The sequence below is a fragment of the Actinoplanes sp. NPDC051861 genome (genome assembly GCF_040681145.1).
GTDB lineage: Bacteria > Actinomycetota > Actinomycetes > Mycobacteriales > Micromonosporaceae > Actinoplanes.
In genome coordinates, this window is record NZ_JBFAYE010000015.1 from 57,890 (window position 1) to 221,572 (window position 163,683).

Annotated in this window: 129 protein-coding genes, 1 tRNA gene and 1 pseudogene; 65 read left to right on the forward strand and 66 right to left on the reverse strand. The window is 70.2% G+C overall.

The window, feature by feature from the left end; all coding sequences use genetic code 11:
• Positions 1-200 precede the first annotated feature (200 nt).
• The 4 genes from AB0M02_RS31500 to AB0M02_RS31515 all read left to right on the forward strand — a co-directional run bounded on the left by AB0M02_RS31500 (position 201) and on the right by AB0M02_RS31515 (position 9,445).
• Entirely contained in the window at positions 201-1,766 is a 1,566-nt protein-coding gene (locus tag AB0M02_RS31500; RefSeq protein ID WP_364233425.1) for a glycoside hydrolase family 13 protein, read from the forward strand.
• Between the two features lie 86 nt (positions 1,767-1,852).
• Positions 1,853-4,114 (forward strand): discoidin domain-containing protein, encoded by a 2,262-nt coding sequence (locus AB0M02_RS31505; RefSeq protein ID WP_364233427.1) that lies wholly within the window; start codon positions 1,853-1,855, stop codon positions 4,112-4,114.
• Between the two features lie 81 nt (positions 4,115-4,195).
• Positions 4,196-8,005 carry a discoidin domain-containing protein gene (locus tag AB0M02_RS31510; protein WP_364233430.1) on the forward strand — a complete coding sequence of 1,270 codons (3,810 nt, stop codon included), beginning with the start codon at positions 4,196-4,198 and terminating at the stop codon, positions 8,003-8,005.
• A 402-nt stretch (positions 8,006-8,407) separates the two neighbouring features.
• Positions 8,408-9,445 carry a hypothetical protein gene (locus AB0M02_RS31515; protein ID WP_364233431.1) on the forward strand — a complete coding sequence of 346 codons (1,038 nt, stop codon included), beginning with the start codon at positions 8,408-8,410 and terminating at the stop codon, positions 9,443-9,445.
• 155 nt (positions 9,446-9,600) lie between these two features.
• Here AB0M02_RS31515 and AB0M02_RS31520 read toward each other — a convergent pair whose 3' ends face one another.
• On the reverse strand, positions 9,601-10,620 hold the full coding sequence (locus tag AB0M02_RS31520) for a Gfo/Idh/MocA family oxidoreductase (protein WP_364233434.1): 1,020 nt from the start codon (positions 10,618-10,620) through the stop codon (positions 9,601-9,603).
• A 151-nt stretch (positions 10,621-10,771) separates the two neighbouring features.
• Between AB0M02_RS31520 and AB0M02_RS31525 the strand changes: the two genes are divergently transcribed.
• Complete coding sequence (locus AB0M02_RS31525) at positions 10,772-11,581, forward strand: methyltransferase domain-containing protein (protein WP_364233437.1); 810 nt, start codon at positions 10,772-10,774, stop codon at positions 11,579-11,581.
• Here AB0M02_RS31525 and AB0M02_RS31530 read toward each other — a convergent pair.
• The 6 genes from AB0M02_RS31530 to AB0M02_RS31555 form a co-directional block, all read right to left on the reverse strand.
• Complete coding sequence (locus AB0M02_RS31530; protein ID WP_364233440.1) at positions 11,578-12,150, reverse strand: hypothetical protein; 573 nt, start codon at positions 12,148-12,150, stop codon at positions 11,578-11,580. The two genes, AB0M02_RS31525 and AB0M02_RS31530, sit on opposite strands and share 4 nt — an antisense overlap.
• Positions 12,150-12,674 (reverse strand): SigE family RNA polymerase sigma factor, encoded by a 525-nt coding sequence (locus AB0M02_RS31535; protein WP_364233442.1) that lies wholly within the window; start codon positions 12,672-12,674, stop codon positions 12,150-12,152. The genes AB0M02_RS31530 and AB0M02_RS31535 overlap by 1 nt, the downstream gene beginning before the upstream one ends.
• 78 nt (positions 12,675-12,752) lie before the next feature.
• Positions 12,753-14,189: a glycoside hydrolase family 130 protein gene (locus AB0M02_RS31540; RefSeq protein ID WP_364233688.1), complete on the reverse strand. Its 1,437-nt coding sequence runs from the start codon at positions 14,187-14,189 to the stop codon at positions 12,753-12,755.
• 44 nt (positions 14,190-14,233) lie between these two features.
• Positions 14,234-15,268 (reverse strand): glycosyltransferase, encoded by a 1,035-nt coding sequence (locus tag AB0M02_RS31545; RefSeq protein ID WP_364233444.1) that lies wholly within the window; start codon positions 15,266-15,268, stop codon positions 14,234-14,236.
• A 104-nt stretch (positions 15,269-15,372) separates the two neighbouring features.
• Complete coding sequence (locus tag AB0M02_RS31550; RefSeq protein WP_364233446.1) at positions 15,373-16,527, reverse strand: glycosyltransferase; 1,155 nt, start codon at positions 16,525-16,527, stop codon at positions 15,373-15,375.
• 158 nt (positions 16,528-16,685) lie between these two features.
• The gene (locus AB0M02_RS31555; protein WP_364233447.1) at positions 16,686-17,687 is read right to left on the reverse strand and encodes a glycosyltransferase family 4 protein; all 1,002 of its coding nucleotides are present in this window, start codon (positions 17,685-17,687) and stop codon (positions 16,686-16,688) included.
• An 82-nt stretch (positions 17,688-17,769) separates the two neighbouring features.
• On the opposite strand from AB0M02_RS31555, the gene AB0M02_RS31560 reads away from it, so the two are divergent.
• Complete coding sequence (locus AB0M02_RS31560) at positions 17,770-19,488, forward strand: alpha-glucosidase (RefSeq protein WP_364233449.1); 1,719 nt, start codon at positions 17,770-17,772, stop codon at positions 19,486-19,488.
• A gap of 25 nt (positions 19,489-19,513) precedes the next feature.
• Here AB0M02_RS31560 and AB0M02_RS31565 read toward each other — a convergent pair whose 3' ends face one another.
• Together AB0M02_RS31565 and AB0M02_RS31570 are read right to left on the reverse strand one after the other, a co-directional pair.
• A complete protein-coding gene (locus tag AB0M02_RS31565) occupies positions 19,514-19,663 on the reverse strand; it encodes a hypothetical protein (RefSeq protein ID WP_364233452.1) in 150 nt (49 codons plus the stop codon).
• A 60-nt stretch (positions 19,664-19,723) separates the two neighbouring features.
• Positions 19,724-21,247, reverse strand: coding sequence for a CocE/NonD family hydrolase (locus AB0M02_RS31570; protein ID WP_364233453.1), 1,524 nt, complete (start codon positions 21,245-21,247; stop codon positions 19,724-19,726).
• Between the two features lie 83 nt (positions 21,248-21,330).
• Between AB0M02_RS31570 and AB0M02_RS31575 the strand changes: the two genes are divergently transcribed.
• The 3 genes from AB0M02_RS31575 to AB0M02_RS31585 all read left to right on the forward strand — a co-directional run bounded on the left by AB0M02_RS31575 (position 21,331) and on the right by AB0M02_RS31585 (position 24,649).
• Complete coding sequence (locus AB0M02_RS31575; protein WP_364233456.1) at positions 21,331-21,966, forward strand: TetR/AcrR family transcriptional regulator C-terminal domain-containing protein; 636 nt, start codon at positions 21,331-21,333, stop codon at positions 21,964-21,966.
• Positions 21,967-21,986: 20 nt separating this feature from the next.
• Positions 21,987-22,478 (forward strand): TspO/MBR family protein, encoded by a 492-nt coding sequence (locus AB0M02_RS31580; RefSeq protein WP_364233457.1) that lies wholly within the window; start codon positions 21,987-21,989, stop codon positions 22,476-22,478.
• Between the two features lie 113 nt (positions 22,479-22,591).
• Positions 22,592-24,649 carry an N-acetylmuramoyl-L-alanine amidase gene (locus AB0M02_RS31585; RefSeq protein WP_364233460.1) on the forward strand — a complete coding sequence of 686 codons (2,058 nt, stop codon included), beginning with the start codon at positions 22,592-22,594 and terminating at the stop codon, positions 24,647-24,649.
• Here AB0M02_RS31585 and AB0M02_RS31590 read toward each other — a convergent pair.
• Together AB0M02_RS31590 and AB0M02_RS31595 are read right to left on the reverse strand one after the other, a co-directional pair.
• The gene (locus AB0M02_RS31590; RefSeq protein ID WP_364233462.1) at positions 24,637-25,392 is read right to left on the reverse strand and encodes an SGNH/GDSL hydrolase family protein; all 756 of its coding nucleotides are present in this window, start codon (positions 25,390-25,392) and stop codon (positions 24,637-24,639) included. The two genes, AB0M02_RS31585 and AB0M02_RS31590, sit on opposite strands and share 13 nt — an antisense overlap.
• A 71-nt stretch (positions 25,393-25,463) precedes the next feature.
• Positions 25,464-26,366: an NADP-dependent oxidoreductase gene (locus AB0M02_RS31595; RefSeq protein WP_364233464.1), complete on the reverse strand. Its 903-nt coding sequence runs from the start codon at positions 26,364-26,366 to the stop codon at positions 25,464-25,466.
• 82 nt (positions 26,367-26,448) lie between these two features.
• On the opposite strand from AB0M02_RS31595, the gene AB0M02_RS31600 reads away from it, so the two are divergent.
• The 3 genes from AB0M02_RS31600 (at position 26,449) to AB0M02_RS31610 (ending at position 31,170) form a co-directional block, all read left to right on the forward strand.
• A complete protein-coding gene (locus AB0M02_RS31600) occupies positions 26,449-27,471 on the forward strand; it encodes a class I SAM-dependent methyltransferase (RefSeq protein ID WP_364233467.1) in 1,023 nt (340 codons plus the stop codon).
• 67 nt (positions 27,472-27,538) lie between these two features.
• Positions 27,539-30,556: a BTAD domain-containing putative transcriptional regulator gene (locus AB0M02_RS31605; RefSeq protein WP_364233469.1), complete on the forward strand. Its 3,018-nt coding sequence runs from the start codon at positions 27,539-27,541 to the stop codon at positions 30,554-30,556.
• A gap of 35 nt (positions 30,557-30,591) precedes the next feature.
• Positions 30,592-31,170, forward strand: a complete 579-nt coding sequence (locus AB0M02_RS31610) for a hypothetical protein (protein ID WP_364233471.1) — start codon at positions 30,592-30,594, stop codon at positions 31,168-31,170.
• Here AB0M02_RS31610 and AB0M02_RS31615 read toward each other — a convergent pair.
• On the reverse strand, positions 31,142-31,417 hold the full coding sequence (locus AB0M02_RS31615) for a DUF1707 domain-containing protein (protein WP_364233472.1): 276 nt from the start codon (positions 31,415-31,417) through the stop codon (positions 31,142-31,144). The two genes, AB0M02_RS31610 and AB0M02_RS31615, sit on opposite strands and share 29 nt — an antisense overlap.
• Positions 31,418-31,469: 52 nt before the next feature.
• On the opposite strand from AB0M02_RS31615, the gene AB0M02_RS31620 reads away from it, so the two are divergent.
• The 4 genes from AB0M02_RS31620 (at position 31,470) to AB0M02_RS31635 (ending at position 34,544) form a co-directional block, all read left to right on the forward strand.
• A complete protein-coding gene (locus AB0M02_RS31620) occupies positions 31,470-32,306 on the forward strand; it encodes a hypothetical protein (protein WP_364233474.1) in 837 nt (278 codons plus the stop codon).
• A 45-nt stretch (positions 32,307-32,351) separates the two neighbouring features.
• Positions 32,352-32,993: a bifunctional 4-hydroxy-2-oxoglutarate aldolase/2-dehydro-3-deoxy-phosphogluconate aldolase gene (locus AB0M02_RS31625; protein WP_364233477.1), complete on the forward strand. Its 642-nt coding sequence runs from the start codon at positions 32,352-32,354 to the stop codon at positions 32,991-32,993.
• Positions 32,990-33,916 (forward strand): sugar kinase, encoded by a 927-nt coding sequence (locus AB0M02_RS31630; RefSeq protein WP_364233478.1) that lies wholly within the window; start codon positions 32,990-32,992, stop codon positions 33,914-33,916. Before AB0M02_RS31625 ends, AB0M02_RS31630 begins: the two co-directional genes overlap by 4 nt.
• A gap of 211 nt (positions 33,917-34,127) precedes the next feature.
• Positions 34,128-34,544 (forward strand): PRC-barrel domain-containing protein, encoded by a 417-nt coding sequence (locus AB0M02_RS31635; protein WP_364233480.1) that lies wholly within the window; start codon positions 34,128-34,130, stop codon positions 34,542-34,544.
• Between the two features lie 6 nt (positions 34,545-34,550).
• On the opposite strand, the gene AB0M02_RS31640 is transcribed toward AB0M02_RS31635, so the two are convergent.
• On the reverse strand, positions 34,551-35,282 hold the full coding sequence (locus AB0M02_RS31640; protein ID WP_364233481.1) for a TioE family transcriptional regulator: 732 nt from the start codon (positions 35,280-35,282) through the stop codon (positions 34,551-34,553).
• A gap of 83 nt (positions 35,283-35,365) precedes the next feature.
• Between AB0M02_RS31640 and AB0M02_RS31645 the strand changes: the two genes are divergently transcribed.
• Complete coding sequence (locus AB0M02_RS31645; protein WP_364233483.1) at positions 35,366-36,928, forward strand: DUF6194 family protein; 1,563 nt, start codon at positions 35,366-35,368, stop codon at positions 36,926-36,928.
• Positions 36,929-37,206: 278 nt separating this feature from the next.
• On the opposite strand, the gene rox is transcribed toward AB0M02_RS31645, so the two are convergent.
• Positions 37,207-38,631, reverse strand: coding sequence for a rifampin monooxygenase (gene rox / locus AB0M02_RS31650; protein WP_364233485.1), 1,425 nt, complete (start codon positions 38,629-38,631; stop codon positions 37,207-37,209).
• Positions 38,632-38,885: 254 nt separating this feature from the next.
• On the opposite strand from rox, the gene AB0M02_RS31655 reads away from it, so the two are divergent.
• Genes AB0M02_RS31655 through AB0M02_RS31665 form a run of 3 tightly spaced genes read left to right on the forward strand, consistent with a single transcriptional unit; the run spans position 38,886 to position 41,042 of the window.
• On the forward strand, positions 38,886-39,470 hold the full coding sequence (locus tag AB0M02_RS31655; protein WP_364233487.1) for an isochorismatase family protein: 585 nt from the start codon (positions 38,886-38,888) through the stop codon (positions 39,468-39,470).
• Positions 39,471-39,477: 7 nt separating this feature from the next.
• On the forward strand, positions 39,478-40,368 hold the full coding sequence (locus AB0M02_RS31660) for a DJ-1/PfpI family protein (RefSeq protein ID WP_364233489.1): 891 nt from the start codon (positions 39,478-39,480) through the stop codon (positions 40,366-40,368).
• Positions 40,365-41,042, forward strand: a complete 678-nt coding sequence (locus AB0M02_RS31665; RefSeq protein WP_364233491.1) for an HAD family hydrolase — start codon at positions 40,365-40,367, stop codon at positions 41,040-41,042. The genes AB0M02_RS31660 and AB0M02_RS31665 overlap by 4 nt, the downstream gene beginning before the upstream one ends.
• On the opposite strand, the gene AB0M02_RS31670 is transcribed toward AB0M02_RS31665, so the two are convergent.
• Positions 41,033-41,821, reverse strand: coding sequence for a pectate lyase (locus tag AB0M02_RS31670; RefSeq protein WP_364233493.1), 789 nt, complete (start codon positions 41,819-41,821; stop codon positions 41,033-41,035). The genes AB0M02_RS31665 and AB0M02_RS31670 overlap by 10 nt on opposite strands.
• A 76-nt stretch (positions 41,822-41,897) precedes the next feature.
• Complete coding sequence (locus AB0M02_RS31675; RefSeq protein WP_364233689.1) at positions 41,898-42,494, reverse strand: nucleotidyltransferase family protein; 597 nt, start codon at positions 42,492-42,494, stop codon at positions 41,898-41,900.
• Between the two features lie 1,548 nt (positions 42,495-44,042).
• On the opposite strand from AB0M02_RS31675, the gene AB0M02_RS31680 reads away from it, so the two are divergent.
• From AB0M02_RS31680 to AB0M02_RS31700, 5 genes are read left to right on the forward strand one after another with little or no spacing between them, the layout of a single operon-like run.
• A complete protein-coding gene (locus AB0M02_RS31680; protein WP_364233495.1) occupies positions 44,043-44,978 on the forward strand; it encodes a hypothetical protein in 936 nt (311 codons plus the stop codon).
• Positions 44,975-45,394, forward strand: a complete 420-nt coding sequence (locus AB0M02_RS31685; RefSeq protein ID WP_364233497.1) for an ABA4-like family protein — start codon at positions 44,975-44,977, stop codon at positions 45,392-45,394. Before AB0M02_RS31680 ends, AB0M02_RS31685 begins: the two co-directional genes overlap by 4 nt.
• 10 nt (positions 45,395-45,404) lie before the next feature.
• Positions 45,405-46,571 (forward strand): histidine kinase, encoded by a 1,167-nt coding sequence (locus AB0M02_RS31690; protein ID WP_364233499.1) that lies wholly within the window; start codon positions 45,405-45,407, stop codon positions 46,569-46,571.
• The gene (locus tag AB0M02_RS31695) at positions 46,568-47,194 is read left to right on the forward strand and encodes a response regulator transcription factor (RefSeq protein ID WP_364233502.1); all 627 of its coding nucleotides are present in this window, start codon (positions 46,568-46,570) and stop codon (positions 47,192-47,194) included. Before AB0M02_RS31690 ends, AB0M02_RS31695 begins: the two co-directional genes overlap by 4 nt.
• A 47-nt stretch (positions 47,195-47,241) precedes the next feature.
• Positions 47,242-48,648, forward strand: coding sequence for a S8 family peptidase (locus AB0M02_RS31700; RefSeq protein WP_364233505.1), 1,407 nt, complete (start codon positions 47,242-47,244; stop codon positions 48,646-48,648).
• Between the two features lie 4 nt (positions 48,649-48,652).
• On the opposite strand, the gene AB0M02_RS31705 is transcribed toward AB0M02_RS31700, so the two are convergent.
• Together AB0M02_RS31705 and AB0M02_RS31710 are read right to left on the reverse strand one after the other, a co-directional pair.
• Positions 48,653-49,135 (reverse strand): NAD(P)H-dependent oxidoreductase, encoded by a 483-nt coding sequence (locus AB0M02_RS31705; RefSeq protein WP_364233507.1) that lies wholly within the window; start codon positions 49,133-49,135, stop codon positions 48,653-48,655.
• 124 nt (positions 49,136-49,259) lie between these two features.
• A complete protein-coding gene (locus tag AB0M02_RS31710; RefSeq protein ID WP_364233509.1) occupies positions 49,260-49,760 on the reverse strand; it encodes a flavin reductase family protein in 501 nt (166 codons plus the stop codon).
• 255 nt (positions 49,761-50,015) lie between these two features.
• Here AB0M02_RS31710 and AB0M02_RS31715 point away from each other — a divergent pair, with 255 nt between their 5' ends.
• The 3 genes from AB0M02_RS31715 (at position 50,016) to AB0M02_RS31725 (ending at position 53,271) form a co-directional block, all read left to right on the forward strand.
• Complete coding sequence (locus tag AB0M02_RS31715) at positions 50,016-50,552, forward strand: winged helix-turn-helix domain-containing protein (protein ID WP_364233512.1); 537 nt, start codon at positions 50,016-50,018, stop codon at positions 50,550-50,552.
• 246 nt (positions 50,553-50,798) lie between these two features.
• Positions 50,799-51,839: a S1 family peptidase gene (locus tag AB0M02_RS31720; RefSeq protein WP_364233515.1), complete on the forward strand. Its 1,041-nt coding sequence runs from the start codon at positions 50,799-50,801 to the stop codon at positions 51,837-51,839.
• A gap of 268 nt (positions 51,840-52,107) precedes the next feature.
• On the forward strand, positions 52,108-53,271 hold the full coding sequence (locus AB0M02_RS31725; protein WP_364233518.1) for a cytochrome P450: 1,164 nt from the start codon (positions 52,108-52,110) through the stop codon (positions 53,269-53,271).
• Between the two features lie 560 nt (positions 53,272-53,831).
• On the opposite strand, the gene AB0M02_RS31730 is transcribed toward AB0M02_RS31725, so the two are convergent.
• Positions 53,832-54,815, reverse strand: a complete 984-nt coding sequence (locus AB0M02_RS31730) for a hypothetical protein (RefSeq protein WP_364233521.1) — start codon at positions 54,813-54,815, stop codon at positions 53,832-53,834.
• Between the two features lie 134 nt (positions 54,816-54,949).
• On the opposite strand from AB0M02_RS31730, the gene AB0M02_RS31735 reads away from it, so the two are divergent.
• Positions 54,950-55,870: a serine hydrolase gene (locus AB0M02_RS31735; protein ID WP_364233523.1), complete on the forward strand. Its 921-nt coding sequence runs from the start codon at positions 54,950-54,952 to the stop codon at positions 55,868-55,870.
• Here AB0M02_RS31735 and AB0M02_RS31740 read toward each other — a convergent pair.
• The 3 genes from AB0M02_RS31740 to AB0M02_RS31750 are packed head-to-tail and all read right to left on the reverse strand — an operon-like array spanning position 55,845 to position 57,696.
• Positions 55,845-56,423, reverse strand: a complete 579-nt coding sequence (locus tag AB0M02_RS31740; protein WP_364233692.1) for a VTT domain-containing protein — start codon at positions 56,421-56,423, stop codon at positions 55,845-55,847. The genes AB0M02_RS31735 and AB0M02_RS31740 overlap by 26 nt on opposite strands.
• The gene (locus AB0M02_RS31745) at positions 56,423-57,199 is read right to left on the reverse strand and encodes an MBL fold metallo-hydrolase (protein ID WP_364233525.1); all 777 of its coding nucleotides are present in this window, start codon (positions 57,197-57,199) and stop codon (positions 56,423-56,425) included. Before AB0M02_RS31745 ends, AB0M02_RS31740 begins: the two co-directional genes overlap by 1 nt.
• The gene (locus AB0M02_RS31750) at positions 57,196-57,696 is read right to left on the reverse strand and encodes a DUF1990 domain-containing protein (protein ID WP_364233527.1); all 501 of its coding nucleotides are present in this window, start codon (positions 57,694-57,696) and stop codon (positions 57,196-57,198) included. The genes AB0M02_RS31745 and AB0M02_RS31750 overlap by 4 nt, the downstream gene beginning before the upstream one ends.
• Positions 57,697-57,758: 62 nt before the next feature.
• On the opposite strand from AB0M02_RS31750, the gene AB0M02_RS31755 reads away from it, so the two are divergent.
• From AB0M02_RS31755 to AB0M02_RS31770, 4 genes are read left to right on the forward strand one after another with little or no spacing between them, the layout of a single operon-like run.
• Positions 57,759-58,712: a diacylglycerol kinase family protein gene (locus AB0M02_RS31755; protein WP_364233530.1), complete on the forward strand. Its 954-nt coding sequence runs from the start codon at positions 57,759-57,761 to the stop codon at positions 58,710-58,712.
• The gene (locus AB0M02_RS31760) at positions 58,705-59,709 is read left to right on the forward strand and encodes a YihY/virulence factor BrkB family protein (protein ID WP_364233532.1); all 1,005 of its coding nucleotides are present in this window, start codon (positions 58,705-58,707) and stop codon (positions 59,707-59,709) included. The genes AB0M02_RS31755 and AB0M02_RS31760 overlap by 8 nt, the downstream gene beginning before the upstream one ends.
• Before the next feature lie 34 nt (positions 59,710-59,743).
• Positions 59,744-61,213, forward strand: coding sequence for a phosphatase PAP2 family protein (locus tag AB0M02_RS31765; RefSeq protein ID WP_364233533.1), 1,470 nt, complete (start codon positions 59,744-59,746; stop codon positions 61,211-61,213).
• On the forward strand, positions 61,210-61,959 hold the full coding sequence (locus AB0M02_RS31770) for an endonuclease/exonuclease/phosphatase family protein (protein ID WP_364233535.1): 750 nt from the start codon (positions 61,210-61,212) through the stop codon (positions 61,957-61,959). Before AB0M02_RS31765 ends, AB0M02_RS31770 begins: the two co-directional genes overlap by 4 nt.
• Here AB0M02_RS31770 and AB0M02_RS31775 read toward each other — a convergent pair.
• On the reverse strand, positions 61,948-62,436 hold the full coding sequence (locus AB0M02_RS31775; protein ID WP_364233536.1) for a GNAT family N-acetyltransferase: 489 nt from the start codon (positions 62,434-62,436) through the stop codon (positions 61,948-61,950). The genes AB0M02_RS31770 and AB0M02_RS31775 overlap by 12 nt on opposite strands.
• A gap of 3 nt (positions 62,437-62,439) precedes the next feature.
• On the opposite strand from AB0M02_RS31775, the gene AB0M02_RS31780 reads away from it, so the two are divergent.
• The gene (locus AB0M02_RS31780) at positions 62,440-62,949 is read left to right on the forward strand and encodes a DinB family protein (RefSeq protein ID WP_364233538.1); all 510 of its coding nucleotides are present in this window, start codon (positions 62,440-62,442) and stop codon (positions 62,947-62,949) included.
• Here the strand turns inward: AB0M02_RS31780 and AB0M02_RS31785 are convergent, their stop codons facing one another.
• Positions 62,950-64,536 carry a GGDEF domain-containing protein gene (locus AB0M02_RS31785; RefSeq protein ID WP_364233540.1) on the reverse strand — a complete coding sequence of 529 codons (1,587 nt, stop codon included), beginning with the start codon at positions 64,534-64,536 and terminating at the stop codon, positions 62,950-62,952.
• 95 nt (positions 64,537-64,631) lie between these two features.
• The gene (locus tag AB0M02_RS31790) at positions 64,632-66,122 is read right to left on the reverse strand and encodes a fibronectin type III domain-containing protein (protein ID WP_364233542.1); all 1,491 of its coding nucleotides are present in this window, start codon (positions 66,120-66,122) and stop codon (positions 64,632-64,634) included.
• Between the two features lie 59 nt (positions 66,123-66,181).
• On the opposite strand from AB0M02_RS31790, the gene AB0M02_RS31795 reads away from it, so the two are divergent.
• A complete protein-coding gene (locus AB0M02_RS31795; protein ID WP_364233545.1) occupies positions 66,182-67,084 on the forward strand; it encodes a hypothetical protein in 903 nt (300 codons plus the stop codon).
• On the opposite strand, the gene AB0M02_RS31800 is transcribed toward AB0M02_RS31795, so the two are convergent.
• From AB0M02_RS31800 to AB0M02_RS31815, 4 genes are all read right to left on the reverse strand, one after another.
• On the reverse strand, positions 67,079-67,258 hold the full coding sequence (locus tag AB0M02_RS31800) for a DUF4236 domain-containing protein (RefSeq protein ID WP_364233547.1): 180 nt from the start codon (positions 67,256-67,258) through the stop codon (positions 67,079-67,081). The two genes, AB0M02_RS31795 and AB0M02_RS31800, sit on opposite strands and share 6 nt — an antisense overlap.
• Positions 67,259-67,323: 65 nt before the next feature.
• Positions 67,324-67,779, reverse strand: a complete 456-nt coding sequence (locus AB0M02_RS31805) for an Rrf2 family transcriptional regulator (protein ID WP_067692535.1) — start codon at positions 67,777-67,779, stop codon at positions 67,324-67,326.
• A gap of 65 nt (positions 67,780-67,844) precedes the next feature.
• Positions 67,845-68,735, reverse strand: coding sequence for an AraC family transcriptional regulator (locus AB0M02_RS31810; RefSeq protein WP_364233550.1), 891 nt, complete (start codon positions 68,733-68,735; stop codon positions 67,845-67,847).
• A 197-nt stretch (positions 68,736-68,932) separates the two neighbouring features.
• Positions 68,933-69,364, reverse strand: a complete 432-nt coding sequence (locus AB0M02_RS31815) for an SsgA family sporulation/cell division regulator (protein WP_014446635.1) — start codon at positions 69,362-69,364, stop codon at positions 68,933-68,935.
• A gap of 309 nt (positions 69,365-69,673) precedes the next feature.
• Between AB0M02_RS31815 and AB0M02_RS31820 the strand changes: the two genes are divergently transcribed.
• Together AB0M02_RS31820 and AB0M02_RS31825 are read left to right on the forward strand one after the other, a co-directional pair.
• A complete protein-coding gene (locus tag AB0M02_RS31820; RefSeq protein WP_364233552.1) occupies positions 69,674-70,048 on the forward strand; it encodes a TIGR02611 family protein in 375 nt (124 codons plus the stop codon).
• Between the two features lie 51 nt (positions 70,049-70,099).
• A tRNA-Val gene (locus AB0M02_RS31825) sits at positions 70,100-70,171 on the forward strand.
• Positions 70,172-70,645: 474 nt separating this feature from the next.
• Here the strand turns inward: AB0M02_RS31825 and AB0M02_RS31830 are convergent.
• Complete coding sequence (locus AB0M02_RS31830) at positions 70,646-76,714, reverse strand: LamG-like jellyroll fold domain-containing protein (protein WP_364233554.1); 6,069 nt, start codon at positions 76,712-76,714, stop codon at positions 70,646-70,648.
• Here AB0M02_RS31830 and AB0M02_RS31835 point away from each other — a divergent pair.
• Entirely contained in the window at positions 76,714-79,374 is a 2,661-nt protein-coding gene (locus tag AB0M02_RS31835; RefSeq protein ID WP_364233557.1) for a polymorphic toxin-type HINT domain-containing protein, read from the forward strand. The two genes, AB0M02_RS31830 and AB0M02_RS31835, sit on opposite strands and share 1 nt — an antisense overlap.
• On the forward strand, positions 79,371-79,679 hold the full coding sequence (locus tag AB0M02_RS31840; protein WP_364233559.1) for a hypothetical protein: 309 nt from the start codon (positions 79,371-79,373) through the stop codon (positions 79,677-79,679). The genes AB0M02_RS31835 and AB0M02_RS31840 overlap by 4 nt, the downstream gene beginning before the upstream one ends.
• A 664-nt stretch (positions 79,680-80,343) precedes the next feature.
• Here AB0M02_RS31840 and AB0M02_RS31845 read toward each other — a convergent pair.
• Both AB0M02_RS31845 and AB0M02_RS31850 read right to left on the reverse strand, forming a co-directional pair.
• Positions 80,344-80,952: a response regulator transcription factor gene (locus AB0M02_RS31845; RefSeq protein ID WP_364233694.1), complete on the reverse strand. Its 609-nt coding sequence runs from the start codon at positions 80,950-80,952 to the stop codon at positions 80,344-80,346.
• A gap of 41 nt (positions 80,953-80,993) precedes the next feature.
• A complete protein-coding gene (locus AB0M02_RS31850) occupies positions 80,994-82,100 on the reverse strand; it encodes a histidine kinase (protein ID WP_364233561.1) in 1,107 nt (368 codons plus the stop codon).
• Positions 82,101-82,212: 112 nt separating this feature from the next.
• On the opposite strand from AB0M02_RS31850, the gene AB0M02_RS31855 reads away from it, so the two are divergent.
• Complete coding sequence (locus AB0M02_RS31855) at positions 82,213-83,370, forward strand: serine hydrolase domain-containing protein (RefSeq protein ID WP_364233564.1); 1,158 nt, start codon at positions 82,213-82,215, stop codon at positions 83,368-83,370.
• Between the two features lie 128 nt (positions 83,371-83,498).
• On the opposite strand, the gene AB0M02_RS31860 is transcribed toward AB0M02_RS31855, so the two are convergent.
• The 6 genes from AB0M02_RS31860 to AB0M02_RS31885 form a co-directional block, all read right to left on the reverse strand.
• Positions 83,499-84,131: a hypothetical protein gene (locus AB0M02_RS31860; protein WP_364233567.1), complete on the reverse strand. Its 633-nt coding sequence runs from the start codon at positions 84,129-84,131 to the stop codon at positions 83,499-83,501.
• Positions 84,132-84,206: 75 nt separating this feature from the next.
• Positions 84,207-84,689: a hypothetical protein gene (locus tag AB0M02_RS31865; protein WP_364233569.1), complete on the reverse strand. Its 483-nt coding sequence runs from the start codon at positions 84,687-84,689 to the stop codon at positions 84,207-84,209.
• 125 nt (positions 84,690-84,814) lie between these two features.
• Positions 84,815-85,465 (reverse strand): response regulator transcription factor, encoded by a 651-nt coding sequence (locus tag AB0M02_RS31870; RefSeq protein WP_364233572.1) that lies wholly within the window; start codon positions 85,463-85,465, stop codon positions 84,815-84,817.
• Complete coding sequence (locus tag AB0M02_RS31875) at positions 85,458-86,594, reverse strand: sensor histidine kinase (protein ID WP_364233574.1); 1,137 nt, start codon at positions 86,592-86,594, stop codon at positions 85,458-85,460. Before AB0M02_RS31875 ends, AB0M02_RS31870 begins: the two co-directional genes overlap by 8 nt.
• A gap of 3 nt (positions 86,595-86,597) precedes the next feature.
• Positions 86,598-87,125, reverse strand: a complete 528-nt coding sequence (locus AB0M02_RS31880; protein ID WP_364233576.1) for a hypothetical protein — start codon at positions 87,123-87,125, stop codon at positions 86,598-86,600.
• A complete protein-coding gene (locus tag AB0M02_RS31885; RefSeq protein ID WP_364233578.1) occupies positions 87,122-88,042 on the reverse strand; it encodes an ATP-binding cassette domain-containing protein in 921 nt (306 codons plus the stop codon). Before AB0M02_RS31885 ends, AB0M02_RS31880 begins: the two co-directional genes overlap by 4 nt.
• 106 nt (positions 88,043-88,148) lie before the next feature.
• On the opposite strand from AB0M02_RS31885, the gene AB0M02_RS31890 reads away from it, so the two are divergent.
• Complete coding sequence (locus AB0M02_RS31890) at positions 88,149-89,549, forward strand: DM9 repeat-containing protein (RefSeq protein ID WP_364233581.1); 1,401 nt, start codon at positions 88,149-88,151, stop codon at positions 89,547-89,549.
• 151 nt (positions 89,550-89,700) lie between these two features.
• Here the strand turns inward: AB0M02_RS31890 and AB0M02_RS31895 are convergent, their stop codons facing one another.
• The 7 genes from AB0M02_RS31895 to AB0M02_RS31925 form a co-directional block, all read right to left on the reverse strand.
• Complete coding sequence (locus AB0M02_RS31895) at positions 89,701-89,928, reverse strand: hypothetical protein (protein WP_364233583.1); 228 nt, start codon at positions 89,926-89,928, stop codon at positions 89,701-89,703.
• Between the two features lie 135 nt (positions 89,929-90,063).
• Positions 90,064-90,558, reverse strand: a complete 495-nt coding sequence (locus AB0M02_RS31900) for a DinB family protein (RefSeq protein ID WP_364233585.1) — start codon at positions 90,556-90,558, stop codon at positions 90,064-90,066.
• A gap of 22 nt (positions 90,559-90,580) precedes the next feature.
• Positions 90,581-91,096 (reverse strand): hypothetical protein, encoded by a 516-nt coding sequence (locus AB0M02_RS31905; RefSeq protein ID WP_364233587.1) that lies wholly within the window; start codon positions 91,094-91,096, stop codon positions 90,581-90,583.
• A 38-nt stretch (positions 91,097-91,134) separates the two neighbouring features.
• A complete protein-coding gene (locus tag AB0M02_RS31910) occupies positions 91,135-96,915 on the reverse strand; it encodes a ThuA domain-containing protein (RefSeq protein ID WP_364233589.1) in 5,781 nt (1,926 codons plus the stop codon).
• Positions 96,916-97,085: 170 nt separating this feature from the next.
• Positions 97,086-97,859, reverse strand: coding sequence for an SDR family oxidoreductase (locus AB0M02_RS31915; protein WP_364233591.1), 774 nt, complete (start codon positions 97,857-97,859; stop codon positions 97,086-97,088).
• Positions 97,860-97,960: 101 nt separating this feature from the next.
• Complete coding sequence (locus AB0M02_RS31920; RefSeq protein ID WP_364233593.1) at positions 97,961-98,533, reverse strand: TetR/AcrR family transcriptional regulator; 573 nt, start codon at positions 98,531-98,533, stop codon at positions 97,961-97,963.
• A gap of 97 nt (positions 98,534-98,630) precedes the next feature.
• A complete protein-coding gene (locus AB0M02_RS31925; RefSeq protein WP_364233595.1) occupies positions 98,631-101,720 on the reverse strand; it encodes a DNRLRE domain-containing protein in 3,090 nt (1,029 codons plus the stop codon).
• Positions 101,721-102,161: 441 nt separating this feature from the next.
• On the opposite strand from AB0M02_RS31925, the pseudogene AB0M02_RS31930 reads away from it, so the two are divergent.
• The 4 genes and pseudogenes from AB0M02_RS31930 to AB0M02_RS31945 form a co-directional block, all read left to right on the forward strand.
• Positions 102,162-109,064, forward strand: a pseudogene (locus tag AB0M02_RS31930) (ricin-type beta-trefoil lectin domain protein); the annotation flags it as partial.
• A gap of 385 nt (positions 109,065-109,449) precedes the next feature.
• A complete protein-coding gene (locus tag AB0M02_RS31935) occupies positions 109,450-109,731 on the forward strand; it encodes a hypothetical protein (protein ID WP_364233596.1) in 282 nt (93 codons plus the stop codon).
• A gap of 243 nt (positions 109,732-109,974) precedes the next feature.
• Complete coding sequence (locus tag AB0M02_RS31940; protein WP_364233598.1) at positions 109,975-111,492, forward strand: FAD-dependent oxidoreductase; 1,518 nt, start codon at positions 109,975-109,977, stop codon at positions 111,490-111,492.
• Complete coding sequence (locus AB0M02_RS31945; RefSeq protein ID WP_364233600.1) at positions 111,492-112,163, forward strand: Rid family hydrolase; 672 nt, start codon at positions 111,492-111,494, stop codon at positions 112,161-112,163. Before AB0M02_RS31940 ends, AB0M02_RS31945 begins: the two co-directional genes overlap by 1 nt.
• A 10-nt stretch (positions 112,164-112,173) precedes the next feature.
• Here AB0M02_RS31945 and AB0M02_RS31950 read toward each other — a convergent pair whose 3' ends face one another.
• Positions 112,174-112,929, reverse strand: a complete 756-nt coding sequence (locus AB0M02_RS31950; protein WP_364233602.1) for a class I SAM-dependent methyltransferase — start codon at positions 112,927-112,929, stop codon at positions 112,174-112,176.
• A 116-nt stretch (positions 112,930-113,045) separates the two neighbouring features.
• Between AB0M02_RS31950 and AB0M02_RS31955 the strand changes: the two genes are divergently transcribed.
• The gene (locus AB0M02_RS31955) at positions 113,046-113,324 is read left to right on the forward strand and encodes a hypothetical protein (protein ID WP_364233604.1); all 279 of its coding nucleotides are present in this window, start codon (positions 113,046-113,048) and stop codon (positions 113,322-113,324) included.
• 32 nt (positions 113,325-113,356) lie between these two features.
• Positions 113,357-114,766, forward strand: coding sequence for a protein kinase (locus tag AB0M02_RS31960; protein WP_364233606.1), 1,410 nt, complete (start codon positions 113,357-113,359; stop codon positions 114,764-114,766).
• Here AB0M02_RS31960 and AB0M02_RS31965 read toward each other — a convergent pair.
• The 4 genes from AB0M02_RS31965 to AB0M02_RS31980 are packed head-to-tail and all read right to left on the reverse strand — an operon-like array spanning position 114,721 to position 118,657.
• Positions 114,721-115,134: a PIN domain-containing protein gene (locus tag AB0M02_RS31965; protein WP_364233608.1), complete on the reverse strand. Its 414-nt coding sequence runs from the start codon at positions 115,132-115,134 to the stop codon at positions 114,721-114,723. The two genes, AB0M02_RS31960 and AB0M02_RS31965, sit on opposite strands and share 46 nt — an antisense overlap.
• The gene (locus tag AB0M02_RS31970) at positions 115,131-115,352 is read right to left on the reverse strand and encodes a type II toxin-antitoxin system VapB family antitoxin (protein WP_364233611.1); all 222 of its coding nucleotides are present in this window, start codon (positions 115,350-115,352) and stop codon (positions 115,131-115,133) included. The genes AB0M02_RS31965 and AB0M02_RS31970 overlap by 4 nt, the downstream gene beginning before the upstream one ends.
• A 39-nt stretch (positions 115,353-115,391) precedes the next feature.
• A complete protein-coding gene (locus tag AB0M02_RS31975; protein ID WP_364233612.1) occupies positions 115,392-118,262 on the reverse strand; it encodes a BTAD domain-containing putative transcriptional regulator in 2,871 nt (956 codons plus the stop codon).
• Positions 118,259-118,657: a VOC family protein gene (locus AB0M02_RS31980; protein WP_364233614.1), complete on the reverse strand. Its 399-nt coding sequence runs from the start codon at positions 118,655-118,657 to the stop codon at positions 118,259-118,261. Before AB0M02_RS31980 ends, AB0M02_RS31975 begins: the two co-directional genes overlap by 4 nt.
• Before the next feature lie 94 nt (positions 118,658-118,751).
• On the opposite strand from AB0M02_RS31980, the gene AB0M02_RS31985 reads away from it, so the two are divergent.
• Genes AB0M02_RS31985 through AB0M02_RS31995 form a run of 3 tightly spaced genes read left to right on the forward strand, consistent with a single transcriptional unit; the run spans position 118,752 to position 121,187 of the window.
• Complete coding sequence (locus tag AB0M02_RS31985) at positions 118,752-119,411, forward strand: helix-turn-helix domain-containing protein (RefSeq protein WP_364233615.1); 660 nt, start codon at positions 118,752-118,754, stop codon at positions 119,409-119,411.
• 31 nt (positions 119,412-119,442) lie between these two features.
• Positions 119,443-120,600, forward strand: a complete 1,158-nt coding sequence (locus tag AB0M02_RS31990) for an epoxide hydrolase family protein (protein ID WP_364233697.1) — start codon at positions 119,443-119,445, stop codon at positions 120,598-120,600.
• Positions 120,597-121,187, forward strand: a complete 591-nt coding sequence (locus AB0M02_RS31995) for a TIGR03086 family metal-binding protein (protein ID WP_364233617.1) — start codon at positions 120,597-120,599, stop codon at positions 121,185-121,187. Before AB0M02_RS31990 ends, AB0M02_RS31995 begins: the two co-directional genes overlap by 4 nt.
• 69 nt (positions 121,188-121,256) lie before the next feature.
• Here AB0M02_RS31995 and AB0M02_RS32000 read toward each other — a convergent pair whose 3' ends face one another.
• The gene (locus AB0M02_RS32000; protein ID WP_364233619.1) at positions 121,257-122,480 is read right to left on the reverse strand and encodes a delta-60 repeat domain-containing protein; all 1,224 of its coding nucleotides are present in this window, start codon (positions 122,478-122,480) and stop codon (positions 121,257-121,259) included.
• Between the two features lie 254 nt (positions 122,481-122,734).
• Here AB0M02_RS32000 and AB0M02_RS32005 point away from each other — a divergent pair, with 254 nt between their 5' ends.
• A complete protein-coding gene (locus AB0M02_RS32005; protein WP_364233621.1) occupies positions 122,735-125,731 on the forward strand; it encodes a BTAD domain-containing putative transcriptional regulator in 2,997 nt (998 codons plus the stop codon).
• On the opposite strand, the gene AB0M02_RS32010 is transcribed toward AB0M02_RS32005, so the two are convergent.
• The 5 genes from AB0M02_RS32010 to AB0M02_RS32030 all read right to left on the reverse strand — a co-directional run bounded on the left by AB0M02_RS32010 (position 125,728) and on the right by AB0M02_RS32030 (position 131,491).
• Positions 125,728-126,201: a hypothetical protein gene (locus AB0M02_RS32010; protein ID WP_364233624.1), complete on the reverse strand. Its 474-nt coding sequence runs from the start codon at positions 126,199-126,201 to the stop codon at positions 125,728-125,730. The genes AB0M02_RS32005 and AB0M02_RS32010 overlap by 4 nt on opposite strands.
• A gap of 168 nt (positions 126,202-126,369) precedes the next feature.
• Entirely contained in the window at positions 126,370-127,008 is a 639-nt protein-coding gene (locus AB0M02_RS32015) for a fasciclin domain-containing protein (RefSeq protein WP_364233626.1), read from the reverse strand.
• A gap of 86 nt (positions 127,009-127,094) precedes the next feature.
• A complete protein-coding gene (locus tag AB0M02_RS32020) occupies positions 127,095-127,766 on the reverse strand; it encodes an anti-sigma factor (protein WP_364233629.1) in 672 nt (223 codons plus the stop codon).
• Positions 127,720-128,301 carry a sigma-70 family RNA polymerase sigma factor gene (locus AB0M02_RS32025; protein WP_364233631.1) on the reverse strand — a complete coding sequence of 194 codons (582 nt, stop codon included), beginning with the start codon at positions 128,299-128,301 and terminating at the stop codon, positions 127,720-127,722. The genes AB0M02_RS32020 and AB0M02_RS32025 overlap by 47 nt, the downstream gene beginning before the upstream one ends.
• A 145-nt stretch (positions 128,302-128,446) precedes the next feature.
• Positions 128,447-131,491, reverse strand: coding sequence for a hypothetical protein (locus AB0M02_RS32030; RefSeq protein ID WP_364233634.1), 3,045 nt, complete (start codon positions 131,489-131,491; stop codon positions 128,447-128,449).
• Positions 131,492-131,914: 423 nt separating this feature from the next.
• Between AB0M02_RS32030 and AB0M02_RS32035 the strand changes: the two genes are divergently transcribed.
• Both AB0M02_RS32035 and AB0M02_RS32040 read left to right on the forward strand, forming a co-directional pair.
• Complete coding sequence (locus AB0M02_RS32035; protein ID WP_364233637.1) at positions 131,915-139,192, forward strand: ricin-type beta-trefoil lectin domain protein; 7,278 nt, start codon at positions 131,915-131,917, stop codon at positions 139,190-139,192.
• On the forward strand, positions 139,189-139,590 hold the full coding sequence (locus tag AB0M02_RS32040; RefSeq protein WP_364233639.1) for a hypothetical protein: 402 nt from the start codon (positions 139,189-139,191) through the stop codon (positions 139,588-139,590). The genes AB0M02_RS32035 and AB0M02_RS32040 overlap by 4 nt, the downstream gene beginning before the upstream one ends.
• A gap of 7 nt (positions 139,591-139,597) precedes the next feature.
• Here the strand turns inward: AB0M02_RS32040 and AB0M02_RS32045 are convergent, their stop codons facing one another.
• From AB0M02_RS32045 to AB0M02_RS32055, 3 genes are all read right to left on the reverse strand, one after another.
• Positions 139,598-140,746, reverse strand: coding sequence for a hypothetical protein (locus AB0M02_RS32045; RefSeq protein ID WP_364233641.1), 1,149 nt, complete (start codon positions 140,744-140,746; stop codon positions 139,598-139,600).
• Positions 140,747-140,855: 109 nt separating this feature from the next.
• Positions 140,856-142,046 (reverse strand): HAMP domain-containing sensor histidine kinase, encoded by a 1,191-nt coding sequence (locus AB0M02_RS32050; RefSeq protein WP_364233645.1) that lies wholly within the window; start codon positions 142,044-142,046, stop codon positions 140,856-140,858.
• Positions 142,043-142,690 carry a response regulator transcription factor gene (locus AB0M02_RS32055; protein ID WP_364233647.1) on the reverse strand — a complete coding sequence of 216 codons (648 nt, stop codon included), beginning with the start codon at positions 142,688-142,690 and terminating at the stop codon, positions 142,043-142,045. Before AB0M02_RS32055 ends, AB0M02_RS32050 begins: the two co-directional genes overlap by 4 nt.
• A gap of 118 nt (positions 142,691-142,808) precedes the next feature.
• Between AB0M02_RS32055 and AB0M02_RS32060 the strand changes: the two genes are divergently transcribed.
• From AB0M02_RS32060 to AB0M02_RS32075, 4 genes are read left to right on the forward strand one after another with little or no spacing between them, the layout of a single operon-like run.
• Positions 142,809-143,462 carry a hypothetical protein gene (locus AB0M02_RS32060; protein ID WP_364233648.1) on the forward strand — a complete coding sequence of 218 codons (654 nt, stop codon included), beginning with the start codon at positions 142,809-142,811 and terminating at the stop codon, positions 143,460-143,462.
• Positions 143,455-144,528 carry a peptidoglycan-binding domain-containing protein gene (locus AB0M02_RS32065; protein ID WP_364233651.1) on the forward strand — a complete coding sequence of 358 codons (1,074 nt, stop codon included), beginning with the start codon at positions 143,455-143,457 and terminating at the stop codon, positions 144,526-144,528. The genes AB0M02_RS32060 and AB0M02_RS32065 overlap by 8 nt, the downstream gene beginning before the upstream one ends.
• Positions 144,525-145,241 carry an ABC transporter ATP-binding protein gene (locus AB0M02_RS32070; protein WP_364233652.1) on the forward strand — a complete coding sequence of 239 codons (717 nt, stop codon included), beginning with the start codon at positions 144,525-144,527 and terminating at the stop codon, positions 145,239-145,241. The genes AB0M02_RS32065 and AB0M02_RS32070 overlap by 4 nt, the downstream gene beginning before the upstream one ends.
• On the forward strand, positions 145,238-146,422 hold the full coding sequence (locus tag AB0M02_RS32075; protein WP_364233655.1) for an ABC transporter permease: 1,185 nt from the start codon (positions 145,238-145,240) through the stop codon (positions 146,420-146,422). Before AB0M02_RS32070 ends, AB0M02_RS32075 begins: the two co-directional genes overlap by 4 nt.
• Here the strand turns inward: AB0M02_RS32075 and AB0M02_RS32080 are convergent.
• Together AB0M02_RS32080 and AB0M02_RS32085 are read right to left on the reverse strand one after the other, a co-directional pair.
• Positions 146,417-147,067, reverse strand: coding sequence for a DsbA family oxidoreductase (locus tag AB0M02_RS32080; RefSeq protein WP_364233657.1), 651 nt, complete (start codon positions 147,065-147,067; stop codon positions 146,417-146,419). The two genes, AB0M02_RS32075 and AB0M02_RS32080, sit on opposite strands and share 6 nt — an antisense overlap.
• Complete coding sequence (locus tag AB0M02_RS32085; RefSeq protein WP_364233659.1) at positions 147,064-147,207, reverse strand: hypothetical protein; 144 nt, start codon at positions 147,205-147,207, stop codon at positions 147,064-147,066. Before AB0M02_RS32085 ends, AB0M02_RS32080 begins: the two co-directional genes overlap by 4 nt.
• Before the next feature lie 98 nt (positions 147,208-147,305).
• Between AB0M02_RS32085 and AB0M02_RS32090 the strand changes: the two genes are divergently transcribed.
• Complete coding sequence (locus AB0M02_RS32090; RefSeq protein WP_364233662.1) at positions 147,306-147,974, forward strand: helix-turn-helix domain-containing protein; 669 nt, start codon at positions 147,306-147,308, stop codon at positions 147,972-147,974.
• 66 nt (positions 147,975-148,040) lie between these two features.
• Here AB0M02_RS32090 and AB0M02_RS32095 read toward each other — a convergent pair whose 3' ends face one another.
• The 5 genes from AB0M02_RS32095 to AB0M02_RS32115 all read right to left on the reverse strand — a co-directional run bounded on the left by AB0M02_RS32095 (position 148,041) and on the right by AB0M02_RS32115 (position 152,849).
• Positions 148,041-148,514, reverse strand: coding sequence for a hypothetical protein (locus AB0M02_RS32095; protein WP_364233663.1), 474 nt, complete (start codon positions 148,512-148,514; stop codon positions 148,041-148,043).
• A 5-nt stretch (positions 148,515-148,519) separates the two neighbouring features.
• Positions 148,520-148,873 (reverse strand): metalloregulator ArsR/SmtB family transcription factor, encoded by a 354-nt coding sequence (locus AB0M02_RS32100; RefSeq protein ID WP_364233665.1) that lies wholly within the window; start codon positions 148,871-148,873, stop codon positions 148,520-148,522.
• Positions 148,874-148,877: 4 nt separating this feature from the next.
• Positions 148,878-149,228 carry a VOC family protein gene (locus tag AB0M02_RS32105; RefSeq protein WP_364233667.1) on the reverse strand — a complete coding sequence of 117 codons (351 nt, stop codon included), beginning with the start codon at positions 149,226-149,228 and terminating at the stop codon, positions 148,878-148,880.
• A gap of 96 nt (positions 149,229-149,324) precedes the next feature.
• Positions 149,325-152,009, reverse strand: a complete 2,685-nt coding sequence (locus tag AB0M02_RS32110) for a carbohydrate binding domain-containing protein (RefSeq protein WP_364233669.1) — start codon at positions 152,007-152,009, stop codon at positions 149,325-149,327.
• Between the two features lie 174 nt (positions 152,010-152,183).
• A complete protein-coding gene (locus AB0M02_RS32115; protein WP_364233670.1) occupies positions 152,184-152,849 on the reverse strand; it encodes a TetR family transcriptional regulator in 666 nt (221 codons plus the stop codon).
• 83 nt (positions 152,850-152,932) lie between these two features.
• Here AB0M02_RS32115 and AB0M02_RS32120 point away from each other — a divergent pair, with 83 nt between their 5' ends.
• The 7 genes from AB0M02_RS32120 to AB0M02_RS32150 all read left to right on the forward strand — a co-directional run bounded on the left by AB0M02_RS32120 (position 152,933) and on the right by AB0M02_RS32150 (position 162,945).
• Positions 152,933-154,360: an MFS transporter gene (locus AB0M02_RS32120; protein WP_364233673.1), complete on the forward strand. Its 1,428-nt coding sequence runs from the start codon at positions 152,933-152,935 to the stop codon at positions 154,358-154,360.
• Positions 154,361-154,375: 15 nt separating this feature from the next.
• Positions 154,376-155,371, forward strand: a complete 996-nt coding sequence (locus AB0M02_RS32125; protein ID WP_364233675.1) for a magnesium transporter CorA family protein — start codon at positions 154,376-154,378, stop codon at positions 155,369-155,371.
• A gap of 60 nt (positions 155,372-155,431) precedes the next feature.
• Entirely contained in the window at positions 155,432-158,455 is a 3,024-nt protein-coding gene (locus AB0M02_RS32130; protein WP_364233677.1) for an FtsX-like permease family protein, read from the forward strand.
• The gene (locus tag AB0M02_RS32135; protein WP_364233678.1) at positions 158,455-161,520 is read left to right on the forward strand and encodes an FtsX-like permease family protein; all 3,066 of its coding nucleotides are present in this window, start codon (positions 158,455-158,457) and stop codon (positions 161,518-161,520) included. Before AB0M02_RS32130 ends, AB0M02_RS32135 begins: the two co-directional genes overlap by 1 nt.
• On the forward strand, positions 161,517-162,170 hold the full coding sequence (locus tag AB0M02_RS32140) for an ATP-binding cassette domain-containing protein (protein ID WP_364233679.1): 654 nt from the start codon (positions 161,517-161,519) through the stop codon (positions 162,168-162,170). The genes AB0M02_RS32135 and AB0M02_RS32140 overlap by 4 nt, the downstream gene beginning before the upstream one ends.
• Before the next feature lie 20 nt (positions 162,171-162,190).
• Entirely contained in the window at positions 162,191-162,583 is a 393-nt protein-coding gene (locus tag AB0M02_RS32145) for a hypothetical protein (RefSeq protein ID WP_364233682.1), read from the forward strand.
• Positions 162,584-162,654: 71 nt separating this feature from the next.
• Positions 162,655-162,945, forward strand: a complete 291-nt coding sequence (locus tag AB0M02_RS32150; protein WP_364233684.1) for a hypothetical protein — start codon at positions 162,655-162,657, stop codon at positions 162,943-162,945.
• Positions 162,946-163,683 lie beyond the last annotated feature (738 nt).

The following is a 163,683-nucleotide window of genomic DNA, read 5'->3' on the forward strand; positions in this document are numbered from 1 at the left end:
TGGAGTTCGGCCCTCGTACGCACCCGAACTCAACACACTTCTCGAGGGGCTGACCGCGTGTGGAGTTCGGCCCTCGTACGCACCCGAACTCAACACACTTCTCGAGGGGCTGACCGCGTGTGGAGTTCGGCCCTCGTACGCACCCGAACTCAACACGCGGAAGTACAACGTACCTACGTAGCGACAGAAAGCAGGTGCTCGTGTCCAGAGCAGACGCCAGTCCGTGGTGGCGTGACGCGGTGATCTATCAGGTGTATCCGCGGAGCTTCGCCGACGGGAACGGCGACGGGGTCGGGGACATCGACGGCATCCGCGCCCACCTGAGCCACCTGCGCGACCTGGGGGTCGACGCGATCTGGATGAGCCCCTGGTACCCGTCGCCGATGGCGGACGCCGGCTACGACGTTGCGGACTTCCGCGACATCGACCCGGTCTTCGGGACCCTGGAGGGCGCCGAGGCGCTGATCGCCGAGGCGCACGCGGCCGGCATCCGGATGATCGTCGACATCGTCCCGAACCACATCTCCAGCGAGCACCCGTGGTTCCAGGCCGCGCTCGCCTCGGAGTCGGCCCCCGAGCGCGAGTACTTCTGGTTCCGCAAGAGCAAGGAGATGCCGACGAACTGGCAGGGCGAGTTCGGCGGCACCACGTGGACCCAGGTGGGTGACTACTGGTACCTGCACCTGTTCACTCCGCAGCAGCCGGACCTGAACTGGGAGCACCCGGTGGTGCAGGCCGAGTTCGAGAACATCCTGCGGTTCTGGTTCGACCGGGGCGTCGACGGCATCCGGATCGACTCGGCGGCCCTGCTGCACAAGGACGCCGCGCTGCCCGAGGTCACCGACGGCACGCCGCACCCGTTCCACGACCTCGACCGGGTGCACGACGTGTACCGGTCGTGGCGGCGGATCGCCGACGAGTACCCGGACCGGGCGCTGATCGGCGAGGTCTGGATGCCCGAGGTCGAACGGTTCACGAACTATCTGCGCGCCGACGAGCTGCACGCGGCGTTCAACTTCGACTTCCTCGGGTGCGCTTGGGACCCGTACCTCATGAAAGCCTGCATCGATCGCACGCTGGAGGCACACGCCGGCGTCGGCGCACCGCCCACCTGGGTGCTCTCCAACCACGACGTCACCCGGCACGTCACCCGGTACGGCCGCACCGACACCACCTTCAGCTTCGACAACAACCTCGACGGCACCCCGGTCGACCTGGAACTCGGCACCCGCCGGGCCCGGGCCGCCGCGCTGCTCTCGCTCTCGCTGCCCGGCGCCGCCTACGTCTACCAGGGCGAGGAACTCGGCCTCTGGGAGAACGAGAACATCCCGGTCGACGAGATCCAGGACCCGATGTACGGCCGTCGCGGCCACACCCGGGACGGCTGCCGGGTGCCGCTGCCCTGGACCGGCGACGAGCAGCCGTTCGGATTCACCACCGCCACGCCCTGGCTTCCCCAGCCCGCGGAGTGGAAGGACCGCACGGTCCAGGCGCAGACCGGCGACCCCAACTCGATGCTCGAGCTGTACCGGTCGGCGATCGCCGTGCGCCACGGCGAGCCCGGCCTGCACGGCGACGCCATGACCTGGCTGGACCTGCACCCGGAGGTGCTCGCCTACACCCGCGGGCCGGACTTCGCCTGCGTGGTCAACCTCTCCGGCGCCTCGATCCCCTTGCCGGAGCACGAGACCTGTCTGCTCGCCAGCGGCCCGCTCGACGGTGACCTCCTCCCCCGGGACACCGCGGTCTGGCTGCGCTTGTCGTAGATGTTGCCAGGGCGTCCCGGTTCCACCGCCGGGGCGCCTGACGGGCAGAAGGAAACGGGGGCTGGCCGAGACCAAGGAAGGAACTCATGGCCAACCGCACCGCCCCGATATCGGTTCTGGCCGCCGCCGTCCTCGCGGCAGCCGTCACCATGATCCCCAGCCCCGCGCGTGCCGCCGGGCCGTCACCCTTCGACTTCCCCGGGCGCGGCGCGACCGTGCCGTTCGTCGAGATCGAGGCCGAGAAGGCCGCGCACAACGGGACCTCGACGGGCACCAGCCGCCTGTACGGCACGCTCTCCTCGGAGGCGTCCGGCCGGGAGGCGGTCACCCTCGACGCCGCGGGTGAGTACGTCGAGTTCACCCTCACCAAGCCGGCGAACGCGGTGACGTTCCGGTACAGCATCCCGGACGGCCGCAACGCCACCCTCGATCTGCGCACCGGTTCGACGCTGATCAAGACGGTGCCGGTGACCTCGAAATACGCCTGGTACTACGGGTACTACCCGTTCACCAACAACCCCGGCGACGGGCGGCCGCACCACTTCTACGACGAGGCGCGGGCGCTGTTCGGTACCACCTACGCGGCCGGCACCAAGATCCGGCTGCAGGTCAGCTCGACGGCGCAGTCGCCCAGCTTCACCATCGACCTCGCCGACTTCGAGAACGTGCCGGGGCCGATCGGCAGGCCGTCCGGCGCGATCGACGTGGTGGCCGACTACGGCGCGGACCCGACCGGCGCCACCGACTCCACCGCTCGATTCCAGGCCGCGGTCAACGCGGGCGCCTCGTCCGGTCGCGTGGTCTATGTGCCGCAGGGCAACTTCACTCTCTACAGCCACGTGATCGTCGACCGGGTCACGCTGGCCGGGGCCGGTCCCTGGTACACCGTGCTCGGCGGGCGCCACCCGACCCAGCGGAACCTGGCCGCCGGCATCTACGGCAGGTACGTCTCCGAGGGCGGGCCGAGCCAAAACGTCACGGTACGGGACCTGGCGATCATCGGGGACATCCAGGAACGGGTCGACGAGCACCAGGTAAACGCGTTCGGCGGCGCGATGTCCAACTCGGTGATCGACAACGTGTGGATGCAGCACACGAAGGTCGGCGCGTGGATGGACGGCCCGATGGACCGGTTCACGATCCGCAACAGCCGGATCCTGGACCAGACCGCGGACGGTGTGAACTTCCACATCGGCGTCACCAACTCGGCGGTCACCAACACGTTCGTCCGCAACACCGGTGACGACGGGCTGGCCATGTGGGCGGAGAACGTGCCCAACGTGGGCAACTCGTTCACGCGGAACACGGTGGTGGCGCCGATCCTGGCGAACAACATCGTCAGCTACGGCGGCCGGGACATCGTGATCAGCGACAACGTGGTGGCGGAGACCGTCACCAACGGCGGCGGCATTCACGTGGGCAACCGGTATCCGGGAGTCAACGGTCCCACGGCTGTGGCGGGGACGTGGACGCTCGCCCGGAACACGCTGCTCCGGACCGGAAATTCCGACTACAACTGGAGTTTCGGGGTGGGGGCGCTGTGGTTCTGGCCGGATTCCTCCGCCATCACGGGTGCGACGATCAATGTCACTGACACTGACATTTTGGACAGCTCGTATGCGGCTCTGCACTGGATCGGCAACCAGACGACCGGATTGAACCTGACAAACGTCAATATTTCCGGTGCTGGGACGTTCGCGCTCCAGGCGCAGGCGCCGGTGTCCGCGCGGTTCACCAACGTGCGGGCGAGCGGGATCGCGCAGAACCCGCCGACCTACAGCTGTGTCGGGTCGGGGCTGGTGATCGCCGACGGCGGCGGGAACTCGGGGTGGCAGACCTCGACCCCGTACTGCGGGCCGTGGCCGGCGCCCCAGTATCCGACAAATCCGACAAACCCGACAAATCCGCCGCCGACGACAACCCCGCCGACCACCGGCAATCTCGCGGCGGGCCGCCCGGTGACCGCGACCAGCCAGACCCAGTCCTACACACCCGCCAACACCGTGGACGGCAACGCGAGCACGTATTGGGAGAGCGCCAACAACGCCTTCCCGCAGTCGATCACCGTTGACCTCGGTCAGAGCCGCACCGTCGCCCGGATCGTGCTGAAGCTGCCGCCCGCAACCGCGTGGGCTACCCGTACCCAAACTCTTTCGGTCTTGGGAAGTGCGGACGGGTCGTCCTTCACGACGGTGAAAGCCGCCACCGGATACACCTTCAATCCAGCCTCGGCCAACACGGCCACGGTGCCGGTCACTGCAACCGCCCGATTTGTCCGGCTCACCTTCACCGGCAACACCGGCTGGCCCGCCGGCCAGCTCTCCGAGTTCGAGGTCTACGCCTCCTGAATCCCCACCCGGGCCGCGTCTCCACCGATCGCGGCCCGGGTGGCCCCCGGTAACCCCTTGAAGGAAAGGTGCGCTCCCACCATGTCCAGATTAAGGCGAAAAATCGTAGCGATAGCCGCCGCCGCGGGCGTCGTCGCCGCGCTGATCAACGCCCCCGCCGCCCAGGCCGCCGGACCCAACCTCGCGGCCGGCAAGACCTTCAGCGCCAGCAGCTTCACCGACGTCTACCCCGCGGGCAACGCCGGCGACGGCAACCCGAACACCTACTGGGAGAGCAACAACAACGCCTTCCCGCAGTGGCTGCAGGTCGACCTCGGCACCGCCACCCAGGTCAACCAGGCGATCCTCAAGCTGCCGCCGGCCACCGCCTGGGCGACCCGTACCCAGACGCTGAGCATCCAGGGCAGCACGAACGGCACGTCGTTCGACACTCTCAAGGCCTCCGCCGGGTACACCTTCAACCCGTCGTCCGGGAACACGGTCACGATCGACTTCACCGCGGCGAACGCCCGGTTTGTCCGGCTCAACGTCACCGGCAACACCGGGTGGCCGGCCGGTCAGATTTCCGAGTTCGAGGTCTACGGCCCGGTCGCCGGTGACAGCCAGGCGCCGAGCGCGCCGGGTAACCTCGCGTACACGCAGCCGGCGTCCGGGCAGGTGCGCCTGACCTGGAACGCGTCGACCGACAACGTGGGCGTGACCGGGTACGACGTCTACGCCAACGGGACACTGCGCACGTCGGTCGCCGGTAGCGTGCTGACCTTCACGGACAACCAGCCGGACAGTGCGACAGTGTCGTACTACGTGCGGGCCAAGGACGCGGCCGGCAACGTCTCGGCGAACAGCAACACGGTGACGCGGAACGGCGCGAGCGGGGACACGAGCGCGCCGACCACTCCGGGGACGCTGTCGTACACGCAACCGGCGTCGGGGCAGATCCGCCTGGCGTGGGGTGCGTCGACCGACAACGTGGGCGTGACCGGGTACAACGTGTACGCCAACGGGTCGCTGAAGACGACGGTGACCGGGCTGACCTACACGGACAGCCAGCCGGACACGGCGACGGTGGCGTACTACGTCAAGGCGCGGGACGCGGCGGGCAACGAGTCGGCGGCTTCGAACACGGTTACGCGTACCGGCACGCCGGTCACCGGGGGCAACCTCGCGGTGGGCAAGCCGATCGAGGCGTCGTCGGTGATCCACACGTTCGTGGCGACCAACGCCAACGACAACGACACGGCCACCTACTGGGAGGGCAGCGCGTACCCGGCGAACCTGACGGTCAAGCTGGGTGCGAACGCGTCGGTCCAGCAGGTCGTCGTGAAGCTGAACCCGGGCACCGAGTGGGGGACTCGCCAGCAGACGTTCGCGGTCCTCGGGCGGGAGCAGTCGGCGAGCACCTTCTCGACGATCGTGAGCTCTGCCTCGTACACCTTCAATCCTGGCACCGGCAACACCGTGACCGTCCCGGTCAGCGCAACCACCGCGGACGTCCGTCTCTCTTTCACCGCGAACACCGGCGCGCCCAGCGGTCAGGTCGCGGAGTTCCAGGTCATCGGTACCCCGGCGCCGAATCCGGACCTCACGGTCACGGCCATGTCCTTCTCGCCCACCTCGCCGGTCGAGACGGACGCGATCACGGTGTCGGCCACGGTCCGCAACGCGGGCACGGCTGCGTCGGCAGCATCCAACGTCAACATCTACTTGGGTACGGTGAAAGCCGGCACCGCCACGGTAGGTGCTCTCGCGGCCGGCGCCTCGGTGACGGTCTCCACCTCGATCGGCGCTCGTGACGCGGGCAGCTACGCGCTGTCCGCGAAGGTCGACGAGGCCAACACGATCATCGAGACGAACGACGCGAACAACTCCTACACCAACCCGTCGTCTCTCGTGGTCGCGCCGGTGAGCAGCTCGGACCTGGTCGCCTCCGCGGTCTCGTGGTCGACCGGCAACCCGGTCTCCTTCACCGTCGTGCTGAAGAACCAGGGCACGGCGGCCACCACCGGCGGGGCTCACGGGGTGACTTTGACGGTTCTGTCGGGTTCCACCGTCGTGCGGACCCTGACCGGATCGTGGACCGGAACACTCGCCGCCGGTGCCTCCTCACCCGTCATCAACATGGGCACGTGGACGCCGGTGAACGGTCGCTACACCGTCCGGACCGTGGTCGCGGTCGACGGCAACGAGCTGGCGGTCAAGCAGGCCAACAACACCAGTGAGAAGCCGTTCTACGTGGGCCGTGGCGCGAACATGCCCTACGACATGTACGAGGCCGAGGACGGTCAGACCGGTGGCGGCGCGTCCGTCGTCGGGCCGAACCGGACCGTCGGCGACCTCGCCGGTGAGGCGTCCGGCCGTCGTGCCGTCACGCTCAACCAGACCGGTTCCTATGTGCAGTGGACGACCCGGGCGGCGACCAACACCGTGGTGGCCCGCTTCTCCATCCCGGACGGCACGACCAGCTCGATCAACGTGTACGTGAACGGGTCGCTCAACAGGACCCTGCCGCTGACGTCCAAGTATGCGTGGCTGTACGGCAACGAGACCGCGCCGCAGAACTCGGGTACCGGTCCGCGTCACATCTACGACGAGGCGAACATCCTGCTGACCGGCTCGTTCCAGGCGGGCAGCACGATTCGCCTCCAGAAGGACGCTGCCAACAGCGGGTCGATCGCGATCGACTTCATCAACCTGGAGCAGGTCGCTCCGGTCGCAAACCCGGACCCGTCCCGCTACGTCGTGCCGGCCGGTTTCGATCATCAGTCGGTGCAGAACGCGCTGGACGCCGCCCGCCAGGACAGCACCAAGATCGGTGTCTACCTGCCGGCCGGTGACTACCAGACGTCCAACAAGTTCCAGGTGTACGGCAAGGCGCTGCGCGTCGTCGGCGCCGGCCCCTGGTACACCCGGTTCTACACGCCGGCCACGCAGTCCGAGACCGACGCCGGTTTCCGGGCCGACGCCACCGCCAACGGGTCGACGTTCGCGAACTTCGCGTTCTTCGGCAACTACACGATCCGCATCGACGGCCCCGGCAAGGTCTTCGACTTCGCCAACGTCGCCGACGTCACGATCGACAACATCTGGGCCGAGCATACGGTGTGCCTGTTCTGGGGCGCCAACACCGACCGGATGAAGATCACCAACTCGCGGATCCGCAACATGTTCGCCGACGGCGTCAACATGACCAACGGCAGCACCGACAACCTCGTCGACAACAACGACGCCCGGGCCACCGGTGACGACAGCTTCGCGCTGTTCTCCGCCATCGACGCCGGCGGCTCCGACGAGATCAACAACGTCTACTCGAACCTCTCGTCGACGCTGACCTGGCGCGCCGCGGGCCTCGCGGTCTACGGCGGGTACGCCAACACCTTCAAGAACATCTACATCGCGGACACCCTGGTCTACTCGGGCATCACGATCAGCTCGCTCGACTTCGGCTACCCGATGAACGGCTTCGGCGCCAACCCGCCGACCGTCTTCGACAACATCTCGATCGTCCGGGCCGGCGGCCACTTCTGGGGCAACCAGGTCTTCCCGGCGATCTGGGTCTTCTCCGCGTCGAAGGTCTTCCAGGGCATCCGGGTGTCGAACGTCGACATCGTCGACCCGACCTACTCCGGAATCATGTTCCAGACCAACTACGTGGGCGGCCAGCCCCAGAACCCGATCAAGGACACCGTCTTCACCAACGTCACGATCACCGGCGCGCAGCGCAGCGGCGACGCCTACGACGCCAAGTCCGGTTACGGCATCTGGGCCAACCCGATGCCGGAGGCGGGCCAGGGGCCGGCGGTCGGCTCGGCCACCTTCACCAACCTCCAACTCTCGAACAACTATCGCGACATCGAAAACCCGACGACAACCTTCACCATCGTCCGCAACTGACCGTCCACGCCGTCCAGGGGCCCGCGCTCTCCCCGAGCGCGGGCCCCGCGTGTCGATCTCGCCCCCGCTCCACACCCGTCCTCCCCACGCTCACACCCGGATGGCAATTGCGTGTGGATTTCGGCCTCGCTCCGCACCCGTTCTCCCCACGCTGGCGCCCGGGTGGCAATTGCGTGTTGATTTCGGCCTCGCTCCGCACCCGTTCTCCCCACGCTGGCGCCCGGGTGGCGATTGCGTGTTGATTTCGGCCTCGCTCCGCACCCGTTCTCCCCACGCTGGCGCCCGCTGGCGGTTGCGCCCTCTCTCCGCGCCCGTCGCTTGTGGTCGGGTGGTGGTTGCGTGTTGATTTCGGCCCCGCTCCGCGCCCGTTCTCCCCACGTTCGCGGCTGCTGATGGTTGCGTGTGGGTTTCGGGTTCGCCCCGCATGTTTTCCACACGGTGTTGCTGTCCACAGGGCGCGCCGCGTTCGACGTCACAACCTGTCAGGTTGGCGCGATGGCAATCCTTCCCGACTTCGACGACGAGTTCTCGCTGACCTGCTTCAAGCAGGCCGGTGTTCTGACCACCGCGCAAGCCATCCAGCTTGTCGGCCGCGCCAACAGCCGTGGCAACCTCCGGGCCGGCCGATGGCGCCGAATCTGCCGGGGCATTCTCACCACGACGAACGGTCCCCTCAGCCGTCGCCCGCAGCTGTGGGTGGCGGTGCTCACGGCGGGACCAGGTGCTCTGCTGGCCGGGGTCACCGCGTTGTCGGAGGCAGGCGTGCGAGGGCTGCGCGAAGATCACCTGCGGATTCTGGTGCCCGCTGCCCGCAGCAGGACGATCCGCTTGCCCGCGATGCCGGCCGACATGCCTCCGATACGGGTTACTCGCACCCGAGTACTGCCGGACGATCATCGTCAGGACGCCAGCCCACCCCGCGTCATCACCGCGCGAGCCGTGATCGACGCCGCCGCCTGGGCGCGTAGCGGCAACGCCGCCCGAACGATCATCGCGGCGAGTGTGCAGCAACGCCGGGTGACGCCGGACGAGCTGCTTGAGGTGCTGGCGACGCGGCGGAGGCTGCCGCGACTCGCGACGATCAAAGGAACAGTCTTCGACGTGGCCGGTGGAGCCGAGGCTCTGTCTGAGATCGACTTCGGCTGGTTGTGCCGTAGGTTCGGGTTGCCGGCGCCCAGCCGTCAGCAGGAGCGCCGGGATGCCTCCGGACGAAAGCGTTACCTGGACGCGTACTGGAAGCACTGGCGTTTGCACGTCGAGATTGACGGCTCACACCACTTCGAGGTGGGTCACTGGGAAGAGGACATGCTGCGCCAGAACCAGATGTGGATCGAGGGTGACCGCGTTCTTCGTTTCCCCGCAGCCCTGATCCGCTCGCGACCTGACGTGGTGGCGGCTCAGCTGAGGGCGGCACTCGAATCCGCCGGCTGGCACCCCTGAGCGTGTCCCCACGAAGACCGAGCGTGTGGAGTTGGGGTTCGGAGCGGGGCCGTAATCCACACACGGCCGAACGAAGGCCGAGCGTGTGGAGTTTGGGTTCGGAGCGGGGCCGTAATCCACACGCATTGAAAGGGGCGAACTCCACACGCGGACGGTCAGAGGGTGACGGCGGTGCCCGTCGTGGCGCTCTTGCGGGCGGCGTCCAGGACCTCCAGCGCGCGCACCGAATCCCACGGGTCGACGGGGAGGGGGGACTCTCCCAGCACCGCGGCGGCGACCGCCGGGTAGAAGGTGTCCCAGCGGCCCCGGCAACTCTCGACCGGAGCGCCGGTCGCGCCGCGGAAGAGGTGGCCCCAGCGGTGTTCGGGTTCGACGCCCCACCGGTCGCCGAGCTTCGCCGGGGTTCGGCCGTTCTTCAGGAGCGTCTCCTGGTAGTCCAGCTCGGGGGAGATGAACGTGCCCGCCGAGCCGGTCACCCGGAAGCGCGGGCCCGGGCCGGCCTGGCGCCAGCTGCCCCACAGGTGTGACTCGACACCGCCGGCGTGGTGCAGGGCCACGAAGAAGTCGTCGTCGAGGGGTTCGCCGCGCATCTCCGCGTACACCCTCGTCGCCGGACCATGCAGCTGGAGTGCCTGATCCACCATGTGGGAACCGAAGTCCAGCAGGGTGCCCCCGCCCGCGGCCGGCGGCAGCCGGTCCGGCGCCCAGCGTTCCATGCGCGACTCGAAGCGCCGGATGTCGCCGAGCGAGCCCTTCTCGATGAGCTTGCGGATGGTGAGCAGGTCGGAGTCCCACCGCCGGTTCTGGTAGACGGTGAGCAGCGCGCCCGCCGAGGCCGCGTCGGTGACCAGGGCCCGGGCGGTGTCCGCGTCGAGGGCGAACGGCTTGTCCACCACCACGGCCAGCCCGAGGGCGATCGCCTCGCGGGCCAGGTCGGCGTGTGTCGCGGCCGGCGTCGAGATCGCCACTGCCTGGACGCCGTCGGCGGCCAGCGCGGCGATCGAGTCGTACGCCGAAACACCCGGCAGCTGTGCCGCCACCTGTTCCCGGCGCTCGTCCGACGTGGTGACCACCCCGACGAACTCGATGTTCTCCGCCGAGGCGATCAGCGGCGCGTGGAACACCCGGCCGCCGGTGCCGTAGCCGACCAGCCCGAACTTAACCCGCTCGATCATGTCCGGAAGTTTTTCACATCCATTGCCGTTCCGTTTCACACCTGCCACACCGTTACCAGTGACGCACACCTCACTACTCAGAGTGCGCAAGACCTTGTCGGATGGATGACGTGGGCGGGCGGAAATGGTTCGTCCGATGAACAATCGAGCGATGAAAGAACGGACCCCGTTTGCCGACATCGACGGTCTGCCCCCGCACATGTCCGAGATAGTGCTGGACGCGCTGGCCGAGATGGGTCGTCATCCGGAGATCCGGCGGGTGCGCGGCGCCGCGCTGGGCATGCTGCGGCCGGTGCCCGGGCAGCGCCTGATGGACGCGGGTTCCGGCGGCGGTGAGGTGGCACGCCAGCTCGCCGCCGAGGTGGGGCCGCGGGGCGAGGTGGTCGCGCTCGACCACTCGGCGGCGATCACGGCGGCGGCGATCGGCCGGCACGACGGCAGCAGCGTGCGCTACGTGACCGGTGACGTCGGCGACCTTGACCTGCCGGACGACTACGTCGACGGGGTCTGGTGCGAGCGGGTGCTGCAGCACGTCGAGGACGCCGACCGGGCGATCGGTGAGCTGATCCGGGTGACCCGTCCCGGCGGCCGGATCTGCCTGATCGACACCGACTGGGCGTCGCTCGCGTTCGACGGGATGCCGGCCGGCCTCGGCGATCTGGTGCTCGGGCACACCCGCGGGCACTTCACGCCGCCGCAGTTCGACATGGGCCGCACGCTGCGCCGCCGCCTGGTCGCGGCCGGACTGACCGGCGTCTCGGCCACACCGGTGACCTGCTTCTTCGACACTCCCGAGTCGGCCGCGGTGGTGCTTCCGATGGTCAATCCGCGGGTTCCGGAGGACGCCTGGGAGACCCCGCCCGGCCTGCGCGACGAGTGGCTCGCCTGCGTCGAGGCGGCCGGGGCCAGCGGAACGTTCCTCGCCGTGCTGACCATCTGGGTCGTGGCCGCCACCGTCTAGCGCTTCCGCTGGTACCACTGCATGAGATAGGCGACGAGCTCCTCGATCTCGGCGTCGCTGTGGTCCACGACGGTCAGCGTGTAGAGATTGCCCACCGTCACCCAGGCGACCTGCTTCTCGGCACCGAGGACGTCGATCCGCACCGCGGTTCCGGAGATCGTGTAATCCTTCTGCGCGTCGGCGTACTCTGTGCGCGGCGGCACCTCGAACCGGTTCGTCGCCCGGATCAACTCGATCGGTGGCCCACCCGCCCGGCGATCAATGATCATCGTTTGGAACGCCTCCGGGCCCAGCGGTGTCTCCGGCCCGAGCTCATAGCGCTGCCGCACCGGGTCATCCGCCAAGGCGGAAGAAGCAGCAGGCAAGGGTACGGGCAAAGCACGCTCCCGCCACGGCCCCACCGCGACGACCACCGCCACCCCGAGCACCGCCAGCCCCGACGCCGTCACCGCCGCGATCCGCCGCCGTCGCCGGTACCGCTTCCCGGCGGCCAGCACGTGCTCGCCGGCGAGCGGCGTGGTGTCCGCCGCGACCCGCTCGAGGGCGTTCCGAAGGTCGGAGGTTCGCATCATTCGCCCCCTCGGGACGTGTCGGACGGCGCCAGGCCGGGTTCCGGCTCGATGGCGACCCGCAGCTTGCGCAGGGCTTTGTGACAGGTGGACTTCACCGTGCCGAGTCGCACGCCGAGGATCTCGGCCACGTCCCGCTCGGTGTAGTCGTGCAGGTAGCGCAGCACCACGACAGCCCGCTCGGCCGGGGTGAGCTGTTGCAGGGCGGCGATGAGCGTACGGCGGTCGTCGAACCGGGCGGTGTCGTCCACGATCGACGAGTCCTCCGGCAGGGTGCCGACGAGTTGCTCCCGCCGCCGGTACGCGCGCCGCCACCAGTCGGTCACGGCGTTCGTGATGGCGCGGCACAGGTAGCCGTACGGGTCGTCCTGCTCGATCCGGTCCCATCGCGGGTACGCCTTGGTGAGCACACCCTGTACCAGGTCACGTGCCTTCTCATGGTCGCCGCAGAGCAGCTCCGCGTACGCCACCAGCCGCCCGGACCGGGCCGACACGAACGCCACGAAGGAGTCGTCGGTCCTCATGGTGTTCCAGACGGGACGGTGCCGGAAAAGGTTGGCGCCGCACCCGGGTGTTCCGGATGCGGCGCAGTCACGCTCGGGTCAGCCGATCGGTGACATCCGGTGCAGGAGGCGGTCGAGAGGCATGCTGGCGAAGCTGATCCGTACGTCGCTGGAGGCGTACGGCAGCCAGAACCGCCCGTCGTGCACGAGCCCACCGCAGGAGTACAGCACGTTCGGCACGTATCCCTCACGCTCGATCTCGTCGGGGTCGATGAGGCCCTGCGGGAGGTCGGCGATCACCCGGTCCGGGTTCTCCAGGTCGAGCAGCATGGCGCCGATGGCGTACCGGCGCATCGGGCCGACGCCGTGGGTGAGCACCAGCCACCCGGCCTCGGTCTCGATCGGCGAGCCGCAGTTGCCGACCTGGATCAGGTCCCAGCCGCGGTGTGGCACCAGCAGCGGGCCGGCCGGCTGCCAGCGGTGCTGCTCGTCGCGGACGGCCAGGCCGAGCGTCTCGCCGTCGGAACGGCAGAGCGCCATCTTCCGGCCGTTGATGTAGCGCGGGAACAGCGCCATGCCCTTGTTCCGGGCGGCCGGCCCGTGCAGCGCGGTCACCTCGAAGTGCCGCAGGTCCCGTGTGTAGACGACCCGTCCCGCGATGTTGTACCCGTCGTACGCGGTGTAGGTCGCCTGGTACGCCGGGCGCCCGTCCGGATCCACCACCTGCACGAACCGGGCGTCCTCCATGCCCCGGCTCTCGCTCGGTGTGGCCGGCCACATCACCCGCTGGTGCAGTGGCATGGTCGGCGGGAACGTGACCGCGTAGTCGTCGCCCACGATCCGCCGGATCAGCTCCAGCGTCATCGGGGTGGTCGGCCGGGCCAGGATCTCCGCCGGCAGGTGGCTCAGGATGTCCTCGAACACCTGGTCGTCGTACCGGTCGGGCAGTGCGCCGAGCACGTACGCCGAGGCCTCGTTGTCGATGTCCTCGTCACCGAGCGCCGCGAAGAGCTGGTGCTTCATGTGCTTGGCGCCGACCCGCTGCCCGATCGCCAGCGGTCCCTCGCGGTCCTCCAGGCGGATCGCCGCGCCCGGCCCGAGCACCACGCTGCAGAAACCGATCGAGGAGATGTGCCCCTCGCCGATCTGCCGCAGGCTGAGCGCGGCCCGCATCTCGCCCGGAGCGAGGTCGCTCTGGTCCGGGTGCGGAACCATCGACGGGTTGCACAGCGCCGCGGCCTCGACCGAGAACTCGTGGCTGAAGTACGCCCCGATCAGCGTCCGGGCCGCCGGCGACAGCTCGATCTCCGGCGGGACGCGGTGCTGGACCACCTCGTAGTGGTGCTGGAATACGCCGAGTATGTCGTGGTGCCGGCCGGAGAAGCGGCCCAGCACGTCGTCCAGCAGCGTGGTGATGTCCGATTCGTCGAGCTGCAGGATGCGCTCGATCAGCGACGACGCCCGGTTGTGGGCGATGTGCGCGTCCTCGCCGGGCACGAACAGTTTGATGACCACGCGGCGGCCGTCCGGCGCCATGGTGATGTTGTGACGAGTGATGTCTTGCTGATTCACGGTTGCGGTCACGCTAGGCCGCCTGACGGTCGGGTCGCGCTCCGGTTCGCCAGCGTGCGGGCATGCTGCAGCGTGGAGACAAGCGCGAGAGTGGATTCGGCTCCTTGGTTCAGATTAGGACCATCAGCCTTCAATCCGTCATAACAACCGCAAGTCTCGGGGTCGTACATCACCGATCCGGTGTCGTTGTCGCCCAGAAACCAGGCGATCGCCTGGAACAGCGGCGCGTCCCAGCGTTCGTCCCCGGTGACCGCGGCGGCCGTGGCGCAGGCGTCCGCGGTGGCGGCGGCCTCGATCGGCTGCTGGTCGTGCCGGTGCTTCTCGGCGCCGGGCCGCCAGCCGCCGACCGGGACGGTGGAGAGGTGGCCGTCGTGCTCCTGTGTGTCGCAGAGCCAGGAGAGCATCCGCAGTCCGTCGGCGAGCAGGCTCTCGTCGCCGAGGAGGTCGCCGGCCGCGACGACGACCTCGGCGAGGGCCGGGTTCGCGTACGTCAGCTCGCGCTCCGGCCAGACCCAGTCCGGGTCGGAGCCCGGTACGCCGATGACCGTGGCCGCGTCGCCGAGCAGCTGTGCGGCGTCCCGGTCGCGCGGGTCGGCGCGCAGCACCTCGGCCGCCCCCAGTCCGGCGAAGGTCATCGCCCTCGGCCACGGCGACCGGCAGCGGACGCCCTGCTGGAACGCGTTGCGCGCCTCTCGCCGGATCCACCCGGTCCCGCCGCGGGCGGCGGCGGTGCCCAGGCCCCAGAGCGCGCGGCCCCACCAGTCGCCGAACGACGGTTCGTCGCGCCACTGCCGGTCGTAGCTCATCCGGTTGCGGAACGCCCCGTCGGCGCCCTGCGCGTGGGTGAGGAACGCCAGCCAGCGCTCGGCGTGCCGGATCAGTTCCGGCCACGGCCGGGGTTCCCGGCAGGCCACGAGCAGCCCGCGCGACACGTCGTCGACGCAGTAGCCGTGCTCGCGCCGCACGATGGCGTTGCGCGCGTGCTCGAGCAGGCCGGTGTCGTCGGAGAGCCGGAACACGTGGTCCCAGCGCGGTTCAGGCACATCCTCGAGCTGTATCGGCGGCGGGATCAACCGCAGTTCGTTCCCGCGTGTGGAGTTGGGGTTCGTATGGAGGCCGAAATCCACACGGAGGGTTTTGCGGGTGTTCACGCGGGGATGGTGGCCGCCGCGAGCGGCCGGCGGTCGGCGATGAGGCGGGCGGCGAGCGACTGGTAGCGGGCGGCCACTGCGGGCCAGCGCAGCGTCGGGCCACCGGCCAGGCCGGTGAGCCGGCCCGGCAGGCCGGGTTCGGCCAGCACACGGCGGACGGCAACGGCCATCGCTTCCGGATCTTGATGGGGTACGAGCAGACCGGGCCCGTCGGCGAGCAGTTCCACCGCGTGCGGGAACTCGGTCGCGACCACCGGGATCCCGGCGGCGACCGCCTCGATCAGCACGCCGGACGTGACCTGCTCGGTGGAGTCGTAGGGCAGCACGACCGCGTCGGCCGAGCGGATCAGGCGGGACAGCTCGGCCGGCTCCAGGTAGACGTCCGACCAGCGTACGCAGTCCGCCACGCCCAGGTCCCCGGCCAGCGCCGTCAACGAGTCCCGGTACGCGTCACCCTGCTGTTCGAGGACCTTGGGGTGGGTCCGCCCGGCCACCGTGTAGATCGGCCGGGGCTCGACGTCGTCGAGCAGCGCCAGCGCCCGCAGCGCCCACTCGATGCCCTTACCCGGGCCGAGCAGGCCCCAGGTGAGCAGGTGCGGCCGGTCGTGGTCCTCGCGCGGTACGTCGTTGTGGCTGCCCGCGCCGTGCGGGATCACCGTGATCTTGCGGGCGTCGACGTCGTAGTGGGTGCTGAGCCGGCGGCGGGCGGTGTCGGTCATGGTGACCACCGCGTCGGCCGCGGCGCCGATCTGTTCCAGGACGGCCCGCTGGAGCGGGTCCGGGTGGGTGAGCACGGTGTGCAGGACGACGATCACCGGTACCCGCAGCGCGCGCAGCACCGGGAGGATCTCGGCGCCGGCGTCACCCGGGTAGATGCCGTACTCGTGCTGGATGATCGCCACGTCGAAGCGGTTGAGGGCGGTGGCGGCGGCCACCCAGCCCCCGGAGCGGTCGGTGTGCCAGGTGTGCACGACCCGTGGAGCGGCCCGGTCGAGCGCGATCCCGCCTCCGGTGTTGTCGCCGGCGAGCAGCCGCACCACACCTGACCCAGCGGCTCCGGCCGTGAGATGGGTGGCCAGCGCCGCATTGAACGTCGCCAAACCGCATTGAGAGGGGGGATAAGTGCTCAGAAACCCGTATGTCGCGGGCATGACAGGCCTTTCTCCTCGGCCGGCTGCCTCCCCGCAGCACGGACTCAGTGCGCGCGGGCACGGTTCCGTCGACCGCGCGAGAACGGCGCAATGACGGTCCAGGAATAGGGCCCGTTTAACGCGCAATTCACATTGCGACGTTAACAAGATCTTCCTATTCAGCTGATGATTTTTCGGTAAATCGCCAGGTACTGCTCCACCATGCGATCGGCCGAGAACCGTTCCCGGGCCCGCGCGGAACAGGCCACCCGGTCGATCTCCGCGATCCGGTCGACGGCCGACACCGCCTCCTCGATCGTGCTGACCAGGCGACCGGTCACGCCCTCGTCCACGACCTCGGGCATCGATCCCTTCCGGTAGGCGATCACCGGCGTACCGCAGGCCATCGACTCGACGACGGAGAGCCCGAACGGCTCGGCGAACCGGATCGGGTGCAGCAGTGCCGCGCCGGATCCGAGAATCGCGCCCCTCTCGTCCGGCCCCACCGATCCCAGATAGACGACCCGTTCACCGTCGATCAGGGGTTCCACGCTTTTCGCGAAGTAATCGTGGTCCTGCACGATTCCGCACATGATCAGGCGGCGACCCGCCCGCCGGGCGATCTCGATAGCGATGTCGGTTCCCTTGTCGGGGTGGATGCGGCCGAAAAGGATGAGATCGTCGCCGCCGTCCGGGTGCACCGGAAGCCCGCTCAGATCGACGCCGTGGTGAACGGTCGCCAGATATTCGAGGTCGGGGGAGCGGTCGCTGTCGGAGATCGCGACGAAGTGCGACCGGGCCCGCCGGTACGCCGGGAGGATGTTCTGCCCGGAGAACCCGTGCACCGTGGTCACCATCGGCGCCCGGCAGTGCGCGGAGAACGCCAGCGGCAGCCAGTCCAGGTGGTTGTGGATCAGGTCGAACTCGCCGGAGCGCTCGAGCGCGTGGCTGACGTGGATCGCCTCCCAGACCCGGCCGTCGATCCGGTCGCTCTCCTCGTACCCGGTCTCCACGACGCCGTCGAGCGTGGCCTTGGTGATCGAGTCGAGCGTCGCGAACAGCGTCACGTCGACCCCGCGCTCGGTCAGCCCCTCGGCCAGCAGGCTGGTGATCAGCTCCCACGGGCCGTAGTGCACCGGCGGCGTACGCCAGGCGATCGGCCCCAGCAGCGCAATCTTCATGACAAATCCGAATTTCCGGGCATAACCACGTGGTCAGTATGCATCGCCGGTCCCGGACCCGTTCTCGTGTTAAGGAAGACGCATGACTGATTCGTGGTGGAAGAAGGCGGTCGTCTACCAGATCTACCCGCGCAGCTTCGCGGACGCCGACGGCGACGGCATGGGCGACCTGCGCGGCATCATCGACCACCTCGACCATCTGGCCGAGCTCGGCGTCGACGTGCTGTGGCTGTCACCGATCTACCCGTCGCCGCAGGACGACAACGGCTACGACATCAGCGACTACCAGGACATCGAGCCGCTCTTCGGCGACCTGGGGACCTTCGACGAGCTGCTGGCCGGCGTACACGGCCGCGGCATGAAGCTGATCATGGACCTGGTGGTGAACCACAGCTCGGACGAGCACCGATGGTTCGAGGAGAGCCGCTCGTCCAGGGAGAGCCCGAAGCGGGACTGGTACTGGTGGCGCCCGGCCCGCACCGGGATGGAGCCGGGCACGCCGGGCGCCGAGCCGACCAACTGGGGATCGGTCTTCGGCGGCCCGGCCTGGGAGTTCGACGAGAAGACCGGCGAGTACTACCTGCACCTGTTCTCGAAGAAGCAGCCCGACCTCAACTGGGAGAACCCGGAGGTCCGCCAGGCCGTGTACGCCATGATGCGCTGGTGGCTGGACCGGGGCGTGGACGGTTTCCGGATGGACGTCATCAACATGATCTCCAAGGTGGTCGATGACGACGGCTCGCTGCCGGACGGCCGCCTCTCCGCCGGTGCCGCGTACGCCGACGGCTCCGCGAGCTTCGTCGGCGGCCCGCGCCTGCACGAGTTCCTCCAGGAGATGCACCGGGAGGTCTTCGAGGGCCGCGACGGCCTGCTGACCGTCGGCGAGATGCCCGGCGTCACCGTGGAGGAGGCGCGCCTGCACACCGACCCGGAGCGGCACGAGGTCGACATGGTCTTCCAGTTCGACCACGTCTGGGTGGACCGCGGGCCGGACCCGTGGCTGCTGATGCCGCTGCAGCTAACGCAGCTCAAGGCGATCCTCGGCCGCTGGCAGGCCGGGCTCGCCGACCTGGGGTGGAACAGTCTCTACTGGAACAACCACGACCAGCCACGCGTGGTCTCCCGGTACGGCGACGACAGCCCCGAGCACCGGGTGACCTCGGCCAAGATGCTCGGCACCGTGCTGCACCTGCACCGCGGCACGCCCTACGTCTATCAGGGCGAAGAGCTCGGTATGACCAACTACCCGTTCGGCGGGATCGAGGACTTCCGCGACATCGAGGCGCTGGGGCAGTACCGGCAGGCACTCGACCTGGAGGGCCGCAGCGCCGAGGAGGTGCTCACCGTCCTGCGGGCCCGGGGCCGGGACAACGCCCGTACGCCGATGCAGTGGGACGACTCGCCGAACGCCGGCTTCAGCACGGGCACGCCGTGGCTCGCGGCGAACCCGAACGCGCGGGAGATCAACGCGAAGGCGCAGCGCGCCGATCCGGACTCGGTCTTCCACTACTACCGGCGGCTGATCGACCTGCGGCACGCCGAGCCGGCCGTGGCCGACGGCGACTTCACCATGCTGCTGCCGCACGACGAGCGGCTCTACGCCTTCACCCGCCGGCTCGGCGCCACCGAGCTGCTGGTGATCGGCAACTTCTCCGGCGAGCCGGTCCGGGCCGAGATCGAGGACGCCGCGAGCTGGTCGTCGGCCGAGCTGGTGCTGACCAACGTGGACCCGGCCCCGGCGGATCTCGTCCTCGGCCCGTGGCAGGCCGTCGTCTACCGGCGAACGCTCACCTCGCGGTGACCCGGAAAGTGGCCGAGCCGGGCCGTCAGCCCGCGGTGATGGTCGGCCATGCGTAGCCGAGCAGGGCGAACGCCGCCCCGAGCAGGGCCAGGCTGAAGCCACGGGTGCCGATCGGCAGTGCCGCCAGCACCAGCAGGATCACGGCGATCAGATAGAAGAGTCCCTGAACGGACATGTGAAGCTCCTCGATGTGGGGGTGTGGGGCGGCGACGCCTTACCCCCACATCGAGGACGGTTAAACCACGGGTAGGACCAGCACGGACGTGTGCTGGACCGTTGTCTCGGTCGGGACGAGACGGGTGGCCGGTCCGGGCGGCTCACCCGTGCCGTAGTTGCGCAGGTAACGCGGGTGGGCCCCGCCGGCCACGAGCAGCCGGATCCGGTGGCCCGGGCGGAAGCGGTGTGCGGTGGAGCCCATCCGCACCACCGTCCGGCCGCCGGAGATGCGGGCCAGCCCGTCGCACACGTTGATCGACCGGCCGGTGGGGTCGACGTCGCAGAGGCGGGCGAAGAGATCGCCGCTCGCCGCCGTGGTGGTCGCGTCGAACTCGGCGTGCACGGCTCCGATGACCTCGACGGCGTCGGTCAGCGGCTCGGTGCTGAACAGGATCACGTCGGCGCGGGCCTCGAGCTTCGCGTTGTCGTGCGTGCCCTGCGTCGGTGACTGCAGAGCGCCGCCGATAGAAGGGGTCGGATCGCGTGGATCGTACCGAAAAGTGGTTGAACCCTCGGCACCCAGATGGAGCTCGCGGGAGGTCGAGGCCGGCGGCCAGCCGGGGAGATCGCGCCACTCGCCGGCCCCGCCGACGTGGATCCGCACCGGCTGAGCCGGCGCCTCGCCGCGCAGATGGCGCAACGTCTGCCCGAACATCTCCGCCCAGCCCTCGCCGAGGGCGCTGGTGTGCGTCCACGGTCCGATCAGCAGGTCGACCGGCAGGCCCGCCGCGCGCCGGCGGGTGTAGACCTCGAGGACCTGCTCGGTGACGATGTCGTGCCAGCCGGTGCTGAGGCTCACCGGCACCTCGGCCGCGGAGATCGCCGCGATGCCGGAGGCGCCCCGCCAGTAGTCCTCGTCGGCGTCCGGTGTGGTCAGCCAGTGCTCGAACTCGGGGCGCCGGCCCCGGTAGACCGTTTGATAGCTCTCCAGCAGCGGCACCTCGGTGAGGGCGCGCTTGAGATGCCGCTGGAGCCGGGCGATGGCCTTGACGTTGGTCCAGAGCGAGGTGGCGCCGGAGAACAGGCCGAGGCCGCCGACGAGCGAGCGCTCCAGGTTGAACGTCCCGCCCTGCCAGAAGAACGAGTGCGGGTCGAAGAGCGCCACCTGGGTGATCGCGCCGCGCCACTCCGGCGGCGGGTCCGCGGCCAGGGCCGACTGGGTGTACGCCGTGTAGCTCGGGCCGAGCGTGTAGAGCTCGCCGGTGAACCACTCCTGCTTGCGGATCCATTCGACCGCCGCCTGGCCGTCGGGCGCCTCGTTGCGCCAGGTGTGAAATTCGCCGCCCGACCCGCCGGCCCCGCGGCTGCTCTGCAGCAGCACGTGGAAGCCCTGCTCGGCGAGGAGGGTGCCGTAGAGGTAGTCGAACGGCAGGCCGGTGCGGATGTAGGGGGCGCGGAGCAGCACGGTCGGGCACGGCTCGCTGGTGACCGGCGCGTAGTGGTCGGTGAGCAGGGCGTCGCCGTCGGCGCCGGGCACCGGGACGGCCGGCTCCCACACGACGTCGTAGCGTGCGGCGGGGCCCTTGCGGGCCCGTCGCCGCATCAACCGGAGGATCAAGGGCAGCTTGCGCATTGTCCAACCCCCTTTTCCGTACGTTGTACCAGAATACTAACAGGAGGTGCTCCGTGGCCCGAGGCCGCCCGCCCGCGTACACCCGGGAGCAGGTGGTGGACGCGTCGATCCGCCTGGCCGACGCCGACGGACTGGACGCGGTCACCATGCGCCGGGTCGCCGCCGAGATCGGTGCCGGCGCGATGTCGCTCTACACGTACGTGCCGGACCGCGAGCACCTGATCGACCTGATGGTGGACGCGGTCGCCGGCGAGCCGGACCTGCCCGCCCTCACCGGTGACTGGCGGGCCGACCTGTTCGCGCTGGTGTCGGCGCAGCGCGACCTCATGCACCGGCATCCGTGGCTGCCCGGAGCGCTGACCGGGCGCGGGATGGCCGGCCGCAACATGCTCGGGCTCCTGGAGCACGGCCTCGGTGCGATGGAGCCGACCGGGCTGCCGGGTGCCACCCGGATGGCGCTGCTCGGCATGTTCACCGGGTTCGTCGCCTCCTACGTCACCAGCGAGCTGGCCGGCGCCTCCACCGGCGAGGACCAGGCCGCCCAGATCGGCTCGGCGGTGGCCGGCGGCGACTTCCCCCGGCTCGCCGCGGTCGTCGCCGAGGGCGGCGGCCCGGTCCTGAACTTCGCCCGCGTCGCGGACTGGGTGATCAACGGCCTGGTGCGGCAGGCCGGTGATTCGCCGCGCTGATCCGCGGGTACCGCTGGGGCATGACCAGTCATGTGATGCGCTCGGGCCGATCCGTCAATCCGTGGCTGGCGCTGGCCGGTTTCGGCGCCGCGGTGGCGGTGGCCGCCCTGGTCGGCGGCCTCGGGGTGGCCGGGACCGCGAGCGAGTACCAGAGCCTGGACCGGCCGTCCTGGGCGCCGCCCTCGTGGCTGTTCGGGCCGGCCTGGACCGTCCTCTACGTGATGATCGCGGTGAGCGGCTGGCTGGTCTGGCGGCGAACCGGCTGGGGTACCGCGCTGAACTGGTACGCCGCGCAGCTGGTCCTGAACGCGATCTGGACGCCGATCTTCTTCGGATTCGGGCGGTACGGCCTCGCGCTGGTCGACATCGTGGTTCTCTGGGTCTTGATCGGGATCACGGCGTGGCAGTTCCGCCCGGTGTCCCGCCTCGCAGCCGGGCTGCTGCTGCCGTACTGGGCGTGGGTGAGTTACGCGACGGCGCTGAATGCGGCCATTTGGCTCATGAACCAATAAATCAGAGGATTTTTCGCAAAACTCCCCACGGGCTGCTCCCGATCGCGGCAAGGTGTCTCGTGGTCGCCGGTTAGCCCGATTTGACCCCTTCCGCTGGCGGCCGGGGAGTCTTGATGCGCCGCACCCTCGCCGCCGCCCTCGCCGTCGCGCTCGTGGCCGGTTCCCACGCCGGTATGCGGGACCGCGACGTCACACCGGCGATCAGCCTGATGCAGACGTTCCCGCTGACCGCCGCGAGCGCGCGGTCGGGCGACCTGCGCCTGGTCGCGGAACAGGCCGGCGGGGTGCGCACGGCCGAGTTGCCGCGTCGCCGCACCGGCCCGTTCAGCCTGCTCGGGGTGACCTGGGCCGACCCGCGCGCGGTGGCCGAGGGCGCCATCGAGGTGCGGACCCGGTCGATCGCCACCGGGGCGTGGTCGCCCTGGCGGCTGTTGGAGACCGACAACCCGGACGCCTCCGGCGGTGCGGGCGGCCCGGCCGTGCGCGGCGCCAGCGACCCGCTCTGGGTCGGGCCCTCCGACGGGGTGCAGGCGCGGATGATCTCGGCCGGGCGGCCGCTGCCGGAGGGGCTGCGTGTCGACCTGATCAACCCGGACGCGCCGCGCGACGACCCGCTCCGGCTGGTGGCGGCCCGGCGCGACATGGCGACGGAACCGAAGCGGGCACCCGGGCTGCCGCCGCGCCCGGTGCCGAAGATGATCACGCGGGCCGGCTGGGGCGCCAACGAGACGATGGTGAAGGAGGCCCCGGCGTACACCGGGGCGATCTCGGTGGTGTTCGTGCACCACACCGCGACCGGAAATGGATACGCCTGCTCCGAGACGGCGAGCGTGCTGCGGGGCATCCAGGCGTACCAGGTGCGGAGCAAGGGCTGGAACGACGTCGGCTACAACTTCCTGGTCGACAAGTGCGGCACGATCTTCGAGGGCCGGGCGGGCGGCGTGAACCGGTCCGTGCTCGGCGCGCACACGCTCGGCTTCAACAACAACGCCAGCGCGATCGCGGTGATCGGCAACTTCGGCGCCACCTCGATCCCGGCCGCGGCTCGGGCGTCGGTGGCGCAGCTCGCGGCGTACAAGCTGGGCGCGTGGGGCAGCCCGCCGGCCGGGCGGGTGGCGCTGGTCTCCGGCGGCAGCGACCGGTACCCGGTCGGCAAGAAGGCGGTGCTGTACCGGATCGCCGGGCACCGCGACACCGGCAAGACCGAGTGCCCGGGCAACGCCCTGTACGCGCAGCTGCCGTCGATCCGCTCGCTGGCCGGTGGCGCACCGGCCGGACTGAAGTACGACAAGCTCGGTGGCGCGTCCGCGTACGCCGGGAAGTACTACAGCAAGGGCCTGCTCCAGCCACTCTGGAACCTGAACACCTCGAGCCGGATGCTGGACCGCTTCGAGGTCTGGCTGGACGGCCGGATGCTCACCGCCGCACCGGCCGGGCACCGGACCTCACGGGTACGGCTCACCGCGGGTTCGCACACGGTCGCGGTCAAGGCCGTGCACCTGTCCGGGCGTACGGCGGTGACCAGTGCGACGGTGGTCGCGGACGCGGTCGCGCCGGCCTTCGCCACCGCCCCGCAGGTGTCGCTGCGCACCGGGACGATCAGCACGGCGGTGCCGGTGCGGCTGACCTGGGCGGCCACCGACGCGAACGGGCTGCGCTCGATCCGGGTGACCGGCACGTCCCGGGAGGTGCTCGGCGGGACCGTGCGGGCCCTGAACGGGACGGCGCGAGCCGGGGAGGCGGGTTCGTGGACGGTCACGGCGAGCGATCCGGCGGGGAACGTGCGGAACGGTTCGGTCACGCGTACCCCTGTGATCCTTTCGGAAGCCGGAGCGAAACGGACCGGAACCTGGCGCACCCTGCGTGACCCCGGATTCCTCGGCAGCGAGGCGGTCACCGCCTCGGCCGCTCGCGCGTCGCTCAGCTGGACCTTCACCGGCACCTCGGCCGCCCTCGTCGTGGGACGCACCGCCACCTCGGGCCGGGTCCGGATCTTCCTGGACGGGCGCGACCAGGGCGTGGTCGACCTGCGCTCGGACGCGGCGACCTATCGGCAGGCGATCTGGACCCGGGCCTGGGGCAGCAGTGGCTCGCACACGGTTCGGGTGGAGGTGGAGGGTACCGGCGGACGGCCCGCGGTCATGCTCGACGGGCTCGCCTACCTGCGCTGAAACGGATTCGCCACCACCGGCATCGAACGGCCGGTGGGCAGCACCCGGCGCAGACCCTGGTACCACTGGTAGGCCATCTGCCGGTAGCCCAGCTGGTTCGGGTGCACACCGTCCACCGTGTTCGCCGCGGAGATCCGCGACATGTCGACCAGCGTGACGTTGTAGGGGTAGCGCTGGGCGACCCGGGCCACGGCGCTGTTGAACGCCCGGAACTCGGCGGCGTGGCGGCCCGGCACGACGAGGAGCTTGGCGAGCACGATCTGGACGGACGGATCGATGGTGACCATGCGGTCCAGCAGCTCGGCGAGGCGCTCCGGCGAACCGGCGGCCCGGTTCTTGAGCAGGTCGTTGGTGCCGATGTCGAGGAGCACGACCTGCGGTTGGTACTTGAACATCCACTCGTCGATGTGCCGGGTCAGCCAGGCGATCCGCCAGCCCGGGTGACCCTCGTGGGCGTTGTCGCCGCCGGAGCCGTTGCGCAGCGAGCCGACGAAATCGGCGGGCAGGCCGGAGGCGGTGATCCAGGTGTACAGGTCGCGGCGGTAGCCGTTCTCGGTCCGGTCGCCCTTGCCGAAGGTGAGGCTGTCACCGAGTGGCAGGATGCGGATCTTCTCGGCCTTGTGGCGCACGGTGCTGGGTGGCCCGGCCGCTGCGGGCGCGGTGTTCGCGGAGAGGGCGATGGCGGCGGCCATCACTCCGGCGGCCAACAGCGGTGCCGGGCCATTCCCGGTCAGGTGCCTCATCAATCGCATGCCGGGCGCTTCGGTGTGGTAGCCGGGCCACTGAGCAGGTGATCCGGTACCGCAACCGGCCGCTACCGGGTCGCCACCGTGATCACGACCTTGCCGCGGCCGTGGCGGGATTCCACCTTCCGATGCGCCTCGACGATGCCGTCGTCGTCGAAGGCGTAGGTGCGGATCGGCATGACGATGTCCTTGGCGATCACCTCGGCGAGGCGCTGGGGGGAGCGGCCGGCGCGGACCACGAGGGCGCCGTGCTCGGCTGCGGCCTTGTCGTCGACGATGGTGCCGATGCGGTTCGGGGGGATGCCCAGGGCCACCGACTGGGCGATGGACTCTCCGCCTGCGGCGTCGAGGGCGACGGTGGGGGTCAGGGAGGTGCTTCGGATCGCTTCGATCAAATTCTTACCGTACGGGACGGGCACGGCGTTCAGTTGGCGCAGGTAGTCGTGGTTGTCTTGGCTTGCGGTTCCGATTACTTTTGCTCCAGTTTGGGTGGCTAGCTGGGTGGCTATGGTTCCTACGCTGCCGGCTGCGGCGTGGATCAGGATGACGTCGTCCGCGGTCAGGTTGAGTTCGGTGAGGGCGCCGGAGGCTGTTTGGGACGCTGCTACCAGTCCTGCTGCGGTGTTGTAGTCTCTGTTTTTTGGCTTTATTACGACATTTTCGGCTTTGACGGTTACGAGTTCGGCCACTCCGTTGAGCATGGTGGAGCCGAGGACCTCGTCGCCTTGTCGGATATTTACGACATTTGATCCTATGCGTTCGACGACTCCGGAGTATTCCTGGCCGATCTGCTGGGGGAACTTCGCCTGCACCCAGGGCATGGTGCCGTTGCGTACGGCGATGTCGAAGGGCTGGACGCCGGCGGCGTACACCCGGACCAGGACCTCGTCCGGACCCGGCTCGGGGTCGGGCAGTTCGGCGATGCGCAGGACGTCGGGCGGACCGTACCGGTCGAAGACTGCGGCTCTCATCCGACCACCCTGCAAGCTGAACTCAACTTGAGGTCAAGCGTTCTGCACGCGCGCTGCACGCGGTCCGTCGCAGGGTGGACCCATGACTGATCTCGCGGAACGCATGCTGGGCGCTCTGATCGGCGCCGTCGAACTCTGCACCGTCGAACTCGGCCGCAAGCTCGGCCTCTACGCCGCACTCCGGGACGGGCCGCTCACCCCGGCCGAACTGGCCAAGGCGGCCGGCATCGACGAACGCTACGCACGGGAGTGGCTGGAACAGCAGGCCGCGGCCGGGTTCCTGACGCCATCCTTCGAGCTCACGCCGGATGTGGCGTCGGTTCTGCTGGACGAGGGCGGCCCTGACTACGCCGGCGCCGCGGCGGAGTTCGCCGTCGGTGTCGCGCTGCTGACGCCGCGGGTGATCGAGGCGTTCCGGACGGGTGAGGGAGTGCCGTACTCGGAGTACGCCGACGTGCGGCACGGCATCGCCGGGTTCAACCGGCCGATGTTCGACCATCTGCTCACGACGGAGTGGCTGCCGGCGGTGCCGGAGGTGGATGCGCTGCTGCGGTCGGGTTCGGGTGCCGCGGTGCTCGATCTCGGGTGCGGGATGGGGTACTCGTCGGTGGCCCTGGCCGTGGCCTATCCGTCGATCACCGTCCGTGGGGTGGACCTGGACCCGGACTCGATCGCGGCCGCCCGCTCGGTGGCGGCCGCGGCGGGAGTCGCGGATCGGGTCAGTTTCGCGGTGGGCGACGCGGCCGGCGCCCTGTCCGGATCATACGACCTGGTCACGATATTTGAGGCGTTGCATGACATGGGGGATCCGGTGGGCGTGCTGCGGGCGGCCCGGGGCGTCCTGGCGCCCGGCGGCAGCGTCTTCATCGCCGACGAGCGGGTGGCGGACACGTTCACCGCGCCCGCCGGTGAGGTCGAGCGCCTCCAGTACGCGTTCAGCGTCCTGCACTGCCTGCCCGCCACCCGAGCCGAGAACCCGGTGATCGCCAACGGGACGATCCTGCGCGCGCCGACGCTGCTCGGGTGGGCCCGCGACGCCGGGTTCGGCAGCCCGTCCGTGCTCGACATCGAGAACGAGTTCTGGCGCTTCTATCGGCTGCGCTGAGTCGTAGATCTGTCGGTAGTCCGATTGGCCTTGCACTGCCCCTGGGGCGGGGTTTTACGGTCGTTGCGTGCTGGTTCGGATTCTGGGGCCCTTCGTGGTGGAGGGCGACGACGGTCCGGTCACCCTCGCCGGCGGTGCGCAACGCGCCGTCCTGGCCCTGCTCGCCCTCCGAGCGGGCCGGCCGGCCGGGGTGACCGAGCTGATCGACGCCCTCTGGCCGGAGGACCCGCCGCCGTCGGCGCGCAACAGCCTGCAGTCGCATGTGGCCAGGTTGCGCGCCCGCCTCGCCGTGCCCGGCCTGATCACCCTGGAGCCCGCCGGCTACCGCCTCGACCTGCCGCGCACCCGCGTCGACGCCCTCCACTTCGAGGACCTGATCCGCGACCACGCCAACCCGTCCGCAGCCCTGGCCCTGTGGCGCGGCCACCCCCTGCCCGAGTTCCCCGGCGAGCCGTTCCGCGGCGCCGCCGCCCGCCTGCACGCCCTGCACCACACCGCCCTGCTCCGCCACGCCGCCACCCTGCCGCCCGCCGACGCCGTGACCGAGCTGCACGCGACGGTCGCCCTCGACCCCCGCTGGGAGGAGGGCACCCTCACGCTCGCCGCCGCCCTGGCCGCCACCGGCCATCGCGGCGAAGCTCTGGAAACGCTCCGCCGCCACGCGGACGCCGTGGTCGACCAGCTCGGCCTGGACCCGTCGGAGCATGTTCGCCAGGCGCAGCTGGCCCTCCTCAGAGGAAGGCCTCCAGCCACCGTCGAGCCGGCAACGCATCGCGACGCCGGCGAGGCGCTGCCGGCGGGCCACGGTGCGGCCCGGTCATCGAGCGACGGTGGGGGCGGTCAGGGAGCGTTCGTCCAGGGCGGGCTCGGGGGTCCGCCGCCAATTGGCGTACCCTTGAGGTTTTCGTCCTTTCTGGGCAGGGAGGGTGAGCAGCGGCAACTGGCCGCGCTGCTCGCTCAGCCGGGCCTGGTCAGCGTGGTGGGGCCCGGTGGCGTGGGCAAGACGCGGCTCGTGGCGGAGACCGTGCGGGCGGCGTCCCGGGTGGCCTGGGTGGACGCGGCCGACGTGCGGGAGGCGGACTTCCTGGCGGCGGTGGCGGTCGCGGTCGGCGCGCGGGTGGCGCCCCATGAGGACCCGGTCGCGGCGATCGCGGGTGCGGCCGAGCGGTTCCCGGTGGTGGTGCTGGACAACTGCGAGCACGTGCTGGGCGCGGCGGCCGAGCTGGCGGAGGCGCTGCGCGGCGTTCGGGTCGTGGTGACCAGCCAGGAGAGCCTGCGGGTGGACGGCGAGCAGGTGCTACGGCTCGGCGGGCTGGCACCCGAGACGGCCCGGCAGCTCTTCTGCGAACGCGCCCGGGTGCCGATGTCGCCCGCGGTCGGCGAGGTGGTGGAACGCCTCGACCTGTTGCCACTCGCGATCGAGCTGGCCGCCACGCAGGCGGCAGCCCTCGGCGTCACCGAACTCCACGCCCGCCTCGACGACCGCCTGGATCTCCTGAGCCGCGGCCGCCGCGGCGGCGACCCCCGCCATCGGACACTGCGCGCGGTGGTCGGCTGGTCCTTCGGCCTGCTGGACCCGGCCTCCGAGCGCCTGCTGCGGCGGCTGGCGGTCTTCGCGGGCGGCTTCTCGGTGGCGGCCGCCGAGACGGTGGCGGCGGACGAGATGCTGCCCCGCGCGCGGGTCGCCGGCCTGCTGGCGGGCCTGGTGGACCGGTCACTCGTCGCCCGGCACGGTGCGGGCCGGTTCCGGTTGCTGGAGACGGTGCGCGCCTACGCGACGGAGCCGGCCGCCCCCGACGAGCGGACCGCCGACCTGGTCGAGCTGGCGGCAGCACGCGCCAGCGGCGACGCCGGCCCCGGCGTCGCACGGGCAGACGGAGCGGCGGCGACAAAAGCAGGCGCGGCGGCCCGGGCGGGCGCGACGGCGACTGCGGGCGTGGCGGCGACTGCGGGCGGGGCCGGCGGGGGACGGGTGGCGGCTGGTGCGGGTTTGCCGGGGGACGGTGACCGGGCGGCCACCGAGGCTCGGCATGCGGTGGCGATGGCGGGCATGGCCGAGGAGCTGGACGCGCGGATGCGTGGGCCGGAGCAGGCCGCTGCCGTGCGGGAGATCGACGCGCTGCTGCCCGACCTGCGGCTGGCGTTTCAGCGGGGCGACGCCGAGGTCCGGGTGAGGCTGGCCGCTTCGATGTATCGCTATGGCTATCGCTGTCAGCAATACGAGGTGCTCGCCTGGGGACTGGCCGCCGTCGACGGGCCGCGGCACCCGGACGCGCTGGCGGCGGCCGCCACGCACGCGTGGGGGCGGGGCGACCTCGGGGAGGCGCGGAGGCTGGCGGGACTGGCCGAGCCGCCCGGGGCGCCCGCTCACGAGGTGCTCGGGGACGTCGCTCTGGTGGCCTGTGACGCGGAGGCGGCGATCGCGCACTACCGGGCGATGGAGGGCGAGCCGGCCGCGCGGGTCTCCGGGCTGGTCGGTGAGGCGCTCGTGCGGGTGTGGTCGGGCGAGACCGATGAGGCGGTGGCGCTGGCCGGCAGCGCGGTCACGCTGGCGGACGCCACCGGGAACCCGAGTGCGCGGGCCGAGGCGCGGTACGGGTTGGGGGAGGCGCTGGGCGACACCGAGCCGGAGCGGGCACTCGGGCTGTTCGACGAGGCGGTGGAGCTGGCCGCGTCGGTGGACGACCGGCTGTTCCAGGCGGCGGCCGGGACGGCGGCGGTCGCTGTGCGGAGCCGGCACGGGGATCCGGGGCCGGCGCTAGCCGCGTTCCGGGAGGTGCTGCGGCTGTGGCGGCGGGCCGGGAACGACACGTTGCACGCGGCGGCGCTGCGAAACCTGATCGTGCTGCTGGTGCGGGTGGGCGCCGACGAGACCGCCGTCCTGATCGACGCGGCGTTGCCGGCGGCGGAGGTCTACCCGGCGGAGGCGGCAAGGCTGGACCGGGCCCGGGCGGCGGCGGCCGAGCGGCTCGGCGCGGAGCGGGTGACGGCGGCGCGGCGGCGTGGCGCACTGCTCGGACCTGCGCAGATTGCCGAGGAGGCGGCTGTCGCCATCGAAGCGTTACTGGCACGGGGGCGTGGTTGACAGTCGTCCGGGTACCGGGTCGATACGGTTAGCGGGTGTCTCAGATCCCGTGGTGGGGACTGCCCCTCGTGGCCGTCGTCTTCGCCCTCGCAGGGGCCGCGGTCGCGGTTCTCGTCCAGGCCCGTGACAACAGCCTGCTGAACCGGCAGCGCCGCAACCGCCGGTGGTACGAGGAGCGCAGAGAGGCCTACGTCCAGCTGCTGGCCGGGTTCGAACGGGCCACGTACCGGCTGCGGGCGGCGTTCGAGGCGGGGGAGAAGCCGCCGAGCGCGCTGGCTTACGTGGATCAGATCGGCCCCGCGCTGATGCCCGTGCGGCTGCTCGCCTCGGGGCCGGTCCGCAGCGCCGCTCTCGCCGTACACCTTCAGCTTGAAAGATTGCACAGTGAGATGAACCCGGCCGCCGTGGTCGGTGTACAGCCGCAGACCCACTTCCGTGAGCTGATCACGCAGGTGCCGCTGGTCATGCAGCAGTTCGAGGCGGCCGTCCGGGAGGAACTGGGCATCCGGGACACCCCGCCGGAGCCCGTGCAGTCGCCGAACGGTGTGGTCCGCGGCCTGCTGCGCAAACCCCCGGTCAAGAAGATCAGCGGGCAAGAGTCAGAACGACGGTGAACAGGGCCAACACGATCCCCGCGGCGAGGAACGCCCACAGCAGGTGACGTGAGTCGTCCCGCGGGTCCTCCGAGGTCGGGAGATCCGCGGTGACGGCGGCCAGATCGCCGTGTGTCACGCACGCCAGCACGCGGTCGACGCGTTCGGCGTACTCATCAAGCGTCAACCGGCCCGCAGCCGCATGCTTCTCCAGGATGGCGACGACACGGTACCGTTCTGCGTCGGAGGCCCTGAGTGACTCGTTCACGCGGGTCACAGTAGCCCCTGCCGACCCACCCCTCACCATCTCGGGAGACACGATGGCCAACAGCCTTCTCGTGATCGAACGCCTGCTCCGCGACCGCGAGAGCGTCTGGCGCCAGATCATTGAGGAACGTGACCTCAAGCAGCTCACCGGCCAGATGCTGGTCAGCTCCGCGCTCAGCCTCGCGCTGTACGGCGCGGTCCTCGGGTTCTCGAACAGCGCCCTTCAGGCGGCCTCGTCGTTCGTGAAGCTGCCGCTGCTCTTCCTGGCGACGCTCGCCATCTGCCTGCCTACGCTCTATCTGTTCAATCTCGTGTTCGGGGCCAAGCTCTCGGTCCTCCAGGCGCTCACCCTGATCATGGTCTGCATCACGGTGACCTCGGTCCTGACGCTGGCGTTCGCGCCGATCAGCCTGTTCTTCCTGATCACCGCGCAGAGCTACGCGTTCTTCAAGCTGCTCAACGTGGGGATCCTGATCCTCACCGCGGTCGTCGGGCTGCGCTTCCTGACCGCCGGCATGCGCGCGCTCAACGCCCACCAGGCCTCTGTCGTCGTCCCGGCCACCCCGGCGGCGCTCACGTCGGAGAGCACCAGCACCAGCACCACGGCGCCGGCCAAGGAGAACGGCGCCGTCCTCACCGCCCCGGCCCCGGTCAAGCCGCTCTCCCAGATCGGCGCCCGCCCGCCGCAGCCTCACCAGGGCGACGGCTCGACCAGCATGACGCTGCTCTACATCTGGATCCTGCTGTTCGGCTTCGTCGGCACCCAGCTCGCCTGGACGCTCCGGCCGTTCTTCGGCAGCCCGGGCAAGGACTTCGAGCTGTTCCGCAGCATCGGCGGCACGTTCTACGCCGACGTGTTCGACACGATCGGCCGCCTCCTGGGCGGCTGAGATTGGGACTTACTGCAAACAGTTTGCATCGGGCAGGATCGAGCGGTGACTGATCAACACGTATCCCTCGATCCTGTCTCCGCTGCCATCGTCGGCAGCGGGCTCGTCGCCATCCTCCGAGCACCCTCCGCCGACGGTTTCGCCGCGGTGGCCGATGTCCTGGTCGCGGCCGGGATCACGGCTCTCGAGGTCACGCTGACCTCGAGGGGCGCGATGGAGGCGATCGCCGGCCTGCGTCGCCAGCTTCCGGACACCGTGATGGTCGGAGCGGGCACGGTGCTCACCCCGGACGACGCGAAGGCCGCCGTCGACGCGGGTGCGGTCTTCCTGGTCTCGCCGGTGGGTGGCACCCTCACCGGTCAGGACGTGCCGTGCTATCCGGGCGCGTACACGCCGAGCGAGGTCTACGCGGCGCATCGGGCAGGTGCGCCGCTGGTCAAGCTCTTCCCGGCCGGCGGCCTCGGCCCGGGGTACCTGAAGGACCTGCACGGCCCGCTGCCGGACGTCAAGATCATGCCGACCGGTGGCATCGGCCTGGACGACATCGCCAAGTGGATCAACGCGGGTGCGGTCGCGGTCGGCGTCGGCGGCCCGCTGATCGGCGACGCGGCCACCGGCGGCAGCCTCACCGCTCTGGCCACCCGGGCCCGGCACGCGGCCGACGCGGTCGCCTTCGCCAGATCATGAGCGGCGTCCTCACCCTCGGCGAGGCGATGGGAATCTTCGTGGCCGACGGCATCGGCACGCTGGAGAGCGCCCGGGGCTTCACTCTCGGCATCGCCGGCGCGGAGAGCAACGTCGCGATCGGGGTGGCGCGCCTGGGAGGCGACGCGACGTGGGTGGGCCGGATCGGCCAGGACGCGGTGGGCGCGCTCATCGCGGCCCGGTTGCGCTATTTCGGCGTGCGCGCCATCGCGCTCGCCGACGACGCGTTCACCGGCCTGATGATCCGCTACCAGCGTTCGGGCCAGTTCATCCACGCCGACTACCACCGGGCGGGCAGTGCCGGCTCGCGGCTCAACCCGTCCGACGTGCCGGTGTCGGAGATCGAGGCGGCCGGAATCGTCCACGTCACCGGCATCACCCCGGCGCTCAGCGACACCGCCCGCGCCGCGGTGTTCCACACGGTCGAGGCAGCCCGGGCGGCCGGTGTCACGGTCTCCGTCGACGTCAACTACCGCAGCAAGCTCTGGTCCCGCTTCGACGCCGCCCCGGTGCTCCGCGACCTGGTCACCCGCGCCGACATCGTCTTCGCCGGCCCCGAGGAGGCCGAGATCTTCATCGACGATCCCGATCCGGTACGCGGCCTGGCCGCACTCGGCCCCACCGAGGTCATCGTCAAGGACGGCGCCCGCGGCTGCGTGGCCCAGATCGACGGCACCCTCCACGCCGTGCCCGCCCTCCCGGTCACCTCCCTCGACCCTGTCGGCGCCGGCGACGCTTTCGTGGCCGGCTACCTGGCCGACCGCCTGGCGGGCGCCGGGCCCGAGGGCCGCCTGCGGACAGCGATCGCCGCCGGCGCCTTCGCCGTCACCGTCCCGGGCGACTGCGAGGGCCTACCCACCCGCACCGACCTGGCCGCCCTCAGCGGCGGCGACATCCACCGCTGAGCGTGCCCCACCCGTGTGTTGACTTGCACCCCGCTGCGCACCCCAACTCCACACGCAGCGTTGGGGTGCCGCACCCGTGTGTTGACTTGCACCCCGCTCCGCACCCCAATTCCACACACACATTTGCTCGACACACGTTGGAGGTTAGGGGGCGGAGCGGGCGGGTACGGGTTGTACAGCGGCAAATCCGTCAATGGAGAAGGAGGCCGTGATGCAACCTACGCCGTTCACTCCGTGGTCGTGGCGTGACCCGTCGACGCTGGGTTCCACATATGACCCGGCGGACGTCGAGAGCGTCGAGGAAGGCACGAGGTCCGGCGTGGATCTGGTCGGATTCAAGGTCGAGGCGACCGATGGGCACATCGGCTCGATCGACCAGGCCAGTTACGACGTCGGTGGCGCGCACCTCGTGGTCGACACCGGACCGTGGATCTTCGGGCGGAAGGTTCTCCTGCCCGCCGGCACGGTGCAGACCGTCGACCACGCGGAGAAGAAGGTCTACGTGGATCGGACGAAGGAGCAGATCAAGAGCTCTCCGGAGTACGACAAGGAGACCTTCGAGACCGCGGCCTATCGCGAGGAAGTCGGGGACTACTACAGCGGTAGCTACCGCGACTACCCGCGCTGACCGTCATCATCCCGCCGCCCCGCCCGTAACCCCCACGGGCGGGGCGGCACTTGTCTCCAGGTACGACACGTAGTCGTCCAGGCGCGCGGAGCCGGTGAGCATGGCCCGGCCGCGAGCTGTCAGCCGCTCCCGCCAGCCGGCCAGCGAGTCCGCGAGCGCGGCCGGCCCGCCCGCCGCGCGGACCTGCGCCACCACCGTCGCGATGTGGTCCAGCCGGTAGCCGCCCCGCCGCAGCAGGTGGGCGAGCTCGGCGTCGCGGACGTCCTCCGGCGAGTAGAGCCGATACCGGGTCACGCGCTCGCGCGACGGCGCCAGGATTCCCGCTTTCTCCCATTTTCGCAGCGTGGCCGGGGTGACGGAGAGCCGGTGCGCGAGCGCGCCCACGGGAAGCGGACGGTCGGGAGGCGCCGGCGTCTCGGCGAGGTGTGTGGCCGCGGCCGCCACGCTCGCCAGGGTCTCCCGGTCGCGCTGGAGCTGGGCATGTGCGGCGTCCAGCGTGGACAGGACCGCTTCCACGTCGCCCCGCGCGGCAGCTCTCATGATCTCGCGCGCAGTGCGGTACCCGTACCCCCGAAAAAGCGTGACAAGCGCGCTCAGCGCGACCACATGGATGTCGGTGTAGACGCGGTAGCCGCTCGCGGTGCGCGTCGCCGGCGGGATCAGCCCGTCGCGCTCATAGTTGCGAACAGCCTGCGCGGACAGCCCGTGCCGCCGCGCCAGGTCCACCGGCCGATGCACCCCGTTTTGAGACTTCAGAACCGGCTCCCAGGGCAAAGTGCGAAGCAACCTTCAACAGGAGTTTCAACGATACGGTGAAGGTCATGGCTTTTGAATCCAAGCTGCGATCCCTCATCGAGACCCGGGCGCCGCGACTGCTGGCCCTGGGCGAGCCCACGCACCTGGAGCCCGCGTTCCCGCGCCTGCGCAACGAGATGTTCAAGTTTCTCGTGGCGCACGGCTTCCGGTCCATCGCGATCGAGTCGGACCGGATCGCCGGGTTGGCCGTGGACGACTACGTGCGTGGCCGGAGCGATTCCCTCGACCTGCCGTCCGGGATCACCCACGAGATGGGCTACCTGAGCGGCAACCGCGAGCTGGTCGAGTGGATGCGCGCGCACAACGAGAAGCTGCCGCCGGCCGAGCAGGTGAGTTTCCACGGCTTCGACGCGCCGGTGGAGATGATGAGCGCGGCCAGTCCGGGTCCCTGTTTGCGCTATGTGCGCGATTATCTGGGCACGGCGGCGCCCGATCTGGACCGGCTGGTCGGCGAGGATGCCACCTGGAGCGACACGCAGGCCATCATGGATGCGGCGCGATCTCCCGGGCGGTCACCCGAGGCTGCGGCGCTGCGCGCGCTTGCCGACGATCTCTTCATTCAGATGTACGCGGAAGCGCCGCTCCTGATCGACCGGACGTCGGCGGGCGCCTGGCACCGTGCCAAGGCGCACGCCATGGCGGCTCTCGGACTGCTGCGCTACCACGCGGTGGCCGGCACCCCGGCGCCGCAGGACGAGCGGATCTTCCGGATGCTAGCGACGCGCGACGCCCTGATGGCACAGAACGTGCTGGACATCCGCGAGCGGGAGCGCGACCGCGGCCCGACGTTGCTGTTCGCGCACAACCGGCACCTGCAGCGCCACCAGAGTCACTGGGAGCTCGCCGGCATGGATCTGCGCTGGTGCAGCGCCGGGTCGATCGTGGCGTCGGTGCTCGGGGACGGATACGTCTTCGTCGCCGGCAGCCTCGGCGCGGGCCCGGCGCTGGGACTGGAGAGCCCGTCGCCGGAGTCGTTCGAGGGGTCGCTGGGAGACGGGACCGGCTGGTTCGAGCCGTCACGGGCCGGTGGTGCCGAGCGGGTCACCGACGAGCCTCGGTACTTTCCGCTGGACACCGGGACGATCGAGCGGTGCGACGCGATCGTGCACGTCGGCGTGGGCGACGACCCGGTGGCGGAGACGGCGGCCCGCGTCTCGGAGCTGCCCGGGGTCACCGAGACGCGGATCGAGCCGGACTCCGGAATGCCGTCGTTCACCTGGGGCGACCGGTTCTTCTTCGCCGGTGAGGACCGCAAGCACCCGTTCGCAACGATCGTCAACTCTGACGTGCCGGACTTCGACTCGCGGTCGGACCTCAACCGGAAGTGGGTGTACCGGCTCAACATCGAGCTCGGGCGGGCGGAGTTCACGAAGCTTTTCGGGTACGGGCCGGAGGCGTTCGCCGAGCACCAGAGCGAGATCGACTTCACGGCTCAGGACCGGCTGTTCCCGCACCCGGCCTACGCCGTGCAGGGCTGGGCGAGCGTAGTGAACCCCGGCCCGATGACGGCGTCGGACGTGCGCCGCCTCCTCGAGCACGCCCGACGCCGCTCAGCCGCCCGCCACTAACCCCATTCCGTGTGGAGTTCGGCCCTCATACGCACCCGAACTCCACACGCGTGTCGCTTGCAGTTCGTTGTGTGTGGAGTTTGGCCGTCGTACGCACCCGAACTCCACACGCGGCTTGCAGTTCGTTGTGTGTGGAGTTCGGCCGTCGTACGCACCCGAACTCCACACGTCGCTTGCAGTTCGTTGTGTGTGGAGTTCGGCCGTCGTACGCACCCGAACTCCACACGCGGCTTGCAGTTCGTTGTGTGTGGAGTTCGGGTGTCGTGCGCACCCGAACTTCACACGCGGGGGGTGCCGAACCAGTGGGCGAGCTGATCATTCAGGTCGGGCTGGTTGTCGCCGAGCCAGGCGACGTGGCCGTCGGGGCGTAGCAGGACGGCCGGGGCGTCCAGCGCGGCGGACGGATCGGCGATGTGGTCGACGCGGTCCGACCAGGCGCCCGGGGTCAGGCGTTCGGTGCGGTCCAGCAGCAGACCTCGGCCACGACGCATCAGGTCGTAGAGGCGGCCCTGCTTCACCTCGATGTCGCGCAGGCGGCGGCCCAGCAGGGCGGGTCCGTCGCCGAAGTCGTACCGGATGCCGATCGCCGTGATCTTCTCGAGCAGAAGGCGGTTCACGTCGTCGAAGTCCATCAGCTCGGTCAGGAGCCTGCGTACGGCGCGCGGGCCCGGCCCGGTGGACAGCAGCTCCGTCTGGGCGCGGGCGTTGTCCAGCACCTCTTCCGCGACCGGGCGGCGCTCGGCCTCATAGGTGTCGAGCAGCGTCGCAGGCGCCCAGCCGCGGATCCGCGCGGCCAGCTTCCAGCCGAGGTTGAACGCGTCCTGGACGCCCAGGTTGAGGCCCTGCCCGCCGATCGGCGGATGGATGTGCGCCGCGTCGCCGGCCAGCAGCACGCGGCCCACGCGATAGCGGTCGGCCAGCCGGGTGGCGTCGCCGAAGCGGGACAGCCAGCGCGGGGAGTGCGCACCGAAGTCCGTTCCGGCGACAGCGCGCAACTGTTGCCGGAAGTCCTCGATGGTGGGCGGTTCCGCGCGATCGCTGACCCCCGCCGCCGGCACCACGACGCCGTAGAACCCGCCGCCCGCCGGCCGGAGCATGAACCGCCGGTCGGTCCGGCCGATCTCGGCCGCCCTGGCGGCGATCTCCTCGGGCGGCGTGTCGAGCGCCATCTCGCCCATCAGCGTCTCGTTCCGCGCCGGCTCGCCGGGAAAGCCGACGCCAAGCAGCTTGCGCACCGTGCTGCGCGAGCCGTCGCAGCCGACGAGAAAGCGCGAGCGCAGCCGTTCGCCGTCGGCCAGTTCGACGGTGACACCGTCGTCGTCCTGGTCGAGGCCGGTCACCGTACAGCCGTGGCGGACATGAGCACCTAGCTCGATCGCGTGGTCCTCGAGCAGGCCGACGATGACCGGCTGTGGGATGCCCAACAGGTACGCGTGGGCCGAGTCCAGGTCCGCGGGCGCCGGCTTGTCGATGGCGGCGAAGTAGGCGCCGGCCGGGCGCTTCCGCCCGCGTTCGAGGACGCGGTCCAGCAAGCCGCGCATCGCCATCAGCTCGATGGTGCGGATGTGCAGGCCGACGATGCGTACGGACGACGCGGGTTCGGTCTCCTTCTCCAGGACGAGGACCCGTACGTCGTGCAGCCGCAACTCGGCGGCGAGCATGGCACCGGCCGGACCGCAGCCGACAATGATCACGTCAAACATGGGTGTTGCCTTTCGGGAGGGCGGGGCGCTCCCGGCGACACCTACGTCAATCGCCCGGCCGTGACGGGAGAGGGAGCACCCACATCGATGCAGCGTTCATGGGGTCTCACCTCCTCGGGCGGTGTCACGTCTGACGCAAGGTACAGGCCGGCGATTCTCCCGTCCAGGCATTTCCCTACGGCGTGACCGGATCGGTCCGGTTGCGGGCGTGATGGTGCCTGTCCGCGCGAGCCGCCGGCCCCGAGGATCGGAGTATGACCAACGCCCTCGTCGTGATCGACGTCCAGGAATCGTTCCGTGCCCGGCCGCTCTGGCGGACGGTCAGCAACCCCGCGGTGGTGGAGAACGTGCGGCGGCTGGTGGAGGCCGCGCGCTCCGCCGGCGACCCGGTGATCTGGGTGCTCCACGCCGAGCCGGGCACCGGAGGCGTCTTCGATCCGGCGCTCGGATTCGTCCGGGTGGTGGACGAGCTGGAGGTGGCGCCGGGTGAGCCGGTGCTGACGAAGACCGTGCACAACGCGTTCACGACGACCGACCTGCAGCACCGGCTGACGGTTGCCGGGGTGCGGTCGCTGACGGTCTGCGGGCTGCGCACCGAGCAGTGCGTGGAGACGACCGCCCGGGTCGCGTCCGACCTGGGTTACGAGGTGACGTACGTCGTCGACGCCACCGCGACGTTCCCGATCCCGCACCGGGACGCACCCGAGGATCAGAGCGTGGAGGAGCTGCTGGCGGATCCGCGTACGCTGGCCGCCGAGGACGTGGTGGCCCGCACCGAATATGCGCTGGCCGGCCGATTCGCCACGATCCGGACCGTCGCGGAGCTCGTTGGGGTGTGACCGGATCGTGAGCCGGGTGGTGTTCGTGCTGACCCCGCAGGTGCACCTGCTCGACCTCGCGGGCCCGGCGCAGGTGTTCTCCACCGCGCCGGGCTACCACCTGGACTACGTGGCCGAGTCCTCGCCGGTGCCGACCTGGCAGGGGATCGCGCTGCAGGCGTCGCCGTCCTGGCCCGTCCTGGCCGTCGACGACCTGCTGGTGGTGCCCGGGTGGCGGGACGGGTACGGCTTCTTCGAACCGGCCACGATCGCCCGGATCGCCGCGCACCACGCGGCCGGCGGGACCGTGGCGAGCGTGTGTGCGGGCGCGGACGCGCTGGGCCGGGCCGGGCTGCTCGACGGGCGGCGCTGCACGACCCACCACGACCTGCAGGATCGGCTGGCCCGGCGCTATCCGCGCGCGGCCGTGGTGCGCGACGTGCTCTATGTCGCCGACGATCGGGTGGTGACGTCGGCCGGGATCGCCAGCGGCATCGACCTCGCGCTGCACCTGGTGTCGCTGCGGCACGGCCCGGCGGTGGCGGCGCGGGTGGCCCGCGAGATGGTGGTCTATGCCCGGCGCAACGGGGACTCGCGCCAGGAGAGCGCGATGCTGCGGCACCGTGGCCACCTCAGTGACGTGGTGCACCGGGTGCAGGACCGGATCGACGGGTCGTACGCCGAACCGCTGCGCCTGGCCGCGCTGGCCACCGAGGCGGGCGTCAGCGAGCGGACGCTGACCAGGCTGTTCACGGCGGCCACGGGACGCACGCCGCTGCAGTACCAGCAGTTGCTGCGTGTGGAGCGAGCCGACCACCTGATCGGGCACGGCTCCACCGTGGAGGCGGCGGCGCGGGCCGTCGGGTTCGGTGACGCGCGGATGTTGCGCCGGCTCCGGGCTCGTAGTGTGGCCGCATGATCTTGCGCGGGGTGCTCTTCGACCTGGACGGGACGCTGGGGGATCACGACAGTTCGGTGGCCGCCGCGCTGCGGTCCTGGCTGCCGGGTCTGGGTGTGCCGTTCGACGAGGGTGTCCACGCGCTCTGGGACGAGATCGCCGAGCGGCATCTGGCCGCGTGGCGCCGCCGGGAGATCTCGTTCGCGGAGCAGCGCCGCCGGCGCCTCGCCGACTTCCTGCCTTACTTCGGCATAAATCGTGAAATGTCCGAACTGGATGAGGTCTTCGACGGTTTCCGGGTCGCCTATCAATCCGAGTATCGAGCCTTCGAAGACGCGAAAGACGCCCTCGAAACAGTGGCGAAGGCGGGCCTGAGAGTAGCCGTCCTCACCAACGGCGACAACAGGCAGCAACGGGCGAAACTGGCCGGAATGGGCATGGCCGGGCTCGGCCTGGTCTGGACACCCGAGGAGTTAGGTGTGGCCAAGCCGAACCCGGCCGCCTTTCAACGGGCCTGTCAACGCTGGGGGATAACACCCGCCGAGGTGCTCAGCGTGGGCGACAGGCACGAATTCGACGTGCTGGCGGCGCGTGCCGCCGGCCTCCGAGCGGTCCACCTGGACCGTTCCGGAACCGGCCCGCACGACGAGCCGCACCGCATCACGTCACTGCGTGGTCTGGCCGCTTACTTGTAGGTCAGGTTCGCCGTCGTGAACTTGCAGAACGTCCCGTCCGGCCCGGTGCCCGTCTTGGTCGGCTCCTTGCCGGTGTTGTTGCCGGTGAACCGGTCGCAGATCGCGATCTTCTTCTTGCTGTCCCCGATGATCGTGATGCCGGAGAGGGTGGCGGTGTCGCCGTAGTTCGTGTTGATCCCGACGATGCTCTTGCCCGGCGCGGTGACGGTCACGTTCTTCACCACGACCGTCCGCTTGTACTGGGTCTTGCAGTTGCCGCACGAGCGGTACAGCTTGCCGAAGTCCTCGACCTGGAAGCCGCTGATCGTCAGCGTGCCGCCGCCGTTGTGCTGGAACACCTTGTCGGAGGCCGACTTCGCGCCGCCGCCCGAGACGGTGTACTTGGCGCTCGAACCGCCCTTGAACGTGGCCGCGTCCTCGCCCACGTTCTCCCACCACACGTTGGAGATCGTGCAGGAGCCGAGGCAGTGCACGCCGTCAGCGGCCGGCGAGCCGATGATCACGTTCTTGAGGGTGGCGCCGTCGGCCAGGACGAACAGCGGGTCCTGGCCCTCGTCCTGGGAGTCGCCGCCCAGGGCGCCGCTGCCGTAGTAGCGCTTGAGCCCACCGTCGAGCGTGCCCGAGACCGACTTGCTGGCGGTCAGCTTCACCGTGCCGGTGGCGGTGGGGAACGACGCCGCCGAGGCTCCCTGGGTGTAGACGACCGCGCCGAGGCCCAGTCCGAGTGCGGCGACCGTCACGACGCCGGCCCGCCACCGCTTCTTGAGGTTCTTGAACACGCCCAGCCTTCCTTCGCGTACGGGGAACGCTGGATGAGTGTTCGGCGGCCCCGGAAAGGTTGCCCGGCCGGGCGAATTAATTCGGGTGGTCGATGTCGGTGTCGTCGGCGACGTCACCGACCGGCACGACGGTGACGTCGTGCGTGCGGAGGTAATCGCGGGCACCCCGGTCGCCGGTGGCGCTCGCCGCGACTCCGGCCCAGTGCTCGCGCCCGAGCAGGACGGGGTGGCCGCGCCGGTCGCCGTAACCACCCATCACCAGGGCTCCGGGCGCGGCGTGCGCGGCGATCCGCCGGACCGCTTCGGCGGTGACGCCCGGCATGTCCACCAGCAGGATCACCACGGCGTCGGCGTTCAGGGCGGCCAGGCCGGCTTTCAGCGAGGACGCCATGCCGGTCGCCCAGTCCGGGTTGACGACGACGCCCGGCAGATCCGGGGCGGCCGCGACGACGTCGTCGGCGGCGGCGCCGAGGACGACCAGGACCGGGTCGCAACCGGCCTCCAGCAGGACGTCGGCCGCGTGCTCCACGAACAGCCGGCCGTGATGCCGGGCCAGGGCCTTGGGCATGCCGTAACGGCGCCCGGCGCCCGCCGCCAGCACCAGCCCGGCGACGGTCACCGGCCGGGGCGAGGGCGCCGGCGAGGGCGAGGGTGCCGGTTGGGGAGAGGGCATCAGCGGAGGATCAGGCCGCGGACGGCGGCCAGTGGGAGGGCGGTCCGGGGGTGGTAGGCGACCCGCCACAGCCCTCCGTGCGCCGCGGCCACCGCCTCGTCCTGCCAGGCGGCCGGGTGGGCCGAGCGTGGTTTGCGGATCTGGTGGACCATCAGCGCGGCCATCAGCTTGCTCGCCGTCGCCGGTTCGAAGATCTCCACGTCGAAGAGGTGGGCACCGGCATACGCGGCGGCCAGCAGGCGGTTCTGGAGCACCGAGCGGGTGCGGGTGGGCGGTGCGACCGCGAAGCTGACCACGCCGTCGCGGCGGGCCAGGGTGGCGCCAGCGGTGGATGCGCTTGGCCAGCGCGTAGTTCGGGCCCTGCTGGGGCACCAGGCTGTCGTTGACGCCCGGCACCTCGTCGCAGGGGTAGTTCGGGCGCAGCAGCCGGCCCGCGGAGAGCGCGCCGGTCATCCCGGCCAGGCGGGATCGGTCACGGTAGCGGTCCCGGGCCTGGGCGACGGCGTCGCCCGGAACGGCATAGACGTCGGTCGGGGTGGCGAGCACGGCAAGCGCCGTGTCAGGCCGCAAAAGCCGCAAATGTACGCCCAAAGCGTCCACTGCCGCAGCCAGGCGCGGATAGGCCGCCCCTGGGGCGTACCCGTAGTTGCCGAGGATCAGCCGCTGGTCGAAGCCTTGCAGCCACTGCGCCACCGCACCCAGGTCACGGAGCAGGTCCGCGCCGGGCGTGCCGTCACCGGCCACCGGCGCGAGCAGTCGTCCGGCACCGGCCGAGGCCACCCCGGAGACCCGCTCCCACAGGTCCGGCCGGGGCAGGTCGACGGCCAGCACCGTGCCGCCCCAGCCGAGCACCGCGCCGACCGGTCCCATCTCCGCGCCCGCGCCGAGCGCCACCAGGTGCTGGTCGCTGAGGTCGAGCCAGTCCGGGTTGGCCGCCACCTCGCGGACGGCCTCCGCGCACGACTCCTCCACGGATCCCGCCTCGATCCAGGCGTCGAGCCGCCGGTGCAGGGCGTCCCCGCGCAGCTGCTCGCCCCGGAACGGCAGGACGAGTTCCCGCTCGGCCGGCCCGGTCCCGGTCACCTCGACCGTCTCGAACGGCTGCTCCGGCGCCGCCAGCAGCGCCTGGGCCAGGGTGAACTCCCCGTCGTCGCGGGTGTAGCGCATCCGGGCCTGCACCGAGGCCAGCCCGGCCTCGGCGATCTCGTATCCGGCCGCGCCGTCGGCGGCGAGACCCGCCTCGACCAGGGCCTTGAAGTGGCGCAGGTAGCCGCGCCGCCAGTCGGTCTCCCGCTCGGCGGCCGCCGCGGCGGCCGGGTCCACGGAACGGAGGGCATCGGCGACGACGGCACGCCCGAACGCGCTGCTGCTGCGGCGTCCGGCGTCGTCGGCGGGGAAATCGGTCAGGCCGGGGGTGTGAGGCACGGCGTCAGTATCGCGCCCGGCCACCAGTCCTCCTACCAGGGGAGGAGAAGACCTCCGACGAGTGGCCGCGAGTACGGCCCCCGGTCGGGCGATCCGGGTGCCGCGCGGCGAGACGCTGCTGGCATGACCACCATCGATGTTCCGGCCGCGGGCAGTCTGCCCGCGCTGCGCAGCCCGGCACGCTGGAACCGGGCACTGATCCTGCTGACCGGGGCGGCCGCCGTGCTGGCGCTGATCGCCGCCGGTGGCATCCTGTTCGACGACCGGATCCTGACCGGCGTCCCGATCTGGCTCAAGCCGTTCAAGTTCGCCGTCTCGTTCGCCGTCTACGGCTGGACGCTCGCGTGGATGCTGGCGGTGCTGCCGCGCCGCAGCCGCCCCGCCGAGTGGGCCGGCGTCGTGATCTTCAGCGTCGCGGTGATCGAGCTGGCGATCATCGTGATCCAGGTGGTCCGGGGTACGACCAGCCACTACAACGTCAGTACGCCGCTGAACGCGACGCTGTGGTCGGCGATGGGCACCTCGATCATGGTGCTCTTCTTCGCGCACGTGGTGATCGCGGTGGCGGCGCTGCGACAGCGGATCCCGGACCGGGCGGCGTCCTGGGCGATCCGGCTGGGCCTGCTGATCGCGCTGCTCGGCATGGGCCTGGCCTTCCTGATGACGAGTCAGGGCGGCACCGAGGCGATGGTCGGCGCGCACTCGGTCGGCGTGCCGGACGGTGGGCCGGGCATGCCGCTGACCGGCTGGAGCACGACCGGCGGCGACCTGCGGATCGGTCACTTCGTCGGGCTGCACGCGCTGCAGGCGCTGCCGCTTCTGGCATTCGCGCTGCGTCGCTGGGGTGTGCGGCTCACCGAGCGCGCCCGGGCTGGTCTCATCGTCGTGGGCGGGAGTGCTTACGCCGTACTCGTGCTGCTTTTGACCTGGCAGGCGCTGCGTGCGCAACCGCTGCTGAAACCGGATGCCCTCACCCTGGCCGCGTTTTTCGGCCTGATGGCCGCTACGGCGGCGTCGGCCGCGCTGGTGATGCGCGCGGGCCGTAAGAAGGTGTCATGACCGAGACGCTGTTCGATCTGACCTTCCTGCTGGCCGTGCCGTTCTGGGCGCTGATGATCCTGCTGCCCAGGTGGTCCTGGACGCACCGGATCGTGTCGTCCCCGCTGATCGTGCTGCCGATCGTGGCGATCTACGCGGTGCTGGTGTTCTCCGACTTCGGCACGGTGATCTCGGCGGTCGCCTCGCCGACCCTGAGCGGTATCCGCGAGCTGCTGGGTTCCGCGGACGGCGCGGCGGCGGGCTGGGCCCACATGATCGCTTTCGACCTGTTCGTCGGCCGCTGGTCCTACCTGGACAGCCGGGAGCGCGGTGTGCCGGCCCTGGTGATGGCACCGATCCTGCTGCTGACGATCATGCTCGGCCCGCTCGGGCTCGCCGCCTACCTCGCGGTGCGCCCGCGCTGGCAGAAACCCTAGGCTGACCGTCATGCGCCCGGGCCGTCTGTTTGATCTGCGCAGCACCCTCATCCGGATGGTGCTGCTGGATCTCAGCGGCATCGCCTACCTACTCGTGATCAATCACAGCGAGCGCCCGCCGACCGGCCTGCAATGGGCGCTCGCTGTGCCGGCCTTCCTGTGCGCCCTGCTGCTGCACAACCGCCCGCCGGTGAACCTGCTGGCGCAGACCCTGCTGTTCGGCGCGGCGCTGACGAGCCTGGACGATCCCACGATCAACCAGGTGGGCACCGCCTGGGCGCTCGCGGAGATGGCGCTCTGGGCACCCCGCCGGCGTTACCTGTGGGGTTCGGTCGCCGGGGTATCCGCGGTCTATCTGATCTGCGAGTCGCCGTCGCTTTCCGGCCTGACCGAGGCGGTTGTCGGGCTGGTGATCAATCTCGGTCTGCCGGTGCTGATCGGGTTGGTCGTTCGCACCAACCAGCAGCTGGGCGTGGAGGCGCAGCACCGGCTGGTGGAGGAGCAGAAGCGCCGGGAGTCCGAGCACCGGGCCGCCCGCGCCGACGAGCGCGGCGCGATCGCCCGCGAGCTGCACGACGTGGTCGCCCATCACGTCGCGTCGATGGTGCTCCGGGTGGGTGTGGCCCAGCACGTGCTCCCCGGGCTCGATCCCAAGGTGGCCGACGTCTTCGACGACGTCCACCGGACGGGGACCGCGGCCTTGGCGGATCTGCGCCGGCTGGTTGCCGTGTTGAGAGACCCGGACAGGGTACGCGCGGACGCGTCCCTGACCGCGATCGAGCCCTCAGCGCTGCCCGCCGCGCTGGACGGTGCCGTGGAGACCGCCCGCCGGGCCGGGGTGATCGTGGAGGCCGAGATCGACCCGTCGGTCGGTGCGCTGGACGCGGTACGCGGGCTGGCGGTCCTGCGCCTGACCCAGGAGGCGCTCACCAACGTCGCCAAGCACGCCGGCGTCTCCGCGCGGGCGGTTCTGCGGGTCGAGGTGCGGGACGGCGACGTGGAGTGGGCTGTCGTCGACGACGGTGGCCTCGCCGGGCGCTCGGACACGCCACCGGGCGGCGGGCACGGCCTGACCGGCATGCGCGAGAGGGTGGAGGTGCTCGGCGGGACGCTCACCGCCGGGCCGGACGGGAAGGGCTGGCGCGTGAGCACAGTGCTGCCGGGGGAGACCGCGTGATCCGGGTCCTGCTCGTCGACGACCAGCAGCTGATCCGGGCCGGGCTGCGGATGCTCTGCGACGCCGAACCCGGGATGGAGGTGGTCGGCGAGGCGGGCGACGGGCGTGCCGCGATCGACCTCGCCGCCCGCCTGGTGCCCGACGTCGTCGTGATGGACCTGCGGATGCCCGGCGTCGACGGGATCACCGCGACCAGCCGGATCATCGCCGAGCGCCCGGCCGCCCGGGTGCTCGTGCTGACCACGTTCGGCGACGACGACCACCTCTACCCGGCGCTGCAGGCCGGTGCCTGTGGCTTCCTGCTCAAGGACGCCCCGCCGGCCGAGTTGCTGAACGGGATCCGGCAGGCCGCCTCCGGCGAGAGCCCGTTCAGCCAGGACGTCCTGCGGCGGCTGGTGCGCCGCGCGGTCGACGCCAAGCCGGACGCGCCGCGGCGGGTGGAGAACCTGACCGCCCGCGAGCAGGAGGTCCTCGACCTGGTCGGCGAGGGGCTCAGCAACACCGAGATCGCCGAGCGGATGCACATCGGCGTCACGACGGTGAAGACCCACATCACCGCGCTCATGACGAAGACCGCCAGCCCGAACCGGGTCCGGCTGGCGCTCCTGGCGCACCGATCCTGAGCTGCGGAATTCTTAACCGGCGAATCCGCCGACCGATCACGCGGGGCATGCGTAAGTGGACCCTCGGCCCCGTTCTCGCCGCGGCGGTGGCGGCCTCCGCCACCCTGACCGCGCCCGTCGCCGCCCACGCGGTGCCGGACGCCGGTTCCCCGACCGGCCGGTACATCGTCACCCTGAAGGAACGGAAGGCCGGCGTCTCCGCGCGCAGCCTCGGCGGCGGCCGTGTCCTGCGAACCTTCTCCCGGGTGCCCGGCTTCACCGCCGAGCTGACCGCCGCGCAGGCCTCCCGCCTCGCCGCCGACCCGGCCGTCCGCTACGTCGAGAAGGACCGTGTCGTCCGCCTCGCCGCGGTGCAGAAGAACCCGGCCTGGGGACTGGACCGGATCGACCAGCGCGCCCGGACGGCGTCGAAGTCGTACCTGCCGACCGCGGACGGCGACAACGTCCACGCTTACGTCATCGACACCGGCATCCGGGTCACGCACACCCAGTTCGGCGGGCGGGCCACGTACGGCTACGACTTCGTCGGTGACGACACCACGGCGGCGGACTGCAACGGGCACGGCACGCACGTGGCGGGCACGATCGGCGGGAGCACATACGGGGTGGCCAAGAAGGTGAAGCTGGTCGCCGTGCGGGTGCTGAACTGCGACGGCGAGGGCACTCTCTCCGACGTGATCGACGGCATCGACTGGGTCACCGCGCACGCCGTCAAACCGGCGGTGGCGAACATGAGCCTGGGTGGCGGTTACAGCCCGGCCATGGAGCAGGCGGTGCAGGAGGCCATCGACTCGGGCATCACGTTCGTGGCGGCGGCCGGCAACGAGAACACCAACGCCTCGCTCGGCAGCCCGGCCGGACTGCCTGCGGCCGTCACGGTGGCCGCGACCGACAGCAAGGACAAGCGGGCGGCGTTCTCGAACTACGGCAGCGTGGTCGACATCTTCGCGCCGGGTGTGGACATCGTGTCGTCGGTGTCGACGTCGGACACGGCTCGGGCGGCGTACAGCGGGACCTCGATGGCCGCGCCGCACGTGGCCGGAGCCGCCGCCCTGCTCCTGGACGCGGCGCCCGCCCTGACCCCGGCGCAGGTGCGCGAGAAGCTCGTCGGGTACTCGACGAAGGGCAAGGTCACGAGTCTGGCCGGTTCGCCGAACCGCCTGCTCTACATCGCGCCGCCGCCGAAGGCCCCGGGGATCAAGACGTCGCGGACGACCACGGTCACGGTCGGTACGCCGTACATCTTCAAGTTCAACCGGACCACGACCGGGCGCGGGTCGTGGCGGCTTGCGGGCGGCACCCTTCCGCCGGGCCTCAGCTTCTCGTCCACCGGGTACCTGCGCGGGACGGCCACGGAGGCCGGAACGTGGACGGTGACCGTACAGTTCAGCGACTTTGTGCCGCAGACGGCCACGCGTCAGGTCGTCATCCCGGTGGTGCCCGCCGAGGGCTGACCGTTCACCAATCGACGGCAGCCGCGTACTTCTGGGCGATCGCCGGCGTCTCGCTCAGGTCTGCCTCCACCACCGGCAGACCCGGGCGGACCGTGATCCCGCCCAGTTCGACCAGCAACTGCCGCAGCAGCGCCTCGGCCGCGGTCGCCTGAGGCGCCACACCGGCCGTGACCACCGGCACGGCGAGCTTGCCGGCCAGGGCGTTCGGGCCCAGCTGGTCCAGCAGCACCTTGAGGACACCGGTGTAGCTGCCCTTGTATGTCGGGGTGGCGACGACCAGGAGCTGGGCCTCGGTCAGCGCCGCGACCGCCTCCTTGGTGGGCTGGTCGCCGGGGGTGAGCAGCCCGGGGCCCAGCTCACCGACCTCGATCACGGTCGGCTCGGGTGAGCCGAGCCGACCGGCTATGGCCTGGCCGACCGCGATCGCCAGGGCCGAGGTTCGTGAACCGGCACGGGGGTTGCCGGATACCACCACGATTCCCGTCATGTCGTCTCGCCTCCTTCTCTGTCTCTGTTCTCGGGGGTTGCCGGTGTTTCCAGCCGGCTGTGTTCTCGGGTTGCGCTTGATCCGGCACTTCGTGCCGGATTTTTCAGCTTTTATAGGCTTTTGGTCAGGCGGCGCGGCGTAGGTGGGTGTAGGAGCCGTCGTGATAGACCAACGGCGTGGCGGCCAGGTCGTCGTGGATGGCGCCGGTCTCGGGTGCGGCCAGCACGATCGAGTGGTCGCCGGCCTCGACCCGGCGCACCACGCGGCAGACCAGGCGGGCCAGGACGCCGTTGAGCAGCGGCACGCCGCCCGGTCCCTGCTCCCAGTCGCCGTGCGCGGCGAAGCGGTCGATGCCGCTGGTCGAGAACGTGCGCGCGACGTGTTCCTGCTCCTCGGTGAGCACATGCACGGCGACGACGTCAGCGGTGGCGACGGCGGGCCAGGCCGAAGCGGTGTTGGCCAGGCAGAAGGAGACCAGCGGCGGCGACAGCGATACCGAGGTGAAGGAGGTCGCGGTGAAGCCTGCGGGCGGCGCACCGGGCGCGGTGATGACGACCACCGCTGCGGCGTGACGGCGCAGCAGGGTACGGAAGAGGTCGGCGTCCACGAGTGAGCTGACGGTCACGAGGTCCCCCTTGGCAGGCTTTCCGCATGTTGAGAACTGACGTAGTCCTGCGGCTTGTGTTGCATGCCTTCACCGTCCTACCTGGTTGCAGGGTGGTCAATGGCGTTCCCATATCCTAGTAAACCGATGGGGAATTGCCACCTGCGCGGTTATGGCGCCCGCCACTGCATCCGTCTAGCCTATCTAACAGATAGGAAATGTATCCTTGCTCTGCGTCCCCCGCAATCGGTGACGCGGACCACTGAAGGAGAAGCCATGTCAGCTCTCGCCGTCGCCCATCCACACGCCACGTACCCCCGGCCCGTCCGGTTGCGTCCCGTACCTGACCCGCGTCCGCCGGAAGCGGCCGAGGCTCCGGTGACCGTCACGATCAGCATCGCCGGTGGGGCCGGCGGCCGGGAGCGGGTGCTGGCCGCGCTGCGCGAGCTGGTCGACGCGGCCGGGCCGTCCGCTGCCGTCGAGTTCACGGGGGAGGCCGAGCCGCGGACCGAGGGCGAGATCCGGCTGGACCCGCGGGCCCGGACCGCGTTCCGGGGCGAGCGGCTGCTGGAGCTGAGCCGCCTCGAGTACGACCTGTTGCTGTTCCTGGCCCGCCACCCGCGTCAGGTGTTCAGCCGTGCGCAGCTGCTGACGCACGTGTGGGGCCACCGGCACACCACGAACCGGACCGTCGACGTTCATGTGAGCCGGTTGCGTACCAAGCTGGACGACCCCGAGCTCATCACCACTGTGTACGGGCTGGGCTACCGCCTCGCCGACGAGGCCCCGATTGTCGTGGTGGACCGTGGATAGTGCTTGTCGTACGGCCGGTGGTGCTCATTCGCGGCGCCGCCGGCCGCGTCAAGCGTTCATATCCAGTTCATCCCGAACGAGTAATACGCCTGAAGTATGCAATCCTCGTTCGCACAGCTCAGGCACAGGTTGATCTCCGATCGAAGATCGAGTCGGGTTCTTGCCAGGACATAGAAGCGTTTAAATACTGCGAGCACGGGTGCGCCGGATCGGCGTACCACCCCACCCGTCCCCCTGGGAGGAACCGTGCTCAACCCGAAGCTTCGCCGACCGATCGTCGGCCTGGCAGTCGGCATCCTTGTCGGCAGTGGCCTGGCCGCATCACCCGCCGCGGCTGCCCCGGTCGCGGGCGACCCTTCGTTCGCGCCGTCCGCCCTCGCCGCCTCGCTTGATTCCCGTCTCGGCGCCCGCGACGCCGGCTCCTATCTGGACTCGTCCGGCGCGCTCGTCGTCAACGTGACCGACGCCGCCACCGCCGCCGAGGTGTCCGCGGCCGGAGCGACCCCGCGCTACGTGGCCCGCAGCGGCGCCACCCTGGCCGCCGCCGACGAATCCCTCAAGGCGAGCCTCAAGACGCCCGGTACCGCCTTCGCCGTCGACCCGGTCAGCAACCAGGTCCTGGTCAGCGTCGACGAGACCGTGACCGGCGCCAAGCTCGCCGCGGTCAAGGCGACCGTCGCCAAGCTCGGCGACGCGGCCCGCATCGAGAACGTCCCCGGCAAGATGAGCGTCTTCATCTCCGGCGGCGACGCCATCTACTCCGGCGGCGGGCGCTGCTCGCTCGGCTTCAACGTCCGCAACAGCGCGGGCACCAACTACTTCCTGACCGCCGGCCACTGCACCCGAGGCTCCTCCAGCTGGAACAACGGCTCGGTCACCCTCGGCACCACCGCCGGCAGCAGCTTCCCTGGCAACGACTACGGCATCGTCCGCTACACCAACACCAGCATCACGAAGACCGGCGGCGTCGGCACCTCGGTCGACATCACCAACGCCGGCACCCCGGCCGTCGGCGCGACCGTCTACCGCCGAGGCTCCACCACCGGCACCCGCTCCGGCCGCGTCACCGCGCTGAACAGCACGGTCAACTACGCCGAGGGCTCGGTCTCCGGCCTCATCCGCACCACCGTCTGCGCCCAGCCGGGCGACAGCGGCGGCCCGCTCTACTCCGGCTCCACCGCCCACGGCCTGACCTCGGGCGGCAGCGGCAACTGCACCTCCGGCGGCACCACGTACTTCCAGCCGGTCACCGAAGCCCTGAGCGCCTACGGCGTTTCAGTCTTCTAAGGATCTCCGTCTTTCGCGATCTTGCGCTCGGCGGAAACCGCGTCCCACTCGTCGCGCTCTCCGAACAGAGCCGAGCGCAGTCCGCCCCCGGTCGCCGCGGCCGGGGGCGGACGTCTGCCCTGGGGTGCCGCGGCCTTGGGCGGATATCTGCCCTGGGGGCGGCATTGGGCGGACATCCGCCCGGGGTTGCTGTGGCCGGGGCGGACATCCGCCCGGGGTTGCTGTGGCCGGGGCGGACGTCCGTGCGGGGTTGCTCCACAATCGAGGAATGACCTCTGTCGACAGCGGGCGGAAAGTGGACCGCGGCGAGCGGGAGCCCGGGTGCCCGGTTCGGGTTGATGGTGACGGTGTGTGGCATATCCAGGACTACGCCACCGCGCGGCAGTTTCTGCGGCACACCGACACGCGGCAGGCCGGGCTCGGCATCGAGAACGCGTTGCGGCTGCAGGACCGGATGCGGCTGCCGGTGCTCTACCGTGACGGCGCCGAGCATCGTGAGCATCGGCGGCAGACGGCCAAGTACTTCACGCCGCGGCGGGTCGAGTCGGCGTACCGGGACCTGATGCACCGCCTCGCCGACGAACAGTGCGAGGTGCTGCGGCGCCGCGGCGCGGCCGACCTGTCGTCGCTCTCCTTCCACCTGGCCGTCGCTGTCGCCGCCGAGGTGGTCGGCCTGACCGACAGCCGTGGTGACATGGCCCGGCGCCTCGACCGCTTCTTCCGCGTCCCCGACCCGAACGCACGCGGCCTGCGCGCCGCGCGCCAGAAGGCGTTCAACAACTTCACGGTGTTCGCCTTCTTCTGGCGCGACGTGCGCCCGGCCATCGCCGCCCGCCGCCGCACCCGCCGCGACGACCTGATCTCGCACCTCATCGACGAGGGCTGCACGGCGCCGGAGATCCTCGGCGAGTGCGTCACGTTCGCCGCCGCCGGAATGGTCACCACGCGCGAATTCATCTCCGTGGCCGCCTGGCACCTGCTCACCGACGAGGCGCTCCGGGACCGTTACGTGACCGGCGACGAGACTGAACGCGTCGCCCTCCTCCACGAGATCCTGCGTCTCGAGCCGGTCGTCGCCGACCTGCTCCGCTGGACCACCGCCGACGTCACCCTGGGCGACGTCACGATCCCCTCCGGCGCCAAGGTCGACGTCGGAGTCGCCGCCGCCAACCTGGACACCGGCGCCGTCGGCCCCGAACCGGCCGCGGTCTGCCCCGGCCGCCCTCTGTCCGACGGCGTCGCCGACGCGGGCCTCTCCTTCGGCGACGGCGCCCATCGGTGCCCCGGCGCCTACATCGCCATCCAGGAGACCGACATCTTCCTGAGCAAACTCTTCGCCATGCCGAACCTGCGCCTCATCCAGGAACCAACCGTCACGCTGCGCCCGGACATCGCCTCCTACGAACTGAAAGGCATGATCCTGGCCGCCTAGCGCCCCAGCCCGCCAGCCCCGCGCGCCCGCTGCCTGCCACGAACGCGCGGCGAGGCCGAACTCCACACACACGCCCGCACGCTCGACCGCGTGTGGAGTTGGGGTGCGCAGGGAGGCCGAACTCCACACGCACGCCCGCGCGCTTGACCGTGTGTGGAGTTGGGGTGCGTGGGGAGGCTGAACTTCACACGCACGCCCGCGCGCTTGACCGTGTGTGGAGTTGGGGTGCGTGGGGAGGCTGAACTTCACACGCACGTCCGGGCGTTCGACCGTGTGTGGAGTTGGGGTGCGCAGGGAGGCCGAACTTCACACGCACGTCCGCGCGTTCGACCGTGTGTGGAGTTGGGGTGCGTGGGGAGGCTGAACTTCACACGCACGTCCGCGCGTTCGACCGTGTGTGGAGTTGGGGTGCGCAGGGAGGTCGAACTCCACGCATGCCCGGACGCTTGGCTGGGTGTGGAGTTGGGGTGTGGGGGGAGGCTGAACTTCACACGCATGCCCGGGCGCTTGGCTGGGTGTGGAGTTGGGGTGTGGGGGGAGGCTGAACTACACACGCGGGGTTAGTCGTTTACGCGTTCTTCGCCTCGGCGGCGGAGGAGTTTGAGGCCGGGTAGGCCGGCGATTGCCAGGTGGAGGTCCTCGGTTACCTCGAGGAGTTTGTGGAGGTCCGGGCCGACCTGGTCGAGTTTGCTCAGGAGTGGCATCACGTCGTTGATCAGGTGGTTCTGGAGCACGGGTAGTTGGTCGACCATGCGGATGGCCGCGGTCACCTCGTCCGGTGTCAGCTCGCTGACGAAGCGGGCGGCGAGCGGGGCGGCCTGGCGCAGCGCCGGGGTGTAGTCGTTGAGCAGGTCGGTGGCCTCGGTGGCGGCGGCGTCGGCGCGGGCGACCACGGCGTCGGCGCGGTCGGCGACGGCGGAGGCGGTCGTGACGATCTCGCGGGCGGCTCCGGTCAGGCCGGCCACGTCGGTGATGGCGCCGGACGCTGCGGTGGTGATCGCGCCGACGTCGGTGATGGCTCGGCTGGCGGCGGTGGTGACGCCGGAGACCTCGGCGATGGCCTGGTTGGCCGCGGCGGTGATGGCGGAGGCTTCGGAGACGACGGTCGTGGCGGCGGAAGTGATGGCCGTCACATCGGAGATGGTGGCCGAGGCGTCGCCGACGACCACGCCGGCTGCCTCGGCGGTGAGGGACGCGCGGCGTACCAACTCTGCGGCAGCCGCGGAGATCGCGGTCGCCTCCTCCACGGTGACCGTCGCCGCGGTCGCGATGGCCCGGGCGTCGGCGACCGTCGACTCGGCGGCGGATGCCACCAGGGTGACCCGCTTGATCAGGTCCTCGGCGTTGCCGACGGCCAGGTTGACCCGGTTGAGCAGCAGTTCCGCCTGGCTTATCAGGCCCACCGCCCGCACCGGAACGGTCGCCGCGGCCGCGGCCGTCTCGATCACCCGGCCGGCCGCGGCCCGCGTCAGGTCCACCGCGGCGCCGGGAACGGCGAGCGCGGCGCGGGTCAGGTCGATGGCGCGGGACACGAGAAAGGACATGTCTCCATTCTGCGCCCGGTTCGCACCCCGCGTTCGGTCACGGACGGTGCCGGTACCACAGCCGTGGGTCGAAAGTCTGAAATACACAGCAATCCGGGCGGCATCGGCGGTCGCGAACACGGCAGTATGCATGGGTGCGACGTACCCGGAACCTGATCCTGACGATGGCCGCCGTCGGAATTCTCGGCGGTTCGATCCTCGTGGCCAAGGGGATGATCGACGACGGCGCCGGTGACGCCGGGAGCGTCTTCACGTCCGGCACCGTGGCGGACGCGGCGCCGACGGCCTCGCCGACGCCAACCGGGCCGAGCCCGGAGGAACTGGCCGCGCAGGAGCGGCAGAAGCGGGTCAAGGCGCTCGACTCGGCGCTGAAGAAGTATGCGGCGAACAAGCCGGAATTCTCGGTCGCGGTGCTGGACCGCAAGACCGGAGAGACGTACGCGTACCGCGGCGACGAACGCTACGAGACCGCCAGTGTCGTCAAGGTGCAGGTGCTCGCGTGTCTGCTGCTCACCGCGCAGGACGACGGCCGCAAGCTGACCTCGAGCGAGAAGTCGCTGGCCGACAAGATGATCCGTTACAGCGACAACGACTCGACCACCTCGCTCTTCGTCAAGCTCGGGAAGGCGAGCGCGATCAGCGCCTGCAACAAGCGGCTCGGGCTGACCCAGACGAAGGTGTCCAGTTCGTGGGGCCTGACCCGGACCACCGTGAAGGATCAGGTGCACCTGCTCACCGAGCTGGTCGACGACAAGAGCGAGCTGAACGAGGCCTCCCGGGCGTACGCGGACAAGCTCATGAGCACCGTCGTCGAGGATCAGGACTGGGGTGTCCCGGCCGCCGCCAAGACCGGCGAGAACAGCACGGTGAAGAACGGCTGGCTCCCGCGCTCGACCGAGAACAACCTCTGGATCATCAACACGGTCGGCCGGGTGACCGGCGACGACACCGACGTCTCGATCGCGGTTCTCTCGCACACCAACCAGTCGATGAACAGCGGCATCGCGCTGGTGGAGAAGGTCGCGAAACTCACCCGGGCGCAGTTGAAGTACTAGGCGACTCGCGCCTCTTGTTCCACCAGGTCAGGGCCTGGTTGACGATCAGGATGAGCACGATCGCGGCGACGACGCCCTGCCAGGGTTCGGGGAAGATGGAGCCGCCGGCGAGGCCGATCGTGGCGTAGACGCCGGACCAGAGAGCGCAGGCCGGCGCGTTGGCGACCACGAACGTACGCCAGGACAGGCCCACGAAGGCGGCCGCCAGCAGCACCGGGACCCGCCCGCCCGGTATCAGGCGGGAGACCAGCAGGACCGGCACCTGTTTCGCCTTGAGCCGCTCCTTCACGTTGCCGAGGTGTTCCTCGTCGCGCAGCCAGCGCAGCCGCCGGGCGAGTTGCTCCCCGCCGAAGCGGCACATCGCGTACATCACCAGGTCGCCCACGTACGCCCCGGCGGCGCCGGCCGCGACCACGAAGCCGATGGTGAACGGGTGCTCGTGGAAGGCGAGCGCGGCCGCACCGCTGACCGCCGCCCCGGTCGGCACGATCGGCACGATGGCGCCGAATCCCACGACCACGAAGAGCCACCCGAGGGCGGCCAGGGTGTCCATCACGCGGGCGGCTCCAGGGTGAGGCTCTCGCCGTGGGCCAGCACCCGTACCCGGGTGTCCGGCGACGTACGCGCGGCGTGCTCGGCGAACTGGTTGCCCGGCTCGGAGAACATGTAGCGCCGCACCCGTCCGAATCCGATCGGCCACAGTGTGCCGTAGTGCACCGGCACCGCCCAGGACGACTTGACCCGGCGCAGCGCCTCGGCGCCGTCCTCCGGGTCGAGGTGGCCGTGCGACTTCAGCGTGGGACCCCAGCCGCCGACCGGGATCAGCGCCAGGTCGAGCGGCCCGAGGTCGCTCATCTCGTCGAACAGGCCGGTGTCGCCGGCGAACCACGTCCGCGACGCGCCCTCGATCACGAAACCGATGGCCAGGGCGCGGTCGCGGGACCAGGGGCCACGGGCACCGTCATGCTTGGCGGGCACCGCGCGTACGCGTACCCCCGAAATGGTCGTGTCCTCGCCCGGCGCAAGCTCCACGCAGCGCTCAGCTACCGACCGGCCCAGGTTCTTGACCGCGAACGACCGCGCGCCGCGCGGCATGATCAGCAACGGCTCGCCGGGGACCGCGCGCACCGAGGCCACGTGGAAGTGATCCGCGTGCAGGTGCGAGAGCAGAACCGCGTCCGGCGGGTCGGCCAGCGTGGGCACCGGACCGGCCATCCGGCGCAGGTGAGCGAGGCGCCCGGTCAGCAGAGGGTCGGTGAGCAGCGTGACGCCCGAGTCGGCGAGTGACACCGTGCTGTGGCCCCACCAGGTGACCGAAGTCGTGCTCACCCGGCAACGGTACCGAGCCGGCGCACCGCACGGCCGCAGAGGCGGGCGTAGAGATGCTGGAAGAGCACCGCGACGGGACCGCCGAGGCGCATCAGGGTGGTCGCCGGGCGGCTGAACGCGGTGACCGAGAACCACACCTGGTCCCGCTCGTCGCGCTCGACCAGGAACGCCTCCTCGCCGCTGGCCGGGTGCCCGGCGCGAGTGCCGTACCCGAAACCGGCCCGTCCGCTCTCCTGGACCGTCCAGACCACCTCGCAGGGTGCGCGCAACGGCCCGAGCCCGACGGTCAGCCTCGCGCCCGGCGTGGCCCGTGCGGCGTCGGTGGTGATCCGCGCGCCGGTGGCCCGGTGCATCCCGAACGTGAGGACTGCCTCACCGGCACGGGTGAAAACCGCTTCGCCGGTACCGATCCGGGTGCGGTAGCGCAGGTGGCGATATCCGGCGGGGAGGCTTCCGGTCCGGGTGGAACCCACTTCGGGGTACGTCAGTTCGGTCACCCGAACCAGTGTGCGCGATTCTCGGGTCGCCGGTCGGAACGGGCTCCGTCACACTGATGCACGTGACAGGACCCCGCTCCGCCGTCGTGGTGAACCCCACCAAGGTGCCCGATCTCGATCAGTTGCGGCACGTCGTCGGCGAAGCGCTCACGAAGGCGGGCTGGCCGGCCCCGAAGTGGTACTCGACCACGCCCGAGGATCCCGGCCGCGGGCAGGCCAAGCAGGCGGTCGCCGACGGAGCCCGGCTGGTCTTCGCGTGCGGCGGCGACGGCACGGTCACCTCTGTGGTGACGGCGCTGGCCGGCAGCGACGTGGCGTTGGCCGTGCTGCCGGCCGGCACCGGCAACCTGCTCGCGGCCAACCTGGGACTCGGCACCGACCCGGAGACCGGGCTGGAGGTGGCACTGGAGGGTGGCCGGCGCCGCATCGACGTCGGCGTGATCGGCGACCGGTGCTTCGTGGTGATGGCCGGGATGGGCTTCGACGCGCAGATGCTGGAGGGCACCTCCGAGCGGGCGAAGAAGCACATCGGCTGGCTGGCGTACCTCCACGGCGGTGCCAAGCACCTGCTGGACCGCCCGATGCGGGCCCGGATCCGGCTGGACGGCGGCCCGCCGATGCCCCGGCGACCGCGCGCGGTGATCGTCGGCAACGTGGGCCGCCTGCAGGGTGGCGTGCGGCTGCTCAGCAAGGCCGAGCCGGACGACGGCAAGCTTAACGTGGCCATCCTTAGCCCGGCGAACCTGGCGCACTGGGCGGCGCTGGTCTGGGCTGTGGTCAGCCGGCGCGACCGGATCCCGCTGATGGAGACGTACACCGCCCAGCGGGTGGAGATCTACAGCAACCGGGCGCAGGCCCGGCAGCTCGACGGTGACCTGATCGCACCGGGCAAGGCAATGAAGATCCACGTCCGGCCGCGCGCGCTGCTGCTCTGCGTGCCGCAGCCTGACTCCGACCCGGACCTGGCGTACGACGCCAGTGCCGTGGCCGAGCGTGCGGAGAAACTGCGTGAGTAGCACTGAGCCAGTCCCGGAGACCGTGATGATGCCGGGGGACACCCTCTCGGCGGACGACGCCTTCCACGCCCTGCGGCACTACGGCGGATGGCCGCTGCTGCGTGACGCGTTCATCCGGTTCCGGTACGGCGACGGGTTCAGCCACTCCCGCGCGTTCGCGTTGCAGCTCTGCCTGGCGATCGTGCCGTTCCTGATCGCGCTCTCCGGCCTCGCCACCGACCTGGGCGTCGAGGAGGGCGGCCAGATCGTCGCGGACACCGTGATCGCGCTGACGCCCGGCGCCAGCGAGCCGGTGGTCCGCGAGCTGCTGGACGGCGGTGAGCGTACCGAGGAGGCCGGTGAGCTGGCCCTCGCCCTCGGTATGATCACCGGCCTCGTGGCGCTGACCATGGCGATGGCGCAGATCGAGCGCGGCGCCAACCGGATCTACGGGGTGGAGCGCGACCGGCCCGCCCTGTACAAGTACGTCCGTGCCGCCACGCTCGCGCTGGTCGCCGGCCTGCCCGCGCTCTTCGGCTTCCTGCTGCTCGTGGCCGGCCGCACCGCCGGGAACTCGGCGCAGAAACATTGGGGCATCTCGGACGGGTTGCGCGTGGCCTGGGACGTGGTTCGCTGGCCGCTCAGCCTGCTGCTCATCGTCTTCGCCGTCGGCCTGCTCTTCCGCTATTCGGTACGCCGCAAACAGCCCGCCCTCTCCTGGCTGCTGTTCGGCGCGGTCGTCTCCACGGTCCTGTGGTGGCTGGCCAGCCTCGCCCTCGCGGGGTACGTGCGGGTCAGCGACTCCTTCGGCGCGACCTACGGCCAGCTGACCGCGATCATGGCGCTGCTGGTCTGGGCCAACCTCACCGGCATCGCGCTCTTCCTCGGTCTCGCCTTCGCCGCCCAGCTGGAGGCGCGCCGGGTGGGTGCGCCGCCCGCTCTGGAGGACCACTGGGAGCCGGGCACGGACATCCCGGCTCAACGCGAACCCGGTGTACCGGCCGAACCGACCGGGTAAGAACGGCGCACCCCCCGACATTTGGGAGTGCCCCGTGACCGATGACAACCGTGTGGTGGAACGTTCCGGCTGGGCGCCGGTGCGGCACTTCGCCGAACGCAGCGTGCTCGGCCTGATCGTCGTGGTCCTGTTCGGCCTCGCGTTCGGCGTGCTTCTGGTGCTGGTCCGATTCCACTGGAGCCCGCTCGCGGACCTGGACCGGTCCGTCGCCGACGGCCTCAACCGCTGGGCCTCCGGCTCGGACGGCGTGGTCGGCGTGCTCAAACAGATCTCCTCGTTCGGCGGGCGCGGCTTCATGATCCCGCTGGTCGCGGTGCTGACCGTGATGCTGCTGGCCCGCCGCCGTCCCCGCCCGGCGATCTACCTGGTGGTCACGGGCGCCGGTGCGCTGCTGCTCGACCCGTCGCTGAAGGCGCTGGTCGGCCGGCTGCGCCCGGTGGTCGAGGTGCCGGTGGCGACGGCGCCGGGCAACAGCTTCCCGAGCGGGCACGCGCTCGGCTCGATGGTCGTCTACGGGATGATCGTGCTGGTCTTCCTGGCCGCGGTCCGCCGGCCGTGGCGGCCGGTGCTGATCGGGGTGGCGGCGCTGCTGGTCGCGGCGATCGGATTCACCCGCATCGCGCTGGGCGTGCACTTCCTCTCCGACGTTCTCGCCGGGTGGCTGCTCGGGCTGGCGTGGATCAGCGTCACGGCGTACGCGTTCCGCATCTGGCGCCGCGAGGCGGGTCACTCCACCCCGCCGATCACCGCGGGCCTCGAGCCGGAGTCCGGACCCGACCTGCGCATCGCCCCCGCCGAGGGTGCTGTCCTGCCGCACCCGTGGGCCAAGGGCGCCGAGATCCTGGTCGGCTGGGTCTTCGTGTTCGGGCTGCTCTACGTCGTCGGTTACTCGGTGACGCGCTGGACGCCCGGCTTCGACGTGAGCTTCGTCGAGTGGTTGCAGGGATTCCGTACGCCGTCCCTGGACGACCTGAGCCATTTCTGGAGCAAGGCCGGCGACACCCACACGATCCTGGCCGTCTCGCTGATCTTCTGCTCCCTGGCGCTGGCCTTCTGGCGGCAGTGGCGGCCCGTCCTGTTCCTCGCCCTCACGATGATCGGCGAGCTGACGCTGTTCCTCTGCGCCGCCGCGGCGACCGGCCGCCCCCGCCCGCCGGTCGAGCAGCTCGACGGCCAGATGCCGACGTCGTCGTTCCCGTCCGGCCACATCGCCGCGACCATGTGCCTCTGGACCGCCATCGCGATCATCGCGATGGCCCGCATCCGCCGGCCGTGGCGCTGGATCTTCCCGGCCCTCGCGGTCCTGATGCCGCTGGGGGTGGCGCTGTCCCGCATGTACCGCGGCATGCACCACCCCACGGACATGATGGGCGCGGCCCTGCTCACGGCTGCGTGGATCACGGTCCTGTGGTTCACGATCCGTCCCAACGCGCACGCCGAGACCGCTTCGGAGGCCGCCGTGGAGGCGGCGCAGGTCGCCCGGCCGTTGGAGCCCGCCAGGTGACGCTGCGGCTGATGACCTGGAACATCCTGAACGGGGGAGGGTCCCGCCTGCCGGCGATCACCGAGGTGGTCGCGGGGGAGCGTCCGGACCTGCTCACGTTGCAGGAGCTGCGGGGGTTCCCGCTGGAGTCGTTCGCGGCGGCGGTCGGGATGACGCCGCACCGGGCGCGGTCGGCCTTCGGGCAGCCGGTCGCGGTCCTGGTGCGGCCGCCGCTCTCGATCTCCCACCGGTCCGCCGTCACGTGGCGTCTGCACCATGCGGCGGCGGTGGTCGAGGTCGGCCGTCTCACGGTGATCAGCACCCATCTCAACCCGCACAACCCGCACCGGCGGATGCGGGAGGCGCGGTGGCTGGCGGCCCGGTATGCGGGCCCGAACCTGCTCCTGGCGGGCGATCTGAACGGGTTCGACCCACACAGCGATCACTCGGCTGTGCTGGCGTCGATGCCGCATCTCTATCGTCGCCGCCATCTGCGCGGGGATGGCAGCCCTGACGTGCGAGCGGTGGCCGCTTTCGAGGCGGCTGGTCTGGTCGACCTGTTCCGGGTGGCCGGGAAAGGCGAGGCGGAGACGGTGCCGACGGCTGGGCTGGTGGGCAAGGAGTTCGGCGCCAGCCGCCTTGATTACATCTTCGGGGGTACGGAGACAGCGGCGCGCGCGACCGACATGCGCGTCCTGCGGAACGAGCTCACGGACTCGGCCTCCGACCACTACCCGGTCCGCGTGGACCTGGACCTAGAGACGTAGCTCCAGGGTGAGTTCGTCGCGGAGGGGGATGCCGTAGTGGCCCTCCTGCGGTACGAACGGTTTCCTCTCGCGGACCAGGTCGAGGGCGTCGGGCGTCACGGCGACGATTCGCAGGCCGCGGCGCTGGTAGAAGCGGAGGGCGTCGAGGTTGTCGTTTGTGGTGATCAGCCAGAGGCGGTGCAGGCCGGACTCGCGGGCCAGGTCGATCGCCGCGGTCAGCAGGGCTGTGCCGGCGCCGGTGTGGCGGGCTGGGGCGTCCAGGGTCACGACTTCCAGGGTGTCGTCGGTGAGGTGGTAGGTGAGCAGGCCGGCCACGGCGCCGTCGCGTTCGGCGATGAGGGCCGGCAGGCGGGCGGCGTTGTACTCGACGCCGTGGCCGATCACGATGGTTCCGCCCCAGGACGTGGTGAGGATGTGCTCGACGGCGGGCTGGTCGGCCTCGGTCGCCTTTCGTACGTGTACGTCACCGATACTCACGCCATGAGTATGGAGTTTCCCACCCCGATGGAGCCCGCCTCCGGCCGTGCCGAGGTCTTCGTCCGGTATCTCGACTTCTACCGGGAGACGCTGCTGGCGAAGGTGGCGCAGCTGCCCGAGACGGAGTTGCGGACGAGCCGCCTGCCGTCCGGGTGGACGCCGCTGGAGCTGGTCAAGCACCTGCGCTGGGTGGAGCTGCGCTGGATCGAGTGGGGTTTCCAGGGCGGGGAGGTGGCCGATCCGTGGGGTGACCGGAAGGACGACCGGTGGTACGTCGCGCCGGAGGAGACGGCGGCGAAGCTGATCGAGGAGCTGCGGCGGCAGGGTGAGGTCACGGCGGCGGCGTTCACCGGCACCGACCTGGACACGGTCGGGCGCCCCGGCCCGCGGTGGGACGGCGAGGCGCCGCCCACGCTGGAGCGGATCGGCTTCCACCTGCTGCAGGAGTACGCACGGCACGCCGGGCACCTGGACATCGTCGTGGAGCTGGCGGGCGGTCCGACCGGGGAGTGACTACAGGGTCAGGTCGGCGATCACCCGGTCGCGGCCGCTGCGCTTGGCGGCGTACAGGTTGCGGTCGGCCTGGGAGAGCAGGGCGGCGAAGGCGCCGCGGCCGTCCGGTGTCGTACTGGTGATGCCGATGCTGGTGGTCACCGGGAGCGTGCCGGTGACCGGCTCCCAGGGGTGTGCCCGGATTCGGAGCCGGAGCCGTTCGCAGCGCAGGGCCGCCTCCCGGGCGTCGATGCCGGGGAAGACCAGCAGGAACTCCTCGCCGCCCATCCGGGCGGCGATGCCCTGGCCGGTGGCGGCCTCCTCGAGCAGGGTGGCGATCTGCTGCAGCACGGTGTCGCCGGTGGCGTGCGAGAGCGTGTCGTTGACGCGCTTGAAGTGGTCCAGGTCGATGATGGCGAGCGAGAGCGGCCGGCGGTGGGTCTCCGCCTCCAGCAGCAGGGCGGGCACCCGCTCGTTGACGTAGCGGCGGTTGTAGAGGCCGGTCAGCGCGTCCCGGTGGGCCATCTCGCGGAAGTGCTCGCTGTCGCGGCGGGCCTCGGTCGCCTCGAAGACGGCCTGCAGCGCCCGGGCGCGGGCGTCGCGCTGCGCCGAGTGCTGGGCGGTGGCGGCGGCGTGGAAGGCGCGGTGCTCCTCGTACGCCTCCGCGAACCGCCCCGTGGCCGCGTAGATCGCCGCCTGCTCCTCCCGTACGCGCGCACCGACCGCGACCAGTTCCCGGTCCTCACAGAGCTGCCGGCACGTGTCCAGCGCCGCCTGCGCGTCGTCGAACCGCTCGTCGAGCCGCCTCGCCAGGGTGAGGGTGAGCAGGCACTCGGCCACCGCGTCGCCCTCGAACGCCACGACCCGCGCGTCCAGCACCGGCGCCAGGGTCGCCTCGACCGCGGTGAACCCGCCGCTCATCATCTCGACCCGGGCCATCGTGTCGAGCTGGTTGGCGCCGAACGCCGTGCCCTGACGGGCGTGGATCTCGCGCATCTGCTCGACCAGCATCCGGGCGGACGGCTCGTCGTCCAGCTCGAACGCGCTGTACGCCAGATTGTTGAGCACCAGCATGGTGAGCTCGTGGTCGCCGGCGGTCGCCGCCAGCGCGAGAGCCTCCTGAGCGCGTTGCTCGCCGTCCATCGGTGAGCCGCCCTCCTCCAGGGCCACCGACAGCGTCATCAGGTGCCGCGCCCGGATCGTCGGCGAGGTGTCCTCGGGCAGCAGAGCAACGCCCTGCACCGCGTGGGTGAGGGCGTCGGAGAAGTCGCCGACCGCGCGATAGAAGATTGAGAGTTCCCGGTGGGCGCGGGCCAGGACGTACGGGGCGTGGTTCTCCTCGGCCCAGGCGCGCACCTGGAGCGCGAGCCGGCCCGCCTCACCGGTCCGGCCGTCGCGCAGCAGGGCGCCCGCACGCAGCAGGACGGCACGCTGGACCAGGTCGGGTGCGCCCAGCTCCTCGGCCTGCTGGCGGAGCTCGCTGGCGGGCACGAGAACGGTGCGGAACTGTGAGAGCGGACGGTTCTCGAGTTCCGCGATCGCGGATTCGAGCGCACCGTACTCAGGACGCAGTCCGGTGGGGACACAGCTCGCCGTCTCGGTCGTCACTGTCCCTACTTCCTGTAGTCGCCGTGACGATTCAGCGTGTGGTTCGTCGGTGGCGGGCCGGGTCGCCGCGGGTTGCGAAGCGGTTGCTTCCGCCCTCATCGGCTGGTGCAGACCGGACTTGAGGCCACCACCCGATTCGGCGAATATCGCACCGCCACGGTGAAGCAGTAGTTCAGCTGTTCGTTGAGGCTGTAGACGACGAAGTCGGAGGCGCCGCCCGGCAGCTCCTGGAACTTGCGGGGCGTGTCGCCGGCGCGGCCGCCGGAGATCAGGACGGGACCGTCGGCGTCGCCCGGATATTTCCACTGAAGTGTCACGTTGTCCCGGTTGTCCCGGAGCTGGACGTCCAGCGGTGCACCCGCGGCGGCGCTCGGGGCGAGCGACGCGGGCGCGGTGGGGGCCGCCGTGGACGCCGTGAAGGTCTCCGTGGCACCGTCGGCGTCCGGCAGGGTCAGGATGACAACGGCGGCGGCCGCGGCGACCCCGCCCGCGAGCACCACGGCGAGCAGCACCGGGTGGGTGCCCCGGCGCTTCTCCGGCTGGTCGGTGCGTACCGGGAGACGGCGTGAGTTCGGCGGGTCGGTGAGCGTGCTGGCCCGAGCGGTGCCGACCGGCGGCGACCCGTAGTCGGGCGCGCGGTACCCGGGCAGCGGCGGGGGAGTGTCGGCTCGGGCGTGCCGTCCGGTCAGATCGCCGGGCGAGCGGTGCACGTCGCTGAGATAGAGCGGCTGCTGGTAGACGGTGCCGTTGGGGTCGGTCGCCCGGTTGTCCGCCGGCGGCAGGTCGGAGTAGCCGAACGACCCGGTCGGATCGGTGGGCTGCTCGTCGGGATCCGGGACGGTCGGGCGGCGGGGGAACGGGCGGAACGTGTCGCCGGTCTGTTCCCGGGTGCCGCAGGTGTGCCGCCCGGAGGCCTTGCCGCGGAGCAGGGCGGCCGTCTGCCGGGCCAGGGGATGTTCGGCGGGCAGGTAGCGGCCGCTGAGCTCGTTCGCCAGCTCCAGGTGCTCGCGTGCCTCAGCGTCGCGGCCGCAGTCACGCTCCATCGCGCCGAGGCGGGCGAGCATCTTGATGCCGGCGGGTGCGGCGTCGCCGTACACCTCGCGGTGGTGCCGCCAGGCGCGGGACAGCCGTGCCCGGGCCGTGGCGCACTGGCCGGCGGCGTGCTCGGCGATGGCCAGGTCGGCGTCGGCGGCCAGCACGCGCGGCGACTCCGGACCGTCCACCCGGGCCAGTTCGGCGACCAGGCCGTGATAGACGGTCGCGGCGCGGCTGTGCTGGCCGATCAGCTGCAGGACGGCCGCGTGGGTGGCCGCGGCGGCGATGGTGCGCTCGTCGCGCGGGCCGTGCAGGCGCTCCTCGGCGGAGTGCGCGAAAGCGGCCCACAGCCGGGCCGACTCGGGGTCGCCCAGCGCGATCAGGACCCGGGCGTGCAGCGCCGCGGCGACCGCGAGGTCGGCGGTGGCCTTGCGCGGGTCGGCGTTCGCGGCGCGCAGCGCGTCGTCCAGAACGGCCCGGGCACCCACGAGATCGCCGGCCGACGTCATCGTCTGGGCCTGCGCGGTCAGTTCAGCGAGCGGAGGAGCCATGTATCTCATAGTGCTCGGCCGGATACCGTAGGTACAAGTTAGACCTGATACAAAGAGTCATGTCCCCGATAGCCACCGTCAAACGCGAGCTGCTGGTCCGCCGGCTTCAGGCCTGGGCTGCCGGCGCGCTGCACCACGCCCGGCGAGCGATCTACGTGCACGGATACGCCGACGCTGACGGTGGTGAAGCGGCCGAGGCAGCGGTTCGGGTGCTCGCCGACCTGCCCGATCTGGCCCGCGGACGAGAACTGTCCATGGTGGTGCTGGGCGATGACGTGACCGGATTCACCGGCCGGCTGGCCGAGGCACAGCGCGACGCGGGCGCCGGCGCGGGGCTCGCGGTGCTGCCGATCGGCGGTGGGACGAACGATCGGTTGCCGGTGGCGCTGCGGGCGGCGGGCGCGTCACGCGTACCCATGCTGGCTTTTCTTGACGCAACGGCCGCGACTGAACCGCCTGGCGTGCCGACGCTGGCGGCCGTGGCCGGCGGAAAGCCGGCGGAGATCCTGCTGGTGCTGCCGCCCGGCACCTCGGTCGAACCCTGTCGGGAAGCGGGATTTCCGCTGGTCACGTCGGCGGAGCTGGCAACCGGGACGGAACCCGGCGAGGTGGTGGCTTTCGCCACCACCTCGGCCAAGAGCCTGGAGAGTTTCAAGGAGGCACTCTGGGCGGTGGACGAGTTCGCAGGGGTACGCCTACGCGACCCGGCCGATCCGGAGCGCCACCTGATCGACATCTCGCTGCGGCCGCACCCGGGTCCACTTCGCCGGGAACTGCTCGCCCACCTGGCCCAGGTGGGCACCGCGACGGTGACGCAGTTGCGCACGTTCGCCCTGACCGAGACGGTCTATCGGGCGGCCGACGCGACCCGGGTGCTGCACACGCTCGTGGACACCGGCGCTGTCGTCCGGCGGCCGGAGCACGGGCGGCTCGGCGGTGATGTCGAGATCACCGCGTCATGACCGGGACTTGTCCTGCTTCCAGGAGATCGGGCCGGGCAGGTCGTAGCGGTGCGCGCGGGTCTTGGAGTTCCACGACCAGCGGCCGATCTTGAAAGTCCACGAGGAGTAGCCGTTCTCGGTGAAGTTCAGGATCAGGGGGCCGAACTTCTTACGGCTGCGGAACACGAGTCCCATCGGAACGCTCCCATCTCGGTTCTGATGGGCGGGTTGGTTCCCGATCGCTCGCATTCACAAACGTGTCAGCGTGGCTGCCAGGCGTCGGGACGCGTCGTCAGCTTGCGTACGTGTGCCGGCATCCGGCCGCTGATCAACTCGGCCAGGCTCACCTCGTCGACGACCTCCCGGACAGCGGCGCGCACCGCCACCCAGAGGTTCGGCAGGTTCTCGGCGGCCCCCGCGTACTGCGTCTCCTCGGGGCGCAGGCCGCGCACGCCGGCGAGCGGACCGTCCACAGCGCGCAGGATCTGGCCGATCGTCACGTCCCGCGGTGGGTGCGACAGCGTGTAACCGCCCTCGGCACCGCGCTGCGCCCGCACCACGCCGGCGCGCCGCAGGTCAGCGAGCACCGCCTCGAGGAACTTGCGGGGCATTTCCTGGTCTTGGGCAATGGCCTGGGCGGACATCAGTGACGGGTAGGCCTGCGCCAAACTGAGGGCGGCCCGGACCGCGTAGTCGCCGCGCGCGGAGATCTGCACGTGACTATCATGCCTCGCCCTCGCATCCCGGATGCACATACCCCAGGGTTTTGTGGGAATTACCCTCAGTCCGTCGGCGGTCGCTGTCCGGGTATGCCGCCCGGACGGTCCACGGAGAACTGTGCGCGGAACTGGCCGGGGCTCAGGCCGGTCTCCCGGTGGAAGAACCGTCCGAAGTTGGTCGGCTCGCCGAATCCCAGGCTGCGGCCCACCTCGGCGACCGAGAGCGGGGTTGCGGCGAGCAGGCGCCGGGCCTGCAGGGCGACGCGGTCGTCCACCACCTGCTTCGCGGTGCGGCCGGTGAGGGCCAGGCTTGCTCTTGTCAGCGTACGGACGGAGCAGCCCAGTTCGGCCGCGTAGTCCTCGACCCGGCGGGTGTGGGGGTAGCCCTCCTCGAGGCGGCGCCGGAAGCGCTCGAAGGTGCGGGCCTCGACGTGGCCGTCCGGTGGGGTGCCGGGTGCGAGCAGGGCGATCCGCAGCAGCAGCGCGGCGAGTTCGTGGCGGAGCAGCGCCTTTTTTTCGGCGGCCTTCTCCGCCGCTTCGGCGGTATCGCGGGCCAGGTGCTCGAAGGCGGCGCGGAAGGTCCCCGGGTCGGGCAGCGCCAGTGGGGTCTGCGCCGGGCCGGTCGGGTCGTCCGGCGCCAGGCCGGGCAGCTCGTCCGGGCCGAAGAGCCCTGGGCGGAAAGTGATCGTCGACGCCGGGTCCTCGGCCGTGGCCGCCTCGAACCGGGCCGCCTGCCCCGGGCGCAGCCACAGGAGCGTGCCCGGCTCGCAGGTGTGCGAGGCGAAGTCAACTTCGGCGTGCAGGGGCCCCGCGATCGTGAGGACGAGCGCGTGGGCGTCGAGCAGAGCGGCGGGTGAGCCGGCGGCGACCGGAAGAGAACAGCTTCCAATGCCCGCCCATCCGGGTGTGATCGCGGTGGGCGCCGGCGACGTGAGATGAATGAGTGTCGGCATCGACGCTGACGGTAACCGTCGACGACCGTCAACGCGACCACTAGCGCACTTCCCGAGCGATTTGTCCGATTTCCTGCTCGGTATTCGCTATACGTTCGATTCCGATCGCTTTTCGGAGATCACTTAAATTTCGGGATAAAGCGCGACCCGCGTAGACCGGCAGTGTCCACGCGGGTCGCCCTATTTCTGTTGTCGCTCTATCGGCCCGCCAGCAGTCGGTTGACCGCCGCGTCGACGTCCAGGTGGTCGGACTCGCGGCCCCGCGGCACCACCACATAGGTGCGCCGGAGAAATCGGACCAGGACGCTGCGCGGAACCTCGAACAGCGCGTTGCCGTCGGGCGACGACAAGGCCAGAGCGACGAAATCGCCCCGCGGCGTGGCCCACGGCCACACCCGGACGTCGCCGATCCCGGCCGGCTCGTCGAGCCCGGTCACGAGAAGCTCCCGCGCGAAGGACCAGCTCACGGCTTCCCCACCGGCTGATTCTGCGTGGAACAACACATGTACGGCATAAGGGTCGGCTGGGTCGTACCGCAGACTGGCGCGCACGGGCAGTGCCGTCGCATCTGGCGCTACGAGCCGCAGCGAGGTTTCGACCTCGACGGTCGTTGGACGAATGGTACTCATGGACGAACTCCCCCCGGCACCGCTGCGAGGCTGGTGAACCCCGCGTTTCCCATACTCAGGTGATCCCTGTCATTACGCTCCGCCATACGCTGATCTCACCCAGTAGTGGGAAGACGGTTCCGAAAACGCCACCGCACAGGACGTAAAGCGATATCTTGTCCTGTTCTGCCCAGGTACTCGGTTCCGCCCGGCGTCGGGTGGTCCAGCAGTTGACTTACTCCGGTAACGTCCATTCGTCCCAGGCGGTGACGGGGCTCCGGGACACTGGGGGATGAAATGGGTGTAAAACCGGACGTGAGGGCTACGAACGTGCGTCTGCTCGACCGTATCCGGTCAAACTCCACCGGACGTCTGGCTCTGAAGATCGGTATCGGAGTTGTCGGCGGCCTGGTGGTGGCGATCGGCATCGTCCTGATCCCGTTCCCCGGCCCCGGCTGGGCAATCGTGATCCTCGGCCTGGCCATCCTGGCCATCGAATTCGTCTGGGCCAAGAACCTGCTCGCCTTCACCAAGAGGCACGTACAGAGCTGGACCCACTGGGTCGGCCGGCAGAGCTTGGGCGTCCGCGCCGTCATCGGCGTCCTGGGCGTGATCTTCATCAGCGCGGTGGTCTGGACGGCGGTTTACCTGAGCATGGACATCAACCTGGTTACGTGGGCCCTGGATCTGGTGGAGAAGTGGTGACCCCGGGTTTACGTCTCCCGGCGGCCGTCCGGTAGAGTCTGGGTTCGTTGAGGGCGATTAGCTCAGCGGGAGAGCGCTCCGTTCACACCGGAGAGGTCACTGGTTCGATCCCAGTATCGCCCACGAGTATTGCTAGCTGCGAAGACGCTCGGTCTTGTGATCCACGAGGCCGGGCGTTTTGTCATGTTTGTGGGAGCAGATTGGGAGCAGTGCCTTGACTCCCGAAGAGGCCTCCTTCGGGGAAGCTCGCTGACCGGGCTGTCGAACAGCGTTCAACAGCGCTGAAGGGCCTCCAAGGTCTTCGTGCGGTGGTGACCACTCCTGTCGTTGCTCCTGTGACCACGACGTGTTCCGCGACGTGTTCAGGTGCCGTGCCGGGCAGCGCCGTAGGGCGCCGTACGCAGCCCGGCGGCGGTCAGCAACGTCGCCTCGGCTTTACTGGCCTGTGCTGTATTACCGAGTTCTGTCCGCTGGCTGACCACCACTCGGCGGCAGGAGCCGTCAGTTCGTCAAGTCTCGGCCACCGCAGTTGACTCCCGACGAAACGACCCCCGCGAGGGAGACCTCGCGGGGGTCAGGATCGACTGAAGGTCAGCCTTACGGCGATTCCTTCCGCATCAGATTGTCGATGTTCTCCGGTGTCAGGGCCTCCTGGTAGGCGACGACGTCGTCGATGTCGCCCTTGAAGTAGTCGGTGTCGAGGTTGTTCCACCGTGCGCGGCCGACTGTGAAGGCGCCGGTCGAGTTCCAGTTGGCCGTGTGTGCCACCGGGACGCTGGCCGGCTTGCCGTTGACGTACAGCATGGCCGTGCCGGCGGCCGCGTCATAGACGGCGGCGAGGTGGGTCCAGGTGTTCAGCGCCGCCGGAACAGCGTCCTGGACGTGGGTCGAGACGGGGGTGGTGCCGTCTGCGGTGGGCAGGACGAACCGCCAGCACTTGCAGGTGATGCCGTAGTTGAGCTGGAAACCGCTCGAAACGGTGCCGGACTGGCCGACGACGTTGACGAACCGGGTGTCGTCGGTCAGTCGGGCCCAGGCGGCGACGGTGAAGGACTGGTCGGTGCGCAGCCGCGCTCTGGTGGTCACAGCGCCGCTCGTGCCGTTCAGGGTGATCGCGCCCCGGTCCTTGTCGGTGCCATCCGTCGTGCCGGCTGGGTTCGGGTGTCCCTCGTCCGTCTTCCACGTCACGCCGCCGGTGAAGGTTCCCGGCGCGTCGGGATCACGCCCGGAGGAGTCCGTCGCGGTGGCCGGCGAACTTTGATTCTCGAACTGCCAGGACACGACCGGTTGTCTCGGCGCCACCTCAGACCTGAGATCGCCCTCGAGCAAGGCCCGTTGCCACACGCGCACCTCGGCGATGTCGCCGGCGAAGCGGTTGCGGCCGCCGCTGATCTCCGTCGTTCCGTTCGGGTCATGGAACGGGTGCACATCCTGGACGCCGGCCTGCGACTTTCCGTCGACATAGAGCGCGAGGTTGTTGACGGATGCGTCGTAGACGGCGGCCAGGTGGGTCCAGACGCCCGTCTTCGGCGGCTCGTTGGAGACCGCGTCGTTCCATACGACCGTGTCGCCGGAGGCCGCTGACGGCATCTGCGCCAGCCACCTGTCGTCCGCCTTGCGGTACTGGAAGTACAGTGCCGCATTGCCGCCGGTGTCACGGACGAAGACGTTCCGGTCCTGTGACCGGTCGGTCAGCCGGACCCAGGCGGTGACGGTGAACGTCTTGGCCGTGTTGAGGGGAAGCCCGGTAACGGCCCGGCTTGTCGACCCGTTGAACGTGCCGGACTTGATATCCGGGCGCCGGCCGAGGGACCACGTCACATCGGTCAACTGCGCGTCGTGGTACACGCCGCCGACCCCGGTGGTGTCGGTGCCGTCTCCGTTCAGCAGCCACTCACCGACAGGGCTCCCGTCGTCTCCACCGGTCACCGCGCCGTCGCCACGGACACCGTCGATCTGGTGTGCCTCCTGGGCGTACTGCAGGGCCAGGCTCTGGTAGTAGAGATCGTTCGGGCTGCCACCCGACAGGAGCTCTGGCCTGACCGTAGCAGTGCCCTCAACGGTCACGGCAGCGGCGAAGTCGATCGCGCCGTCGGCGTAACCCCCCATGTTGGGCACCCCACCGCCACCCATGATGTGCGCGTTGACGAGTTGGCGCGCTGCCTCCTGAGCCGCGGTGTAGGCGCCGGCGAAGGGAGGCAGCGTCGCGACATACACCTTCAGCGTGCGGCTGGAGGATGGAACGTGTATCTCGTGGTCGAGTGCGTCGTCAGTCCTGTACTGCTGCAGCTGCGCGGCCAAGGCGTTGAGCTTCGTGTTGACCGTGTTGGCGCACGTGTCCGCCGTGCCGGTGCAGGTGAGCAGGTCGCTGGTGCCCGCCGAGATCAGCACAATACGTGCGTTCGTCTGACTGATGATGTCCCGGTCGACCAGGCCGTACGCGTTTTCCGGCAGAAGGCGGTTGGCCACCCGTGGCAGCAGGAGCTTGTTGCCCTGGCTGCTGCTGCCGAGATTCAGCACACCGGTCCGGATCGGGTAGCGGGTGCCGTACTCGTCGCTGGACAGTGCTGTCGCCAGATGATCGCTGAGCTGGCTCAGCCCGTCGCCCGCGGCGGTGTCGGAGTTGACGGTCTGATCGCCGTAGAGCACCAGAGCGCCCTTCGGGTCGTCAGCCGGGGTGCTGACGTCGACGCCCGCCAGGAACGGGATCCCGGTCATGGTCGAGCGGGTGAACCGTCCACCGTCTACCGTACCGGTGTGGTCAACGCCGTCGGAGGCGCTCACGTACGCCGGTGACCTGGCATTCCCGTGTCCGGCCAGGCCGTCGGCCGCTAGCCCGCGAACCTGCAGACTGACCAGCACCGTCGCCTGGTCCGGAACGGTCAGATCGATAGGGTCGCTCAGCACGTCGGTACCGGCAGGGAGGGTGACCGCAGTGGCTCCGCCGAATGTGAGCGGCACCGGCGTGTCCATCGCCGTCGCGTCGGCCGTCGCGGGGTCCTGCAGCGCTATCGAGGCCGCATCGAAAGTGATCGGTTTGGTGCCCTGGCTGTTGGCGAGGCGGACCCGTACCCGGCCGGGGTCGGTGCTACCGATGCTCAAATGTGCCGGGATGCGCAGGGTCTGCGCGTTCAGCTTGGCGATGCCGGTCGGAGACTGGACGGCGCCCGTGTCCTGCGCGGCCGCCCAGCTGCCTACCCAACGGGTCTTGTCCGCTCCGCTGCCTGTGCTCGAGACCGGCCTGATACCCAGACCGAGGATGTGCAGCGAGTTCACGCCGCTCTGGACGGTGTTTGACACCAGCGGCAGCGAGACGCTGGCGACCCGTGCGCCGGGGCAGACCAGGGGAACGCTGATAGCGATGACGCTCGGGGTGACACCGGAGTAGGTCTTGTCGCCGGCTTTGTTGCGGGTCGGCATGACGAGCACGGTGTTGCCGGTGGGGGCGTAAGCCCAGTCGGGCATCCAGTCGATGGTGTAGGCCTGCGAGGAGACATTGCAGCCGCTGTCCTTGGCGTAGGTGATGCGGCCTGTGGCGCCCTTGAAGTCGCCGTTGACCGAGAAGCCGAGGAAGACGACGGCGTTGCCCTTGTTCACTACGCCGCTGTCGGGAACGGTGACCAGCTGACCCGCGGCGAGCATGTTGTCGTTCGTGCCGTCACCCCAGCTCGGCGGCAGCTTGATCGCGGCGCCATGTGCGGTGACTGTGCCGCCGGGGGTCCATCCGGCATTCCTGAAGTCGCCGGCGTTCAAACTCCAGCCCCAGCCGTCGGCGTCGGCCTCGGTCACTGGTGGGGTGGCTCCCGGGGTGTACGTGCTGATCGCCTTGCTGTTCAGGCAGTCCTTGGTGTCGTTGATCGGGCAGCCCACGACTCTGTTTAGCCGCAGCACGTCGATACCCGCCTGGTAACCGCCCGATGCGGCGTTCTTGCCGATCAGTTTGAGGGTGAGAGTGTGCACGCCCTTGCCGAGAACGATCGGCACGTTCGAGGCGTCCTTGATGAGGCCGAAACTCTTGTAGACCGTCGTGACCCGTGTGGAGTACGCGTCAAAGTCCGTGGTGAGAACGGCCGGTTTCGTCCGGCCGTCGTCGATCGTCAGCGCGTATCTGCCGTAGTCGGGCGCCGTGGTCAGATTCGCGCCGATCTCCCAGACACCCGCCTGCGGGATGTTGAACGAGAAGACGGCACTGTCACCGGACGCGACCTTTGACGTCGTCGACTTGTCCGAGAGCATCGCTTGAACCCCGTGGACGAACTGGTAACCGGCCCCCTGAGGCTGGGGCGTCACATAACCGGTCGTGCTCGTGGTGGTGGCTTTCGGCACCTCGGTCGTGGTGCCGTCGCTGTTCGTCGCCGTCCAGCCGTAGTGCAACCCGTCGCCGTACGCGTACACCGGAGTGGAAGTGCCGGCAGTGAACCCGTATTCCGTCTGAGCCGAGGTCGATCCCGCCTGATCAACCGCCTTAGCTCTGACGATGTGCGTGCCCGCGATGCCGGGGGCGAAGCTCGGTGCGGCGGTGCCGTTGAGGGACACGGTTCCGGTGCCGTCGTTGTTGTCGGCCTTGGCGTAGTAGACGGCGCCCCTGGTGATCGTCGTGCTTGCGGTCCACGGGGTGATGCTGGAGTTGTACACGACACCGTTCAGATCACCGTCGAGCGTGAACATGTAGCCCTTGACGTTGTTCTTCCCGTCGGTGCCGAAAAGGAAGCGTCCCTTGTCGGTGAAGTTGTCCCCGACCATGCCCTGGGGAAACTGTGTCGACTTGATCGTTGGTGGGTTCGGTGCGCTCAGGTCGACCGTGAAGTACATGTAAGGGCCCCACGCGGGCGCCCACAGGCCGTCGGCGTTCTTGGCCGTCACCCGCCAGCGGTATTCGCCGTCGGGCAACTGCGTGGGGACGGTCCAGTCCGAGCCGTTCTTGTTGTACGTGGTGGCGCCGGGGCCGTATCCGTACGTGACCAGCCGTCCCGTGGCCCTCTCCTCCACGTGGCAGTCGATCATCAGGTTGCGCTCGATGCCGTTGGGGAAGCGGTTGGTGGCCCGCCACCGCAGTGTTGGCGTTCGGGAGGTGGTGATGACCTTGCCGCTGTCGGTGGACGAGGGGAACACGTGCTGCAGGCCGTCATCCGGGTTCAGCGTCGGCGCGTAGCTGTACCTCACGGTCAGACTGGCGCCGCCCTTGTACTGGAGCTGCTTCCAGGAATATTTGTCGTTCATGTTCTTTGCCTCGATCAAGAAGTACGCGGCGTCCTTCTTGGCGTTGGCCAGCGACTGGATGTGGCCGGTGACGTCGAACGCGAACGAGCTCGGGCTCGCGGCTGGCTTCGAGGTGCCGCAGTTGAGCTCGCGGCCCATCTGCGTGCCCAGCAGCGCACCGCGCGAGGGCTCCTTGCCCCAGTTCAGCGTTGATGAGGTCCACCCGGCCGGAGTACCGGTCGCATACAGGACCGCTGCGGTGTCGTAGCACGAAGCCGACCAGCGGTGCTGGAAATACATTAGAGCGGATTTAACGGTGGCGCCTTTGATGCCCGCTGTGTTGATCTTGTAGTAGGAGCGGGCTCGTTCGCCGTCGCCGTCGGGCCAGTCGTCGAGGCCGAAGCGAGGGCTGTAGGCCCCGCTGGTCGCTGTCGAGTTGTAGACGTTCCAGCCGTTGCTGGAGATGCGTGCCCACGCCGACTGACTGCCATTGAAATTGACGCCCCAGTCGGGGTCGACGAAGACGGGATACTTGGTGGTCTTCGCGATGAGCAGGGCGTTGTCCAGGGTCAGCGTCTGCTTTCCGCCGCCGAACGCCAGTTGCGCCCGGGCCCGGTTCCTCCCGTAGAGAGCCGCCGCCTCCTGCGTTGCCTTCGGGCTACTCAAAGCCCTTGCCATGGCGCCGGCCTCGGCGGGATCGTCGCTGGTGGGCGTGCTGTCCCACATCAGCGCCGTGTTCGCACGGAAGATGGTTCGGCCGGTGCGTGGGTCGGCGGCCTCCGCACCGCCGTCGCCGGTGGCCGCGATCTCGAGGCCACCTCCGTTGAGGCCGAGGCTGAGCCTGCGCACATCTGCGTTCTCGGCCGCCTCCCGGGTCTTCAGAACGAAGATCGACGAATATCCGGTGGCGTTCGCGGTGACCTGCAGGTCCACATCGGGCAAAACATTCGCATAGGTGGCGGTGTCCTCGACGACGGTCGGCTCAGGGAGTTTCCTCAGCCAGGTGAAGCGCAGTGCCTTTCCGCCGCTCTTGAGACTGACGAGATCGGTGGTCTTGCCGCCGCCGAACGAGACGTCGGCCGCCGCTGCCCTCGGCGCGTACGAGCCGTCCTTGCGCCGGACCAGGGTGGTGTCGATCGCAGTCCACTTGCCGCCCTTGTTGACGCGCTGCGGTGTGACCGAGTACGTCGTAGCGAAGGTGCCGTCCGGGCCGGCTGTCGTGGTCGAGTACGCATCGGTGAGTGCGGGGACAGGTGTCGCCCGGCCGCTCTTCTTCGCCGTTGCCAGCGCCTCCGCAATGGGCTTCGCCGCGTCCGGCACGGCCTCGGCGGGAACCGTCTGATCCGGTGCCTGGCCGACCGGCTGGGTGGCTCGCGTGACCGGATTGGCGGGAGGCGTGGTCGGCTGCGGTTCAGGCGGGGCTGCCTGCGCGGGGCCGGCTACCGCGAAAGTCGCGGAAGTGATCAATGCGGCGACCGCCGTGCCGAATGGCAGTGTGCGGCTCCGGTGCGTCGGAGGTTGTCAGCCAGGAGGATCCCGAGGCCGGCGGACTGCCGGGCGAGGTCATCACCTACACGCGCGACCGGCTCGGCGCGCCCGTCAAGACCTCGGGCGTCGACCTCTACGTCGCGGACAACGTCTACACGGACTTCGGGCAACCGTCGCACGTGCGACTGGGTGACAGCACCAACGAGGTGCAGGCGATCTATGCGTACGACGAGCACACGCTGCGCTTGACCGGGAGGTCCATCCACCGCAGTAAGGGCATTGGTCCGCTGATCGACGAAACTCGCTATACCTACGATGACGCGGGCAATCCGCTGTCAGCCGTCAACAAGCAGTCGGAGACCGGCAACACCGTGACCGACGCCCAGTGCTACCGGTACGACGGCCTGGCCCGCCTCGTCAACGCGTGGACCGCGGCCGGCGACTGCCCCGGGGCCTCTACTACCCAGCCGACAGCCGGCGGGGTGTCCAACACGGTCGGCTCCTACTGGCAGACCTATTCCTACAGTGCGATCGGTGACCGCGAGCAGTTGGTGGAACACTCCGCCAACGGCGGTGCCGACATCACCACCACTTACACGAACGGCACCTCCTCCGGCGGGCAGCCGCACACGCTCACCGAGACGAAGGGCGGGGGCGACCCCACCAAGTTCGTCTATGACGTCGCGGGCAATCTGCTCAGCCGCACCGCGGCCAGCGGCAACAACCAGACGCTGACGTGGGATGCCGAGGGCCGACTGGCCCATGTGACCACGACCGGGGCCAACGCCGGAACGACCAAGTACCTCTACGACGCCGACGGCAATCAGTTGATCCGCCGCGACCCGGGCCGAACCAGTCTCTTCGTGGGCGACTCCGAGATCGTTGTCAATACCGGCGTCAGCCCGGCCGTCGTTCTTGGTGCCGTCCGCAATTACAGCCACGGCGGCGCGGGCGTCGTCGCGATCCGCTCCACGCTGCCCGGCGGTGGCACCTCGTACCTCTTCAACGACCGGCACGGCACCGCGAGCCTTTCCATCGACACGAGCACGCAACTGGTCTCCCGCAAGCAGTACAAGCCGTACGGCGAGGACCGTGCCAACGCCAACCCAACAGCCTGGCCTGACTTCACCCGCGGCTACCTCCACGCGCCGAAGGACGCCGCTACCGGGTACACCGATCTCGGTGCTCGCAAGTACGACCCGGTGCTCGGCCGCTTCATCAGCGCCGACCCGCTGCTGCAGCCGGCCAATCTGAACGAGCTGGGCGGATACACATACGCCGGAGACAACCCCATCACCCTTTCCGACCCAAGCGGCCTGGCCGGCGACACGGGCGATGGGTCCGGCAACGGGGTTCGCTTCAACCCGGACACGGGCGCGGTCATCGGCGGCGGCACCGGCAATGTCTACGACGGCACCGACAAGGCCACCAACCCCGGCGGCAACAACAACGGCGGTGGAAACGACGACAAGCAGGTCAACCTCAGCGACCAGCCCGTCGACGTCCCCGAGGCGCTCAAGCAGGTCCTGCCGGACTACCAATACCAGTACAAGGACTACACCGTCGGCAAGCTGGCCGAGTTCGCGAGCAAGAGCAACGACAACTGGTATCTCCTGTGCGCCCACATGGCGTCGGACTCGACCGAGTGCCTCGGATCGAACCCCTTCGCACGCAAACGCTCCAGGACGGAATCACTGCTCATCACCGCGGCGATCGTCGGCGCCATCATCGTCCCGTTGGTATGCACCGTGGCAGCGGCAGGCTGTGTCTCGGCAGCCATGGCCATCGCCGACGGCGAGGCAGCCGCCATCATGTACGGCGGAGGGTCGGTACTCGGCGCGGGCGGTGCTGTCACCGGTGCGGCGGCAGGCTCGAAGTTGCTCTCAGCAGCGTGCAGTTTCTCGGGAAACACCAAGGTTCTGCTCCCCGACGGGACAACTAAGGCCATCGAAGATGTCGAAGCTGGCGATGAAGTGCTCGCGGCCGACGCGGAGGACGGCGAGCAAGGTGCTCGGGCGGTCCAAAAGCTCTGGGTTCACGATGATGACCTTTATGTCCTGACCATCGACGGGAACCGGCTCGTCACCACTGAGGATCACCCGTTTTGGAACGTGACCGATCGCCGCTGGGAGGGTGCCGAAGAGCTTGATCGAGGCGACCTCGTCCGAACTCCTACCGGGACCGCGCGCGTTGACGGCTTTGATATCTCGGACCACCGGTACGCCAGCGCCTATAACCTTACGGTCGCAGACCTGCACACGTACTATGTGCTCGCCGGCAACGTGCCGGTTTTGGTCCATAACGTTGGGTGCGGGCCGTCGTCGTACTTCCGTGGCGCCCGAGGCGGAGCGCCGAGCTTCGTGCCGAGGCCAAACGATTATAAGGTCGACCCTACGACCGGATTCGTGAAAGAAACTCACGGTGTATCGCTGTTCGATAATGCTGACAGTATTTCAAGCAAGGGTTTTGAACCGCATGGACTCGATATGGATTCGGTGCCCGGTACGCTGCGCATTATCCAGCGCGGAAGGGACCTGAACCATTATGAAATCGTGCCTGCGCCGGGGGCTAACCTTACCCCTGAAAGATATACCGAAGAACTTTCGAAGATTAAGTGCATGTGCGGTGGGGGCGGGTGACCGTGGCAAAGTCGTATGAAATCAAGTTTCCTGAATATCTCGATGGCTATGAGGCCGAGACCGAGGCAAAAGGATACTTGGTGGGAGTGGCAGTCATTGCGGGCGGTCAGATGTTCGAATTGACCGTTTATGACCGAATCCGCTTGAGTCAGGAACTCGATGACGAACTGAACTCGGACCGCGCTTTCTTTGCGGTATCTAATCTCCTCGTCGTTGCATCGGTAACAAAGGCTGAGATTTCAATAGCAGTAGAGGCGCTGGCGAAGGGGAATTTTCAGGAATTGGTGCCAAGCCTCGCGGTATAGTTGACGTTGTCTCGCGCTTGCGCATAGGCGCCCTTTCTGTGGTGTGCCGGAGCGCCTGCTGAACTGGGCGATTGGTGCGAGTTGTAGGTAGGCGTCGCGGGAGTTGGGATGGTCGTTCTGCAGGATGCCTATGAGGCGGCGCAGGAGCTGTTGGACCGGGGGTGCGGGCGGGGTCCTAGCCCATGAGGAACGCATCGAGAGCACGGCGCTGACCCGACCAGGTCGTTGGCTCGGCCGAGATGCGGCGGTGTGTGGGAGCACCTGCTCCTCGCCGGCCATGATGGTTCTCCCTGCTCAGAGGCTGTTCTCAGCGATGGTGGGGAGCGTCGCCACGATGAAATCGGGATCTTCGGGGTAGGCGGTGCGGCGCTGCTCCCAAAACCGACGATCAGACGGGGAGCACGCGGGGTTGAAATTAGCAGCGTCGAACAGCGCCGAACGGCGTTCAGCAGCGTCGGGCGACGGCAGCTGAGCAGGCCAGATCCGCGTTTCTGCTGGTCAGCAGCTTGATCGGGCTACGTTCACACCGGAGAGGTCACTGGTTCGATCCCAGTATTGCCCACGAGTACTGCTAGCTGCGAAGACGCTCGGCCTTGTGATCCACTAGGCCGGGCGTTTTGTCATGCTTGTGGGAGCAGATCGGGAGCAGCGCCTTGAGTGCTCCTCAGGTCAGGGGACGCCGGCCCGAGGCCGCGAGATATGTCAGGACGGCGAGCACGCGTCGGTGACCGCCGTCAGTCGGCGCCAGACCCAGCTTGGCGAAGATGGCGTTGATGTGCTTGTGCACGGCGTTCGCGGTGATGAACAGCCGGCCGGCGATCTCGGTGTTGTCGTGGCCCTCGGCCATCAGTGCGAGCACCTCCCGCTCGCGCGGGGTCAGCGTGGAGACTGGGTCGTCGCTGGCCCGGGTCAGCAGCTGGGCGATGACCTCGGGGTCGAAGGCGGTGTCGCCGCCGGCCACTCTGCGGAGCGCCTCGATGAACACGTCGATGCGGCTGACCCGGTCCTTGAGCAGGTAACCGATGCCGCGCGGGGCCCCGGCGAGCAGCTGAGTGGCGTACTCCCGCTCGACGTACTGGGAGAACACCATCACCGGCAGGCCCGGGTGGCGGCGCCGGGCCTCGATGGCGGCTCGGATGCCCTCGTCGCGGAACGTCGGTGGCAGCCGGACGTCGACGACGGTCACGTCGGGGCGGTGTTCGTCGACCGCGTCGAGGAACGAGTCGGCGTCGGCGACGGTCGCGACCACGGTGAAGCCGTTGGTGCTGAGCATCAGCTCCAAGCCACCGGACAGAAAGTCGTTGTCCTCAGCGATCACCGCTCGGAGCACGGCACCTCCAGGATGATCTCGGTCGGGCCGCCCATCGGGCTGCGCACGGTAAGTGTGCCGTCGAGGGCGCCCGCCCGCCGACGGATACCGGCGAGGCCGGTTCCGCGTGCTTCGTCCGCCCCGCCGGCGCCGTCGTCGGTCACCGTCACGGTCAACAGCTTGCCGTGACGGGACGCGCGGACGCCTGCCCGGGTGGCGCGACTGTGCCGGGTGACGTTGCTCAGCGCTTCGGTGACCGCGAAGTATGCCACCGTCTCCACCGCGGCGGGTACCCGGCCGAGGTCACCGGCGTCGACTGTGGTGGGTAGGCCGCTGTGGGCCGCCACGGCGACGAGCGCGCCGGCCAGGCCCCGGTCGGCCAAAATCGGCGGGTAGGTGGTGCGGATGACCGTACGCAGCTCGGCCATCGCCTCCTCGGTGCCCTGATGCGCCTCGGCGACCAGCCGGTTCACCAGTTCGGGATCGCCGGCGGCCTGCCGCGCCACCGCGAGGCGCATCGCCACCGCGACGAGCCGGGCCTGGGCGCCGTCGTGCAGATCACGTTCGATGCGACGCAGTTCGGCGCTGTGCGCGTCGAGCACGTCGGCCCGGGTACGGGTGAGATCGGCGACCCGGCCGGCCAGCCGCTCGGCCTCCGACGGCGTCAATGCCCAGCGGGTGACCCGGACATGGGCGCCGGCCAACGCCGGGAACGTCCCGTAGATCACCGCCGCGAGCACAGCGAACTGCACGACGCCGAGCCCGATCGCGGTCGCCCACCCGGCGACCGGCACCTCGACGAACAGCGTGACCGGCTCATCGGCCGGAAACGACCACCAGAGCGTCATGGCGATCACGGCAGTCACGAGGTTGCCGGCGACCAGCAGGGCGAACAGTCCCAGAGGGAGTCCGGTGGCGAGGTGGACGGTCAGCCACAGCAGATGCCGGCGGAACCGGACCGGATGCCACCGCGGGTCGCCGGCCAGCCGCAGGTGCAACCGAGCCCACCGCTCGCGCACGCCGGGCAGGCACAGCACCGGCAGGGCGGGCAGTGACACCACCGCCGTGCCGAGGATCGCCAGGAGGTAGCCCGTGGCCCGCCGTCGTCTCATGACCACATCTGTACCTGAACCGATCATCGGCTCGCACTACAGCCAGCTGTAGCCCTCGATACGGTAGCCAACGGTATGGGGTGCGGCGCCGCGGATTCCTAGGTTTCCAGGCATGAAATGTTTACGAATCGCAGTGACCGCGATCGCACTGGTCGCGGGAGCCGGCGTCACCGCTGACGCGCATGCCGGCTCCGGAGGGCTGACGGACCTCGACCGGCTCCGTCGTGACACCACAGCCGTGCATACGCTGGGTCTGCCAGGAGTGCAGGCACGTCTGGTGACCCCGGACGGTCGCGCGCTCGTCGCGACCGCCGGCGTCGCCGACCTGCGGACCGGCCGCCGGATGCCGCCGAACGGCCGGGCCCGCATCGCCAGCACCGGCAAGGCCTTCGTCGCGACGGTGGTGTTGCAACTGGTGGCTGAGGGGCGAATGGGCCTCGACGACCCGGTGGAGAAGTGGCTACCGGGCGTGATCCGCGGCAACGGCAACGACGGCCACGCCATCACCGTCCGGCACCTGCTCCAGCACACCAGCGGCCTGCACGACGACATGCCTGACTTCGACACCGCCGCCGACTACTACGAGCACCGGTACGACGTGTACGCACCGGCCCAACTGCTCGCGCGGACCCTGCGGCACGTGCCCGACCATCCGCCGGGCACGGCGTGGCGGTACTCGAACGTCGGCTACGTCGTGGCCGAGATGGTGATCGACAAGGTCACCGGACGCCCCTGGCACGAGGAGGTGCGGCGGCGCGTCGTCGACCGGGCCGGTATGCGCGACACGACGTGGCCCGGCACCCGGCCGACACTGCCCGACCCGCATGCGCGCGGCTACCACGAGTTCGATGCCGGCGTACTGACCGACGTCACTGAGCAGGTCATCGCCGACGGCGGCGCGGCGTTCATCTCGACCACCGCGGACGTGAACCGCTTCTTCCGAGCGCTGCTCGGCGGCCGGCTGCTGCCGCCGGCGCAGCTTGCCGAGATGACCCGCACGATGCCGCTCGGGCCGGAGTTCGAGGAGCTGCTGCCAGGGGCCAGGTACGGGCTGGGCCTGTTCGAGCGGCCGCTGCCGTGCGGCGGCACGTACTGGAGCCACCCGGGCGGTGGCAGCGGCTACACCAGCGACAACGGCGTTACCCGCGACGGCCGTCGCAGCGTGTCGGTGTCGGTGTCGGGTACGCGGCCGGACATGGCCCTGCAGCACCAGCGAGCCACCGATGCGGTCGTCGAGAACGCTCTGTGCGGGCCGGCCAGCCCGGCTTAGATCTTGGAGGGTTCGGGTGCGAATACGGGCCGAACTCGCCAAGATCTCGTTGCGCGCTACCGCCTCACGGCGATGGAAACACCCGACGCCCGGCCGTAGTGGGCCGGGCGTCGGACAGGACGGGTCGGTCAGTCGAGCGGCTCGGAGCCCTTCACCACGAAGGTCCAGTGGTCGGGCTCGAAGTCGGGGGTGACGTCGAACGACGCGACGTCGCCGGCGCCCTGGTAGAGGTATTCGGCATGCTTGCTGCCGATGTAGTAGCCGTCGGCGGCCGGTGTGATCGCGAACAGCTGCTCGGCCTTCTCGATGTCGCACGGCTTGAGCCGGAGACTGCCGAACGGGTCGAGGGCCTGTTCCAGGCACAGATTCTTGGGTCCGGCCAGGCTGAACTGATAGTCGTTGCTCTTGTCGTCGGCGTGGATCAGGTGGAACTGGAGCGCCGTACCGTTCTTGGCGGCGCTCAGGTAGCCCTCGCCCAGGTCGGTGATCGAGGCGCCGGAGCCCGCGGCCGTGACCGTGACGAGGGACTGCGCCTCCGGCAGCTTCGGCTTCTTGCCGGCCGGCTTGCTCCGCGGGGTGCTCTTGACGACCGGCTCCACGCGCTCGGCGGTGGCAGCCGGGGCCGCCGAGGTCGTGACGGCCGGGGCGGCGGGGGCGGACGGCGCGGTGGTCGTCGTCGTTCTGGACGAGCACGCCTGCGCGGTGGCGGAGACGAGCACGAGGACGGCGAGGGCGCTGATTCGGGAGATTTTGGTGTTCATCGGACTTCCTTTCCTAATAAAGGGCGCGACTGTGCCACGGACGTTGGTGACGCCCGTCAAGCGACTCAGGTGGGGCTAGTCGACCGGGGCGGCGGTGGCCGGACTGGCCAGGGCGACGACCGCGACCGCGATGCTGTCCTGCACCAGCAGGACGCGGGTGGTGTGCTGGTCGGTGCCGGCGTCGGCCTCGGTGGCCCAGGCCTTCAACGCGGTCTGCGACGCGTCGGGCAGGGAGATCTGCTTGTCCCCGGTGTTCACGACGACGGTGCCCTTCGGGCCGTCCAGCGTCGCGCACATCGCGGTGTTGTTCGCCTCGACGTACCACGCGTCGGTGCCGCACGGCAGGCCGAGGCCGCCGAACCAGCCGTCGGTCTGGCCGCGCTCGGTCGGCCGGCTCAGCTCGTCACTGATCAGATAGACGTCGACGGTCGAGGCGCCTTCCGGCAGCTGGGCGGGCCCGACCGGCCAGCCGATCCAGGCCACGAACGCGGCGACGAGCGCGGCGACCGAGACCGGCGCCCAGATCACGAGGGGGTTGACGCGGGTTCTGGTGGGCATGACACATTCCTCCTGGTCAGAGGCCGTTCTCATCGACCTCGTTCACGGGAATGACACTACGGACGCCCCGCCGGACAGCCATCCGACCACGGTGCTCATCCCGTGTGGTACCGCGGTACCACGGCTCAGACGAGCCCGTTCGTGTGCGCCCAGATCACCGCGTGCACCCGGTCGCGGGCCCCGAGTTTGGCCAGCACCCGGCCGACATGGGTCTTCACCGTCGACTCGGACAGGAACAGTTCTCCGGCGATCTCCGGGTTGGACAGTCCACGGCCGATCGCGACCAGCACCTCGCGTTCCCGGGCGGTCAGCTCCTCCAGCAGGTTGGTGCCTGCCGGGTCGGGGGCCCGTCCGCCCTGGTAGTGGTCGAGCAGGGCGCGGGTGATCCGGGGCGAGACCACCGCCGCGCCGGCCGCGACGGTGCGGACCGCGTCGATCAGGTCGGCCGAGGGTGCGTCCTTGAGCAGGAAGCCGCTGGCCCCGGCGCGCAGGCCGGTGAACGCGTACTCGTCCAGGTCGAACGTGGTCAGGATGAGGACCCGGGTGCCGGGACAGTTGGCGACGATGTCCCGCGTCGCCTCGATCCCGTCCATGATCGGCATTCGGACGTCCATCAGCACCACGTCGGGGCGCCGGTCCCGGGCCAGCAGGGCGCCGGCCCGGCCGTCGCCGGCCTCACCGACGATGCGCAGGCCGGGTGTCGCGCCGAGGACCATGGCCATGCCCTCGCGCAGCAGTTCCTGGTCGTCCACGAGCAGCAGGGTTATCTCAGACATCGGCGCCTTCTGCGGGATGGGGCAGGGTCACTCGTACGGTCCATCCGACCACCTGACGGCCGGCCTCGACGGTGCCGCCGTACATGGCGACTCGTTCGCGCATCGCGTTCAGACCCTGCTCGCTGCCGACCGACGGGGCCGGCGTGGTGCCCCGGCCGTCGTCGGAGACCACGATCCGGATCGGGTCGTCGCCGTAGTCCAGGTCGACCAGGACGTCGGTGGGCCGGTCGGCGTAGCGCAGCGCGTTGGTCAGCGATTCCTGCACGACCCGGAACACCACCCGCTGCAGACCCGGTGAGGACGGATCCGGCCCGTGGCGGCGCAAGGTCACCGGCAGACCGGCGATCCGGAACGTCTCGATCAGGCTCTCCAGGTCACCGGGGGTGTCCGGGCTGTCGTCGCGTAGCACACCGAGCAGCCGGCGCATGTCGGTCATCGCCTCCCGTCCCAGGGCGGCGACCCGCTGCACGGCCTTACGGGAGCGCTCCGGGTCGGTTTCGGCGACCGCGGTCGCGCCGTCGGCCAGCCGTACCATGATGGTCAGGTTGTGGGCGACGATGTCGTGCATGTCGTGGGCGATCCGCACGCGCTCGCGGGCCGCGGCCAGCTTGCCTTCCTGCTCCTTCTCCCGGGCCAGCCGGGCGGCCCGGTCCTCCAGCGACCGCACGTGCCGGCGGCGGGTAGCGACGGTCGCGCCGACCAGCACCGAAATGATCACCGCGAGCCCGTAGAGGCCGATGAAGGGGCCGAGCCCGTAACGGCCCTCGTCGAGGAAGGTGTCCACCCCGAGCACGGCCACGGAGAGCACCGCGCCGATCGTCGCAGCCTGCAACGAACGATGCACCACCAGCGAATACATCACCACAGCGAACGCGATCAGCTGGGTGTCGCCGGACAGGACGTCGCCGGTCACGGTCACCGCCAGCACCGCCCACGGCCACGACCGCCGCCAGATCAGCGCCAGCGAGATCACCGTGTTGACGGCCACCGCCCACCAGCCGGCTCGGGTCATGTCGCCGGTCAGCATGTCGAAGTCGAGGCCGGCCGCGAGGCTGACCGCGACGACGATGACGGTGGCCAGGTGGGGATGGCTGGCCCAGAAGACCCGGATCCCGGTGTCGGGCTCCACGGGTCAGAGGTTCCAGAGAGCCGTCGACGGGTCGGCCCCGAACATCATGCTCACCACCATCAGCACCAATCTGACCAGCAGGACGGCGCTGAGAGCGAGGCTGACAGCGGACGCCGTGTGCTTGACGGCGAGCGTGACGGCGAACGCGAACAACGCCACGAGCACGCAGTATCCGATATCGACGGCCAGCCGGCCCACGACTGTGCCGTAGCGCACATCGACGGCGTACGTCAGCATCAGGCACCCGCCCCCGAGCACCGCCGCGACCACGGTCACCACCAGGGCCTTTGCGATCATCACGGCGATCCGGCGGGGTGTGGCCAGGAAGGTCGTCCGGATGGTCCCGGTGGCGAACTCCGAACCGGGCACGACGGCCGCCAGCACGATGATCATCGCCTGGAGGACCGCGGCGGCCAGGAGCCTGGACAGCGTCGCGGCTGCGGGGGTGAGGACCAGCGCGGTTCCCGCGCAGACCCAGAGCGATTTCAGGGTACGGAGTTTCAGCCACTCGGCGGCGACGAGGCGGATCATCGGCCGCGGGCCAGAGCCAGGTATACGTCATCGAGGGAGGCGTGCACCGGGGTGTTCTCGATCAGCAGGATCCCGGCGCGGACGGCCAGCCCGGCGATGTCGGCTGAGGTCAGCCCGGTGATCTCCAGGCGGCCGTCCGGGCGCAGGGCGACGGCCGCGCCGTGCCCGCGCAGCAGCTTCTCCAGGTCGTCCGGGCGGTCCGGGCGGACCCGCACCGCGGGGACCGTGTTCCGCGAGATCACCTCGGCCGTCGGCGCGTCGGCGAGCACCCGACCCCGACCGAGAATGACCAGCCGGTCGACGTCGCTGGCCAGTTCACCGGTCAGGCGGCCGGTGACCAGGACGGCCCGGCCCTCTCGGGCGAGCGTGCGGAGCAGGACGCGAAGCCAGGCGACACCGTCCGGGTCCAGTCCGGCAGCCGGATCGTCGAGCAGCAGGGCCGGCGGGTCACCCAGCAGCGCGCCGGCCAGGCCGAGCCGCTGCCGCAGGCCGGGGGAATAGGCGCCGGCCCGCAGCCGCGCGACGTCGGCCAGCCCGGTCATCTCCAGGACCTCGTCGGCGCGGCGGTCCGGGATCCCGTGGGTCCGGGCGAGGATCCGCAGGTGGTCGCGACCGGTGCGGCCGGGATGAGCCGGCGTCGGGGCGAGCAGGACGCCGACCTCCCGAAGCGGGTACGCCAGATCACGGTAGGACCGGCCGTCGAACAGGCACCAACCGGACGTGGCCCGGTCCAGCCCGACCATCAGGCGCAGCGTCGTGGACTTGCCGGCGCCGGCCGGGCCGACGATCCCGTGCAGGACACCGGGCTCCAGGCGGAACGACACGTTCCGCACTGCCGAGACGCCGCCGTACCTCCTGGTCAGGTCGTGAACTTCGATCACCAGGCCGACGTTACGGACGGCCAGGCGGCCCGCCATCCGACCACGGTGCTCATCCGGCGTGGTACCGCGGTACCACGCGGGGGCTTGCCCCCGGTTGCTGCTGGGCGAAGGCCGGTGGTGTTGTTGATCTAGTGTCCGTGGAATGCATTCGTCTGCTGATGGATATCGGTGGGAGGCCGCACGCGGCGGTCGGATTCCGGCCGGTGCGGCGCCGCACGGCTACGAGGCCGACGGCGAGCCGCTGTGGGTGTGCCGCGTCCGCATGTACGGCGGCGTGCACCCGGGCAAGGTCCGGCCCGGCTTCGGTGCGGCCCAGGCCACCTGGGGCGGCAACGAGGTAAGCATCGACGAGTACGAGGTGCTGATGGGCCGCGGGGTCTGGGGCGTCGCCTCCGGTGGCGCGGTGCCCGCGGGTGCGCTCCCGGCGGGTCGTGAGCGCGACGGCGAACCGCTCTACGTCGCCCGCGCGGCGGTTGCGCCCGGGACGTTGCACATCGGCAAGGTGCGGCCCGCCTTCGGCGCCGCCAACATCGGATACGGCAACGGCGAGCACACCGTTCTCTCGTACGAGGTGCTGCTGCGCCCGTCGTCACCCGACGTGCCGGCGACCCCGCTGCGTACCGGGGTCCAGATGGAACCCACCTACGCCGACTTCGGCAGCGCGCCGCCACGGACCGGGAACATCACGATCGTCGAGGCCGACCGGGCTTCGGCCGTGGACGACCACCTGGGCGTCCACGCCGGCGGGTCGGTCGAGCTGGAGTTCGACGTGCCCGACCCGGCCGTCGTCCGCGAGGCCTGCGTCGCCCTGCGGGCGCTCGCGTCGATGCTCTCCCGGGAGCCGGGATACGCCCCGCTCACCGTCCGCCTCAACGGCAAACGGCTGGCCGACCGGCTGCGGATCCCGAACGGCGGCGGACTCCCGCAACGGGTGGCCTTCGCGGTCCCGGCCGAGCAGTTGGCAGCCGGCCGGAACACGCTGCGGATCGAGAGCGGCGACGACGCCCGCAGCATGCTGTGGCTGTACCGGGTGACGATCGACCCGATGCACGCACACGATCAGGCGGGCCTGGCGCTCGAACGGCAGGCGATCGCCGAGCCCGCGCTGCGGTACGCGACCGACGCCGGCGAGGTCACCGTCTTCATCGACCGCGGCGAGCAGGCCGTCCTCGAGCAGGTGGCCTGGGCGGACACGTCCGGCGCCGAGTACGCGATCACGTTCGAGAAGCAGCAGACCGCCTTCTACGGCTGGCGCCGGCGGCCGGGCGAGCAGCCGAGAGAGTTCCGCGGCCGCCTGATCGGGCGCGACACCGTGGCCAGCCAGGCCCGGCGCTTCTCGGCCGAGGACGGCTGGGGCGGCCGGTGGCACCGTTCCGGAGACCTGCTCGTCGCGGTGGGCGTGCCCGACAGCCCGGCCACCAGGTTGAGCTGGCGCGACAGCCGCGGCAACCACTGCACGGTCGCGTTCGCCGACGGCGGTTTCCTGGGCACCTACCAGCGGGCCGGGGAGGGACCGATCGGCTACCGCGGCCAGCGCCGCTGACAGGCGTCGTGCCCGTCGGCCGGTTGGCTCGTTCGGCCGGTCGGTAGCGGCCCCGATTGGCCGGTATCTCGGATCGGCCTCGCCGCCCGCACCTCCGCTGCCGAGCGCCCGCTTTGGGCGGTTGCTGGGAAGTGCGGGGGCGGCCGGGTGGCTAACGGAGCCAGAGTTCGTAGCCGTTGAGGCGGACCAGATAGCAGGAGTACTCGGAGTACACGGGCCCGCGGACGGCGGCTGAGCCGTCGCGGGAGCAGTCGGCGTAGGTGTCGTAGTAGCCCATCAGGACCCAGGGGCGGGCGGCGGCTGCCGGGCCGGCGGCGGTGGCCAGGGCGCCTGCGATCAGGGCGCCGGTTACCGCCAGACGGGTGAGGGTTTTGGGCATCAGGGGTCCTTTCGGAGTGGTACGTCAGGACAACCCTAGAAATGCCGCATACAGCCGAGTTACAGGCAGTCGGGCAGTCCACTCGATACCGCGACCTCCGGACGAGGGTTCGGCCAACGTCTGTCGCGCGTCCGATCAGCGGCCGGTGGTGCCGTCGATGAGTTCGCGCAGGATGTCGGCGTGGCCGGCGTGTCGGACGGTCTCGCTCGTCATGTGTGCGAGCACCCAGCGGAGCGTACGGGGCTCGTCGGCCACCGGAACGGCAGTGCGGGTTTCGGGGTCGCCGGCCGCGCGGATGTGGGCGTCGCTCTCCGCGATCGCCGCCCGATATGCGGCGATGACCTGTTCCGCGGACCGGTCCGGCGGGACCGTCATGTCGAAGTCGAGTGCGGCGTATCGCTGGTCACCTGCCAGTGTGTAGCCGAACCAGTAGCGCTCACCGTCGGTCAGGTGCTGCACCAGCCCCAGGAGTGTCGTGTCCGAAAGGACCAGGCGGCGGCGTAGCTGCTCCTCACCCAAACCGTCGAGCTTCTTCAACACGCAGGACCGGGCGAAGGACAGGAACGCCAGCACCGTGTCCCTCTCACCGTCGTCGTTGAGCGGCACAGGTTCGCGCTGGGACTCAAGCATGGGCCCTACCCTACGAGGATCTTCAGGCCTGGGGTTTTCGCCAGCGGACCTTCAGCCACAGCGCCGCGGTTATCGCCAGGACGGCGACGACGCCGAGTGCGACCGACCACCACCGCGACGAGGACGAGCCGTCCGGGAGCGGTGCGGCCTGTGGGGGAGCCGTCTGGGCGGCGCCGGCGCGCACCTGGACGGTCACCTTGCTGGTGTGCGGTGCCGGCGCGCTGACCGTTACCTGCCAATCGCCGGGGGTCAGGATCGGGCCGGTGGCGTAGAAGCCCTGGCCCTCGCCGGCCGGTTCGAGTTGTACCGGTCCGACGGCCTGCCCGGCTGTTGCGGTGGCGGTGAGGACCAGCCGGACCAGTGTGTCCAGCGGGTGCCCGTCGGCATGGCTGGCCTGCACGGTGATGCCGGCGGCGCCGTCGCCGGCGACCTCCAGTTTGAGTTTTCCGTTGTGCGCCCAGGCCGGGCCGGCTGCCGGCAGGATCGCCAGCAACAGGCCGGCCAGGACGGCGGCTGCTCGACGGGTACGACGTACCAAAGCTGTTCCTTCCTGGATGACGGACGGGGCCGCTGTCGTCAGAGCGGGCGGTTCGGGGAGATCCGGGTGGGGTCCTCGGCGAGGCGGCCGGTGCGGGTGAGCGGCTTGCCGTCGTTCGCTCGGATCCCGGCCTGACCGGTGGTGCCGCCGAGCCGTTCGATCATCGCGTCGGCATCGCGGAGCAGGGTGTCGCGTACGTCGGTGTCGGTGACCAGAGCGGCGTCGTTGACGAGCGTCTTGAAGGTGCCCAGCTGGCGCACTGCCCGCTCGTCGTTGCCGGCGGCCTCCGAGGCCCGGACCGCGTCCAGCCTCGTGGACAGCTGACGATGTGCCTTGGTGGAGAGCCGTCCGGTCGCCTTGAACCGGTCCAGCAGGTTCTGCATGTCGCGGAACGAGGTGGTGACGAAGAACCGGACCGTCGTCGTGGTGCTGTTGTCCGCTCTGTCGGTCGCGGTCACGGTCAGCTCGTGCAGGCCGAGCGGCAGCTCGTACAGCGCCTGCAGGGAACCGTTGGTGTACGGCCGGCCGTTCAGTGTGCCGGTGGTGGTCTCGATGCCGGAGGTCGGGTCGACCGCCTGCCACGAGGTCCGGATGTCCTGGCTGTCGCCGTACAGCTGGCCGTTGGCCAGCCCGGAGACCAGCAGTGTCGGCTTGGTGCCGTCGATCCGCACGACCGCCGACTTGAGCGTCTCGGCGTTGCCGGCCCGGTCCTTCGCGCGGTAGAGCAGCTCGTGCGAACCGTCCCCGGCCACGTCGACCGGTGTGGTGTACGGCGTCCAGGCACCACCGTCCAGCGACCACTCCAGCAGTCCCACCCCGGAACCGGCGTCCGCCGACTTCAGCACCACCGGGACGGTGCCGGCGTGCCAGCCGTCGTCGTTGGCCGGGGCGAACTGGGCCGAGGTGACCGGAGCCGTACTGTCGATCTTGATGGTGACCGACTTCGCCTGTTCCACGTTGCCGGCCGCGTCGGTCGAGCGGAACCGCACCTCGTGGGTGCCGTCGCCGCTGACCGGCACACCGGCGGCGGTGTACGCGGTCCAGGCGGTGGCGTTGTCGAGCTGGTACTCGGTGCTCGCCACCCCGCTACCGCCGGTCTCGTCGGCCGCGGTCAGGGTGACCGTGACGTTCCCGGTGTGCCAGCCCTCGACCGGGGTGCCGGAAACCGTGGCGCTGGTCACCGGCGCGGTCGTGTCGGCGTTCTCGGCGCTGACCCGGAAGTAGTCGAACGCGACGGTCTTCGAGGCGGTCTGGGCGGCGCCCAGGCTGTACAGCCCCACCTTCGGGCTCGCCCCGACGGCGGCGTTGGTCAGCGACTGGAACGTCGTCCATTCCGTGCCGTCGGACGAGTACGCGGCGGTGTAGGTGTTGCCGGCCCGGGCCAGCCGCAGGTGCCACACCGCCGAGGTCAGGCTGCCGGCCTGCGGTTGCGGGTCCTGCACCACGGCGCCGATCTCGCTGCGGAACTCGATCCGCCGGCTGACCGGCTGACCCGCGGCGTTGTCGAGGACGAAGTCGAGCTTGACGTAGTTGTCGTCGTCGCCGTACACGAGCAGCCCGGCCTGCTGGTACTGCTCGTTCAGCAGGCTGCCGTCGACCTTCGTCTGCAGGGTCCAGTCGCCGGCCGGCGCGGTCTGCAGGACGAAGTTCGTCGGCCCGGTGTTGTTGGCGGTGTAGATGTCGCCGTCGGGCACGTCGATCCGCAGGGCGCCGTCGGTGACCCGGTAGGCCGCCGGGTCCTCCCGGACGATCGCGTTCCACCGGCACTTGTCCAGCGCGGCACCGGTGAACTCGTCCGACGGGGCGACCGGTTCCGCCGGGGCGTCCGGCGTGAACTGGAACCAGTCGAATGTCGCGTCCACCACCGGCGCGGTGGTGCCTCCGTTGACGGCGAAGACCCCGACGCGCGGGTTCTCGATGCCGGCCAGGGCGGCGGACCGGCCGACCGGGGTGAAGGTGGTGCCGTCGGCGGAGGCCTCCGCGGTCAGGGTCGTCCCGTCACTGGTCAGCCGCAGGTACACCGTGTCACCGGCGGGCGCCGCGGTGCTGTCGCCACTCTCGTTGCGGGGGCTTCCGGCGGTCTCGCGGATGAACTCCAGCGTGCGCGCGCCGTTGTAGAGCAGGTCGAGCTTGGCGTAGTTGTCGTCGTCTCCGTACACAAGAAGCCCGGCCTGTTGGTATGTCGCGGTGACCGGCACGGTGAGCTTGGTGGTCGCCTGCCAGGCGCCGCTGGGCGCGGGTTGCAGGACGAGGTTGGTGGCGTCGTTGCGGGTGCCGTAGAGGTCGCCCACGCCGGTGGGCAGCCGCAGCGTTCCGTCGGAGACCGAGTAGAGCTGGTTCTCCCGGACCACCGTCCAGCGGTCACGATCCAGCGCGCTGCCGAGGAAGTCGTCCGAGCGTGCCCCGAAGCAGGAGGTGTTCGGTGCTTCGATCTTTACAGGCACATTGACGTACGAGTGGGCACCGCGACTGTCGGTCACGGTCAGTGTGGCGGTGAAGGTGCCGGGTACCAGGTACGTGTGACTGGCGTCCAGGGTGGTCGCCGTGCCGCCGTCACCGAAGTCCCAGGCGTACGTCAGTGGCGTGTCGCCCTCGGCGTCGGTGGCGGTGCCGTCGAACGCGACGGTGACCGGCGCGGTGCCGGTGGCCGGTGTCGCGACCGCGGTGACCGTCGGCGGCGCGTTCTCGGTGACGCCCCGGCCCAGGAAGTCCAGCCAGTTCACGTTGAACAGCGACGCCGTCCCGGCCGCCGGGTCCCGGGCGACGAAGAACAGGGAGCCGGCGTTGGTGCCGGTGACCGGCGCGGTGACGTCGACCCACGTCTGCCAGCCGCCGGTGCCCGGCACGTCGACCGTGGCGACCAGCGGCCCGTCGGCGGCGTCGGCGCGTACCTCGATCCGGCCGCCGGCGGCAGCCGACGCGACCCGGAATCGGATCGACTCGATGCCGGTCAGGTTGGCCGGGTCCAGCGACCACCAGTCGCCGTCCTCGATGAAGCCGATGTTCTGGCCGCCACCGGCCGGGTCGCTGCCGGTCTCGCGGACCACGCCCGCGTCGCCACCGCCGACGCCGCCGGGCACCCGGCCGGTGCTGGTGTAGTACTCGGCCTGCTTGCGCTTGGGCTGCAGGCGCTCGATCGCCCGCCCGGTGAGCGGGCCGGCACCGCCCGAGCCGCCGTCGTCGGTGTAGGTGGCCTCGAAGACGGCGAAGACGTTGGCCTCCGCGCCGTGCCCCGACGCGAGTGTGGTCTGTACGGTGCCGGCGCAGCCGGTGTGCTGCTCCAGCGGGTGGGCGTGCTCGTCGTGGCCGAGCAGCACCTGCAACCGCACCCGGTCACAGTCGATCTCGCCGTCCTCCGGGTCGGTGACCTTGATCGTGTACTTGACCTGGTCACCCCACTCGAAGAAGCCGCCGTCCGGCGGGAACTCGATGCTCACCGCCGGGGTGGTGTTGCCGGCCGTGACCGGGACGTTCGCCACCGCGCTGCGGCCCTTGGGGTTGGTGACGGTCAGCTGCGCGGTGTAGTCGCCCGCCGTGGCGTACGTATGGGTGGGGTTGGCCTCGGTCGAGGTCTCGCCGTCGCCGAACGCCCAGGCGTAGGTCAGCACGCCGCCGTCGGGGTCGCGGGATCCCGCGCTGGAGAACCGCACGGTCAACGGCGCAGGCCCGGAAGTGGGGGTGGCGGCGGCCGCGGCGATCGGTGCCCGGTCGCCGGCGATGTAGTCGATCCGGTAGATGCCGGAGTCGTCGTTGTTGCCGCCGAAGCCGGTACCCCACTCGATCATGTACATCGCGCCGTCCGGGCCGAACTCGAAGTCCATCGGCCGGATGAAGCTCATCCCGGACAGCAACTGGTTGATGTCGACCAGGGACCGGCCGTCGGCGGTCACCTGCATGGTGTACATCTTCGACTGGTTCCACTCGCCCAGCAGCGCCTTGCCGTCGTAGTAGGCGGGCCACTTGCGCGCGGAGTTCAGGCCGGCGTCGTAGCGGTAGACCGGGCCGCCCATCGGGGCACCGCCACCGCCGATCTCCGGGAAGAGGGCGTTGCCGCTGTAGTCGTAGTCGACCGTGGCGCTGACGGCCGGCGGCAGCGTGGTGAGGCCGGTGTTGTTCGGCGAGTTGTTCACCGGCGCCGCGCAGTTGAACTTCGCCCCGCTCGGGCCGGACGGGAACTGGTAGTCGTTGTACGCGTAGTTCGCCCCGATGCAGTACGGCCAGCCGAAGTTGCCCGGAGCGGACACGATGTTCCACTCCACGGTCCCCTCCGGGCCTCGGTTGGGATTGGCCGCGCCGGCGTCCGGCCCGTAGTCGGCGACGTAGAGGGTGTCAGTGGCCGGGTCGACGCCGATGCGGAACGGGTTGCGGAAGCCCATCGCGTAGATCTCCGGGCGGGTCTGCGCGGTGCCCGCCGGGAAGAGGTTCCCCGCCGGGATCGTGTACGACCCGTCGTCCTCCGGGTGGATCCGCAGCACCTTGCCGCGCAGGTCGTTGGTGTTGCCGGCGGTCCGCTGGGCGTCGTAGTCCGCCCGGCCGGAACGCTCGTCGATCGGGGTGAAGGCGTCCGACTCGAACGGGTTGGTGTTGTCGCCGGTGGCCAGGTAGAGGTTGCCGGCGCTGTCGAACGTCATGCTCCCGCCGGCGTGGCAGCAGGTGTTGCGCTGGGTGTTGACCTGCAACACGATCTTCTCGGTGGCCGGGTCGATGGTGTCGCCGGTGACGGTGAACCGGGACAGCAGGTTGCGGGCCACGCCGTCGTTGCGGGCGTAGTAGAGGTAGACCCAGCCGTTGCCGGCGAAGTCCGGGTCGAGCCGGATGCCGATCAGGCCGTCCTCGTTGCCGGTGAAGACATCCAGGTCGACCGCGGTCACCGTGGTACCGGTGTCGGGCTTGATGATCCGTACGCGGCCGTCCCGCTCGACGTAGAACACCCGGCCGTCGCCGGCGATGTCCAGTTCCATCGGGTTGCTGGTGTTGCTGTCGAGGGTGATCTTCTCGAAGCTCTCGGTCAGCGAGGCGCCGCAGTCGGCGTCCAGCTGCCCTGCCGCGGTCTGGATGCCGCCCAGCAGGTGGGCGAGAAAAGCCGGATCAGCGTACGACTCGATCGTGTGGCCGCCACCGGTGTACCAGGCCCGTCCGCCGTCGTAGTCCTGGCACCACGCGGTCGGGTGGTCGGCACCCATCGCACCGGCACCCGGCGTGTAGCTGGTCTCGTCGAGGCTGGCCAGCACATGCACGTCACCGCGGGGGTTGGACCGGAAGTTGTACCACTCGTCGAAACGCGACCAGCGCTCCGGCAGCTCGGCCGTGGACGGGTGGGCGTGGTCCTCCACCTTCACGGTCGCCTGCTGGTTGGCGGGGTGGCTGGCGAAGTACGCGCCGACCAGTTCGCCGTACCAGGGCCAGCTGTACTCGGTGTCGGAGGCGGCGTGGATGCCGGCGTACCCGCCGCCGGCCCGGATGTAGCGCTCGAAGGCCGCCTGCTGGTCGGGGTCGAGGACGTCTCCGGTGGTGGAGAGCCAGATCACCGCGCGGTACCTGGCCAGGTTGGCGTCGGTGAAGGCGGCACTGTCCTCGGTGGCGTCGACGGTGAAGCCGTTGTCGGCGCCGAGCTGCTGGATGGCGGCGACGCCGGCCGGGATGGCGTCGTGCCGGAAGGCTGCGGTCTTGGAGAAGACCAGGACGGAGTACGGCTCCGCTGCGGCCGCGGGGGCGGCCTGCGCCGGTGTACCACTGAGGACGGTCGCCAGCACGGTGAACGCGAGCAGAGCAGCGGTGAGCAGGCTTCTTCCAGGGCGAACACGGCGTGGACGGAGCACGGCTTCTCCTTGTCCTGAGTGGACCGCATCGATATTTGTTAATTCCTTATACAAATAAGGGTCCTGCCAGATGTCCAGCAAGAGTTCGGCGTGTAACGGTTCGATAACCGTCGGCTACGAAGTGGGGTCAGGCGGCCTTTTCGGACGCCTGACCCCCGGGTGCTCGAGTGCTACTGGTTGCGGCCTGCCATGACGCCGCCGTCGACGTCCCAGATCGCGCCGGTGACCCAGCCGGCCTGGTCGGACAGCAGGAAGGTGACGGCGGCCGAGATGTCCTCGGCGGTGCCGATCCGGCCGATGGGGTGGAAGGGGCCGAATCCGGCCAGGACGGTTTCGACCTCCGCCGGAGGGATGAAGCCCTCGTAGATGGGGGTGGCAACCACGGCCGGCGAGACGGCGTTGACCCTGATCCTGTGCGAGGCCAGTTCCAGGGCCAGGTGCTGGGTCAGGGCGTGCAGGCCGGCCTTGGCCATCGAGTACGCCGAGGACGGGGTTGCGCTGATGGCCTGCTTCGCCCACATGCTGCCGATGTTGACGATGGCGCCGCCGCCGCTGTTCACCATTCCCCGCGCGACGGTCTGGGTGATCAGGAACGTGGCCCGGTTCAGGTCGAGGTAGCTGTCGTAGTCGGCGGCGGTGTGATCGAGGAACGGCTGCGGTTTGAACACTCCGGCCGCATTGACCAGCAGCGTCGCGTCAGCGTGCTGGCCGGCCAGGTCCTGGCGAACCCGGTCGGCTGCTGCGGGATCACGCAGGTCGGCGGTCATGCCCCACGCCTGGCCCCGCGTGGCCAGGTCGGCCACGGTCTTCTCGACCCGCTCCGGGCGGGAGCCGATGACGACAGCGCTGCCGCCGCGGCTGACGACGTCAGCGGCGACCTGGCGACCCATGCCGCTGCTGCCGCCGACCACGATGAGCTTACGTCCGGTGAAGTCCTGTGCCATTTCGTTCTCCTTCGGGACTACCTACTAGTTGGAAGGTTGCTGGGTCATGCGGAAGTGCACCGCGCGCGCATACCGCGCGCGGCCGTCTTGGTGGTGCGTTTTCAGAGCAGGGCGTCGACCAGTGTCGCCGCCACCGACCGGACCACATCGTGATCGGTCGCGGCGGTGCCCTCCGGCCGGCCGTGAGCACGGGCCAGGAGCAGGGCCCCCTCAAGGGCGGCCAGATAGGCCTGCGCCGCCTCGCCGGTCCGGGCGGCGGGCACGCCCGCCTCGGCCAGCACGCCCGCCACCCATCGCCGCTGATCGTCGAAGAACGCGTTCGTCGCCCGCCGCACCTGAGCGGGCAGGCTCTCGGCGTCCACGGCGAAGACGCCGCAGAGGCAGATGCGGCCGCCCTGGGCAAAGGTCGCGGCGTACAGCCCGGCGTAGTCCACCAGGCGCTGCCGCGCGCCGCCGGCGTTGTCGTCGACCTCCTTCAGCGCTGCGGCGAACTGCTCCCGATAGCGCGCGATCAACGCCTCGGCCAGCGCGGCCTTGGTGGGGAAGTAGTGGTGGATGCTCGGTTTCGTGATGGACAGCTCGGCGCTGATGTCGGCGTAGGAGAAGCCGTTGTACCCCCGGACCTGTACCAGCGCCTGAGCACTGTCCAGGATCCGTTCCGCTGTCGTCGCCACGGCGACATTTCTACCTTCTAGTTGGTAGGCTGTCAAGGTCAAGAAGAAGCCCTCGGGGCCCGGATGGCGGTCCGTCCAGGCCCCGAGGGCTCGTCTGTCAGGCGAAGCCCTTCATGGCCGCCCAGTTGACCGTGATGATCGCGTCCTTGAACGTTCCGGTGTCGGTGGCGCTCGGGTAGTAGACCTTCACGATGCCGGTGTCACCGCGACGTGCCCACAGGTCCGGGATCTTGTCGCCGTTGACGTCCGGAATGCCGACGACCGCCGTGATGTTGGTTGCCGTCCAGCCGGTGCCGTACTGCGCGTCGCTGCCCTTGAGCGAAGCGGCCGCGGTCTTGAGCGAATCCAGATTGACGCTGCCCGCGACCGTGCCGGGCTTGCCGTGGCGCACGTACATCACGCCGGTGTCGAGATGCCGCCAGGTCAGGTCCGGCGTTCCGTCGAGGTCGACGTCGGCCAGGTTGACGATGTCCGAGCGGCTCCAGCCCTGGCTCATCAGGGTCACCGACTGGAAACTGGCGCCGGTGTAGCCGTTGAGAACGTAGAGGGCGTCGGCGGCGCGGACGAGCAGCTCGGAGCGTTTGTCGCCGGTGACGTCGCCGACGGCCTTGATCTGGATCCAGGTGCTGGGCGCCGGGGTGCCGGACGGCAGCATGATCTTGATGCGGTCGTCGACGTTGAAGCTGCCGTAGCCGTCACCGGGGTAGAGCCAGAAGCCGTCGTGGGTACGGGCGAACAGATCGTTCGTCCCGTCGCCGGGGAAGGCGTCGGAGTGCTTGGCGATCAGCGCCGCCGCGCCGGTGGAGGGGTCGGTCCAGTGTCCGGTGGGGTCGAGGGCGCCGCCGGTGCGGTAAGACGAGACCAGGCACGTGTGCAGGCCGCCGTTGGGCTGGCTCGGGCAGGTACGCAGCCGGCCCTCACCGTTGATCAGGAGCAGGTCCGCCATCTTGTCGCCGGTCAGGTCGCCCGGTGCGTCGGCGACGTCGCTCGGCATCACGTACATGATGTAGGCGGTCCTGGGGCTCGGGTTGCCGACCGCGTCGTAGGCGACGACCTCCAGCGAGTTCGGGCCGGCGTTACGCGGCTTGAGGTCCGGCACGGTGGCCGCGCCGCTCGTCGCGGTCACGGTCTTGACGTCCTGACCGGAGAACGAGTACGTGAACTTCGTCGCGCCGGAGGACTCGAAGGTGACCCCGCCGGTCTGGCCGAACTTCTTGGCCGACCAGGTGCCGCCGTCCGCGGTGGCCTCCGGGAAGTCGACGCTGGTGACGTCGGGCGCCGGTGGCGCGGACGCGTCGACGGTGACCCGGCAGGTGGTGGTGTCGCTGGGGTAGCGCTCGGAGACGGCGCCGCTGGTGTCCTCGGCGCGGACGTCCCAGTTGTAGCTCGCCTTGTCGGTCAGCGTCGTGGTGGCGATGGTGAGACTCGCCCAGCCGTTGGCGTCCGGGGTGACCGCGGTGCCGCCGGTGACCACGGGCGCGGCGGAGGTGGTGTTCCACCAGCGGAAGCGCAGCTTGGACAGGTTGCCGTCAGCGTCGATCGAGCGCGCTTTGAGCACGATGTTGGTCTTGGCGAGCGTCCGGGTGGCGCTCGCGACGACGCATGTGCCGCCGGGCGTGGTGGTGACGTCGGTGGGCTTGCCGGGCTTGCGGTTGTAGGTGGCGCTCAGCGTGGCGGTGTTGGCCTGGAACTTGCGCCAGGTGAGGGTGTCGGTCTCGGTGCTGGCGCGCATGCCGAGCGTGATGTTGGTGGCGCCGGCGTCGGCCGCGCGCTGGGCGGCGTCCTTGACGTTGACCGAGACGTAGTCGTCGGAGCAGGAGCTGTTGTAGCCGTGCGCGAACGAGAGTTTCTGCTGGATGTAGCTCCAGGCGGGTTGCTTGTTCCAGGTGGTGCCGGTGGAGACGGCGCCGGTCATGTAGATCTGGAATTCGCGGTTGGTGCAGGACCAGGAGTGGTTGTTGAGGACTTTGAAGGTGGCGGAGCTGACGGTGGCGCCTTTGATGTTGGCGTAGGCCATCCGCCAGAAGGAGCGGGCGGTGACGCCGCTGTCGTCCTCGTGGCCGACGCGGGCGTCGGTGGTGCCGCCGTTGTAGCCGGTTCCGTTCATGAAGTTGCTGTTGGCGTGCGACTTGGAGACGAAAAGCCAGGCCTGTTCACCGGTGTTGAGCGTCGGGTCGAGGAACACCGGGAACTGGACGTCGGCGCCGGTGAGCAGCCCGGTCGCCGCGGCGTCCAGGTGCAACTTCACGTTGCCGGTACCGCCACCGTCGAGACGGGTGGGCATGGCTTCGTGCCGGGCGCCGGGTTCGGCGCCGCCGAGGCCGGACAGTTGCAGCACGTCGTCGGTGGTGGCCACCGCGGTGCGGGCGGCCTCGGGCGATTCGGGGTCCTTACCGGCGGCGTCCCAGGCCATCGGGGTGGGGATGTCGCCGACTTCGGCGCCGGTCTTGGCGTCGGCGATGAGCACGCCGCCGGTGGTGGCGTTGTGGTTGAAGACGGCGGTGTCCGAGCGCAGCGTGTAGGTGAGGGTGCCGACGTTCTTGGCGGCGTCGCGGTTCTTGACGATCAGAATCGAGCCGAAGCCGCCTTCCTGACGGACGACCACGAGCAGGTCGACACCCGGGCGCACCTCCGGGTACAGCGCACGCGAACCGGTCAGGGTCGGCTGCCGCAGCGGCCCCGGCCAGCTGTAGGTGATGGTGTGGCCCTTCGCCCGCACCTCGGCCAGCACCGTCTCCTCGGCGTCCTCCTCGCTGCCGTTGGAGAAGGTCACCGGGGTGTACGGGTTGACCGGGGTGACCGCCGGCCCGTCAGCCTTCAACGTGTTGTCGATCGGCGCCCAGCTACCGGTCCTGGTCTTCGCCCGTTGCGGTACGGCGGTGAAGTCGCTGCGCAGTTGCCCGTCCGGACGGGCCCAGGTCTGGGACGTCGCGGTGGTGGACTTCTCGACGAGGACCTCTTTGCCGGTGCGCAGGGCTTCGGCCACGGCGGTGGCCTCGTCCTTGAGGCCGGTGACGGCGGGCAGCGCCGGAAGGGCGCCCTCCACGCGGTCGGCCGGCGAGGTTTCGGCGCCGTCGGGCCACCAGGGAATCGAGGCGACGGTCAGGGTGGCGGCCAGCAGCAGGCCGGTGCAGACCAGCCTGGTGCGCGTACGCACGAACGGACTGAGCAGGCGAGGCGCGGTCACAGCGGTCTACTCCCGTGGGGACCAGGCGGATTGGGCAGCACAAACGACCCCGGACGGCAGGCCGTGGGGCAGAGAGCGCGCTCACGATCGCAAGACGTAGAGCCAGCCGTCTATCCCGTGACCGTTATCTATCCGTGACCGACTTAAGGAAGATCAAAAGAGTTACGTCCAATTCAGGTGCTTATGCCGGATTTTTTGGTCCAAGCGACACGAGATCCGCAGCATTGCCCCAATTGGGCAGCTTCATGATCTTGTCCGGCTTCGGCAACAAATAGACGGTGACGGATGTCACTTGCCAGCGACGATCATCACTGTATGTGACCTTGAGAATCCCCGGCGCAGGCGGACAGGATCCCCTCGCATGCGCCCTTGCCCGGCGTGTGCCTCCTGGTGTTCGTGCACCGTTTCTTCTTGTCCTCATGCCTGGTGGGAGTCGCGCTGATGCGTGGTACGGGTGTCCCGAGGGACCTACGCCTCCGATGGGGGCGCCGTGCGATCGTGCTGTTCATGTCGGCCGTGTTGGCGGTGACAAGCCTGCCGACCGCCGCGTTCGCGATCCCGGGCGCCGGCATGGACCGTGACGACGCGGTCGTCGAGTTGCCGGATCTGCCGGAGACGGCGGCGATCGCTGAGGACGAGGGCGCGGAGGAGAACCTCACCACCGCGCCCGAGGTGCCCGCCGACGAGTACCTACCGGAGAAGGTCGATGCCTGGGAACAGGGCACCGGCACGCTGGATCTCACCGGGGCGGTGGCCGGTGACGAGCCGGCGCCGGTCGGGGATCTGCCGGTCGCGCTGGGCGTCCCGGCGGGCGGTGACCCGGCCGCTGTGGCAGGCACCTGGAAGATCGACCTGGCCGCTCCGGAGTCCTCGCAGGACGCTGACGTGGCCGGCCTGATCATGAAGGTGACCCCGCCGGCCACCGTGGACCCGGCCGCTGAGGTCACGCTGAGCGTCGACTACACCGAGTTCGCCGACCTCTACGGCCCGCAGGCCGCCGACCGGTTCGGCCTGATGACCCTGCCGGACTGCGTCTACGACTCGCCGGGCGCCGGGGAGTGCACGCCGGTCCCCGCCGAGGAGGAGGAGCCGGCGGCCCTCACCACCCAGGCGCAGGCGGTGCCGAGCGAGGTCGAGGTGCTCCCGTCCTCCGCCCCGCTGGCCAGGACGTTTGCCGCTGCGGACGACACGCCGACGACCACCGCCTCGCGGCGCGTCGTGACGGGCAACGTGCCGATCGGGCAGCTCCTGGCCGACCCGGGCACCGGCGGCACCGGCGGCATGGTCGCTCGCGCGGCTGCCGCGGGCGGCTCCGGTGTGGTCGGCGCCCTCGACACCGGCGCCTCCGCGGCCGGCGACTACACCGCCACCCCGCTGCAGTCGTCGGGCTCGTGGGCGGCGGGTTCGTCCTCCGGCGCGTTCACGTACTCGTACCAGGTGCAGGTGCCCGAGACCGCCGGCGGTCTGGCGCCGAAGATCTCGCTGGGCTACTCGTCGCAGTCGGTGGACGGCCGGACGTCGGCGTCGAACAACCAGGCGTCGTGGATCGGTGACGGCTGGGATTACGCGGCCGGATCGATCACCCGTACCTACGCCAACTGCCGGCAGGACTCCAAGACCGCGGGCGCGAACAACGAGAAGCACGGCATCGGTGACCTGTGCTGGGGTTCGGACAACGCGACCCTGTCGCTGGGCGGGATGACCACCGAGCTCGTGTTCGCCGGCGGGAAGTGGACGACGGCCAACGGTGACGGCTCGGTGATCGAGCTGAAGAAGGAGACCAGCCGGGCCAACGGTGACAAGGACGGCGAGTTCTGGATCGTCACCACGAAGGACGGCACCAAGTATCACTTCGGGATGAACCGGCTGCCGGGCTGGTCGGAGGGTAAGGATGTCACCAACTCCGTCCTGACCGCGCCCGTGTACGGCAACCACCCGAACGAGCCCTGCTACCAGGGTCCGACACTGGACGATTTCAAGAAGTCGTTCTGTGCGCAGGGCTGGCGCTGGTCGCTCGACTATGTCGAGGACGTGCACGGCAACGCGATGAGCCTGTGGTGGGCGCGGGAGTCCAACTACTACGCCCGCAACTTCGACTTCAAGTCGCCGGTCTCCTACCACCGGGGCGGTTACCTGACCCGGATCGACTACGGGCAGCGGGCCGGCAACATCTTCACCGCGACGGCGCCGGCGAGTGTCGCGTTCACCGTCTCCGAGCGGTGTTTCGCCGAAGGCGGAGTCAGCTGTACCGAGGAGAACTTCACCAGCAAGGACCCGGGCAAATTCCGGATCTGGTACGACACCCCGGCTGACCTGCGGTGTGAGGCGGGCAAGAAGTGCTGGAACGCGGCGCCGTCGTTCTTCTCGCGTAAGCGGCTGGACAAGATCACGACGTCGGCGCAGCGGGTGTCGGGCAACGCGACCCGGCAGAAGGTGGACGAGTACCAGTTCAAGCAGTCGTTCCCGAAGCTGCGGACGGGTCCGAACACCGCGCTCTGGCTGGAGTCGATCACCCGTACCGGTTACGCCGCCAACGGCACCGCCGCCGCGCTGAACCCGGTGCGGTTCGAGGCCAACGTCGATGACATGCCGAACCGGGTCACGGAGATCAAGGACGGCAAGCCGGACCCCCGGCCCGGTTTCTCCCGCCTGCGCGTCGGCCGGGTGATCAACGAATACGGCGGCGAGACCGTCGTCAGCTACAAGAAGCCCGAAGGCCAGTGCAAGAGTGGCGTCGACCTCCCCGGTAAGGACGACTCGGCGGCACTGAAGGCCAACGACCGACTGTGTTACCCGGTGTTCTGGCATCCGGACGGCGCGGTCGAGGACATCAGCTGGTTCCACAAGTACGTGGTGGAGTCGATCGAAGAGCTCCCCGCCGTCGACGGCGCGGTCGGCACCACCACCAACTACGCCTACAAGAACGCCGGCTGGAAGGTCGCCGAGGCCGAGTTCACCAAGAAGTCGACCCGGACCTGGTCGAGCTTCGCCGGGTTCGAGCAGACGACCGTGATCACCGGTGCGGACGACGCGTCAATCGGCAGCAAGCGCACCAAGGCGGTCACCCGGTACTTCCGCGGCCTGGGCGACACGGTGTCGATGACGGACATCACCGGGGCGGAGATCGCCAAGGACGCCGAACCCTTCGCCGGGCGCATCGCCGAGGAACTGACCTACGCGTCGGCTGACGACGCCGACAGTGACTGGCTGACCCGGAGCATCACCTACCCGCAGGCCACCAAGCTGGCCGAACGGGCCCGGACCGGCATCAGCCCGCTGCGTGCCTGGCGCGTCACCGACGCCCGGCACAGGACATTTACGAAGTCCTCCGGCACCGGTGACGACAAGCGGACCCTGCGCGAGGTCGAGACCAGGACGACCTACGACTCGAACTACGGGCTGCCGACACACGTCGAGTCCCTCGGCGACCTCGGCAAGACCGGCGACGAGTCCTGTACCTACCTGGAGTACGCGCACCACACCGGGAAGAATCTGATCGGCCTGACCAAGCAGGTCCGGAGCAGCCCGACGACGTGTGCCGCCGCCACCTGGGACAACCTCAAGTCGCTGACGTCGGCGAGCCGGGTCAGCTATGACTGGAGCGGGTACGGTGAGCCGCTGATCGACGAGACCCGTGGTCTGGCGAGCCAGTCGTGGTCGCTGAAGGGCGACGGATCCGGGTTCGAGTGGAACGGCGCGTACTACTTCGACGACATCGGCCGGGTCGTGAAGTTCCTCGACCCGGACATGCAGGAGAACAAGATCACCTACGAGCCGGCCACCGGCCAGGCGTTCAAGGTGACCGAGGAGAACGGGTTCAAGCACAAGCAGACCCGCGAACTCGACCCCGGTCGTGCCGTGACGGTCAAGACCACCGACGCGAACAACCACGTCAGCTCCGCCGAGTACGACGCCCTCGGCCGGCTGGTCAAGGGCTGGGCACCGGGCCGGGCGGGTGCGGCGGTCCCGGACTTCGAGGCGACGTACACGATCTCGAAGCCGGACGCCGAAGGGGTCCGCAAGCCGCCGTACATCACCACCAAGGCGCGCGGCCACGAGAACCGCATCGAGACGTCGGTGACCATCTACGACGGCCTCGGCCGGGAACGGCAGTCGCAGGAGCCGGCGACCGGCGGTGGCCGGTTGGTCACGGACACGCTGTACAACAGCTCGGGCGAGGTGTGGCAGACCAACAACGCCTACTTCACCAGCGGTAGCCCGTCCGGGAACCTGTTCACTCCGGACTCCGAGATCGCCGTCCCGAACGCCACTCGCTACACCTACGACGGCCTCGGCCGTGTCCTGCAGGAGACACCCGTTCTCCGCGGCCAGGAGGCCCCGGCGCGGGCGAGCAAGTATGAGTACGGCGCGGACTGGTCGATCGTGCGCAACCCGACGGGCGCCGCCTCGTACCGTGTCTTCACCGACGCGCTGGGCCGCACGTCGCGAGTGGACACGTTCAACGGCGCCGCCGCGGCCGGATACACCTCCATGCGGTACGACTACAACGCCCGCGGCCAGATGGTCAAAGCGACCAACTCCGAGGCGAAGGCGGAGAACTTCTGGTCGTGGAAGTACGACTTCCGCGGTCGCATGGTTGAGGCGAACGACCCGAACACCGGCAGGACGACGAGCGTCTACGACCACCGCGACCGGGTCATCTCGACCACCGACGCGCACGGCACCACGGTCGTCACCGCCTACGACGGCCTGTCCCGGCCGACCAAGCAGTATGTCGGCTGGGAGCTCACCGACCTGCGGGCCGAGTACACCTATGACACCGCGCCGGGCGGTGTGGGCCTTCCGGCCACCGCGACCCGGTACACCGACGGCAAGGCCTACAAGCAGTCCATCGCCGGGTACACGAGCGACTACCAGCCGACCGGAACCACGCTGACGTTGCCGTCGGACATCGCCTCCACGTGGGGTCTGCAGACGTCGTACACCTACGGCTACACCTACACGGACACCGGTCTGCCCGAGACGGTCAGCCTCCCGGCGGTCGGCAACCTGGCCGGCGAGAAGATCATCGCTCGCTACACCAAGGACGGCATGCCGCTGACGGTCTCCGGTGCCGACTGGTACGGCTCGGAGACGGCGTACTCGCCGTACGGGCAGCTCATGCGCTCCGCCCTCGGTGCGCAGCCGTACCGGGTGTGGGCGCTGAACAGCTATGACGAGGCCGACGGCGCTCTCACCGGCCAGCAGGTCTACCGGGAGAAGACCGACGACAAGCGGATCGTCACCGGTGTGCTGGCGTCCAACCGTTCCTACGGTTACGACAGCGCGGGCAACGTCACCTCGATCCGCGAGCGGTCGGTCGGTATCGAGGAGCGGCAGTGCCTGACGTACGACACGATCGGCCAGCTGACCAAGGCCTGGACCTCGAAGGACCAGGAGTCCTGCGCCGCCGCGCCGGCCGCCGCGACCGTCGCCGCGGGCACGGACAACGCCGGCTACTGGCAGGAGTACGAGTACGACCTGCTCGGTAACCGCACCAAGCTGGTCGAGAAGGATCTCACGGGCAACACCGCGAAGGACGCGACCAGCACCTATGTGTACGGCAAGGCCGACGGCAGCCAGCCCGGCACGCTGACCAAGGTCACCAAGAAGTACGCCACCCCGGCCGGCGCGCAGGTCACCGCCGAGGCGGAGCGGCTCTACAACCTGACCGGTGACACCGTGTCGGTCACGTCGGTGCAGAACGGCGACAAGCAGGAGCTGTCCTGGACGTACGACGGTCAGGTCGAGCGCGTCACCGGCGCGGGGTCCAACGGCCGGAGCGCCTACTTCGGCCTCAACAACGCCTGTCTCGACGTGGACGGCGGTGCGGCCGCCGCCGGCACGAAGGTGCAGCTGTGGGGCTGCAACGGCACCCGGGCCCAGGAGTGGAGCTTCAAGCCGGCCCCGGGCGCGGACGCCAACCTCGGCGCGCTGACCCAGTACGACGGCGCCTGGTGCATCCAGCCGTCCGCCAACACCGCGGGTTCCGGCATCCTGCAGCAGAAGTGTGACGGCTCCACCGCCCAGCAGTTCCGCCGCAACGCGACCGGGCAGCTCACCCACGTGGCGTCGAACCTCTGTGTCGCCGCCACGGCGAACAACTCGCCGGTCGTACTCGCGGCCTGCGCGAGCGGCAACGCCGGCCAGGTGTGGAGTCCGCAGAACGAGACCACGCACATCTATGGGCCGGACGGCGCCCGGCTGCTCACGATCCAGGGCAAGCAGGCGACGCTGAACCTCGGCGAGGCACAGCTCACCGTCCAGGCAGGCGGCGCGCAGGTCAACGCCCAGCGCGGATACTCGGTTCCCGGCGGCTCGGTGGTGCGGTACTCCCTCGGCGGTGGTGCGCCCGGACTGATCGCTCTCACCAGTGATCACCAGGGCACCCCGTACGCGGAGATCTATCTCAGCGGCACCATGGCCATGCGGATCCGCAAGCAGGATCCGTTCGGCAACGAGCGCGGCGCTGCCCCGCTCGCGCTGAACATGCAGACCAACAACGGTTTCCTGGGCGCGACGCGGGACGACTCGTCCGGCTACACGCCACTCGGCGCCCGGTTGTACGACCCGGCGGTGGGCCGCTTCCTGTCCGCTGACCCGGTGACCGACCTCGCCGACCCGATGCAGTCCAACGGGTACGCCTACGCCCACAACAACCCGGTCACGCACTCCGACCCGACCGGTCTGTCGATCTCGCTGACCCCGACCGAGATGGCCGCCGCTCTCGCCGGCGCGGGTCTGTCCGCGGCGCAGGTCGCCGAGGCCCAGGCCAACGCGAACCGGTCGCTGACCGATGTGATCCTGTCCGCGGCCTGGTCGATGCTGGCGGACTTCATCGGCCTCACCGACGCCATGAACTGCTTCGGCGGTGACATGTGGTCCTGCGGCAGCCTGATCATCGGGGCCATCCCGTGGGCGAAGCTCGGCAAGATCCCGGCGGTGCTGAAGGCAATCGACCGCACCATCGCCGCGATCCAGGCCTGGCGCACCGCCAAGAAGGCCGCCGAAGCCGTCCTGGCCGCAGCCAGGGCTGCCGAAGCCGCGGCGTTGCAGGCCAAGAAACTGGCGATCGAGAGGGCGAAAAAGGCAGCACAGGCCGCCAAGAAGAAAGCCGCTGACAAGGTCAACACTGTCAGCAACAAGGCCACGAACGCCACCAAGAAGACCGGTAACGAGGTCCAGAAACAGGCCCAGTCGAAGAGTGCCCCGAAGGTCTCCTCGGCAGCGGGCAGCGGCCGGAGCGGCGCGGGCAAGGGCGGCGGCGCCAAAGCCGGCGGTGAGTCGGGTGCGTCCAAGCGCAGCAGCGGCGGCTCCAGCGGCAGCGGCGGCTCCAGCAAGGCCGGCGGCGGTAAGGGCGGTGGCGAAGAGGTCAAGGTCTACCGCGCGCCGCACCGCGGCAACAAGGAAGTGGAGCGCAACGGCTTCGACCCGGCGAACCACCCGGACAACGGGCGCCACCCGGGCACGGCCTATCTCGGAGACACCGAGGACGTGGCCCAGCAGTACGCTGTCCAGGGCATCTACGAGGACGGGTACTGGGAATACACCATGAAGCCCGAGTTCCTCGAGCACTTCCCCGCGGAGAAGTACAAGCGTACGCACGACAACAAGCCCGGTGAGTTCCAATGGCTGATCCCGCGGGACAAGATCCCGCTGTTCAACTCCATGATCGCCGACCGCAAGTGGATCAACTACTACCAGGGTTATCGATGGGAAGACTGAGGCAATGGATCTCTGGGAACAGGCGGGGCTGACGCAGTTCCAGATCGTGACGGTTCGTGTCACGGAACATCGCCAGCACTTCGGCGTGGATGTCGAGACGGTCTCGCCGGTCGAGGGGGTTCCCGCCTTCATCGACTTCGTCCTCCTCCGGGAGGCCGGGGAGCAGGTGACGCCCGAGGACTTCCCTGAGGTCGGCAGCCTGCTGGAAGCAGTGACGATCGACTTCATGCCGTGGGGAGAGCTGCGGCTCTCGGCTCGTCCCTCGTCCATCGAAAAGGCACGCTGACAGGGCGCCTGGTTCCAGCCCGTCAAGAGGCCCACCGCGATGATCGGTCGCGGTGGGCCTCTCGTCATCGACGATCGGCTATGGCAACACTGTGGACACACGAGGGCAGCGGCGCTGAAATCTGGCGAACCTAGCGTCCGGGCAAGATCCCTGACCTCGGGAGGTTCCCCGTTGGGCCAGACACGCCGTGACTTCCTCCGCCAGATCGGTATCACCGGTGGCGCGGGAGTCATGTTCCACACCATGGGAGCTCTCGGCCTCACCACCGCGGCCAACGCTGCCGAGACCCCGCCGTTCACCCCGCTCACGAAGGACGCCCTGCGACACCGCGGAGGCAGATCCGTCATCGTCATGGGCGGCGGCATCGCCGGCATGACGGCTGCCTATGAGCTGCTCAAGGGTGGCTACTCCGTCACCGTGCTCGAGGGCCGGGACCGTCCCGGCGGCCGCAACTGGACAGTTCGCGGCGGTACCACGTTCACCGACCTCAAAGGACAGACGCAGCGGGCCCGTTTCTCCAAGGGCCAGTACATGAACGCCGGTCCGGGGCGCATCCCTCAGATGCATGTGACGCTCGACTACTGCAAGGAACTCGGCGTCCCGATCGAGGTCTTCACCAACCAGAACGCCGATGCCTTCCTCTACCGCGAGAACGTCCCCGGCGGCCTCAACGGCGTACCCGTCCGGCAGCGTGCGGTGAAGGCCGACGCCTACGGTTACACGGCCGAGTTGCTGGCCAAGGCGACCAGCCAGGGTGCCCTCGACGCGGAGCTGACCGCCGCGGACAAGGACGCCCTGATCTCCTATCTGCGTAGTTTCGGCGCCATCAACTCCGCCAACGAGTACGCCGGCGGCGGGCGCCGCGGATACGCCCCGCAGCCCGGCGCCCACCTCGAGGCCGGCACCCCACTGCCGCAGTACGAACTGTCCGACCTGTTCCGCTCCACCCTGGGCAACTACTTCTCCTTCGAGATGGGCTTCGACCAGGCGATGCTGATGTACCAGCCGATCGGCGGAATGGATCGCATCGCGTACGCCTTCGCCGAGGCGATCGGCGCCCGGAACTTCAGGTACAACGCCGAGGTCGTGGAGTACCGGAACACCACGGACGGCGTCGCGGTCACCTACACGACCTCGGGCCGCCCGAAGACCGTCACCGCCGACTTCGCCGTCAACGCGATGCCGCCGCACATCGCCGCGAGGATCCCCAGCAACCTGCCCGCCGAGGTAGTCGCGGCGCTGGGCTCGGTCAGCCGGACCAACGCCGGCAAACTCGGCATCGAGTACGACCGCCGCTGGTGGGAGGAGGACTTCCGTATCTACGGCGGCATCACCAACGCCAACACCAACATCGGCAACATGTGGCACCCGTCGTACGGATACCACGGCAGGACCGGCACGATGATCGGCTACTACAACACCGGCGGCAACGCGAACTTCTACGGCGAACTGACCCCGGCACAGCGGCTCGCCGAGGCGACGGCACAGGGCAGGAAGATCTTCGGCGACGTCTACGGCGAGGGGATCATCGCGTCGTTCAGCCAGGACTGGGCGTCGGCGAAGTTCTCCGAGGCGGCCTGGGTGAGCTGGCCCAGCGCGGCCGGCGGCCAGACCGGAGCGGGCTACCGCAGCCTCCTGCAGGCGACCGGCAACGTCTACTTCGCCGGCGACCACCTCAGCCACGCCATCGCCTGGCAGCACGGCGCCATCACCTCGGCCCGCGCCACCGTCGAGCAGATCCACGAGAGGGTGACCGCCTGATGCGCGGATTCGGCCGGCTCGGCACCCGTACCAAGATCGCCCTGGCGGTGACCCTGACCGCCGGCGTGGTCGCGCCGACGGCCGCGGTCGCCGGCAGCCGTTTCCCACCTCGGCCCGGCACCACGGTCTCGATACTGCCGGCCGGGCAGGACAACCCGATGATCGCCGAGGGGGTGGCGATCGGCCGTGACACGGCGATCTACAAGACCAGCGGGCTCGGGCCCGGCGGTCTCAACTCCGGTGCCCCGGCCGGCACCGAGGCCCGCTACATCGACCCGGTCGACCTGGTCGTCGGGCAGTTGCCGCCGGGCGTGACGATCACCGAGGCGCAGGGCATCAACGTTCTGCGCCGCATCGGGGAGAACCTTGCCAAGGCTGGCCTGTCCTACGACGACGTCATCACGATGCGTGTCTTCCTCCAGAACCCCGCCGGCGAGGAGAGGATGGATTTCGCCGGCTGGAATCGTGCGTACCGGCAGTTCTTCGCCAACACCAGCCTCGCCACCGGCAAACCGGTTGACGTGCCGCTCGGTTCGGCCGCCCCGGCCCCGCCGATGGTCACCAACCCCGCCCGGCCGTCGCGGTTCGCGCTCGAGGTCGAGAACCTGCCGGTAGCCGGATGGCTGGTCGAGGTCGAGGTCGACGCGGCCTACCCGGCCCGGAAGAAGTAGTACCTGACGCTCAGCGACGGGTGTTCGCCGGCTCGGCACGGCCCAGGCCGGCGATCATCCATCGGCTGTCGGGCTGAAAGGGGTTCCCCGCCCAGTCCGTCCAGGTGAATCGCGGTTCGAGACCGGCTGTGGAGGCCATGGTGAGCAGTTGTTCCGGCAGTAGGAAGCGCAGGTAGACGTCTCGTTGCGAGGGCGAGACCGTCTCCTCGAACCGGTATCGGTGGTGTACACGCTGGGTGGTCGGATCCCACGTGGTCTCCACGTGGCAGCTGCCCTGACCATTGGTGAACTGGCGTGGGCGGCTCAGACCGGAGGTGTCCACCACGCCCATCTCGATCAGCAGCAGGCCGTCAGGTCGCAGGTGAGCGGCGGCGTTGCGAAGGAACGTGGCCTGCTCCTCGGCGCTCTGCATCACCCAGATCGAGTTGACGAGGATGCAGATGAGCCCGTACTGATCGTCGCCGTGTATGCCGGGGAGGACGTCGAGCCGGGCGTCGACGAGATCGCCGCCGGGCTTGGCCCGTAGCTGGTCGAGCATCTCCGGCGACGCGTCGGTGGCGGTCACGTGGAGGCCGCCGCGGGCCAGTGGAATGGCCACCCGTCCGGTGCCGGCGGCCACCTCGAGTACCGGACCGCCGTCGGCGAGGTGCCGCAGGGCGGCCACGGCGGGCTCGGTGTCGTCGCCGTCGCCGGACGGCTGGTCGTAGTCGGCAGCCCATTGCCGCCCGTACAACCCTGGGTCGACGTGGGGAAAGGAAACGCTCATTGCCGTTCTCCTTGATCTCGCGCTGGCCGACCGTATCCGGGGCTCATATACTCGCATCGATTGATCGTTCCCGCCGCAAGGCGCGGAACGGCAAGCACTCACGAGGGGAGACTTCAATGGACGTCCTGCAGGAACTGGAGCCGCGCGACGCCGGCAGCGAGACCGTGGAGCCGGCGGCCGGTCTGGCGACCGCCTCCGCCGGGGACCGCAACCAGGAGTGGACCAGGTTCGGCACGATGAGCGCCGGTGAGCGGAGCCAGGAGTGGACCCGGTTCGGCGCGATGAGCACCGGCGAGCGGAGCAAGGAATGGACCCGCTTCGGCACGATGGACGCCGGCGAGCGGAGCAAGGAATGGACCCGGTTCGGCGTCATCAGCACCGCGTCGGCCAGCTGACCTTCGGTTAGCCGTAGCCGGGGGTGGGTTCTTTGGGACGCGTCGACGTCATCGAGCGTCTCGTCCGGGAGAGCGCCGCCCCCGGCTTTCGCGTTGACACGACCCCGACGTGGGTCCGGGTCAGCCCGCCGGCTGCCGAACTGCCCGAGCACGGGTGGAAGCTGCACATCTCCGCACGCGCCGTGGCCTATGTCGACGTGGTACGCGTAGTGGTTCCGGTCCTGCTGGCTGAGCGGTGCCCGTTCAAGCTGGCGGTGTCCGAGGAGGTGCTGCGCCGGCTCAACGACGGCGTCTCCGCGCCGGCCCTCGTCGGTAAGGCCATCACCGTCTATCCGGACCAGGACCGTACGCGTGATCTTGGTTTGCGCCTGGTCGCCTTGCTGAGTGGCGTCGGCGGCCCCCGGGTTCTCAGTGACCGCCGGGTGGACGCGTCCGCTCCGGTCTACTACCGCTACGGCCCGTTCCTCCAGCGGCCGGATGCCCAGGCCGACGAGCCCATGCGGGGACCGGACGGCACGGAGTTCGACGGCGCGGCCACCCTGGTGTACAGGCAGCCGCCGTGGACGGTCGACCCGTTCACCGGTCAGGCCGCGTCCGAGGCCAACAGGATTCCGGAACCGGTCCTGTTCGGTGGCCGTTACCGCGTGTGCGACGTCATTCAGTCGTCCGCCCGGGGTGACGTACTGCGGGCGGTCGACACCGTCAGCGGCGACCCGGTGGTGATCAAGCAGGCGCGGGCCTACGTCGCGGAGGAGAACGGAAGCCTCGACACGCGGCTGCGGCTGCGCAACGAACGCCGAGTGCTCCACGCCGTCGACGGAATGACCGGGGTGCCGAGGCTCCTGGACCACTTCCGGCATGGCGCGGACGAGTTCCTGGCTCTCAGCGATGAGGGCCCGTCCAACCTTCGCGACGCCGTGCGGCGGGCCGGCGGGCGCATGAGTGCCCGAACCCTGCGCCGGCTGGCCGCGGATCTGGCCGCGATCCTGCTCGACCTGCACCGGAGAGGCGTCGTGCTGCGCGACCTGGCGCCGAAGAACGTGGTTCTCCGAGGGGAGCGCGTGAGCGTGGTCGACTTCGGCCTCGCGAGTTATGACGGTGTGCACTTCGAGGGCGGCACCCCGGGTTTCGCGCCCGCCCGGCAGTGCCGTGGGGAGGCCCCGGACGCGGCCGACGACCTGCACGCGCTGGGTATGACGATCTGGTTCGCCATGACCGGCCGGGACCCGGTGTGGATCGAGACCGACATGGAGGCACCTCGCGCCGAGGCGCTACGAGTTGTCCACGAACGGTACGGCGCACAACCGAAAGGACTGCCGGGCGAGGTGGCTGCGCTTCTCAGCGGCGACGCGGATGTCGCGCGAAGCGCGGCGGCCCGGCTCGCCTCCCTTAGCGGTCAGGGTGTGTTGAGGACTGGGCGCTCGGACAGGTCGGGCAGGTAGCGGGCCGCGGTCTTGAAGTCGTTGTCATCGTGCAGGACCGTCAGGTTGTCGGTGGCCGCGCAGGCGCAGATCAGCAGGTCTACACAGGAGAGTGCCCGGTGTGCGCCGGCACGGAGCAACCGGTACTGGGCTGAGTCGATGTACTGCCAGGCGCTCTTGGGCACGGGGACGTCCGGGTAGAGATCGGCGAACATCGACGTCATCGCCTCGAACTCGGTCAGGTCTCGCGCCGAACGGCGGAACTCGGTGCGCTGCGGGTGGCAGGATCCGATGGCGTGGTCGGAGATGGCGTCGGCCCACGCGGCCCGGAGGGTCTCGTCGCGCAGGATTCGCCAAGCTGCGGACGAGTCGATCAGGTAGCGGATCACTGAGGCGGTGCCTTGGCGGCGTTGTGCAGGTCGTGCCAGCCTTCGTAATCCCAGTGCAGTGCTGCCGCCGCGTGGTGTTCGAGTGCGGCGATCCGCCGATGGCGGGCCGCGTACTCACGCAGGGCCAGGTTGACGGTTTCCTTCTTGCTCTTGGCTCCGGACAGCCGCATTGCCTCGGCCAGGGCCTCGTCGTCCAGATCGATCTGGGTGACTGACATGCGACGCCCCCTGTTGGTGATGTATGGACCCGACCAACATTACCAACATTCGTGGAGGAGGGCTTCGGCCTTTGCTCTCAGCAGGGGTACGGAAGCCGCGTCCGAGGTGGTCAACAGGGTGTGGAGGAGGTCGGCGGCGGCTGGGGAGTCTCCGGCGGCCAGCAGTGCCTCGGCCAGGCGCAGGTTGGCGAGGAAGATCCCTCGGGGGTCGCCGGCGTTGACCATGTGGCGGAGAGCCTCATGGGCGTCGGCGGTGGCGGCGGTGAGATTGCCCCGGAGACGTTGGAGGCGGCTGTGGTGGATCAGTAGCCAGCCCAGGCCGTGTGCGTTGTCGGTGGCGTCGGTGACGGCTCGGGCCTGGGTGTAGGTGGTGGCGGCCAGGTCGAGGTCCTTCAGGGTGATGGCGCAGTCCAGTTTGCGGACCAGCAGGGCTCGATGGCTGTCGGTGTTCCAGAGCGACCGGGTGTGCCCCAGCGCGCGATCGAGTAGAGGGAGCGCTTCGGCGGGCCGGTCCTGGAGGACCAGTGTGTCGGCTTGGGTGCGTAGTGCCAGGACGATGTCGTCGGGGTCGCCGGTGGCGTACGCGATCGTGGTTGCCTCTTCGGCGTGTGGGAGAGCCGGCCGGTTCTGGAACATGCGAGCGAAGGCGAGGCCGGTGAGGCTGTGGACCAGTTCGTGCTCGAGGGCTAGGCGGCGGAACACGGTGACGGAGTGTTCGAACTCGGTGGCGGCCTCGTCCAGGTCGAGGGAGAGCAGTACATCGGCCCGGCTGCTCGCCTGGCGGCTGGCGACCCGCTCGTCCCCGGCGGCGCGGGCGGCGTCCCGGACGGTTGCGCGGACGCGGGCGATCTGGTGGTAGCCGCCGCGTATGGAGAGCGGCGGGATGACCATGTCGGCCAGCAGCGCCGCCCTGTCGTAGAAGCCCAGTCGGCACGCCTGCGTTATCGCGTACAAAAGCTGATTGCGCTCTGTCTGCAGCCAGGCGCCTGGATCGGTGATGTCCAGCGGGGCGGGGCCGATTCCGCCGGGCAGGGGGTCGGGTGAAAGGCCGTCCTTGCGCTCGACCCGCGAGTGCACACGGTGTGCCAGGACGAGGAAGGTGTCCAGCAGCCTTCGGTACGCGACCCCGCTGGAAGCCTCGCCGTCGGCGAGCTCGCGGGCGAAGAGCGCGACCAGGTCGTGTGGCCGGTAACGCAGTTGACCGTTGAGGTCGAGCCCCACCGGGTCGAGCAGACCGGCGGCCATCAGCTGCTCGACGGCGCGTTCGCCGTCGCCGCCGTCGGTGACGGCGCCGAGTGCCCAGGCGGCGAAGGACTCGGTGGCCAGCAGGCCCATGCGGCGCAGCGCCAGCCGGACGGGCTCGGCCAGCCCGGCGTAGCCGACGGCCAGCTCGGAGCGGACCGCCAGGTCGCCGACGGCCAGCTCGTCGAGGCGCCGGTGCTCGTCCTGCAGCCGGTCCGCGAGCGCGCGCAGCCGCAGGGTGGGCCGGGGCTGGAGCCGGGCGCCGATGATGCGGACGGCGAGGGGCAGCCGGCCGCACAGGTCCACCAGCTGCTCCGCAGCCGGCCGCTCGCCGGCGACTCGGTCCGGGGACAGGATCCGGTCGAGCAGCGCGACGCCCTCGGCGACCGAGAACGGCTGCAGGCGGTGATGATCGGCTCCCGGGATCTCGTCCAGGGACCGCCTGCTGGTGACCAGCACGGCGGATCCGGCCGTGCCGGGCAGCAGCGGTGCGACCTGCGCGGCGCCGGCGGCGTCGTCGAGCACGATCAGGATCCGGCGGTCGGCCACGAGCGCGCGGAACGTCGCCGCCCGCGCCGGGATCGAACGGGGCTGCGCGTCCGGGAGCAGCCCCAGCGCGTACAGGAGCTCGCTGAGAACCTCGGAGACGTCCCGCGGTGCCGGGCCGCCGCCGCCCAGGTTGACGTAGAGCTGGCCGTCGGGGAACCGGTCGCGTACCTGGTGCGCGACGAACACGGCGAGCGCGGACTTGCCAACACCGGCCGCCCCGCTCACCACCACGATGGGCAGCGAGGCGGTGGCCAGCGACGCGGCGGCCAGCGATGCGGCGATTCCCGTCGCCTGTCCGGCCCGGCCGACGAAGTCGCCGATCACCGGCGGCAGCTGGCACAGGGCCGCGGGACGGGGTGTGTCGTCGTCGTCCGTCGTCCGGCCGAGCAGGATCGCCTGGTGCACGGCGCGCAGCTCGGGCACCGGATCCAGGCCCAGCTCGCTGCGCAGCAGCGCCGCGACGTCGCGGTAGACCGCCAGGGCCTCCGCCTGGCGTCCCGACCGGTAGAGGGCGCGCATCAGGTGTGCCCGCAGCTCCTCCTGGAACGGGTACGCCGCGGTGAGCGCCCGCAGATCCTCGACCACCGCCTGGTGATGCCCGAGCGCCAGTTCCAGGCCGAACCGGCGCACGGCCGCGTCGAGGCACCGTTCCTGCAGGTGCGGCACCTCCTCGCGGTGAAGCGTCGCCGATTCCACGTCGAACAGGATCGGGCCGCGCCAGAGCGCGGTCGCGGCGCGCAGCGAGGTGAGCGCCGCCTGCCGGTCGTCGCGACCGGGAGATTCGCGTACACGTTCCAGCAGCTCGTCGAACTCCTGCAGATCGCAGGATCCCGCCGGCAGCTCGATGACGTACCCGCCGCTGCGCGTGTGGATGGCCGCACCGGCGCCCAGCTGCCGGCGCAGCCGAGCCACGTACGTCTGCACAGCCGCCCGCGCCTCGGCCGGTGGCTCGTCGTCCCACAGGCGGTCCACCAGGACACTCACCGGCACGACCCGCCCGGCCCGCAGCAGCAGCGACGCCAGGATGGTCCGCAGCTTCGGCGCGGAGATGACGACGAGCGCGCCGTTCCGCCGTACCTCCAGGTTGCCGAGAACGCGGAAGTGGAAGACAGCCGTCACTCGTCCGCCGGCTCCTCGAACAGCGTCAGGTGGATCGTCCCTGGTGCGTCCAGCCGGGCGTTGACCGAGTTCCAGGGCGTGCGGGTGGCAGGCGCCACCGGCGTGGCGCCGGCCGCGATCACGGTACGGGTAGCCGCCTCGCAGTCGTCGACCTCGAGCGCGAGGCGGAACCGGGGTGCGACCCGCCGCCCCACCTCGACGCGGTCGATGAGCTCGATCTGGGCGGTGTTCGACAACTCGAGGGTCGCCCGCCCCGCGTCCAGGATGGTCACCTCGGCGCCGCCCTCACCGGAGTACGACTCGGCGACGGGCATCGCCAGCGCGTCCCGGAAGAACGCCACTGCTTGTTCGTAGTCTGACGTGTGCACGACGAGGCGGAGCTGACGAACCGTCATGACGGCGAACTCCTTGACGAGTGGAACGGAACGGAACGTATTGCTCCCGCCGAACGCTAACAGAGCGGCGCAACCACGCTGCTAGCCTCAGCTGATGGCCGGGGAAGAACACCGCAGCTCACTGAGCGGACGGCGGGCGGAGGCGCAGCGCAACAACGGGCGCATCCTCGACGCCGCGCGTGGTGTGTTCCTGGCCGACCCCGAGGCTCCGATCGCAAAGGTCGCCGAGCAGGCCGGTGTGGGTGTCAGCGCGCTCTACCGGCGTTACCCCAGCAAGGAGCACCTGTTGCGGGCGCTGGCCGAGGACGGCCTCAACCGCTACATCGCCGACCTCGAGAAGGCACTCGCGTCCGACGCCGCGCCGTGGGACACGTACGTCTCCTGCCTGGAACGTGTCATCGACGGCCAGAGCCAGGCGCTGGCGCAGCGGCTGGCGGGCACGTTCACGCCGACGGCGGAGCTCACCGCCCTCGCCGGGCGGGCCGGCAGCCTGGCCGAGGAACTCTTCCAGCGTGTCCGGCGCGCCGGTGAGCTCCGCGAGGACATCTCCGAGGCCGACGTCACGTTGCTGCTGGAGATGGTCGCCTTCATCGACCTGCCGGGCGCCGACGGCGGTGCCGCCCTGCGCCGCCGATACCTCGCCCTGCTCCTGCAGGCCCTGCACGCCCCGGCCGAGGCGAGACTGCCCGGCCGCCCGGCGAGCCACGCCGACCTGGTCGCCCGCTGGCGTCAGCGAGACGAAAGCGGAACGTAAGCGGGGCGTGCCTATGCTGCGCCGCGTGCCGATCGCCGATTCCACCATCACCCCGTTCCGCATCGCGATTCCGCAGGCGAGCCTCGACGACCTCGCCGAACGGCTGGCCCGCACCCGCTGGGCAGATGAGCTGCCCGAGAAGGAGGTCATCGCCGGCGGCTCCGGCGCACCCGCGCCGCCCGGCTGGGAGTACGGCGTACCGGTCTCCTACGTCCGTGAACTGGTCGAGCGCTGGCGCACCACGTTCGACTGGCGGGCGCGAGAGGCCGAGCTGAACGAGTTCCCGCAGTTCACGACGGAGATCGACGGGCAGCGTGTGCACTTCGTACACGTACGCTCGACGCAGCCGGACGCCGTCCCGCTCATCCTGACGCACGGCTGGCCCAACAGCTTCGTGGAGTACCTGGGACTGGTCGGCCCGCTGACCGAGCCGGCCGCGCACGGCCGCGCGGGCGCACCCGCCTTCCACGTGGTCATCCCGTCGCTGCCCGGGTTCACCTTCTCCGGGCACACCAGCGAGCACGGCTGGAGCGCCGGGCGGACCGCCGCCGCGTGGGCGGAGCTGATGCGGCGGCTGGGTTACGACCGCTACGGCGCGCACGGGAACGACGCCGGGGCGATCGTCTCGCCGCTGCTGGGCGAGCTCGACCGGGAACATGTCATCGGTGTGCACGTCACGCAGATCTTCTCCTTCCCACGCGGCGACGAGGGTGAGTTCGACGGGCTCACCGGCGAGGAGTTCGGCGCCCTCCGGTTCGGCCAGGCGTTCGCCGAGCACGCCATCCACGATCGGTCCCAGCAGGCCCAGCCGCAGACCCTGGCGCACGCTCTGGCGGACTCGCCGGCCGGGCAGCTGGCCTGGAGCGGTCAGCTGTTCGGCACCGCGCTGAGTCCCGAGGACGTCCTGACCAACGTGGCGTTGTACTGGTTCACGAACACCGCTGCCTCGGCCGCCCGTTTCTACTACGAGAACCACCGCGCGGACCCGGCCCCGCCCACCACGGTGCCACTGGGGCTGGCCGCGTTCGCCTTCGACTTCCACGCCGTCCGCCGGTTCGCCGAGCGCGACCATTCCAACATCGTCGCCTGGAACACGTACGACCGCGGCGGGCACTGGGCCACGCACGACGCACCCGACCTGCTCGCCGACGACATCCGCCAGTTCTTCTCGGAAAGGGATCTGCCGTGATTTTCCCCGTACTCAAAACCGCTCTTGATTCTTTGCAGCACGTCACCGCGGCTGTCGGCGCCGACCGGCTCGACGACCCGACTCCGTGTTCGGAGTGGACGGTGGTGCAGGTGCTGTACCACGCCGCCGGTGATCAGCACGCCTGGGCGTCCGTTGTCGGCGCGGGCTCGCTGCCCACCTACAACCCGTTCGATCCGCCGCGCCGGCTGGAGGGTGGCGTCCAGGAGACGATCGCCAAGGCGATCGAGGCGGCCACCGGTGCCTGGTCGGGGGTGGATCCGGCAGCTTCATCGGTACGCACGCCGCTCCCGCCCGTCCCGGAGATGACACCCGCGCTCGCGGCCGCCGCGTGCGCCCTCGACGCGGCGGTGCACGCCTGGGACGTCGCGGTGGCGACCGGTCAGCCGTCCCCGCTGACCGCCGCCCTGGCCGAGCAGTTGCTGCCGGCCGCCCAGGCGACAGCGGACCCGCTGCGGGGCTTCGCGTACGCGTCCGCCCTGCCCGCCCAGCCCAGCGACGACGCGGCCGCCACCCTGCTGCGCCACCTCGGCCGCGACCCGCACTGGAAGCCCGGTTTCACCGAGTGAGCCCTGCCCGCACCCTCTCCGCCAGGGGCCTTCGTGGTGCTGTCGCGGAGAGGGGTGCGGGCCGGGGGGTCAGGGGCGGTAGCGGGCCACCGCGAAGTCCGTCTCGGTGATCTCCTGCGACGGGCCGTAGGCGACGCCGCCGGCCAGCAGGGTGCCGTCGGACCGGATCGCGAGGTCGTGGACCTCGTCGACGCTGCCGTCGAAGTCGGTGGTCGTCTTGCCGCCGTCGCCGAGCGTGGTGTCCAGTGAGCCGTCGGGCCGGTAGACAGCCAGGGCGAAGTCGAACGACGTCCCGTTGCCGGTTGCCGAGCCGCCCACGACGAGGCGATTACCTCGTACGATCGCTGTCCTTGCCTGGTCCGAACCGCCCACGATGTCGGTGACCACCCGGCCGCCCGCGCCGAAGCCGGTGTCCAGCGTGCCGTCCGTGTGGTATCGGGCGAGCGCGAAGTCGGCGGTCTCCATCGTGGAGGTCTCGCCCACCGCGACGAGCTTGCCGTCGGACTGGATCGTCACGTCGAGGGCGCGGTCGATGGTGTCCCCGAAGTCGGTGGTCACCTGGCCGTCGCCGCCGAAGCTGGTGTCCAGCGTGCCGTCCGTGCCGAACCGGGCCAGCCAGAAGTCGAACCCGGTCTCCGACGCGTCTCCGGCGACCACCAGCTTGCCGTCGGGCTGAAGGACGGCCGACACGGCCTGCGCGCCGCCGGCGAACTCGGTGACGACCTTGCCGCCGTCGCCGAAGGTGGTGTCGAGCGTGCCGTCCGCGTTGAACCGGGCCACGGCGACGCTTGGGGCGCCGTTGTCCAGGTCGAGCGTGGAACCGGCGACCAGCAGCCTGCCGTCCGGCTGGCGGACCAGCGCCGAGGCGATGTCGTGCCCGCCGAGGTCCGCGGTGGCCTTGCCGCCGGTGCCGAAGCCGGCGTCCAGCGTGCCGTCCGCGGTGTACCGGGCCAGTGCGAAGTCCGGGTTCTCCCCGGCGGTGCGGAACGCCTCACCCGCGGCGACCAGCTTCCCGTCCGGCTGGGCGACCAGCGCGTTGGCGCGGTCGGTGTGGCCGAAGAAGTCGGTGGTGACGCGGGCGAGCAGGTTGCCCCGGGAGTCGTACCGGGCCAGCCCGAAGTCGGTGCTGTAGTCCGGCAGCCCGGCCGCACCGGCCGCGACGAATCCGCCCGGCCGGACCACCAGCGCGTTGATCACGTCGGCATACCCGGCGAAGTCCGTTCTGACCTTCCCGCCGGCCCCGAACCCGGCGGGCGCGGCGTGTGCCACCGCCGGCATTCCGAGGAGCGTCACGCTCACGATTGCGCCAGTGGTGAACAGCCTGGTCCGCATGCACTTCCTTCGTTGGGAGGTCCGGTGGGCAGATCGGTTGCGGGGCAGGTCGCTCGCGCCTTCTGGCGTGCTGTGGCGTCCCGATTCCCCCGTAACGCTGTGCGTAACCGGGCGTGGGCGACCTGTCCCCTGCAACGACGTCAATGCTCGCCGGTGGACCTTGTACGTAGCATGGGAGACTCGTAGCGGTCCTTGTGAATTTCTTGAATCACCTGGTGAGCGGAGGTCGGTTGGCGGCGGAGTTCGGTGTGCTCGGCGTGGTGGAGGCCCGGATCGACGGCGAGCCCGTCGACCTGGGGCACGCCCGGCAGCGGTGCGTGCTGAGCGTGCTTCTCGTGGAGGCGGGCCGTCCGGTGACGGTCGACCAGTTGATCGACCGGGTCTGGGGTGAGCGTGTGCCGCAGCGGGCCGCGGGGGCCCTCTACAGCTACGTGTCCCGGTTGCGCGGTGCCCTCGCGGGTGCCGACGGGGTGGAGATCCGGCGTGATCCGGGCGGCTACCTCCTCACCGTGGATCCGCAGGCGGTGGATCTGCACCGGTTCCGCAGGCTGATGACACAGGCGCGGGCGACCGAGTCGGACCGGTCGGCCGCCGAGCTGATCGGGCAGGCGCTGGGCCTGTGGCGCGGTGACCCGTTCGCCGGCCTGGACACGCCCTGGCTGGGCGCGATGCGGCGCACCCTGCTCGGTGAGCGGTTCGCCGCCGAGCTGGACAGCAACGACGTGCTGCTGCGGCTGGGCCGGCACGGTGAGCTGCTGCCGTCGCTGACCGCCGCCGTCGCCGAGCATCCGCTGGACGAGCGGCTGGCCGGGCAGGCGATGCTCGCGCTGTACCGGTGCGGGCGGCAGGCCGACGCCGACGAGCAGTACCGGCGGATCCGCCACCGGCTCGCCGACGAGCTGGGCAGCGACCCGGGCGCCGCGCTGCGCCAGGTGCACGAGCAGATCATCGCCGCCGACCCCGCTCTGGCCGCACCGGCGGGTGAGGTCCGGGCGCCCGGCGTCACGCCCGGTGTCACGCTCGCCGCCACCGAGCCGGTGCCGTCGCAACTGCCCGCCGACGTCCGTGCCTTCACCGGCCGGACCGGGGAACTCGCCGCGCTGGACCGCCTGCTGGCGCCGCCGGGTGGCGACGAGCCGCCGCTGACCGTCGCGCTGCTGTCCGGTACGGCCGGTGTCGGCAAGTCGGCGCTGGCCGTGCGGTGGGCGCACCACGTCCGGCACGCGTTCCCGGACGGGCAGCTCTACGTGAACCTGCGCGGCTACGACGCCGAACAGCCGGTGGCGGTCGCCGACGCGCTGGCCGGGTTCCTCACCGCGCTCGGCGTACGCGGCCCGGAGATCCCGCCGGGAATCGACGAGCGCGCCGGGCGGTACCGGTCCGAGCTCACCGGCCGGCGCATGCTCGTGCTCCTGGACAACGCGTCCTCGGTGGAACAGGTCCGGCCGTTGCTGCCCGGCACCGGATCGTGCCTGGTACTGATCACCAGCCGCGACTCGCTGCCCGGCATGGTGGCGGTGCACGGCGCCGAGCGGGTCAACCTCGACCTGCTCCCGCTGCCGGACGCGGTCGGGCTGCTGCGCAAGCTGATCGGCGCCCGGGTGGACCGGGAGCCGGCCGCCGCCGAGGACCTTGCCGCCGCGTGCGCCCGGCTGCCGCTGGCCCTGCGGATCGCCGCCGAGCTGGCCGCGGAACGCGCCGACGTGCCGCTGGCCGACCTCGTCGCCGAACTGTGCGACCACCACCGCCTCGACCTGCTGGACGCGGGCGGCGACCCGCGCGCCGAGGTGCGGGCGGTCTTCTCCTGGTCGTACCAGAACCTGCCCGCCGCCGCGGCCCGGATGTTCCGGCTGCTCGGGCTGCATCCGGGCGAGACCGCGCACGTCGACGCGGTGGCGGCGCTGACCGGCACCGGCGCCGGCGAGGCACGGCGGCTGCTCGGTGTGCTGGTCCGGGCCAGCCTCGTGCAGGCCGGCCCGGGCGGCCGGTACGGCATGCACGACCTGCTGCGCACGTACGCGGCCGAGCTTGCCACCGGCCACGACCCCGAGCCGGACCGGCATGCCGCTCTCACCCGCCTGTTCGACCACTATCTCGCCGGGTCCGTCGCGGCGATGGGCACGCTGTACCCGGACGGCAATCCGGCGCCGGGCGGTGACACGGACGCGGCGCGGGCCTGGATCGAGGCGGAACGGCCCAACCTCGCGGTGGTCTGCACGTACGGCGCGGCGCACGGCTGGCACCAGCACACCATCGCCCTCGCCGAAACCCTGTTCCGCTATCTCGACGCGGGCGGTCCGGTTGCGGAGGCGGCGACGGTGACGGCCTCCGCGGTCGCCGCGGCCAGGGCGGTCGAGGACCGCGAGGCGCAGGCGAGGGCGCTGTCCAACCTGGGTCGGTTGCACCGGCGGCAGGGACGCTTGCGGGAGGCGGTGGAGACCTATCGAAAAGCCTTGCATCTGTACGCGGAAACGGGCGACAGCGCGGCCGAAGCCCAGGTCCTGCGCAACCTGGGGAGCGTCGACTGGCGCCTGGGCGACTACCGGCAGGCAGCCGACCACTACCGGCGGGCCGGAAAGTCCTACGGGAGCCTCGGCGACAACGCGGGACAGGCCGACGCTCTCGTGCGCCTCGGGCTGATCGACGCGCGGCTGGGCGACCACGCGGAGGCGGCGCAGCGGTTCGGGTCCGCGCTCGACCTGTACGGCACGCTCGGCGACCGGTTCAGCGAGGCGTACGTGCTGTCCCTGCTCGCGCGTCTGCCACACCGCCCGGTCACACTCGACCGCGCCGCCGCCCACCTCGAACAGAGCCTCGACACCGCTCGGAGCACGGGCGATCGCACCGCGGAGGCGTACGTTCTCAGCGATCTGGCCGCGATGCGCACCCGCCAGGGTCGCCTCACGGAGGCCGCCGGTCACCTGCGTCGCGCGCTCGTGCTGCTCCGGCGGATCGGCGACCGCGCGAGCGAGGCGGAGGCGCTCAACGACCTCGGCCAGGTGCTGCGCGCGGCCGGCGAGGTGACCGAGGCGGGCGCACAGCACGAGCAGGCGCTGGCGCTGGCCGAGGAGATAGGCGACCGGTACGAGCAGGCGCGCGCCCACGACGGACTCGCTGTCGCGCTCCGCGAGACCGGCGACGTCGACCGCGCCGGACCACATCAAGACCTCGCCAAACGCGCCTTCGCCGAGCTGGAGGTGCCGGCCCCTTAGTCCCGAAGCACACCGTCCACCCACAGGACGGTGACCGGGCGACCCTGGGCCCGCGCGTACGCGACCACGTCCGCGGTGCCACCCAGCCCGCGCGCCGGCAGGCCGTCCCACACCGCGAACAGGTGGTCGCAGCGATCGACCAGAGCGTGCCCGGCGGCGAGAAACCCCTGTTCGCACGGCTCGGCGAACGGCATCGTGATCACCGAAACCGCCGCACGCACGAGATCCTCGAACCGGGCCCGGCTGCCGTCCGCGGTCAGCGAGCCACCATAGTCCGCCGACGGCAGCACCGCCTCGAGCGTGCCTCCGGCCGCGAGCACATGCGCGGCGAACAGCTGGTCAGCACCGTCCGCAAGGCTCGACACACCACGCAGCCCGGGCCCGGTGGGCAGCACCCGGCGCCAGTGGTCCATCGCCCGGTCGGCGATCCCCGGTGGAAGCATCCGGTGACCGGTGACACCGAACCGCACATCGACCCCCGTACGACATTGAGCACCATGACGATACGGCTTCCGGGGCCCGCACGGGGGGCATGTTCTGTGCTGGCGGCGAGACCGCGGTGTGTGCTTTGATCTGTGCAGGCCGGGCATTCTCCCCCGTGGATGCCCGGCCTTCACTATGCCTTCACACCGCCGGGGTCAGGGCAGGTTGATCGGGCGTAGTACGCGGTCGATGCCGTGGGCGATCTGCCTGTTGCCCCTGTTGATGTCGAAGCGGATGACGCGCGGGTTGCGGTCGCTGCGGTCGGCGTCGATCAGGGAGATGCGCTTGTGCCGGTGGCCGTACACGTTGACTTTGATTTTCGAGCCGGCGGCTGTGGTCAGGCGGGCGTTGTCGGACCTCAGTGCCGCCTTGCGGGTGATCGTGGCGCCCGGGACGACGTGGTAGAGCAGGACCGACTCGACGGTGTCGATGCCGAGGCCGGCTACCGCGGTGAACGTCTTCTTCTCGCCGGGCAGTCGCTTGGTGTGCCGGATGTCGGCGACCAGTTTGCGGAAGGCCAGGTCGTTGGGGAGGAAGGCGGTGAGAGCGGTCCTGCCGTCGGCCAGGACGCCGACGGGGCTGGACGGCTTGGCCTTGAGGACGGCCTGCACCGCGGCGGTCAGGATGTCGTAGTCGTGGCCGTTGCGGTCGAAGCCGCTCCGGTCGGCGGTCAGTACCGCCGCCAGCGACCTGGTCTTCAACGGCTTCGCGGAGTGTGCGGAGGCCGGCGCGGCGGTGAGGGCGGAGGCGACGACTGCGGCGGTGGCCACGGCTGCGACCCGGGTGAACCTCATTTTCGTGCGTCCCTTCTCCAAGTGCGGGGCGGTGGCCTCGGTGCCACCACCCCCGTACTTCGCTCGCATCGCGAGCGATGGATGCACTAGTTGGTGAGGGTTCCCCGCAGCAGGCTCTGACCGGAGTGGGTGGCGTCGCCGTCGTGCGGTTCGTCGCTGACGTCGACCAGGCGGTACCGGTTCAGGTCGGTGCCGGGCGGCACCGGCAGCACGGCCTCCCGCCGGTCGGGCAGGCTGCCGACGGCCACCATCTTCGTCAGGTCGTCCGGGTCGAGCAGCCACACCTCGTGGAAGCCGGTGGTCAGCGGCAGGTTGCGCACGTCGACGCGCATGCGCCCGTCGGAGAGCACGCGCACCACGCCACCCGCATCGGGCGGAACCGTCTCCAGCGGGGTGAGCGTCGCCCGCGCTGTCACCTCCTCGGCCGGGGGCCGGTTGATCGCGACGGTGCCGGCTATCGCGATCACCGCGGCTGCGGCGGCGCTGAGGACGGGGACCAGCCAGCGAGGACGGGTACGGCGTTCGACCGTCTTCCTCGTACCCTTGATGTCCGCCTCGGCGGCCCGCCAGACGTGTTCCGGCGGTGGTGGCAGGTCCCGCAGATCCTGCACCCCGGCGCCGATCTCGGCGACGTCCCGCAGAGCGGCCATCTCCTGCCGGCAGTCGGCGCAGTACGCGAGGTGATCCGCCTCGCTCAGCTCCTCCCGTTCCTCAGAGAGCGCGAGAAGGACCAGCCGATCGGGATCCAAATGCTGCACCGTCCACCTCCCAACGACGTCGCAGGTTCGCCATTCCACGCCGGATATGACTCTTGACCGTGCCGAGCGGCAGCCCGGTGACGGCAGCTATCTGTGGATGCGTGAGGTCGTCGAAGAACGCCAGCTCCAGTGTGCGCCGCTGCTCCTCGGGCAACCGTCCCAGCTCGTCGGCGACAACCAGCCGGTCGACGATCCGGTCCGGCGACTCCTCGTCATCGGTGGAAATGTGCTGCTGAGCGCGTACGGAATCGGTCTTTCGATCCTCCCGTGCCGCAGACCGCAAGCGGTCGACGGCCTTGCGCCGCGCGATGCCCAGCAGCCAGCCGAGCATCGTGCCGCGCTGAGGATCGAATCCGTCCCGCCCGGTCCACGCCGCGACGAACGTCAGCTGGGTGACGTCCTCGGCGTCCGCCCGATTGCCCAGCAGCCGCTGGGCGAGATAGAGCACGGCGGCACCGTGCCGCTCGTAGGCAGTCCGTAAGGCTTTCTCGTCGCCGCTGCGTAAGCGCTCGGCGAGCTCGTCGTCGGAGCTCATCGACCTCCCTCCCGCACATGGGTCCTTCGGGTTGTTCGCTCGGCGGGCCGCTGGCGGTTGCACCTTGACCGCGGTCGACGAAAAAAGGCCCCGCGAGGACCTGAGCTTGGACGCTCAGGCCTTCGCGGGGCCACGGCCGATCGGGTCAGGCGAAGGCTTTGATGGTTCGCCAGTCGACGGAGAGGACGGTTGTCTGGGTGCCGCCGTAGGTGGTGGTGGCCAGATACATGCGGGTGGTGCCGTCGGCGGTGGTGACCGCCCACATGTCGGGGACGTTGTCGCCGTTGACGTCGGGGATGCCGATGACGGTTTGGATGGTGGTCCAGCCTGAGCCGTATTGGACGTCGCCCTGGCGGGAGGCGGCCGCGGACTTCAGGGAGTCGAGGGCGACGCTGCCCGCGACGGTTCCCGGTTTGCCGTGGCGGAGGTACATGTAGCCGGTGTCGAGGTGGCGCCAGGTCATGTCGGGGGTGCCGTCGAGGTCGATGTCGGCGATGTTGACGATCTCCGCCCGGCCCCAGTTGGTGCCGTCCATGAGGGTGGCCTGCTGGAAGGCGGCGGCGGTGTAGCCGCTCAGGAGCCAGAAGGCGGTGCCGGTGCGGATCGCCAGGTCGGGCAGTTTGTCGCCGGTGATGTCACCCAGGGCCTTCATCTGGGTCCAGGTGGACGGCGCGGGAGTGCCGGCGGGCAGGAGAACCTGGAGGCGGTCGTCGATGTTGAAGCTGCCGTAACCGTCACCCGGGTAGAGCCAGAGGTTGCCGTCGGGGGTGCGGGCGAACAGGTCGGTGGTGCCGTCGCCGGGGTACGTGTCCGAGTGCTTGGCGATCAGCGGTGCCACCTTGCCGGCCTCGTACCAGTGGTTTGCCGGGTTCAGCTTGCCGCCGGTGGAATACGCCGCCGCGAGGCTGCCGTAGAGCTCGCCGTTCTCGTCGCCGGGCAGCGAGAGCAGTTTGCCGTTGGCGTCCACCACGATGAGGTCGGGCCGGCCGTCGCCGGAGACGTCACCGGGCTTGTCGGCGGTCGCTTTCGGGGCCACATAGAAGGTGTACGTGGTGGCGAGGCTCTTGTTGCCCGCGGCGTCGATGGCGTACACGACCAGGGTGTTCGGCCCGGAGTGGCGCGGTGCCAGGTTCGGCACGGTGAGGCTGCCGTTGGTCGCGTTCGTGGTGGTCGGCTTGATGTATTCGAAGGAGTACTCGAACTTGGTCGCGCCGGCCGAGGTGAACGTGATCGGGCCGGTCTCGCCGAACTTCGGCTTGGCCCAGGTCGTGCCGTCGGGGGTCGCTTCCAGCCAGACGTCACTCTCGACGGTGGGCGGGCTGGGCTTGGTGCCGTCGATCGTCAGCAGACAGGTGTTGTTGCCCGGCGGGTAGTACGAGGACATCGCGCCGGTGGCGTCCTCGGCCTTGACGGCCCAGGAATACGTCGTGCCGTCGACGAGGTCGGTGTAGGGAATCGTGACGCTGGCCTTACCGGCGAGCGGCTGACCGGACACCTCGCTGACGGCCACGACCTTGTCAGCCGGGACGGTGGTGCCGGACTTCCAGAAGACGAACCGCAGGTTCTTGAGGTTGTCATCCTTGTCGGTGCTCTGCGCGGACAGCGTGATGTTGGTCCGGCCGACCGTCAGACCCTTCGCGCCGGTAGCGCCGGCCGAGCAGGCGCCGCCCGGTGCGGAGACACCGCCGGTCGGTTCGGCCGGGGGAGTGTTGTAGGCGACGTTGATCTCGGCGCTGCCGGCGTCGAACTTGCGCCAGGTCTGCGTGTCGGTCTCGGCGGTGGTCCTCATCCCGAACGTGATGTTCGTGGCGCCGTTCGTGGCACCGAGCTGCGCGGCGGCCTTGATGTTGAAGCTCACCCAGTCATCGGCGCAGTTGCTGCCGTACCCATGGGCGAATTCCTTGCTGTCCTGCTGCGTCGTCCAGCCGGGCTGCTTGTTCCAGGTGGTGCCGGACGAGATCGTGCCGGTGTGCCAGAGCTGGAAGGTGCGCTTGGTGCACGACCAGGAGTGGACGTTCTTCACCTTGAAGGTCGCGGTGCTGACGACGGCGCCGCTGATGTTCTTGTAACCCATCCGCCAGAAGGACCGCGCCGTGACGCCGGAGTCGTCCTCGTGGCCGACGCGGGCTTCGGTGGTGCCGCCGTTGTAGTTCTTGCCGTCGAGGAAGTTGCTGTTGGGGTGTGATTTGCTGACGAAGATCCAGGCTTGGTCGCCGGCGATGATGCTGGGGTCGAGGAAGACCGGGAACGTGACGCTGGGGTCGGTGAGCAGGCCGGTGGCGGCGGCGTCGAGGTGCAGGCGGGCGTTGCCGGTGCCGTCTCCGTCGAGGCGGCTGGGCATCACGGCCTGCTTGCTGCCGGGTTCCAGACCATCAAGACCAGAGAGCTTGAGTACGTCGGACGCGCTCGTCACCGAGGTCCGCGGTGTTTTGCCGGCCGAGTCCCACGCCAGGGAGGTCGGGATGACACCGACCTCGTCCTTGCTGCCCGCGTCGAGGATCTTCACGCCGTTGGTGGCCGCGTCGTGGCGGAAGATCACGCCGTCGGCGCGCAGGCCGTAGCTGAGTGGGGGAAGCTTCGCCGTGCGGTTCTTGACGATCAGCACGTGGCCGAAGCCGCCTTCGGCGCGGACGGTTACGAGCAGGTCGATTCCGGGAAGGACTTCCTGGTAGAGGGCGCGGGATCCGTCGATCACCGGTTCGGGCAGCCGGCCGGGCCAGGTGTAGGCGACGGTGTGCCCGCCGGCCTGCACCTCGGCCAGCACACTCTCCTCGGTGTTGTCGGAGCCGTTGGAGAAGCTGACCGGTACGGGCGGGTTCGCCGGCCGCACCACCGATCCGTCACGCGTGAGGGTGTTGTCGATCGGCGCCCACACCCCCGCCGCGTTCTTCGCCCGCTGCGGCAGGGCGTTGATCTGCGACCGCAACTCGCCGGTGGGTTTGACCCAGGTCAGCGAGGTGGCCGTGGTGGCCGTCTCGACCAGGACCTCGGTGCCCTTCTGCACCGCCTCGGCCAGGGCGGCCGCCTGGTCCTTGAACACCGGTGCGGAGACAGCGGGAGCGGACGGCGCCGGGGCGTCCGGCCACCAGGGGACCGACGCGGCGGTCAGAGCGGCCACTAAGAGGCCCGAGGTGCAGACCAGCCTGGCGCGCGTACGCACGAAAGGACTGAACAGGCGAGGCGCGGTCACGGCGATCTACTCCCGTGGGGACCAGGTGGAAAGGACAACACAAACAGCCCTCGCCAGCGGTTTCGCGGGCAGAGAGCGCGCACACGATCGCCGAAACGGTGGCGGCCCGTCCACCCCGTACCCGTTACCGATCCGTAACCACAGGATCCGAATGTTATTCGAGTTACGCCGGATTTGATCTAGTTGGAAGGCAATCTGTGTCAAGAAGATCCACTTTGGGGACGGATCGCCGGGATTGCTGATCTTGTCAGGTTGATCATCTAGCACCCCGGATCGCCCAGTGATCCAGATCACAAAATATAGATGGCAGTAACTATCTGTGATCTTGAGTTTATCGATCAGCTGCCGCAGAGTCCCCACGCACGCGCCTCGCCAGGCGTGTGCCTCTTTTTGTCTTCGCGACTGCGGTGGGAGTCGACTCGAATGCGTGGAACAGGTCCGCTGTCGCGGCGTACCAGGGCAGCGATCGCTGTGTTGCTGTCCACGACGCTGGCGGTGACGATCGCCCCGGCCCAGGCGTGGGCCATTCCGGGCGACGGTATGAACCGCGACGACACCGTCGTGGAACTGCCCGACGTCCCGAAGCCGGTGGAGGCGGAGGGTGCCGTGCCGGCGCCCATCGAGCTGACCACCGCGGACGAGGTGGCGGTCGACCCGTACAAGCCGGAGAACGTCACGCCCTGGCAGCAGGACACCGGCTCGGTGGACCTGACCGACGTCACCGAGGGCACCACGGTCAAGGTCGAGGACCTGCCGGTGGAGCTGGGTGTGCCGGAGGGCGGCGACCCGGCCGCGCTGGCCGGCAGCTGGACCGTGGACCTGGCCGCACCGGAGGCGTCGGAGACCGCGGACCTGGCCGGCCTGATCATGAAGATCACGCCGCCGGTGACCGCCGACCCGGCCGCCGAGGTCGCGCTGAAGGTCGACACCACGGCGTTCGCCGACCTGTACGGGCCGCAGGCCGCGGACCGGTTCGGCATCGTGCTGCTGCCCGACTGCGTCTTCGACTCCCCGGAGGCCGGTGACTGCGCGTCGAACGGCGAGGCGGAGCCGGAGGACCCCGCGGTACCGGAGAACGTCGAGACGGTGCCGAGCGAGGTGACGCTCGAGCCGGCGCCGGCCACGCTGGCGCGTACCGCGTCGGCCTCCGCGCCGGAGCGCCTGATGCTCAGCGGGAACCTGTCCATCTCGAAGCTGACCGCCGAGGACGCGGCGACGCCCGGCGGCACCGGCGGCATGCAGCGCGCGGCCGCCGCCGCCGCCGGAAGCTCCGGTGTGGTCGGTGCTCTCGACACGGGCGCGTCCGCGAGCGGTGACTTCACGGCGACGCCGCTTCTCTCCTCGGGTTCCTGGGCGGCGGGCTCGTCGTCGGGTGCGTTCACCTACGGCTACCAGGTGCAGGTTCCGGAGACCGCGGGCGGCCTCACCCCGAAGGTGAAGCTGGGCTACTCGTCGCAGTCGGTCGACGGGCGTACCTCGTCGACCAACAACCAGGCCTCCTGGATCGGTGACGGCTGGGACTACAACGCCGGCGCGATCACCCGGACGTACGCCAACTGCCGTCAGGACTCCAAGAAGAAGGGGTCGAACAACACCGAGCACAAGACCGCGGACCTGTGCTGGGGCTCGAAGAACGCCACCCTGTCGCTCGGCGGCATCACCACCGAGCTGGTCTGGGACGAGGGCAAGAAGCGGTACTTCACGGCCAACGGCGACGGCTCCAAGATCGACCTGGTCAAGGACACCGGCAAGGCCAACGGTGACAAGGACGGCGAGTACTGGGTCGTCACCACGCGTGACGGCACCCGGTTCCACTTCGGCCTGAACCGCCTGCCGGGCTGGTCCGACCACGGCACCGAAGCCGACGACCCGGTCACCAACTCGGTGCTCACCGTCCCGGTCTACAGCAACCACGCGGACGAGCCGTGCTACCAGAGTGACTGGAAGAAGTCGTACTGCACCGACGCCTGGCGCTGGGGACTCGACTACGTCGAGGACGTACACGGCAACGCGATGAGCCTGTGGTGGGCGCGGGAGGGCAACCACTACGCCCGCAACTTCAACTTCAAGAGCCCGGTGCCGTACCACCGGGGCGGTTATCTGACCCGGATCGACTACGGCCAGCGCGCGAGCAGCGTGTTCTCCACCGCGCCGCAGGCACGGGTCACCTTCGACGTGGCGGAGCGGTGCTACGCCCGCGACGGCGCCACCTGCACCGAAGAGGACTTCACCAGCCGCAAGCCGGGCCGTTACCGGGTCTGGTACGACACCCCGGCCGACATGTACTGCAGCAAGCCGACCAAGGACGTGCTGTGCTGGAACGCCGGCCCGTCGTTCTGGAGCCGGGCGCGCCTCGACAAGATCACCACGTATGCCCAGCGCACCGAGGGCAGCACCGCCCTGAAGAAGGTGGACGAGTACCAGCTCAAGCAGGACCTGCCCTACCTCAAGACGGGTAACAACACGGCGCTGTGGCTGGAGTCGGTCACCCGTACCGGATATGCGGTGAACGGAATCGACAAGGCCCCGCTTGCCCCGGTCCGGTTCGAGTCCAACACCGAGGAGATGGCGAACCGGGTCAAGGACGACAACCGCCCCAGCTTCGCCCGCCTGCGCATCGCCCGGGTCATCAACGAGTACGGCGGCGAGACCCGGGTCACCTACAACACGCCCACCGGGCAGTGCGAGAGCGGCGCGGGCCTGCCCGGCAAGGACGAGCCGGCGGAGCTGAAGGCCAACACCCGGCTGTGCTACCCGACGTTCTGGCATCCGGACGCGAACTTCGAAGAGATCGACTGGTTCCAGAAGTACGTGGTGACGCGTATCCAGGAGCTGCCCGCCGTGTCGGGTGCCGCGCAGACCGACACCCGCTACGAGTACGCGAACGCCGGCTGGAAGCTGGCCGAGGCCGAGTTCACCAAGAAGTCCACCCGCACGTACTCGCAGTTCGCCGGCTTCGCCAAGACCACGGTGCTCACCGGCGCCGAGGACGAGACGCGGTCGAAGGCGGTCACGAGTTACTTCCGGGGCATGGGCGACACCGTCTCGGTGAAGGACGTCGAGGGTGTCGAGATCGCCAAGGACCGGGAGCCCTTCGCCGGCCGGATCGCCGAGGAGCTCACGTACAGCAAGGTGGGTGACGCCGAGGACGAGTGGCTGACCCGCAGCATCACGTACCCCCAGGCGGTGGAACTCGCCAGCCGCGACCGGTCCGCGGACAGCCTGCCCCCGCTGCAGGCCTGGCGCGTGCTGGAGCCGCGGCAGCTGACCGTGACCAAGTCGTCCGGCAGCGGCGACGACAACCGGACCGAGCGCCGGGTGGAGAGCCGCACGACGTTCGACGACGAGTACGGCCTGCCGACGCAGGTCGAGTCGCTCGGCGACACCGGTCGCGACGGCGACGAGTCCTGCTCGGTCATGGAGTACGTCCACGACGTCGGCCGCAACATCATCGGCCTGACCAAGCAGATCAGGACCGCCACCAACTGCACCGACGCCAAGACCGGCGCGCTCAGCACGCTGACCTCGGCGACCCGGATCGCGTACGACAAGCAGGCGTACGGCGCCGGGCTGCACCCGGACACTCCCCGGGGTCTCGCGACGCAGGCGTGGTCGCTCAAGGCGGACGGCACGGCCTTCCAGCTCGACGGCACGACCACCTTCGACGCCATCGGCCGGGTCACCGCGCGTGCCGACCGGGACAACCGGAGCACCTCGATCACCTTCGAGCCGGGCACCGGTCAGGCGTACCGGGTGCGGGAGAAGAACTTCCTCAACCACGAGCAGCTCACCGAGGTGGAGCCGGGCCGCGGTGTCGGCGTCCGGGTCACCGACGTCAACGGGCACGTCAGCACGTCCGAGTTCGACCCGCTGGGCCGGCTGCGCAAGGGCTGGGCACCCGGCCGGGCCGGTGCCGCGACGCCGGACTTCGAGGCGGTCTACACGGTCACGCCGGGCCTGCCGCCGTACGTCACCACCAAGACCCGCGGGCACAACGATCGCATCGACACCACCGTCACCATCTACGACGGCATGGGCCGGGCCCGGCAGACCCAGCAGGAGGCCGTGGGCAGCGGCCGGCTGATCTCCGACACGCTGTACAACGGCTCCGGCCAGGTGTGGATGAGCTACAACTCGTACCTCACCTCCGGCGCGCCGAACGGCGAGCTGTTCACGCCTGACACGCTGCCGCCGAACGCCACGCGGTACACGTACGACGGTCTCGGCCGCGTCGTGGAGGAACTGCCGGTCCTGGACACCGTCGACGTGCCGGCACGGGCGACCCGTTACGAGTACGGCAAGGACTACTCGACGGTGATCAACCCGGCCGGGGCCGCCTCGTACCGGGTCTACACGGACGCGCTGGGCCGCACCAGCCGGGTGGACACCTTCACCAACGCGGCGCGGACCACGTTCACGTCGATGCGGTACGAGCACGACGCCCGTGGTCAGCTGGCCAAGGCCGTCCACTCGGAGAACGCGAAGCTGACCTGGTCGTGGACGTTCGACCGGGCCGGGCGCCTGGAGCAGGCGATCGACCCGAACACCGGCACCACCCGGACCACGTTCGACGACTACAACCGGCCGCAGTCGATCACCAACGGCCGTAACGTCACGGTCTGGAACAAGTACGACGACCTGTCGCGCCCGACCGAGCAGCGGCTGGGTACCGCTGACGGTCAGATTCTGGCGGCGTACTCGTACGACACCGCGGCGGGTGGCAAGGGACAGCCGGCTACGGCCACCCGGTACACCGACGGGCTGCCGTACACCCAGACGATCGGCGGGTACAACAGCTCGTACCAGCCGACGTCGACGACGCTGAACCTGCCGACGTCGGTTGCCACGACGTGGGGCCTCAAGCCGTCGTACACGTACAACTACACGTACACCGACATCGGCATGCCGGACTCGGTCCTGCTACCGGCGGTCGGCGGCTTCAGTGACGAGAAGCTGCAGGTGCGCTACACCGCCGAGGGCATGCCCAAGTCGGTCTCCGGCAAGGACTGGTACGGCTCGGAGATCGTCTACTCGCCGTACGGGCAGGTGCTGCGCTCGACGCTGGGCGCGCAGCCGTACCGGGTGTGGGCGCTGGCGGACTACGACGACGCCACCGGCGCGCTGACCCGCCAGCAGGTGTACCGGGAGAAGGCCGAGGACACCTCCATCGTCGGGGGCAACCTGGTCTCGCAGCGCACCTATGCCTACGACGACGCCGGCAACGTCACCGCGATCCGCGAGCAGGCCACCGGTATCGAGGAACGGCAGTGCTTCAACTACGACCCGCTCGGTCAGCTGAAGCGGGCGTGGACCGCCAAGGACCAGACCAGCTGCTCGGCGGGGCCGAAGAACGCCGACGGCACGCACAACGTGGCGCCGGGCAAGGACACCGCCGGTTACTGGCAGGAGTACGAGTACGACCTGCTGGGCAACCGCACCAAGCTGGTCAACAAGGACTTCAGCGGCACGAGTGAGCAGGCCGCGAAGGACACCACCACGGAGTACACGTACGGCAAGTCCGACGGCAGCCAGCCGCAGACCCTGACCCGGACGAAGAAGTACGTCGGACCGGCCGGTACGCAGGTCGCCGCCGAGGTGGACCGCCTGTACGAGCTCACCGGCGAGACGAAGACCGTCACGTCGGTGGCGAACGGGGACAAGCAGGAGCTGTCCTGGACGTACGACGGCAAGATCGAGCGGATCAACGGGCAGGGCGCGAACGGCAAGACCGCGTACCTGGGTCTCGCGAGCAAGTGCCTCGACCTCAAGTCGAGCCTGCCGCAGGCCGCCCAGCCGATCCAGCTCTACACCTGCAACGGTGGCCTCGCGCAGAAGTGGCGTTTCACCCCGGCGCCGGTGCAGACCGACCCGAACCTCGGCAGCCTCTCGATCCACGAGGGGTGGTGCGTCCAGCCGGCCGCGAACACCGCGGGCTCGGCGTTCCAGCTGCAGAAGTGTGACGGGTCGGCGGCGCAGCAGCTGCGGCGCAACGCGGCCACCAACCAGCTCACCCACGTCTCGTCCGGGTTGTGTGTCGCGGTCAAGGACAAGGCGACCGCCGACGCGACGCCGATCGTGCTGGCGGCCTGTGTCGCCGCCGCGGCCGAGCAGCTGTGGGAGCCGCAGAACGAGACCCGCCACATCTACGGCCCGGACGGCAGCAAGCTGCTGACCATTCAGGGTAAGGAGCGGCAGGCCACGCTGTTCCTGGGCGAGTCCGAGGTCACCGTCCGGCAGGGCGGCGCGCTGGTCAACACCCAGCGTTCCTACCCCGCGCCCGGTGGCTCGGTGGTCCGCAATGCGCACGCCAACGCCGCACCGGGGCTGATGGCCGTCGTCGGTGACCATCAGGGCACCCCGTACGCCGAAGTCGCGATGGCCGGCACCGGGCAGGTGCGGATCCGCAAGCAGGACCCGTTCGGCAACCAGCGCGGCACGGTGCCGCTCGGCATGCACACCCAGAACAACGAGGGGTTCCTGGGCAAGGACCGGGACGACGCCACGGGTTACGTGCCGCTGGGTGCGCGCCTGTACGACCCGACGGTCGGCCGGTTCCTCTCCGCGGACCCGGTCATGGACCTGGCCGACCCGCTGCAGTCCAACGGGTACTCCTACGCCCACAACAACCCGGTCACCCTCTCCGACCCGACCGGCCTGTCGGTGACGCTCACCGCCTCCGAGATGGCGGCTGCTCTCGCCGGCGTCGGCCTGACCGCGGCGCAGGTGGCCGAGGCGCAGGCCAACGCGAACAAGTCGCTGGCCTCGGTGATCCTGTCGATCGCCTGGGACGTGCTCAAGGACTGCATCGGTCTCAACGACGCGATGGCCTGTTTCGGCGGTGACCTGTGGTCGTGCGGCAGCCTGCTGCTCGACATGATCCCGTGGGCCAAGATGTTCAAGTCGGGCGCGCGGATCATCAAGGCGATCGACCGTACGATCTCTGCGGTTCAAGCGTGGCGAACGGCGAAGAAGGCCGCCGAGGCGGTGCTGGCAGTCGCACGCCGAGCCGAACAACTCGCGTTGCAGGCGAAGAAGGCCGCCATCGAGCGCGCCAAGAAGGCAGCGCAGGCCGCGAAGAAGAAGGCCACCGACAAGGTCAACACGATCAGCAACAAGGCGTCCAACGCCACGAAGAAAACGGGTAACCCAGCACAGAAACAGTCGCAGTCCAAGTCCAACCCCAGTTCGTCCTCGGCCGGCAGCGGCAAGGGGAAGGACAAGGCGGGCGGCTCGGCCGGCTCCTCGTCGCGGAGCAGCGGTGGCTCCAACACGCGCTCCAAGCGGGACTCCGGCGGTGACGACGCCGACGACCCGATCGGCAAGACGCTCGATGGTGGCCGGCGCGACGGCCAGACCGTCTTCTCCGGTCACGGCGAGTGGGATCCGGCGGACGGTTATGTGACGGTGCCGGAAGGCACGACGATCACCTTCTACTCGCCGCACGGAACCGGCATCTCCAACCGGGACGGCCTCGACATCGAGCAGGGCATCCACTGGAACCCGTTCAAGACGTACGTCGCCGGCGACCAGATCCCGAACTACCGGCTGTTCCCCGCGCCTGAGCTGATGCAGATGAACGGGTCGTTCCTGCCGTGGGAGGCGGAGGGTCACCCGCTCACCGAGCTGCTCTACGAGGGTATGGGCGACACTCACTGGGCGGCCTGCCGTAACGGCCCGCCCGACCCGTGGAGCCGTGAGTGACCCATTTCGAGGACCTCTCCCCGTACGAGTACTGGAAGAAGACCTGGCCGCAGGTCGCGCCGGAGCACGCCGAGGCGATGCTCAACGTGGGCTGGCTGGATCCGGGTGTCCCGTACCCGAAGGGCCGCAGCGCCGCCGAGATCCTGGCGGCGCTGCGGGAGAAGGCTCTCGAACCGGTGCGCCTCATGCGCGGGGTGCACCACTGCGGCTTCTGCGACAGCCGCTCACCCCTGCCGTTCCGGAGCGAGATCTCCGGGCGGCAGGGGTGGCTCGGCAACGGGGAACTGGAGGTCACCGCCGCCGACGGGACGATCTTCGTGGCGCCGACCCTGGTCGTGCACTATGTCGGCGAGCACGACTATCTGCCCCCGCAGTCGTTCCTGGACGCGTTGGGATGAGCCGGAGTCAGGCCGGCAGGGTCAGCTGAGCCGGTGTGGGCCGCCGGGTGGTCGTCCCGTCGGCCTGCTGGCCGTTGTCGTTGTTTCCCCAGCTCCACAGGCTGTCGTCGGCGCGCACGGCGGCGGTGTGGTAGCTCAGGGCGAAGTCGCTGGTCCACGTCGTGGCGGTGCCCGCCTGGGTGGGGGCGTACCGGTTCGTCGTGGTGCCGTCGCCGATCTGGGCGGCCATGTTGTTGCCCCAGCACCACAGCGTGCCGTCGGCGCGGTTGGCGCAGGCCGTGTTGTCCCCGGCCCGGACGGTCCGCCAGGTCGTTCCGCTGCCCACCTGCGCGGGGCTGGTCTGGTACGTGCCGGTAGCGCCCAGCTGGCCGTAACCGTTCTCGCCCCAGCAGAAGAGGGTGCCGCTCGTACGGGTGGCACACGTGAAGGCGTACCCGGCGGTCACGGTCGACCACGTGGTGTCGGTGCCGACCTGCTCCGGAGTGGCCCGATAGCTGAGGATGCCGAGGCCGAGTTGGCCGCGGGTGCTGTCACCCCAGCAGAACAGGGTGCCGTTGGTACGCGTGGCGCAGGTGTGCGCGTACCCGGTCGCGACACTGGCCCAGTTGGTGGCGGTACCGACCTGCACGGGTGCCGTCTCGGTGTAGGCGCCGGTGCCGAGCTGGCCGGAGCGGTTGAAGCCCCAGCACCACAGCGTGTTGTCGGAGCGGACCGCGCAGGTGTGGCTGTCGGCGGCGCTGACGTTGTTCCAGGTGGCGGTGCCGATCTGAACCGGGACCGACCGTGCCGTGGTGCTGCCGTCGCCGAGCTGGCCGCGGAAGTTGTTGCCCCAGCACCACAGCGTCCCGTCGGTACGCAGAGCGCAGTTGTGCGTGGTCCCCGCGTCGATGACGGCCCAATTGGTGGCCGTGCCGACCCGCGCCGGGGTGGGACGGTCGGCGGTCGTGCCGTCGCCGAGCGCGCCGTTGAAGTTGGCACCCCAGCACCACAGCGTGCCGTTGGCCGGGATCGAGCAGGTGTGGCCGTACCCGGTGGCGACACTGGCGCCGCTGGCGTCGGGCGCCGCGGCGGCCGGTCCGGTCGTCACGCCGAGGGTCAGCGCCGTGACCGCGGTGGCGGCGGCCATGGCGAGGACGGTTCTCAGACGGTTACCCATGTGGTGTTCTCTCCCAACGACGTCGATGCACTGACAGAAATGGGAGCGCTCCCAATCTGTTCATCAGTTCATAACATCGCGAGCATCGGATTGACTAGGACGAATATTTCTAGCCCGCCGCCGGCAGGCTCACCGTGACGCTCAGCCCGCCGCCGGGACGGACGCCCGCACTCGCCTGCCCGCCGTGTGCGGCCGCGATCGACGCGACGATGGCCAGGCCCAGCCCGAAACCGCCGTCACCGGTGCGGTCCTGCAGGCGCCGGAACGGCTCGAACAGCCGGGCGACGCTCTCCGGTGCGATCACCGGGCCGGTGTTGTCGATGGTCAGCTCGACCCGCCCGCCGCCGGAGCCGGTGGTGATCCAGACGGTGCCGTCCGGCGTGTTGTACCGGACGGCGTTGTCGAGCAGGTTGGCCGCGAGCCGTTCGAGCAGGATCGGGTCACCGTGGGTCGGTGCGGGTCCGAGTGAGATGTGCAGTCGCGCGCCGGGAGGTGCGGCCGCGTCGATCGCGTCCTCCGCGACGGTGGCCAGGTCGACGGGCTCCCGGTCGATCCGGCCACGGTCGGCGCGGGCCAGGGTGAGCAGCGCGTCGATCAGCGCATGGGCGTGCGAGACGGCGGTACGGACCTCGTGGCCCATGCCGAGCAGCTCGTCGCGGCTCGGCTCCGGCTTGGCCAGGACGACGTCGATCGCGGTGCGCATGACGGTCAGCGGCGTCCGCAGCTCGTGCCCGGCGTTGGCGATGAAACGGCGCTGGCCCTCGAACGCGTACTGCAGGCGGTCCAGCATCTCGTCGAAGGTGTCGGCCAGCTCGCGCAGTTCGTCGCGCGGCCCGGTCATCGCGATCCGGGTCGAGAGGTGGTCCTGTGACGCGCTGCGGGCGGCCTCGGTGATCCGGTGCACCGGCCGCAGCACCCGGCCCGCGACGACCCATCCGGCCACCGCGGCCAGCAGCGTGACCGCGGCGAGGGTGCCCAGGGAGTACCGCAGCAACTGGTCGAGGGTCGCCTGCCGCTGAGTGGTGGCGCCCTCGACGAGGCCCTCCTCGTACGCCGCCTTGCACTTGTAGAGCAGGCCGGGCTCCGCGTTCGGGTCGGTGGACGCCTTCGCACAGGTCTCGGCGAAGCCGGCCGGGGCGGTTGTTCTCGCGGTCACCTCCTTGTCCGGCGCCGGGCCGGGCAGGTTCGAGGCGAGCAGGCCGTAGGTGATCACCACGAGGATCACGCCGCACGCCGCGAAGAGACCGCAGTAGAGCAGGGTGAGCCGGACCCGGACGCTGAACCGCCAGGGCGCCCTCACAGCCGGTAGCCCCGCCCGACGACCGTCTCGATCAGCGCCGGCGGTCCCAGCTTGCGCCGCAACCGGGCCACGGTCACCGACACGACGTTGCTGAACGGGTCGGCGTGTGCGTCCCACACGTGCTCCAGGAGCAGCTCGGCGCTCACCACACCGCCGTCGGCGGCGGTCAGCATCTCGAGCACGCCGAACTCCTTGCGGGTCAGCGACAGCGCGCGCCCGCCCCGGCTCGCCCGGTGCCGCGCCCGGTCGACGACCAGGTCACCGCGCCTCACCAGCGGCGGGGCCGACGGCGTGCGGCGGGCGAGGGCACGCACCCGGGCGACGAGTTCGGGGAACGCGAAGGGTTTGCCGAGGTAGTCGTCGGCGCCCAGCTCCAGGCCGTCGACCCGGTCGTCGACCGAGGTCGCGGCGGTCAGCAGCAGGATGCGGGCGTCCGCGCCGGCGGCCAGCGACCGGCACACCTGATCGCCGTGGACCACCGGCAGATCCCGGTCCAGGACCACGACGTCGTAGGCCGTACCGGCGACGCCGTCCAGCGCGGCGGCTCCGTCGTGGACGACGTCGACCGCCATGCCGGCGTCACGCAGGCCCTCCCCGATCCGGGCGGCCAGCGTGACGTGGTCCTCGACCACCAGCACGCGCATGCCGACATTGTGCAACGCCGGACGTGACATCCGTCCAACACGTTCTGTAGCGCTGGTGTCATCGCCGGTCCGGTAGACCTGTCGCCGTCCAGTCGGCTGTCCACAACCGGGGGTTGTCATGAAGCGCTTCCTGGTGGCCGTTACGGCCACCGCCGGCCTGATCGTCTGTGCCGCGTGCGGCGACGAGCCGCCCACGCGCGCCGTGCCCACCCTGTCCGCCAGTGCCAGTGCCAGTGCCAGTGCCGGCGCCGATGCCGGCACCGGCGGGAACGAGGATCCCAATCCCAACGCGGTCGCGGGCGACGCCAGCGCCGAGCGCCGGGCGCGGTTGCACGCCGCCGCCGAGTGCGTCCGGCAGCACGGCGCGGCCCAGTACCAGGATCCGCTGCTCACCGCCGACGGGTACGTGTACACCGACGAGGTGGCGCTGCGCTCACTCGACGAGGCGGCCATGGAGGCGATCGACGCGGCCTGCCGTGACCTGATCCGGGCGGCGAACTTCTCGATGCGGGACCAGGGGCCGCCACCGCCGCGGCTCATCCAGGCCGGGGTCCGGTCCGCGGAGTGCTTCCGCGCGAACGGCCTGCCCGACTATCGGGACCCGACCGCGGACAGCCGCTTCTCGCCGGGCAAGGGGTTCGGGCTCGACTCGGAGGGCATCCCGGCCGCGGGCAAGCAGGACCCGACCGTACGGCGGGCACTGGAGACCTGCCGGGCGATCCTCGACGAGGAGGCAGCCGTGTCGAGCCTGGGGAATCTGGGCGATGCGTAGGCGTACGGTGCTCGGCGCGGCAACGGTCGCGGTCGTCGGCGCGGGGGCCGGCCGGCTGTTGTGGGACGAGCCGGCTGTGCCGTCGGTGACCTCGGTGCCGACCGGATCGGCGACGGTGGTCCGCACCGACCTTTCGACGACCACCACCCTGCCCGGCACCCTCGGGTACACCGGCTCGTACGCCGTGTACTGGCCCGGCCCGGCGGCCGGGACGGTGACCTGGCTGCCACTGCCGGGTCAGGTGATCGGCCGGGGGCAGCCGCTGCTGGCCGTCGACAACCGGCCGGTGCGGCTGCTCTACGGCGACCGGCCCGCGTGGCGGTCGCTGGAACGCGGTGTCGCCGCCGGACGCGACGTCCGCGCGCTGGAGCGCAACCTGGTCGCGCTCGGGCACGCCACGACGGCCGGACTCACCGTCGACGGCACGTTCACCGGGGCGACCGCTGCTGCCGTACGCCGCTGGCAGCGCGCGACCCGCCAGCCGGCGACCGGCCGGATCGAGCTCGGCGCCGTCGCCTTCCTGCCGGGCCGGATGCGGGTCACCACCCTCGGCGCGGCGGCCGGCGGCCCGGTGACCGGCACGACCGGCGGCCCGGTGCTGTCCGGCACGTCACCGGAGATCGGGGTGACCCTGGCCGTACCGGTGACCAAGACACACCTCGTCCACCTGCGCGACGCCGTCACGGTCACGCTGCCCGCCGGGGAGAGCGTCCCGGGCCGGGTCACCGCGCTGTCCACGGTGGCGTCCACGCCGAGCGCCGAATCCGGCCGGGGGGACGAGCTCGCCTCCGTGGCGGCCACCGTCTCGCTGGATCGTCAGGCGTCGGCCGCGGCCCTGGACCAGGCGCCGGTCGAGGTGAACGTGATCGCTGAGTCGGCCGAGGGCGTCCTCGCCGTACCGATCACCGCGCTGGTCGCGCTCGCCGGCGGCGGCTTCGGCGTGTACCTGCTGGAGGACGGCGCCCGGCGGCTCGTCGGCGTCACTCCCGGCCTGTTCGCCCGCACGATGGTCCAGGTCGAGGCCGCGGACCTGCGTGAGGGCGCGACCGTGGAGGCGCCGGCATGACCGCCGCGGCGCTGGAGCTGTCAGGGGTGCACAAGGTGTACCGCCACCCTGTCCCGGTCACCGCCCTGACCGGTGTCGACCTGGTCGTCGGCGCCGGTGAGGCGGTGGCGGTCACCGGTGCGTCCGGCGCGGGCAAGTCGACACTGCTCAGCATCCTGGGCACTCTGGAGAGGCCGACCAGCGGAACGGTACGCGTCGCGGGCACCGACACGTCCGCCCTGTCCGACGCCCGGCTGTCCGCGGTCCGGTCCGGCAGCCTCGGCTTCGTCTTCCAGCGGTTCTTCCTCCTCGAACACCTCAGCGTGCTGGACAACGTGGCGACCGGCCTGCTCTACCGGGGCGTCCCGGCCGCGGCGCGCCGGGAACGGGCCGCCGAGGCGCTGCGCCAGGTCGGCCTGACCGGGCGGATCGGGCACCGCGCCGGCCAGCTCTCCGGCGGTGAGCGCCAGCGGGTCGCCATCGCGCGGGCCATCGTCGGCCGCCCGGCGGTGCTGCTGGCCGACGAACCGACCGGCAGCCTCGACTCGGCCACCGGCGCCGGCATCGTCGACCTGCTCGCCGCCCTGGCCGGCCCGTTGTCCGGCCGTGCCGACCCTGGTGCGCCGACCACGGTTGTGCTGATCACGCACGACACCGCCGTGGCCGCGGCGATGCGGCGGCAGGTGCGGCTGCACGACGGCCGGATCGTCGAGGACACCGGGAGCCCGTCATGAGGTCACGCCTGCGACTGCCCGACGCGTTCGCCGTGGCCCTGGCCGGTACGCGTGCCCGGCGGCTGCGCTCGGCCCTGTCCGCGCTCGGCATCGCCATCGCGGTCGCGGCCGTGGTGGCCGTACTGGGTATCGCCGAGTCCGCCAAGGCCGACCTGGTCGACGAGCTGGGGGAGAACGGCAACCTGCTCACCGTCGCGTCCGGGCAGTCGATCAACGGGCGGGAGGTGCCACTGCCGGTCACCGCGGAGGCGATGATCGCGCGGATCCCGCCGGTGCGGACGGTCGCGGCGGTCGCCACGGTCGCGGCTGTTCCGGTACGGCGTAGCAGCGCGATCCCGAAGGCACAGACCGGTGGAACGAACGTTCTTGCTGCCACCACGACGCTGCCGCGGACGGTGTCGGCGCGGATGCTGCTCGGCCGGTACCTCGACGCGCGCGCGGACCGCTACCCGGTGACCGTTCTCGGCTACGAGGCGGCCCGGATCATGGGCATCGGCAGCCTCGGCGCCTCGACCCAGGTCCTGCTCGGCGACCAGTACTTCACGGTCGTCGGCGTGCTCGCGCCGGTCGCGATCGCACCGGAGATGGACGTCGCGGCGCTGATCAGCTTCGCGCAGGCCGAGCAGCGGTTCGGGCGCACCGGCGGGCCGAGCCGCATCTATCTGCGCGCGGACCCGGAACAGGTGGCCGCGGTGGCGTCGGTGCTGACCGCCACCACCGTCCCGGGCGCCGAGGAGGACGTCCAGGTACGCCGCCCGTCCGACCTGCTCGTGGCGCGGATCGCGGCCAAGGGCGCGTTCGTCGGCCTGTTCCTGGGCCTGGGCGGCGTCGCGTTGCTCATCGCCGGCGTCGGCATCGCCAACATCATGGTGATCTCGGTGCTGGAACGGCGCTCCGAGATCGGCCTGCGCCGCGCGCTGGGTGCCCGCCGCTCGCACCTCGCCGTCCAGTTCCTGCTGGAGTCGACGATGCTGGCCGCGGCCGGCGGGCTGCTGGGCCTGGCGCTGGGTGTCGCTGCCACCGCCGTGGTGGCCCGGCTCAGCGGCAACCCGCTCGCGATCCCACCCGAGGGACTGGCCGCGGGCCTCGCCGCCGCCCTGCTCATCGGAGCCCTCGCCGGCGCCTACCCGGCGATCCGCGCAGCCCGCCTCTCCCCGGTCGAGGCACTGCGCGCCCTATGACGCGAGGGCGTGGACCTTGTTCAATGCGGAGAGGATGGTCTCCGGCGCCTGGGCGCCGGACAGGCCGTAGGTCTCGTTGAGCAGGAAGAACGGGACGCCGTTGATGCCGATCTTGCGAGCGTTGCGGATGTCGGTGTCGACCTCGGCGCTGTATTTGGTGGTCCGCAGCACCTCGGCCGCCTCGTCGGCCGGGACACCCACCTCGGCGGCCAGGCGGATCAGGGTCTCCGGCTCGTCCACCACCTCGCCGTCGCAGAGGTGGGCGCGGAGCAGGCGCTCGTGCATCTCGGTGCCCAGGTCGTGCTCGGCGGCGAGGTGGGCCAGCCGGTGCGCGTCGCGGGTGTTGACCGAGATGGCGCGGTCCAGGTGGTAGGTGAGGCCCTCGGCGTCGGCGAGCTGGGTGACCTGGTGGGTCATCGCGCGGACCTGGGACGCGGGTGCGCCGATCTTCTTGGCGAGCATCTCCTGCACCGGCTCGCGGTGCCCCGCGGGGATCGACGGGTCGAGCTGGAAGCTGTGCCAGCGCACCACCACGTCGCCGGCGTGCTCGAAGCGGGACAGGGCCGTCTCCAGGCGCCGCTTGCCGATGTAGCACCAGGGACAGACGACGTCGGACCAGACGTCGATGCGGATGCGCGCGCTCACAGGCAGACTCCGTCCGTGCAGGTCGGCGCGTCGCCCGCGTCGAGCATGATGAGTTGCGGCAGGGTCGCGGCCGGTTCCGGCTCGGCCGGGGCCGTGACCGGCTCGGCAGGCTCGGTCGGTGCGTCGGTCACCTCGGGCATGGACGCTCCTCGGCTAAGCTGACAGGGCGGTCAAGTTACCTCCGAAACGGTAGCAGAGAAGTTGACCGGGTAGTCAACTTGGCGATGTGGGGAGGACCATGCGGGCCGACGCCCAGCGCAACGCGACGAAACTCCGTGCCGCCGCCGCCGAACTGTTCGGCGAGCGCGGGTTGCAGGTGTCGCTCAAGGAGATCGCCCGCCGCGCCGGCGTCAGCCACGGCACGCTCTACAACCTTTTCGGTACGCGGGAAGCGCTGATCGACGAGGTCGTCGCCGACCTCGCCGCCGCCAGTCTCGACGAGGCGGCACAGGCCGCGCTGGCCTGCGCCGACCCGTGGGAGGGCTTCGCCGGTTATGTGTACCGGGTGTGTGAGCTGCAGGCCGTCGACCCGGCACTCGGCGACGTGCTCAACCGCCGGTTCCCGGACGCGAGCCGTCTGATGTCGGTCTGCGATCGTACGTTCGCCGCCGCGGCCGCCATCATCGACCGCGCTCAGCGGGCCGGCGCCCTGCGCACCGACTTCACTGGCGAGGACCTGGTCCTCTTCCTCGCCTCACACGCGCCGCTCGCCCGCGCCACCGCGACCTCCCAGGCCTGGCGCCGTTCAGTGGCCTTCATGCTCGACGGCCTGCGCGCCACCGCCGCACACCCGCTCCCCGCCGAGCCGCTGCCCTCCGACCACATGAACCACGTCCTCGCCGGCCTCACCACAACCCCACGTGTGGAGTACGGCCCACCCACGAACCCCAACTCCACACACAACTGACCTCAACCTTGCGTGTGGAGTACGGCCCACCCGCGAACCCCAACTCCACACGCAATTGAATTGGGGTTACGGGTTTTCGGCGGCGGTGGTGAAGAGGGTGAGGATGCTGCGCCAGCCGGCCTCGTAGCCGCCGGTGACGGTGGTTGCGGCGGCGTACTGCTCGGCGGTGAGTTTCTCCCAGCCGCGGTGTTCCAGGGAGACCCTGGTCAGGGCCGGCGCCAGCGCGGTGAACGAGAGCTCGACCTCGGTGGTCTCGGCCAGGATGGTCCAGGTCATGCCGAAGCGCTCGGTCGGCTGCCAGGCGATGACCTCGCCCCACGCGACGTCGGTCCCGTCGGACCAGGTCTCGTAGACGCGGCCGCCGAGTTCGCGCTCGATGGTCACCGTCACGACCTTCTCCTGGCCGAGGGAGTGCGACCGGGTGGGCCACCAGGCGCCGATGTCGCGGACGAACACCTCGAAGGTGTGGTCGCGGTCGCTGCGGACGAGAGTCGACTGCCGGATCGGCGGGCGTTTCAGCGGGCTGACGTTGTCGGGCACGCCGTTCAGGCTACGTCCGAGGAGATCTCCGGGGTGCCGTCGGCGCGGTCCGCCTCGACGAGGCGGCGCCCCACGTCGAGGGCGTCGCTCCACATCTCGTCGAGGAACTGGCGGAGGCCGTCCAGCCCCTCCGGCCGGGCCCGGTAGAACCGCCGGGTCCCGGCCCGTCGCTCGCTGACCAGCCCGGAGTCCTTGAGGACGGTCAGGTGCTGGCTGATCGCGGTCCGAGTCACGTCGAACGCCGCGGCGATCTCACCGGCCGCCAGCTCGTCCGTGGCGACCAGGCGCAGGATCGCCCGCCGCCGCGGTTCGGCCAGCGCACGGAGGGCGTCGTCGACCTGGGACTCGTCCTCGACCATCAGCTCACCCCCAGAGACCGACCGGGTTGCCGTCCGGATCGGCGAACACCGCGAACCGACCGTAGTCGCCGGGCAGGGGAGTCGGTTCGACCAGGGTGGCGCCGCCGAGCTCGGTGGCCCGCGCCAGCGACTTCTCCAGGTCCTCCACCCGCACGTAAATCTTGACACCCGCCTCGTCCGGGCTCTCGGCCTGCCCGATGCCACCGCCGATCGCGGTCTCGCCGGCGCCGGTGTCCACCAGGGCGTACCCGCCCTCCTCGTCGGCCGAGGACCAGCCGAACAGGTCGCCGTAGAAGGTCCGCGCGCGGGCGGCGTCGGTGCTGATGATCTCGAAGAACGCTACGGGACGGCCCATGACCGTCTCCTTCCCTCTCGTCGTTGCCGACCGGTCGGCCAGCCGACGCTAACGTTAGCCGTAGCTAACGTTAGCGTCAACTGACAAAGGGGAGAGCTACTTCAGGTACGTCGTGGCGGTGCCGACCTTGCCGGGAGCCGGGTTGCCGGACTGGGAGAGGACGTAGACGCGCAGGTTGCCCTTCGCGTTCAGGTCGACGGTCAGCGAGCCGTTGGAGACGGTCCGGCTGTCACCGGTGACGGCATCGACGTAGGTGCCGTTCGGAATGCCCGAGAACGTGGCCCCGCCGGAGACGGTGACCAGGGCGAAGCTGTCGACGCTGCCGGACGTGTAGCGGCGCTTGTAGGCCATGTTGCCGCTGACGCCCTCGGTGGAGTACTGGCCCATCTGGAGGGCCGGCACCGCGCGGCGGATCTGGTTGAGCCGCTGCACGTGCTTGACCAGCGGCTTGGACAGCGTGGTCGCGACGGTTCCGCTGGCCGAGCCGACCACGCCGAAGTCGCTCGCGGTGACGCTGCCGGCCAGGTGGCTGCCGTAGTACGCGCGACCCGTGGTCTCCAGCGGGCAGGACGGCCCACAGTCGATCTTCTGGCCGGCCTTGAACTCGATCTCCGAGCCGTAGTACAGCGTCGGGATGCCGCGGAACGTCCACATCAGCGACATGTTCTCGGCCCACGCGTCGGTGCCCTCGGCGTACCGGACCGAGGACTTGTTCGGGCCGTAGTCGTGCGAGTCGACGTAGACGACGTTGTAGGTCGCGTCGTTCACCGAGTCGTCCGAGTCCTTGCCGTTGTGGAAGGCGTTGGACGCGTCACCGAAGTTCATGTGCATCCGCATGTCGATGATGTTCATGCCGGAGAACTGGCTGTGGTCCGGCGCGTGGTAGGCGTTCCCCGACAGGAACGCGTTGGTGCTGGTCGGCTGGTTGCCCGTACCGAGGTTGTTCTCGTAGTTGAACTGCTCGAGGGCGGCGGCGGTGTCGTCGGCCGAATAGGTGGTGCGCTCCTTCCAGGTGAAGAACTGGGCGGAGTGGTTGACCGAGCCGCGGTTCCACTTGTCGTTCACGAACGCCGCGACCTCACCGAAGATGTAGAAGTCCTTGGCCTTCGTCGCGCCGTATTTCCCGACGAGGTGGCTCTGCAGGGCGGGCAGCAGGCGGCGGTTCCAGGTGACCCGCGGGATGTGTACGGCCGTGTCGATCCGGAACCCGTCCACACCCATGTCGATGTACTTCTTGTACGCGCCGATCAGGTAGTTCTGCACGGTCGCGTTCTCGGTGTTCAGGTCGGCGAGGTCCTCGTGCAGCCAGCACGACCGGGCGTCCTCACCCTCCCAGTTGCCGATCCAGCACTGGTGGAACAGGTCCGCGGGGAACATCTTGGCGGTCGGCGACGGCCACTGGCAGTGGTAGAGGGTGTATCCCTCGGGACTCTTCCCACCGGTCGGCGTGCCGTAGTTGGGACAGGTGTTGCCACTTGGCGCCGTGCTGCTCCACAGATCCCCGTTGTACGTCCGCCCCGCCGAGTCCTCCTCGAGCGGGTTGTACGCCTTGCCCGCCACCTTCTCGCTGTAGTACCAGCTCCACTGGCTGTCCCGGACGCCGTACACGGTCGGGGTGAACAGGTTCTTGGCGCCCCAGCGTGAGGTGTGGTTGAAGACCACGTCCTGGTAGATCTTGAGGCCCTTGGCGTGCGCCGTGTCGATCAGGTTCTGGTACGACGCGCCGTCCGACTCCAGCCGCGGGTCCACCTCGTAGAAGTCCCACCCGTGGTACCCGTGGTAGTCGTAGTCCGACCGGTTCAGCACGACCGGCGTGATCCAGATGGCGGAGAAGCCGAGCGCCTTGATGTAGTCGAGCTTGTCGACCAGGCCCTTGAAGTCACCGCGGAACATCGGGTCGAGGTTGGCGGCGTTGCCCGACTTGGTGTGCTGGCTGCCGCCCCGGTTGTTGGCGGCGTCGCCGTCGTAGAACCGGGCGGTCAGCACGAAGTAGATGCTGTCCTTGCGCGGGTCGCCGCCGAGCATCTCACCCTCGGTCGCCGGGGTGGTGGGGGAGGCCGTGGGGGTGGGCGTCGGCGTGGGGGAGACGGTGGGCGACGGTGACGGTGTCACGCAGGGCGAGGCCGCGTTCGCGGTGACCACACCGGCGTTGACCGTGGTGATCCCGGCGCCGAGCGCGTAGTTGCGGCCGGAGTTGTTGTCCCAGGTCCCGGAGCCGTTGTTGAACGTGGCCGCCCAGCTGGTGGCGGTGCCCAGGCTCACGGTCTTGCGGACCCAGCCCGCGCAGGCCTCCTCGTTCATCACCACGCCGGGTGCCGTGGTCCACGCGGCGCCGGTCGGCGCGTAGTGCAGGTACGTCGTGGTCCAGGAGGACTTGTAGTAGACGGTCGCCGAGTTGACCGCCGTGCTGCACGGCACCGCCGACCCGACCGCGCCGCCGGAGACCGTGACGGTCCCGGTGCCGGCGCTGTAGTTGGTGCCTCCGTTGTTGTCCCAGGTGCCGGAGCCGTTGTTGAAGACGAGCTGCAACCCGGTGGCGGTGCCGAGGTCGATGTCCTTGCGGTACCAGCCGGCGCAGCTGTCCGCGGTCATCGCCACGCCCGGCACGGTCGTCCACGAGCCGCCGGTGGGTGCGTAGTGGATGTTCACCGTGGTCCAGCCCGCGGACGGTTTGTAGTAGACGGTCACCTGGTTGGCGGCCTGTGCGGCCATCGGTGCGGCGGTCAGCAGAAGGGGGACGGCGCAGAGCACGGCCAGTGCTCTTCGGAGTCTTCGAGACACGGCGGGCCTCCAGCATTTCAGGGGGATGAGAGGGCGTAGCGAGCCGGAAATCTCGCGTTCATATTGACGGGGACCGTAGCAAGTTCTTGCACGTTCTGGAAGAGACTTGCATGAATGTGCAGCACAAAGGCCGGGTCGCCCAGCTGGCGGCCCGGTTGGTGGTGAAAAGCGGCGTCAGGCCCGCCGGTTGGCGGCCATCGTCTCGACGCCGGCGACCAGGAGGTCGATGGAGAAGGCGTAGTAGTGCTCGACGTCCGGCTCGTCGCGGTAGGAGGCGGCGAACTCGACCATCAGCGGGAAGCGGTCGGACGCCATCGACTCGAGGTGCAGGCGTTTCTGCCGCAGCCACTCGGCTGCCTGCTCAGGCGGCACGGTGGGCGGGCACCCCGGCTGGCCGCTGACCATCCCGATGCACCCGTTCAGCAGGTGCATCGCGACCCAGTAGCCCTCCTCGACGGTGAAACCCGCGTCGCTCAGCAGGGCGAGCGTGTCGTTGGTCGCCCGGTTGAAGCTCTCGGTCTGGGTCTTGTCGACGGCGTGCAACAGGGTCGGCAGCGACGGGTGGTCGCGCAGCACGCCGGCCACGGTCTCGATCACCGTGCGTAGCCGCTTCTGCCACGGGTCGCCGGTGCCCGGCTCGGCGCGGACGCCGGAAAGCGCGTGGTCGACCATGCCGAGCAGCAGCTCGTCCTTGTTCTTGAAGTGCCAGTAGAGGGCCATCGGTGTGACGCCCTGCTCCTTGGCGAGGCGACGGATGGTGACCGCCTCGAGGCCTTCCGCGTCGGCGAGGCGGAGCGCGCACTCGGCCACCGTCGCCTTGGTGAGTCTGTCCTGCGTCACTTGACAACCATACAACGTACAGGTCTCATGTACGAGGTACATGTACAACGTACAAGTACGGCGTACAGGGAGATGTGGGGGCCATGGCAGAGAATCGGCGCTGGTGGGCGCTCGTAGCGGTAGCGCTCGGGACGTTCATGACGTATCTGGACAACAACGTAGTAAATGTGGCTTTGCCCAGCATTCAACGAGATCTCGGGCTGGACATCGCCGGCCTGGAATGGATCACGAGCGCGTACATCCTGGTCTTCGCCGGTCTGCTGCTGGCCGGTGGCCGCATCGCGGACGTGCTCGGCACCCGGCTCGCGTTCCTTTCCGGCCTGGTGGTGTTCACGGTGGCTTCGGTGGCCGCGGGCCTCGCCGACAGCCAGGGACTGCTGATCGGTGCGCGTGCGGTGCAGGGCATCGGCGCGGCTCTGCTGGCGCCCGCCTCGCTGGCGCTGCTGCAGGAGCTGTTCCCGGATCCCAGGGAGCGCGGCACCGCGATCGGCGTCTGGGGTGGCGTGGGCGCGCTGGCGCTGGCCGTCGGGCCGTTCACCGGCGGGGTGCTCAGCGAGCACGTCTCCTGGGGCTGGATCTTCCTGATCAACCTGCCGATCGGCGTGGTGACCCTCGCGCTGACCTGGTGGAGTGTGCCCGCCGCGCACGACGCCGGCAAGCAGCGCGCCGGCCTGTTCCGGCGTCTCGACCCGGCCGGGCTCGTCGCGTCCTCGCTGGCGCTGTTCGCCCTGACGTTCGCGCTGATCGAGGGCGACTCGGAGGGCTGGTCCTCGCCGCTGATCCTCGGCTCGTTCGCGGTGTCGGCGGTGGCGGCCGTGGCCTTCGTGGTGGTGCAGAGCCGCAACGCCGACTCCATGGTGGATCTGAAGTTCTTCCGCTCGCGGATGTTCACCGGCGGGCTGCTGGCCATGGGCCTGTGGGCGTTCGGCGTCTTCGGGATCTACTTCTACATGGCCATCTACCTGCAGAACGTGCTCGGGTTCTCGCCGACCGGCGCGGGTGCGGCGTTCATCCCGATGGCGATCATCACGGCGGTCGGTGCGGTTCTCGCACCGAGGCTGGAGCTGCGCTTCGGCGTGGCCCGGGTGACCGCTTTCGGTCTGGCGGTGATGGCCGCGGCGATCGGCGGCATCGCACAGTACGGCGAGGGCACCTCGTACGCCGACCTGCTGCCCTGGTTCGCGCTCTACGGTGTCGGCGGGGGCCTGCTCATCCCGCTCAGCACCGTGGTGGTCGACGCGCTGCCGCCCGGCCGGGCCGGTATCGCGTCCGGGATGCTCAACGTCTCGCGCGAGGTGTTCGGCCTGCTCGGCGTGACCGTGCTCGGCGCCATCCTGACCAACCGGGCGAACGCCGCCGAGGGCTCCGAACTGCACCGCTACCTGGAGGGCTACCAGTTCTCGCTGGTGATCGCGGCGGTCCTGGTGGCCATCGGGGTCCCGGTCAGCCTGTACATGCTGCGCCGGTCGCGGGCTGAGGCTCCGGCCGAGCGAGTGCTCGAAGCGGTTTGACCCTACTGTGGTGCGGTGAGCGCACCGTCGTGCCCTGTCCGTAGCCGGCTCTACCAGAGCGGGCGGGTGATCGCGGAGGACTTCGCGGCGGCCGAGACGGCCCAGCGGCTCCGCGATCACCCGGACGCGGTGGTCTGGCTCGACCTCTTCGACCCGGACCTGACCGACCTCGAGGCGGTGGCCGAGGAGTTCGGGCTGCACCCGCTGGCCGTCGAGGACGCCGTCGAGGTGCATCAGCGGCCCAAGCTCGACAGGTACGCCGACCATCTGTTCCTCAACGTCTACGCCGTCGAGTTCCACGGTGGCGACCTCAGTGGCAAGACTGAGATCAGCGCTTTCATCACCAAAAGAGCGCTTATCACCGTACGAAAATCGGCTCTTGCCTTTGATCTTGAAAAGCTGCTGAAGCGGTGGGACGCGGACGCGGATCTCGCGGCACTCGGTGGCGTCAACTTCCTGGTGTACGGGCTGCTGGACGTCGTGGTGGACAGCCAGTACGCGACCGCGCGGCAGATCGACGAGGCGATGGACGCGACCGAGGACCAGATGCTCGGGGAGGGTGGTGCGCCGCGTGCGGTCCGGCTCTACGCGTTCACGCTGCGCAAGGCGCTCGCGGCGCTGCGCCGGGCGGTCGCGCCGATGGCCGACGTGGTCGATCAGGTGAACAGGGCCGAGATCGAGCTGGTCAACGACCATCTGCGGCCGTATTACCGGGACGTCGAGGACCATGCACACCGTGCGCTCGACCTGCTCGAGCACGCCTACACGCGGATCAACGACCTGCTCGACGCGGACTTCACCGAGCAGAGCAACGTGCTCAACCAGGTCACCCGCAAACTCGCGGCCTGGGCGGCGATCATCGCGGTGCCGACGGCGCTGACCGGGTACTTCGGGCAGAACCTGCCCTATCCGGGGTACGAGAGCTGGTGGGGGTACGTCCTGAGCAGCTCGATGATCGCGGTGTCGGCGGTGGGTCTCTACGTGTTCCTGAAACGCCGCGGCTGGCTGTGACGCGGACCCCACATGAGCTCGGAAATCGCGTAACCTCGCCCGAAACCGGGGGAGGGGAAAATGTTCGCGCTCGTCTTCGGCGCTGTGCGGACACGGGCCGCGCAGGTGCTCACGATTCTGCTGCTCACCGCGTTGGCGGCAGCCGTGGCCGCGGCCGGGCCCTGGTACGCGTTCGCCGCCGTCGGTGACGCCGCCTCGGCGTACCTCGAGGTGGCACCGGGCACCCAGCGCAGGGTGTCGGTGGAGAGCCGGATCGACATCAAGGGCGATCCGGACAGCGAGCTGGAACGGTTCACCGACCGGGTGGTGTCCGGGCTGCCGGCGGGCCTCGGCGACGGGTTCACCGGCATGGCGAAACCGGTCAGCGTGCGGACCGGGCCGGCGAGCACGAACATGCCGGTGGCGTACCGGGACGGGTTCTGCGAGCACGCCCGGCTGACCGGGAGCTGCCCCTCCGCGCGTGGTGAGATCGCGATCAGCCACGAGACGGCTCAGCGGCTCGGGGTAGAGGCCGGCGGCACGCTGTCGATCCTCACCTCCACGTCCAGCGGCCCGCTGCTGCTCAAGGTGGTGGCGCTCTACACCCTCGCCGACCCGGCCGGGACCTACTGGAACAACCGGCTGTTCCGGGGCGAGGCCACCCTGGACCCGGCGTTCACCCCGGTCGGCACGTTCGTGCACCGGGAGCTGTGGACGCCGACGATGGCGTACGACGTGGTGGTGCCGGACTCGATGCTGCGCGGCGACGGCGGTTTCGACTACGCCGCCGAGATCGACGCGGCGGATCTGCGGCTCGGCCAGGCTCAGCTGCGGATGGGCACCCAGTCCCGGCCGCTGTACCAGGCCATCACCCGCGACCGGTACACGATCCTGACCGGCGTGCTGACCGCCGGCGTGCAGATGCTGATCCTCACCCTGTTCGCCGTCGGGCTGGCCGGCTGGTTCACGCTGCGCGAGCGGCGGGCCGACGCCGCACTGCTCAAGCTGCGCGGGGTGAGCCGGTTCGGCATGCTGCGGCTGGCCTGGGGACAGCATCTGGTGCCGCTGCTGCTCGGCGTGCTGATCGGCGCGCCGGTCGGCTATCTGCTGGCCCGCGGTCTCGCCGGTCCCGTCGCCGTCGCACCCGACCGCGAGGCCGCGGTCCTGTTCTGCGCCGGCGCCGTGGCAGCCGTGCTGTTCGGCGGCCTGGCCGTGCTCGCGGCGGTCGAGGCCGCCGTGCTCGGCCGGCCGGTGTCAGCCCTGCTCACCCGATCCGGCTCCGCGCGCGGCGCGTTGCGCCCGGCGATGGTGGACGTGCTCCTGCTGGCCGTCGCGGCCGCCGCCGTCTATCAGGCCCGCACCACCGGCACCGGGTACGGCCTCGGCCCGGCCGCCCCCGCGCTGGTCGCGCTCGCCGTCGGCCTGCTCGCCGCCCGCATGCTGAGCCGGGTGGCCGCCCGGGCCGGTGGCGTGGCGCTGCGCTCCGGGCGGCTGCGCGCCGGGCTGACCGCCCTGCGCATCTCCCGCTCGCCCGGCACCGACCGGGTTTTCACGCTGGTCGTGGTCGCGGTCGCGCTGTTCGTCACGGCCGCCGGCGGCTGGCAGGCGGAACGCGAGTCCCGCGACGCCCGCAGCGTCGCCGACCTCGGCGCCGAGCGGGTCCTGAGCGTCGAGGCGATCAACCGCACCGCGCTGCTGAACGCGGTGCGCGCCGTGGACCCGGACGGCCGGGAGGCGATGGCGGCGGTCTGGAACCGCGGCGGTGAGCGCGAGGTCCTCGAGGTGGACACCGCGCGGCTCGCCGCGGTGACCAGGTGGCGGCCCGAGTACGGCCCGGCCGCCGACCTGCCGGACGCCGTCGCCGCGGCCACCCGGCCGGCGATACCGCTGGTCACCGGCGACCGGCTCACCCTGCACGCCCGGCGCGACGGCCCGCCGGTGGCGCTGCGCCTGCACCTCCAGCACGAGGGCACCGGGCTGCCGGTGACCGCGGCGTTCGGCGCGCTGCCGGCCGGCGAGAAAACGGTGACCGTGCCCGTCTCAGGCTGCACCGCCGCGCCGGGCTGCCGGGTCGTGCGCTGGGAACTGACCACGGCACCGGACGAGGACGGCCGGGTCGACCCGCCGCCGCCCGGCGCCGCGGTCACCGTGATCGGTCTCGGACAGGGAGGCTCGGACACCGGGGTCCTCGACGCCGCGGTGCTCGGCGACATCGGCCGCTGGCGGTCCGCGACCGTGGGTGCGGGTCTGGACATCGTGGCCGCCGACGGGTCGCTGCGGCTGGCCGGTGATCCCAACGCCACCGGGTCGCTGCGGCTGGGCGTTGAGGCGTGGACCTCCGACGCGCTGCCACTGCCGGCTCTGCTGGCCGGTCCCGCTCCGCCGGAGTGGCTGGACACCGAACCCCTACTTCAGGCGTACGGCGAACCGGCGCCCCTGCGGATCGTGAACCGGGTCGCCGCGCTGCCGGTCCTCGGCCGGGACGGTCTGATGATCGACCTCGACGCGGCCCGCCGGTTCGCGGCCGAGTCCGACCCCGGTGGGGAGTACCAGGTGTGGCTCGCACCCGGCGCGCGCTCCACGATCGTCGACGACCTGAACGCCGCCGGGCTGATCGTGACCGGTGACGCCACGGCCGCCGGCTACGCCGCCCGGCTCGGCGCGCAGGCACCGGCCGTGGTCGTCCAGTTCGCGCTGGTCGCCGGGATCGCGGCGCTGCTGCTCGCGGCGGCCATGCTGGCGGTCGCGGTCACCGCTGACCGCCGGACGCTGACCGAGCAACTCGCGGCGCTCCGCGAGCAGGGCCTGACCCACCGGGTGGCGGCCGGTACCGCGTACGCCGGAACCGTCAGCCTGGTCCTGGCCGGCCTGACCGGGGGTGTCCTGGCCGGGCTGCTCGCCGTGGCGGTCACCGGCTGGACCGTGCCGCGCTTCACCGACGGCTGGTCCGTGCTCGCCCGGCCCGCGCCGCTCGACGCCGGCATGGTCGCCCTCGCGACGCTCGGCGCCCTGATCGTGCTCGGTGTTGCCGCGTGGCTGTCCCTGTCCCCGCTGGTCCGCCGCCTGCGCGCGGACCGTGACGGCACCGTCCGGGAGCGTGGCTGATGATCTCCCTGGTCCTGGCGATGGTCTGGACGCGGCGCGGCCAGGCACTCACCCTCGCGCTGCTGGCCATGCTGGCGGTCTCCTCCGCGGTCGCCGCGCCGGCCTTCCTGATCGCCGCCGAGCGCGCGGTCGCCGACGGCCAGATCGCCACCGCCACCACCAGCGAGCTGAGCCTGTCCGCCCGGCGCAGCCACGACGTCAAGCAGGACGCGCCCGGCACCGTCACCGACGTCAAGTTCCCGGACGTCGGCCAGGTGCTGCTGAACCTCGACGGCTTCACGTACTACCACTCCGCCGAGGTGGCCACGGTCGGCCTGGAGCTGGCCGACACGTACCCGAGCAGGCTCGTCTTCCGCCAGGAGCTCTGCGGTCACGTGCGGATCCTGACCGGCCGCTGCGTGGCGGCCGAGGGCGACGTGCTGCTGGGCGAGAAGACCGCGGAGCGGCTCGGGCTGTCGGCCGGCGACCCGATCGTGCTGCGGGCGGCCCGGCAGAACGAGGCCACCCGCCCGATCACCTGGCGCCCGGACGCGCCGCCGAAGACGCTCACCGTGGCCGGCACCTACCGGCCGATCGACCCGACGGGGGCCTACTGGGGGCTGCAGGGCTACTTCCTCGCCGGCCCCGACATCGGTCCCGGCGAGCCGGTCTTCACCAACGAGGCCACGCTCAACACGATGACCCGGACCATCACCGTGATGGGCATCGACGGCGTCGCCCAGTCCGGCACGCTGGACATCGACCGGCTGGGCGAGCTGCGGTCGGATCTGGACGAGCTCACCCGGACCGCGAGCCAGCTGCAGGACGCGCTGATCTTCGACAGCGGCATCCCCCGGCTGCTGGACCGCATCGACCAGGGCCGCGAGGTGGCCCGGCTGCTGGTCCCGGTCCTGGCCGTGCCGCTGGTGCTGCTCGCGTGCTTCACCATCTACCTGACCGTGGGCTACGGCGCGCAGGGCCGGCAGAGCGAGCTCGCCGTGGTCGCCCTGCGCGGCTCGCGCTGGTGGACCCGCTGGTGGCTGGCGACCGGTGAGAGTCTCACCGCCGTCCTGGCCGGCGCGCTCGTCGGCTGCCTGACCGGGCAGCTGCTCGTGAACCTGTTCGCCGCGATCCTGTTCCCGGGCGTCGGCACCGACCCAGCGGTCACCTCCCTGGAGTACGCGCCGGTCGCCGCGGTCGCCGCCCTGGTCGCTGCGGTGGCGGCCCAGCGGCGGCAGCTGGTGAGCCCGGTCGCCGCGCTGCTGCGCCGCAGCCCCGCCGCGGACCGCCGCCGGTTCACCGCCACCGAGGCGGTAGTGGTGCTGCTGGCCGTGGTCACCGGCGCCCAGTTCGCCCTCTCCGACGGCGCGCTCACCGGCATCAGCCTGTTCGCACCCGCGCTGATCATCCTGGCCCTCGCCATGCTCGCCGCCCGCGCGCTGCTCCCGCTGGTCAACCGGTACGCCGGACGCGCGCTCAACCGGGGACGACTCGGTGTCGCGCTCGCCGGCATCCAGCTGTCCCGCCGCCCCGGCGCGGGCCAGCTGTTCGCGCTCCTGGTGGCGTCCGCCGCCGTCGCCGGCTACGCGACCAGTGCCGTGGACACCGCCGCCGGTGGCCGTACCGTCGAGGCGTACCTCGGCACCGGCGCCGATCGGGTCCTCACCGTCCAGCCGGTGACCCGTCAGCGGCTGCTCGACGGCGTACGCCTCGCCGACCCGGACGGGAGGTTCGCGATGGCCGTCGCCCTGCTGCCCGGCGGCGGAACCGGCGCCGGTGCGGGCCTCGCCGTCGACTCCGAGCGGCTGGGCGCGGTCGCCGCCTGGCCCGCCGGCGCACCCGATCCGGCCGAACTCGGCCGCCGCCTGCACCCGGAGGCGCCCGGCCCGGTCACGTTCGGCTCGGCGGACATCGCCGTCGACGTGACCACCACCGGGCGGAACCTGCGGCTCGCGGTGTCGCTGTCGTCCTCCGCCGGGCTCGGCGACGCGATCGTGGAGCTCGGCGAGCTGAGTGCGGGCGCGCGGACGTACCGGGACGAGGTGCCGATGTGCGAGGACGGCTGCCGGCTCAACGCGATCCGGATCTCCGGCGTGGGCACCGCCAGGGCGATCCGGGGCCAGGTCCTGATCCGCGGCCTCACGACCGCCGCGCCGGCACCGCTCACCGACGCGGCCCGGTGGCGCGGATCCGAGGAGGTGCGTCTCTCGGCCGCGCCGGACGGGCTCCGCGCGGACGTCGAGGTCTCCGCGAGCCAGGCCGAGATCGGCTGGATCCAGCCGGTCAGTGCGCCACTGCCACTGCCTATCGCGTACGCGGGGAAGCGCTCCTCCTCCCAGGTCATCAACGATCTGAGCTTCGACCCGGTCCCGGTCACCTCGGTCGCCACCCTGCCCGCCGTCCCGGCGCTGGGCCGGCAGGCGATCCTGGTCGACCTGGAGTACGCGGACCGGTACGCCGTGGACGTCAAACCCCTGTCGGAGCCGCAGGTCTGGCTCGGACCGGACGCACCGGCCGACGTGCTCGAACGGCTCCAGGAGCAGGGCCTGCGGGTCGTCTCGGACGTCTCCGCCGGGCAGGTCCGGGCGAACCTCGACAAGCAGGGCCCGGCGGTCGCCCTCTGGTTCTACCTGCTCAGCGGCGTGCTCGCGGGACTGCTCGGCGCGGGTGCGCTCGCGCTGACGGTGGCGGTGGACCGGATGCGGCGTACCGAGGACCTCACGGCGCTGCGCAACCAGGGTCTGCGGTCGCGCCCGACGACCACGGCCACCCTCTGGACCTATCCCGTGCTGGTCGGCATCGCGACGGCGGTCGGCCTGCTGGTGGCGATGGTGGCGTGGTGGCTGACCGGGTGGGGACTGCCGCTGGCCGGCCTCGAACCACCCGACCTGCCGCTGCCGTCGTGGCCGAGCCCGGTCGCGGTGCTGGCGGCCGGCGGCGCGGTGCTCGTGGTCCAGCTGGTCGTCGCGGTGCTCGGCGGGCGTGACCTGCGGCGACGGGTCGAGAGTTCGTTGAACCGCGCGGACAGTGGGACGCGGCCCCCGGTGAGGGAGCTGGAGACGGTGGGCGGAAGGGGACGTCGATGATCACGCTTACGGTCGAGGGGGCGGATTTCGGGTACGGCGAGGGCGCCCCGGTACTCAGTGGAGTCACCGTGGCGGCCCGCCCGGGTGAGCTGCTGGCGGTGACCGGCACGTCCGGCGCGGGCAAGACCACGCTGCTCAACGCGATGGCAGGGTTGCTGCCGCCCCGGGACGGCGAGGTGGCGGTCGACGGCGCTGTGCTCTCGGGCCGGGACCAGGCGGTCAAGCTCGGCGTGGTGCTGATCCCGCAGGACAACGGCCTCGCCGCGATCCTCACGGCGGCGGAGAACATCTCCGTGGCGGTGATCGCGACGGGTGGCTCCCCGGCGGACGCCCGCCGGCGGACCGCGGAGGCCCTCGAGTCCCTCGGACTGTCCGGCCAGGCCAACCAGCTGATCGACGAACTCTCCGGCGGGCAGCAGCAGCGGACGGCCATCGCCCGTGGCCTCGCTCTGCAGGGGGCGGTGCTGCTGGCGGACGAGGTCACCAGCGAGCTGGACGCGGCGAACCGGCAGCGTGTCCTGGAACTGCTGCGGGCCGAGGCTTCACGGGGTGTCGCGGTGGTGCTGGCCACCCACGACCCGGAGGCGGCGGCTGTCTGCGACCGGGAGTTGCACCTGGTCGACGGCGCGGCGACGTGGGCGCGGCCCTGACACGGTCGTACAGCTCGCGCATGGCGGGCTACCGGCGGGTGCTCGAGGCCCGGTCGCCGGAAACGCCGGTGGAGCGTTTGCGGGAGCTGTCCGGTGACGCCGTCCGTCCGGTGCGGTTGTGGGTGGCGCGCAACCCGCGGACGCCGGCGGACGCGCTCGACCGCCTGCTAGCGGATGCCGACAGTTGGGTCCAGTGGAACGCCCTGCTGAATGTGGGCGCTCCGGGCGCGGCCCTGGAACGCCTGGCCGCCGAGGAGCAGGCGCAGTTCGACGACCGGGTGTTCCATCACCGCAGCCTCGTCGCCCACCATCCGAACGCGCCCGACGACCTCCGGCGCCGTCTCCTGGAGCAGGGCGCGTGCGGCTGCCCGGACTGGTGTGGCGGCCGAACATCGTTCGGCCGGGTGATGTAGCTCAGCTCGGCGCTCGGCCGTACCGTCAATCAGAGGCCCCCGCACCGTTCTCGAGAGGAAGGAGCACATCGATGTACAAACATGGGAAGCGGCTCGCCGGAACGGGACTCACCGCGGCGGCACTGGTCCTGCTGGTCGCCTCGCCGGCGGTGGCCAGCCCGCTGTTCTGCGGCGCGGGACGCGGCCTCACCGCGCAGAACGCCGTCCAGGGAGCGCTCGACGACGCCCAGAACTCCGCACAGTCGGAAGGCTTCTACGGCGCGTGCACCCTGTCCGGCGAACCGCAGATCTTCGAGGTGTTCGACGACCCCTACTTCGGACACATCTTCCGAGCCCAGGTAAACGTCACCTGCCTACCGTGACGTCCACCTGGTTGATTCAAGTCCCGATGGGGCCGCAGGTGCATCGATGGCTGCAATGCGCGGCGACGAGAACTTCGATGCGCTGAACTCCACCGACCTCCAGGCACAGAATTTTGCGCGTGCGCCGTTCCGCTGCGGGATTCGGCTTGCTGTGGCTGTGGTCGCAGGTCTTGGCGATGACAGCCACAGGGCGCCCGGTGGAGGGCCAGGGAGGGGGACCGGACCATATTGCGTATCCCGCAGTTGCCGAATGGCCGCTGTGTTGCACTCAGCGTGTGCTGTTGAGGCGCTGAGCAGCGAGAGCGGGCCGCCTTCGCTCGCTGACGTGCCGGCGGCCCGAGGCCGGCGCTCCACGTCGCCCTGTCGCTCCTCGGTGTCGATCGGCTCCACACGCTTGGCTCGCGATGGCGCGGAGGATGCGGCGGAAGCGCTGGCCCTGTCCGGTTGCCTGTCTGCCGGGGCAGGTCGCGCCCGGCTGCGGCATCGTGGTGCTGCGCGGTCGTTGAGCGCCGTGAACAGGTTGCCCCGGCTGGCCAGATCAGTGGTGGGAGAGGCTCGGCAACGTCATGCAGGCCCGCCTCTGCGCACGCACGGGAACAGCCCCGCAACCGGCACAACTTTCGCGCATGACGCCGGACAAGACCCCAATGCCGCGTAGCTTAAGTTGATCTTGCGGGTTGTGGGAAGGCGTGCAGGCGGATCATGGCTGGTGTCTGGTGGCGGATGCTGGCGGGTTCG

Bases quoted from the DNA above. Each gene is read 5' to 3' on its own strand.
- AB0M02_RS32070 (WP_364233652.1), top strand. From the start codon at position 144,525: ATGACCGCCGCGGCGCTGGAGCTGTCAGGGGTGCACAAGGTGTACCGC.
- AB0M02_RS31885 (WP_364233578.1), bottom strand. From the start codon at position 88,042: ATGGCGGGCCGCCTGGCCGTCCGTAACGTCGGCCTGGTGATCGAAGTT.
- AB0M02_RS32055 (WP_364233647.1), bottom strand. From the start codon at position 142,690: ATGCGCGTGCTGGTGGTCGAGGACCACGTCACGCTGGCCGCCCGGATC.
- AB0M02_RS31945 (WP_364233600.1), top strand. From the start codon at position 111,492: ATGCGCGGATTCGGCCGGCTCGGCACCCGTACCAAGATCGCCCTGGCG.
- AB0M02_RS31540 (WP_364233688.1), bottom strand. From the start codon at position 14,189: ATGGCGCCGGACGGCCGCCGCGTGGTCATCAAACTGTTCGTGCCCGGC.
- AB0M02_RS32135 (WP_364233678.1), top strand. From the start codon at position 158,455: ATGATCTCCCTGGTCCTGGCGATGGTCTGGACGCGGCGCGGCCAGGCA.
- AB0M02_RS31560 (WP_364233449.1), top strand. From the start codon at position 17,770: ATGACTGATTCGTGGTGGAAGAAGGCGGTCGTCTACCAGATCTACCCG.
- AB0M02_RS31555 (WP_364233447.1), bottom strand. From the start codon at position 17,687: ATGAAGATTGCGCTGCTGGGGCCGATCGCCTGGCGTACGCCGCCGGTG.
- AB0M02_RS31850 (WP_364233561.1), bottom strand. From the start codon at position 82,100: ATGAGACGACGGCGGGCCACGGGCTACCTCCTGGCGATCCTCGGCACG.
- AB0M02_RS31955 (WP_364233604.1), top strand. From the start codon at position 113,046: ATGGACGTCCTGCAGGAACTGGAGCCGCGCGACGCCGGCAGCGAGACC.
- AB0M02_RS31595 (WP_364233464.1), bottom strand. From the start codon at position 26,366: ATGAGAGCCGCAGTCTTCGACCGGTACGGTCCGCCCGACGTCCTGCGC.
- rox (WP_364233485.1), bottom strand. From the start codon at position 38,631: ATGTTTGACGTGATCATTGTCGGCTGCGGTCCGGCCGGTGCCATGCTC.
- AB0M02_RS32120 (WP_364233673.1), top strand. From the start codon at position 152,933: ATGGCAGAGAATCGGCGCTGGTGGGCGCTCGTAGCGGTAGCGCTCGGG.
- AB0M02_RS32140 (WP_364233679.1), top strand. From the start codon at position 161,517: ATGATCACGCTTACGGTCGAGGGGGCGGATTTCGGGTACGGCGAGGGC.
- AB0M02_RS31665 (WP_364233491.1), top strand. From the start codon at position 40,365: ATGATCTTGCGCGGGGTGCTCTTCGACCTGGACGGGACGCTGGGGGAT.
- AB0M02_RS31880 (WP_364233576.1), bottom strand. From the start codon at position 87,125: ATGATCCGCCTCGTCGCCGCCGAGTGGCTGAAACTCCGTACCCTGAAA.
- AB0M02_RS31655 (WP_364233487.1), top strand. From the start codon at position 38,886: ATGACCAACGCCCTCGTCGTGATCGACGTCCAGGAATCGTTCCGTGCC.
- AB0M02_RS32015 (WP_364233626.1), bottom strand. From the start codon at position 127,008: ATGAGGTTCACCCGGGTCGCAGCCGTGGCCACCGCCGCAGTCGTCGCC.
- AB0M02_RS31505 (WP_364233427.1), top strand. From the start codon at position 1,853: ATGGCCAACCGCACCGCCCCGATATCGGTTCTGGCCGCCGCCGTCCTC.
- AB0M02_RS31810 (WP_364233550.1), bottom strand. From the start codon at position 68,735: ATGCCGACACTCATTCATCTCACGTCGCCGGCGCCCACCGCGATCACA.
- AB0M02_RS32105 (WP_364233667.1), bottom strand. From the start codon at position 149,228: ATGGGCCGTCCCGTAGCGTTCTTCGAGATCATCAGCACCGACGCCGCC.
- AB0M02_RS32075 (WP_364233655.1), top strand. From the start codon at position 145,238: ATGAGGTCACGCCTGCGACTGCCCGACGCGTTCGCCGTGGCCCTGGCC.
- AB0M02_RS32085 (WP_364233659.1), bottom strand. From the start codon at position 147,207: ATGCCCGAGGTGACCGACGCACCGACCGAGCCTGCCGAGCCGGTCACG.
- AB0M02_RS31550 (WP_364233446.1), bottom strand. From the start codon at position 16,527: ATGCCCGCGACATACGGGTTTCTGAGCACTTATCCCCCCTCTCAATGC.
- AB0M02_RS31600 (WP_364233467.1), top strand. From the start codon at position 26,449: ATGACTGATCTCGCGGAACGCATGCTGGGCGCTCTGATCGGCGCCGTC.
- AB0M02_RS32065 (WP_364233651.1), top strand. From the start codon at position 143,455: ATGCGTAGGCGTACGGTGCTCGGCGCGGCAACGGTCGCGGTCGTCGGC.
- AB0M02_RS32145 (WP_364233682.1), top strand. From the start codon at position 162,191: ATGGCGGGCTACCGGCGGGTGCTCGAGGCCCGGTCGCCGGAAACGCCG.
- AB0M02_RS31980 (WP_364233614.1), bottom strand. From the start codon at position 118,657: ATGACGGTTCGTCAGCTCCGCCTCGTCGTGCACACGTCAGACTACGAA.
- AB0M02_RS31740 (WP_364233692.1), bottom strand. From the start codon at position 56,423: ATGGACACCCTGGCCGCCCTCGGGTGGCTCTTCGTGGTCGTGGGATTC.
- AB0M02_RS31985 (WP_364233615.1), top strand. From the start codon at position 118,752: ATGGCCGGGGAAGAACACCGCAGCTCACTGAGCGGACGGCGGGCGGAG.
- AB0M02_RS31525 (WP_364233437.1), top strand. From the start codon at position 10,772: ATGAAAGAACGGACCCCGTTTGCCGACATCGACGGTCTGCCCCCGCAC.
- AB0M02_RS32130 (WP_364233677.1), top strand. From the start codon at position 155,432: ATGTTCGCGCTCGTCTTCGGCGCTGTGCGGACACGGGCCGCGCAGGTG.
- AB0M02_RS31680 (WP_364233495.1), top strand. From the start codon at position 44,043: ATGACCACCATCGATGTTCCGGCCGCGGGCAGTCTGCCCGCGCTGCGC.
- AB0M02_RS31900 (WP_364233585.1), bottom strand. From the start codon at position 90,558: ATGCTTGAGTCCCAGCGCGAACCTGTGCCGCTCAACGACGACGGTGAG.
- AB0M02_RS31690 (WP_364233499.1), top strand. From the start codon at position 45,405: ATGCGCCCGGGCCGTCTGTTTGATCTGCGCAGCACCCTCATCCGGATG.
- AB0M02_RS32150 (WP_364233684.1), top strand. From the start codon at position 162,655: ATGTACAAACATGGGAAGCGGCTCGCCGGAACGGGACTCACCGCGGCG.
- AB0M02_RS31520 (WP_364233434.1), bottom strand. From the start codon at position 10,620: ATGATCGAGCGGGTTAAGTTCGGGCTGGTCGGCTACGGCACCGGCGGC.
- AB0M02_RS32045 (WP_364233641.1), bottom strand. From the start codon at position 140,746: ATGGGTAACCGTCTGAGAACCGTCCTCGCCATGGCCGCCGCCACCGCG.
- AB0M02_RS31620 (WP_364233474.1), top strand. From the start codon at position 31,470: ATGGCCAACAGCCTTCTCGTGATCGAACGCCTGCTCCGCGACCGCGAG.
- AB0M02_RS31970 (WP_364233611.1), bottom strand. From the start codon at position 115,352: ATGTCAGTCACCCAGATCGATCTGGACGACGAGGCCCTGGCCGAGGCA.
- AB0M02_RS31870 (WP_364233572.1), bottom strand. From the start codon at position 85,465: ATGTCTGAGATAACCCTGCTGCTCGTGGACGACCAGGAACTGCTGCGC.
- AB0M02_RS31685 (WP_364233497.1), top strand. From the start codon at position 44,975: ATGACCGAGACGCTGTTCGATCTGACCTTCCTGCTGGCCGTGCCGTTC.
- AB0M02_RS31705 (WP_364233507.1), bottom strand. From the start codon at position 49,135: ATGACGGGAATCGTGGTGGTATCCGGCAACCCCCGTGCCGGTTCACGA.
- AB0M02_RS31915 (WP_364233591.1), bottom strand. From the start codon at position 97,859: ATGGCACAGGACTTCACCGGACGTAAGCTCATCGTGGTCGGCGGCAGC.
- AB0M02_RS31835 (WP_364233557.1), top strand. From the start codon at position 76,714: ATGCGGCGACCGCCGTGCCGAATGGCAGTGTGCGGCTCCGGTGCGTCG.
- AB0M02_RS31800 (WP_364233547.1), bottom strand. From the start codon at position 67,258: ATGGGACTCGTGTTCCGCAGCCGTAAGAAGTTCGGCCCCCTGATCCTG.
- AB0M02_RS31585 (WP_364233460.1), top strand. From the start codon at position 22,592: ATGCGCCGCACCCTCGCCGCCGCCCTCGCCGTCGCGCTCGTGGCCGGT.
- AB0M02_RS32060 (WP_364233648.1), top strand. From the start codon at position 142,809: ATGAAGCGCTTCCTGGTGGCCGTTACGGCCACCGCCGGCCTGATCGTC.
- AB0M02_RS31715 (WP_364233512.1), top strand. From the start codon at position 50,016: ATGTCAGCTCTCGCCGTCGCCCATCCACACGCCACGTACCCCCGGCCC.
- AB0M02_RS31890 (WP_364233581.1), top strand. From the start codon at position 88,149: ATGCATTCGTCTGCTGATGGATATCGGTGGGAGGCCGCACGCGGCGGT.
- AB0M02_RS31940 (WP_364233598.1), top strand. From the start codon at position 109,975: ATGGGAGCTCTCGGCCTCACCACCGCGGCCAACGCTGCCGAGACCCCG.
- AB0M02_RS31580 (WP_364233457.1), top strand. From the start codon at position 21,987: ATGACCAGTCATGTGATGCGCTCGGGCCGATCCGTCAATCCGTGGCTG.
- AB0M02_RS31780 (WP_364233538.1), top strand. From the start codon at position 62,440: ATGAGTATGGAGTTTCCCACCCCGATGGAGCCCGCCTCCGGCCGTGCC.
- AB0M02_RS31725 (WP_364233518.1), top strand. From the start codon at position 52,108: ATGACCTCTGTCGACAGCGGGCGGAAAGTGGACCGCGGCGAGCGGGAG.
- AB0M02_RS31855 (WP_364233564.1), top strand. From the start codon at position 82,213: ATGAAATGTTTACGAATCGCAGTGACCGCGATCGCACTGGTCGCGGGA.
- AB0M02_RS31570 (WP_364233453.1), bottom strand. From the start codon at position 21,247: ATGCGGCGACGGGCCCGCAAGGGCCCCGCCGCACGCTACGACGTCGTG.
- AB0M02_RS32090 (WP_364233662.1), top strand. From the start codon at position 147,306: ATGCGGGCCGACGCCCAGCGCAACGCGACGAAACTCCGTGCCGCCGCC.
- AB0M02_RS31630 (WP_364233478.1), top strand. From the start codon at position 32,990: ATGAGCGGCGTCCTCACCCTCGGCGAGGCGATGGGAATCTTCGTGGCC.
- AB0M02_RS32025 (WP_364233631.1), bottom strand. From the start codon at position 128,301: ATGAGCTCCGACGACGAGCTCGCCGAGCGCTTACGCAGCGGCGACGAG.
- AB0M02_RS31675 (WP_364233689.1), bottom strand. From the start codon at position 42,494: ATGCCCTCTCCCCAACCGGCACCCTCGCCCTCGCCGGCGCCCTCGCCC.
- AB0M02_RS31730 (WP_364233521.1), bottom strand. From the start codon at position 54,815: ATGTCCTTTCTCGTGTCCCGCGCCATCGACCTGACCCGCGCCGCGCTC.
- AB0M02_RS31935 (WP_364233596.1), top strand. From the start codon at position 109,450: ATGGATCTCTGGGAACAGGCGGGGCTGACGCAGTTCCAGATCGTGACG.
- AB0M02_RS32035 (WP_364233637.1), top strand. From the start codon at position 131,915: ATGCGTGGAACAGGTCCGCTGTCGCGGCGTACCAGGGCAGCGATCGCT.
- AB0M02_RS31645 (WP_364233483.1), top strand. From the start codon at position 35,366: ATGGCTTTTGAATCCAAGCTGCGATCCCTCATCGAGACCCGGGCGCCG.
- AB0M02_RS31590 (WP_364233462.1), bottom strand. From the start codon at position 25,392: ATGAGGCACCTGACCGGGAATGGCCCGGCACCGCTGTTGGCCGCCGGA.
- AB0M02_RS31845 (WP_364233694.1), bottom strand. From the start codon at position 80,952: ATGCTCAGCACCAACGGCTTCACCGTGGTCGCGACCGTCGCCGACGCC.
- AB0M02_RS31700 (WP_364233505.1), top strand. From the start codon at position 47,242: ATGCGTAAGTGGACCCTCGGCCCCGTTCTCGCCGCGGCGGTGGCGGCC.
- AB0M02_RS31950 (WP_364233602.1), bottom strand. From the start codon at position 112,929: ATGAGCGTTTCCTTTCCCCACGTCGACCCAGGGTTGTACGGGCGGCAA.
- AB0M02_RS31865 (WP_364233569.1), bottom strand. From the start codon at position 84,689: ATGCCCACCAGAACCCGCGTCAACCCCCTCGTGATCTGGGCGCCGGTC.
- AB0M02_RS31535 (WP_364233442.1), bottom strand. From the start codon at position 12,674: ATGAGGACCGACGACTCCTTCGTGGCGTTCGTGTCGGCCCGGTCCGGG.
- AB0M02_RS31795 (WP_364233545.1), top strand. From the start codon at position 66,182: ATGTCCCCGATAGCCACCGTCAAACGCGAGCTGCTGGTCCGCCGGCTT.
- AB0M02_RS31510 (WP_364233430.1), top strand. From the start codon at position 4,196: ATGTCCAGATTAAGGCGAAAAATCGTAGCGATAGCCGCCGCCGCGGGC.
- AB0M02_RS31815 (WP_014446635.1), bottom strand. From the start codon at position 69,364: ATGAGTACCATTCGTCCAACGACCGTCGAGGTCGAAACCTCGCTGCGG.
- AB0M02_RS31635 (WP_364233480.1), top strand. From the start codon at position 34,128: ATGCAACCTACGCCGTTCACTCCGTGGTCGTGGCGTGACCCGTCGACG.
- AB0M02_RS31530 (WP_364233440.1), bottom strand. From the start codon at position 12,150: ATGCGAACCTCCGACCTTCGGAACGCCCTCGAGCGGGTCGCGGCGGAC.
- AB0M02_RS32100 (WP_364233665.1), bottom strand. From the start codon at position 148,873: ATGGTCGAGGACGAGTCCCAGGTCGACGACGCCCTCCGTGCGCTGGCC.
- AB0M02_RS31895 (WP_364233583.1), bottom strand. From the start codon at position 89,928: ATGCCCAAAACCCTCACCCGTCTGGCGGTAACCGGCGCCCTGATCGCA.
- AB0M02_RS31860 (WP_364233567.1), bottom strand. From the start codon at position 84,131: ATGAACACCAAAATCTCCCGAATCAGCGCCCTCGCCGTCCTCGTGCTC.
- AB0M02_RS31565 (WP_364233452.1), bottom strand. From the start codon at position 19,663: ATGTCCGTTCAGGGACTCTTCTATCTGATCGCCGTGATCCTGCTGGTG.
- AB0M02_RS31790 (WP_364233542.1), bottom strand. From the start codon at position 66,122: ATGGCTCCTCCGCTCGCTGAACTGACCGCGCAGGCCCAGACGATGACG.